183 protein-coding genes, 1 tRNA gene, 10 pseudogenes and 3 riboswitches (2 of these 197 only partly in view) are annotated in these 230,686 nt (G+C 58.1%); of the genes and pseudogenes, 88 read left to right on the forward strand and 106 right to left on the reverse strand.

The genetic code is table 11. The features are described 5' to 3' along the window. The 5 genes in view from glgX to RYB66_RS14855 are tightly spaced (at most 13 nt apart) and all read left to right on the forward strand, a layout consistent with a single transcriptional unit that may run on beyond the window. Positions 1 to 2,167, forward strand: partial view of a glycogen debranching protein GlgX gene (gene glgX / locus RYB66_RS14835; protein ID WP_004667555.1) — the 3' portion only. Its footprint begins 17 nt before the window's first position; 2,167 of the gene's 2,184 nt are visible here — the last part of the coding sequence; the start codon falls outside the window, past its left edge; its stop codon occupies positions 2,165 to 2,167. After that, a complete protein-coding gene (locus RYB66_RS14840) occupies positions 2,164 to 3,177 on the forward strand; it encodes an acyl-CoA dehydrogenase (protein WP_316894730.1) in 1,014 nt (337 codons plus the stop codon). The genes glgX and RYB66_RS14840 overlap by 4 nt, the downstream gene beginning before the upstream one ends. A 13-nt stretch (positions 3,178 to 3,190) precedes the next feature. Further along, the gene (locus tag RYB66_RS14845; protein ID WP_316894732.1) at positions 3,191 to 3,964 is read left to right on the forward strand and encodes a PIG-L family deacetylase; all 774 of its coding nucleotides are present in this window, start codon (positions 3,191 to 3,193) and stop codon (positions 3,962 to 3,964) included. Next, positions 3,961 to 4,587 (forward strand): SAM-dependent methyltransferase, encoded by a 627-nt coding sequence (locus tag RYB66_RS14850; RefSeq protein WP_316894734.1) that lies wholly within the window; start codon positions 3,961 to 3,963, stop codon positions 4,585 to 4,587. Before RYB66_RS14845 ends, RYB66_RS14850 begins: the two co-directional genes overlap by 4 nt. Then, the gene (locus RYB66_RS14855; RefSeq protein WP_002553273.1) at positions 4,556 to 5,209 is read left to right on the forward strand and encodes a glycosyltransferase; all 654 of its coding nucleotides are present in this window, start codon (positions 4,556 to 4,558) and stop codon (positions 5,207 to 5,209) included. Before RYB66_RS14850 ends, RYB66_RS14855 begins: the two co-directional genes overlap by 32 nt. Positions 5,210 to 5,216: 7 nt before the next feature. Here the strand turns inward: RYB66_RS14855 and RYB66_RS14860 are convergent, their stop codons facing one another. From RYB66_RS14860 to pcaD, 4 genes are all read right to left on the reverse strand, one after another. Beyond that, positions 5,217 to 6,257, reverse strand: coding sequence for an alpha/beta hydrolase family protein (locus RYB66_RS14860; RefSeq protein ID WP_005745161.1), 1,041 nt, complete (start codon positions 6,255 to 6,257; stop codon positions 5,217 to 5,219). 362 nt (positions 6,258 to 6,619) lie between these two features. Continuing rightward, entirely contained in the window at positions 6,620 to 7,228 is a 609-nt protein-coding gene (locus RYB66_RS14865) for an FMN-dependent NADH-azoreductase (protein WP_316894736.1), read from the reverse strand. Positions 7,229 to 7,302: 74 nt separating this feature from the next. Further along, a complete protein-coding gene (locus RYB66_RS14870) occupies positions 7,303 to 8,262 on the reverse strand; it encodes a LysR substrate-binding domain-containing protein (protein ID WP_019741966.1) in 960 nt (319 codons plus the stop codon). Between the two features lie 79 nt (positions 8,263 to 8,341). Beyond that, positions 8,342 to 9,133 (reverse strand): 3-oxoadipate enol-lactonase, encoded by a 792-nt coding sequence (gene pcaD, locus RYB66_RS14875; RefSeq protein ID WP_316894739.1) that lies wholly within the window; start codon positions 9,131 to 9,133, stop codon positions 8,342 to 8,344. Between the two features lie 126 nt (positions 9,134 to 9,259). Between pcaD and RYB66_RS14880 the strand changes: the two genes are divergently transcribed. Beyond that, on the forward strand, positions 9,260 to 9,616 hold the full coding sequence (locus RYB66_RS14880; RefSeq protein WP_002553268.1) for an MmcQ/YjbR family DNA-binding protein: 357 nt from the start codon (positions 9,260 to 9,262) through the stop codon (positions 9,614 to 9,616). On the opposite strand, the gene RYB66_RS14885 is transcribed toward RYB66_RS14880, so the two are convergent. After that, positions 9,611 to 10,045: a DUF1294 domain-containing protein gene (locus RYB66_RS14885; RefSeq protein WP_002553267.1), complete on the reverse strand. Its 435-nt coding sequence runs from the start codon at positions 10,043 to 10,045 to the stop codon at positions 9,611 to 9,613. The genes RYB66_RS14880 and RYB66_RS14885 overlap by 6 nt on opposite strands. Beyond that, complete coding sequence (locus tag RYB66_RS14890; RefSeq protein WP_054078925.1) at positions 10,042 to 10,872, reverse strand: undecaprenyl-diphosphate phosphatase; 831 nt, start codon at positions 10,870 to 10,872, stop codon at positions 10,042 to 10,044. Before RYB66_RS14890 ends, RYB66_RS14885 begins: the two co-directional genes overlap by 4 nt. Positions 10,873 to 11,123: 251 nt before the next feature. On the opposite strand from RYB66_RS14890, the gene pnuC reads away from it, so the two are divergent. Together pnuC and RYB66_RS14900 are read left to right on the forward strand one after the other, a co-directional pair. Then, positions 11,124 to 11,687 (forward strand): nicotinamide riboside transporter PnuC, encoded by a 564-nt coding sequence (pnuC, locus tag RYB66_RS14895; protein WP_005731787.1) that lies wholly within the window; start codon positions 11,124 to 11,126, stop codon positions 11,685 to 11,687. Then, the gene (locus RYB66_RS14900) at positions 11,684 to 12,229 is read left to right on the forward strand and encodes an AAA family ATPase (RefSeq protein WP_005745168.1); all 546 of its coding nucleotides are present in this window, start codon (positions 11,684 to 11,686) and stop codon (positions 12,227 to 12,229) included. The genes pnuC and RYB66_RS14900 overlap by 4 nt, the downstream gene beginning before the upstream one ends. Here the strand turns inward: RYB66_RS14900 and RYB66_RS14905 are convergent. After that, positions 12,206 to 13,531, reverse strand: coding sequence for a sigma-54 dependent transcriptional regulator (locus tag RYB66_RS14905; RefSeq protein ID WP_005780292.1), 1,326 nt, complete (start codon positions 13,529 to 13,531; stop codon positions 12,206 to 12,208). The genes RYB66_RS14900 and RYB66_RS14905 overlap by 24 nt on opposite strands. Positions 13,532 to 13,858: 327 nt before the next feature. Here RYB66_RS14905 and RYB66_RS14910 point away from each other — a divergent pair, with 327 nt between their 5' ends. Continuing rightward, complete coding sequence (locus tag RYB66_RS14910; protein ID WP_003315350.1) at positions 13,859 to 14,125, forward strand: hypothetical protein; 267 nt, start codon at positions 13,859 to 13,861, stop codon at positions 14,123 to 14,125. Between the two features lie 95 nt (positions 14,126 to 14,220). Here RYB66_RS14910 and RYB66_RS14915 read toward each other — a convergent pair whose 3' ends face one another. The 4 genes from RYB66_RS14915 to cobW form a co-directional block, all read right to left on the reverse strand. Continuing rightward, complete coding sequence (locus RYB66_RS14915) at positions 14,221 to 14,808, reverse strand: vWA domain-containing protein (protein WP_002553261.1); 588 nt, start codon at positions 14,806 to 14,808, stop codon at positions 14,221 to 14,223. A 77-nt stretch (positions 14,809 to 14,885) separates the two neighbouring features. After that, a complete protein-coding gene (locus RYB66_RS14920) occupies positions 14,886 to 15,914 on the reverse strand; it encodes an ATP-binding protein (RefSeq protein WP_316894743.1) in 1,029 nt (342 codons plus the stop codon). Next, positions 15,914 to 19,678 carry a cobaltochelatase subunit CobN gene (cobN, locus tag RYB66_RS14925; RefSeq protein ID WP_029240848.1) on the reverse strand — a complete coding sequence of 1,255 codons (3,765 nt, stop codon included), beginning with the start codon at positions 19,676 to 19,678 and terminating at the stop codon, positions 15,914 to 15,916. The genes RYB66_RS14920 and cobN overlap by 1 nt, the downstream gene beginning before the upstream one ends. Before the next feature lie 4 nt (positions 19,679 to 19,682). Next, the gene (gene cobW, locus RYB66_RS14930; RefSeq protein WP_005780284.1) at positions 19,683 to 20,747 is read right to left on the reverse strand and encodes a cobalamin biosynthesis protein CobW; all 1,065 of its coding nucleotides are present in this window, start codon (positions 20,745 to 20,747) and stop codon (positions 19,683 to 19,685) included. 114 nt (positions 20,748 to 20,861) lie between these two features. Then, positions 20,862 to 21,085, reverse strand: a riboswitch (cobalamin riboswitch). Between the two features lie 58 nt (positions 21,086 to 21,143). Then, a riboswitch (cobalamin riboswitch) is annotated at positions 21,144 to 21,358 on the forward strand. Positions 21,359 to 21,452: 94 nt separating this feature from the next. On the opposite strand from cobW, the gene RYB66_RS14935 reads away from it, so the two are divergent. The 4 genes from RYB66_RS14935 to cobM are packed head-to-tail and all read left to right on the forward strand — an operon-like array spanning position 21,453 to position 23,565. Then, the gene (locus RYB66_RS14935; protein WP_002553258.1) at positions 21,453 to 21,638 is read left to right on the forward strand and encodes a CbtB domain-containing protein; all 186 of its coding nucleotides are present in this window, start codon (positions 21,453 to 21,455) and stop codon (positions 21,636 to 21,638) included. Between the two features lie 10 nt (positions 21,639 to 21,648). Then, the gene (locus RYB66_RS14940) at positions 21,649 to 22,356 is read left to right on the forward strand and encodes a CbtA family protein (protein ID WP_005780281.1); all 708 of its coding nucleotides are present in this window, start codon (positions 21,649 to 21,651) and stop codon (positions 22,354 to 22,356) included. Further along, complete coding sequence (locus tag RYB66_RS14945; protein WP_005780279.1) at positions 22,334 to 22,783, forward strand: cobalamin biosynthesis protein; 450 nt, start codon at positions 22,334 to 22,336, stop codon at positions 22,781 to 22,783. The genes RYB66_RS14940 and RYB66_RS14945 overlap by 23 nt, the downstream gene beginning before the upstream one ends. Before the next feature lie 32 nt (positions 22,784 to 22,815). Continuing rightward, the gene (gene cobM, locus RYB66_RS14950; protein WP_316894747.1) at positions 22,816 to 23,565 is read left to right on the forward strand and encodes a precorrin-4 C(11)-methyltransferase; all 750 of its coding nucleotides are present in this window, start codon (positions 22,816 to 22,818) and stop codon (positions 23,563 to 23,565) included. Positions 23,566 to 23,648: 83 nt separating this feature from the next. Here the strand turns inward: cobM and RYB66_RS14955 are convergent, their stop codons facing one another. Then, positions 23,649 to 27,134: an indolepyruvate ferredoxin oxidoreductase family protein gene (locus RYB66_RS14955; protein ID WP_046832893.1), complete on the reverse strand. Its 3,486-nt coding sequence runs from the start codon at positions 27,132 to 27,134 to the stop codon at positions 23,649 to 23,651. A 184-nt stretch (positions 27,135 to 27,318) separates the two neighbouring features. On the opposite strand from RYB66_RS14955, the gene RYB66_RS14960 reads away from it, so the two are divergent. The 3 genes from RYB66_RS14960 to RYB66_RS14970 all read left to right on the forward strand — a co-directional run bounded on the left by RYB66_RS14960 (position 27,319) and on the right by RYB66_RS14970 (position 30,064). Then, on the forward strand, positions 27,319 to 27,786 hold the full coding sequence (locus RYB66_RS14960; protein WP_057404287.1) for an Lrp/AsnC family transcriptional regulator: 468 nt from the start codon (positions 27,319 to 27,321) through the stop codon (positions 27,784 to 27,786). A 507-nt stretch (positions 27,787 to 28,293) separates the two neighbouring features. Continuing rightward, entirely contained in the window at positions 28,294 to 28,827 is a 534-nt protein-coding gene (locus tag RYB66_RS14965; protein WP_316894750.1) for a DUF4880 domain-containing protein, read from the forward strand. Between the two features lie 100 nt (positions 28,828 to 28,927). Next, entirely contained in the window at positions 28,928 to 30,064 is a 1,137-nt protein-coding gene (locus RYB66_RS14970; protein ID WP_005745182.1) for a M14-type cytosolic carboxypeptidase, read from the forward strand. A gap of 34 nt (positions 30,065 to 30,098) precedes the next feature. On the opposite strand, the gene RYB66_RS14975 is transcribed toward RYB66_RS14970, so the two are convergent. Next, positions 30,099 to 31,328, reverse strand: coding sequence for an MFS transporter (locus RYB66_RS14975; protein WP_005745183.1), 1,230 nt, complete (start codon positions 31,326 to 31,328; stop codon positions 30,099 to 30,101). A gap of 106 nt (positions 31,329 to 31,434) precedes the next feature. Between RYB66_RS14975 and RYB66_RS14980 the strand changes: the two genes are divergently transcribed. Together RYB66_RS14980 and RYB66_RS14985 are read left to right on the forward strand one after the other, a co-directional pair. Further along, the gene (locus RYB66_RS14980; protein ID WP_002553247.1) at positions 31,435 to 31,980 is read left to right on the forward strand and encodes a TetR/AcrR family transcriptional regulator; all 546 of its coding nucleotides are present in this window, start codon (positions 31,435 to 31,437) and stop codon (positions 31,978 to 31,980) included. Between the two features lie 79 nt (positions 31,981 to 32,059). Further along, the gene (locus tag RYB66_RS14985) at positions 32,060 to 33,364 is read left to right on the forward strand and encodes a leucine-rich repeat-containing protein kinase family protein (protein WP_010198740.1); all 1,305 of its coding nucleotides are present in this window, start codon (positions 32,060 to 32,062) and stop codon (positions 33,362 to 33,364) included. 20 nt (positions 33,365 to 33,384) lie between these two features. Here RYB66_RS14985 and RYB66_RS14990 read toward each other — a convergent pair whose 3' ends face one another. Further along, a complete protein-coding gene (locus RYB66_RS14990; protein WP_002553245.1) occupies positions 33,385 to 34,089 on the reverse strand; it encodes a YebC/PmpR family DNA-binding transcriptional regulator in 705 nt (234 codons plus the stop codon). 325 nt (positions 34,090 to 34,414) lie between these two features. On the opposite strand from RYB66_RS14990, the gene RYB66_RS14995 reads away from it, so the two are divergent. Then, positions 34,415 to 36,055: a type VI secretion system Vgr family protein gene (locus RYB66_RS14995; RefSeq protein ID WP_316894752.1), complete on the forward strand. Its 1,641-nt coding sequence runs from the start codon at positions 34,415 to 34,417 to the stop codon at positions 36,053 to 36,055. Here the strand turns inward: RYB66_RS14995 and RYB66_RS15000 are convergent. Both RYB66_RS15000 and RYB66_RS15005 read right to left on the reverse strand, forming a co-directional pair. Next, entirely contained in the window at positions 35,995 to 36,768 is a 774-nt protein-coding gene (locus tag RYB66_RS15000) for an enoyl-CoA hydratase (protein ID WP_016982593.1), read from the reverse strand. The genes RYB66_RS14995 and RYB66_RS15000 overlap by 61 nt on opposite strands. Before the next feature lie 91 nt (positions 36,769 to 36,859). Next, a complete protein-coding gene (locus RYB66_RS15005) occupies positions 36,860 to 38,068 on the reverse strand; it encodes an acetyl-CoA C-acyltransferase (protein ID WP_005745188.1) in 1,209 nt (402 codons plus the stop codon). Positions 38,069 to 38,242: 174 nt separating this feature from the next. Here RYB66_RS15005 and RYB66_RS15010 point away from each other — a divergent pair, with 174 nt between their 5' ends. Together RYB66_RS15010 and RYB66_RS15015 are read left to right on the forward strand one after the other, a co-directional pair. Further along, entirely contained in the window at positions 38,243 to 38,722 is a 480-nt protein-coding gene (locus RYB66_RS15010) for an LEA type 2 family protein (protein WP_005780254.1), read from the forward strand. Positions 38,723 to 38,911: 189 nt separating this feature from the next. Beyond that, positions 38,912 to 39,730 carry a glycoside hydrolase family protein gene (locus RYB66_RS15015; RefSeq protein WP_371913340.1) on the forward strand — a complete coding sequence of 273 codons (819 nt, stop codon included), beginning with the start codon at positions 38,912 to 38,914 and terminating at the stop codon, positions 39,728 to 39,730. A gap of 37 nt (positions 39,731 to 39,767) precedes the next feature. On the opposite strand, the pseudogene RYB66_RS15020 reads toward RYB66_RS15015, so the two are convergent. Beyond that, positions 39,768 to 40,085 (reverse strand): annotated as a pseudogene (locus RYB66_RS15020) (hypothetical protein); the annotation flags it as partial. 553 nt (positions 40,086 to 40,638) lie between these two features. On the opposite strand from RYB66_RS15020, the gene RYB66_RS15025 reads away from it, so the two are divergent. Together RYB66_RS15025 and RYB66_RS15030 are read left to right on the forward strand one after the other, a co-directional pair. Next, the gene (locus RYB66_RS15025; RefSeq protein ID WP_002553239.1) at positions 40,639 to 40,881 is read left to right on the forward strand and encodes a hypothetical protein; all 243 of its coding nucleotides are present in this window, start codon (positions 40,639 to 40,641) and stop codon (positions 40,879 to 40,881) included. Next, positions 40,878 to 43,619, forward strand: coding sequence for a beta-glucosidase (locus tag RYB66_RS15030; protein ID WP_010198750.1), 2,742 nt, complete (start codon positions 40,878 to 40,880; stop codon positions 43,617 to 43,619). The genes RYB66_RS15025 and RYB66_RS15030 overlap by 4 nt, the downstream gene beginning before the upstream one ends. Positions 43,620 to 43,635: 16 nt before the next feature. On the opposite strand, the gene RYB66_RS15035 is transcribed toward RYB66_RS15030, so the two are convergent. The 3 genes from RYB66_RS15035 to RYB66_RS15045 all read right to left on the reverse strand — a co-directional run bounded on the left by RYB66_RS15035 (position 43,636) and on the right by RYB66_RS15045 (position 46,065). Continuing rightward, positions 43,636 to 44,286: a TetR/AcrR family transcriptional regulator gene (locus tag RYB66_RS15035; protein WP_316894754.1), complete on the reverse strand. Its 651-nt coding sequence runs from the start codon at positions 44,284 to 44,286 to the stop codon at positions 43,636 to 43,638. Between the two features lie 22 nt (positions 44,287 to 44,308). Then, complete coding sequence (locus tag RYB66_RS15040; protein ID WP_054996269.1) at positions 44,309 to 45,670, reverse strand: MATE family efflux transporter; 1,362 nt, start codon at positions 45,668 to 45,670, stop codon at positions 44,309 to 44,311. Between the two features lie 140 nt (positions 45,671 to 45,810). Then, positions 45,811 to 46,065, reverse strand: a complete 255-nt coding sequence (locus RYB66_RS15045) for a hypothetical protein (RefSeq protein WP_002553235.1) — start codon at positions 46,063 to 46,065, stop codon at positions 45,811 to 45,813. 153 nt (positions 46,066 to 46,218) lie between these two features. Between RYB66_RS15045 and RYB66_RS15050 the strand changes: the two genes are divergently transcribed. After that, positions 46,219 to 46,536 (forward strand): YqjD family protein, encoded by a 318-nt coding sequence (locus RYB66_RS15050; protein ID WP_002553234.1) that lies wholly within the window; start codon positions 46,219 to 46,221, stop codon positions 46,534 to 46,536. Positions 46,537 to 46,624: 88 nt separating this feature from the next. Here RYB66_RS15050 and RYB66_RS15055 read toward each other — a convergent pair whose 3' ends face one another. After that, complete coding sequence (locus RYB66_RS15055) at positions 46,625 to 46,981, reverse strand: hypothetical protein (RefSeq protein ID WP_005745196.1); 357 nt, start codon at positions 46,979 to 46,981, stop codon at positions 46,625 to 46,627. Positions 46,982 to 47,248: 267 nt separating this feature from the next. On the opposite strand from RYB66_RS15055, the gene RYB66_RS15060 reads away from it, so the two are divergent. The 7 genes from RYB66_RS15060 to RYB66_RS15090 all read left to right on the forward strand — a co-directional run bounded on the left by RYB66_RS15060 (position 47,249) and on the right by RYB66_RS15090 (position 53,188). After that, a complete protein-coding gene (locus tag RYB66_RS15060; protein ID WP_005745200.1) occupies positions 47,249 to 48,319 on the forward strand; it encodes a M4 family metallopeptidase in 1,071 nt (356 codons plus the stop codon). Between the two features lie 31 nt (positions 48,320 to 48,350). After that, complete coding sequence (locus tag RYB66_RS15065) at positions 48,351 to 48,650, forward strand: protealysin inhibitor emfourin (protein WP_002553232.1); 300 nt, start codon at positions 48,351 to 48,353, stop codon at positions 48,648 to 48,650. Between the two features lie 275 nt (positions 48,651 to 48,925). Beyond that, positions 48,926 to 49,555, forward strand: a complete 630-nt coding sequence (locus RYB66_RS15070) for a paraquat-inducible protein A (RefSeq protein ID WP_057404294.1) — start codon at positions 48,926 to 48,928, stop codon at positions 49,553 to 49,555. Further along, the gene (locus RYB66_RS15075; RefSeq protein WP_004664882.1) at positions 49,552 to 50,166 is read left to right on the forward strand and encodes a paraquat-inducible protein A; all 615 of its coding nucleotides are present in this window, start codon (positions 49,552 to 49,554) and stop codon (positions 50,164 to 50,166) included. Before RYB66_RS15070 ends, RYB66_RS15075 begins: the two co-directional genes overlap by 4 nt. Next, the gene (locus tag RYB66_RS15080) at positions 50,159 to 51,838 is read left to right on the forward strand and encodes an intermembrane transport protein PqiB (RefSeq protein ID WP_005745202.1); all 1,680 of its coding nucleotides are present in this window, start codon (positions 50,159 to 50,161) and stop codon (positions 51,836 to 51,838) included. Before RYB66_RS15075 ends, RYB66_RS15080 begins: the two co-directional genes overlap by 8 nt. After that, positions 51,835 to 52,458 carry a membrane integrity-associated transporter subunit PqiC gene (locus RYB66_RS15085; protein ID WP_004658604.1) on the forward strand — a complete coding sequence of 208 codons (624 nt, stop codon included), beginning with the start codon at positions 51,835 to 51,837 and terminating at the stop codon, positions 52,456 to 52,458. The genes RYB66_RS15080 and RYB66_RS15085 overlap by 4 nt, the downstream gene beginning before the upstream one ends. Before the next feature lie 292 nt (positions 52,459 to 52,750). Beyond that, entirely contained in the window at positions 52,751 to 53,188 is a 438-nt protein-coding gene (locus RYB66_RS15090; RefSeq protein WP_002553227.1) for a helix-turn-helix domain-containing protein, read from the forward strand. 31 nt (positions 53,189 to 53,219) lie between these two features. Here the strand turns inward: RYB66_RS15090 and RYB66_RS15095 are convergent, their stop codons facing one another. After that, positions 53,220 to 54,131, reverse strand: coding sequence for a LysR family transcriptional regulator (locus RYB66_RS15095; protein WP_005745204.1), 912 nt, complete (start codon positions 54,129 to 54,131; stop codon positions 53,220 to 53,222). 113 nt (positions 54,132 to 54,244) lie between these two features. Between RYB66_RS15095 and RYB66_RS15100 the strand changes: the two genes are divergently transcribed. Together RYB66_RS15100 and RYB66_RS15105 are read left to right on the forward strand one after the other, a co-directional pair. Continuing rightward, on the forward strand, positions 54,245 to 55,081 hold the full coding sequence (locus RYB66_RS15100) for a pirin family protein (protein ID WP_002553225.1): 837 nt from the start codon (positions 54,245 to 54,247) through the stop codon (positions 55,079 to 55,081). Positions 55,082 to 55,096: 15 nt separating this feature from the next. After that, positions 55,097 to 55,243: pseudogene (locus RYB66_RS15105) on the forward strand (LysR family transcriptional regulator); the annotation flags it as partial. Here the strand turns inward: RYB66_RS15105 and RYB66_RS15110 are convergent. From RYB66_RS15110 to RYB66_RS15145, 8 genes are all read right to left on the reverse strand, one after another. After that, positions 55,240 to 56,769 (reverse strand): sodium:solute symporter, encoded by a 1,530-nt coding sequence (locus tag RYB66_RS15110; RefSeq protein WP_005745206.1) that lies wholly within the window; start codon positions 56,767 to 56,769, stop codon positions 55,240 to 55,242. The pseudogene RYB66_RS15105 and the gene RYB66_RS15110 overlap by 4 nt on opposite strands. Then, a complete protein-coding gene (locus RYB66_RS15115; RefSeq protein WP_005745208.1) occupies positions 56,766 to 57,026 on the reverse strand; it encodes a hypothetical protein in 261 nt (86 codons plus the stop codon). Before RYB66_RS15115 ends, RYB66_RS15110 begins: the two co-directional genes overlap by 4 nt. A 136-nt stretch (positions 57,027 to 57,162) precedes the next feature. Next, positions 57,163 to 58,098 carry a choline kinase family protein gene (locus RYB66_RS15120; RefSeq protein WP_005745209.1) on the reverse strand — a complete coding sequence of 312 codons (936 nt, stop codon included), beginning with the start codon at positions 58,096 to 58,098 and terminating at the stop codon, positions 57,163 to 57,165. Further along, positions 58,095 to 59,048: an aminoglycoside phosphotransferase family protein gene (locus RYB66_RS15125; RefSeq protein WP_117139392.1), complete on the reverse strand. Its 954-nt coding sequence runs from the start codon at positions 59,046 to 59,048 to the stop codon at positions 58,095 to 58,097. The genes RYB66_RS15120 and RYB66_RS15125 overlap by 4 nt, the downstream gene beginning before the upstream one ends. A gap of 9 nt (positions 59,049 to 59,057) precedes the next feature. Then, entirely contained in the window at positions 59,058 to 60,338 is a 1,281-nt protein-coding gene (locus RYB66_RS15130) for a M20 family metallo-hydrolase (RefSeq protein WP_117139393.1), read from the reverse strand. Further along, positions 60,316 to 61,074: a DeoR/GlpR family DNA-binding transcription regulator gene (locus RYB66_RS15135; protein ID WP_002553219.1), complete on the reverse strand. Its 759-nt coding sequence runs from the start codon at positions 61,072 to 61,074 to the stop codon at positions 60,316 to 60,318. The genes RYB66_RS15130 and RYB66_RS15135 overlap by 23 nt, the downstream gene beginning before the upstream one ends. 80 nt (positions 61,075 to 61,154) lie before the next feature. After that, on the reverse strand, positions 61,155 to 62,558 hold the full coding sequence (locus RYB66_RS15140) for an amidase (RefSeq protein WP_316894996.1): 1,404 nt from the start codon (positions 62,556 to 62,558) through the stop codon (positions 61,155 to 61,157). A 336-nt stretch (positions 62,559 to 62,894) separates the two neighbouring features. Continuing rightward, the gene (locus tag RYB66_RS15145) at positions 62,895 to 64,502 is read right to left on the reverse strand and encodes a M10 family metallopeptidase (protein WP_005745213.1); all 1,608 of its coding nucleotides are present in this window, start codon (positions 64,500 to 64,502) and stop codon (positions 62,895 to 62,897) included. A 513-nt stretch (positions 64,503 to 65,015) separates the two neighbouring features. Here RYB66_RS15145 and RYB66_RS15150 point away from each other — a divergent pair. Further along, entirely contained in the window at positions 65,016 to 66,320 is a 1,305-nt protein-coding gene (locus tag RYB66_RS15150; RefSeq protein WP_316894757.1) for a sensor histidine kinase, read from the forward strand. A gap of 337 nt (positions 66,321 to 66,657) precedes the next feature. After that, positions 66,658 to 67,797 (forward strand): pectate lyase, encoded by a 1,140-nt coding sequence (locus RYB66_RS15155; protein WP_316894759.1) that lies wholly within the window; start codon positions 66,658 to 66,660, stop codon positions 67,795 to 67,797. 102 nt (positions 67,798 to 67,899) lie between these two features. Here the strand turns inward: RYB66_RS15155 and gspF are convergent, their stop codons facing one another. Genes gspF through gspG form a run of 7 tightly spaced genes read right to left on the reverse strand, consistent with a single transcriptional unit; the run spans position 67,900 to position 76,016 of the window. Beyond that, the gene (gspF, locus tag RYB66_RS15160; RefSeq protein WP_316894761.1) at positions 67,900 to 69,111 is read right to left on the reverse strand and encodes a type II secretion system inner membrane protein GspF; all 1,212 of its coding nucleotides are present in this window, start codon (positions 69,109 to 69,111) and stop codon (positions 67,900 to 67,902) included. Continuing rightward, positions 69,111 to 70,529: a type II secretion system ATPase GspE gene (gene gspE, locus RYB66_RS15165; protein ID WP_316894763.1), complete on the reverse strand. Its 1,419-nt coding sequence runs from the start codon at positions 70,527 to 70,529 to the stop codon at positions 69,111 to 69,113. The genes gspF and gspE overlap by 1 nt, the downstream gene beginning before the upstream one ends. Then, positions 70,526 to 72,862, reverse strand: a complete 2,337-nt coding sequence (gene gspD / locus RYB66_RS15170; protein ID WP_316894764.1) for a type II secretion system secretin GspD — start codon at positions 72,860 to 72,862, stop codon at positions 70,526 to 70,528. The genes gspE and gspD (RYB66_RS15170) overlap by 4 nt, the downstream gene beginning before the upstream one ends. After that, positions 72,862 to 73,410, reverse strand: coding sequence for a type II secretion system protein GspM (gene gspM, locus RYB66_RS15175; protein WP_316894766.1), 549 nt, complete (start codon positions 73,408 to 73,410; stop codon positions 72,862 to 72,864). Before gspM (RYB66_RS15175) ends, gspD (RYB66_RS15170) begins: the two co-directional genes overlap by 1 nt. Positions 73,411 to 73,414: 4 nt before the next feature. Then, complete coding sequence (gene gspL / locus RYB66_RS15180; protein ID WP_316894769.1) at positions 73,415 to 74,587, reverse strand: type II secretion system protein GspL; 1,173 nt, start codon at positions 74,585 to 74,587, stop codon at positions 73,415 to 73,417. Next, positions 74,584 to 75,579 (reverse strand): type II secretion system minor pseudopilin GspK, encoded by a 996-nt coding sequence (gspK, locus tag RYB66_RS15185; RefSeq protein ID WP_316894771.1) that lies wholly within the window; start codon positions 75,577 to 75,579, stop codon positions 74,584 to 74,586. Before gspK ends, gspL begins: the two co-directional genes overlap by 4 nt. Beyond that, positions 75,567 to 76,016, reverse strand: a complete 450-nt coding sequence (gene gspG / locus RYB66_RS15190; protein WP_010198844.1) for a type II secretion system major pseudopilin GspG — start codon at positions 76,014 to 76,016, stop codon at positions 75,567 to 75,569. The genes gspK and gspG overlap by 13 nt, the downstream gene beginning before the upstream one ends. A gap of 168 nt (positions 76,017 to 76,184) precedes the next feature. Between gspG and gspI the strand changes: the two genes are divergently transcribed. Beyond that, entirely contained in the window at positions 76,185 to 76,577 is a 393-nt protein-coding gene (gspI, locus tag RYB66_RS15195; protein WP_316894773.1) for a type II secretion system minor pseudopilin GspI, read from the forward strand. A gap of 5 nt (positions 76,578 to 76,582) precedes the next feature. Here the strand turns inward: gspI and RYB66_RS15200 are convergent, their stop codons facing one another. Further along, entirely contained in the window at positions 76,583 to 77,017 is a 435-nt protein-coding gene (locus RYB66_RS15200; RefSeq protein ID WP_005746888.1) for a type II secretion system protein N, read from the reverse strand. 104 nt (positions 77,018 to 77,121) lie between these two features. Between RYB66_RS15200 and gspH the strand changes: the two genes are divergently transcribed. Then, the gene (gene gspH, locus RYB66_RS15205; protein WP_005746889.1) at positions 77,122 to 77,583 is read left to right on the forward strand and encodes a type II secretion system minor pseudopilin GspH; all 462 of its coding nucleotides are present in this window, start codon (positions 77,122 to 77,124) and stop codon (positions 77,581 to 77,583) included. Next, positions 77,580 to 78,191 (forward strand): type II secretion system protein J, encoded by a 612-nt coding sequence (locus RYB66_RS15210; protein ID WP_316894775.1) that lies wholly within the window; start codon positions 77,580 to 77,582, stop codon positions 78,189 to 78,191. Before gspH ends, RYB66_RS15210 begins: the two co-directional genes overlap by 4 nt. A 76-nt stretch (positions 78,192 to 78,267) precedes the next feature. Here RYB66_RS15210 and RYB66_RS15215 read toward each other — a convergent pair whose 3' ends face one another. Both RYB66_RS15215 and RYB66_RS15220 read right to left on the reverse strand, forming a co-directional pair. Continuing rightward, a complete protein-coding gene (locus RYB66_RS15215) occupies positions 78,268 to 78,912 on the reverse strand; it encodes a glutathione S-transferase (protein WP_316894777.1) in 645 nt (214 codons plus the stop codon). A gap of 42 nt (positions 78,913 to 78,954) precedes the next feature. Beyond that, a complete protein-coding gene (locus tag RYB66_RS15220; protein WP_005780196.1) occupies positions 78,955 to 79,851 on the reverse strand; it encodes a LysR family transcriptional regulator in 897 nt (298 codons plus the stop codon). A 158-nt stretch (positions 79,852 to 80,009) separates the two neighbouring features. Between RYB66_RS15220 and RYB66_RS15225 the strand changes: the two genes are divergently transcribed. The 3 genes from RYB66_RS15225 (at position 80,010) to RYB66_RS15235 (ending at position 83,809) form a co-directional block, all read left to right on the forward strand. Further along, positions 80,010 to 81,575, forward strand: a complete 1,566-nt coding sequence (locus tag RYB66_RS15225) for an MFS transporter (protein ID WP_010198850.1) — start codon at positions 80,010 to 80,012, stop codon at positions 81,573 to 81,575. A gap of 11 nt (positions 81,576 to 81,586) precedes the next feature. Continuing rightward, positions 81,587 to 82,549: an LLM class oxidoreductase gene (locus RYB66_RS15230; RefSeq protein WP_005746894.1), complete on the forward strand. Its 963-nt coding sequence runs from the start codon at positions 81,587 to 81,589 to the stop codon at positions 82,547 to 82,549. An 81-nt stretch (positions 82,550 to 82,630) separates the two neighbouring features. Then, complete coding sequence (locus tag RYB66_RS15235; protein WP_005780190.1) at positions 82,631 to 83,809, forward strand: LLM class flavin-dependent oxidoreductase; 1,179 nt, start codon at positions 82,631 to 82,633, stop codon at positions 83,807 to 83,809. A 49-nt stretch (positions 83,810 to 83,858) separates the two neighbouring features. Here the strand turns inward: RYB66_RS15235 and RYB66_RS15240 are convergent, their stop codons facing one another. From RYB66_RS15240 to RYB66_RS15355, 24 genes and pseudogenes are all read right to left on the reverse strand, one after another. Next, positions 83,859 to 84,716, reverse strand: a complete 858-nt coding sequence (locus tag RYB66_RS15240) for a DUF6282 family protein (RefSeq protein WP_316894779.1) — start codon at positions 84,714 to 84,716, stop codon at positions 83,859 to 83,861. Beyond that, positions 84,713 to 85,486, reverse strand: a complete 774-nt coding sequence (locus tag RYB66_RS15245) for a hypothetical protein (RefSeq protein ID WP_316894780.1) — start codon at positions 85,484 to 85,486, stop codon at positions 84,713 to 84,715. Before RYB66_RS15245 ends, RYB66_RS15240 begins: the two co-directional genes overlap by 4 nt. A gap of 72 nt (positions 85,487 to 85,558) precedes the next feature. Beyond that, entirely contained in the window at positions 85,559 to 86,530 is a 972-nt protein-coding gene (locus RYB66_RS15250) for an NAD(P)H-dependent flavin oxidoreductase (RefSeq protein ID WP_316894783.1), read from the reverse strand. Between the two features lie 77 nt (positions 86,531 to 86,607). Next, the gene (locus tag RYB66_RS15255) at positions 86,608 to 86,970 is read right to left on the reverse strand and encodes an antibiotic biosynthesis monooxygenase (protein WP_316894786.1); all 363 of its coding nucleotides are present in this window, start codon (positions 86,968 to 86,970) and stop codon (positions 86,608 to 86,610) included. A 40-nt stretch (positions 86,971 to 87,010) separates the two neighbouring features. Then, a complete protein-coding gene (locus tag RYB66_RS15260) occupies positions 87,011 to 87,493 on the reverse strand; it encodes a flavin reductase family protein (protein ID WP_005731727.1) in 483 nt (160 codons plus the stop codon). A gap of 77 nt (positions 87,494 to 87,570) precedes the next feature. Beyond that, entirely contained in the window at positions 87,571 to 88,284 is a 714-nt protein-coding gene (locus RYB66_RS15265) for an RraA family protein (RefSeq protein WP_316894788.1), read from the reverse strand. Further along, the gene (locus RYB66_RS15270; protein ID WP_316894790.1) at positions 88,268 to 89,458 is read right to left on the reverse strand and encodes an isocitrate/isopropylmalate dehydrogenase family protein; all 1,191 of its coding nucleotides are present in this window, start codon (positions 89,456 to 89,458) and stop codon (positions 88,268 to 88,270) included. Before RYB66_RS15270 ends, RYB66_RS15265 begins: the two co-directional genes overlap by 17 nt. Continuing rightward, a complete protein-coding gene (locus RYB66_RS15275; RefSeq protein ID WP_005780178.1) occupies positions 89,455 to 90,483 on the reverse strand; it encodes a nucleoid-structuring protein H-NS in 1,029 nt (342 codons plus the stop codon). Before RYB66_RS15275 ends, RYB66_RS15270 begins: the two co-directional genes overlap by 4 nt. 277 nt (positions 90,484 to 90,760) lie before the next feature. After that, complete coding sequence (locus RYB66_RS15280; protein WP_005746904.1) at positions 90,761 to 91,672, reverse strand: LysR family transcriptional regulator; 912 nt, start codon at positions 91,670 to 91,672, stop codon at positions 90,761 to 90,763. A 535-nt stretch (positions 91,673 to 92,207) separates the two neighbouring features. Continuing rightward, a complete protein-coding gene (locus RYB66_RS15285; RefSeq protein ID WP_410478405.1) occupies positions 92,208 to 92,912 on the reverse strand; it encodes a DUF5625 family protein in 705 nt (234 codons plus the stop codon). Between the two features lie 7 nt (positions 92,913 to 92,919). Further along, positions 92,920 to 93,099, reverse strand: a pseudogene (locus tag RYB66_RS15290) (transposase); the annotation flags it as partial. Between the two features lie 259 nt (positions 93,100 to 93,358). Then, complete coding sequence (locus RYB66_RS15295) at positions 93,359 to 93,814, reverse strand: hypothetical protein (protein WP_316894792.1); 456 nt, start codon at positions 93,812 to 93,814, stop codon at positions 93,359 to 93,361. A 495-nt stretch (positions 93,815 to 94,309) separates the two neighbouring features. Then, a complete protein-coding gene (locus RYB66_RS15300) occupies positions 94,310 to 94,537 on the reverse strand; it encodes a hypothetical protein (RefSeq protein WP_248697170.1) in 228 nt (75 codons plus the stop codon). Positions 94,538 to 94,809: 272 nt separating this feature from the next. Then, positions 94,810 to 95,445 carry a hypothetical protein gene (locus RYB66_RS15305; RefSeq protein WP_232829546.1) on the reverse strand — a complete coding sequence of 212 codons (636 nt, stop codon included), beginning with the start codon at positions 95,443 to 95,445 and terminating at the stop codon, positions 94,810 to 94,812. Then, entirely contained in the window at positions 95,435 to 96,169 is a 735-nt protein-coding gene (locus RYB66_RS15310) for an HNH/endonuclease VII fold putative polymorphic toxin (protein WP_232829547.1), read from the reverse strand. Before RYB66_RS15310 ends, RYB66_RS15305 begins: the two co-directional genes overlap by 11 nt. A gap of 132 nt (positions 96,170 to 96,301) precedes the next feature. Further along, positions 96,302 to 98,410, reverse strand: a pseudogene (locus tag RYB66_RS15315) (DUF637 domain-containing protein); the annotation flags it as partial. Positions 98,411 to 98,607: 197 nt separating this feature from the next. Next, complete coding sequence (locus RYB66_RS15320) at positions 98,608 to 99,282, reverse strand: hypothetical protein (RefSeq protein WP_042930298.1); 675 nt, start codon at positions 99,280 to 99,282, stop codon at positions 98,608 to 98,610. Positions 99,283 to 99,590: 308 nt separating this feature from the next. Then, complete coding sequence (locus tag RYB66_RS15325; protein WP_316894795.1) at positions 99,591 to 117,065, reverse strand: filamentous hemagglutinin N-terminal domain-containing protein; 17,475 nt, start codon at positions 117,063 to 117,065, stop codon at positions 99,591 to 99,593. Positions 117,066 to 117,104: 39 nt separating this feature from the next. Beyond that, positions 117,105 to 118,814: a ShlB/FhaC/HecB family hemolysin secretion/activation protein gene (locus tag RYB66_RS15330; RefSeq protein ID WP_005745944.1), complete on the reverse strand. Its 1,710-nt coding sequence runs from the start codon at positions 118,812 to 118,814 to the stop codon at positions 117,105 to 117,107. Positions 118,815 to 119,513: 699 nt separating this feature from the next. Beyond that, positions 119,514 to 120,755 (reverse strand): M20/M25/M40 family metallo-hydrolase, encoded by a 1,242-nt coding sequence (locus tag RYB66_RS15335; RefSeq protein ID WP_316894797.1) that lies wholly within the window; start codon positions 120,753 to 120,755, stop codon positions 119,514 to 119,516. A gap of 73 nt (positions 120,756 to 120,828) precedes the next feature. Continuing rightward, positions 120,829 to 123,882, reverse strand: a complete 3,054-nt coding sequence (locus tag RYB66_RS15340; RefSeq protein ID WP_316894800.1) for an efflux RND transporter permease subunit — start codon at positions 123,880 to 123,882, stop codon at positions 120,829 to 120,831. Next, complete coding sequence (locus RYB66_RS15345; protein ID WP_005745941.1) at positions 123,879 to 124,946, reverse strand: efflux RND transporter periplasmic adaptor subunit; 1,068 nt, start codon at positions 124,944 to 124,946, stop codon at positions 123,879 to 123,881. The genes RYB66_RS15340 and RYB66_RS15345 overlap by 4 nt, the downstream gene beginning before the upstream one ends. A gap of 82 nt (positions 124,947 to 125,028) precedes the next feature. Then, on the reverse strand, positions 125,029 to 125,880 hold the full coding sequence (locus tag RYB66_RS15350) for a MipA/OmpV family protein (RefSeq protein WP_004665610.1): 852 nt from the start codon (positions 125,878 to 125,880) through the stop codon (positions 125,029 to 125,031). A 19-nt stretch (positions 125,881 to 125,899) separates the two neighbouring features. Further along, positions 125,900 to 127,372, reverse strand: a complete 1,473-nt coding sequence (locus RYB66_RS15355; protein WP_316894802.1) for an efflux transporter outer membrane subunit — start codon at positions 127,370 to 127,372, stop codon at positions 125,900 to 125,902. 98 nt (positions 127,373 to 127,470) lie between these two features. Between RYB66_RS15355 and RYB66_RS15360 the strand changes: the two genes are divergently transcribed. Both RYB66_RS15360 and RYB66_RS15365 read left to right on the forward strand, forming a co-directional pair. Beyond that, a complete protein-coding gene (locus tag RYB66_RS15360; RefSeq protein ID WP_004665612.1) occupies positions 127,471 to 128,160 on the forward strand; it encodes a response regulator in 690 nt (229 codons plus the stop codon). Positions 128,161 to 128,165: 5 nt separating this feature from the next. Continuing rightward, positions 128,166 to 129,341, forward strand: a complete 1,176-nt coding sequence (locus tag RYB66_RS15365; protein ID WP_046835250.1) for a sensor histidine kinase — start codon at positions 128,166 to 128,168, stop codon at positions 129,339 to 129,341. Positions 129,342 to 129,364: 23 nt separating this feature from the next. On the opposite strand, the gene RYB66_RS15370 is transcribed toward RYB66_RS15365, so the two are convergent. Beyond that, the gene (locus tag RYB66_RS15370; protein WP_057404626.1) at positions 129,365 to 130,852 is read right to left on the reverse strand and encodes a SulP family inorganic anion transporter; all 1,488 of its coding nucleotides are present in this window, start codon (positions 130,850 to 130,852) and stop codon (positions 129,365 to 129,367) included. Between the two features lie 392 nt (positions 130,853 to 131,244). On the opposite strand from RYB66_RS15370, the gene mapR reads away from it, so the two are divergent. The 6 genes and pseudogenes from mapR (at position 131,245) to RYB66_RS15395 (ending at position 134,538) form a co-directional block, all read left to right on the forward strand. Beyond that, a complete protein-coding gene (mapR, locus tag RYB66_RS15375) occupies positions 131,245 to 132,654 on the forward strand; it encodes a GntR family transcriptional regulator MpaR (RefSeq protein WP_057404627.1) in 1,410 nt (469 codons plus the stop codon). A 68-nt stretch (positions 132,655 to 132,722) separates the two neighbouring features. Continuing rightward, positions 132,723 to 132,908: a hypothetical protein gene (locus RYB66_RS26640; RefSeq protein WP_371217819.1), complete on the forward strand. Its 186-nt coding sequence runs from the start codon at positions 132,723 to 132,725 to the stop codon at positions 132,906 to 132,908. 103 nt (positions 132,909 to 133,011) lie between these two features. Further along, positions 133,012 to 133,137: pseudogene (locus RYB66_RS15380) on the forward strand (aldo/keto reductase); the annotation flags it as partial. A 12-nt stretch (positions 133,138 to 133,149) separates the two neighbouring features. Then, a pseudogene (locus RYB66_RS15385) lies at positions 133,150 to 133,449 on the forward strand (carboxymuconolactone decarboxylase family protein); the annotation flags it as partial. Between the two features lie 23 nt (positions 133,450 to 133,472). Further along, positions 133,473 to 133,592: pseudogene (locus RYB66_RS15390) on the forward strand (alpha/beta hydrolase); the annotation flags it as partial. A gap of 88 nt (positions 133,593 to 133,680) precedes the next feature. Continuing rightward, the gene (locus tag RYB66_RS15395; protein WP_057404628.1) at positions 133,681 to 134,538 is read left to right on the forward strand and encodes a LysR family transcriptional regulator; all 858 of its coding nucleotides are present in this window, start codon (positions 133,681 to 133,683) and stop codon (positions 134,536 to 134,538) included. A gap of 141 nt (positions 134,539 to 134,679) precedes the next feature. Here the strand turns inward: RYB66_RS15395 and RYB66_RS15400 are convergent, their stop codons facing one another. From RYB66_RS15400 to RYB66_RS15415, 4 genes are all read right to left on the reverse strand, one after another. Beyond that, positions 134,680 to 135,888: a glycosyltransferase family 4 protein gene (locus RYB66_RS15400; RefSeq protein ID WP_057404629.1), complete on the reverse strand. Its 1,209-nt coding sequence runs from the start codon at positions 135,886 to 135,888 to the stop codon at positions 134,680 to 134,682. Between the two features lie 54 nt (positions 135,889 to 135,942). After that, positions 135,943 to 144,012 (reverse strand): calcium-binding protein, encoded by an 8,070-nt coding sequence (locus RYB66_RS15405; RefSeq protein WP_316894804.1) that lies wholly within the window; start codon positions 144,010 to 144,012, stop codon positions 135,943 to 135,945. 5 nt (positions 144,013 to 144,017) lie between these two features. Continuing rightward, complete coding sequence (locus RYB66_RS15410) at positions 144,018 to 144,500, reverse strand: hypothetical protein (RefSeq protein WP_225231668.1); 483 nt, start codon at positions 144,498 to 144,500, stop codon at positions 144,018 to 144,020. Positions 144,501 to 145,360: 860 nt separating this feature from the next. After that, a tRNA-Asn gene (locus RYB66_RS15415) sits at positions 145,361 to 145,436 on the reverse strand. A 682-nt stretch (positions 145,437 to 146,118) separates the two neighbouring features. Between RYB66_RS15415 and RYB66_RS26645 the strand changes: the two are divergent. Both RYB66_RS26645 and RYB66_RS26650 read left to right on the forward strand, forming a co-directional pair. Then, positions 146,119 to 146,940: pseudogene (locus RYB66_RS26645) on the forward strand (cache domain-containing protein); the annotation flags it as partial. Positions 146,941 to 147,273: 333 nt separating this feature from the next. Further along, positions 147,274 to 147,849, forward strand: a pseudogene (locus tag RYB66_RS26650) (methyl-accepting chemotaxis protein); the annotation flags it as partial. A gap of 41 nt (positions 147,850 to 147,890) precedes the next feature. Here the strand turns inward: RYB66_RS26650 and RYB66_RS15425 are convergent. Genes RYB66_RS15425 through RYB66_RS15445 form a run of 5 tightly spaced genes read right to left on the reverse strand, consistent with a single transcriptional unit; the run spans position 147,891 to position 154,434 of the window. Continuing rightward, entirely contained in the window at positions 147,891 to 148,733 is an 843-nt protein-coding gene (locus RYB66_RS15425) for an energy transducer TonB (protein WP_005745934.1), read from the reverse strand. Beyond that, on the reverse strand, positions 148,730 to 149,176 hold the full coding sequence (gene tolR, locus RYB66_RS15430; RefSeq protein ID WP_005745933.1) for a protein TolR: 447 nt from the start codon (positions 149,174 to 149,176) through the stop codon (positions 148,730 to 148,732). The genes RYB66_RS15425 and tolR overlap by 4 nt, the downstream gene beginning before the upstream one ends. A gap of 9 nt (positions 149,177 to 149,185) precedes the next feature. After that, on the reverse strand, positions 149,186 to 149,896 hold the full coding sequence (tolQ, locus tag RYB66_RS15435; RefSeq protein WP_005745931.1) for a protein TolQ: 711 nt from the start codon (positions 149,894 to 149,896) through the stop codon (positions 149,186 to 149,188). A 55-nt stretch (positions 149,897 to 149,951) separates the two neighbouring features. Continuing rightward, positions 149,952 to 151,880 (reverse strand): phytase, encoded by a 1,929-nt coding sequence (locus RYB66_RS15440; protein WP_316894807.1) that lies wholly within the window; start codon positions 151,878 to 151,880, stop codon positions 149,952 to 149,954. Between the two features lie 37 nt (positions 151,881 to 151,917). Continuing rightward, the gene (locus RYB66_RS15445; protein WP_057402736.1) at positions 151,918 to 154,434 is read right to left on the reverse strand and encodes a TonB-dependent receptor; all 2,517 of its coding nucleotides are present in this window, start codon (positions 154,432 to 154,434) and stop codon (positions 151,918 to 151,920) included. A 523-nt stretch (positions 154,435 to 154,957) separates the two neighbouring features. Here RYB66_RS15445 and RYB66_RS15450 point away from each other — a divergent pair. Beyond that, a complete protein-coding gene (locus RYB66_RS15450) occupies positions 154,958 to 155,872 on the forward strand; it encodes a GGDEF domain-containing protein (RefSeq protein ID WP_044320273.1) in 915 nt (304 codons plus the stop codon). A gap of 9 nt (positions 155,873 to 155,881) precedes the next feature. Beyond that, positions 155,882 to 156,919: an AraC family transcriptional regulator gene (locus tag RYB66_RS15455; protein ID WP_005755753.1), complete on the forward strand. Its 1,038-nt coding sequence runs from the start codon at positions 155,882 to 155,884 to the stop codon at positions 156,917 to 156,919. A gap of 7 nt (positions 156,920 to 156,926) precedes the next feature. Here RYB66_RS15455 and RYB66_RS15460 read toward each other — a convergent pair whose 3' ends face one another. From RYB66_RS15460 to RYB66_RS15470, 3 genes are read right to left on the reverse strand one after another with little or no spacing between them, the layout of a single operon-like run. Next, complete coding sequence (locus RYB66_RS15460) at positions 156,927 to 157,601, reverse strand: response regulator transcription factor (protein ID WP_004665622.1); 675 nt, start codon at positions 157,599 to 157,601, stop codon at positions 156,927 to 156,929. Between the two features lie 20 nt (positions 157,602 to 157,621). Beyond that, entirely contained in the window at positions 157,622 to 158,491 is an 870-nt protein-coding gene (locus RYB66_RS15465) for a phosphatase PAP2 family protein (RefSeq protein ID WP_010198975.1), read from the reverse strand. Beyond that, positions 158,491 to 159,186, reverse strand: a complete 696-nt coding sequence (locus RYB66_RS15470) for a histidine phosphatase family protein (RefSeq protein ID WP_004665623.1) — start codon at positions 159,184 to 159,186, stop codon at positions 158,491 to 158,493. Before RYB66_RS15470 ends, RYB66_RS15465 begins: the two co-directional genes overlap by 1 nt. Before the next feature lie 518 nt (positions 159,187 to 159,704). Here RYB66_RS15470 and RYB66_RS15475 point away from each other — a divergent pair. The 7 genes from RYB66_RS15475 (at position 159,705) to RYB66_RS15505 (ending at position 167,073) form a co-directional block, all read left to right on the forward strand. After that, positions 159,705 to 160,859: a mandelate racemase family protein gene (locus tag RYB66_RS15475; protein ID WP_016981371.1), complete on the forward strand. Its 1,155-nt coding sequence runs from the start codon at positions 159,705 to 159,707 to the stop codon at positions 160,857 to 160,859. An 86-nt stretch (positions 160,860 to 160,945) separates the two neighbouring features. Next, on the forward strand, positions 160,946 to 162,568 hold the full coding sequence (locus tag RYB66_RS15480) for an ABC transporter substrate-binding protein (protein WP_316894812.1): 1,623 nt from the start codon (positions 160,946 to 160,948) through the stop codon (positions 162,566 to 162,568). 40 nt (positions 162,569 to 162,608) lie between these two features. Continuing rightward, entirely contained in the window at positions 162,609 to 163,646 is a 1,038-nt protein-coding gene (locus RYB66_RS15485; RefSeq protein ID WP_016981373.1) for an ABC transporter permease, read from the forward strand. Continuing rightward, complete coding sequence (locus RYB66_RS15490; protein ID WP_016981374.1) at positions 163,646 to 164,551, forward strand: ABC transporter permease; 906 nt, start codon at positions 163,646 to 163,648, stop codon at positions 164,549 to 164,551. Before RYB66_RS15485 ends, RYB66_RS15490 begins: the two co-directional genes overlap by 1 nt. Before the next feature lie 49 nt (positions 164,552 to 164,600). Further along, on the forward strand, positions 164,601 to 165,440 hold the full coding sequence (locus RYB66_RS15495) for an ABC transporter ATP-binding protein (protein WP_029240939.1): 840 nt from the start codon (positions 164,601 to 164,603) through the stop codon (positions 165,438 to 165,440). A gap of 10 nt (positions 165,441 to 165,450) precedes the next feature. Then, on the forward strand, positions 165,451 to 166,215 hold the full coding sequence (locus RYB66_RS15500) for an ABC transporter ATP-binding protein (RefSeq protein ID WP_005745917.1): 765 nt from the start codon (positions 165,451 to 165,453) through the stop codon (positions 166,213 to 166,215). A gap of 135 nt (positions 166,216 to 166,350) precedes the next feature. Further along, positions 166,351 to 167,073, forward strand: coding sequence for an oligogalacturonate-specific porin KdgM family protein (locus RYB66_RS15505; protein WP_005745916.1), 723 nt, complete (start codon positions 166,351 to 166,353; stop codon positions 167,071 to 167,073). 104 nt (positions 167,074 to 167,177) lie between these two features. Here the strand turns inward: RYB66_RS15505 and RYB66_RS15510 are convergent, their stop codons facing one another. Continuing rightward, the gene (locus tag RYB66_RS15510; protein WP_005755744.1) at positions 167,178 to 167,912 is read right to left on the reverse strand and encodes a FadR/GntR family transcriptional regulator; all 735 of its coding nucleotides are present in this window, start codon (positions 167,910 to 167,912) and stop codon (positions 167,178 to 167,180) included. Between the two features lie 108 nt (positions 167,913 to 168,020). Here RYB66_RS15510 and RYB66_RS15515 point away from each other — a divergent pair, with 108 nt between their 5' ends. The 5 genes from RYB66_RS15515 to RYB66_RS15535 all read left to right on the forward strand — a co-directional run bounded on the left by RYB66_RS15515 (position 168,021) and on the right by RYB66_RS15535 (position 174,019). Continuing rightward, complete coding sequence (locus RYB66_RS15515) at positions 168,021 to 168,737, forward strand: FadR/GntR family transcriptional regulator (protein ID WP_005755743.1); 717 nt, start codon at positions 168,021 to 168,023, stop codon at positions 168,735 to 168,737. A gap of 18 nt (positions 168,738 to 168,755) precedes the next feature. Next, a riboswitch (cobalamin riboswitch) is annotated at positions 168,756 to 168,956 on the forward strand. 129 nt (positions 168,957 to 169,085) lie between these two features. Next, positions 169,086 to 170,099, forward strand: a complete 1,014-nt coding sequence (locus tag RYB66_RS15520; protein WP_189666454.1) for an ABC transporter substrate-binding protein — start codon at positions 169,086 to 169,088, stop codon at positions 170,097 to 170,099. Further along, complete coding sequence (locus tag RYB66_RS15525) at positions 170,096 to 171,118, forward strand: FecCD family ABC transporter permease (RefSeq protein ID WP_016981376.1); 1,023 nt, start codon at positions 170,096 to 170,098, stop codon at positions 171,116 to 171,118. The genes RYB66_RS15520 and RYB66_RS15525 overlap by 4 nt, the downstream gene beginning before the upstream one ends. Further along, entirely contained in the window at positions 171,115 to 171,906 is a 792-nt protein-coding gene (locus tag RYB66_RS15530) for an ABC transporter ATP-binding protein (RefSeq protein ID WP_316894818.1), read from the forward strand. Before RYB66_RS15525 ends, RYB66_RS15530 begins: the two co-directional genes overlap by 4 nt. A gap of 106 nt (positions 171,907 to 172,012) precedes the next feature. Continuing rightward, positions 172,013 to 174,019, forward strand: coding sequence for a peptidase U32 family protein (locus RYB66_RS15535; RefSeq protein WP_016981377.1), 2,007 nt, complete (start codon positions 172,013 to 172,015; stop codon positions 174,017 to 174,019). Between the two features lie 57 nt (positions 174,020 to 174,076). On the opposite strand, the gene RYB66_RS15540 is transcribed toward RYB66_RS15535, so the two are convergent. Next, the gene (locus RYB66_RS15540) at positions 174,077 to 174,571 is read right to left on the reverse strand and encodes a GNAT family N-acetyltransferase (protein ID WP_019741011.1); all 495 of its coding nucleotides are present in this window, start codon (positions 174,569 to 174,571) and stop codon (positions 174,077 to 174,079) included. A 231-nt stretch (positions 174,572 to 174,802) separates the two neighbouring features. Then, the gene (locus tag RYB66_RS15545) at positions 174,803 to 175,141 is read right to left on the reverse strand and encodes a hypothetical protein (protein WP_316894821.1); all 339 of its coding nucleotides are present in this window, start codon (positions 175,139 to 175,141) and stop codon (positions 174,803 to 174,805) included. A 31-nt stretch (positions 175,142 to 175,172) separates the two neighbouring features. Here RYB66_RS15545 and nirB point away from each other — a divergent pair, with 31 nt between their 5' ends. Next, complete coding sequence (gene nirB, locus RYB66_RS15550) at positions 175,173 to 177,734, forward strand: nitrite reductase large subunit NirB (RefSeq protein WP_117139412.1); 2,562 nt, start codon at positions 175,173 to 175,175, stop codon at positions 177,732 to 177,734. Continuing rightward, positions 177,734 to 178,120, forward strand: a complete 387-nt coding sequence (gene nirD, locus RYB66_RS15555) for a nitrite reductase small subunit NirD (RefSeq protein ID WP_002553915.1) — start codon at positions 177,734 to 177,736, stop codon at positions 178,118 to 178,120. The genes nirB and nirD overlap by 1 nt, the downstream gene beginning before the upstream one ends. Positions 178,121 to 178,188: 68 nt before the next feature. Here nirD and RYB66_RS15560 read toward each other — a convergent pair whose 3' ends face one another. Continuing rightward, positions 178,189 to 179,187, reverse strand: coding sequence for an alpha/beta hydrolase (locus RYB66_RS15560; RefSeq protein WP_316894823.1), 999 nt, complete (start codon positions 179,185 to 179,187; stop codon positions 178,189 to 178,191). A gap of 254 nt (positions 179,188 to 179,441) precedes the next feature. On the opposite strand from RYB66_RS15560, the gene RYB66_RS15565 reads away from it, so the two are divergent. Further along, positions 179,442 to 180,371: a LysR family transcriptional regulator gene (locus RYB66_RS15565; RefSeq protein ID WP_016981443.1), complete on the forward strand. Its 930-nt coding sequence runs from the start codon at positions 179,442 to 179,444 to the stop codon at positions 180,369 to 180,371. On the opposite strand, the gene pstB is transcribed toward RYB66_RS15565, so the two are convergent. The 4 genes from pstB to pstS all read right to left on the reverse strand — a co-directional run bounded on the left by pstB (position 180,372) and on the right by pstS (position 184,128). Continuing rightward, entirely contained in the window at positions 180,372 to 181,151 is a 780-nt protein-coding gene (gene pstB, locus RYB66_RS15570) for a phosphate ABC transporter ATP-binding protein PstB (protein ID WP_002553918.1), read from the reverse strand. Then, positions 181,151 to 182,035: a phosphate ABC transporter permease PstA gene (pstA, locus tag RYB66_RS15575; RefSeq protein ID WP_002553919.1), complete on the reverse strand. Its 885-nt coding sequence runs from the start codon at positions 182,033 to 182,035 to the stop codon at positions 181,151 to 181,153. Before pstA ends, pstB begins: the two co-directional genes overlap by 1 nt. After that, positions 182,032 to 183,027: a phosphate ABC transporter permease subunit PstC gene (gene pstC / locus RYB66_RS15580; protein ID WP_003371940.1), complete on the reverse strand. Its 996-nt coding sequence runs from the start codon at positions 183,025 to 183,027 to the stop codon at positions 182,032 to 182,034. The genes pstA and pstC overlap by 4 nt, the downstream gene beginning before the upstream one ends. Positions 183,028 to 183,108: 81 nt before the next feature. Then, positions 183,109 to 184,128: a phosphate ABC transporter substrate-binding protein PstS gene (pstS, locus tag RYB66_RS15585; protein ID WP_002553921.1), complete on the reverse strand. Its 1,020-nt coding sequence runs from the start codon at positions 184,126 to 184,128 to the stop codon at positions 183,109 to 183,111. A 531-nt stretch (positions 184,129 to 184,659) separates the two neighbouring features. Here pstS and RYB66_RS15590 point away from each other — a divergent pair. Further along, entirely contained in the window at positions 184,660 to 184,944 is a 285-nt protein-coding gene (locus tag RYB66_RS15590) for a hypothetical protein (RefSeq protein ID WP_002553922.1), read from the forward strand. A gap of 99 nt (positions 184,945 to 185,043) precedes the next feature. Further along, positions 185,044 to 185,346, forward strand: a complete 303-nt coding sequence (locus RYB66_RS15595) for a hypothetical protein (RefSeq protein ID WP_039847468.1) — start codon at positions 185,044 to 185,046, stop codon at positions 185,344 to 185,346. Here the strand turns inward: RYB66_RS15595 and RYB66_RS15600 are convergent. Continuing rightward, a complete protein-coding gene (locus RYB66_RS15600; RefSeq protein ID WP_005745904.1) occupies positions 185,322 to 187,025 on the reverse strand; it encodes a VRR-NUC domain-containing protein in 1,704 nt (567 codons plus the stop codon). The genes RYB66_RS15595 and RYB66_RS15600 overlap by 25 nt on opposite strands. Before the next feature lie 168 nt (positions 187,026 to 187,193). Between RYB66_RS15600 and RYB66_RS15605 the strand changes: the two genes are divergently transcribed. Then, complete coding sequence (locus RYB66_RS15605; RefSeq protein ID WP_002553924.1) at positions 187,194 to 187,709, forward strand: nucleoside 2-deoxyribosyltransferase; 516 nt, start codon at positions 187,194 to 187,196, stop codon at positions 187,707 to 187,709. Between the two features lie 14 nt (positions 187,710 to 187,723). Here the strand turns inward: RYB66_RS15605 and RYB66_RS15610 are convergent, their stop codons facing one another. Beyond that, complete coding sequence (locus RYB66_RS15610; RefSeq protein WP_004665637.1) at positions 187,724 to 188,626, reverse strand: LysR family transcriptional regulator; 903 nt, start codon at positions 188,624 to 188,626, stop codon at positions 187,724 to 187,726. 106 nt (positions 188,627 to 188,732) lie between these two features. Between RYB66_RS15610 and RYB66_RS15615 the strand changes: the two genes are divergently transcribed. Continuing rightward, positions 188,733 to 189,821, forward strand: coding sequence for an AbrB family transcriptional regulator (locus RYB66_RS15615; RefSeq protein ID WP_005745902.1), 1,089 nt, complete (start codon positions 188,733 to 188,735; stop codon positions 189,819 to 189,821). Between the two features lie 23 nt (positions 189,822 to 189,844). Here the strand turns inward: RYB66_RS15615 and RYB66_RS15620 are convergent, their stop codons facing one another. From RYB66_RS15620 to RYB66_RS15635, 5 genes and pseudogenes are all read right to left on the reverse strand, one after another. Next, entirely contained in the window at positions 189,845 to 191,089 is a 1,245-nt protein-coding gene (locus RYB66_RS15620; protein ID WP_316894825.1) for an AGE family epimerase/isomerase, read from the reverse strand. A 125-nt stretch (positions 191,090 to 191,214) separates the two neighbouring features. Next, complete coding sequence (locus tag RYB66_RS26655) at positions 191,215 to 192,081, reverse strand: methyl-accepting chemotaxis protein (RefSeq protein WP_371321916.1); 867 nt, start codon at positions 192,079 to 192,081, stop codon at positions 191,215 to 191,217. Continuing rightward, positions 192,070 to 192,840: pseudogene (locus RYB66_RS26660) on the reverse strand (MCP four helix bundle domain-containing protein); the annotation flags it as partial. The gene RYB66_RS26655 and the pseudogene RYB66_RS26660, both read right to left, overlap by 12 nt. Positions 192,841 to 193,020: 180 nt before the next feature. Next, on the reverse strand, positions 193,021 to 194,160 hold the full coding sequence (locus tag RYB66_RS15630) for a glycerate kinase (protein WP_316894827.1): 1,140 nt from the start codon (positions 194,158 to 194,160) through the stop codon (positions 193,021 to 193,023). 111 nt (positions 194,161 to 194,271) lie between these two features. Beyond that, positions 194,272 to 195,363 carry a sugar diacid recognition domain-containing protein gene (locus tag RYB66_RS15635; RefSeq protein WP_057405167.1) on the reverse strand — a complete coding sequence of 364 codons (1,092 nt, stop codon included), beginning with the start codon at positions 195,361 to 195,363 and terminating at the stop codon, positions 194,272 to 194,274. A gap of 229 nt (positions 195,364 to 195,592) precedes the next feature. Between RYB66_RS15635 and RYB66_RS15640 the strand changes: the two genes are divergently transcribed. Next, entirely contained in the window at positions 195,593 to 196,684 is a 1,092-nt protein-coding gene (locus RYB66_RS15640; RefSeq protein WP_316895000.1) for an alpha/beta hydrolase, read from the forward strand. A 13-nt stretch (positions 196,685 to 196,697) separates the two neighbouring features. Here the strand turns inward: RYB66_RS15640 and RYB66_RS15645 are convergent, their stop codons facing one another. Beyond that, complete coding sequence (locus RYB66_RS15645) at positions 196,698 to 197,411, reverse strand: FadR/GntR family transcriptional regulator (protein ID WP_002553932.1); 714 nt, start codon at positions 197,409 to 197,411, stop codon at positions 196,698 to 196,700. Between the two features lie 468 nt (positions 197,412 to 197,879). On the opposite strand from RYB66_RS15645, the gene RYB66_RS15650 reads away from it, so the two are divergent. The 5 genes from RYB66_RS15650 to RYB66_RS15670 all read left to right on the forward strand — a co-directional run bounded on the left by RYB66_RS15650 (position 197,880) and on the right by RYB66_RS15670 (position 203,960). Beyond that, on the forward strand, positions 197,880 to 199,205 hold the full coding sequence (locus RYB66_RS15650; protein WP_005745896.1) for an MFS transporter: 1,326 nt from the start codon (positions 197,880 to 197,882) through the stop codon (positions 199,203 to 199,205). A gap of 52 nt (positions 199,206 to 199,257) precedes the next feature. After that, positions 199,258 to 200,610, forward strand: coding sequence for a glucarate dehydratase (gene gudD / locus RYB66_RS15655; protein ID WP_044345239.1), 1,353 nt, complete (start codon positions 199,258 to 199,260; stop codon positions 200,608 to 200,610). Positions 200,611 to 200,757: 147 nt separating this feature from the next. Continuing rightward, complete coding sequence (locus RYB66_RS15660) at positions 200,758 to 201,411, forward strand: DUF1345 domain-containing protein (RefSeq protein WP_004665647.1); 654 nt, start codon at positions 200,758 to 200,760, stop codon at positions 201,409 to 201,411. A gap of 40 nt (positions 201,412 to 201,451) precedes the next feature. Further along, entirely contained in the window at positions 201,452 to 202,408 is a 957-nt protein-coding gene (locus tag RYB66_RS15665) for a D-2-hydroxyacid dehydrogenase family protein (protein WP_316894829.1), read from the forward strand. 301 nt (positions 202,409 to 202,709) lie between these two features. Beyond that, positions 202,710 to 203,960 (forward strand): cellulase family glycosylhydrolase, encoded by a 1,251-nt coding sequence (locus RYB66_RS15670; protein WP_039847471.1) that lies wholly within the window; start codon positions 202,710 to 202,712, stop codon positions 203,958 to 203,960. Between the two features lie 97 nt (positions 203,961 to 204,057). On the opposite strand, the gene RYB66_RS15675 is transcribed toward RYB66_RS15670, so the two are convergent. Then, a complete protein-coding gene (locus RYB66_RS15675) occupies positions 204,058 to 206,184 on the reverse strand; it encodes a TonB-dependent receptor (RefSeq protein WP_316885473.1) in 2,127 nt (708 codons plus the stop codon). Between the two features lie 192 nt (positions 206,185 to 206,376). Between RYB66_RS15675 and pncA the strand changes: the two genes are divergently transcribed. The 8 genes from pncA to RYB66_RS15715 all read left to right on the forward strand — a co-directional run bounded on the left by pncA (position 206,377) and on the right by RYB66_RS15715 (position 217,012). Further along, complete coding sequence (gene pncA / locus RYB66_RS15680) at positions 206,377 to 207,021, forward strand: bifunctional nicotinamidase/pyrazinamidase (protein ID WP_316894830.1); 645 nt, start codon at positions 206,377 to 206,379, stop codon at positions 207,019 to 207,021. A 140-nt stretch (positions 207,022 to 207,161) separates the two neighbouring features. Next, positions 207,162 to 208,100 carry a formate/nitrite transporter family protein gene (locus tag RYB66_RS15685; RefSeq protein ID WP_002553942.1) on the forward strand — a complete coding sequence of 313 codons (939 nt, stop codon included), beginning with the start codon at positions 207,162 to 207,164 and terminating at the stop codon, positions 208,098 to 208,100. 86 nt (positions 208,101 to 208,186) lie between these two features. Continuing rightward, entirely contained in the window at positions 208,187 to 208,870 is a 684-nt protein-coding gene (locus RYB66_RS15690; protein ID WP_002553943.1) for a response regulator transcription factor, read from the forward strand. Then, positions 208,848 to 210,245 (forward strand): sensor histidine kinase, encoded by a 1,398-nt coding sequence (locus RYB66_RS15695; protein ID WP_016981055.1) that lies wholly within the window; start codon positions 208,848 to 208,850, stop codon positions 210,243 to 210,245. The genes RYB66_RS15690 and RYB66_RS15695 overlap by 23 nt, the downstream gene beginning before the upstream one ends. Before the next feature lie 431 nt (positions 210,246 to 210,676). Then, positions 210,677 to 211,603, forward strand: coding sequence for an alpha/beta hydrolase (locus RYB66_RS15700; RefSeq protein ID WP_316894832.1), 927 nt, complete (start codon positions 210,677 to 210,679; stop codon positions 211,601 to 211,603). Positions 211,604 to 211,701: 98 nt separating this feature from the next. Further along, positions 211,702 to 212,889 carry an efflux RND transporter periplasmic adaptor subunit gene (locus RYB66_RS15705; RefSeq protein ID WP_316894834.1) on the forward strand — a complete coding sequence of 396 codons (1,188 nt, stop codon included), beginning with the start codon at positions 211,702 to 211,704 and terminating at the stop codon, positions 212,887 to 212,889. Then, on the forward strand, positions 212,886 to 213,977 hold the full coding sequence (locus tag RYB66_RS15710) for an efflux RND transporter periplasmic adaptor subunit (RefSeq protein ID WP_316894836.1): 1,092 nt from the start codon (positions 212,886 to 212,888) through the stop codon (positions 213,975 to 213,977). The genes RYB66_RS15705 and RYB66_RS15710 overlap by 4 nt, the downstream gene beginning before the upstream one ends. Further along, positions 213,974 to 217,012 carry an efflux RND transporter permease subunit gene (locus RYB66_RS15715; RefSeq protein ID WP_316894838.1) on the forward strand — a complete coding sequence of 1,013 codons (3,039 nt, stop codon included), beginning with the start codon at positions 213,974 to 213,976 and terminating at the stop codon, positions 217,010 to 217,012. The genes RYB66_RS15710 and RYB66_RS15715 overlap by 4 nt, the downstream gene beginning before the upstream one ends. Before the next feature lie 4 nt (positions 217,013 to 217,016). On the opposite strand, the gene RYB66_RS15720 is transcribed toward RYB66_RS15715, so the two are convergent. From RYB66_RS15720 to RYB66_RS15740, 5 genes are all read right to left on the reverse strand, one after another. Continuing rightward, entirely contained in the window at positions 217,017 to 217,862 is an 846-nt protein-coding gene (locus tag RYB66_RS15720) for an amidohydrolase family protein (RefSeq protein WP_005780088.1), read from the reverse strand. A 51-nt stretch (positions 217,863 to 217,913) separates the two neighbouring features. Continuing rightward, positions 217,914 to 219,200 carry an MFS transporter gene (locus tag RYB66_RS15725; protein ID WP_010199124.1) on the reverse strand — a complete coding sequence of 429 codons (1,287 nt, stop codon included), beginning with the start codon at positions 219,198 to 219,200 and terminating at the stop codon, positions 217,914 to 217,916. A 50-nt stretch (positions 219,201 to 219,250) separates the two neighbouring features. Next, positions 219,251 to 219,982: a GntR family transcriptional regulator gene (locus tag RYB66_RS15730; RefSeq protein ID WP_316894840.1), complete on the reverse strand. Its 732-nt coding sequence runs from the start codon at positions 219,980 to 219,982 to the stop codon at positions 219,251 to 219,253. 142 nt (positions 219,983 to 220,124) lie between these two features. Next, positions 220,125 to 220,775, reverse strand: coding sequence for a hypothetical protein (locus RYB66_RS15735; RefSeq protein ID WP_016982205.1), 651 nt, complete (start codon positions 220,773 to 220,775; stop codon positions 220,125 to 220,127). Continuing rightward, positions 220,762 to 222,120, reverse strand: coding sequence for an AAA family ATPase (locus tag RYB66_RS15740; RefSeq protein ID WP_005780080.1), 1,359 nt, complete (start codon positions 222,118 to 222,120; stop codon positions 220,762 to 220,764). Before RYB66_RS15740 ends, RYB66_RS15735 begins: the two co-directional genes overlap by 14 nt. A 247-nt stretch (positions 222,121 to 222,367) precedes the next feature. On the opposite strand from RYB66_RS15740, the gene RYB66_RS15745 reads away from it, so the two are divergent. Then, entirely contained in the window at positions 222,368 to 223,564 is a 1,197-nt protein-coding gene (locus tag RYB66_RS15745; protein ID WP_316894842.1) for an MFS transporter, read from the forward strand. A gap of 225 nt (positions 223,565 to 223,789) precedes the next feature. Beyond that, positions 223,790 to 224,536 carry a hypothetical protein gene (locus RYB66_RS15750; RefSeq protein WP_005745663.1) on the forward strand — a complete coding sequence of 249 codons (747 nt, stop codon included), beginning with the start codon at positions 223,790 to 223,792 and terminating at the stop codon, positions 224,534 to 224,536. A 51-nt stretch (positions 224,537 to 224,587) separates the two neighbouring features. On the opposite strand, the gene RYB66_RS15755 is transcribed toward RYB66_RS15750, so the two are convergent. From RYB66_RS15755 to RYB66_RS15785, 7 genes are all read right to left on the reverse strand, one after another. Continuing rightward, positions 224,588 to 225,307: an alpha/beta hydrolase gene (locus RYB66_RS15755; RefSeq protein WP_316894843.1), complete on the reverse strand. Its 720-nt coding sequence runs from the start codon at positions 225,305 to 225,307 to the stop codon at positions 224,588 to 224,590. Positions 225,308 to 225,382: 75 nt separating this feature from the next. After that, positions 225,383 to 227,710 (reverse strand): type II secretion system secretin GspD, encoded by a 2,328-nt coding sequence (gene gspD, locus RYB66_RS15760; RefSeq protein WP_005745666.1) that lies wholly within the window; start codon positions 227,708 to 227,710, stop codon positions 225,383 to 225,385. Further along, positions 227,710 to 228,240 carry a type II secretion system protein N gene (locus RYB66_RS15765; protein ID WP_002553956.1) on the reverse strand — a complete coding sequence of 177 codons (531 nt, stop codon included), beginning with the start codon at positions 228,238 to 228,240 and terminating at the stop codon, positions 227,710 to 227,712. Before RYB66_RS15765 ends, gspD (RYB66_RS15760) begins: the two co-directional genes overlap by 1 nt. After that, positions 228,237 to 228,848 (reverse strand): type II secretion system protein GspM, encoded by a 612-nt coding sequence (gene gspM / locus RYB66_RS15770; protein WP_005745668.1) that lies wholly within the window; start codon positions 228,846 to 228,848, stop codon positions 228,237 to 228,239. Before gspM (RYB66_RS15770) ends, RYB66_RS15765 begins: the two co-directional genes overlap by 4 nt. Further along, positions 228,823 to 229,905, reverse strand: a complete 1,083-nt coding sequence (locus RYB66_RS15775; RefSeq protein ID WP_005780074.1) for a type II secretion system protein GspL — start codon at positions 229,903 to 229,905, stop codon at positions 228,823 to 228,825. The genes gspM (RYB66_RS15770) and RYB66_RS15775 overlap by 26 nt, the downstream gene beginning before the upstream one ends. Then, positions 229,902 to 230,636 carry a general secretion pathway protein GspK gene (locus tag RYB66_RS15780; protein WP_004665668.1) on the reverse strand — a complete coding sequence of 245 codons (735 nt, stop codon included), beginning with the start codon at positions 230,634 to 230,636 and terminating at the stop codon, positions 229,902 to 229,904. Before RYB66_RS15780 ends, RYB66_RS15775 begins: the two co-directional genes overlap by 4 nt. Further along, a protein-coding gene (locus RYB66_RS15785) for a prepilin-type N-terminal cleavage/methylation domain-containing protein (protein ID WP_002553960.1) crosses the window boundary here: on the reverse strand, positions 230,633 to 230,686 show its final stretch. The gene runs 579 nt beyond the window's last position; 54 of the gene's 633 nt are visible here — the last part of the coding sequence; its start codon lies beyond the right edge, outside the window — the gene reads right to left on this strand; the stop codon is at positions 230,633 to 230,635. The genes RYB66_RS15780 and RYB66_RS15785 overlap by 4 nt, the downstream gene beginning before the upstream one ends.

Below are 230,686 nucleotides of genomic sequence, written 5' to 3' on the forward strand. Positions count from 1 at the left end.
TACAACGGCAGAAGATAATTCAGCCCCGCAAGACAATCCAGGCAGCACCCCGTCTCGCATTCGTGAAGGACTTCCCTTTCCTCTCGGCGCTAGCTGGGACGGCCTGGGTGTCAACTTTGCCCTGTTTTCGGCCAACGCCACCAAAGTAGAGTTGTGTCTGTTTGACTCGACCGGTGAAATCGAACTGGAACGCATCGAACTTCCGGAATACACCGATGAGACGTATCACGGCTACCTGCCCGATGCGCACCCGGGCCTGATCTATGGCTATCGCGTCTACGGCCCTTATGACCCTAAAAACGGTCATCGCTTCAACCACAACAAACTGTTGATCGACCCGTATGCCAAGCAACTGGTCGGCGAATTGAAGTGGTCTGAAGCTTTGTTCGGTTACACCATTGGTCATCCTGACGGCGACCTGAGCTTCGATGAACGTGACAGCGCGCCCTTTGTACCGAAGAGCAAGGTGATCGACGAGGCTTACACCTGGGGCCGCGATCAGCGCGTCGGTACGCCTTGGGACAAGACCATTTTTTATGAAACCCACGTGCGCGGCATCACCATGCGCCACCCGGAAGTTGCCGAAGAGCTGCGCGGCACGTTTGCCGGTCTGGGATCAGCTCCCGTTGTCGATCACATCCGCAAGCTGGGTGTGACATCCGTCGAGCTGCTGCCGATACACGCCTTCGTCAACGACCAGCATCTGCTGCAAAAAGGAATGACCAACTACTGGGGCTACAACAGTATTGCGTTCTTTGCGCCAGACCCGCGTTATCTGGCGAGTGGCAAGATTGCCGAGTTCAAGGAAATGGTTGCGCACCTGCATCATGCCGGGCTGGAGGTCATTCTTGATGTGGTCTACAACCACACGGCCGAAGGCAACGAGCTCGGCCCTACCCTGTCCATGCGCGGTATCGACAACGCCTCCTATTACAGGCTGATGCCGGACGACAAGCGTTATTACATCAATGACTCAGGCACCGGCAACACCCTCGACCTGAGCCACCCGTGCGTACTGCAGATGGTCACTGACTCCCTGCGTTACTGGGCTTCGGAAATGCATGTCGACGGGTTCCGCTTCGACCTGGCAACCATTCTGGGTCGCTACCACGATGGTTTCGACGAACGTCACAGCTTCCTGGTCGCCTGCCGTCAGGACCCGGTGCTGCGTCAGGTCAAACTGGTCGCCGAGCCTTGGGACTGTGGCCCAGGTGGCTATCAGGTCGGCGGTTTCCCACCAGGCTGGATGGAGTGGAACGACAAGTTTCGTGACACCGTACGTGCCTTCTGGAAAGGCGACGAAGGCCAATTGGCAGACTTCGCGGCACGCATGACCGCCTCCGGCAACATGTTCAACCAGCGCGGTCGGCGTCCACAGGCGTCGGTGAACTTCATCACCGCGCACGATGGTTTCACGCTGCACGACCTGGTGTCGTACAACGACAAGCACAACGAAGCCAACGACGAAAACAACCAGGACGGCAGCAACAACAACCTGTCCTGGAACCACGGCGTCGAAGGCCCGACCGAAGACGCGGAAATCAACACCTTGCGTCTGCGTCAAATGCGTAACTTCTTCGCTACTTTGCTGCTGGCGCAAGGTACGCCGATGATCGTCGCCGGTGACGAGTTCGCCCGTACCCAGCACGGCAACAACAATGCCTACTGTCAGGACAGCGAAATTGGCTGGATCAACTGGGATCTGGACGAGGACGGCGCAGCGTTGCTCAAGTTCGTGACCCGCGTGATCAAGCTGCGTCAGACCTACCCGATCCTGCGCCGCAGTCGCTTCCTGGTGGGCGATTACAACGAAGAAATCGGCGTCAAGGATGTAACCTGGCTCGCTCCGGATGGCAACGAGATGAGTGTCGAGCAATGGCACGATGCCAATGGCCGTTGCCTGGGCATGTTGATGGATGGCCGTGCACAGGAAACCGGTATCCGTCGTCCAGGTGCCGACGCTACGCTGCTGCTGGTCGTCAACGCGCACCACGACGGGGTCAACTTCACCCTGCCGGAAGTGCCTGAAGGCACCCATTATGAGTGCCTGATCGACACCAATCAGGATGATGCACGCAGCAAGGAGCACTTTGCGTTCGGTTCGCAATATACCGTCACGCCGCGCTCGCTGCTGCTGTTCGAACTGAAGCGCGAAGACCAGCAATGATTAATGCCTTGAGTGAGTTTCTCGACTGGCGCAAGCACGGTTATGCCGATACGCGTGCGCTGGGCGAGTGCTTGCAGGCATTGGTCAACGAAGGTCTGGATCAGCTCCCCCTGCCTGCCAGCGGTCAGACACTTGAGCGCTGGCGGGCGCTGGCCTGCATTGCAGGCCATGACCTGGGGTTGTGCAAGTTGTACGAGGGGCATACCGACGCCTTGGCGATCATGGCGGAACTGGGTGCCCCGCCCCCCGAACAATTCAGCACCTGGGGCATGTGGGCGGCAGAGCCGCCGCAGGCACGGGTGAATATCAGCGGCACTGGCGATTCACTTCGTCTGAATGGCCGAAAAGCGTGGTGTTCCGGTGCTACGGCCTTGAGCCATGCACTGATCACCACATGGGATGAAGAACATCGCCAGCAACTGGTGGCGGTGCAACTCGACCAGCCCGGCGTGCATATGACCAATGATGGCTGGCGCGCAGTTGGCATGGGTGCCACCGGCAGCGTCGAAGTCGTGTTCGAGCACGCTACCGGGCAGGCGATTGGAGCGCCGGGCGGCTACCTGGAACGGCCTGGCTTCTGGCAAGGCGGCATCGGCATCGCGGCGTGTTGGTATGGTGCCTCCCGGGCTATCGCCCAACGCTTGCTGGCACAGGTCGGCAAACGCGAAGAGCCACACGCTCTTGCGCACCTGGGTGCTGTAGATGTCGCGTTGCACGCAGCAATCGATGTACTGCGTGCCGCCGCTGCGCATCTGGATCAGGCCCCGGCTGAAAATGCCGAGGTGCTCGCCAGACGCTGTCGTGCCTACGTGGAGCACGCTGCGGAACTGGTCATTCAGCACGTGGGCCGCGCGGTAGGTGCGGGTCCTTACTGCAAGGACCCGCACTTCGCTCGACTGATCACCGACCTGCCGGTTTTTCTGCGCCAGAGTCATGCCGAGCAAGACCTTGCTGCACTGGGTCAATTGACGGGTAAACGGCTGCCAGCTTTGCGCACGTGGTCACTATGAGAGCGTATCCATCATGAGCGAAGGCTTTCTAGTCAGCGACGACGAGTCTGGCCAGGGCACGCCTCTGGCTGCCTGGAACGCCTCCGGCAAACTGCGCAGCGTACCTGCGATTACTGCAGACCTGCTGGTGCCGAACAATTGCAGGGCGGTCATCATCGCCCCGCATCCGGACGATGAAGTACTGGCATGCGGCGGCTTGATGAGCCAGTTGGCGCAGCTGGAACGCAATCTGTTGTTGATCTCGGTCACTGACGGCACTGCCAGCCATCCGGGCTCCACGCTCTGGCATGTCGAGCGACTGTCTGCAATCCGGCCCCAGGAAAGCGCCGAAGCCTTGAATCGTCTCGATATTCCCCTTGAGCGTCTTGAGTGGCTGCGCTGCGGCTTGCAGGATGGTGCCGTGGCCGAGTCCGAAGATCAGCTGGCAGAGTTTCTTGAACGTCATCTGGGCCCTGCCGACGTAGTGTTCGCCACCTGGGCAGAAGATGGTCATGGCGACCACGAAGCCGTTGGCCGCGCCAGTGCAAGAGCCTGTGCGTCTACCGGGGCGCAGCTTTGCGAAGTACCGGTCTGGGCCTGGCACTGGGCTGACCCTGAAGATGAGCGTCTGCCATGGGACCGCGCACGCAAGTTGCTGCTGGACCCGGCGACCCTTGCTCGTAAACGCAATGCCGCTCAGGCGTTCGTCAGCCAATTGCAGGGTGACCCGGCCATCGGTCTTGCGCCCGTTCTGCCAGCCGTTGTTCTGGAAAGACTGCTGCAACCGTTTGAACTGGTGTTTGTATGAGCGTCGAAGACGGCTATTTCGATGAGCTGTTTCGCAACAACGATGACCCGTGGGCGTTCAAGCAACGCTGGTATGAGCGGCGCAAGCGTGCGCTGACATTGGCGGCCCTGCCCCGTGAACGGTACCAATCGATATTCGAGCCCGGCTGCGCCAACGGCGAACTCAGTGCCGACCTTGCCGGTCGCTGTGACGCACTGGTGTGCTGCGACACGTCAAACCTGGCGGTGGATCTGGCACGCAAGCGTCTGGCAGGCCTGCCCCATGTGCGCGTGTTGCAGGCCCGTTTGCCACAGCAATGGCCGCAGGGACAATTTGATCTGATCGTCTTCAGCGAACTGGGTTACTACCTGGACGTCGATGACCTGCACCGCCTGATCGACTGCGCTCTATCCTCGCTTTCACCTGACGGCCAGTTGCTCGCCTGTCACTGGCGCCCTGATATCGAGGGCTGCCCGCTGAACGCGCAGGCTGTACACGATATCCTTGCCGAACGCTTGGCCATGCACCGCCTTTTCAGTCATCACGAACAGGATTTTCTGCTGGACCTGTGGAGTCGTGATGGAACCTCCGTAGCAGAACAGGAATTCTCCGATGATCGGCATTCTGATCCCGGTGCACAATGAAGAGCAGCTACTCGATTTGTGCCTCGAAACGATAAAGCAGGCGGCTGAACACCCGGATCTCAAGGGTGAGCGAGTAGAGGTGCTGGTGGTTCTCGACAGTTGCACCGACAGCTCGGCAGACATCGCGCGAGCGCACGGGGTGATGGTCCTTGAGGTCTCGGCCCGCAACGTCGGACAGGCACGCGCCGAAGGAGCAGCTTTTCTCCTCGACCGAGGTGCGCGCTGGCTGGCCTGCACCGATGGCGACAGCACCGTGGCGAATGACTGGCTTGCCGAGCAACTGGCACTGGATGCCGATGCGGTATGCGGGACCGTCATGCCCGGCGATTGGAACAAGGATATCTCTGCGGCTGCGCAGGCGGCTTACCTCAAGCATTACCAGCACCGGGACGGCCATCGGCACATCCATGGTGCCAACCTGGGTGTCAGCTCAATTGCCTATATCAGTGCAGGCGGGTTTCCGGCACTGGCCTGCCACGAAGACGTGCATCTGGTTCGCCAGCTGGAGCTGATCGGCGCGCGGATCGCCTGGAGCTGCCGCCCGCGGGTCACGACCAGTACCCGCCTGGACTCAAAAGCCAGAGGCGGGTTTGGCGACTTTCTGAGTTCGCTGAACGCCTGAAAAGCGCTTATTCGTGATGCGCTGTCTGCATACCTGAATGGTCAGGGTCGGCAGAATTGAGCGCCGTGCTGAAGAAGCGCACAGCTTCTGCGCTCAGGTTGCGGTGAATGTCTTCGCGGTCCACTCCGTCAGGGTCGTTGCACAGTAACGGTGCGCTCGAACGCTGTTCGTCACTGCACGGTGCCATAAAGACAAAATGCCCTGCCCCCGCCAACAACTTATAGTCCGGTGCCTGCGGCAGTTTGCGCGCCAGCGCTTCGGCGTTGCGGTCGATGGCCAGCAACTGGTCGTCATCCCCGGCATACATCAGCACCGGTACATGCACATCGCCCAGCGTGTGACGGCCGAACATCAGGCTCAACGGGGCCATCAGCATCAGCGCACCGACCCTGGGGTCAGCCTGGGCATGCAGGTCATCGCGGTCAGCGACCAGCTCCCCTTGAGTCTTGCAGGCGTCACGGTCTGTGGGGCGTTCGAGGCAATACTGGCGCAGGCGCTGTAGATCAGGCTGCGCGCCCGCAAGAATAAGCGCAGTTTCGCCACCCGCCGAATAGCCGATCACGCCCACCTGACGAGCATTGAGATAAGGGGCAAGCATAGGGTCGAGCAAGGCCGTGCTGATCGCTTCAGAGATCTGCAGCGGGCGACCATACAGGTTACTCAGGCTGCCCAACCGACTGTGATCACGATCATTGTCGCCAGGATGAACCACAGCAACCACCACAAACCCCTGGCGCGCCAATGATGTGGCCAGGTCATGCAACGCCAGCGGTGTACCGGTATTGCCATGAGACAGCAGCAGCAACGGGAACCGGCCCATTGCAATCGGCGCATTTTCGCCGGCCTCGACGCGATAGCCGTGCAGGGTGCTCCACTGCTCACTGGCGGTCGACGGGTAAAAAGCGATGGCCTGCACCGGCTGTGAATCCAGCGGGTCGGGGAAACTCAGCTCGTGATAGCCCGCGCTCCAGGCGTCATCGGCCTGAGCGTGAACCGCAATCAGGCTGTCGAGCAAGCAAACCAGCATCACTGCACAAAGACGTACCATCGAAAGGCCCAACCTTTGCAAATCCGGAGGCTCGCCCGGATAGTCCATTCAGCGCTTGTGTCGAGCATCGTGCTCCAGCGCGCCGCTCTCACCCAGATGAGAGTGTGTAAAACAGAAATAGTGCACAAGCCGGGCCATAAACCGCCCGCTCTTTTCAGCAATCGTGAAAAGCACCACAAAACCGCAAACACAGTGCCGCGAAGATGCAGTTTAGTCCTTGAATAGCCCGCTTACCTGTAAGGAAGCTGTCAAGGTTGAGTACGCTCAAGACTGCGGGCATTTATGCGGCGCACAAAAAAACTCCACAACCCGGCGCACGTTGCTCGCGCGAGTTGTGGAGTCTTGTTCAGACCATCACCGACTCAGGCGGCGAACAGCTCGCTCTCGATATGTTGCTGCGCGGCTGTCATGGCGTTGGCACGCGGCCCTTCACCATAGGCCAGGCCGTGCGCACGAACAAATTGCAGGTCGGTGATACCGATGAAAGCGAACAGCGCCTTGAGCAGTTCTTCGTGGCCAGCGCCGGTTGGCTGCCCGACGTGCAGGCCACCGGAAGTGGAAACAATAATAACCTTCTTGCCGCCACACAGGCCTTCAGGGCCGGCTTCGGAATAACGGAACGTGCGGCCGGCAACCATGATCCGGTCAAACCAGGCTTTCAACTGGGACGGGATAGTGAAGTTGTACATCGGCGCACCGATCACCAGCACGTCGGCGGCAAGAAACTGCTGCAAGGTGGCTTCATTAGTGTCGACTTCCTGTTGCTGGGACGCATCTCGGGCTTCTACAGGGGTACCCGCTGCGGCAAGACTGGCAGCAGAGAAATGCCCGAGGGCTTCGCTGGCGAGGTCGCGGTAGGTTACCTGGCTGTCGGCATGCGAGCGCTGATAGACCTGAACAACCTCATGGGTCAACTGACGCGAAGCGGAATGATCGCCGAGGATGCTGGAATCGAGGTGCAATAAATTCATAACGTAGCTCCTTAAAGAAAATCGCCACTTAGCGATGAAGTGGCGAGCATCCTATCCTTGATCGCAATAGATGATTAGTGGTCTTGAATGCGACTGTTCGTTCTATGAAGAGAACAATAAAGCGAGTCGGGACTAAGGCTTAGCTCTTTGAACGAGGTTTCGAACACATCCAGCAGCCCTCTGACCGCGGGAAGCAGCCCACGGCGTGACGCAAACACGGCGTGCACGATGCCGCACTTTGGCCGATGCTGACTGAACAGTTCCACCAGACGTCCGTCCTGCAAGGCTTCCCGGACAATCAGTTCCGGCAGTTGCGCCACCCCAACCCCTTGCAGGGCGGCCTGCAGCATCATGTCCAGATCCGAGCTGATCAGCCTCGGCGTGTGGCGAATTTCAGCATAGTGGCCGGAAGTAGTTTCCAGCAGCCAGCGATGCTCATGGCTTGAAGACGGCGTGTCGAGGCTGGGCAGTGTTGATAGCGCCTCGAGTGTCGATGTTGCGGATAGCCTGGCAGCCAGATCCGGGCGTGCGACCAGACGTTGAGCACTGTGCCCGAGCAACTTGACCACCAGCCCGTCGTCTTCCAGTGGCGGAAAGCGCACACGCAACGCGATATCGATGTTCTCCGTCAGCGGGTCGACGCGGCGGTTGGTGCTTTCAACCTGCACCTGAACCTTCGGGTGATCGGCCGCGAACCGGGCAATGGTCTCGTTGAAGCCCATCGCCGCCAGTGCGGGAGGACAGCTGATCGCCACCCTGCCCTGCGGCTCGGACTTGGAACGCAGAATAGCCTCTTCAGCAGCCTCGGCTTCGACCAGCATTGCCACGCAGTGAGCGTAGTAATCGCGCCCGCTCTCGGTCACGGCGAACGTGCGCGTCGAGCGGTGAATCAGTCGTACACCCAGGCGCTCTTCCAGCCCGGCAATACGACGGCTGAGCTTGGACTTGGGAATCCCCAGTTTGCGGCTTGCTGGCGCAAAGCCGAGGCATTCGACCACCTGAACGAAATAAAACAGATCATTGAGATCAAACACCCGGCCACCTCGCTTTCAGAGCCGCGAGTATGCAGCGCCATGGCAAGCCTCTCAATACCGGGGTTCAGATCCCGCCAGCTTACTCGGCCGTCAGGAATGCCAGCACCGGCACCGTAAATGATTCCCCGGCCTCGACACTGGACAGATGAGCCGCGTGCAATTCGATTATCTGCGAACCTTTAATGCGCTCGACCATGAAGCGCCCGTCCGCCGGGGTGGTTACCGCATCTTCAGTGCCACAGACGACCAATACCGGCAACTGAATGGAGGCAATCTGCTCACGGAAATCGGCATCACGCACCGCAGCGCAGTTAGCTGCGTATCCCTGTGGCGATGTGCGGGCCAGCATACCGACAACCGTGTCGACCACAGCAGGCTCGGCGTGCGCAAATGAAGGCGTGAACCAGCGCGCAACAGAAGCATCACGCAATGCAACCATGGCTGACTGCCCGTCACGCAGAACGGTTTCGATGCGAGGGTTCCAGATATCAGGGTTGCCGATTCTGGCTGCCGTATTGCACAGCACGACCTTGCGCAGGCGCTGCGGCGCATTGATCGCCAGCCACTGACCGATCAGGCCGCCCATGGACAAACCACAGAAAAAAGCCGTGTCTATGTGCAGCGCATCCAGCAACGCCAGCACGTCGCGACCATTCTGCTCGATGCTGTAACTGCCCTCGCTGACCAGCGATTTGCCATGCCCGCGCGTGTCGTAGCGCAACACCTGAAAATGACGAATGAACGCAGGAATCTGGTTGTCCCACATATGCAGATCAGTGCCCAGCGAGTTGGACAACACCAGCACCGGCGCACCGGCCGGGCCTTCGAGTAGGTAGTTCAGTTCACCATCGGCGAGTTGCACGGCAGACATTCGAGACTCCGGAGAAGGACAAACCTGCACACTAATGAGTGTCGCAGCAGCATACAATCCGCTGATCGAATATCCGTGCGGCTATCGAACAGCTTACCGCTCGACGCCCCATTGAAGGAGCATTCCATGAACAAGACCCGTCACAAAGAAGACATCGCCCGGTTCTGCCTGGACTTGCCAGGCGCCCGAGAGGATTACAAATGGGGCGGTGTGCGCGTATTTTCCGTTGCCGAAAAAAAGATGTTCGCGGTCATGGACCTGGTCGGCCAGGACCTTTCATTCAAGGTCCATCCGGAACTGTTTCTGGGTTACGTGGATCGGCCCGGCATACGGCCTGCGCCTTACCTGGCCCGCGCGCACTGGATCAGCGTGGCAGACCTGCACACACTGAGCGACGATGAAGTGCGTGATCTGCTGACCCGCTCCCACCAGCTTGTAGTCGGCAGGCTACCGAAACGACAGCAGATCGGCTTGAAACTATAAAGGCAACAGCTGTAAAAGCCGCTTGCCCAGAAACAGCCAGTCAAGCCACAGCACCTGATGCGCCAGCACGATCAGCCAGAACACGATCTGGAAAGATACCTTGCGGGTCTTGTGCCGAAACACCTGTTGCGCCAGCAATGCTCCGGGCCAGCCACCGAGCAGCTCGGTGGCATGCAGGACGTTCTCCGGCGTACGCTGACCGCCGTTTCCGGCCTGTCGCTTGTCATGCCTATAGAGCACAAACGCCAGCAGGCTCATGACTATCAAAGCCAGCGCCGGAATCAACGTGACCTGCCTGAACCCCAGCGACGCCGAGCCGTAGACCGGTAGCACACACAGCAGCAGGAACGCCGAGACCTTCAGGCGCAATTGCCGGACCGGTGCCCTGCCCCGACCGGCTGGCCGCTGCGGCTCGCGAGCCCGCGTCATGCCTTGGCCGATGCCCAGTCGATCCAGCCAAACTGCCAGGTCGCCAGAATCAGCAGGCCGAAGGCGATGCGATACCAGGCGAACACTGCATAGCTATGAGTTGCGATGAACTTGAGCAGCGCGCGAACTGCGATCATCGCGAAGATGAACGAGGTAATGAAACCGATGGCAAACACTGCGAAGTCGTCCGGGCGAAACATGTCCCGGTATTTGTAGCCCGAATACACGGCTGCACCGACCATGGTCGGCATGGCCAGAAAGAACGAAAATTCGGTCGCTGCCTTGCGTGACAAGCCGAACAGCAGGCCGCCAATGATGGTCGAGCCCGAGCGCGATGTGCCGGGGATCATCGCCAGGCACTGCACCAGCCCGACTTTCAGCGCATCGCTCCAGGTCATGTCATCGACGGTTTCGGTGCGCACAGTGTGCTCGCGGCGCTCGGCCCAGAGCATGATCACACCGCCCACGACCAGCGCCGTTGCCACGGTAATGGCATTGAACAGGTAATGGTGGATGGTATCGGCGAAAATCACGCCCAGCACCACGGCCGGCATGAAGGCGATCAGCAGGTTGAGGGTGAAACGCTGCGCCTGTTGCTGTTTCGGCAACCCCACGACAACGTCGAGAATCTTGCGCCGAAACTCCCAGACCACCGCTAGAATCGCACCCAGCTGGATGATGATATTGAAGGCCATGGCGCGCTCGCCGCCAAAATCGATCAGGTCGGCGACGATGATCTGATGCCCTGTACTGGAGATCGGCAAGAACTCCGTCAGCCCTTCTACAACACCCAATATCAACGCCTGAGCAGCGGTCCAAAGATCCATCATTCCCCCATGAAGCGATGCCGCAGGCTCGCTGTTTAATGTTGTCGTATAAAAAATGCTTGCCACTATGCCGTCGCCTGCCTGAACGAAGCTTGAAGAAAGTCGCGCAAATGCAAGGCGCGGAATGCTAGCAGACCTCCGCGCACAAAGCCTGCTGACGTGCAGCCTGACGCAACACAAGCTCCACGCCGCGCGCAGAAGCGCATACAATCGCCGCCCCCGACCCTCACAACCCTAACCAAGGAGCCGCCATGTCCGGGCTTGAACTCTTCGCTGCCGCCATTGGCGTTATCGCGGTCTGGCTGACAGTGAAGCAGAATCCCTGGTGCTGGCCAATCGGGCTGGTGATGGTGGTGATCTACATCTGGATATTCTTCGACGTGAAGCTGTATTCGGACATGCTGCTGCAGGTCATCTATGCAGGCTTGCAGATCTATGGCTGGCTGCAGTGGACTCGCCATGGCGACGGCCTGCCGGTCAAGGCTGTCACTGTGCTGCCGAGCCATTCAGTGCTTAAAGGGCTGGCTGTCGGCGCAGTCATCAGCCTCGCGCTGGGCGCTGGCATGGCGCATTTCACCGACGCCGCACAGCCATGGCTTGACGCAGCTCTCACGGGCTTCAGCCTGGTGGCACAAGTGTGGATGGCACACAAACGCGTTCAGTGCTGGCCGCTATGGATTGTGCTGGATGTGATTTTTGTCGGCCTGTTCATCTACAAAGAGCTGTACCTGACCGCTGCACTCTATGCGCTGTTTACCCTGCTGGCCGTACAGGGCTGGCGCGAGTGGCGTAACGATCTGGCGCTGGCGCGATGAAAGTCCTGGTCCTGACCGGGCCTGAGTCCAGCGGCAAGAGCTGGCTGTCGGCCGAAATACAGAATCGGTTCGGCGGCCTGCTGGTCGGCGAATATGTACGTCATTTCATCGATCAACAGGGGCGCGATACCCACTACGCCGATATTCCGGCCATTGCTCGGGGCCAGCTGGACTGGGAGGATACTGCCCGCGCCAGCGAGCCGCACTTGCTGATACTCGACACACACTTGCTGAGCAATGTGCTCTGGAGCCGCACCCTGTTCGGCGACTGCCCGGCGTGGATCGAACAGCAACTGCTGAACCGCTCCTACGACCTGCACCTGCTGCTGTCGCCCGAAGGCGTGGACTGGATCAGCGACGGGCAACGCTGCCAACCGCAGTTGCGCGAACGCCAGGCCTTCTTCGACAGCAGCCGGGAATGGCTGGACCACCATCGGCAGGCCTATAAGGTGCTGGGCGGTGACTGGCCGCAGCGCCGCGAACAGGCGATGACGGCTGTCGCGCAGTTACTGGGAGACTCAGCGGATCTGGTGCTTGTGTAACAGCCGATAGAATGTGGGTCGAGATATACCCAGCACTCTGGCCGCCACACTCAGATTGTCACTGTGGCGGGTCAATACGTCGCACAATGCCTGGCGCTCTGCACGTGATTTGTATTCTTCCAGCGTGCCCATGCTGCCAGCACTGTCCTCTTCGCCCAGCAAGCCCAGGTTTGCCGCTTCTATCTGTCGGCCTTCGGCCAGCAGCAGCCCGCGCCGTACCCGACCGGCCAGCTCCCGCACATTACCCGGCCAGTCGTGCTTGCCCAGCGCCACCAGCGCATCCTGACTGAAACTGCGTGCTCGCCTGCCGCTGTCCTGACTGTAAAAATGGGCGAAATGATTGGCCAGCAACGCCAGATCGCCATGACGCTCACGCAACGGTGCCACCCCGACCTGCAGCACATTGAGCTGGTAATACAGGTCTTCACGAAAGCGCTTTTTCCGCACAGCCGTTTCAAGATCCTCACGGGTCGCGGCCAGCACCCGCACATCCACTGCAATCGACTCACCGCCGCCCAGGCGCTCGATTTGCCGGTCTTCCAGAAAGCGCAACAGCGACGTCTGGGTTTCCAGCGGCAGATCACCGACCTCGTCAAGCAGCAGCGTGCCGCCGTCAGCAGCTTCAAGCAGCCCGATCCTGTGCGCTTGAGCACCATCAAACGCATCATCCTCATGACCGAACAGCTCGGCCTGGATCGAATGCCCGGTGAATGCACCGCAATCCACGACAACAAACGGTTTACCGCGTCGCTGAGACTGCACATGCAGGCTGCGTGCGATCAGCTCTTTGCCCGTACCTCGCTCGCCCCGAATCAATACCGGTGAATCGATAGGTGCCAGCCGGCTCAACAACTTGCGCAGCTCACGAATGGGCCGACTGTCGCCCAGCAGCTCGGGCTCGGCCTCGGAAAGCGCCAGCCCGCCTTGGGCTTCGGGGCGGCCAGCCGCGAACGCTTTGTCCAGCGTGCCATGCAACCGCGCTGCATCGAAAGGAAGGGCGTGAAAATCGAAAAACCACTGGCAAACGAAATCGCCTATTTTTTCGCGTTGCAGATCGTTGGCTGACAGCACTGCAACCCAGCGCATGTTGCTATGGGCGACAAGCTCTTGAAGCCTGGGCAGTTGTTCGAAATGACCGGACGTCAGTCGAATCAGGCCCACGTCATGATCGGGACTGAAGGTAGAACCTGAGGTGCTTTCCTGCACCGTCCATCCGGCATCACTCAAAGCAGGAATCAGAGGATGACAGTCGTCACCGCCGTCGATGATTAGCAGACGTCGCGTTGGGGCCGATCCATGCATGAAGTTTCCTTGGTGCCCGACGTGGAGTGGGATTTTTAAAAGCTTTTCATAAACAGCATGTTGGCGAGCCCAACTATCACCCTAGCAACTTTTTGACGCAGCGTTGTACCGTTTGGGTCTAACGCTCATAACCCTCTGTCACTAACGCCGTAGCTGCTGAAGGATGTTTATTTGCAAGGTCACGCGGGCGACCCTTGAAAAAAATTCGCATATTTTTCGTTGAAGGGTGTGACTCATGCCCCCTTGTCGTTCATCAACACAAGTAACCAGCCGGACGGTCAGCCCGCCGCCGTGACTGAATTGATATGGGCACTTGAGGAAAAAACCATGAACGCCCCACTGCGCTTCAACGATGCACTTCTGATCGCTGGACACGCTTTTGAACCCTTCCAGTGTGTTGCCTGGGCACCACAGGATGGTAACGGCGAACTGAGCCTGACGGTGATCGACCGCACCAGCAACCGTATCGGTCGCAAGCAGATCCCGAGCAGCACCTATTCAGACAAGCGGCAACTGGCCAGCGCTCTGGAACAGGCGCGTGCAGAAATCAGCAACGAAGGCTACGACCTTGAGCCTTGGACCATGCCAGCCTGACGCAGGTTTGAGCGTTGCCCGTGCACTGCAACTGACTGTCGTGCCAATGCTTCAGCGCATTGGCACGCAGTTCCAGAACTGCCAGACCTGATAGCTCAAACCGGTTTCAGCTCATCAATGTGCTGATAATCAGCCCCCAGGCTGGACGCCAGTTCCCGCGCCCTGCCCAAGCGGATCGGGCCTTTCTCGATATCGATCAACACACTCGCGCAATTGAATGCAGGCAGGACGGGTAACTGCTTGATCCTGCCATCGGTCAGCACCAGAACCCGCTGCTGCTCGGCCGGATAGCGTTTTTGCCGCTTTGCCAGCCATTCACCGGCCTGCTGAAGCGCCGCAGACAGTGGCGTGCCGCCGCCCGCACCCAGTGCATCCAGCCATGGACTCAATGCCGAGGACGCTTTCAGGCCCTGATGTTGCCAGCGTGGCGTGTCACCGCTGGCGGTCAGCAAGGCAAGACGCGCGCGGCGTCGATACGCATCGTCGAACAATTGCGACAACAGCCCCTTGGCCTGGCTCAACGCCTGATGGCGTCGTGTAGAAGCTGAAGCATCGACAATCACCAGCAATAACTCACTGGGACGGCTGCTGCGCGGCTGGCGAATCAGGTCCTTGCGGCTTTTCGGCCGGCCGCGCAACAGTGTGGACAACCATTGCACCGGGCCATCAGCACCGGCACGCATGGCCCCTTGTCTGCCAGTGGCCAGTCGACCAGGACGGGGAACGGCATCCGCCCCCTGCGAGATACGAGGGCGGATGCCTAAGGCTTTTTTGGCCAGCTCGGCACTTCGCGGCGTGCGCCGGTAGTGACGGCCTGGGCGGGCAGCTCGCCCCAGTTGCCCTGCCCGCTTTCAGGGTCGGCCTGCCTGCTGGACGATCCGGGCGGCGGCGCTTCCGGGTTTTGTGGTGGCGGGGCCGGCTCGCGCCGCCGATGACGCAAGGCAAACTCGGCGACCGCTTCGATGTCCTGTTCTTCAATTCGACCGGCACCACGCCATGCAGCATGGGCGCGCGCGGCGCGCAGCCAGACCAGATCGGCGCGCATACCGTCGACACCTGCAGCAAAGCATCGCTCGGTGATCATTGCCAATGAATGGTCATCCAGCTCGATACCTGCCAGCAGCTGACGCGCCTGCTCACAACGAAGCTTCAAGGCGTCCTGCTGCGCTTGCCATTGCTGGCAAAACATTACCGGATCGCTGTCGAAATCCAGACGGCGACGGATGATCTGACTGCGCTCGGCAGGCTGGGTCTGGCCACTCAATGCGACGTTCAAGCCAAAGCGATCCAGCAACTGCGGGCGCAATTCGCCTTCTTCCGGGTTCATGGTGCCGATCAGTACGAAGCGCGCTGCATGGCGATGGGAAATACCATCCCGCTCGACCATATTGACGCCGCTGGCAGCAACGTCCAGCAACAGGTCGACCAGATGGTCGGCGAGCAGATTGACCTCATCGACGTAAAGCACACCGCCGTCGGCCTTGGCGAGTACACCCGGGGAAAATTGTGCACGACCCTCGGCCAGCGCGGCGTCCAGATCCAGCGTGCCGACCAGACGCTCTTCAGTAGCACCCAGCGGCAAGGTGACGAACTGACCACTGGCCAGCACATCGGCCAACCCCCGCGCCAGCGTCGACTTGGCCATGCCCCGAGGCCCTTCGATCAATACGCCACCGATGCGCGGGTCGATGGCGGTCAGGCACAACGCCAGCTTCAAGTCATCGGCACCGACCACAGCGGCCAGCGGAAAATGTGGAGTTTCGGTGGTGTTCGGGTCAGGCAAGGTCATCAGTTCTCTTCTATGTCCAGGAGCAGGTCTTCCAGCGCCTGCTGATACTCGCCCGGCTCCTGCCAGAGGCCACGCTGCTGGGCTTCGAGCATGCGCTCGGTCATGTCGCGCAAGGCATCGGGATTGTGCTCGGCGAGAAAATCGCGAGTGGTCGGGTCAAGCAGATAGGCGTCGGCCAGCAGCGCGTACTGGTGATCATCGATCAGTTCGGTGGTCGCGTCGAAGGCAAACAGGAAATCCACCGTGGCGGCCATTTCGAACGCACCTTTGTACCCATGACGTCTGGCCCCGTCGATCCATTTCGGATTCGCAGCGCGCGAGCGTATCACCCGGTTCAGCTCTTCCTTCAGGGTGCGGATTTTCGGCAGGTCCGGCTGGCTGTGATCGCCATGGTAACTGGCGGTCTTCTGCCCGCTGAGGGTTTCCGAAGCCGCGAGCATACCGCCTTGAAACTGGTAATAATCGTTTGAATCAAGCAGGTCGTGTTCGCGATTGTCCTGATTCTGCAGCACGGCCTGCACCTGAGACAACCGCTGGGCAAAGCGCTGACGCGCAGGCGTACCTTCATCGGCAGCGCCATAGGCGTAGCCGCCCCAGTTCAGGTAAACCTCGGCAAGGTCCTCACGGCTCTGCCACAGACGGCCGTCGATCGCGCCCTGCACGCCAGCACCATAGGCACCGGGCTTGGCGCCGAAGATCCGCCAGCCCGCCTGACGTGCCGCTTCGTCTTCGCTCAACCCTTCTGCGATAAAACCTTGTCGTTCTTCTCGCACCCTGGCCGCCAGCGGGTTCAGGTCGTCCGGCTCGTCCAGCGCAGCAACTGCCTGCACCGCAGCGTCGAACAGCTTGATAAGGTTGGCGAAGGCATCACGGAAAAAGCCCGACACCCGCAATGTCACGTCTACCCGCGGGCGGTCCAGCAGGCTGACCGGCAGAATCTCGAAATCATCGACCCGCTGGCTGCCCGTCGCCCAGACCGGACGTACGCCCATCAGCGCCATCGCCTGAGCGATATCGTCACCACCGGTGCGCATGGTCGCAGTGCCCCAGACCGACAGCCCCAACTGACGCAAATGGTCGCCATGGTCCTGAAGGTGCCTTTCCAGCAACAGGCTGGCGGACTGGAAACCGATACGCCACGCCGTGGTGGTCGGTAGGTTGCGGACATCCACGGTAAAAAAATTACGACCGGTGGGCAGCACATCCAGACGCCCCCGACTCGGCGCGCCGCTGGGGCCTGCCGGGACGAAGCGGCCGCTCAGTGCATCGAGCATGCCCTGCATTTCGCCGGTGCCGCAGGCGTCCAGACGCGGCGCGACCACTTCACGCAGGCTGTCGAGAATCAGTGCCAGATCATCGTCAACCGGCAGGTCGTGCAGCGCTTCGCCCTGTGTCACGCGTTCGATGAGCGCAGCGGCGTAAAGCTCAAGCCGTTCACGCGCATCACCGGCAGTGCGCCACGGGTCACTGCTGACCGCCAGTAACGCGGCGGGACGCGCGCCGGTCCAGGGCTCGGCCAGTTCGCAATCCAGCGGGTCAAAATCCAGACCGAACGCTTTGCTCAACGCCCGTAACAGACTCGACTGCGCGCCGCGCCCGTCGCCGCGCGGGATGCGCAGCAGGGCCAGCAAGGTGTCGGTGCGCAGGCGGCCTTGTGGCGACTGACCGAAGATGTGCAGGCCATCGCGAATCTGCGACTCTTTCAGGTCACACAGGTAAGTGTCCAGACGCGGCAGCCACAGCGCCGCATCGGCGTCACTGTCGAGGTTTTCGCCCAGGGCCAGCTCACGGTCGATATGGGTTTCACGGACCAGTTCAAGAATATCCCGTTGCAGCTCGCGCGCGCGGCGCGGATCCAGCAGTTGCGCCTCATAGAACTCGTCGGCGAGCAGTTCCAGATTGCGCAGCGGGCCATAGGTTTCCGCACGGGTCAGGGGCGGCATCAAGTGATCGATGATCACCGCCTGGGTGCGCCGCTTGGCCTGTGCGCCCTCGCCCGGATCATTGACGATGAATGGATAGATGTTCGGCATGGCACCCAGTACGGCGTCTGGCCAGCAGGTTCGGGACAGGCCGACGCCCTTGCCCGGCAGCCACTCAAGGTTGCCGTGTTTGCCGACATGCACCACGGCATGAGCGCCATACGCCTTGCGCAGCCAGAAGTAAAACGCCAGATAACCGTGGGGCGGAACCAGATCCGGGTCGTGGTACACCGCGCTGGGGTCGACCTGATAGCCACGCGCAGGCTGAATGCCAACGAAGGTCAGGCCAAAGCGCAGCCCGGCAATCATCATTCTGCCACTGCGAAACATCGGATCGCTGTCCGGCGCGCCCCAGCGGGCATTCACGGCATCACGGTTTTCCTGCGGCAGCTCGTTGAACGCCGCCAGGTATTCCTCCAGTGCCATGCTTTGCTGGCAGGGCCGCAGGTCAACGCTGTCCAGATCATTGGTCACGCCACCCAGCAATTGCTGGATAAGCTCGGTGCCGCTGTCCGGCAACTGTGCCAGCGGATAACCCTCGGCCTGCATGGCGCGCAGGATGTTCAGCGCCGCGGCAGGCGTGTCGAGCCCCACACCATTGCCGATGCGTCCGTCGCGGGTCGGATAGTTGGCCAGGATCAACGCCACACGCTTGTCGCCGTTGGGCAGCCGGGCCAGTTCGATCCAGCGCCGCGCCAGTTGCGCGACAAAATCCATCCTGTCCGGCTGGGCGCGGTAACACACCACGTCCGACTGGCTGCGCTCGCTGCGCCAGGCCAGGTCCTTGAAACTGATCGGTCGACTGATGATCCGCCCGTCCAGCTCCGGCAAGGCAATGTGCATCGCCAGATCGCGCGCACCAAGGCCCTGTTCACTGGCCTGCCAGGCAGGTTCGTTGTCCTGCGCGCAGATCGCCTGAATGACCGGCACGTTGCGCCGAAACGGGCGCAGATGCGGCGCTTCCGGGCTCGACTGGGCAAAGCCTGTGGTGTTGAGGATCAGCTCGGTTTCAGCCTCGTCCAGCCAGTTCTCCACCTGAGTGAAACAGCCGGGTTCCTTGAGGCTGGCAACGGCAATGGGCAACGGGTTAATGCCGTGTGCCTGCAAGCGAGCGCAGAACTCGTCGATAAAACCGGTATTGGCGGCCTGCAAGTGCGAGCGATAAAACAGCAGCGCCGCGACGGGCTGCCCTGCAACCCAGTCGGCTTGCCAATCGGTGAGCTGCGCACTCGCCAGTCGAGGGTGGTAAATGGCTGTGCGTGGCAACGGTTGGGGCTCGGTCCAGGAATAGTCCCGGTCCAGCCAGCGGCTGGCCATGCAACGATACATTTCCAGCGCATTCTGCAAGCCGCCCTGACGCAGAAACTGCCATAGCCGGTCGCGTTCTGCGGTAGGCACCGTGCTCAGGTCGCTCAGTTCAGGATCAGGGCGGTCATCACCGGGCACCAGAATGACCTGAACCCCGCGTGCCGCCAGCTCCATCAGCCGCTCGACGCCGTAACGCCAGTAACCGATGCCACCGTGCAGGGAAATCAGAATGACCTTTGCGTGGCGCAGCACCTCATCGACATACAAGTCGACAGAGGCGTGATTCTGTACCTGCATCGGGTTGGCCAGACGCAGGCTCGGGTAGTCGTCAGGGAGCTGCCGGGCAGCTTCGGCCAGCAGCGCCAGGCTTGAGTCTCCGCTACAGAGAATCACCAGCTCGGCCGGGGTCTGGCCCAGATCGGCAATGCTGTCGTCGGGTACGAAACCGCCGGGCTGGGTTCTCAGTAAATGCATGGGGTCAGCCGACAACTGCAGCGTTGAGCTGCGCTTGCAGGACCACGGCATCCAGCTCCTGACCAATCAGCACCAGATGCGTGGCACGCTCTTCGTCGGCGCGCCAGGCGCGGTCGAAGTGCTTGTCGAAACGCGTACCCACACCCTGGATCAGCAGGCGCATCGGCTTGCCGGGAATGGCCGCGAAGCCCTTCACGCGCAGAATGCCGTGCTGCACGACCAGTTGATTCAGTGCGTCGAGCAGCACCTTTTCATCGGCCTGAGGCAATTTCAGGGAAATCGAATCGAAAGCATCGTGATCGTGGTCATCATGATCGTCATCGTCGTGATGATCATGGTGGGTCTTGCGACCATCGATGTGCAGCTCGGACTCGGCGCCAACGCCCAGCAGTACGCTGATCGGCAGACGACCGCTGCTGGCTTCAATCACCTTGACGGCTGGCGGCAGTTCTTCGGCAACTTCGGCACGCACCGCTGCCAGACCTTCGGCGTCGATCATGTCGGCCTTGTTGAGGATGACCAGATCGGCGCTGGCCAGTTGATCAGCGAACAGCTCGTGCAGAGGCGATTCATGGTCCAGATTCGGGTCGAGTTTGCGCTGCGCATCGACCTGATCGGGGAACGCAGCAAACGTACCGGCCAGTACCGCAGGGCTGTCGACGACAGTGATCACCGCATCGACCGTGCAGGCATTGCGAATTTCCGGCCACTGAAAAGCCTGAACCAGCGGCTTGGGCAATGCCAGCCCCGAGGTTTCAATCAGGATGTGGTCCAGATCGCCACGGCGAGCGACCAGCTCGCGCATGACCGGGAAGAACTCTTCCTGCACCGTGCAGCACAGGCAGCCGTTGGCCAGCTCATATACCCGGCCGTTGGCCTCTTCTTCGGTGCAACCGATGGTGCACTGCTTAAGGATTTCTCCGTCGATGCCCAGTTCACCGAATTCATTGACGATGACCGCGATGCGCCGCCCTTCGGCGTTGTCGAGCATGTGCCGCAACAGGGTGGTTTTGCCCGAGCCGAGGAAGCCGGTGACGATGGTGACGGGAAGCTTGGCCAGTGTTTTCATCAGGTGCCCTTTGGCAATGCGGCGGGCAAACAGGACGAGAACCGCGTGCCTGGCACACGGATCGGATCGCCACCGGATCACCCCGCCCGGTTGTAGTGAGAATTCGCAGGCTTTTTGGTCAGCCCGGTTCGAGGCAGGTCTCCTGGCTCACGGCGGCATGTGGCAGGCAATCAAGACCGTGCCGACACGCATTCATCGCGCCTTCCCGCCGTAGCAGTGGCTGTGCAATGAACCTCACCGTTTACAGTTGCGGGGGCAGCTGCGGCGTGTACCGCATTCCCGTCTTAGCTCCATGTGTAACGCTTTACGCATGGAGAACCTCGAACCAGCAAGGCTACGCAGTGACCGCAGACAGGTCAATCGTTCAGATTGACGATTCCCCGCCGCCCATGCTCTCCTGTACGCCTTGTTTCGGGTGCCCCTCACGGGGTGAAACGGGAAACCGGTGCGCTCACGCTGTCGAGCAAGTCCGGTGCTGCCCCCGCAACGGTAAGCGAGAGAAGGTCTTATCCACTGTGCCACGGCATGGGAAGGTGACCTTGCAGGCCTTGAACGCGCGACGTTTGAGCCCCTCGCGAGCCCGGAGACCGGCCCGACATCGTTGAATGACAAACCCGCGGTGGGCGGGCGCAGTTGAAACCTTCGGCGTCTGCCGGCAGGTTCCTTTGCGCGTGGCCCGCTTGCCAATTACCAAGAGGGATCGCCATGTCGACCATCAGCAGCAGCCACGCCGCCACTACCAGCTCCACACGCACTCAACGCCTGACAGCCGCCATCAGCGCTGCGCTGCTGGGTGCATGTCTGGTGTACTTCGCCGGTTTCTCGCACATCGCGGCCGTACACAACGCCGCACACGATACCCGTCACAGCGCTGCCTTTCCTTGCCATTAAGGACTCCACAATGTTCAAGCGAATCGCACAAACTGCCGGGTTCACGGGCTTGCTTGCGGCCCTGCTGCTGACCGTGCTGCAAAGCTTCTGGGTGGTGCCACTGATCCAGCAGGCCGAAACTTACGAAAACGCATCTGCCGAACAGGTCCATGAGCATGCCGACGGCGCGGCTGCCGAGCACAGTCATGCGCATGAAGAAGCTGCCTGGGAACCTGAAAACGGCTGGCAGCGCGTGCTGTCCACCACGGGCGGCAACCTGGTGGTCGCAGTAGGCTTCGCCCTGATGCTTGCCGGGCTTTACACCCTGCGTGCGCCAGGCCGCACGGTGCAAGGCGTATGGTGGGGGCTGGCCGGTTTCGCGGTTTTTGTGCTGGCACCCACGCTTGGCCTGCCACCTGAATTGCCCGGCACAGCTGCCGCCGAACTGAGTCAGCGTCAGGCCTGGTGGATAGGTACGGCCGCATCGACTGCCGCCGGGCTGGCCTTGCTGGTATTTGGTCAGAACTGGCTGCTCAAAGCGCTGGGCGTGGCGATTCTGGTCGTTCCTCATGTGATCGGCGCACCACAACCACTGGTCCATCAGAGCCTGGCACCGGAGGCTCTGGAATCGCAATTCATGCTTGCCTCGCTGCTAACCAACGCGCTGTTCTGGATCGCGATGGGGCTGATCAGTGCCTGGCTGTTCCGCAGAAACGATGCAGACCTGCACCAGGCCTGATTCACCGACCCTTCAGCCCGGCGCATCACTGGTGGCCGGGCTGGGTTGTCGGCGCGGTTGCTCCGCAGCGACTTTGCGCGAGCTGATCGAGAACAGCCTTCGCGTGATTGGCCTGGAGATCGCCAGCGTCACTGCGCTGGCATGTATCGATCTAAAAGACCAGGAACCGGGCCTGCTTGAACTGGCCGCGCAACTGGCAGTGCCGCTGGTGTTCTTCAACGCAGCGCAACTGGTGGCGTGGGAGCTGCACCTCACCCATCGTTCTGCGCAGGTCTTCCAGACCACGGGCTGTCACGGGGTCGCCGAAGGTTCGGCACTGGCGCTGGCCGCGCAACTGGGAGACGGCACCGCCACCCTGCTGATCGAACGGCAGAAAAGCGCCAACGCCACATTTGCCTTGGCAATCAGCCCTGCACACAGCGGATAATCTCCCCGCGCTCATCCACTCCGGAGAATTCATTGACTGTCTATTTCATCGGTGCCGGCCCTGGCGATCCCGAGCTGATCACCGTCAAGGGGCAACGCCTGATTCGCACATGCCCAGTCATTATCTATGCAGGCTCACTGGTGCCGCTCGCCGTGCTGGAGGGGCATCAGGCCGTGCAGGTGACCAACAGCGCCGAGCTGCATCTGGAGCAGATCATTGAACTGATAAAGGCCGCGCATGCGCAGGGCCAGGACGTTGCTCGCGTGCATTCCGGCGACCCGAGCCTGTATGGTGCCATCGGCGAGCAGATCCGCCATCTGCGGGAACTGAATATTCCATTCGAAATCATTCCCGGCGTCACCGCGACCGCTGCCTGCGCTGCGCTGCTGGGCGTCGAGCTGACCCTGCCGGATGTTTCGCAAAGCGTGATTCTGACCCGCTATGCCGACAAGACCTCAATGCCCAGCGGCGAGGAACTGGCCAGTCTGGCCAGCCACCGGGCAACCATGGCAATTCATCTGGGGGTGAACAACCTGCAGCGGATTGTCGACGAGCTCGTTCCACATTACGGAGCCGATTGCCCGATTGCCGTGGTGCACCGCGCCAGTTGGCCGGATCAGGACTGGGCAGTTGGCACACTGGCGGACATTCACGACAAAGTGCAGGCCAAAGGCTTTCGTCGCACTGCATTGATTCTGGTCGGACGTGTGCTTGCCGACGACACGTTCAGCGAGTCCTCGCTGTACCGCGCCGGGCATGCACACCTGTTCAGACCGAACTGATATTGGCGAAGGCGGTACTCCCGGCGCTGAACACAGCGGATCACCCCGGTCGCTGCGACAAGTCGATGCGAAGCATCTCTCCGTCAGGCAGCCGCCTCGTACAACTTCGGTGCAACCACTTCGCCACTTTCCAGGCTCTTGCGCAGAATATCGGCCTGCAATGCCGCCGCTTTCATGGCGCTCTCCTTGATATAGCCATAACCACGAATTCGCTCCGGCAGACGTGCCAGGTTCAAGGCGGTATGGCGATTCTGTGCTTGCAGGTGCTGAAGAATCAGTTCGATGTCACGCACGTAACCGTCAATCAGCTCCCTCTCCTGTTTGCGCTCAAGGCTGTGGCCGAACGGATCGAGCGCTGTGCCACGAAGGAATTTGAATTTCGCCAATACATTGAAGGCGCGCAGCATCCAGGGGCCGAAACTGCGTTTGCGCGGCAGGCCGTTGTGCGGATCGCGTTTTGCCAACCATGACGGGGCCAAGTGGAATTCCAGCCGATAATCGCCTTCAAACTGCGCTTCCAGCTGGCGGGTAAACTCGCCGTTGCTGTACAGCCGTGCCACTTCGTATTCATCCTTATAGGCCAGCAATTTGAAATAGTTGAACGCAACCGCTTCAGAGAGCATCGGCTGCTGATCGGGAAACACGCGTGATTCGGTATCGCGCACACGTTGCAGCAACTCCACATAGCGCTTGGCATAGGCGCCGTTCTGATACGCCTTCAAGGTTTCGACATTGCTCTGAATACGCTGATCAAGGTCCATTGGCTGCTGCGGCTCGCTGACCTTCTGCTGCGGATTGACGAAGGCTTCGACCGCCGCAGGGTCATGGGCGGTACGACGGCCCCAGAGAAACGCCTGCTGATTGAGATTGACCGCCACCCCGTTGAGTTCGATCGCCTTTTCGATGGCCGCCGAGGTCAGCGGAATCAGGCCCAGCTGAAACGCGTAACCGAGCATGAACAGGTTGCTGGCGATGCTGTCGCCCATCAGCCGGGTGGCCAGCGATGTGGCTTCGACGAAGTGGGTCTTCGCAGCGCCGACCGCCTCGATGATGGTCTGCTTCATGGCCTCGGCCGGAAACACGGCATCCGGGTTGCGCGTAAACTCGGCAGTCGGCGTTTGCTGGCTGTTGACCACCGCGTGGGAAATCTTGCTGTCGAGCTTGGCAATCGCATCCGGCCCTGCCGCTACCAGCAGGTCACACCCCAGCAACAGATGCGCCTCCCCGGCCGCGATACGCACCGCGAACAAATCCTGCTGACGCGCTGCAATACGGATGTGGCTGACCACCGGGCCGAATTTCTGTGCCAGCCCGGCCTGATCGAGCACGCTGCAACCCTTGCCTTCCAGATTCGCGGCATAACCCAGCATCGCACCGACGGTGGTTACGCCTGTTCCGCCAACCCCCGGCAACAGAATATTGAACGGTCGCTCCAGCGACGGCAGTACAGGTTCGGGCAAGCGAGCGAACGCCTCGACTTGCTTGGGCAGTGCTGGCTTGCGCAGCTTGCCGCCATGCACGGTGACAAAGCTTGGGCAGAAACCTTCGACGCAGCTGAAATCCTTGTTACAGGCGCTCTGATCGATTTCGCGCTTGCGGCCCTGAGCCGTTTCCTTGGGCAGCACAGACAGGCAACCGGATTTAACCCCACAGTCGCCGCAGCCTTCACATACAGCCGGATTGATCAACGCACGCTTTTCCAGATCCGGCATGGTGCCGCGTTTGCGACGGCGGCGCTTTTCGGTCGCGCAGGTCTGATCGTAGATGATCACCGATACGCCTTTGAACTCACGCAGCTCGCGCTGCACGCTGTCCAGATCACGCCGATGATGAAAGGTAGTAATCGGCGCGAAATCCTGTCGACTCGGGTACTTGTCCGGCTCGTCGGAGACCAGCGCAATACGCTGCACGCCCTCGTTGAACACCTGGCGGCTCAGTTGATCGACGCGCAGTACTCCGTCGATTGGCTGGCCACCGGTCATGGCAACGGCATCGTTGTAGAGAATCTTGTAGGTGATATTGACCTTGGAGGCCACGGCTGCACGCAGCGCCAGATGCCCGGAATGAAAGTACGTGCCGTCGCCCAGATTCTGGAAGACGTGAGGTGTTTCGGTGAACGGTGCCTGACCGATCCAGGTCACGCCCTCGCCGCCCATCTGGGTGAAGGTATCAGTTTCCCGATCCATCCAGATGGTCATGTAATGGCAACCGATCCCGGCCAGGGCGCGACTGCCTTCCGGCACACGTGTCGACGTGTTGTGCGGGCAGCCGGAACAGAAATGCGGAGTGCGTTGGGTGTTGAACAGCGGAGCCTGAAGTGCCTGTTCCTTGTCGCTGAGAAACTGTAGACGTGCCTCGATCTGCGGGCTGCTGTAGAACGGCGCAAGACGCTTGGCGATGACTCTGGCGATCATCGCCGGGGTCAACTCGCTGAGGTTCGGCAGCAGTGAGCGGCCCTGTTCATCGAACTCACCGACCACCACCGGGCGGCGGTCCACGGGCCAATTGTAAAGCTGCCCGGTCAGTTGATCTTCGATGACACTGCGTTTTTCCTCGACCACCAGAATTTCGTCCAGCCCTTCGGCAAAGTCGTGCACCGAGACCGGTTCCAGCGGCCAGCTCATGCCGACCTTGAGCACGCGAATCCCGACCCTGTCGCACAGTTCCTGATCGATACCCAGCTCTTCAAGCGCCTGACGCACATCCAGATAGGACTTGCCGGTAGTAATGATGCCCAGCCTGGGCTGCGCAGAATCGATAACCACCTTGTTGAGCTGATTGGCACGCGTGAAGGCTCTGGCCGCGTAGATCTTGTAGGTGTTGAGCCGCGCTTCCTGGGCCAGCGGCGGATCCGGCCAGCGGATGTGCAAACCGCCTTCCGGCAGTGCGAAATCTTCCGGAATGCGCGTTTTGACCCGCAACGGGTCAACCTCGACCACGGCTGAAGAATCCACGTTCTCGGCAATGGTCTTCATCGCGATCCAGCAACCGCTGTAACGCGACAATTCCCAGCCGATGATGCCGTAGTCGAGAATTTCCTGAACATTGCTGGGGTTGAGTACCGGGATCATCGAAGCGATAAACGCATGTTCGCTCTGATGGGCAATGGTCGATGATTTGCAGCCGTGGTCATCGCCCGCAAGAATCAGCACACCGCCATTGGCTGCAACGCCTGCCGAGTTGCCGTGCTTGAAGACATCCCCGCAACGGTCCACGCCCGGGCCTTTGCCGTACCAGAGGGCAAACACGCCATCGTATTTGCCGTGGGGGAACAGGTTGACCTGCTGACTGCCCCAGACGGCCGTAGCCGCCAGTTCTTCGTTGATGCCCGGCTGAAAATGGATGGCGTTTTGTTGCAGGTAGTCCTTGGCGTCCCAAAGGCTTTTGTCCAGATTGCCCAACGGCGAGCCGCGATAGCCGGAAATAAAACCGGCGGTATTCAGGCCCTGCGCTTCATCACGTTGTTTTTGCAGCATCGGCAGGCGAGTCAGGGCCTGTGTGCCGGTCAGGTACAGATTACCGGTGGCAAGCCGGTATTTATCATCCAGACGAATATCAGCCAGAGACATGCGGATACCTCTCTTGTTCTTGTCTTGTTCTTATAGGTGTCAGGCTTTTGCGCAGGGACGGTCCAACCCGGCAGCCTTGCAACTAGACTGCCAGCAGCAAAGAGGCTTTTTCTTTCTAAATGCGTGCAAATCTGCTGATATTGAGCATGCTTTTTTCGACCAGAACAAAAAACAAGGTCAATTCATGCAGCCTAAATTGAGCCCCATCGATCGCAAGATTCTTCGTCTTCTGCAACATGACGCCAACCTGTCTGCGGCAGAAATCGCCGAACGGGTCGAGTTATCGCAATCGCCCTGCTGGCGGCGCATCCACCGGCTTCAGGAAGACGGAGTGATAGAACGCACTGTCGCCCTGCTCAGCACTCAGAAGCTCGGCCTGAGCATGACCGTGTTTGTCGAGGTCAAGCTGTCGGGCCATGGCCGGCGCTATCTGGCCGAATTCGAAGAGGCAATCATCGGCCACCCGGAGGTGCTGGAGTGCTACACCATGGCCGGGGGGATGGATTTCATGCTCAAGGTGGTTGCCCAGGACATCGCCAGCTATGAGCGCTTCCTGCGCGATCATTTGCTGCAGTTGCCGCACGTACATGAGGCCCATTCGAACATTGCCATGAGCACGGTGAAACGCACCACGGAGTTGCCGCTGGACTAGAGGGTGTCGGGTGGGAACAAAAAAGAAAAATCCGCCGAGCAGGCGCTGGCGGATTATCTGTATCGATGAGGGCAATAAAAACATTTGACTTGCAAATGATAATGATTATTATTGCATCAGCGGGTCGCGAGATCCGCTGGATAACCTGGAAGTCTTAGGTCGGCTTCCTGATTATCTCCTCATCAGGCTAATCACGGTTTTTGACCCGGCTTTTTGCCGGGTCTTTTTTTTGGTTCTTTCTTTTGGTTCTTTCTTTTGGTTTCGCTGCTTCAGGCTAATGAAGTCTGGGTACTGCGCAGGTGTGTAGCAATGGCGCAGATCATAGCAAAGCAACCCTGATACGGGTCATGTTTTTGCAGCGAAAATGCCCGGATAAGGCATATAAAAAGTAAATGCTGCAACTTTTCACTTGAGAATGATTCTCGTATTCACTAGTCTACTCTTGTCACGGACGATGCCTGTCATTGCAAGGAACAATCCCCATGGAAGATCAGCGAGCGATACATCATGAGTAATCAGCTCCCTTCTTTGCTGCACCTCCCCGCCCGCCTGCCTGAGCCGCAACCCGCGCCGCAGGTCATCGAACTCGGCCACCGGCTTGGCAAGCTTTCGCGCCGTACCCGGCAGATATTTCTGCTCAGTCGGCTCGACGGTCTGGCGTATGCCGACATCGCCCGTTTCATGGATGTCGATATCGCCCGGGTAGAGCGCGCGATGCTTCGCGCACTGGGCAAGGCACATCTTCAAAGCACCGATGACAGCCGTGCCATTCAGGACCAGGCCAGCCGCTGGTATGTGCACTTGCAGAGCCCTGCTGCAACGGCCAGTGAACGCATCGAATTTCGCCACTGGCTGGACGCCGATGCTGCACACCTTTCAGCGTTCCAGAACAGCGAGCGCATGTGGCGCCAGTTGCAGGCACCCGCCCTGTTGCTCGGTACGTCCGGCTGGCATCGGCGCAAGCGACGTGCCTATCTGGTGTGGTGCCTGCTGACGGCATTCATCTGCAGCCTGATGGTCACAGCCGAGGCTATTTCCTGACACAGGATGACCGCTGCGATGAAGTTTACGTCGCAAGGTGCCCGGTTGATCGGTGTACAGTAGCGGCCTGAAAAGGCATCTACGTAAGCAGGCACCTATCTTGACCCTCACGATCAGTTCAGATTTCGACAGTGGCAATATTCAGGTTCTCGACGCAAGCGACCCCGCGCATATAAGCCTGGCGATCCGGCCAGACACGCAAAGCGCGCATTTCCAGTGGTTTCATTTCAAGGCTGACGGCCTGAACGTCGGCCAAACCTATGGTTTCAGCCTGACCAATGCCAGCGAGTCCACCTTCAACAATGCCTGGACCGGCTACAACGCCGTAGCGTCCTACGACCAGCAGAGCTGGTTTCGGGTGCCGTCCGGTTTTGACGGCAAGGCACTGAACTTCAGCCTTGCGCCTGACCAACCGCAGGTCTGGTTTGCGTATTTCGAACCCTACAGCCGTGAGCGCCATGACCGGCTGATCGAACAGGCACAGGAAAAGGCCGGCGCACACTTGCTGGCTGTCGGCAAAAGTGTCGAGGGTCGTGATATTCAGCTGCTGCGCAAAGGCGACAGTGCCGAAGGCAAGCGCAAGATCTGGATGATTGCCCAGCAGCATCCCGGCGAGCACATGGCTGAATGGTTCATGGAAGGCGTGATCGAACGCCTTCAGCAAAAAGACGACGCAGTGCTGCAACAATTACTCGCCAACGCGGACCTGTATCTGGTGCCTAACGTCAACCCGGACGGCGCCTTTCATGGCCACTTGCGTACCAATGCCAACGGCAAGGATCTCAACCGCGCGTGGCAGGACAGCACTGAAGAACAAAGCCCGGAAGTCTTCTTCATCAAGCAGCAGATGGAAAAATACGGCGTGGACATGTTCCTCGACGTGCACGGTGACGAGGAAATCCCTTACGTATTCACCGCCGCGTGTGAGGGCAACCCGGGGTACACCGCGCATCAACGCCAGCTTGAAGAGCGCTTTCGCAGCCGTCTGTGCGAGGTTAGCGACAGCTTCCAGACGGTCTACGGCTACCCGCGCAGCGCGCCCGGCCAGGCCAATATGAACCTGGCGGCAAATGCCGTGGGCGAACGCTATAAATGCCTGGCGCTGACGCTGGAGATGCCGTTCAAGGACCACGATAACGCGCCGGACCCGGTAACAGGCTGGTCAGGCAAACGCTCCGCGCAACTGGCCGGGGATGTATTGACCGTGCTGGCCGAGATGGTTAACGACCTGCGCTGAAGACTCCCGCCTGTCGGCAAGCCGAAATGCCCACTTAAACGTGGGCATTTTTGTTTTTGCTGGCTGTACGGCGCACGATCAAACTCGCCAATGCGATTAATGCCAGCGTGATCACCACTGCTCCGTAGACATTGCTCGTCATCACCAGCCCTGCCGAGTGGGCAAAGAACCCGGCAACCAGTGCCGGTATGCAGAAGGCCAGGTAGCTGAGTACCAGAAAGGCTGACATCAGCCCTCCCCGCTCATGGGCATGCGCGGTTGGCATGAGCATGCGCAGTGCACCGAGAAAACTTGATCCGAAACCGATGCCCGCCACCACGGCACCGACGAAGAACAGCCACAACATGCCCAGGTTGACCGCCAGTAGAATGACCGCCACACCGAGCGGCAAAAAGCTTGCGCCTACCCACAATCCCAGCACCGGCTCGCGCTGACGCAAGCTCAGAATCGCCAGCGCGCCACTGAGCGTCAGCGCCGCAACCGCCAGGCCACCGTTGAGTGGCGAGTTCGAGCCAGTCGCCGCGGCCAGCAAGGATGGGCTCAGCGACAGAAAAAAACCGCCCAGTGCCCAAGCTGCTATATCCACCGGCAGTACCAGCCATAACATACGCCGCGACTGCTGCGGAACGTGCAGCGATGGCTTGAGGGATTGCCAGACGCCTGGCTGGCGGCTGACGGTTTCTTCCACTCGACCAAGGTAAATCGCTTGCGCCACAAAGGCGGCCAACAGGAAGCAGTAACCCAGCACCAATGGTAACGGCGCGAACTGCACCAGCAGTGCCGTGCCCAGTGCACCCACCGCCATGCCGAGCATGGGCGAGATGCTGTTGATCAGCGGCCCTTTGACTGAATCGCTGTCCAGCAAGGCAGCCCCCAATGCACTGGCAGCAAGTCCTGTAGCAAACCCCTGCAACAGACGCGCGGCCATCAGCCAGCTAACATCGCTGGCAAAAATGAACAGCAACATCGAAACGATTTGCAGCAGCAAGGCACCGAAAATCACCGGACGCCGCCCCAGGTAATCAGACAACGAGCCACCGATCAGCAAGGCGGCCAGCAGGCTGAATGCATACACTGCAAAAATCAGGGTGAGCACGCCGGACGAGAAGCCCCACGCCTCCTGATACAGATGATAAAGCGGCGTGGGTGTGCTGGACGCGGCAAAGAAGCACAGTGTGGTGAAGGCCAGAAACCCGAGATGGCTTCGCGCCCGGCCATCAGACTTGAGGTCTGATAGCGTCGAACCTTGTGAAGGAAGGGACATGAATACGCTCTCCGCCAATGCAACCTGTTAAAGCCATAAATTAGCTTTTGCGGAGTGTGCGACGCAGGAGCGCTTAAAGCAAATACTTTGTGTTAAGGTCCGCCGTATGGCTATCAAAGAAGCAGTACGCACCGGAGGCCGCAGCGCCCGCGTGCAGGAATCCATTCACCGCGCGGTCCGCGACTTGTTGCTGGAGCATGATCGTTCGGCGCTCAGCGTGCCAATGATCGCGCTCCGGGCGGGCGTTACGCCGTCGACCATTTATCGCCGCTGGGGTGACTTGACCACCTTGCTGGCAGACGCCGCCATTGAGCATCTGCGCCCTGATGCGCCAATAGATCAAGGCAGTCTGCACCAGGACCTGCTGACCTGGAGCGAAATGTATCTCGACGAAATGTCTTCGACTCCAGGTCGCGCCCTGATGCGCGATGTGGTCGCCAGCACCTCTGGCTGTGTCGGCAGGTGCGCGGCAATGGTCCGTGAGCAATTGCAGGTGATGATTGATCGTGCGACTGCTCGCGGCGAAGCCTCGCCGACCGCCGACGACCTGATTGATGCCATCGTTGCGCCGATGATCTATCGGATTCTGTATTCCGAATCGGCCCCCACGCCCGAACGCGTGCGTCAATGGGTCGAGCGCTGCCTGAGTTGAGGCAACACTTGCTGCAGTCAGTGGCTGAAACTCCCGTTATGATGCGCGCCTTGTCCGATATCAATGACCGAGCCTATTCATGCACACCCTCGCAGATCTACGCGCCGGCAAGCTGGCAGGTATCAAACGGCTTGACCTTTCCTGCGGCCTGAGCGAATTCCCGGTCGAGGTATTCGACCTGGCGGACACCCTAGAAGTATTGAACCTCAGCGGCAACTCGTTGACTTCGCTGCCTGACGACCTGTGCCGCCTTACCCGGCTGCGCGTGCTGTTCGCGTCAGACAACGCGTTCACGCACCTGCCGGAAAGCATCGGCCAATGCCAGCAGCTGCAGATTGTCGGCCTCAAGGCCAACCGCATTGAACAGGTCAGCGCCGCAGCACTGCCACCGCGCCTGCGCTGGCTGATACTGACCGATAACTGTATCGAGTACCTGCCTGATGAACTGGGCCGTCGCCCGGACCTGCAAAAGCTTATGCTCGCTGGCAATCGGTTACGTGCATTGCCCACGACCCTCGCTGATTGCCACAAACTGGAGCTGATCCGCATTGCGGCCAATCGCCTGACCGAGCTGCCGGACTGGCTGCTGAGCCTGCCTGCCCTGGCATGGCTCGCCTATGCCGACAATACACTGTGCGCCGAGCACCGGGCCGAGCCGATCCGTCAGATCCCGTGGCATCAGTTGAGCATCGGTCAGCGCTTGGGCGAAGGCGCTTCCGGGATCATTCAGCAGGCGCTCTGGCAGCACGCAAACAGTGAGCGAATGACGGCGGTCAAGCTGTACAAAGGCAGTGTCACCAGCGATGGCTCACCGCTCAATGAAATGGCCGCCTGCATCGCCGCTGGCCGTCACGCCAACCTGATCGAGGTGCTCGGGCAAATCAGCGGGCATCCCGATCAACAGCGTGGCCTGGTCATGGAACTGATAGCGCCCGACTTCGGCAATCTTGCCGGGCCGCCGACCCTGGAGTCCTGCACCCGCGATGTCTATGCCCGCGAAACACGCTTTTCGCTGCCGGTGCTGTTACGTATCGCCGAAGGCATCGCGTCGGTCACTGCGCACCTGCATGCCAACGGCATCACGCATGGCGATCTTTATGGCCACAACATTCTTGTGCAGGAAGATGGCAACTGCCTGCTGAGCGACTTCGGCGCGGCGTCGTTTCACCCATCAGCGGTACAGGGAAAGGCGCTGGAGCGCATCGAAACACGGGCATTCGGTATCTTGCTGGGAGAATTGCTGGAGCGTTGCGATGCAGATGAGCAGAACCAGAACGTCATCGAGGGGCTAAGGGCGCTTCAGGCGAGTTGCGTACAGACTGATTGCCAGCGACGACCGTCACTGGCGGAGATTCTTCTACAGATAAAAGCATGGAGCGCGTAAAGCGCTCCATTACACAGTGATCAGCCTGCAAGACCCACGTACACGTTCTGCACGTCGTCGTGATTGTCGATGGCTTCGAGAAACGCTTCGACTTCGGCCATCTGCTCCTCGGTCAGACCATCCACGGTGCTTTTCGGGCGATAACCCAATTGCGCCGACTGCACGGTGAAACCAAATTCAGGGAGCGCCTTGCAAACCGCATCCATGTCTGTGGATTCGGTCAGGAACAGCGTAGCGCCCTCCTCAGCCGACTCGAAATCCTGGGCACCGGCTTCGATTGCCGCCAGCTCCGGGTCGGCATCCGCTGCTGCAGGGACAGCCTCGATCATGCCCTGATACAAAAAGTCCCACGAAACCGAGCCCGCAGCACCCAACTGGCCCTTGCGGAACAGCACACGAATTTCCGAGACCGTACGATTGATGTTGTCGGTCAGGCACTCGACGATCACCGGTACGCGATGCGGCGCAAAGCCTTCGTAGGTCAGACGCTCGAAGTTGACGCTCTCGCCCAACAGGCCTGCGCCTTTCTTGATGGCACGCTCCAGGGTTTCGCGCGGCATCGAGGCCTTTTTGGCCTGTTCCACTACCAGCCGCAGACGCGAGTTCATGTCCGGGTCTGCGCCAGCGCGTGCGGCGATCATGATCTCCTTGGACAGCTTGCCAAACGTGCGTCCCTTGGCATTGGCTGCCGCTTCTTTATGCTTGACCTTCCACTGTGCGCCCATGTCTGCTCTCTTGATTCGCTAGGCACCTCGCCGCCTGCGTCTGCACGACTGACAGAACGCGGCGCTGGCAAGGCGCTGAAAAAGGGTCACCGGCAAATATCCTGTCCGGCGCGGCGCATTTTATACGCGATCACGGCAGATGAAACCCCCGCCGCGCACATTGCTCGAACGAACTCGCCAAGATGGCTGCCAATCGGGCCGACGGCAATCATCCGCTTTCCATCACTGCTTGTAGTCTTTTTCCGAAAAACCTTGCAGCAATGCTTTTAGGCCAAGGTATTCCGTAACCTGCGCACCCTGATTTTGAAGGTAGAGAGCCCCGCAGATGCGCAAGGACCTGCAAATGCCAATCATACTGGCGATTACCGACTGCCAGACGGATCTGCATGTCATCAGCTTCACCGGCCGTGATGCTCTCAATGAAGCGTATCGCTTCGATATCTGGCTGATCGGCGACCCTCTTCTGGATGTGCGCAGCCTGCTGCACCGAGAAGCGTTTTTGAGATTCGGTGAGCGTCGCAGCGGCGTGCATGGCCAGATCTGCCATGCGGCCCGAATCCACAGCGGGGTTCGTGTGAGCCTTTATCACCTGATCCTGATGCCCAGCCTTGGCAAGCTTGCCGCCCATCGGCGCCGACGCATCTATCAGGATATTGCGCCTCCTAAGCTGATCGCTCAGTTGCTTGAAATACACGGCATTGGAGCAAACGCTTACCGGTTCGAGCACATGAACGGTCTTTACCCGGCAAGACCGCTGCATATCCAGTACGACGAAAGCGATCTGCACCTGCTGCAACGCCTGTGCGAGGAAGAAGGCATTCATTTCCGTTTCGCACATCGTCAGAGCGGCCATCGACTGGTGTTCTCGGATGACTCTGCAAGCTTTCCGGCGCAGCCAGTACCCTTTCGCTTCAAACGTCAGGAACAGTCAGGCACATCGACCGGGACGCTCTTGCACATGGCAGAAGTACTGACGCTTCCAAGCGCTTCGCGACAACTAGTCCGAGACCTGAAACAGACGCAGCCCCGCTCGTCAAAGCACGGCGAGAACGCCAGAACACCCGCAGCCAATCATGCATTTCAACCGCCAGACGTTCGTGGCGCAATCAACCGGGAAGAGGCGCTGAGTCGCCAGCGCGGTATGCGCGAGCTGGAACGCCTGCGCTGCGAACGGCGCGAGGTCAGCGGGCACAGCAATCGCCCTGGCTTGCGCAGTGGCGAAGTCATTCAGGTGCTTGATCACCCGGAGCCATTGCTTAATGATCAATGGCTGCTGACCGAAGTGCTTCACGCAGGTCGGCAATTACAGGTGCTGAGAGGGGCCGCCGCCAAAGATGCCCTGGTAATCCTGCGCATACTCGCCGACGAGCAGCGCTCGTCACCTGCGGCCGCACAGCTGTCAGGCAATGGCTATGGCAACCGTTTCAAGGCCATCCCCTGGGCGATGCCGTTTCGCCCCTCAGTCAGACATCCTCGGCCGGCCGCCACGGGCGATCATATAGCCACGCTGCAAGACAACGCCACGTACGCAGAACAGCCCGGTTATCGACCGGTTCGTTTCGACTGGCAAGCACAACACCACGCAGACCGACCCAGCCAGCGCTGGCCGATGGCGCTGGTCGCCTGCCGCGAGATTCATCACTTGCTACCTGGCTCACGCGTACTGGTCCGTTACCTGGACAATAATCCCGAGCGCCCGGTCATCTGCGCAGCCCTGTCACCAGCTGAACACGCGTCGCAAGACAGTCTGTGGCACGGCGACCTGTCTGCAGAACCAGCCGATTGCATTCGTCTTGCGAGCGGCGAGCACCTGCGCATTACAACAGACAGCGAGTTGATTGTTCGCGGGCAGACGGCAGAACTGCACATTGATGCACAGCGCATCCTGATTCTGGGTCGCGTAGATCAGCAGTCCTTGAAATCCGGCTGGCGCTTGTCGATGAACGCGTTCATGCCCTCCTTCTGATCGTGACTGGCGAAGGCTGCGTGAAACACCCGGCGCTCGAACCGGATGCCTTCGGCCAGACTGACCTCGAACGCGCGGTTGACGCTCTCCTTGACCATCATCGCCACCGGCAGGGACTTGCCGGCGATCACCGCCGCTACCGCGAGGGCTTCAGACAGCAACTGTTCAAGCGGCAAAACCCGCGCAACCAGCCCGGCACGTTCGGCTTCGTGAGCATCGATCAGGCGACCAGTCAGGCACATTTCCATGGCTTTGGCCTTGCCGACAGCGCGGGTCAGACGCTGCGTCCCGCCCATGCCCGGCAACACACCGAGATTGATCTCCGGCTGCCCGAACCTGGCGTTTTCAGCCGCCAGAATAAAATCGCACATCAACGCCAGCTCACAACCGCCACCCAACGCAAAACCGGCCACTGCCGCCACGATGGGTTTGCGCCGCGCGGCCACCCGATCACTTTCGCGAAACAAGTCGTCGAGGTAGATTTGTGGGTAGGACAGGTCGACCATTTCCTTGATATCGGCACCGGCCGCAAAGGCTTTTTCCGAGCCGGTCAGCACGATGCAGCCGATGGCACTGTCTGCTTCGAACTGGTCGAGTGCGTGGTTCAACTCGTCGATCAATTGAGCATTCAATGCATTAAGTACCTTGGGACGGTTCAGCGTAATCACGCCAACCTTACCTATAATCTCACTTAGAATTGTCTCGTAAGACATTGATAACTATCCTTTTAAATTAATAACCATGCACAAGCATAAAATCTAGAATCTACATTCGAAAAAAATCGTAAGTCTTTGAATAAATTATCTAATCGATGATTTCAATGGCGACAGCGGTGGCCTCTCCGCCACCGATGCAAATCGCCGCCACCCCGCGCTTGAGCTGCCTGCGCTGCAAAGCCGCCAACAGCGTCACAATGATCCGCGCGCCCGAAGCGCCTATCGGATGACCCAGCGCGCACGCCCCACCGTTGACATTGACCTTCTCGTGCGCAAGGCCCAGTTCACTCATCGCTACCAGCGGCACGACTGCAAACGCTTCGTTGATCTCAAACAGATCGACGTCATCCAGCGCCCAGCCTGTCTTGCTCAGCAGACGCTGAATGGCGCCTATCGGTGCGGTTGGAAACAGGCCCGGCTGGTCGGCAAATGCCGCATGTGCGTAAAACACCGCCAAGGGCCGCAACCCTCGCCGCTGCGCCTCGGACTGACGCATCAACAGCAGTGCTGCGGCGCCATCGGAGATTGAGCTGGAGTTGGCTGCCGTAACCGTGCCGCCCTCGCGAAAGGCGGGTTTGAGCGTCGGGATCTTGTCCGGACGCGCCTTGGGCGGTTGTTCATCGTGAATGATCTGCCTGGACTCTTTACCCACGGTGACCTGCACCGGCACGATTTCTGCGTCGAAATGACCATCGGCAATGGCCTCCTGCGCGCGGGCCAGTGACGCCAGAGCGAACGCATCCTGTGCCTCGCGACTGAAACCGTTCGACCCGGCGCAGTCTTCGGCGAAGGTACCCATCAGCCGACCCGGCTCATAGGCATCCTCAAGGCCATCCAGAAACATATGGTCCAGCACCTTGCCGTGCCCCATGCGGTAGCCATTGCGAGCGCGATCCAGCAGGTAAGGTGCATTGGACATACTCTCCATGCCGCCAGCCACTACCACCGCCGTGCTGTCTGCCATCAACAGGTCATGGGCCATGATTGCGGTCTGCATACCGGAACCGCACATCTTGTTGACCGTGCTGCAGAGCGTCGCATTGCGTAGCCCGGCCCCGAGTGCAGCTTGTCGAGCGGGCGCTTGACCGAGGCCCGCCGGCAGCACGCAACCAAACAGCACATGCTGCACGTCTGCACTTTCAATGCCTGCCCGCTCAACGGCCGCGCGGATGGCGATCGAACCCAGTTCTGTGGCACTCAGGCTCTGCAGATCACCCTGAAAACCGCCCATGGGCGTGCGCGCAGCGCTGACAATGACCACAGGGTCTTGATGAAGGGGTGTCCTTTCGATGGACATGATTATCTCCAGTCTTGTTTTTATAGGATCGGTCGAATCATCAACCTGCTGCCTTGCGGACGCAATGGTTGAAACAGGCAGATTAGCGGGTATCACGGCATTGCGCCCGACAGGACGAATCTCTCATGGCAGACGAGGTCTGAAGATGACTGAACCCGACGCTGGAGCACACGAATGTCGCTACGCCCGATCCGCGCCCTGCTCTCAGGCCTGCTTATCCTTGGTTTGAGCGCGTGTGCACTCATCCCCCATCGAGACCCGCTGACGATCAACGTCGTCGGTATCGAACCCGTTCCCGGGCAGGGACTTGAACTGCGCATGGCGGTCACATTGCGGGTGCAGAACCCGAACGAAACCGAGATCAACTACACCGGTGTGGCGCTGGATCTGGACGTGAACGGTAAGCTGCTCGCCTCTGGTGTGAGCAACCAGAAAGGCACCGTAGGACGCTTCTCCGAGGCGGTGCTGGTGGTGCCGGTCAGCGTGTCGGCGTTCGCCGCCTTGCGCCAGGCACTGGGGCTTAGTCAGAGCCAGCGTTTGGACAATCTGCCCTATACACTTCGCGGCAAGCTGGCTAGCGGCTTGTTCGGTACGATGCGCTTCAGTGACAGCGGCACGCTGGATTTGCGCCAGGCAGAGGGAGATCCCTGGTAACCAGTCATTACGGGTAGTAATGCCTGTCAGGGTTTGGCAACGTAAACGGGGCGATACAGGTGGCATGCTTTCTGCTGGCTGACTGCTGAGCATGCTCCATGCCTCCCCACCCTCAAGGAAGATTTGCCAATGACCCCGCAGAACCCGTCAGCACGTTTTTTCCCGACCTTTCTGGCTCTTGTGACGCTGATGCTCAGCCTGTGCATGGCACCGACATGGGCTGCAGAAAAAAGCGCCAAGCGCGGCATTGCCTACGACATCGCCCTACCCGCCGACCTGAGTGCGTTATCTTCGGGCGTGAGCTGGTGGTACAACTGGAGCCCCAAGCCCCACGACCGCCTGGCGTCCTACGACTACGCCTCAATGTACGGTGTGGATTTCATCCCGATGGTATGGAACGGCAACGTTGACGACGGTCAATTGAAGCAATACCTGCTGGCCCATCCCGCCATCCGCTATTTGCTGGTGATCAATGAGCCGAATCTGCTCGACCAGGCCAACATGACGCCCGAAGCGGCGGCCAGCTTCTGGCCGAGGCTGGAACAGATCGCTGCCCAGACCGGCGTAAAACTGGTGGGGCCAGCGATGAACTGGGGAACCATGCCGGGCTACGGCGACCCGGTGGTATGGCTTGATGCCTTCTACACAGCCTATCGATCGATGAATCAAAATCGCGACCCGCGCATCGATTACCTGGCTTTTCACTGGTACGACTATGGTTTGCCAGGAATGCTCGATCGGCTGTCGAAGTACGGAAAACCCTTCTGGGTCACCGAGTTCGCCAATTGGCACGCCCTGGATGACGGTGCGCAGATTGATACGGTCGAAAAGCAGAAGCAGCAGATGGCCGAGATGGTTGCCACGCTTGAGCAGCGCCCGGACGTGTTCAGGTACGCCTGGTTCACTGGCCGGATGAACCCGGACCCGCACTTTTCCAGCCTGTTGAACAATGAGGGTAAGCTGACCGAACTGGGCCAATACTACCTCTCGTTGCCGTATAACGAGTGACACTGCGTTGAGTGACCACAGGGTCTTCACAGCTGGCAAGCGAGGCTGCGCCAATCTCGGTCAGGCCACTGATGATGTGCTGGGTATAAGGAAATGACTGATCGGGCTCCAGGACTCTTGCGGAGATCAGAAGCCCTTCCCTGACCAGCGTGTCGACCGCTCCCACACAAACGTGGATGGCCGGGGCACGAGCGTACGCGCGCACCAGCTCCCGGTAGATCTGACCAAACGTAAGCTTTTGGGGTTTGCTCAAGCACAATCGCTTGACGATGCTCAAGATCGCGAGGTCAACGCGTGGACATTCGTAACTCACCGTATTTGCCTTTAACTTAATGAAGCCTGACGCGCAAAACAGTGGACACCCGATACCGTTCTTCCCGACCTGCACAACACACGCTCAACCTTAAATAAAGCCGTTCACAAATCGTCAATTTTTGCGCACTTTTTAGAACACTCTATTTATTGAAGCGCATTCAAAAACAATCATTGAGCTCATCAATATTTTATAGAACCGCCCTGAATAGACTATTAGTCGCTTGTGTTGAACGCACGCAAAAGCGTCAGAATGCAAAGCTTACCAGATCACTAAACCTAACGACAATTAGGTTTACTAAAAAGCAATTAAAAACTAAAAATTACAATTTTTTTAACAATTAAAACCAATTTAATAGCGAAAATTGCTATTTAAACCTGTAAAAATCATCACCCCAATTGTTTTTCGTCAAGAAAAACCCGATGAAGGCCAACTGACATCATTTAATAAAAACAGGGTTAGTAATACTTTATCTACCGGTGAACTTTTTACTGTCGCGTCGGACTTACTGTTCAGCCAAGCGATGTGTCATTGCGACAGCCGTCTGTTTTTCTCCTGCAAACCATTAATCGAGATGCAATCGATGACTAGAACCATGCTGTCTGTTTTCAGTGCAGTACTTTTGTGCGCGCACAGTGTCTGCGCACTGTCAGCGGACTCAACTTCCAGCACAAATACCGCTGTGTCCGATCAACAGATCCGGACGCAGGTGGAAGCCAAGCGCGACCAGTTATCAGGCGCTGACAAGATCAACCCGGCTCAACAACAGAGTTCGTCGTCCCTGCTCGAAGCGCCAGTGGACACCGACGACGCCCCTGCCCAGGCACAACGACCATGAACAACCTCAATCAACCGATCACATCGACCGGAAGGACACTTGCCTTGTCAGCCTTCAAACAGACGCTGAGCCTGAGCCTGCTGACGTTCAGCGTCATGCAGGCCAACCTTGCGCTCGCCGCCGTGACCCCGGCGACCGGTAACGCAGTCGAAGCGCGCGTCAGCTCGATTCTCGACAACATGAACCAGTCGGAAAAGATCAACTTCACTCGCGTCGACGACGGCCACATGATCCCTTCCCTGCTCAAGTGGGGCATCAAGGGCACCGTGGCGTATGACTCGTCCATGGGCGTACACGTCAACAATGCCACGTTCGGTGCTCAGTACCCTTCGCAGTCGGCGCTGGCAGCGACCTGGAGCATCAACCGGGCCAAGGAATTCGGCCTGGCCATCGCTTATGAGACACGGATTTCCGGCGGCCAGCAGATGCTGTCGCCAGGCGTCAACCTGTACCGCACGCCCTACAACGGTCGTTCGGCAGAATATGTCAGCGGTGAGGACCCGTTCCTCGGCGCGGTACTGGCACCGGCCATTGTCAACGGCATTCAGGCCCAGGGTATCCAGGCCAGCGGCAAGCACTACCTGGCCAACGAGCAGGAAGCCAATCGTCAGGCAGTCGACATCAAGGTTGATGAGCGCACCCTGCGTGAACTGTACCTGCCGGGCTTCGAGTCGATGGTGAAGAACGCCAATGTCGCCTCGATCATGTGCGGCTTCAACAAGGTCAACGGCGACTATGCCTGTGAAAACCATCACCTGATCACTGAAGTGCTCAAGGGCGAATGGGGCTATCAGGGCATGGTCATCAGTGATTTCAACGCCATTCACGATGCGTTCAAGGGCGCATGGGCCGGTACTGACATCGACATGCCATCCGGCCTGCAGTTTACCGAAGCCAAACTTCTGCCTTACCTGTGGAGCGGGCAACTGACCCAGAACGTGATCGACGACAAGGTCAAACGTAACCTGCGCGCCATCGTCAGCTACGACCTCCAGGAAAACCTCAACACCGCCAAGACTCTGGAGCATCCCGAGTACGGCATGCGCGCTGCACTGAATACCGCGCGCGAATCCATCGTATTGCTGCGCAACGAAAACACCGCTGCGGGCAAACCGTTGCTGCCGCTGGCGCGCTCGGCGAAAATCGCTGTGATTGGCAACTGGGCCCACGATGTCCCTGCATCTCCTTTTGGCACTGCGAACTCGCCGCCCAACAGCTATGTAACCGAGCTGAGCGGCCTGCAGCAACTGGCGTCCAGCAGCTCCGATGTCACCTACCTTTCGGAAATGAGCCTGAATCCGGCCAGTTCGGTGTGGTATCAGCCAGCAACCGGCGACAACGGAATCAGCAACGCCGGGGTAAAAGCCGAGTACTTCTCCAACACCACCTTTTCCGGCGACCCGGTGCTGACGCGCGTGGAACCAGGCTTGAACCTGAACTGGACCACCGGCAGCAACGTCACCAACGCAGGCAGTACTGCGGTGTCTGGCTTCAGCCCGTCACCCGGGGCATTCTCGGCGCGGTTTACCACCACCATCAAACCAACCGTCTCGGGCGCTCAGGTGTTCAAGGTGCGAGCAGACGGCCCTTACAAACTGTGGGTCAACGATGAACTCGTTCTGCAGAGCGATGGCGTGCCTTACTCCGGTGACGTCGTGAACGCGCTGACAACGTCGGGGAAAACCGCAGCATTGTCGGCTGGCAAGACCTACAGCGTGAAGCTGGAATACCAGCGTGTACAAGGCAACTTTATCCCTGTGCTGGGTAGCCTGACGGGCGTGCAGATGAGCTGGGCGTCGTTGCGTCCGCCAAAAGACCTGTCGAAATACGATGCAGTTGTGGTTGCTACAGGGAACACGTCCGAGAACGAAGGCGAAGGCTCTGACCACGGTTTCGATCTGCCCGATCAACAGGCTGAGCTGATCAGCTTCGTTGCCAAGGCCAACCCCAACACCATCGTCGTCATGCACGGCGGCGGCGTGGCCAACATGCAGCCTTGGGCAAACAAGGTGGGCGCTACGCTGCAAGCCTGGTTCCCGGGCCAGCAAGGCGGTCAGGCGCTGGCCGAGATCCTCTATGGCAAGGTCAACCCGTCGGGCAAGCTGCCGGTCACAATCGACAAGAAAATCGAGGATAACCCAAGCTATGCTTCCTATCCGGACCCGGCGGCCTATCGCGGCAACAACCCGCTGACCGAAATGACCTACAGCGAAGGCCTGTACATGGGTTATCGCGGCTATGACAAGAAACACGCCAAGCCGCTCTACCCGTTCGGTTACGGCCTGTCCTACACCACGTTCAGCTACAGCGACCTGAAACTGTCGACCAACGTGCTGACGCCGGGCTCGACAATCGACGTCAAATTCACCGTGACCAATACGGGTGACAAGGCAGGCTTCGAAGTGGCACAGCTATATGTGCAGCCGGTCAAACCTGCGGTGGACCGTCCGGAGAAAGAGCTCAAGGGCTTCACCAAGGTGTACCTTCAGCCCGGCGAGAGCAAGACTGTCAGCGTACCGATAGACTCCCGCTCCCTGGCCTACTACGTCGACAAGACGGCAAGCTGGGACGTGGACGCCGGGAAGTTCAAGATTCTTGTGGGGGCAGACTCGGAGAACCTGACCCTCAACAGGACGCTGATCACCCTGTACCCGGAAAAACTGACCACTCGTGACAGCAACCCGCTGCCACTGCCACTGCGCAAGGCAGTCCAGGTCAGCGCGGCACAGACTTACTGATGCACCCCGTCAAGGCTCAGGGATGAGCCTTGATGTCCCTGCCCAGACGCTGCACGTAGATATCGAAAGCCGCCATGACATCCACGTCTTGCGGGCTTCTCAGCCACTGAATCTGCAAACCGTCCATGACCGAGAAGATTTCCTGGGCCAGGGCTTTGACATTGATGTCGGCACGCACCTCACCCGCCTCTATCAACGCGTGCAAATGGCCGCGTGCATGCTCATGGGTCAGCTGGAATCGCTCGCGGTGCCATGTCCACGCAGGGTGCGACTTCGACAGGCTCTCGGTATTCATCAGCAGTGCCGCCTGACACTCGTCAGCATTCTCGATACTGAAGCTCATGCTCAGTTTCAGAAATTTCAGAAACCCTTCAAGCGTCGGTTCGGTCACCAGATCCTGGAAGCGTGACGTAACCCGCTGATCCCTGCGCTCCAGCAACGCAGCGAGCAGGGCTTCCTTGTTGGGGAAATGGTGCAGCAAGCCGACGGTGGTAATACCGGCAAGCAATGCAACCTCGCGCATTGATGCACTCGAATAACCGTCCCTGGCGAAAACAACCGTGGCGGCATCCAGCAAAGCCTTTCTGCGCATGTCGCCCTTGGGCGCACGACGGCGCTTGGGCGCAGCTGTTTCTTCGGATTCATTCCCTGATTCTTCGATAACCATAAAAACCTGATAACGCCTTGATTCAATGTACCCCGATGCTGGAAACCGGGGTCCTGCTGGTGAAAAACCGCTTCGCTGTCAGTGAAGCCGTGGTGATGGAGATCAACGCAATGATCGCATTACCGGTAAACATGCCAGGCAACGCACCGCTGCTTCCAAACCAGTGAATGCCGGCGAACACGAAGGGCACGGTACCCGCTGTTGCCCTGAGCCAGGCAAACACCGCCACCCACCATGATTTGTTCATGGTCATGAATACGGCGATGGCGACGAAATCCAGACCAATCAAAACCCAGAGACCGCCGCCCCACAAGCAAAAGGCCATGAACACAGCGCGGGCCTCGGCTCCCAGCTGGTAGAGATCGGCAATCATGCCGCCACACAGCACCAGCATCAACCAGACTGCCAGCCCGTAACAGACCACCAGCCGTCGAGTAAAGATGACCGCAGAGCGCACGCGATCGTCGCGGTTCGCACCAATATTCTGGCCAAGCACCGGGGCCAGCGCGCCAGGCAAAGCAAAAAAGGCGCAATACGAAAACTGCAGGACCCGATCCAGCACCGCCATGGCGGCCAGGGCGGAGGTGCCGAATGCCGAAAGCGAGGCGACAAGATAAGCCAAACCGACCGGCGTCGCCAGATTCGCCGCCATGGCAGGAAGCGCAAGCCTGAAGGTACGCACGGCATGCAGGCGCAGCAGTTTCAGATTGCGCGTGAAAACCATCCCTATGCGGCTGCGCACCCAATACAGCCCGATGGACGCGGACACCGCTGCCGATATGGCAAAGGCGATGCCTGCGCCGTTCAGCCCCAGGTCCAGCACAAAGATAAACAGCGGGTCTGCGACCGCCAGCGTGGCGGCCGCTGAGAGCACCACTGCCAGCGCCCGACGGTTATCACCGGTGGTTCTGAGCATCTGCGCCGACATCTGCATCACGGCCTGTAGCACGGTAAAAGGCAGTGTCAGCCAGATGAAACTGCGCGCCGCCTCGTAAGTGGCCGCCTCGGCCCCAAGCCAGTGGGTAATCGGCACCACCAGCGCCAACTGTGCGGCAGACGCCAGACCGGCGACCATGACCACCATCAGCATGAGGCTGCCGGTCAGTCGAGGTATGGACTTGACCGCGCGATGGCCGATGCGCTCCGACAACACCGAAGTCGCAGCGATGATCACACCGGTCACCAGCGCGCTGTTGAAAAAAATCAGCACCTTGGCGATGCCGACTGCAGCCAGAAGCACAGGATCATGCAGCATCGAGACATAGACCAGCGTGAGTATGTCGACAAGAAAAATCGCAAACAGGCTCAAGGCACTGGTACTGGCGGTGATGACGATGTGGCGCGCTACGCTGCCCTGGGTGAATCTTGCGCTGGCTTGGGCCATCAATGTTCTCAAAAGGCCTGAATCAGCCCGGCATGCAAGGCATTCCCATGCAGGGGCATGAGGAATGGAAATTTGTAACCGTCATGCCAACGCTGGCACGAGCAACGATTACCGCCAAATGCGAAGGCCGCTGTCGCAGGCTACTTGCTCGCCGCTACCAGACGATTCACTTCACTGCGTACCATGTTGGCGTATTCCGGCGGGCTCATCGTGTCCAGTTCGGAACGTACCCATTCGGACCACTTGCCCTTGCGCTTCGCGCGCTCGCCCATCAAGCGAGCAGCCTCACTCTTGGCCTTGCCCAGATTGCTCTGCCAGAGGTCGAACAAACGGGATTTCTCGTCTTCAAGAGCGGTACGTTCGGGGAGCGGCCGATTGGCCAGATTGAAACTCATCACAGTCACCTACGGCTAAAAACGGCTGCATCTTACACCCGTAAGGGGCGTTACCTGCAGAGTCTTGCGTCGGCTCATTCAAGCAATTGCAACTTTTCAGGATGCGCGAGACTCCATTGGTCACTGTTGCCATCACTTGAAAGGAAGATACCCATGGCTCGTAAGACCCCTGCTCAACAAGCTGCCGATCAAATCAAGGATCAGGCATTCAGTGACCTGCAGGCACTGATCGAAGAATCCGACAAATTGCTCAAGGAAAGCGCTGCGCTGGTCGGCGAAGAAGCAGAAACGCTGCGTGCACAACTGAGCCTCAAGCTGAAGCAGGCACTGGACTCGATGGCCAGCGTGCGCGACCGCACCAAACCAGTCGTTGAAGCGACCGAAACCTACATCGGTGGTCACCCGTGGCAAACCGTGGCTATTTCTGCAGGCTTCGGCCTGGTAGTCGGCCTGTTGCTGGGTCGTCGTTGATCGATAGCCGCTGATGCGAAACATCGCGGGCCTGGGTACGGGCCCGCAATGCTTGATGCTGTTGTAACGATGGTGTAGGTCTGATGAATTACCTTAAGCGGGCGTGCTGTACCACCGACGGCTCGGCAAACCGGTGGGATTTGCTCACTTTGGCCTGCAACAACACGCGCTGTTCCTCGGCCTGGGCCTGGCTTTCATAAGGTCCGATCAACAATTGCTGCTTACCGTCGATGTCCACGATGACCGGGGCATAACTGCGTTCCAGCAGCCAGGCACTGGTATCGCTCACCGCTTCGCGCGAATTCATCTGAATGAACCACTGTGGCGTGGAGACCGGAGCAGTAACCGCCGCATCCTGGGCTTTTTCCCTGGCGGGCGCACTCGAGCTGCCTGCATCGCATCCGGCCAGAGCCAGCACCACTATCATCATTACCGTCTTGCGCACGTAGGTCTGCTCCTCGTCTGAAGTGGCGCGAGTCTAACATTCCCGCAACGCCCGTTGATGGACTGTGTCGAGGTGTCGCATGCCCGGCCAAAGGGCTTTGGGCACTGGCCATGCGCTGTTCTCGCAACAATCAGTTATATTTTTTGCGATCACTGGTCATGTGATCAGATATTTCTTTGCATATAAACGCAACATGAAGTGTCAAACGCCTGCGACCATGTTGACCGATGGCTTGCCGCCGTTGGTGCATTAGAACAGGAGTTCATCATGTGCGACGACCGTAACCCCCTGCATTGCTTCATTCCGCCTTATATGCTCGAGCGTATGGCGCAGTCCCCAAAGACTCTGGTAAGCGCCCGGGCCATTGCCAACCTGACGAGCAGCTCGGCGTTCCTGGCATCACGACTTTCAGCCCGAACCATGCCCTCCATGCACGCGATCAAATCGCCTGACGGTCGAAAGCACCGCGTGATTCACGATGCCAAGGGAACCGACGATCTTCCCGGCGCTGTGGCTCGCAAGGAAGGCCAGGCCCCGACTGGTGACAAGGCAACCGATGAAGCCTACGACGGTTCCGGCGATGTCTACGATTTCTACGCAGAACTGTTCGAGCGTAATTCGCTGGACGACAGTGGCATGTCGCTGGTGTCTACGGTGCACGTCGCCGAGGTGGACTTCAATGGCGACCACGTACCGCTGAGCAATGCCTACTGGAATGGCAGCCAGATGGCGTATGGCGACGGCGACGATCTGGTCTTCAAGCGCTTCACCGGCAGCCTGGAAGTAATCGGCCATGAACTGACCCACGGTGTGCAGAGTTTCACCTCGAATCTGGATTACCGCGGACAATCCGGAGCCCTCAATGAGCATTTCGCCGATGTCTTCGGCATGCTGGTGCGTCAATGGAAACAGGGCACCAGCGCCGCCGAGTCGGACTGGGTAGTCGGCAAGGAATTGCTAGTGCCCGCTCCTACACGACGGGGCATTCGCGACATGGAAAAACCGGGCACCGCCTATTCCAACGATCCGGACCTGGGCGATGATCCGCAACCGGCAACGATGGCCGACCTGTACACTGGCGCCAAGGACCGCGGCGGCGTACACATCAATTCGGGCATCCCCAATCGGGCGTTCGTGCTGGTCGCCAAGGCGTTGGGCGGAAATGCCTGGGAAGTAGCGGGCAGAATCTGGTATGAAACGATGCTGGAGCTGGCCTCTGACAGTCAGTTTGTCGACTGCGCCAGAGCCAGCATAAAAATCGCCTCGGATTCACGCTTCGGCCCTAAAGCCAAAAAAGCCGTACAAGCGGCCTGGAAGGAAGTCGGGGTCAAGGTTTAGCCGAAGTGCGACCACCACAAAGGTGCTTGAAATGAAGGTCTGTCTAGTGCAATCCGGCGGTTTTGCGGGTGCCGTCAAACGCTGTGAAGTCGATACGTCCACCCTTGAGCAGCCAGAAGCCGAGCAACTGCAGCGGCTGGTCAGTGACAGCGGCCTGAATCAGTCCAGCAGTGCGTTCAATGATCAGGCGCGGGATCTGAATCAGTACGAGATCACTATTGAGGATGAGGCCAGAGAAATCTGCCTCACGTTTGACGAACACAACGTGCCAGCGTCCGCCCGCCAGTTGCTAGGGTTCCTCAAGCAACGCGTAAAGCCCGGCAAGCTCTAGGACAGGCCTGTTTGAAAACAATACGGCGACCGGTGCCTTGCAGATGACTGTAAAAGGCATCGGTCGCTGACATATTCTCCACCCTTATTCCTGCATGTGCTCCCGCATGGAATAATGGCGCTATGACATGTGAACCACCCACCGCTATCGCGGTCAATGACGTGTACCAATACGTTGGCATGGACTGTACAAAAAAAAACGCTTCACACTGCCATTAACGAGGTATCTTTTCGTGCTTCGCGTTCTCACCCCTTACCTCTGCAGCAATGGCGTCGATGAGCACTGTGCATCCTACTGAACACTCTCCTGGCCTGATCATTTGCGAGCATTGCGACTCGCTGTACGAAGCGCAATCGCTGAAGCCCGGTGAAGCAGCGTTCTGCCTGCGTTGCGAGGCACTGCTCGGGCGCGGCCACCGAATGACCATTGAGCAGTTACTGGCACTGACCGTCGCTGCGGCCATGCTTTTTGTGTTCGCCAACCTGTTTCCCGTGATCAGCATCAGCATGAAGGGCCTGACCAACGAGGTCACGCTCTGGCAATCGGTTGAAGCCCTTGCTCAAGGGCGAATCACGATCATTGCGCTGGTCGCCGGCCTTTCGATTATCTTTGCGCCGCTTTTGCAGATCGCCTTGCTGTTCTGGGTGTTGGTACATGCGCACAAAGGCATCATCGCGCCCGGCTTCAGGGCCTGCATGCGCGCCCTGGAACACCTGCGACCGTGGAGCATGCTCGAAGTGTGCATGCTCGGTATTCTGGTGGCGATCATCAAGCTGTCCGGAATGCTCGACGTGCATCCGGGCGTCGGGCTGTGGGCCATGGCCATGCTGATGGTGCTGATTCTGCTGATCGCCAACAAGGACATCCGCAGGTTGTGGGATGAACTGGGAGTGCCGCCGCAATGAACGGCATTCCCTTCGCCCATGAACACAAGCTCTGCCTGTGCCATACCTGCGGTTACGCCTGCCAGGAGGACGCTACGCGCTGCCCGCGCTGCGACTCACCGGTACACAGACGCAAGCCCAACAGTATCAGCCGCACCTGGGCTTATCTGATTGCCGCACTGATCTTCTATATCCCGGCTAATGTGCTGCCGGTGATGTACACCAACCTGCTGGGCAACCGCAGTGAAAGCACCATCATGAGCGGCGTACTGGAGTTTTTTGAAAGCGGCTCCTGGGACATTGCCATCCTGATCTTTGTCGCCAGCGTTCTGGTGCCCTGTATCAAATTTCTGGTGCTGGGCATGCTGCTGATCACGTGTCAGCGCCGCAGCACCTGGGCGATGCGCGAGCGCGCACGTCTTTACCGTTTCATCGAGCTGATCGGCTACTGGTCGATGCTCGATGTGCTGGTTGTGGCCCTTGTGGCGTCTCTGGTTCAGTTTCGCGAGCTCAGCACCATCGAGCCGCGGATCGGTATTCTGTTTTTTGGCTTGGTAGTGGTGATGACGATGTTCGCCGCCATGAGTTTCGATCCCCGGCTTATCTGGGACGCAGAGGTTGAAGATGTCTGACAATACCCTCCCCCCGTCTGCTTCAGTGCCACGCCCTGAAGTCAAACGTCGTCGCCTGCGCGTCTCGCTGATCTGGCTGGTGCCGATCGTTGCAGCGATCATTGGTGTATCCATGGCTTTGCATGACTGGATGAACATCGGCCCGAAAATCACCGTGAGCTTCCTGACCGCAGAAGGCCTTGAGGCCAACAAGACCCAGGTCAAATACAAAAACGTGATCATCGGCATGGTTACCGATATCACCCTTAGTGAAGACCGTACCCATGTACTGGCCAGCATCGACCTGAACACCAGCGCCGCGCCGTTCACGAGAATCGACAGCCAGTTCTGGGTGGTGCGACCGCGCATCGGCGCGCACGGCGTATCGGGCGTCGACACGTTGCTGTCAGGCGCCTTCATTGGCGCCGACGCGGGCAGCTCCGAGGAGACCAAAACCAGCTTTACCGGCCTGGAAACACCGCCACCGGTCACTTTCGGTGAAAAAGGCAAGCGCTTCAAACTGCATACCGACGACCTCGGCTCTCTGGACATTGGCTCACCGATCTACTATCGACGCATTCAGGTCGGTCAGGTGGTTGGCTACGAGTTGTCCAAGGATGGTCGCGGGGTCGATATTCAAATCTTCATCAACGCACCAAATGATCAGTACATCACCACCGACACCCGTTTCTGGAATGCCAGCGGGGTCGACATCACGGTTGGCGCGTCAGGGGTGAAGGTCAATACCCAGTCGCTGACCTCGATCATCTCCGGCGGCATTGCCTTCCGCGAGCCCAACTGGAGCCCGGACTCGAAACTCGCCGACGAGAACGCCGAATTCAAGATATTCGATGATCAGGCCACCGCGCTGGCTCCGCCCGATGGCGAACCGCGTTACATCCGCATGCGCTTCAATCAGTCGCTTCGCGGGTTGACGGTCAACGCAGCGGTAGACTTTCTGGGCGTCAATATCGGCAAGGTGGTGTCGGTCGATCTGGATTACGACCCTGCCACCAAGACCTTCCCCGGTATCGTGGGTGCAGTGATTTATCCCAAGCGCCTGGGTGCGGCCGAGTCGAAACTGCAGGAGCTCGGCGGCAAGGGCGATGAAGAAGAACAATCCGCCAGAGTGCTGGGAGCGTTCGTCGCCAACGGCCTTCGCGCTCAAGTGCGCAACGGCAACCTGTTGACCGGCCAGTTGTACATCGCCATGGAATTCGATCCCAAGGCACCGAAAGTGGCATTCAATGCCAAGGCCCGTCCGCTGGAAATCCCGACCGTACCGGGCAGCTTCGACAAGTTGCAGGAGCAATTGCAGGCGTTCGTCGAGAAGCTCAGCAAACTGCCGATCGACGACTTGGCGAAGAATCTGAATGGCAGCCTCAGCGAGCTGCAGAAAACTCTCAAACAGGTGAACAGCAGTGTGCTGCCGCAGATGCGTGGCACCTTGCAGCAGGCTGAAAAAACGCTGGGCACCGCCAACGATTCATTCGCTGAAGATTCGCCTGCACGTCAACAATTGGGCCAGGCGCTGGATGAAGTGCAGCGCACCGCTCGTTCGGTACGGGTGCTGACTGACTTCCTCAGCCGCCATCCAGAATCGCTGATTCGCGGTCGCACGGGCGATGCAGCCCCACGCTCGTTCAACGCCCCGTCCTCATCCCGAGCCATTGATCTGGAGCCAAAACAATGACCTTGCGCCTGAAACTGGCGGTACTTGCCGCAGCCCTGGGCCTGGGTGCCTGCACATCGACGCAGACCCACTATTACACCCTGATTGCGCCCATGGGCGCGGCCAGCAGCGTAGCGGCCAGACCCATGCCGTTCCAGTTCGAGATGCTGCCGGTCTTGATGCCGGTTCAGGTTGACCAGCCGCCACTGGTGGTTCGTCAGGGCAACGGCAGCCTCGCGATTCTGGACACCGAACGCTGGGGCTCGCCACTGGGCGACGAGTTTCACGATGCGCTGACGCCGCAACTTGAACGTCATTTCGGCAGCCGCGACATGGCCGGTCTGCCGAAAAACAGCGATCAACCGGTGCTTTCGGTCCGTACAGATGTACGCCGCTTCGAGTCGATGCCTGGCAATTATGCGTTGATCGATGTGGTCTGGACGCTCGGGCTTCGCGATGCAGGCGCTACCGCCGGCAGCAAGCGGCAGAGTCTGACCTGCAGCAGCGTGATTCGCGAACAGGCCGGGGAAGGCATGGAAAATCTCATTATCGCCCATCAGAAAGCCGTGTCCCGGTTAGCTGACAAGATCGCCGCAACTGCCGCCAGCTGGACCGCGCAACCTGCCTCTCGTTGTTTGTAGGTCGGTCGGGAGGTCCGGTTAAAGACCTCCCGGTTTCAGGAAATATCGCTGCTGTAAGCCTTTCAAAGCCGCCGTTTAAAAGCGTTCAAGTCCGTACAAAAATGTATCACCTCGTTTAATTCCTACGTACACTCTACCGCCTGTCTGGCACGTTAGTACCTGATTGATCCGGATACTCAGTTTTCCGGGTCTGTTGGAGGGCCTTATCGATCAATGCCAGTAACGCTTGTTAACCCTGATGTGTAGCAGCAAGCCTTGGGCTTGCGGCGGACAGTCTATCGAGGACAAACGGATGACAGGGATCGGAGCACGGCTGAAAAAGGAACGTCTGCGCCTCAAACTTTCGCAAAGCGCACTGGGCGCGATAGGTGGCGTGGAAACCAACGCTCAGGGCAATTACGAAAACGGTGTTCGCTCGCCTCGGGCAGACTACCTTTCCAGCGTCTCGAATGCGGGCGTGGATGTGGCCTACGTGGTGACCGGTCTCAGCTCACCCGCCGTCACGATTTCGAATAGCCAGGCCTGCGCTCCTCTCAACCGCGTTGTTGCTCGCCTGCACGGCAACCTGCACGACGTGACTCAGAACCTGTACCACGTGACCCGCTTGATTGAATCAAATGCAGGCGAAAGCAACGTCGACAGCGACCAGCTGGAAAACATCAAGAACGACGCAGAAGCCATTACGGTTGCGACCGTTCGGCTGATCTACATGACCTCGAAGTTGAAGTGACGCAGAGCATGTAGTGTGCCGCCAAGGCGGCTCATTGCGCCGCAAACGCCTTGTCCCTGAGTTTTTCCATGACCAGCGCTATGAATGCCGACACCGCAGGCGGCAGATGTTGCCGACTGGGATAAAGCACATGCAGACCATGACTGGTGCGCTGGTACTGCGTCAGTACCGGCACCAGTCTGCCATCGCGCAAATCCGAGCGGATGAGCGTCGCGGGCAATAGCGCAATACCAAGCCCTGCCAGGGTCGCTTTACGCAATGCCTGCGCGGTGTTGGCATTGAATCGGCTGGCCATCTGCACCTCATGCATCTTCGCGTCCGGCCCGAGCAACCGCCAGACAGTGCTCCCGCCGGGATGCGCCGTGCTGACGCAGTAATGCCCGTGCAGGCTCTGCAGGGAATCAGGCATGCCGTGAGCGGCGATATACGCCGGGCTGGCAACCATGCTGTCATGCCCCTCTTCGATCAGTTGTCGCCCTACGTAGCCCGAATCCTGCAAGGGGCCGCCGCGAAGCGCGATGTCCAGCCGGTCAGCGATCAGGTCGGCGCGCTCATCGCTGAGCACGAACTCCAGCTGAACCCGAGGATATTCGGCAAGAAAATCAGCCACCCACTCCATCGAAAAGAAATCGAAGAAATCCGCCATTGCGGCGATGCGCAGCCGACCGCCAGGCTCTTCACGGCCTGAAACAAGCTGCTCTGCGGCATCCATCAAACCATCGACAGCGCCCACACAGCGTTCGTGGAAGTCCTCCCCTGCCTGGGTGAGGACCAGCTTGCGTGTCGACCGCTGCAACAATCGAGTGCCCAGCTGTATTTCCAACTGCTGAACCCTGCGGCTGACCGTATTGGAAGGCATGCCCAGATGCCTTGCCGCCTGCGCAAAGCTGCCGCTGCGCACGACCTGCACAAACAGGGCGACATCGTTGAGGTCAAGCGCCACGGGGTTTATTCCTTCCATTTATGGATGAGTCCAAACCAACTATACCGACTAATCAAGTAATCCACAGAGGCTTATTCTTTGTGCTCAGGCATCAAGGCCTAGAGGACAACGCTATGAACACTATCGTCAGCATTCAGCCACGCGCCATCACCCATCGCACCAGCGGCAAAAGCCGAGGGCCTATCACTCGCCTGATGAGCCCTGGCGATCTGGGTCAATTATTGAAGCCTTTCGTATTTCTTGATCAATTCGGCTTCAAACCCGAGCCGGGAAAAAAAGGCTTCGGCATGCATCCACACTCAGGAATTGCAACGTTGACCTATATGATCGAAGGCGAAATGGCCTACGAAGACACCACCGGTAAATCAGGCATATTGCCCAACGGTGGTGTGGAATGGATGAGCGCGGGCAATGGCGTATGGCATGACGCCCAGCCGGTAAGCGATGCGCCGATTACAGGCTTTCAGCTATGGATAGCCCTGCCCGCAGCGCAAGAGAATGGCCCTGCACACAGCGTTTATCTGGCGGCGTCGCAGGTTGCGCGGCAAGGCCCGGCACAGGTGCTGCTGGGGCGTTACGGTGCAGCACAAAGCAGCATACCTGCACCACAGGGCATGAATTATCTGGCCGTAAAACTGAAAGACGGCGAGCACTGGCGCTACACGCCGCCCGCAGGTCATAGCGTCGCCTGGCTGGCGATCAACGCCGGACACCTCGACGCAGGCGGCCCGATCAGCGCTGGCGAACTGGCTATTTTCGAGGAATCGGATCGCCCTATCGACTTCGTCGCGAAAGGCGATACCCATTTCGTGCTGGGGTCGGCAGTCAAGCATCCGCATGATCTGGTCACCGGCTACTATTCGGTGCACACCAGTAAGGCCGCGCTTAATCAGGGCGAACTGGAAATAGAGCGAATCGGCGCAGTGCTGCGCGAGCAAGGCAGGCTCTGATTGAGCAGCCGCCTCCTGTTCAAAAACCGGCTACGTACTCATCTGGACAGCGGCGCACTGGAACCGATACCTGAGCCCAGGTGGCAGCGCCTCACCTGGCCGTATCTGTACTATCCAGAACGCCGCTACCTGGCCTCGCCGCTCAGGGCTTTTATCGACTAGCCCATAGCAGCAATCGGCCGCACGCCATGGCGCGCCGGTGCTGCCATGGCGAACAACTCATCAACGCGTCTGACCTCCTCCGCACTTGGCTTGATCGCAATGGCGCACGCGACAAAAATGCCCGCATTGAAGATCAGGCCGATGATGCCGCTGGTCAACGAACCCAGTGCCGGAATGTCATCGGGGTAAATTGTGGTCAGCACAATCGCGATCACAATACCGACCAGCATGCCGGCAATCGCGCCTTGCTTGTTGCCACGACGACTGAAGACCCCGAAGAACAGCGGCACGGCCAGCTGGATGATGCCCTGATAGGAAATCTGTGCCAGCAGTTGCAGGCGCGCGTAATCGAAGGTCAGGTACGCCAACAGCGACGCCGCCGCGATGAAAACCACCATGCCCACCTTGGCGAGAACAGTCTTCTCGCGATCACTGCGCGGCTTGCTCCAGGTCGCCAGATCGTTGGCAAACTGTGTACCGCACACCTGAACGCAGCCGTCGACATGGCCGATGCTGGCCGCCAGGACAATCATGATTGCCAGCCCCAGCAACCACGGCCCGCCGATATCGAACAGTGACAGGAACCAGCCATGCTGCGGATGCGCGGCCACGTTGGGGTCCTGACTGATTGCCGCGGCGAACAGCATCAGAATGCCATAGAAGCCACCCACCAGCATGATGGTCAGGAGTGTGCCCTTCTTCACCGAACGCACACCGCTGGCGGTATAGATACGCTGAAAGCTCATGGGCCAGCACATTGAGCCGATCACCCCGGTAAAGATCAGGCTGAACATGTACATCGGGCCGTAAGTGCTGCCTGCGCCACCGGGGATCACCAGCATGCTGGCGGGCAGTTGCGACAGGTTGGCGAACGACGCCTGAGCACCGAACAGCAGGAAAATGCACAGCGCGGCACACAGCACGTAGGCAATCAGCCCCTGATACATGTCGGTCATGATCAGACCGCGCATGCCCATGCTCACCGTCCAGTACTGCCGAATCAGGATCACCACCACCCCTACCAGCAGGCAAGTGGTCACGCCCCAACGGCCAAAGCTGGCGAACTGAAAAAGCGTCGCGAGGGCCTGAATGCCCATCACCACCCAAGGGAATACCGAGATGATGCCAATGATCGAAGCAATGCGTTTGACCACCGGGCTGTTGAAGCGCATGCCCAGCAGGTCCGGCTGGGTGGTCAGGTTGAAACGCTTGCCCCAGGTCCAGGCACGATTGGCCATCAGGTACATGGCGGTCACGCCAAGCGTGGCATAGACCATGCCGTAAAAGCCCAGCGCGCCACCGACAGACAGTGCAAAGAACGCAGTAAAAGTTGCACCCGGCCACCACGAGTTGGTGTAGCACATGGCGATGAACCAGGGACCGTAGGAGCGACCGCCCACCGCGTAGTCGGAAAAGCTCTCGCTCTTGCGATTGGTCGCGTACAACACGGCAATCATGCCCGCCAGGAACACGCCGATCAGGCCGAAGGTGATGTAAAGGTCTAAAACTGTAGTCGTGCTGATCATTGCCCGTCCCCCTCTTGTGGAATTTCACCCAGCAGAGACTCGACCACGTACAGCATCCACAGGCCCAGCCCCATGAGCACGGCGATCAGAATCCAGTAGAAGATCGGCAGTGGCACACCGAGCACCAGCGCGGTGCTGCCACTGACCTTGAGGTAGAACGGCGGAAACAGCGCCATCATCAACAGCGCGAAGAAGTACAGGCCAAACACCAGATTTTTCAGGCGGCCGGGATTTTCAGAAGGCGGAACGTTACTCATGGAGTGCTCCTTGAATTTCAGGATCTGGCTATGGATAAGTGATCGGATAAAACTCAAGCAGGAAAAGGAACACGCGGTCACCCGCTACTTTTTTATTATTGGAGTGCTTGTTACAGGTATGCCTGGAGAGGACGGGTCATGCCTGTCGCAACCAGGTTTCCCATTGCGAATCATTGATGATGCTGCGCGCGCGCATGTGCTTCCAGGTGCCGTACTTGTAAAAGTCGAAGTCCAGTTGCGACACGGCGTGCTGGACCATTGCCCAGGTTGACCATTTGATATCTGCCAACGCCTTGTTCAGCTTGATCCGCGCTACGGTTTGCGCGCTGACCTGACCGAAATAGTCCTCGATCAGCGCCAGTTCCATCTCGTCACTGAAAAACATCTCGCCGAACCACAGCGCCAGTTCGTAATGGCGATCGTTATTGGAGGCGTACTCGAAATCCACCAGGCGAATCTGACGCTCCGCGTTGAGCATGAAGTTGCCTGCCAGCGTGTCATTCATGCACGGTGCCAGATCAATTCCGGAAGCTTGCAGGGCAGCTTTTGCGCGCTGATATTGCAGGCACAACCAGTCGTCATCCTGAGGCTTGATGCCCTTGAGCTCTGCCACCTGGTTCTGGTGCTCGGCAATCATGTCGAACACGGTCTTGGTCTGTTTCAGCAACGGCTGATCGTTGAACGCCTTGAGCCCGTGCAGAGCGCCGTGGCGTATGTCGCGCTGCAGGAAGTCATGATTGGACGATGCCCGCCAGCCCTCCATGAACTCGAACACTTCGACACCGAAAGATTCGAGGAACGCAAACACCGGCGCACCGTAGCCGGTTTGCGCCGCTTTCACACTGGCCTCGTGGGCGGTGTGGCGGTCAATGAACATTTCTGTGCCGGCGCCCGGCACCTTGAAGAAGTACGCCGTGTCGGCCCCCTCGACCTCAACCCGCCAATTAGTGTTGGAGATACCGCCGCTGACCGGCTCGTAGCCGACGCGCCGCCCCTGCCAACTGTCGATACTGCGCACTGCTGCTTCCAGTTGTCGTTCCTGGGTACTGACAGACTGCCCTAACGTTTTCATGCTCTACCCTCCTGAACCTGACGCATCCAGCCTTCCAGTCGCGGGTCCTGAACACACTGCCGGCAACGCAGCAGCGTCCATTGACCGACCTTGGAAAACTCCAGTGGCCGCACGGACGTCGTACCTGCCCAAAGCCCCCACAATGTCCAGTACCAGTCGTTGATCAGCGCATACAAGCGGCAGACGGCATAGTCGACTTCCAGACACTGCCCCGCCCATGCGCTGATCCCTTCGCGCCACTGGCTTTCAAACGAATAAAGCTCGTTGAGGGTAATCGCAACGTCGTACCAGGGGTCCATGCAGCCGCCGTAGTCGAAATCCACCAGGCGCAACCGGCCTTCGCTTGAAACCATCACATTGCTGGCAACGCCGTCACCGTGCAGCGGCACCGCCTGCACAGAGCGGGCCTGCAATGCCTGCCAGACCATGTCAACGCAGCGGTCAATCCATTGGTGTTCTGCCGGTAGTGCAACGTTGTCACGTTCGCACAGTGTGCGAAGGCGCTCGATATCCATCATCGGCGAGCGCACAACATCAGGCACAGGCCCGACATGCACCAGCCGCTTCAGCGCCCACAGCGCCTGAAGGCGGCCCGGCGCGAGCAGGTCATCGAGCCGGGCAGCACGCCATTCCAGACCCAGATCCTCGAAAATCAGCACACCGCAGGCCGTGTCCGCGCCAAGCAAGCGCGGTGCCGCGCCGCTACGGCCTGCGCATTCACTGGCCTGCGCCGCCTTTTCGAAATCAATCAGTTGCGCCATATCGGCATGCAGCACCTTGGCGTAAACAGCGCCCTGTGCACCGACCACTCGAAAACCCGTCCATTCGGTCGACAGCCTGGAGGGCGATGCCACGCCCTGCGTAACGACCTCGGTGTGCGCGTTCGCATCCAGCCCGCAGTTTGCCAATGCGCCGAGCAGGCGTGTGGTCAGGTCGTCAGCATATGACATGGTCAGTCCTCAACGAAACGAAGCGGATGAGGTGCAAGCCCGGTACAACAGACCGGTCAGCATGCGCAAACCGTTGCGCATGTCCTGATCGCTGGTGTATTCGGCCTCGTTATGGGAAACGCCATTGCTGCTGGGGATGAACAGCAGGCACACCGGGTAATGGCGGTTCATGCTGATCGCGTCATGACCAGCGACCGTCATGCTGTCGGCGGTCGACAGGCCCAGCTCGCCGCCTACTGCGTGCGCCAGTTCCGCAAACCCTTCATGCAGCCTGGCGGGCGGGCGCAGTACGCTGCTTTCCACCTCAAACCCGGTCATGGTCCTGTCGGCGATGGTGTGCAACGTTGCGTCCAGGCGTTCACCTGCCGCGCTCAGCAGACCGACATCGCGGGAGCGGTACTCGATCAGCAGGGAGACCCGGGAAGGCACGACATTGGGTGAATTGGGGTACACCTCGATACGTCCTACCGAGCTGTGCATCTGCAAGCCATGTTGCCCGGCTTCGTCGCGCACCGCCGTGATGGTGTGTGCGGCAGCCAGCAATGCGTCACGGCGGGCGGCCATGGGCGTAGGGCCGGTATGATTCTGCTCGCCATCGAAACGCACCCGCCGTTTCAACGCGGCCCAGGTTTCCCGGACCACGCCGATTGCCGTCTGGCTGCTTTCCAGGCCAGTGCCTTGTTCGACATGAATTTCGACGTATCCGGCAATGTTCAAATCAACCTGATCATTACCCAGATAACCTATGGCTTGCAGCGCATCCTTCAAACGGATGCCATCGCCATCGCGGCTTTCCCAGGCATTTTCCAGGGCCAGTGCCCCGGTAAATACACCGCTGCCGATCAGGCTCGGCTGAAAGCGGGCGCCCTCCTCGTTGGTCCAGTTGACGACGGCCAGATTGCAGGCAGGTATTTCACCGCGTTCACGCAGTTGTCGCGCCAGACTGGACACCGCGACGGCACCGGCAAGCACGCCGTACACACCGTCGAAACGACCCGCGCTCGGCTGGCTGTCCAGATGTGAACCGCACAGCAGATAAGGCGCCTGGGGGTCAAACGTCATGAGGCCGAACAGGTTGCCGATCGCATCGACACGCACTTCAAAGCCGTGCTCTTTCAGCCAGTCCCGAAACAGGTCGCGCACCCGACCGTCTTCAGCAGATGCCGCCAGCCGGTGCAAGCCACCCGCCGGTGTTGCACCAATGGCCGAGCTTTGCTGAAACAGCGCTTCAAATGCCGCTAGATCAGCTGCACCTGGCTCGATCAATTCAGGGATAGAGGGTGTCGACATGATCTTTCTCCAGGCGTGTCACAAACTCGTCGGATAACGCGCGATTGGTGACCAGGGTGGTGATCGCGGCGAACGGAAGAGTATTGATAAAGGTGCGATGACCGAACTTGCCATCATCAGCCAGCACAACACTGCGCGCGCAGTGCCTGACCAGCGTCCTGCGCAGCATGGCTTCCGGCTCCTGGTAATCCATCAGCCCCAGGTCCAGATCAATGCCGCCGATACCCATGAAGGCGATGTCGTAATGAAACTGCCGGGCGAACTCCAGCGTGTGCGGCCCGATCAAGGCGTTGTCGGTACGCCGCACATCACCGGGCGCAACCAGCACCTGATTGTCGCTTTGGTGCGATATCAACTGGGCGATGTCCAGCGAATTGGTGATGATCTTCAACTGGCTGAACCGCGTCAGTTGCTGGGCCAGCGCCAGCGTCGAAGTACCGGTGTCGAGGAAGATCGCCATGCCTTCGCTGACCAATTGCGCAGCGCGGGCAGCAATACCTGCCTTGGCGCGGGGCTTGAGCCTGCTGCGTTCCTGCAAAGGCAGTTCTTCGCTGGATCTGGGCAGAATCGCGCCACCGTGAATTCTCCTTAATCGGCCCTCTTCTTCCAGATACTTGAAGTCGCGGCGAATGGTCTCTTCGGACACGAACAGCAATTGTGCAAGGTCCGACGCCTTGACACGCTGCTGTTGGGCGAGCAGGCGCATGATTTCGTCCAGGCGCGGCTGATTGAGCATGGGGGTGGCATTCCGTTGCAAAGTAAGAACTCCAGTGTCCGGGCCCGTTGGCCGTTGATCCGCAAGCAAGAGGGACATGGCTACTGCCCCAAAATCGGTGGCAAGTGTTGATCCCATGGCGCGATGGCTTCCACAGCGGCACAGAACTGCAGCACCTGAGCGTCGGCAAAGCGTGGCCCGACCACTTGCAGACCAATGGGCAGCCCGCCGGAACTCCACCCGCAGGGCAGGTTGGCCGCCGGGTTGCCGGTAATGTTGAAAGGGTAAGTAAATGGCGTCCAGCGCGCCCACGGCACAGCGCCGTCCTGCCCGGCATAACCGGCCGGTGCCACGTCGTCGGCAGCAAACGGCAGAATCGGCAACGTGGGCATGATCAGCAAATCGTAATCTTCAAACAGCGCATGGACCTGATTGGCAAACGCAGCGCGCTGTTGGAGTGCCTGCAAGTAATCACTCAGGCTGTACTGGGCAGAACGCCTGATCAGATCGGCAAAGCCAGGGTCAAGCTGGTCCAGTTGCTGCGCAAGCGCTTTGCCATAAGCAATACCGCGCCCGGCAACCCACAGGGTTTCGAACGTCGCCAGCGGGTCCTGCCAGGCTGGTTTGAGCGTGGTGACCGTGACGGGCAGCGACCTGGCGATATTACCCACAGCAGCTTCAACCGCTGCGGCGATTTGCGCGTCGACCGGTGTGTCAAACAGCGTCGGGCAGAAGCCGATACGCAACGGATTCAACGGTTGGTCACACCGTGCCAGAAAGGACTCGTCAGGGGCTGGCAGCGCCTGGTGATCCAGCGGATCCGGCCCCGACAGGATATCGAACAGCAACGCGCTATCACGCACGGTTCGGGTAATCGGCCCGGCATGACTGAGCATTTCAGTGGCCGACCAGGGCCAGGTCGGAATGCGTCCCAGGGTGCCTTTGAGGGCGAACGCGCCACAGAACGAGCCAGGTATGCGCACCGAGCCGCCACCATCGGAGCCCAGTGCGGCCGGCACCATGCGCGCCGCCACCGCAATCGCCGAGCCGGAACTGGAGCCACCACTGGTCAGTGCCGGGTCCCAGGGGTTACGCCCGTTGCCGAACACCCGTGACGTACTCGCGCCGGTCCAGCCGAATTCGGTCGTCGCTGTCTTGCCCAGAATGATCGCACCAGCATTCTTGAGGCGGCGAATGATCGGCGCATCCTGGACCGGCACCGAGTCCAGAGCAGTCAACGAGCCACGCGTGGTGCGCAGTCCCGCTGTCGAAAAGAGGTCCTTGATGCCAAAGGGTATGCCGTGCAGCGGACCTCTTACCTGACCACGCTGCAGTTCGGCAGTCATCGTCCAGGCCTGTTCGAGCGCGACATCGGCGTATACGTCACCAAACGCATTGAGTGTGGAATTGTGGGTTTCAATCGTTGCCAGACATAACTCAGTCAAGCGTATCGGCGTCATGCAGCCTTTGCGGACAAGCGCGGCAGCTTCAATCACGGTAGGCATGGACGATGGCTGTGGCTCAATCAATGTAGATACCTCTTTCATCAGTGAGATACTTCTGCGCAATGCCCAGTGCCGACGACTGTCGGCGCATTACATTCAGCAGGGCCTGGCGCGTCAAGTGGGTTTTGTTGGATATATTGAATTTGTGGTTTTAAATTTTGTAACAGCACCGTCACGGTGCCAAAAAAAGCTCAAAACCCTGCGTCGCCCAATTGCGGTGCGCAGTTAAAACGGCGGGAAGAGGCAGGAGAAAGAAGGAGGCGATGGGCAAGCAGATAGAACGGCGCCTGTCCGTGGCGCAGTCCTGTCATTGAAACCGGTATTTCAAGTCAGCGATCAAACCGCCAGATCGTGAGCATGGAACTCGGTTACACCGACCAGCTGGATTTCAAAGTCTGCATGCAAATCACCATTGACGTTGCCGGACAGCACGTGGTCGGCGAAACGCAGCTGGCCCGCGCCGGTGAACTCGCCGCTGCCAATGAAGCTGAAAGCATCAAGGGCTTTGGTGTCCACGTTGGCATCCATCTTCAGGAAGCTCAGCTTGTCGCCCTGCTGGCTGTTGAAGTCGGTAATCACGTCGCTGGCGTGGCCTTTGCCCATTTCTGCCAGGTCATTGAACACAAAACGGTCAGCGCCGCTGCCACCGGTCATGATGTCTGCGCCCAGACCGCCAACCAGCTTGTCATTGCCCGCGCCGCCGAACAGCACATTGTTCGCATCGTTACCGGTCAGGGTATTGTTGCGATCATTGCCCAGCAAAGTGAACTCGCCCTCACCTTTGAGGTGGACGTTTTCAAAGTTGGCCAGCGGTTCGGCATTCAGGTCGATCACTGTGGCAACCGGCGATGTGTTGTCATAGGTGATCTTGAGTGTATCGATGCCCTCATTGGCCTTCTCTTGCACCAAAGCGAGCTCACCAGCCTGATCAATAACGTAGGTGTCGTTGCCCAGACCGCCAATCATGGTGTCCAGACCGCCACGACCATCAAGCACGTTATCCAGGCTGTTGCCGATCAGCGTGTCATTGAAAGCAGAGCCAATGGCGTTTTCAATGTGCGCACCGTAGGCAATCGCCAGCCCTGAGTTCATCAGCGTCGGGGCATCAGGATTCTGGTTGTAATCGAGGAACGCCTTGCCGATGGTGCTGAACTCACCCTCGTTGAGGTTGATCTTCACAAACGAAGCCTGATTGCTGGCATCAATCGTATCCTTGCCACCAGCGTCCCAGATCGTCTCGAACACCGACTGATCGGGTGCCCATTTGTAGACGTCATTACCGGTGTGATAGCTGGTGTTGGCACCGTATATGAACTGCATGGCCGCCACATCGAGCAACATCGGCGTGGTGGGTTTGAAACTGTAGTTGTTGGTGTAGCTCATGATGGTGTAACGGGCATCTTCAAACTTGGCATCGAGCAGAACATCGTTGTATTGCGAGGCTTCAAACGAATGTTTCAAACCCAATGCATGACCCGTTTCATGCATGAACGTCAGGTAATCATCCGTGCCTTTGGCAGGATCAGCCGCGTTGACTTTCGGCCCGATCCAGACATCACCGGACCGGCCCAGTGTGCCTGGCGCGTAAGCCTGGCCGTACTCAGTACTTTGCAGACTCTTGAAGCCGCCAAAACGAATGTCTCCGACATTGTCCGGGGTGTCCTGAACCTCGGTGAATTTGATGTCTGCCACTGCACTCCATGCACCCAACGCACTTCTTGCCGCCGCTGCCTGGGCATCGGTCAGTGAATAGGCATCGCTGGGCTCCTGAGAGCGACTGTAGTCAGTGGCATAGACGGAGTTGGCAGTATGAAAGCTGTAAGTGAGGTGAGTACCGGTTGAATCGCCTAACCAGAACGGCCCCCACAACAGGCTGGTGACTCTGTCGTCGGGAGACCCTTCGGGCAAAAGTTCGGCAGGACTTGAATCATTTGGGCCGGGCATCAGCAATGCTCCTGAAGAATACACACGTTAGTGATTAACCAACGATCTTTGCCCACGCAAAAATCGCCAGGCAGTTTATTACACAACAGGCACACTATGGGCACAATAAGTTACAAGCAAACTACTTACGGATGCCGGACACGCATTGCCAACACCCGTAGACTTCTTATTACGAATGTACTTTTATAGCTATTATACGCCTCCTACTAATAACGCTACATGAAACCTTCTTTAAACCCACGATTCCAACTGACCGGGTTCATTGCCCAAGCCGCCAATGAGCATTCACGGCAAAACGCGAGAACCCGATCAAGACCGGCAACGAAGGCGGTACAGTTGAGCTATCGTGTAACGGCTGTCGACGCGCTGGACGGTTCAGCGTTCGCGACAGGCACAGAACTGAAGCCTGACGCACCCGGCCGGATCGCGTGCATTTATACGCTGTGTACCTTGCTGCCCTGTATAAATCATAGGCATCATAAGAGCTTATCTCATCTGATCGCGGTGCGCCCCATGACCCACCACCCTGCGCCACTTCCTTCCAACGAAGAAGAACGAGTCCTGTCTCTTGAGCATCTCAGGATACTGGACAGCGCTCCCGAGCAGGACTTCGACGACATTGTGCTGCTCGCTACCACGCTGTGCGACGCGCCCATCGCCTTGGTTTCGCTGGTTGACCGGGAACGCCAGTGGTTCAAGGCCTGCATCGGCCTGGACGTCAAGGAAACCCATCGCGATCTGGCCTTCTGCGCACACGCAATCCTGCAACCTTCCGATGTGCTGGTCGTAGAAGATGCAACCACCGACCCCCGCTTCAGAGAGAGCCCGCTGGTGCTGGGCCCTCCTTATATCCGGTTTTATGCAGGCGCACCGATTCGCACCGACACGGGCCATGCGCTGGGCACGGTGTGTATAATCGATATCTGGCCGCGTGTTCTGACCGAACAACAACGTCTGGCCCTGCTGGCACTGGCCCGCCAGACCGCAGCCTTGATGCAATATCGCCTGCTTACACAACAACGCGACCAACATGCCGCAGAACTGGCCCTGGGACTCGAAAGCGCACAGAGTCAAAGCCTGGCCGTTGAACGCAATCTGCGCGAGTCACAGCGAGTGTCGTCATTGGGAATGCTCACAGCGAGCATCGCCCACGACTTCAACAACCTGCTCCAGGCGCTGAGCGCCAGCCTGCAACTTGTCCGCATGCGCTCGCGCCGCCCAGCTGATGTCGAGACGCTCAGTGACACCGGCCTGCGAGCTGTGGATCACGGTCGACAATTGGTCACCCGTTTGCTCGATAGCGTTCGTCAGGACGGCCCCGAACTGATCTGCATCGATGTCAGCGAACGGATCGATGCCGCCCGTGATCTGTTATTGCGCTCGGCAGGCGACAATCTGGAACTGTCGTTCGACCTTAGCGCACAGGGCTGGGGCGTCCTGTGCGCCGAAGCGCAGTTGCACGCCGCCGTATTGAACCTCTTGGCCAACGCCCGTGATGCAATGTCAGGGTCTGGCAAGGTACATATCGCCACTCGACTGGAGTCAGTCAAGGAAGACCCACGATTGCCGGAAGGCGATTACCTGGTACTCAGCGTGGCTGATAATGGCCCAGGCATGGCCGCCGATCTCAAGGAACAGATATTCGAACCCTTCTTCACCACCAGACGCTCCGAACCAGGTGCCGGCCTGGGCCTTGTTCAGGTGCAGGAGTTTGCGGTGAACGCAGGCGGAGGCGCACGCGTCGAAACAGCACCTGAAAACGGGACGACCGTGCATCTCTATCTGAGAATACTGGGTCCGATCAATTCAACGAATTAAGCGCCCCACTACTTCACGGACGTCTGACGCGGCCTTGTTATTCATTAGATGAATAACAAGGCCGCGGCAGACGCATTCACCTCATGAATTACATTACCATCATGGCGACAATAGCAATGTACTTATTGCGCGTTAGATGCCTGTAAAAAATAAACAGCACAGGTTCTCTTTTACAAAAAAATACACACACAACAATGGCGCTTTCCGATTCACGACTATATTCAATCAACAGCAAACATTCTGTTTGCGCTACTGCCTTGACAACAGGATGTTGGCTGTGGGATACGCAGTTGCAATAACTGCACGTTGTACACACATTAATCAAGGAATAGATTATATGTTGAAGCCTCATTGTTTAACGCCGCTCGCATTGACGGGCGGCATTCTTGTATCGCTATTGTCTGTCAGCCTGTCTGCCCACGCCGATATCGCCACCGATGTTGCCACTACCGGTTGGGCTACTCAAAACGGGGGCACCAAGGGTGGTTCGAGGGCAGCAGCGAATAACATTTATACGGTGAAAAACGCCGCCGAGCTGAAAGCCGCACTGGCTGCGTCTGCAGGCAGCAACGGCCGGATCATCAAGGTGACAGGGGTTATTGATGTCAGCGACGGCAAACCGTACACCAAAACCTCTGATATGAAGCAGCGCGCCCGCCTGGACATCCCCGGCAAAACCACGATTGTCGGCACCTCCAGCAGTGCCGAGATAAGGGAAGGGTTTTTCTACGCCAAGGAAAACGACGTCATCATTCGCAACCTGACCATTGAAAACCCCTGGGACCCGGAACCGGTCTGGGACCCGGAAGATGGCAGCGCCGGCAACTGGAACTCGGAGTACGACGGTCTGACGGTCGAAGGTGCCAGCAATGTATGGATAGATCATGTGACGTTTACCGACGGCCGTCGTACCGATGATCAGAATGGCACGGCCAATGGTCGTCCAAAACAACACCATGATGGCGCACTGGACGTCAAGAACGGCGCCAACTATGTCACCATCTCGTATTCCGTGTTCCGGAATCACGAAAAGAATAACCTGATCGGTTCAAGTGACAGTAAAACAACCGATGACGGCAAACTGAAGGTGACCATTCACAACTCGTTGTTCGAGAATATTTCCTCTCGCGGGCCGCGTGTGCGGTTTGGTCAGGTTCATCTTTACAACAACTACCACACTGGAAGTACCAGCCATAAGGTCTACCCGTTTGTGTATGCCCAGGGCGTCGGTAAAGGTTCGAAAATCTTCTCTGAGCGCAATGTGCTCGATATCAGCGGCATCAGTGGTTGCAGCAAGGTTGCGGCCGACTATGGCGGCAGTGTCTACCGTGATAGCGGGTCGCTGGTAAACGGCAGCGTCATCAGCTGTTCCTGGAGCACCAGTATTGGCTGGACCCCACCGTACAGCTACACCCCTCTGGCGGCTGACAAGGTTGCGGCCGACGTCAAGGCCAAGGCCGGCGCTGGCAAAATCTGATACGCCGGTTGTACAGGACGATAAAAGACCCTCTCGATGAGGGTCTTTTATTGAGCAGGTTATCGCCGGACGAAGAGTCAGTCTTCATCAGGATCGCGCCCCTCAATTGACCAGTTGATTGATCTCGATGATCGGCAACATCACAGCCATAACGATCACCAGCACTACGCCGCCCATGATCACGATCATCAAGGGTTCGAGCAGCGCAGTCATGCCTAGGGCGCGGCGCTCGATATCGCGGGAAAGGGTCTGCGCAGCACGATCAAGCATCGGCGGTAACGACCCGGTTTTTTCGCCGCTGGCAATCAGGTGAATCAGCAGCGGCGGAAAGACCTTTTCCATCCGCAGTGCCACCGCCAGGTTGACGCCTTCGCGGACCCTGGACGTGGCTTCGCTCACCGCCAGACTGAGGCGATCGTTGGACAAGGTCTGACGCGCTGCTTCCAGCGCCCGCAGCAAGGGCACACCGGCAGCACCGAGAATCGCCAGGGTCGATGCAAAGCGTGCGGTGTTCAGCCCCAGTACGAATCGACCGATCAAGGGCAAGCGCAGGATCTGGCTGTGCCATCTCAGGCGCGTAGCCGGGTTGCGCAGACAAATTCGCCAGCCCCACAACGCCGCCAGCAATACGCCCAGACACACCAGGCCCCAGGCACGGATGAAATCACTCGCGGCCAGCATGGCCAGTGTCAAACCGGGCAGGTCCTGACGCGCCTGAGAAAACGCACTGACTATCTGGGGCACTACGTAGCTCAGCAGAAAAATCACGATGGCAATCGAGACCAGCCCCACTACGCCGGGGTAGATGAACGCTGTGAGAATCTTGCCTCTCAGGCCATTGCGCTCTTCTATGTAATCGGCCAGTCGCTCCATGACCCGGGCCAGGTCGCCGGACTCCTCCCCCGCCCCGATCAAGGCCCGGTAGATGTCCGGAAAGTCTCTGGGGCGGGCGGCCAGCGCTTCGGCCAGACGCATGCCACTGCGAACATCGGTGCGTATCGCGCTCAGGGTCTGAATAATGTGTTGGCGTTCGGCCTGCTCGACCGTGGCCCACAATGCTTCATCCAGCGGCAGCCCGGCACTCAGCAGGCTTGCCAGTTGTCGGGTCACCGAGGCAAGGTCAGCGTCCGAAAGGCGCATACTGAACAGCCCCCCTGCCCCATGACTGCTGGTCTTGCTGTCGATCTTTACCTGCAATGCAGTCAGCCCCCGCTGGCGCAGATCAGCCATCACAGCGTCCTGACTGTCAGCGTCCAGATGGCCGGATTCGATCCTGCCCTGCGCATCGGCAGCTTCATAGTGATAGCGGCTCATCAAGCGTCCCGTGTCACACGAATGATTTCTTCCGGAGCTGTGATGCCATCGCGAACCCAGCGCTGCCCATCCTCGCGCATGCTGACCATGCCGGCATTGCGCGCCGCCCCCCTCAGTGCCTGCATATCGGCACCTTGATGGATCAGACTGCGCACATCATCATCAATACAGAACAGCTCGTGAATGCCGGTGCGGCCGCTGTAACCGGTGCCGCTACAGCGCTCACACCCCTGCGGGCGCCAGCAGCCTGACGCAGTCGGGTCGGGTTGTCTGCACTGTGGGCACAGACGGCGTACCAGGCGCTGCGCCAGCACGCCAAGCAGAGAAGACGCAAGGAGAAAGGGCTCGACGCCCATGTCGACAAGCCTGTTGATCGCCGATACCGAGTCATTGGTGTGCAAGGTGGCCAGCACCAAATGCCCGGTCAGTGATGCCTGCACCGCGATCTGGGCGGTTTCCAGATCACGGATTTCACCGATCATGATGATGTCCGGGTCCTGACGCAGAATCGCGCGCAACGCCAGGGCGAAAGTCATGTCGATTTTGCTGTTGACCTGAATCTGACTGATACCCGGCAGGTCGTATTCCACCGGGTCCTCCACGGTCAGGATATTGCTGGTGCTGGCATCCAGCCGTGCCAACGCGGCATAAAGACTGGTGGTCTTGCCACTGCCGGTGGGCCCTGTGACCAGCACAATGCCATGGGGTTGGCGTATCAGGTTGTCGAGTCTGGCCAGCACATCAGGGGCCATGCCCAGTGTCTCGAGACGCAGACGACCGGCCTGTTTGTCGAGCAGGCGCATTACCACCCTTTCACCGTGGCCGGTAGGCACGGTCGAGACGCGAATGTCGATGGGCCGACCGGCCACGCGCAAGGCGATTCGACCATCCTGAGGCAGGCGCTTTTCGGCGATATCCAGCTGGGCCATGATCTTGATGCGTGACACCAGCGAGCCATGCAACGCCTTGCGCGGCGATACTACATCGCGCAGGCTGCCATCGACCCTATAGCGCACCACCGAATGGCTTTCGTAGGGTTCGATATGAATATCGCTGGCCTCGTCGCGAGCCGCCTGGGTCAGCAGTGCATTGATCATGCGAATCACCGGGGCACCGTCCTGAGCATCCAGCAGGTCGGTGATTTCCGGAATATCCTGCATGAGCCGGTTCAGGTCAGCGTCGTTTTCTGCAGCGCCCACCACCGCCGCCGCGCTGCCGGTATCGGCGTAGGCTGCGGCCAGAAGCCCCTCCAGTTGATGCGTGCCAACCTGTTCCAGACGCGCCGGACCGAACTGCCGCCGGGCCTCATTGATTGCCCAGCCGGGAGTAGCGTCGCAGACGACCAGCAGCACACCCTCGTCAGTCTCACGCAAGAGAATGCGTTGCGCTCTGGCCCAGGCATAAGGCAGCGCACTCATGGCACAGGCACTGCGCGAATGACCGCCCGCGGCATCTGACCGGCAGCAGGCTGTAGGTCAGGAATCGCCTTTGCCGCAGAAGGCAACTGCGGCGCCTGCATGTCCGGCAGCATCCAGTTACGCTCGGGACGCAAATTACCCTGTGCGCGGCGCATGAATTCGTAACGGTTCAACGTGATGTTGCGCCCTGTGCCGCTGTCACGAATGATGTAGGGACGCAGGAAGACCATCAGATTGGTTTTTCTGGTCGAACGCGCTTCGTTTCGAAACAGTACGCCGAGAAGCGGAATCCTCGACAGCCAGGGCACCGCTTCATCGCTCTGGTTGTACCCGTCCTGAAGCAGGCCGCCCAGCACCATGATCTGCCCGTCGTCCAGCAGGATGCTGGTATCGATGGCGCGCTTATTGGTGACGGTGCCTGACGCCAGCGAGGCGCGCTGATCGACGTTGCTGACTTCCTGATAGATGTCCAGCTTGACCGTACCGCCTTCGGAAATCTGCGGCCTGACATTCAGTTTCAAGCCGACTTCTTCGCGCTGAACCGTCTGGAACGGATTGTTGCTGGTGCCGCCACCGCCCGTTACATAACTGCCGGTGACAAACGGGATGGTCTGGCCGACGAAGATACTGGCCGCCTCGTTGTCCAGCGTCAGCAAGTTCGGCGTGGACAGCACATTACTGCCACCCTTGCTCTTCAGGGCGCGCGCGAGCACCTTCAAATCCAGCACTTCGCCAATGCCCGGAATGGTCACCGCGCCCCTCACCACGCCGACATTCAAGCCTGGGGGAAGCACGTCGATACTGGTGCTGCCACTGGTATTCAAACCGCTGCCGCCAAGGTTCACCCCGCCAAAGCCGCCGCTGCCATTCAGGTTGCCGGTCTGCCACTGCACGCCGAACTGGTTCGCATCGTCCTCGCTGACCTCGACAATCAGGCTTTCGATCACCACCTGAGCACGGCGCTGATCCAGTTGATCGATGACCTCACGCAAATTGCGATACAGCGGCTCCGGAGCGGAAATCAACAGGGTGTTGGTGGTCGCATCAGCCTGAATGGTCACCCCTGCGGCACTGAACGCGGTGTTCTGTTCGGCTTGCTGACTACCGGCAGTGGCAACCGAAGGCGACGCGCTACTCTGGCCATAACCGCTTCCGGCTACAGTCCCGGAGACAGGGCCTGCGCTGCTGTTGCCTTGCACGTCGTTCTTGTTACCGGTGCTGCCCATGCCACTGAGCATCGCCCGGGTGGTATCACTGGCACCGCTGTCACTTTCACCGGTCAGCAAGCCCCGCAAAGCCTGGGCCAGCTTTCCCGCCTGGGCATTGCGCAGGTACACAACATGCAGATTGCTCGGGTTGCTCTGGGCGTTGTCCAGCTTGTAGATCAGGTTGCGCGCCAGCTCGGTACGCTCCGGGCTGCCAGCACGGATAATGATGGCGTTGGAGCGGGGGTCGCCAATCACACTGATCTTCTGGGTCGCGTCGCCGCCCTGGGTATCCAGCAACTCGCTGACCATACTGGCGATGTCTACAGCGATACCGTTGTGCACGGTCACCACGTCAGTATCGATGGCACTGGGCGTGTCGATACCGTCGATGATCTGCGCCACTCGCACCAGGTTATCGGCGTAGTCGGTGACGACAATGGTGTTATTGCCGGGATAGGCGTTGATCGGGTTGTTCGGCGAAACGATAGGCCGTAGCACCGGAATCAGATTGACCGCATTTTCGTACTGCAAGCGAAACGTACGGGTCAGCATGCCGTTCCCGGAAGGTTTGTCGGCACTGTAAACAGGACCGCCAAGCAGTCTGGCATCGGCTTCAGGCACGACGTGAGCCACGCCGCCGACATCCACCACACTGAAACCCTGCATGCGCAAAGCTGCCATCAGCATTTCATAAGCCTGAGAGGCTGGCACCGACCCTTCGCTGACCAGCGTCAGCGTGCCCGTGACTTTTGGGTCCAGCAAAAACTGCTGGCCTGTGGAACGTGACAACGCCCGCACGACCGATTGAATATCGGCCTCGACAAAATTCAGTTGTATGAGCTGATCACCCAGCGCGCCGTGCGCAGCCCCTGTCCTGCGGGCTGGCGTATGGCCGCGAGCGGTGTTCGACAACGTGTGTTTCTGTCCTGGCGCGACGCCCGGTTGCGCGCGCTGGCGATCATGTGCATCGCGGACGGGTAAGGTTCTGGCCAGCGGTTGACCCAGCTCGCTCTCTACCAGCCCAGGCGGCGCGGGCGATGTGGTGCTGCAAGCGCTCAGCGCCAGCAGGAAAAACGGTGCGACCCTGCGACAGGGCAACGTGCAGGTAAAGGCATACCATTTCATTAAGCTTCCTTTGCGCTCGGCGCCTGATCCATGCGAACAACCCCGGACAGATGACCTGTCAGGTCCTGAGCGTCTTCGCCTGCACGTTGCAGGCTGGCGTCCTTGATGTGTAACGAAAACAATTGCGGCTGCTCCAGCAGCCAACCGATCACTGCGTCGGCTGGCGCGTGATCGAACGCCAGTTGCCAACTGAGCTCAGCCCCTTCACCGTCTTGCTCAAGCTGGCAATACGACCACAACCCGAAGGCTTCAAGGCTGCGCTGCAATGCTGGCTGCAGATCCTGCGGGCCTGTTCGGCGCTGCGGCACGCTCACCTGCTTGAGCAGCGTTTCGAGCGTCTCGGCCTGGGCGCTCAACACAGGATTTTGCGCCTGCCAATACGTGATTTTCTTCAGCACAGGCTGAACCATCAGTAGCCACGTCACCAGGCAGCACAACACCAGAGCGCCTATCGACAGTAGACGCGTCTCCCTGATCGACAGACCTGCCCTGGCAACACGCACACGCCCACTCAGTCGCCGCCAGCGGTCAACGTATGGCTGCCACATTCGGCTACTCAACGTCGCTCTCCGGCGTAGAAGCGGACGCATCGGCCGCTTGATCGGGCATCTGGCTCAGGGTCCAGGTGAGATGATCGCGACTGGCTGTCAGACCCACCTGCGCCAGCGAACGCTGCAACGTATCGTCAACAGCAGGCTGGGCGTTATCGGGCAACAGTTGCAGCTGCAGGCGGCCATCTGAATAGGTCAGGCGCTGCACGCTACCTGCAAGGAACGGCAGCGCTCCAGCGGCGCCTTTTACCAGCTGTTCGAATCCGCTGTCGGTGCCGGTGGCTGAACCGCTTTCGAGTGCCGCCACCTGCTGTCGGGCCTGTTGCAAAGGATTGAGAATGACCGGCAAGTGAGGAAAGGCCTGACTGACCCGCTGCACCATACCGGCCCTGAGTTGCTGTCCTCGGGCAGCCTCGCGAGCGGCGTACAGATTCAAGCCCAGCGCCCATACCCCGACAGCCAGGCCGCAGCAGACCCATGCGGCGGTCCAGCCCGATGTCCTGACTTTCGCCGCCCCTATTCCTGCATGCAGGCTCCAGCCGGGTGACGGCCCGCCCAGGAGCAGGACAGCCGATGTTTCCAGGCCTGCCGTGCCCTCGTCGTCCAGCCGTTGCAACTCGCTGCCGTTGGCCAGGCGCGCGTCAGGGGTCTCGGTCAGCCGCGGATGCACGCCACCTTGCCCGGCACTGTGACGTAGCAGCCAGTGCTCATCCCGCAGCACGACACTGACTTGACCCGGTGCAGGCACAGGCAAGCCATAGGGCGCAGGGTAAAGGCCGCGCAACGACAGACGCGACTGACTCAACAATTGGGTCAGACGTTCCAGCGCAGTTGCGGGCAACCAGCCCAGATAAACGGCCCCGTCAGAATAGCGCGGGCTGCTGGCGATGTGCATCAGCTCACTGCCGCCCAGTATCAGTCCCTGAGCGGCTAACAGCGCAGCGCTTCTGATCCGCGACGCAGTCAGCGGCGGCGTTTCGATCCGGGCCAGCAGACTGTCCAGTGGATGCAGAAACGCTTCCACCGGCTGCAGTGCACCGCCCTGCTTCAATTCCAGCAAATTGCTCAGGCCGCTTTCTACAGTCTTGCCCTGGCTGTCCAGCCGGACGAATAGCAGTGGCGTCTCCGGATTCAGACGCTCCAGAGCAGGCAGGGCGATCCGCAACCGGCTCATACGCCGATCCGCGACCAGATAACATGAGGCACGCTGTCATCGCGCACATACAGCAAGGCCTCCATGCTGGCCTGACGTCCATCTCTGCGCGCCTTGCCACGGAATACAAACCACTCGCTTGCTACTCCGATTTCAAGCCCGTCAGCCGCCTGGGTCGGCACCTGCATGCGAGCGATGATTTCCAGACGGTAGGCAAACCACTGTCCCCTGTCGCGCTCGGCCACCACCGTTTGCGCACTGGGCAATGACAAACCGGGCACCACCGCTGCCAGTACCTCGGCACTCGCTGTATTGCTGTTGACCCAGGTATTGGCGGGCAGAATGCACACGTAAAGTTTCAGCCGCTCCAATACCTGATCGCTCAAACCCTGCATCCCTTGCAGATCATCCAGGCTGCGCAGTGTCACCAATGATGCCGGGATGGGCTTGCGCGTCGCCGAAGAAGTCTCTCGCCCGCTTGCGAACATGCCGCTGACCTGGCCAGTTGCCGGAGTCGAAAAACGTGTGTATGAGCCAAGCACCCGCTGGCTGATGCTCTGGCAAAGAACATCACTGATGGAAATCATCTGACACAAGCGTTCGAAACTGCGCAGTTGACCGATTTCCAGCTGACCATTGCGCAGCAGGTTGCGCAGGTTGAATTTGCCCTGCTGGTCTTCCAGTCGTCCGTGAAAACCTTCTTCAGGTCGATCGGATGGACTCTGGCCGAAGGGCTGCGCCCACGCCTGACCAGGATGAATCGCCCGGCTCTTGCGACGTGAATCCCATAACAGCATGCGGCTCGCGTCCAGCCCGGCCATCAGCGCTGCGCTGTTCTGGATACGCGACTGCTCGGCTTCTACCGTGCGAATCATGACACTCTGACGGGTCAGCATACCGGCCGCGATGACCGCGACAATCGCGACGGTCAGCAGGGTACTGATAATTGCCGAGCCGCCTTGCCTGATTGCGCTTGCCGGGTAAGTGCTCAGCGCCATGTTCAGAGCTGCCATGAGCCGATATCAGCATTGACACCCTCGCCATCGGGCTGACCGTCGGCACCCAGAGAAAAAAGATCCACCTCGCTGTTAACGCCGGGGTTCAGATAATGATAGGGGTGTCCCCACGGATCATTGGGTAGCCGCTCGACATAGGCGCGCCAGTTGTTTTTGTTGATGTTGGCCGGCCGCTCGACCAGAGCTTTCAGGCTCTGAGCCTGATTGGGGTAAGTGCCGTGGTCGAGGCGATAGAGCTTGAGCGCCTGCATCAGCCCCGCGATATCCTGCCGGGCAGCAGCAGCCCGCGCCTGGTCCGGACGGTCAAGAACCCTGGGCACCACAACAGCGGCCAGAATGCCGAGAATAACCACGACCACCATTATTTCGATCAGGGTAAAACCGTCCTGGCCGCGACGGCCTCCAGACCGAGGCTTGACGCGTGCGACATCCATATCCATATCCTTGATGATCCTCATCTGTCCCGCAGTGTAGACACCGCCGCGACGGGGCACGATAAATCTGCTCAACCCTTATGGTGAGCCATTCATGAACAATCTGATGCTGGTCCGGTGCTATCGTTGTTGCCTGTATCGAGCAGGAGGATTTGCCAGGAGGCGCCCATGCTGCAACTGCACAAGGAGAAAGGCTTCACGCTGATCGAAGTGTTGGTGGCGCTGTTGATCATCGCCGTGGCAATGGCGGCTGCCGCGCGCCTGAGCGGGGTAATGACCTTTAACAACGGTGTGTTGCGCGACCGCGCCATTGCGTTGCTGGAGGCGCAGAACCAACTGGCCGAATTACGCATGATGACAAGGCTCAGGCCTGGTTTCACAACCCGCAAGTGCGATCAGGGCTGGCTCTCGCTGACCTGTGAACAGACGCTCAAAGCCAGTGCAGACGGAATGTTTATGCGGGTCAGTCTGCGAGTATTACAGCGGGACAATAAAGCGCCGCCACTGGCCCGCCTCGATACCATTGTCGCCATCCGACGCCAGCCGAAAGAGTCTCCATGAGCGTTTCAACGACGCAGCAGGCTGGGCAACTCCGGCAGGCCTGCCAGGCTGGCGACCTTGAATCGTGTACGCTCGGTACCCTGCTCGATCACCACTGCGTCACTCTCGATAGCCACCAGACGTACATCCTTGGCAAGCAACTCCCCCGCCAGATAGCTGCGCGCCGGTCTATCGTTGACAGTGAGAATCGCCACCGCGCCTTTGCTCCCGGTCATGACACCGGTGACCTTGATCCGGACCTGAAGTGGCTGGTTGGCGAACCACTGTCGGGCAGGACTGCCGACATTGGCAGCGGGAACGGCGCTTTCCGGCAACGGTGCGCGCACAGGCTCGGGCGCAAGCAGCAACGACGACCAGAGCGCGATACCCGCCAGCGCTGCAATCAAGGCCGCCGATTGCACCAGGCGCGGTGCTGATAATGGATGAAACGAAAATGCCATGACTGAACCTCCTGTTCGTCTGCCGGGGCAGTCTACATCACTGCATCAGAATGCCTGGCACCCGCTTTGATCCGTATGCAAACGTCATCAGGGAGCCACCGATCATGAGTATGGACACACAACGGGGTTTTACCCTGATCGAGTTGATGGTGGTTCTGGTCATCATCGGCATCGTCAGCGCAACGGTGAGCATGAGTATCAAACCCGATCCTGCCGCTTTGCTGCGCAAGGATGCTGAACGCCTCGCACACATGCTGCACATTGCACAGGTCGAGGCCAGGGTCGACGGTCGGCCAATCACCTTGCTGGTCGATGACAAAGGCTTTGGTTTCGCACGACGTGCCGAGCAAGGCCTGGGCTACGACCGCTTCATGAACGACCCGCAGCTGCGTTTCAGAGCCTGGGAAACACCCTCCATACGCATCAGCGTAGACCCGGCGCAGCGAGTGGTGTCAGGTCCCGAATGGATCGTCGCACCGCTGCGCATCCAGCTCTCTGACGGTGAACGATCCTTGAGCCTGCAGCGTAGCGCGCTGGGTCAACTGCAGGTGGTCAGCCCTCCATGAATGCAAGGCAAAACGGCTTCACATTACTGGAAGTGATGGTGGCTATCCTGCTGATGATCATCGTCAGCCTGATTGCCTGGCGTGGGTTGGAGAGCATCACTCGCACCGATATCCAGTTACGCGAAAGCACCGGGCGCACCGAGTCCGTACTGCGAGCGCTGAACCAGCTGGAGCGCGACGTGGCCATGCGTGCCAGCGTCGAGCTGCAAAAACCGCTGCCTGGCGAAGAACCGGATCCGCAGGCAAAAACGTTGATACCCATCAGTATTCGCAGTGCGGAAAGGAACGGTATGCGACTCGACGTCATCCGCAGTGCGGCCACGGCCGGGGAAGGACTACAGCGAATCCGCTGGTGGCTAAAGGACAACACGTTGTATCGCGCGGCCGCAGACAGCAGCAATCTCTACCCCCTACCCGCTCCTGATGAAGGAATAGCGGTGCTCGACCATGTCGTCGAGGCAAAAATAAGGGTCTGGAGAACTGTCGGAGGCTGGCAACCGCTCGACAGCCACAAGGAAGACAATCCCGACGGGCTGGAAATTGTGCTCACGCTGCATACCCGTAATGGCGACGAGCGCTATCGAAAGGTGCTGGGGCCGCTGAATTAGCGAGCATTTCTTACAGGCGACTGAGGGACGATGGTTTGAGTCCATTCTGGCGTCACGTCTTCAAAAGGGCCTGCTTCTACGCCTCAAGACGTCTCAAGCCCCAATGACGCCTTATCACTGCGCTGACCACCGGCTGGGCGTCGACCTGTAACAGCAGCTCATGAAAATCAGGCCGGGTGGTATGCAGATGCTCGCGCGCACCGCCCCATCTGGTCACGATGCAAGCCAGAATCTCAACTGCACCGGGATCATCACAACGCCAGAAGCCTGCATTAGCGAACAGATCCGCAAATGTCTCCCAGTTTTCATGCAACCGCGCACGGGTGCCGGTTTCGAGTAGCGTAGCCTGCGTTTCGTCGCAGCCCGACAGCCAGCGCTGCGGGTAATCGATAATCCCGATCGGGGCGTAGCAGTTGGCGGCGATGTAGATCAGCGCGCGAAGGGCTTGAGCGCGCAGGGCAGGCTTGCTGGGCAGCAACCCGGATTCGGGATGCTCCAGTCCCAGATGAATCAGAATTGCAGCGCTTTCGGTGAGCACCGTGCCATCAGCCAGGACCAGCGTGGGCACCTGCAGCAATGGATTGACCCGCCGCAATGCTTCCTTGCCTGGCCCCTCCTCCCACGCGCAGGCCCTGAACAAGGTAAAAGAAACCGAGCAGCGCCAAAGCGCTATCTCGATGGCTGCGGACCCCGAACCCTCTGTGCCAAAAAGCGTGTACATGCCAATGCTCCTTGTCAGGTGCTACATGCTCGGTCCGCGCAGTCACACAGACGCAGGAGCAAACAAATGGGCGTGCATAAAATCAATGAATACCCGCAGGCGCAGGGAAAGGTGCTTGCTCGATGGCCAGAGCAACCTGAAACTTCCGGTATGCACCGTGTAGTCGGTCAGTATTGGCACCAACTCGCCACTGCGAATGGCCGATGAAATCATGAAGTCTGGCAGGCAGGCAATTCCCAACCCCGCCCGCGCAACATCAACAAGAATTTCCGTCGTGTTGCACACCATCACCTGGGGCAAATCGAGATCATCGGCACCGGCCTCGCGACGTAGCGGCCAGTGTTCAAATTTGCCCGAAGAGGGAAACTTGTGCAACAGACAGGCGTGTCGACTCAAGTCTGCTGGATGTTGAGGTGTCCCGCGCCGGGAAAAATAGTCCGGAGCGCCGACGATTTTCAACTGAAAGCCCCCCATCCGCCTTGACATCAGGCCCGAGTCGCCGGGGTCTCCCGTGCGCAGGACGATATCAAAGCCTTCCTCGATGATATCGACCATGCGGTCGGAAAAATCGATGTCCAGTTCGATATCGGGATAGGTGCGCATGAACTCGATGATAACCGGCATGACCAGGCCGCTGACCAAGGGCAGGCTGATGCGCAATCTGCCTCTGGGCAGATCCCTGGCATTGCTCAACTCCATTTCTGCCGTTTCAAGCTCCGACAGAATACGGCGACAGCGCTCCAGAAATATCGAGCCCTCCAGGGTCATGGCAATACTGCGCGTACTGCGATGAAAAAGCCTGACACCCAGGCCCTCTTCCAGACGGCCGATACTCTTGCCTACCCCCGACGATGAAATACCCAGGCGCTTTCCAGCCTGGGTAAAACTCCGTGTTTCCGCGACCAGAACAAACACCGCAATGCTACCGAGCGATTCCAATACCCACTCCTATTAAGGACAGCCCTGTCCTATACCTTCGGAACATAAGCCTGTTTTTGTTTGCAGACGCAACCCCTAATCTCCCGACAGGGCAACTGCCCTTGGATAAACGCGTGCAATGCACCGAAAACTGCGCACGCTTCACAGGGAAATTGCACATGACTTCAGCAAGCCAGGTTCAAGCATCGTCTGCTACCAGACGCTGGGGACAATTGTTTGCCGCCTGCCTGACAGGCATCCTGATTCCGTTGTGCTTCACTGGCCCTGCCGTGGTTCTGCCCTCGATAAACAAGGCGCTGGGCGGATCAGCCGTCGAGCTCACGTGGGTCATCAACGCTTACATCCTGACTTACGGCAGCGCCATGATGGCCGCTGGAAGCCTGACGGATATCTACGGCAGAAAACGCGTATGGCTGATCGGACTGGCGATATTCGTGCTGTCCACCTTTGCCATTCCGATGGCCTCATCCGTCGTGCAGATTGATGTACTTCGCCTGATTCAGGGGCTGGGCGGTGCAGCAGCGTTCGCTGGCGCAATGTCATCGCTGGCCCAGACCTTCCATGGAGCGGACCGCACCCGAGTGTTCAGCCTGCTGGGCACCACGTTCGGGATAGGCCTGGCCTTCGGCCCTCTCGCGGCGGGCTCGCTGGTCGACTCGGCTGGCTGGAAATGGTCATTCCACGCAACGGCTCTTATTGGGGTTGCGGGATTCTTTCTGGTGCTTTTCAGCGCTACAGAATCCAGAGACCCCAATGCCACCGGCATGGACTGGCCAGGAGCGATCAGCTTTACCGCGGCACTGACCCTGTTCACCTACGCAATCCTGCTCGCCCCTGAAGACGGCTGGACCCATCCACTGGTCATGGGCGGCATTATCGGTTCACTGTTGCTGTTCTGGATATTCATTGCAGTGGAACGGCGTGTGGCCAGACCCATGCTTGATCTGTCGTTATTCAAGAGCGCGCGCTTTGTCGGCGTGCAGATTCTTGCGGCCAGTCCGGCATTTTTCTTTGTCGTGCTGATCATCATGTTGCCAGCACGCTTCATTGGTATCGACGGACTCAGCGCGCTGGAAACCGGACAGATGATGACCGCACTGGCCGCGCCCCTGCTGATCGTACCGATGCTTGCCGCACAACTGGCACGTCGCTTTACCTCCGGGCTGCTGTCCGGTATCGGTCTGCTGCTGGTGGCTGTCGGCCTGCTGTGGCTCGCGCTGGCGCTGGACAGCGGAGCAATCAAAACCGCCTTGCTGCCGATGGCCTTGATCGGCATCGGCATCGGTCTGCCCTGGGGATTGATGGATGGCATGGCGATCAGTGTGGTTGAAAAGGAACGCGCCGGTATGGCTACCGGCATCTTCAATGCCGTGCGCGTTTCTGCCGACGGCATAGCCATTGCGATCGCAGGCGCACTGCTGGCCACGTTCATTCAGTGGGGCCTGTTCGATGCCCTGACGGGTGTCGCGCCTGATGTGGTGACGAACGCTGCCAACCGCGCCGCATTGGGCGATCTGCAGAATGCGATCAGCCTACTGCCCGGTCAGGCAGAACTGCTGCACCAACAGTACGCCACCGCGTTCCGCAATCTGCTGTTCATTCTCAGCGCCGCCACCGTGCTGACGGCAGTGGCAGTCTTTGCCCTGCTAGGTCGCGTGCGCGCTCATGACGAACCGCCACTCGATCCATCCGACACGCTTGACCTAGCGGGAGAAGCCAAGTGAGCCCACATGAGATGACCGGAACACAGCGGCATCCTGCCTTTGCAAAGGTGTTCGCACCGGGCCATCTCACCTTCGGCCTGATTGCGCCGCTGGAAGGCTATCCCGACGCTGCAGCGCCGACCATGAAAAATCACATTGCCCTCGCAAAACAGGCCGACAAAGCCGGTTTTGCAGCACTCTGGCTGAGGGATGTACCGCTTCTCGACCCAGGCTTTGGTGACGCTGGCCAGATATTCGACCCTTTCGTGTATGCAGCACTGCTTGCTGCGGTGACCACGCAGATCTGCATCGGTACAGCCGGTATCGTACTGACGCTGCGCAACCCGCTGATGGTCGCCAAACAGGCCTGCAGCCTTGATGTATTGCTGGAGGGACGCTTCCTGCTGGGGTTGTCAACGGGTGATCGGCCCGGCGAATACCCTGCATTCGGCGAGAATTTCGACACACGCGCAGAGCGCTTCAGAGAGGGGGTCGAGATGCTGCACGCCGTAACCGAGCACTCTTTTCCGGCCTTCACGTCGCGCCACTACGGGAAACTCAATGGCACGCTGGACCTACTGCCAAAACCTTTTTTCGGGCGGTTGCCGATGCTCGCCATCGGTCGCTGTCAGCAGGACATCAAATGGCTGGCCAACCATATGGACGCCTGGATATGGCATCAGAGTGGCTTCAACACCCTGCCCGACGTGATCAATCACTGGCGCGATGCCAACGAGCAAAAACGATTCAAGCCCTACGGTTATGCGACGTTCTTTGATCTGGAGGACAACAAGGACGCGCCCATGAAAGTCGGCCGTGGCATCAGTACAGGGCGCAACGCCCTCATCGAGCTATGGCAGCGTCAACGGGAACAGGGCGTTTCGCATGTTGCGCTGAACCTGAAACCACTGAGACGTCCGGCCACGGAAGTTTTACAGGAGCTGGAAGAGTATGTGCTGCCGTATTTCCCGACCCGACGCAGTGAGCATGCCTGAGCAAGTATTTCGCCTGCACGGCCACTGTCGGCAAAGGATCTAGCAGGGAAGAACGACATAAAACCGACCTGGGAGGTCATCATGCGCACTGAAAAAGCTTATCCGATAAAACCTAACCCGATGCGCAGCAGCCGCAACAAGATACAGCTGGGTGTTTTCTCCACTAACACCGAGGGCGGCTGCACCGTTACCAATGCGCCGGAACGCCTTCGCGGAGACGATTGGGCAGGTAATCTGGAAATCGCCCGGGTGGCCGACGATGCGGGGTTTGAAGCCTTCATACCGGTAGGCCGCTGGAAAGGTTTTGGCGGCACCAACAACACCGGCGGTGTCTGTTTCGAAACCTACACCTGGGCTGCCGGTATTGCCGCCCTGACCCACCAGATTGCCGTGTTCACCACATCGCACCTGCCCACGGTTCATCCGCTGTTTGCAGCCAAGCAGGCGGTGACCATCGATCACATCAGCAGCGGGCGCTTCGGGCTGAATATTCTGTGCGGCTGGTACGGCGCGGAAATGCGCATGTTCAACGGCCAGATGATGGAACACGACAAACGCTACGACTACGCGGAAGAGTGGCTGCACATCGCAAAAAATGCCTGGGAGCAGCAAACACCGTTCGACTTCAAAGGAGAATATTTCAACATCTGCGACGCTATCTCGCAGCCGCACCCCCTCAACACCCCCTATCTGATCAATGCCGGCGGTTCACCGCGCGGCAAACGGTTTTGCGCCAAACACTGTGATGCCGCTTTCCTGATCGTCAAACACCTGGACGGTGAAGACGCCGTGCGTCAGCAGATTGCATCCTATAAAGACCTGGCGAAGCAGGAGTTCGACCGCGATATAAAGATATGGTGTTACGGCTACGTGGTGCAGAAGGACACGCAAGAACAAGCGGACGCCTACCTGGATTATTACGCCAACCAGCTGGGTGACGATGAGGGCTGCGATATCATCACCGGCGAGCTGGGCATTCAGACCGGTATTTTCACTCCGGAAGATGCGGTCCGTTTTCGCTTTCATTTCAAGGCAGGGTTTGCAGGCGTGCCGCTGGTAGGCACTCCGGAACAGATCGTGGAACTGTTCAAGAAATATTCTGACTGGGGGATCGATGGCATCGCACTGACATGGCTTGATTACCACGAAGGCATAAAGGATTTCGTCAGAGAAACATTGCCATTGATGGAACAGGCGGGCCTGCGCGAAGCAATCACTGTCGAGGCAATCACTCCGAAAGTAGCTGCCGAAGTAGCCTGATGATGAGGACTCCCTGGCGTAGTTAGCCAGGGAGCTTTACCCGAACGATTTAAATGGCCAGCATGCGTTGTGGATTCAAAAGAGTCATCTCGGCACGACGCTCGCAACTCAAACCGAACGCGTCGAACCACTGCCCGCTCATCGACAGCCACTCGTGCACATCGACCTGACTGGTCTGCCCAAGGTCTGAGCTGTAGACCACATTGGGAACATGACTCAATACCTTAGTGAAATCCTGTCGGTCCTGATAGCCCAACAAGTAGGTCAGCGCCGTCTGTTCGATGTAGACCGATGGCTCACTGCCAATCACCGCAAGCTCGGCTGCTTTCAGACCGGTCAACGGGTTGGCGGGCTGATTGAGCATCAGCCTTGGCACACCGATGCGCAGTGCTTCCTCGATCAGCATCCTGACTTCATCGGCGTCGGCATGCCCTGTCGAGATGACCAGCGGATAGTCACGGGCCATTTTGAGAATATCCAGCGTCTGCGCCGTAAGGCGTCCGTTCTGCGCTGTCACTCTGGCAGGCTTGATGGGCTTTTCGCGCAACAGCGGATGGCTCAGGTTACGGGCCAGCGTGCTGGTATGCGTTCTGCCTGTGACGGTTGGCAAGTGAACAATGAAACGTCCAGGTTCATCGCCGCGCAAACAGAGGCTGCGCTCGACCACACGGTAGTCGATGCCGCCAGCGATCTCGTTCAGAACCACAGAACCGCTGACCGGAAAACCCTGATTGCGTGCTTCCCATGCCTGGGCAGCCGTGCACCCCAAGTGATTTTTCAATACGACCCGTCCCTGCACAGCAGCATAACGCCGGCCCGCCTCTATCGCGCCATGACGGCGAATGAACGCGTCAGGATTGGCGTGATAATGCACATCAATGAAGCCTGGCCCCTCGATCTGACTCATTGCACACACTCCGCTCTGGCGATCAGAAATGTATCGATGCTCTCCAGCACCCGATCCAGATCATCCGCCAGTGGGCGCATCCCGCCATCCGGCACACACAGTGAGCGTTGTTTGTGGCCTTTGGTACGCAGCACATGACCCGCACCCACCAGTTGCGACTTTCCGCCAAACACGCTCAGCACACGCCCTTTGTAATCGAGCAGGCACTCACTGATATCCAGACCGCTCAGTAGCCGGAATCCCAGAGTCAGACGCTGTCCCTGGGTTGATAGCGTTGCGTCATTCTCGCCGCCGGACGAACGCTCGTGTTTTTGGCCTTCAGGCAACACCAGATCGTCCAGCAGGCGTTTGGCTTGCTCGACATGCCCTTGTTCTGCCAGATCCGCCATACGTCCCAGCCTGGAATCCAGCAGCGCATCGGCTTTGGCGGGAGAAGAAAGCAGCAACAACGCAGGCGTCGAACGCAGTAATGAAGTGCCTGCCAACGCCTGTACCAACGCACCTCCCAAGGCCACGCCGACGAGTACATCCGGCACACCCCAAGGCTCTAGCGCGCTGACCCAGCGCTGGGTAAACCCGTCAAAGTCTTCGCCCGCCTTGACCGGCAGGGACAGGGAATCAAAAACCCTGACCTGATAACCCGCCGCAGTGAAATGCTCGATCAGCGGTTTGGCGAAGCCACCCGCGTCCCAGACCGGCATCACCGGTGAAAGAATGAATACGCTTGATTGCCCGACACCGAAGGTCTGGCAGGTGATGCAATGACTCATGACTTTTGCTCCTGCAAAAATGACAAGACCCGCTGTTTCGAGCGGGTCCAGTCGTTGATCCATCCTGACGGGTCAGCGGGTCGTGCGCAGACGTTCAACACAGGCGGCATAGCCGCGCAGGGTTGACTCGATAATGAGCTGTGTGGGCAGCACCTCCTTGATCAGGTCCGCCACCTCGCCGGCCCAGATCGCCCTGATACTCACATCATCGGCCGCCAGTGCTGCTTCATATTCAAGACGCAATTGATCGGCTGATGCAGCAAACGCCTGCTCCTCACCTACCCAACTGTCGGAAAATTTATTGGCGATCACTCGTCCGCTGTAGCCCTGCGGCCAGTCGATGCCGCGCACCTCATCGAAGATCCGGGTTCGCACCGTATCGCTCGCGACAGCCTGCACCAGGCGCTGTTTTACCCGTTCGGAAGGCAGTGCTTCCTGCGAAGCCAGAAAGCGCGTCCCCATCATCACGCCATCCATGCCGAGCGCAAGCGCAGCAGCCATGCCACGGCCATCGGCAATCCCGCCGGCACCGATAAGCACAACATCGTCACCCACCGCGTCGCGAACTGCCGGAAACAGCGGCAATGAAGCTCGGCGCAAACTGTGACCACCCGCCTCGGCGCCTTGCACGATCAGCGCATCGGCACCGGCGTCCAGCGCTTCTAGCGCCTGGTCGACGTCATGCACCTGAACGATGACTTTGGCGTTGGCCTGTTGAATGGGCCGGACGAAAGGACGTACATCGCCAAACGACAACGCAACCACTGCGGGGCGGTACTCGAGAGCCAGCTGAAGCAATTCGAACTGCCTCGCCACGGTAAACATGACCAGGCCCACACCCCATGGTTGCTGCACGTCGTGCATCATCTCCAGTTCACGCGCCATCCATTGCGGATCGCCGTAACTGGCACCCACCAAACCCAGACCACCGGCCCGGGAAACTGCGGCCGCCAGACGCCCTCCGGACGCCCCACCCATCGGTGCCAGAATCAGAGGATGTTCAATTCCAAGAAGAGAAGTCAGTGCTGTATTGATCGTGGCCATCGCCTGATACCTGTGAAAATCCGAGTGAATGTCAGACGAAGGCGACGTCTAAGCAGCCTTCGTCTGCAGCTAATGGATCAACCCGCTTTTTGTAATGCAATTTCAGGGGTGATGTACTCGGCCACGTTATAGAGGTGGTATTCCCAGGTACCGGTTTCCTTTAACCGGGAGTATCGCGATAGAAACTCTTCGTCGGTAAACAGCGACTCGAACTGACTGCGATCACTCCATTGCGCCTGATTGATGACGGTCTTGCCGTCCGTGCTCTTCATCAATCGGCTCCATTTGAACGCACTGTAAGTACGTGCGACATAACTGACCGTTTCTTCGAGAATCTCGATAGCCAGGTTCTGAGCACCTTCATTGACCTGTACAACATTGATCAGATACACCGCCTTGTCATCGGTGACGGAGTGAGCGTCGAACAATTCCATTTTCATAATCAGTTCCATTTATAAAAAGAAGTATAAGAACACGTAGTTAAGCCAGAAGCGGTGTTGAAGCCGCCGGTTTACCGTCTTGCCAGAGCAGCGGTGAAATCACCTCGGCCACTGCCGTTTTCTCGACCAGCCCGATAATGATCTCGTGAGTGCCGCAGGTCATTCGTTGGGCTACCGAACAGAAAAGCGTCGCCTGGGCGGTACGCAGATAAGGCACCCCCTGGTCCTGCTGCCAGTCTCCGCTTTCAAACCGCGCAGGCCCGTTGACTGCTCCGCCAAACACGCTGACCAGTTCAGCCTGCCCGGTTTGCAACAGATTGACCGAGAACTTTCCCCGCTCAAGCAAAGGCAGGTAAACGCTGGCGCTGTGATTGATGCACACCAGAATGGACGGCGGGTCACTGCATACCGAACTGACGGCAGTGGCTGCCATACCGTAAGGCGTGCCCTCATGTTCGGTTGCCACAAGGGTGACGGTCGACGTCAGGCGGCGCATGGCTTTCTTGAAGGCAGCGACATCGATGTCGGGAGACTCAAGTGCGCTGAGTCGAGTTTGAGGTTCAGGTACATTTGCGCGTGCTGCCAATCGGGAAGCCTGATTCATGGTCGTTCTCCCACGCTGACTTTTTCAGCGTCCGTCAGCCAGGGCTGGTCGTAACGATAGGTGCTGCGGGCATTCTCCAGTGTCGAGCCCGTGGATATGGCCTCGATAATGCTGCGCTCAGTCTGCTCGACCGCCTGAGCACGGCGTACAACCTCGGCGGCCAGTTGCTGTGGAATAACCACGCAACCACTGCCATCACAGACCAGAAGATCACCGGGCCGGACAGTAACCCCATCAATGACCACAGGCACTTGTACCGCTTTGAGTTGTGCGCGGTTCTTGGCTGACTGCATGAAACGGCCACGACTGAACAACGGATAGTTGCACCTGATAACGGTATCGATATCACGTGCCACGCCATCGATAACAGTGCCTTTGATGCCGTTGGCCAAGGCGAAGTGGGTCATGATATCGCCCCATACCGTGCAGTCATGACGCCCGGCGTTGGAGGAGACAATCACCGCGCCGCAAGGCACCTGATCGATGTAGTTGGCCGCCCCCTTGAAGGTTGTTGGCGCATCGACCGCTTCGTACTGCACGGTGAACGCAACACCGACACAACGAGTGCCCGGCACTTGCGAAACAATACCCGGCAGCCCTCCATTGATCCCGAGACTGTCCAGTGCATCAGACAGCGAAGCGGTATCCAGATGTTCACATGCGTCCAGCACGGTTTGCGTAATTGCCACCGGTTCAATATGCGCTGACATGACGTTCTCCCTGAGCGGAGGCCTGCCCGGTGCGGTACCCGACAGAGCTGGCCTGCAACTCGATGCACTGCTGGACAATCGCTTCGCCCACCTGGTCAGTGGTGTGGGAACCGCCAAGGTCGTAACTGCGAACGCCAGATTGTGAAACCAGGCTGACGGCGTGAGTGATACATGCCGCCTGGGCCGGGTATCCCAGATGTTCCAGCATCAGTGCAATGGCCATGAACATCGCGCTGGGGTTGGCCTTGTTCAACCCTGCATGAGCAGGCGCACTGCCATGTACAGGTTCGAAGTAAGCACCTGAATTGCCAAAGTTGCCGCTGGGCGCAAAACCCAGGCCACCCATTACGCCAGCACCCAGATCGGAAAGGATGTCGCCGAACATGTTCTCGGCAACAATCACCCCGAAGCGTTCGGGCCGTTGCACCATCCACAAGGCAACCGCATCGACATTTTCGATAACACCGGTTATGTCCGGATAACGCTGTGCGATTTCTTCGAAGATACCCCGTGCAAACGCACTGCTGTGTCGCAGCACCATCGGCTTGTCGACAAACGTGACCCGGGTGAAGGTGTTCTTGCGCGCGTAATCGAATGCGTATTCAAAAATACGAGTCAAACCACTGCGCGTCTGCAGGCGCAACGTGACGGTCGCGTCCTCCTGCCCTTCCCGCTGCCACGGCGCGCCAAGTGCTTCGCGCTCTTCAAGCAAGGGCACCAGCGCATCCGGGACATGCCCGAAGTCCAGCCCCGCATAAAGACCTTCGGTGTTTTCTCTGATCACGACAAAGCGAAATCTGTCTTCACCGGTCATGTCGGTAACCGGGCGTACATTGGCGTAAAGGTCCAGGTTCTGCCTGAGCTGAATGACCGGGCTGACGTAGCGGCGGTTCTGGCCCTGGAGTGCCAGGGGCAGCTCTGCTTCCGCCTCTGCCAGCGGCTTGCTGGTTATTGCCCCCAGCAACGTTGCGTCACAGCTGGCCATGACTTCCCAGGTCTGGGCAGGAACCGTTTCACCCTCGCGCTTCCAGCATTCCCAGCCGATATCCGCCGGTATCAGATCAAACGGCAGGTGCAACGCTGCAATCACCGGAAGCGCCGCTTCCATGACCTCAATGCCGATACCGTCGCCGGGCAGAATGCATATACGCTTACGGGATATTTGGCCGGTCATAGCGCAACTCCTTTTACGCTTTGCGACAGGTCACTGAAGATATTCGACAACGCCGCTCGCGGAGCAAGGCGCGCCACTTTGTCCTGTTGATGCATGACCTCGATCGCTCGGTACTCGGAGGTCAGTTGAAACCGTTCAAGGGTGTCTGCCACCCGCTGACTGACATCGTAGGGGAAGTTGTAAGTGCCCAGAATGATATCCATCAGCGGGCTGGGCATATTGTTATGCGGTATCGAGTTGGCTGTGACAGCGGACAATTCGATCACCTTGACCAAGTCAAAACCGTGGCTGACGCCTATACGCTCCAGATAAGCCACCAGCATGCTCAAGTGAAGATTCCCGGCCCCTTTACCCATGCCGCAGATGGACGTGTCGATGTATTCAGCACCGGCCTCGATAGCCGCCGATGCATTCGCCAGCGCCAGCGACAGATTGTTATGGGCGTGAAACCCCAGTGGCACCAGCAACCGGCTTGCGAGGCGACTGAACAGCCGATGCACATCGGCTGGCAGCATATGACCGTTGGAATCCGCGCAACAGATGATGTCCGCACCGGCACCTTCTGCACGAGCGGCCGTATCGAGCACGGCTCCCGGCGTCTGCGATGTCACATGCGTTACATTGGCGCTGACACTGAAGCCGTGATCCCGGGCCAGTGACAAGGTCGCCAGCCCTTCATCCAGTTGATCGCGGCGCAGACAGACACGAATCATCGAAACACCCTGCTCCTTGAGCATGGCGAAGTCATCTACCGTGATGTTTTTCGGGTGAACCATAACCGCCAGCTCAATACGTCCAGCGGCGGCCTGCGCAATGTTCTCAATAAAGCGTGCGCCTACATCACTGGTCAGCCCGTGCTCGCCCTTCGGCGCAAATGATCCCTTGCAGTAACCAATTTCACAGAGGTCGACGCCTGCATCCGCCAGGCCTGAAGTAATAGCTCGAGCCTGGTCTTCCGTGAAGTTGAAGTTGTTTCGATAACCACCGTCACGCAATGTAACGTCGAGAATCTTTATGTCGGCCATGAGAATCTCCGGCTGTCCTTAGGGTGTAAACAGGGTGCTTGAGATGATCTTGCCACTGCCTCTATTCTTGTCGTTATCCAACAGCGCCGCACCTGCAAACATTGCCGAGCCGACACCTGAACGTCTCGGAGTTTCGAATCATTAACTTCTTAACTCGACATTGATCCTCGTCAAAATCGACCGCATTGTAAATTGTCGATATTTGATCAGGGGATGGGAATTTTTTCACCGCCACCTTATGTGTCTGCCGAAATAACGACTTCTGGCACTGGCCCGACTAGCGATAACAGCTTTCTACATAATTCATCGCGGCCTGAATGGAAGCCACCGCGCGCAAGTCTTCATGCACGCCCAGCCAGACATCAACCTCCAGCGGTGCCGACAGCTCTACCCGGCACAGACGAGAGTTAGCCTCTACCGCAAAACTTGGAAGCAAGGCAATGCCCACACCGGTTTCCGCGGCACGAATTTGCAGTTCTACTGTTTTGGCTTCCAGCACGAAGGGGCGTTCACCGACAATATTTCTGAGCCAACCGTTCTGACTGTCGCTCATCAGTTCATTGTCGTAGGCAATAAACTCATAGTGCTCCGGGTGCCGCTCCTCCAGATAAAAACGTGCGCAATAAAATGAAAATGAGGCGGTGCCGATACGTCGTGCGACGATGCCACTTTCAACCGGTCTGGAAAACCGTATGCACAAGTCAGACTGGCAACTGGATAACGACGAATACTGATGATCCCCCAGCAAGCGCAGCACAATGCCGGGGTGCATGGCACGAAACGCCCCCAGTTGCGGCACCAACTTCTCGACCGCCACCGAGGGCGGCGCGCTGATGGTCACTTCCACACCCTGCGCTACCTGCGCGGCAACAGCGAGACGGCCAATGGCCTGGGTCTGCGCCTCGATCTGCCGCCCGATAGCCGCCAGACGCCGCCCTTCATCAGTCAACTCGTACAACCGCTTGCGACGGTCGACAAGCTTTACATTCAGGGATTTTTCCAGCGAAGCGATACGCCGCGAAACAGTAGCGTGCTCCACACCCAGCACCCTGGCAGCGCCGCTCAAGGAACGAATGGCGGAAAACATCACGAAGTAATGCAAGTCCTCCCAGTCAAAACAGACTTTCGGTTTTCTGAACAGGTTATTAACGTCAAGGGAAACTGATCCATCCAATGGAGTCATTGTCATTCAAGTCATGTCCTTATACGGTTCGCGCGAATAAAAGTCTTCATTACGTATCGACGATGAGTAGTGGCAGACGTGCAGAACGATAAGGATAATGCTGATAACTTCCTCAGGCCCGAAGAGCGAGCGGGTGCCGTGGGGTAGTTTAGATATTGGCGGGTGGGTATTACGGAGAGGGGTTCGGATGATTTGGGACGGGGGTGTCCGGAATGGGGAGATTGGTTTGGAAAGAAGCAGCAAGATTAAAAAGAGAGGTTATTGCTAAGCATAGAGCATTTTTACTTGTTAGCTACATACAGGATATAACTATCTAGAAACACTATTACAGTTACCTTTCAGTTCATAATGAGTAGAACGGCAACCTTCTCAGGTTGAACTCAATCACTACCCCAATAGATTCATACTTCTCAGCAATACATCACCCACGTTCATAAAAAACACTTTCAAATGCTTCATCGACGCTCCACCTCCTTATCCATATACGTACGTTATACGTCTCCCCCCTTAAACCCCTCCCACTAACGCCGCGAAATCCAGCTTAAATTTTTCGATTATAATAAGAAAACTCGACATAACTTTCGATACCACTAAACGCATCAATCCGCTCAAGGGTCAGCACCTCAACAGTGTACTCGCCCGGCAAAAAAGCAAAGTGTTTTATATCTCTGACCTGTGTAGACTTATAATCACCCTCATATTCAAAAGCCTGCCCGGAATTAACACCTTCAGTTATGACGACCTCATCAAAAAAAAAGATCCCATTTTTCAGAATTCGCAAATGAACAGGAATAGCAACACCTTTCCCGTTATGCATATCTCCGCCCCACACTTTCCCTTGTCGAGCCGCTTCAGATTTATTTTTGCTCCAGACGAATAAAAGAGCGATCCTATAGCCACCACGTTCGCCAACCCTGAATTGTGCGACCGCAGACTTACTCGGCAAAGAAACATCAATAGGTTTGACTATCAACACCTTTTCTGAACACCCTGCAAAAAGAAAACATAACAACAGCGTAAAGAAACCGTTAAAAAAAGACATATATGAACAGCTCCTAATATAGTAAAAAGCAACACATCTATATACGTGAAAAATCACCCTCCCACCAAAGTTTTTCCACAACCGCTCTCTCAAATTCTCCTGCGCATGCCGCTGTAACGTACGCAGGAAATACTCAATCACCCGCTGCTTCCCGGTCTTAGCTTCCGCCGTCACCGCCATGTCCAGCGGCAGCTTGATGTCCACATTAGCCGACTTGAGTCACGTCAGCTACATTCGCCGCAGTTCCCCCTAGGCTATGGGCTAAACCCGACTCGGCATCGACGCCGATATGCGCTTTCATATCGAAGAAATATTGATTTCCTTTCTTCGTCTGATGCATATCAGGATCGCGCTTGCCTTCCTTGTTTTTGGTCGAGCTCGGCGCGTTAAGTTTCGAGTATTTTGAATTCGGAATCCATATCACGCAAATAGCTCTCAGGCGCATCTATATACTTTTGAGTAGCAAACTTAGGTTGTAATGACCACGTTTCCATATCGCCAGTGGGCTTTGGCAGAAAGTTCTCAATCAATCATGGCGGCAATTCTACCCAACCGACTTTTCGTACAAAACCTAGAAAAAATGGACATCCAACATCCGAAAAATTCAAGCAAGCCGTTCTGACCCACCCTCTATTTCTCGCCTTTGAAAACTACAAAACATTATTATAATCATACATGTATTCAATATACTCCAACTCACCCCACACATGACCATCCAGCCTGTCAATCATAACTACCCCACCAACCTTCCCCTCATCTCCACCAACAATACTAAAAACCCAAAATACTGGCGGTGACTTCTCCGCCCGAGAAGAATCGAATACGACATCAAAACCTTTAGCTCTTGCATAGTCAACGGCAAAAGCAGCAGCTTTTTCAAATTCAATATTACTCACATCTCTGTATCTGACAGGAGAGCTGAAGACCTCAATCCCTTTACGCTTCAACTCAGTAACTATTGAAACCATCTTCACTCTTTCTACACTCAACCCCAGATAACCAGAGTATTTTTTCCCGGGCATACACACAAAATTCTTATCAAATATACGCAAAGGTCCAAATTCGGCACCTTTATGCTGACCCAATACAAATGCATCACACTTCATTCTCAACCTCACAATATCTTATGGTCGAATCACCACGCCACTACCAGTCAACACTGATTTCAAGCTATCTATTGGCACCGAGTAAGACGATCCCACCCCAACTGGCCAAGGGTCTTTAATGAATGCCCGACCACTTTGAACGGACTCAACAACAATCGCATGTGCACCAGCACCGGCCCTAACACTTGCTACAACTGAAGCGCCACTCTGGATAGAATCGGTAATAATGTCGACATTTAAAGCTGACATATACTCTGCCCCCCTTCAAAGCCAAGCTCTTTTAGTCCGCTAGGTATTTTAGACAACGCAGTACCTTCATGCGTCGTTCCAATCGCCTCTCGGCCGCGCTGCTCGCTCCTGACTCAGCAGTAGAGGGAACGCCTTTTGGACCAACTCAACTTTTGCCTTTGATATGATTTCGCCACGGGACAAGCAGCTCCTCCAGCAAGACTCGATCAATAACACCATCATCAATGGTGCTCACAAAAGTAGTAACTAACTGAAAATCAAAGGAAATATTTTTTTCAGGTAGTTTTTTACGGCACGAATTAGTTCTTCCACCTCATCTAGATTTTTCGAGCCCATATTAATAGAGAGTGTATTTTGCTGCAGCGCTGAATAAAGCTCTAATATTCTACCCACTACTTCTGCGCTCCCTTCATCTATTGGATAAATAAAGTTTGGCGGGGGCAATGCTCCATATTCTTGAGGCGGCGACCTCATTCACAAACTGCTGCACCTTAGATCTAATGTGCTGATCCAAATCCTGAGCCACGTAGAAAGTTAACTGTTGCTTTTCATGCTCTAGCGGTTCTGAATGCATTATTCAGCTCCTTTTTTCGACGGGTATGCCGGGAGAGCAGCCTCTGAACCGCCCGGATTATATCTAAAACCTCCTGGCATGTGCGCGTCCAAATGCCGTGTATCAGGCAGAGGCACAGTAAGTGTTTGCCCCCTGAACATGGTGCGTTCATCCGCAGCTTAAAACGAACAATTTAGATCAATAGTTCTTTAATAACCTCCGGTAGCGCGATCGCCACAAATCCTCTCTCGGTATCATCAAACTCACCGGCACGTTTAAAAACAATACCTCCTGCCTTACTTACACAACGGAGCCAATCAAAGTCTTTAGATATCTCCCCAGTCCATCTCATATCGAGAGCACGCCGAAAATCAAAACTTTTCGGCAATGCAGCAATGTATGAACAGCGTTCATGCACAATCAAATCCGCAACTATTTCTATGGATGACTCGTAAAAACACATAACGCCAAAAAACTTCACGCCTCCACCAACTTCAACCATAGTCTCAATCGCGTCATTACTATCAGGTATCTCAAACCCTCTCGACCTCAACGCCCCCCATAATTTCTTATGACGTACCACTCGTGTATCTGGCTGTGTTGCCGAATTACCTAAGAACAACCAAAAATCATACTGAGAAAATCTTTCGGCTACCAACTTATAGATAAACCTTAGAACAAGACCTAGTGGCTTTTGTGCCTCTAGTGAAATCGAAAAACTTGCAGCCGACAATACCGCCCCCTCCGCGATGGCTGCGCACGGGATATAGATTATTTCATTTTCCTTTAAAACATTAACCGTACTAGCGACTCTGACATCAGTAGTCATAATGGTTCCCCGATTCATCATTAAAGTGAGAGCCTCGATTTTGTGGATTTCCTACACCGAAATCATGCCCTCCCTCATCGTCGCGAATTCTTACCGTTCGAGTGCCGCCACCCGACGCAGGCACCTCAAATTCATAAATTTTTCCCGGCTGAGGATTACCTCGCTTGTCTACGTTGGGTAGCACACTGCTAGGCTGCTGACTTGTCGGGATACCTGATCGACGCTTAGCTTCGTTAAATGCACCACTTCGCGCAGCACCAATGGGACTCATATTTTCTGGAACTGTGCCTTTTACAGCGACTGTACCCACGGTCGCAGGAGTTCGACCAAGAAGTGCTATCCCACCAGCAGCCATCAGGTCGGTAAGCAGAGTAGCACGCTCTTTTACATCTGTTATTGATCTCCCCTTCTGAGCATCGAGCCAGCTCGTGTCTTTGACCCACTGATCAAGCCCGGCCGTTTCCTCAGGTGTCAGCCATCCTTCCTTCACGTTTTTGGCGTAAGCCATCTGCTTATCAGAAACGAATAGCGCGCCCCAACCATCCACGCCTTGTGACGGAACAGCAACCGCCCCGGGATTGCCTGTAAGCAAACCAGCCATATCGTAAGAAACGCTGTGCTTCAAGAAGTTAAGCAAGTCTTTGGCGACAGGCTCTGTGAGCGAGACCGCGCTTCTCTGAATGTCCTCGACGCAGGATCGGCTTGTGCAAGCATTGATGGCCATTGAGCGTTCGCTCGATAGCTTCTCGTAGTCAGCAATGATTGAGCGGATGTTCTGCTCTGAGCAACCTTGCGAAGCCCGACAGCCTTGCAGCTCATCGAGCAACCGCTGGGCCGAAGGGTGGTCAAGATTGTTCTATTGCGTACTATTAGCCGTCACCGCCGCTGCTGCCGATGCGTCCCCGCCCGTTGCGGCAGCAGTCAGAGCACCGATCAACTGCGAGGCAGTCATCAGCTTGCTGACACCTGCCTGATAGGCTTGAGAATCTCTGTCAACGCCTTTTGGCAGAAGCCTCTCCGCCAGATAATCGACAACCATTTCATTCGCGCCAGCGGCCAAGGCACCCGTTCGGAAATCGCCGCCCATTGCCTCGGACATCAACCCGCCAAGCACGGCATGCATGCCGACTTTGGTGAGTTTGCCCTCATCGAACAGAGTGAAATCACCTATCTTGCCTGCGGCAATGGCGCCACCCGTAGCAATTCCCGTACTGACGATGGAAGAGCCAAGGTTATCCTTGAAACTCCCGCCCATGATCGCGGTCTTGATCACAGATTCGGTGATCACCTTAGTCGCAACGGTCTGAACACTCGCAAGGTCCAAGCCCAGATTTTTCGGGTTGATGGTCGGTACGAAACCTGCCATTACGCCCGCCATGGCGTATCCCTTGATGGCGTTGGAAGACGTCACGTCTTTGAAAACAGCGCCAAGATCACCCTTGTTGTTGATCGTGCTCGTCACCGCCGTCGTCGCAACGCTGGTTGCTACAGCGCCGCCAATACCAGCGCTTAAACCAAAGCCTGCTGGGCCCATCACCGCCGCCATCAGGATGGCGACAACAATCTGCGCAGCAGGCCCAAGGCCCGAGTTGTCGTACTTGAAGCTTTCGTGGATTTCCTTGACCTGACGCCAGTTGATGTCACCTCGTTTCTCGGCATCCTTGATCCAGGCCAGTTGCGGATCAGCCTTGACCATTGCGTCGATGCTCTGGCTTACGCTTTGCTGATTGACCTGTTTCACATCAATGCGCAGACCGTTGACGGCCTGAATGGCAACTTCGCCTTTGGCCACCAGTTCGCTCTGGCGAAAGGTCTCGTCGGTTGCCCCTTTGCCTTTTGTCGAGAACCACGCTGCACTGCTTTTGTTCTTGGTGTGGCTTTCGTCGTGGAGGTCTTTCACGCCCTCGAAATCGATTGCGCCGCCACTGTTGATCAACAGGTCATTGCCACTGTTCAGTTTGGCAACCTGATAACGCTGGTCGCCGCCACTTGCCAGCGTCAGGTTACCGCCTGTAGTGATTTCACTGCTGATATTACGCGTGTCGGTCACTTCATCGCGCTTGAAGTTTTTCGCCCCAAAACTCCCCTTCTTCTTTTTGTCATACAGCGAATAATCACTGTCCTGCGCAGCCAAAATATCCAGATTCTCACCGGCTACCAGATACGCCTCTTTACCGGCCGTAATACGGCTAGAAATCACGGCGAGGTTCTGGCCAGCCTGCAAGGCAACGCTGCCTCCCGCTTCAAGATCGGCGGCAACCTGGCTGACGTGGTCTTCCTGACGGGTCAGTTTTTTGCTTTTGGACAGGGAGTGTTCTTCGTCCGCCGCAGAGCTGATGGTGAGGTTTTCGGTCGCGGCCATGGCGATGTCGCGTTTGGCGTCGATCTGGCTGGCGATGATGGAGATGTCGCGTCCGGCCTGAACGGTCAGGTCGCGTCCTGAACTGGCGGTTGAGCCCAGTTGGGTGATGTCGCTGCTGTTGTGTTTGCTGTCCGAGAACAGGCTGTTGGTGACTTCGGTCGGGGCGATGGTGACGTCGCGTCCGGCCTGGATGCTCATGTCACGACCGCTTTCCAGCACGCTGCCTTTGTTGATGACGTCGCGGCCTGCCGAGATGCTCATGTCATTGGCGGCTTCGATGCGCGCGGCACTGTCGGCGAACTCGTTGTGGCGCTGACCGCGCGCGCTGTTGTCAATCGAGGTGATGCTGCGTTCGTTGATCACGTCGCCGTTGATCGCGGTCAGTGAAACATCGCGACCTTTGATGATGCCGCCAGCGGTGTTGATCAGATCATTACCCGCGAGCAGATCGAGCCGGTTGCCGGCTTCTATCAGGCCGGCGTTGATCAGGTTGTTGCCTGCGACTGCCGAGAGGTTGTTGGCGGCGTGCAAGGTACCGACGTTGTCGAGGTTCTGGCCGGCAATCAGAGAGACGTCGTTACCCGCAATCAATGCGCCGGTCGGGCAAACTCAACGACCGTGTTGCACTCGGTTCCTGCAACCGCCATCACACGAGGAATGCCATTCTCGTCAACGTATTTGAGGGGGCCACCATCGGTCTGAAAAGGCTTCCAGCCTTGAGCCTCCGCGTACTCCTTTAACTTACTTGCTTTTGGCGTGCGACCGGTTTCAAAAAATTTATCAATGCCTTTTGCACCTATTCAACTCTTCAATGCTGGCAAAGACAGCACTTCATCGTACTGTGGCCAATCTTCCCTTGCGCGCTTTAGCACACCTTGCATCAACTCATCCAACTCAGGCACTGGATGCTCGGGCGGCAATTGGTCAAAGGGCGCGGCCAGCAGCGGATGATCAATCTTCTGCGGATTGGCTAAACCTTCCCACTGGCGCAGGCGCAGGATATAGAGAATTTCCACCGGCACGCGCTCCAAGTGCCAGTCCTGATTGAAGTCGTAAGAGTTCTTCTGGCTCTCTTTGCCGGTTTGCCAAGTGTGGCGGTCACACGCGGCCAACAGACAGGGCATCAGGTCGTCGGGGCTGGGAGTGCGCCACTTGGCCAACAAGGCTTCGTAGATGGGTTCGTCGTAAGCATAAGCAGGCCATTGATGTGAGACATCGCCCACCCAATCGGCAAACACACGCAGCATAAAGGCTTGGGCGCGGCGGTGTTGCTCTTCGTACTCGATGACCAGTTGATGACCACGGTTGAGCGCCGCATGGGTCAAATAGCCTTGGTGGATGACAGCTTCCTTCCAGCCCAGAATCGCCATGGCGGCCATCATGTTGGCTGCGGTTTGGATGCTGTAGTTTTGTTGGCGTCTGTCATTACCTACGGCTTTAGCTAAAACGTCAAACTGCCCCGCCCAAAAAAACAACTGCCAAATGCCTACTTGGTAGTAACGCATCCAGTGTGCCAATTCGGAAAGCCATCGAGGGTTTACCGTTGCAGTGGCAAGTACTTTGTGAGCCCTTGTCACCGACATCCATTCTGCACGAGCATCTGTTGCATTGTTTCTGTTTGGAACCATCATTGAATGCTTCGGCGAAGCATCCTCGCGAGTAACGTACTCGCGAATACCGGCTATCTCATATTCATCCGAGACATGTGGCCCCTTGGCTATGCGCCCCAGCACACTTTTGTAAGAAGGCCATTTCGGGTTTACGCCCGAGCGCTCGCACTGAATTATTTCTTGGACCATGGTTCCACCTTAAATTCTGCTACACCTGTTTTACCGGGGGCAGGAACACCGACTTTGACGGTCACGCCTTGGACTTTGACGTTTTCAGAAAGAAGCGCTGCTCGCAAAGCATCACGTAACGCTGGGTCCGAATCGGCAATTGAGCTATTACCCAACCACCCTCTCAACCTCGTCGCCGGATCTCCATGCGGCGTACCGGCCTTACTCACGCCATTCACCGAAGACTTCGCATCCATAACCACCACAGTAATGGTATCGCCATTGATTGCCACCGCACAGCCATCGCAGCCGTGGTTGCTACTGTTTTGCAGAGGTTTGAAATTGAGGCCGGTTTTCTCGTTAAGGGTTTGCAGGGCCAGTTGCTCGCCCAACACCCCATCATTTACAAGCGAACCGGTCTTCCAATTGGGAAGGTGCGACAGCGGGATACTTTCAAATGTCTGCCCAAACAGGTCTTCAACCGAGCTGAGCTTGGGGGGGCTTATTACATCAGGGGTAACCTGGCCCGGGCCTTTTGCACCAATATCATCTCCAAGCTCTAATCGGTCAAGCACATTATCAAGCTTTTTGCCGATGGCCTTTTCGACCAATGCATCCCCTGTGCTTGCCACACCCTTGGCGCCGGTAACGGCTGCAAATATCCGGATGGCCAGCAAAGTCTTCTGGGCAGTGCCAACATCTTGACCGTAGATAGCATTCAACTTCCCGGAAAGCTCTGAATTCAACGCTACAGCAGTGCCTTCACCTATTGCCTGACCACTCTCCTTGAAGCTGTCAACAACTCCTTTAGGCAGCCCGGTTATACCTTCAAAAATACCGTTAAAAATGGCTGAAGGGTTTTCTTTCGCTACCTTGGCGAGATCGACGACACCGTCCTTGAGCGCAACTCCTGAATCTTTCAGCTCCTTGACCAGTCCCGCACTCAGGTCGCGACTGATACCGCTCTGGACGAACTGTTTATAAAAAGCTGGATCGGCGGAATCAGCAAACATTTCAGGCCTGAACAGCTGATTATTTTCCGCGGTAAACAGTTTCTGATCGGTACCCAGATTATTTACAAAGGTCTGTCCTGCTTTCGCGAGAAATCCTTGAGCAGCAGGGTCGTCGCCATCACTCAACACTGAGCGCCACAACATATCCGTGTTTTTCAGCGCTTGTTGGCTAAGGCGCTCCATGGCTGCCTGCTCTGTTATGTCCAGATCCTGAGCAAATTTTTTCGCGTTTTCATTCAGCCATTTCTGTTCTTCATAGTGCAGCTGCCGATTGTATGTTGTCGCGTATTTGGCTACCTCGGCCCCTTTGGCTACGTCTCCATTCACCGCAGCAGCGGCTACGATACCTGTGAGCTGAGACGCCATTACCTCCAGGTTCTTGTCACCGCCTACCATGTTGCTGATCACGTTGATCAACGCTTCGTTAGCGCCTGCGGCCATCGCGCCGGTTTTGAAATCGCTACCAGTAGCCTCAGCCACAAGGCCACCCATCAAGGCGTGCGCCAATACTTTCTGAATACTGCCGTCTTCGTATTTTCCGAGAGCCCAACCTCCAACAGACTTAAATCCAACGGCCATACCAATATTGCTGGCTTGGCCAGCCAACGCATTGCCAAGATTGTCTGAGTAACTGCCGCCATTGATAACAGTGTTTACGAACGCGTCGGATGCGGACTTCATCAACACTGCTTGCGCACTTTGCAGGTTGAAGCCGAGCGAAGTGGGATCGTAGCCAGGCATCATGCCAGCCATCGCGGCTGATGTTAGATATCCCTTCAGCGAACTGGACGAGGTGACATCCTTGAATGTGGCTCCAATATTGCCTTTGTTATTAATTGTGCTTATCACTGCCTGAGAAGTAGCGGAAGTCAAACCTGCAACAACGGCTGTATTGGCAGCAGTACCAATTGCCGCAGCCGTTGTGGTGGAAATACTGGCAGCCGTTGCCGCTCCGCTGGCAGCAGAGCCTGCTGCCGCACCCGCTGTAGCGAATGTGCCAGCCCCAGCAGTTAACGCCGTAACGATGATAATGATCGCCAGCATTGCCCCCTGACCGAGGCTTGAATTGTTGTACTTGAACGAATCATGTACCTCTTTGATCTGACGCCAATCCACATCACCGCGCTGCTCAGCATCCTTAAGCCACGCCAGTTGTGGGTCTGCCTTTACCATCGCATCAATGGTCTGGCTGACGCTTTGCTGGTCGATCTGTTTGATGTCGATTTTCAAGCCTTCAACAGCCCGGATCGCTACCTCGCCTTTAGCCACCAGCTCGCTCTGGCGCAAGGTTTCGTCGGTGTTGCCCTTACCTTTACTCGAATTCCAGGCAAGGTCACTTTTGCTCTTCTCGTGACTCTCCTGATGCAGGTCCTTCACGCCCTCAAACGTAACCGCGCCACCACTTTGAATCGTCAGGTCCTTACCGCTCTCCAGCTTCGCAGCCTGATACTTCTGATCGCCTCCGCTCGACAGCAGCAAATCACCACCAGTGGTAATTTCACTGCCGATGTTTTTCACATCAGTGATTTCGTCACGCTTGGTTTTCTTCGCCCCAAAACTCCCCTTCTTCTTTTTGTCATACAGCGAATAATTACTGTCCTGCGCAGCCAAGATGTCGAGGTTTTCACCGGCAACCAGGTACGCCTCTTTACCCGCTGTAATACGGCTGGAGATCACGGAGAGGTTCTGGCCCGCCTGCAAGGCAACGCTGCCCCCGGCATCAATATCGGAGGAGATTTGGCTGACGTGGTCTTCCTGACGGGTCAGTTTTTTGCTTTTGGACAGGGAGTGTTCTTCGTCCGCCGCAGAGCTGATGGTGAGGTTTTCGGTCGCGGCCATGGCGATGTCGCGTTTGGCGTCGATCTGGCTGGCGATGAGGGAGATGTCGCGTCCGGCCTGAACGGTCAGGTCGCGTCCGGAACTGGCGGTAGAGCCCAGTTGGGTGATGTCGCTGCTGTTGTGTTTGCTGTCCGAGAACAGGCTGTTGGTGACTTCGGTCGGGGCGATGGTGACGTCGCGTCCGGCCTGGATAGTCATGTCACGACCGCTTTCCAGCACGCTGCCTTTGTTGATGACGTCGCGGCCTGCCGAAATGCTCATGTCGTTGGCGGCTTCGATGCGCGCGGCGCTGTCGGCGAACTCGTTGTGGCGCTGACCGCGTGCACTGTTGTCCATCGAGGTGACGCTGCGTTCGTTGACCACATCGCCGTTGATCGCGGTCAGTGAAACATCGCGACCTTTGATGATGCCGCCAGCGGTGTTGATCAGATCATTGCCCGCGAGCAGATCGAGCCGGTTGCCGGCTTCTATCAGGCCGGTGTTGATCAGGTTGTTGCCTGCGACTGCCGAGAGGTTGTTGGCGGCGTGCAAGGTACCGACGTTGTCGAGGTTCTGGCCGGCGATCAGTGAGACGTCGTTACCCGCAATCAATGCCCCGGTCGGACCAAGGCGATTGTCGGCCTGTGCCAGATACAGCACCGGCACCAGCACTTTCTCGCCATTCACTTCATGCTCTTCAAGCCAGACGATGTCGTGGGTCAGCGCTGCGACCTGTTGTGAACTCAGCGATACGCCGACAGCCAGGTTCAGTTGCTGCTTGCTGGCGATGGCGTTGTTCATCAGGTACTTGAACTGCGCCTCGTTGGAGGTTTGCCCATCGATGAAGGCCTGACCAGTGCGGGCCACGACTGCCTGCTGAACGAGGCGTTGTTCATACAAGCCGTCGCCCAAGCGCTTGGCGCTGACTTCCGGGTCGTAGCCCAGACCTGCGAGCAGGTAATCCGAGCTCATGAACTGCTTGAGTTCGGTGAGGACCGGGTTGGTTTCGATCAGGTATTTTTGCGGTTTGGAAACGAATGAGCTGCTGGGCAGGCCCTGCACTCGTGTAACGGTTTGTGCTGCGGCAGACACGACCGGCGTGATCGCGCTGGCTTGCGCCACTATGGCGGGCTGAATACTGGAGCCGCTAATAGGGCTATTCTGCGTAACCACCGTGCTTGAAACAGCGGCGGTGACGGGGCTGACCTGAGCAGCGACAGGGTCGCGAACAGCAGAAATGACCGGACCGCCTTGAGTATTTACGACAACCTGGGTAACGGCGTCAGTCGCGCCTGACTGGGCACCTGTTGGAGCCTGATTGACCGCACTGAGCGGGTTACCCTGAGTCCCATTTACAACCTGACCGGCCTTGTTGACCTGAGCGCCTTGCACCATTCCGGCATTCTGAGCAGCCGAGCTGCCGGAAGAAACGGCAGTGATGAGCGGAATGCCAGATGTAGAGCCAGCGTTCTGAACAGGCAGCAAAGCGCCGTTACCCTGATTGCCAGTTGCAATGCCTGTAACGCTGTCGACACTGGTGACACCTACGGAATCAGAGGTATGACCGGGTAGTACAAATCCGCCTATGGGCGCGGCACCTGGCGCGCTGGCGTCGAAGGAGGATGCATTGGCACTCACGCCAGCACCTTGTCGTATCACCGAAGCAAGCTGGCGGGTGGCGTTGGATATCTGGCCTACCGAGCCGATCTGGATGGTGCTTGCCTGCGCATCGGAAACGGTATGCTCGCGTTGCGCGACGGATACGGCCGCGCCGCCCATGGTCCAGCTTTGTGGCAGGCCGACGGGTTGGGCGACAGCGGCTGCGGTGCCGGTCTGGCCGCTCAGACGGAACAGTCCGTTCTGGCCGGTGGGCAGACTGAAACCTGGCAGGCTTAGTGGGTTGACTTGTTGTTGGGCCAGGTCGGGGGGGAGCTGGGCATTGATCCTGATAACTGTGGCGCCAGTGCCGGAGGTACGCGTGTCCTGAACCTTGCTGGTGCCTGCGCTGCCTGCATAGTCTTGGTGAATGACACTGTTCTGCAGATCCTGCTTGGCATTAATGGATACATTTCCGCCCGCTTGAATGACTGCACTGCGTCCGCCGTTACCGCTGCCATCTTTGGCGACTTCGACGTCACTCACCAACGAGTATTTGGTGATTTCGCTTGGTAGCGTCAGCAGATTTTTGGGGTCGTAGCTTGAAGCAGGCAAAGGCTTTTCGCCATCATACTGGATAATGGTATTTTCGACGTCAGCTTTGGTGACAGAGTCTCGAACAATATACTCATTATAGGTGAAGATAGTGTCACTTCCGCTCTGAACCTCATACTCTTCAATTACCCCCAACCTCAGATCTCCATCCTTACCAACATAATAAACATTGGGATAGTCAGGATTGTTACGTCGATTGTAGGCATCTACGCTTGGCATAGATCGAGCTATAGTCCCATCAGTAACTCCGCTAGCGAGATACGTACGCGTACGCTCGATACTGCCGCTCACAGCCCCGAGATTGCTCACATTACTAGCATTTATAACAATATTTCCGACGGCACTTATTGTGCTTTTACTATTTAAAAACCCCCCACCATTGAAAGTAAAATCCCTGCCCGACGTCAAGAATGCGGAAGCACTATTATCGTTATCCTGGCCGCCCTCAAAAAATTCCTTAGAGACAAAATTAACTGAGTAGTGATCACCTCGACAATCTAGGCACTGTACGGCGATCAGTCCTTTCACCAAGGTTCTGCCTACAGCGAACCCCTGATCTCCGCCGGCAGCTTCTGTGCGATTATCAAATGAAGATGCGGTTATAGAGAAGCTGCTTCCGCTCTCCATAGAACCTGAAATATTTGAAACTTTGCTTGCACTATCGACGCCGTAACCTTTGACAGTCACATTACGCAAGCCATACACATCACCTTTCTGGTTAGTAAAAGTGCTAGCATTAACTTGCAAGTTACCGCCACTAAATAACAGCCCCTGACTATTTAGTAGCGAGGATGTATTCAATGTAAGATCCTGAGCTGCCCCCAACGTACCGTAATTATTAATAGCACCCGAACTGAATACCAGATCACCAGCCGATGTAATACGACTGTAGTTATTACCACTTCCTGCAATACTAATATCTGCGCGCGAGCCACCAGCGATACTTCCACCACCAGCTAAAGTCAGCTGATTAGCGGTCAGATTCAATGCACCGACACTAGAAGTCCTACCACTACCGGTAAACGTCCCGCCAATACGTATGTCTACCCCGCCATCACTCGCAATCAACCCATCATTCGTCCAGTTACCGCCACTCCCACTAAACGAATTCGACGCCAGCAATTGCCCGCCCGCCGTCTGATTCAAGGTGCCGACATTCACCGTCAAACGCCCGGCCTGAATGACGTTGTTGTTGGTCCAGCTATCGGCACTCAGTGTCAAACCACCGCGGGTAACAATGCTGCCGCCAGCATTGGTGACGTTGGCCGTAGAAATATCAAACGTGCCATTACCCGTATGCAGCAGCGAACCGCCGCCATTGAGGAAGTTGCCAGCGTTGAGAATCAGGTCGCTGTTGGCGCTTTCCAGGGTGCCGTTGCGGTTGTCGAACAGGTTGCCGATCTGGAAGTTTGTGGCACCGCCACCGCCCAGCGCGCGCAGTTGTCCGGTCTGGTTGTCCAGACTGGCAGCGGTCACGGCCAGGGTGCTGTCGCTTTCGATGATGCCGAAGCGGTTGTTCAGTGCGCCGCTCAGGTTCAGCTCGACCTGGCCACCGGCGATCTGGCCGTCGTTGTCGCCACTGTTGTCGAAGTTGCCACCGTTGACCCGCACCAGGCCTTTGGCGTACAGGCCGCCGTTGCGGTTGTCGAAGCCGGGGGTAGTAATCAGCGCTTCGCCGCTGCGTGCGGAGACTCGCCCGCCGTAGTTGTCGAAGCCGCCCAGCGCGGTCAGGTTGAGGCGTTGCGCCTGAATGACACCGCCTTGGCGGTTGGCGTCATAGCCATTTTTCAGCACGCCGGCCAGTTTCGCGGTGAACAGACCTTGCAGGCTGGACAGCACTCCGCCCTGACTGTAGAGGTTGGCACCGGTCAGGTTCAGGTCGCCGTTCTGCGCGATGATCCGGCCGTTCTGGTTGTCGACGGTATCAGCGACATCCACAACCAGTGCGCCGACGCTCTGGACCGCGCCAAGAACGTTGGAGAGGCTCGCTGCATTCAAATGCGCATCGGCGTTCTGGCTATAGATCAAGCCATCAGCATCGTTGAGGACACTGCCACCCGCGACGACTTTCAGTGTGTTGTTGGCAGCAACGGTGCCGCGGTTGCGGTTATCCAGTTGCCCGGATGTGTTGAGGGTCATCAGGCTCTGGCTGATCAGTTGCCCGGCCTGGTTGTTGATCGCCGCGCTGCGCCGCAACAGCAGGTTACCGCCGCTGGCCAGCTTGCCGCTGGTGTTGGTCAGGCTGCCCAGCAGGTCGAGTGTCATATCGGCCTTGCTGCTCAGGTTACCGGCGCTGTTGTCGAGGCTGCTGCCTTCGAAGCTGAAACCCTGCTGGGCCGTCAGGTTACCGGCCGCGTTGTTCAGGGCATTGGCTTTGATGGTCAGCCCTGCACCACCGTCGATCAGGCCGTTCTGGCTGTTGTTCAGCAGGCCCGCCACGGTCAGGGTCTGACCGGTTCCGCTGGAGAGGATGCCGCCGCTGTTGTCGAGGCTGTCAGCGGTTACGCTCAGTGTGTTCTGGCTGACCAACGCACCGTTGCCGCCGTTGAGCAATTCACCGGTCAGGGTTGTAACAAGGTTGCCGTTGCGGCTGGACAAGGTGCCGTTGGTACGGTTATCGAGTCGATTGCCGGAAACGTTCAGGCCCTGCCAGCCGGATATCAGACCGTTCTGGTTGAGCAGGTTGGTCGCGTTGACTGTCAGCACGTTGCTGCTGATCAGCTTGCCGCTGCTGTTATCGAGGGTGCGGCCATCGAACCTGAAACTCTGCGCGCTGGAGACCTCGCCAGACTGGTTATTCAGGTCGCGAATGCGGTTAAGGGTCAGCGGACCGTCTGCCGTGATCAAGCCGCCGAGGTTGTTGAGGTCGTTGCCTTGCATGTCGATGGACAACCCGGCGTCGCCCATCACGCGTCCGCCATTGAGCGACAGTGCATTGAGGACCAGAGTCATGTCGCGCGTGGCCGACACTTCGCCGCCGTTGCCGGCATCCAGGCTGCCCGCCGTCAGGTTCAGGGTGCCGGTGCTGTTGATCAGGCCTTTGGCGGTGTTGTTGATCGATGTGGCGTTGAGGATCAGGCTGGTGCCGCCCAGCACCTGACCGCTCTGGTTATCGAGGCTGGCCGCGCCCACCTTGAGCGCCTGAGCAGCGTTGATCAGTCCTTTGTCACGGTTGGTGAGCAGACCGGTAACCGTCAGGTCCAGGTTGTTGCGGCTGGTCAGCGTACCGCCCGTGTTATCGAGGGTATTGGCGGTGGCGTCGACACCGGCTGCGGCGATCATGCCTTTGAGGTTGGTCAACGCACGGGCGATGCGCAGGGTCAGCAATTGGTTGCTGAGCAGTTTGCCGCCGCTGTTATCCAGTTGTTGAGCGTTGACGGTGAACGCCTGAGCGCTGGAGATTTCGCCGTTCTGGTTTAGAACCTCGTTGACGTTTTTCAGCAGCAATGCGCCTGGCGCGTTGATCAAACCGCCCTGGTTGTCGAGCTGGCCGTTGTTCAGGTCCAGGCTCAAGGAGGTGTTGCTGAACAGGCTACCGCCCTGCTGACTCAGGCGGCTGACACTGGCGGTCAGTGCCTGGCTGCTGCCGATGCTGCCGCCATCGCTGTTGGTCAGTTGTGCGGTCGTCAGGTCCAGACGATCACTGCTGCTCACGCGACCGTTGTGGCTGTTGTCGAAATTCCCGGTCTTGAGGGTCAGAAGGCCTTTGCCGCTGATGTTGCCTTTCTGGCTGTTATCAAGACTGGCACTTTTCAGGTCCAGCGCACCATCGGTCAACAGTTTGCCGCCCTGGTTGCTGATTGCTCCGGTGCTGTCGAGGGTCAGTTTTCCAGCGCTGGAGACGCTGCCTGCGGTGTTGGTCAGGCTGGCGGCCTTCACCGTCAGGACGTCTTCGTTACTGATCAGGCCTTGAGTGTTATCGAGCGCTGCAGACAGGTCGATACTGAGGGCCTTGAGGGCGCTTAGCGCGCCACCGGTGTTGTCCAGCGTGCTGCCCACCAGCGTCAAGCCTCCTTGGCTGGAGAGCAGACCGTTGGTTCGGTTGGTGATCTGCGCAACGTTCAGCGTCAGGGCTTTCTGTGCCAGCACCTGACCGCTGTCGCTGTTGTTCAGTTGCTGGCCGGTCAAGATAATCGCGTCCTGACTGGACAGTTCACCGCCGCGGTTATCGATGTCGGTGACATTGATATCGAGGGCTTGGGTTGCGCCGATGAAACCGTTCTGACGGTTGTCCAGCGCGTCGCCGCGCAAGGTCAATGTGCCTTGAGCAAGCATCTGGCCGTTCTGTTGCTGAAGAGTGCCGATCCGCGCATCGAGGTTTCGCTTACTCGCCAGTTGCCCAAGACGGTTATTGGCTGTTGCGGCGGTCAAATTCACATCGCCGTCACCAATCAGCGTGCCCTTGACGTTGGTCAGGGCGGTATTGACCGTCAGGTCCAGAGCTGCGTGGCTGCTGATCAAGCCTTCGGTGTTGTCCAGGCTGTCGCTGCGAGTGTTCAACGCGGCGGCGGAAATCGTACCTTTGATGTTGCTCAGGGCCTTGTTCACGATCAGCGTCAGGGCCTGACTGCTGAGCAGTTTGCCGCCACTGTTATCGAGACTGTTGGCGTTCAGGGTAAAGGCCTTTGCGCTGGAGATTTCGCCGTTCTGGTTGGCCACGCCGTTGAGATTCTTCAGCAGCAACACGCCGGGGGCGTTGATCAAACCGCCCTGATTGTTCAACTGGCCGTTGTTCAGGTCGAGGCTCAGCGAGGTGTTGCTGAACAGCTCACCACCCTGCTGGTCGAGGCTGGTCACGCTGGCCGTCAATGCCAGCGCACTGGCAATACGTCCGGCGCTCTGGTTAATGACCTTGCCTGCAGTCAACTGCAGGGTATCGCTGCTGGTCAGGCGACCGCCCTGGCTGTTGTCGAAGGTGCCGGTGGTGACCTGCGTGGCGCCCTTGCCAGCCAGTTTGCCCGCCTGACTGTTGTTCAGGCTGGCGCTGGTCAGTGTCAGCGTTGCGTCGGTGGTGACAGAACCCGCCTGGTTGTTCAAAGCCCCAGTGGTGGTGACGCTCAAGGCATCGGCACTGGAGAGGCTGCCCGAAGCGTTTTGCAGGGAAGCAGCGCTGACCGTCATGGCTGACTCACTGCTGAGCAGGCCGCCCGTGTTGTCCAGCGCGCCAGAAAGACTGATGTTCAGGTCCTTCTGGCTCGCCAGCGTGCCGCCTGCGTTATCAAGGCGTGCACCGTCGAGACGCAGGGTGTTACCGAACAACAGGCCTTTATTCAGGTTGATCACGCGCGCCACGGTCAGCCCAAGCGCCGTACCGGCCAGGACCTTGCCGCCGTCGCTGTTGTCGAGCGTTTGACCAATGATGTCCACACCGATCTGGCTGGACAGCTCACCGGCCTTGTTGTCGATGTCGGCAACCTCGATTTTCAGCGCTTTTGTAGAGCCCACCAGGCCGCCCGACCGGTTGTCGAGGGTTTTGCCGGTCAGGGTCAGATTGCCCTGCGCAACCAGTTCGCCACCCTGCTGGGTCAGATTGGCGATGTTGGCGACCATGTCGGCCTGACTGGCGATACGACCGCTGCCGTTGAGAGCGCTGTCGACCTGCAACTGCATCAGGCCAGCAGCGTTGAGCAGACCGTTCTGGTTATCCAGATGCGTGCCAACCAGTTCAAGACCGGCATTGCTGTTGATCAGGCCTTTTTGCGTGGTGCTCAGGCCGGTCTGGCTATTGTCGAGGGCATCGACGAACAGCTGCAGGCCTTTCTCGGCACGAATCGAACCGCCACGGTTGTCCACGCTGTCGCTATGCACGATCAGCAGGTTCTGCGCGGCAATACGGCCGCCGCGGTTGTCCAGCGTCTTGCTCGACAGGTCCATCAAGCCCTTGGCTTGCAGGCTGCCACCCGTGCGATTGTCCAGTGCGCCGGTCAGTTTCAGAGTCAGTTGGCCATCTGTGACCAGTGCACCGGACTGGCGGTTGTCCAGACTCGCGGCACCGATGTCGATACCCTGCCCTGCGCCCAGCGTTCCGGCCTGATTGTCGATGGTTTCAGTGATGACCAGTTTCAGGAACCGGTCAGCCATGACCTGGCCAGCGGCATTATCGAGGCTCAGCGCATTCAGGATCGTGTTACCGGCGCTGGTCAGCTCGCCGCTGCGGCTCGACAGCTGGCCAGTGACGTTTACCAGCAGGTCGGCATCGCTGCTCAGGCTGCCGCTGTTGTTATTCAGCTCATTGGCCGCCAGATCGATACCGTTGCCGGACACCAGGCCACGCAGGTTGGTCAGCAGTTGATCAACACGCACAATCAGCGCTTTGTCGCTGAGCACCGAGCCTGCGGTGTTGTCCAGCGACGTAGCGGCCAGGGTGAAGCCGTTGGCGCTGGAAATTTCACCGCTGCGGTTGCTGACTGCATTGAGATTTTTCAGCAGCAACTGGCCCGGCGCGGTAATCAGACCGCCGTCGTTGTTCAGCACGCCTTTGCTTAAATCGAGACTGACGTCACTGTTGCCGTACAGACGGCCATCGTTGGTCTGATTCAGACCGGTGACCACGGCAGTCAGGGCCATGGCGCTGGCGATACGCCCGGCGTCACTGTTATTGACCAGCCCGGCATCGAGCTGGAGGGTTCCGGTACTGGTCAGGCGGCCGCCTTGCTGATTGTCAAAGGCACCGGTGACAAGCTTCACGCCCTTGCCGGCGATACGCCCGTTCTGGCTGTTGTCGAGACTGCCACTGGTGAGCACCAGCGTTGAATCGCCGAGAATCTGCCCGCCGCGGTTCACGACCGAACCATCGACCGTCAGGGACGAGGCCCCGGAGCTGGTGATACTACCGGCAGTATTGCCCAGAGAAGCGGCGCTCAACGCCAGCGTGCCATCGCTGCGCAATGTCCCTTGATCGTTGCTTAGGACGCCCGTATCTTTCAGACCCAGACTGTTTTTGGCGTAGACGCTGCCACCGCCCGTGTTGATCAGTTGCCCGACGTTCAACTGCACGCTCTGCTGGCCGGAAACGGCACCAGCGCTCTGGTTGTTCAGGCTGTCGGCGTTGAGCAGCAACGCACCATTGGCCAGTAAACGGCCCTTGCCGCTGTTATCGAACTGGCCGACGGTTGCGGTCAGCTCTCCAAGGCTGGAGAGCTCCGCGTTGCGGTTGTCCAGCGTCGCGGCACTCAGCTCGACACCGGTGGCGGAAATCAGGCCGCGCAGGTTGGTCAGCAACTGGGCGACACGCACGATCAAGGCTTTGTCGCTGATCACCGAACCTTCGGTGTTATCCAGCGTGGTCGCGGCCAGCGTGAAGCCATTGGCACTGGAAATTTCGCCGTTCCGGTTGTTGACCGCCGTGAGGTTTTTCAGCAGCAACCGCCCCGGCGCGTTGATCAGGCCGCCTTGGTTAGTCAGTACGCCGTTGCTCAGGTCGAGGCTGACATCGCTGTTGCCATACAGACGACCGTCGTTGGTCTGATTCAGGCCGGTGACCACAGCGGTGAGTGCCATGGCGCTGGCAATGCGACCGGCATCGCTGTTGTTGACCAGCCCGGCATTCAGTTGGAGTGCGCCGGTACTGGTCAGGCGACCGTCCTGATGGTTATCGAAGGTACCGGTGGTGAGTGCCAGACCATTGCCCGCAATGCGACCACTCTGGCTGTTATCCAGGCTGCCGCTGGAAAGCGTCAGACCTGCATCACTGATGATCTGCCCGCCCTGGTTGACGACGGCAGCATCAACTTTCAACGTGGCAGCACCGGCGCTGGTGACTCGACCGCCGGTGTTGGCCAGAGAAGCTGCTTTCAGGTCCAGCGTGCCGTCACTGCGCAGCACGCCCTGATCGTTATTCGATGCCCCGGTGAGAGTCAAACCCAGTGTGTTTTTTGCATAAACGCTGCCAGCGCCGGAGTTGTTCAGCTGTCCCAGATTCAGCTGAACGCCCTGCTGTCCGGAAACCACGCCGTTCTGGTTATTCAGGTTATCGGCTGTCAGCAGCATTTTGCCGTTGGCCAGCAGACGCCCTTTCGCGCTGTTGTCGAACTGGCCGATGTTGGCAGTCAGGGTGCTCAGACTAGAAATTTCCGCGCTGCGGTTGTCCAGCGTTGCAGCACTCAGATTGAGGCCATTGGCGGAAATCTTGCCGCGCAGGTTGGTCAGCAACTGATCGATGCGCACAACGAGAGCGTTGTCGCTGAGCAGCGAGCCGTCCGTGTTATCCAGCGAGTTGGCTGCCAGTGTAAAACCGTTGGCACTGGATATTTCACCGCCTTGGTTGTTGATGACCACGTTCAGGTTTTTCAGCAGCAACTGGCCCGGCGCATTGATCAGGCCGCCCTGGTTAGTCAGCAGGCCGTTGCTCAGGTCGAGGCTGACATCGCTGTTGCCATACAGACGGCCATCGTTGGTCTGATTCAGGCCGGTGACCACAGCGCTCAGCGCCATGGCGCTGGCGATACGACCGGCATCGCTGTTGTTGACCAGCCCTGCATTCAACTGGAGTGCGCCGGTACTGGTCAGGCGACCGTCTTGATGGTTGTCGAACGCGCCAGTGGTGAGTGTCAGACCATTACCGGCAATACGCCCGCTCTGACTGTTATCGAGACTGCCGCTGACAAGCGTCAGTTGTGCATCACTGAGGATCTGCCCGCCCTGGTTGACGACGCCGTCATTGATACTGATCGATGCGACCCCGGCGCTGCTGATGCTGCCCGCGCTGTTGGCCAGCGAGGCTGCACTCCCGGTCAGTGAACCGTCGCTGCGCAGCACACCCTGATCATTCTTCAGTGTCCCGCTGACGGTCAGACCAAGACTGCTTTTGGCAAAAACGCTGCCCCCACCAGTATTGTTCAGTTGGCCCAGGTTCAGTTGCACGCTCTGCTGCCCGGAAACGATCCCGTTCAGGTTATTCAAGCCGCCCGCGGTCAATAGCAGCGCGCCATTGGCCAGCAGGCGACCTTTTTCGCGATTATCGAACTGGCCTATGGTGGCCGTCAGGCTGCCCAGGCTGGACAGTTCGGCGTTGCGGTTATCCAACGCTGCGGCGCTCAGGGTGACGCCGTTGGCGGAGATCTGCCCGCGCAGGTTGGTCAGCAGCTGAGCGATACGCACGATCAACGCTTTGTCGCTGACCAGCGAGCCGTCAGTGTTGTCCAGCGAAGTGGCCGCCAGCGTGAAGCCGTTGGCGCTTGATATCTTGCCGCTCTGGTTGTTGACCACGTTCAGGTTTTTCAGCAGCAACTGACCGGGAGCGGATATCTGCCCGCTCTGGTTGTTGAGCAGACCGTTGCTCATGTCCAGGCTGACATCGCTGTTGCTATACAGACGGCCATCGCTGGTTTGATTCAGACCAGTCACCACAGCAGTCAGGGCCATGGCGCTGGCGATACGACCTGCAGCGCTGTTGTCGACCTGCCCTGCCGTCAGGCGCATGGCCCCAGTGCTTGATAGACTCCCGCTCTGCTGGTTATTGAACGCACCGGTGCTCAGCACCACACCGTTACCGGCAATACGCCCGCGCTGGCTGTTGTCGAGGCTGCCACTGGTGAGCGTCAGTTGTGCATCACTGACTACCTGCCCGCCCTGATTGGCAACCGCGCCGTTGAAGTTGAGCACGCCTGTTCCAGCACTGGTCACGCTGCCATTAGTGTTGGCCAGACCCGCTGCTTTAAGGTCCATAGTGCCATCACTGCGCACCACGCCCTGATCATTTACCAACACACCGCCCAGCGTCAGATTCAGAGCATCTTTAGCGTAAACGCTGCCACCGCCGGTATTGTTCATCTGCCCCAGATTCAACCGCACGCCTTGCTGACCGGAAACAACCCCGTTCAGGTTATTCAAGCCATCCGCAGTCAACAGCAGCGCGCCGTTGGCCAGCAGACGACCTTTTTCACGGTTATCGAACTGCCCGACGGAAGCCGTCAGGCTGCCAAGGCTGGAAGTTTCGCCGTTGCGGTTGTTCAGTGATCCGGCCGTCAGATCGAGACCGGTCGCAGAAACCAGACCTCGAAGGTTGGTCAGCAGCTTGTTGATGCTTACAACGAGTGCCTTGTCGCTGAGCAGTGAACCGTCGGTATTGTCCAGCGAAGTAGCCGCCAGCGTGAAACCGTTGGCGCTGGATATCTTGCCGCTCTGGTTGTTGACCACGTTCAGGTTTTTCAGCAGTAACTGGCCCGGCGCATTGATCAGGCCGCCCTGGTTAGTCAACAGGCCGTTGCTCAGGTCGAGGCTGACATCGCTGTTGCCATACAGACGACCGTCGTTGGTCTGATTCAGGCCGGTGACTACGACAGTCAGGGCCATGGCGCTGGCAATATGACCGGCATCGCTGTTGTTGACCAGCCCGGCGTTCAGCTGGAGTGCGCCGGTACTGGTCAGGCGACCGTCCTGATGGTTATCGAAGGTACCGGTGGTGAGTGTCAGACCATTACCGGCAATACGCCCGCTCTGGCTGTTGTCCAGGCTGGCGCTGTTCAACGTCAGCCCCGCATCGCTGATGATCTGCCCGCCGCGGTTGACCACCGCACCGCTCGTGCTGACTGACGCCTTGCCGGCACTGGTCACGCTGCCGGTGTTGTTGCTCAGAGACGCTGCACGCACATCCAGGGTGCTATCGCTGCGCAGTGTGCCTTGGTCATTGTTCAACGCGCCGCTGACGGCCAGGTTCAGACTGTTTTTGCCGTAAACGCTGCCGCTTCCGGTATTGGTCAGTTGCCCCAGGTTCAGTTGTACGCCCTGTTGCCCGGCCACCGAGCCGTTCTGGTTGTTCAGGTGGTCGGACGTCAACTGCAACGCGCCGTTGGCCAGCAGGCGACCTTTTTCGCTGTTGTTGAACTGCCCCACCGTCGAGGTCATGCTGCCAAGGCTGGAGATTTCCGCGCTGCGGTTGTCCACACTTGCCGCGTTGAGCAGCAGATCGCCATTGGCGCTGATAAGCCCCAGCTGGTTGAGCAGTTGCCCGGAAATACGGGCAGACAAGCCGCTGCTGCTGGACAATTTTCCCTGCTGGCTGTTGTCTAGCGAACCCGCAGTGATGGTCATAGTGCCATTGCTGCTGATCAGCCCGCTCTGGCTGTTGAGCACCTGAGACGCATTGATGTCGACAGTGCCGCCCTGGCTCAGAATTCGGCCCGACTGACGATTGTCGACGGCTGTAGCCACGATGCGCGTGCTGGACTGCCCGTTCAGTGTGGCACCCTGGTTGTTCAGGGTCTGGGTAATGGTGGCCTGCAAGGCGCGACTGGCGGTTATGCTGCCGCTGTTGGTCAACCCGTTGGCAGAAAGCGTTACATCACCCGAACCATTACGGCTATTGTCGGCATTGACGCCCGCCTCGATCACCGCCGAGTTGTTGAGTTGTCCGCCTGCGGAAAGGCTCAGCGCATCGCGTGCGGCGACGTTCTGCCGGGTGGTGAGATCGCCCGCGGTGCTCATGGTCAATGACGACCCCGCATAGACCGGGCCGTTGACTTCGGCACTGTTGGCCCTGGCCGTGACAGCGCCGCTTGCCGCGGTCTGCGTCATGCTCAAATGGCCGTTGGCATCAATCTGGATATCGCCGCCACTGGCCGCAAGATTTCCCGCAAGCCTGACCCCGACGCCTGCCTCGGTGCCCACCAGACGGATCGCGCCCGCATACATCCCGCCCAGCGCCGAGCTGTCGACGGCCAGTTCCGGTTTGGCACTGCCATCGTCAGGCAGGGCCGTGGGATTGAGGGTCTGCGCGTCGACATCGTTACGACCGGCAATGATGTTGAGGCGCTTGGCGTGCAGCTCGGCATTGATCTTCGCGCTGCGGGTGATGATGTCGAACTGGTCGACGTTGTCTGCGTTCAGCCCCACGCCATCGATGGATATGCTGCCGCCCTGCACATTGAAACGCTGCAACTGCCCGTTGGCATCCAGCACCGGTTTGCCGGTAGTCAGCGTGACCTGCGGGGTATTGATGAAACCGCAGCCGTTGCAACTGATGCCATACGGGTTGGCGACAATGACCCGCGCCGCTTGCCCGGCCACTTCTGTGTAGCCCCTGAGCTGGCTGGCGTTGGCCCCGACCACTTCGTTAAGAATGGTGGTAGCGGCCGTGCCACGCAGGTTGGAGTTACCGACAATGATCCCGCCCAGTTGCGTGCTCTGGGTCTGGTTCGTGGAGTTGTTGAGGATGACGCCTTGGCTGTCGACGTTGTACTGCTGAAACTGGTTGTGCGACAGGCCGCTGGCATTGGGCGTGGCAATATTGATGATAGGTACGCCATTGCCGGCCTGATTCAGGCTGGTATTCGTGCCACTGACCACGATGCCTTCGGCCTGAACCAGCAGCGGCTGCCAGAACAGGGCATTGGCCAGGATCAGCGCGAGGCCGCGTTTGGGCATTCCCCAAAAGGACTGGCGCTCAATCAGCACAGCAGAAGGCTGACGAGCAAGCAGAGCCAGTTGGTGAACGTCCATGTAGGCAACCTCGATACAGTGTGATTGAAAACAGCGTTGTTAAAGGAAGAAATCCATACGGAAATAGATCGGTGCTTCGCGCTCGATCACATCAGGACGTTCCAGGGAACGAGCGAAGGTCACTGAGGCCGCAACGTGCTGGCCTCGGGTAAACAGCTCAAACGAGTTACTGGACAAGCGGCCATGCTGGTCGCCGTTGTAACGATCGTTGCGGATCACGCCCTGGTCGTAACCGGCAGCCGCGCCATACTCGGCGAACACCGGGCGCAGCCAGTCCAGCGTGACCGGGCGGGTCAGGCGTACTTCATTACGCCAGTAACCGCCGCTGTCGCCAGACAGAAACTCATCCTTGTAACCGCGCACCGACGATGACCCGCCCAGGCTGGTACGTTGCGAGCTGAACAACACATCTTCGCTGCGCTGCCCGGTGGCCAGGCTGGTGAAGCTCAGGTTCTCGCCCCACAGTTGAAAGGGGTGCAGGTAGCTGAGGGTGCCGGTGTATTTGCGATAACGCGCATCGGCCTGGCCAGGGCCAGGATCATGGCTGCCCTGCGCATCCAGCGCGCCGATGCCCTGCTGCATGCCCAGGTCGATGTTGATGAACGCCGAACCGACCCGCCGACCGTGGTTGATGCCGAACTGCGCCTCGGTGATGCGGTTGCTGCTGAGCGCCAGTTTGCTGTCTTCTACATAATTGTTGGTGCGCAGGTAGGACAAACCGGCATTGAGCGAGGTCTTGCTCAGCGCGTCGCGGTACACGACACGCTCGGCCTTGAACTGGTGGTTCTGGCTGTCGCCGTCCTGCTTGAAGTTGATGTTCGAGGCCTGGGCCACCGAGCGGTATTCGCTGGTGTTGTACAGATAGCTGAATGTCCACCAGCCCCAGGGCAAGCTGTAGGCAAGCGAGGCATTGCGCGAGGCTTTCTGCCGGTCGCTGATCGCATCGTGGCCGCCGCGCAGGCTGAACTGGTCGGCCAGCCCCAGCGGATTGTCCCATTCAAGCCCGGCGTTCCATTGCTGCTCACCGGTGCTGCGCTGCCCCTCGTTGGTACGCGACAGGTTAGCCCGCCACGGTTTTTGCGGAGTGTTCTTGACCACCACATCGCTGCCGCCGACGACCTGGCCGGGGGTCAGCTCCATCTGCGCCTGATTGGACGGCAGACGGTTGAGCTGATCGACCATCTGCTCGATTTCGCGCAGGTTGACCATCTCGCCTTCCCTGCCGGGAAAGGTCATGGCCAGCTCACGCGCAGACAGGCCGCTGGCAGCATCGCCGCGCAGATGTTCCAGCTTGCCTTCAATGACCAGCACTTGCAGGTCGCCTGTGGACAGGTCCTGTTGCGGCAGATAGGCGCGAGTCGTCACCAGGCCTTTTTCAAGGTAATGATCGGTGATGACTTTCAGCAACTCGTTGAGCTGGGCGACGCCAAGACACTTGCCTTGATAAGGCGCAATCAGCTCATCACGCTCGGCAGACGACAGTGAATCAGCGCCCTTGAGCTCTATACGCTGGATGGTGAAGCAGCGGGTGTCGACAGGCGCGCCTGGTGCCGCGGGTACAGCTTGCTTGCCCGGCAGGTCCTTGAGTTCTTCAAGACGACGGCGTTGCTCTTCTAGCAAGCGGTCCTGACGATCACGAATAAGGTCTTGTTCGCCTGGCAAACTGGCGGGAGGGCTGGCTGCAAACAAGGGGAAAGACGCGATGGCGAGCATGAGCAGCAGGGCCACTCTGGGAGCATGAGGGTACACGGTGCGTCCTTGCAGTAGCATATTGATATCAAAAGGTGGGCAATATTAGAACGCCATCATCATGACGTCAAATATTTGTATCGACCCTGTATCCGATTTGTTGAACTTTTTTTGAAGTTGATTTTGACAGTACCGACCTCTAGCTCGCGTCAAAGGATCGTGTGCTTAGTCTTGACAGGGGACAGCCTATCTTTTCGACATGGTATTAAGGTCATAATTAAATATATACAGAAATACCAACCGGCCAGCGCGCGAAAACCGGCTCGCGCCAAGGCCGCGGACGCACTGATAAAATGGCCATGGTTTAAAGGAAACAGGTGAAAGCACGCTGACCCTCCAAGGCTCTGGAGCCGCAACGACAGCTTTTCTGTATCGCTAAGGTGTAAACAAAGAGGCTGCAGGTTATCGGTCAAATCCTGCAATGTGACGCATGAGTAAACACGGGGATGGGTCATGACAACTAGTTGTCGGCAAATACCCGACAATGAACCGCTATTCCAGCCGCCTCCCGTTGTATGCATTATCGGGGGCTCTGCAGTCTTGTATCTGTTTAAAAGCGCGTCATCGACTCTACAGCCTCCCGCGCCTTGCGCTCATCGTTATACACAATCTAACTGCTTATTGTTCCAATGCGGAGCGCGAGAAACGAGAAGCGTGCGGAAAACACTTCTCATTACCCTGCGCGGGAGGCTTTTCGAATCAATGTTGCCCGGACAACTTCATGATCATCCGTGACAGCAGATAGATCCGTGGCGCGACACTGCCCACCTCGGCGTACTCTTCAGGCGTATGAATGTTGCCACCGACGATGCCGAAACCATCCAGTGTTGGCGTTCCTACGCTGGCAGACAAACTTGAATCAGCCGCCCCGCCGCTGCCCTCGATGGTCAGGGTGCGCCCCAGTTCACCATAGATGCCCTGTGCCATAGCGACCAAAGCATCGGACTGCGGGGTCTGCGGCATTGGCGGCAAGCCACGGACCAGACTGGTCTTGACCTCGGTGTCAGGCACCAGTTTGTTGGCCGACACCCTGGCCAGGTCCTGCTCGACGCGATCGAACTCCTCCGGCACTGCGGCACGCACGTCGGCCTTGGCGCTGGCCTGATCAGGAATCACGTTGGTGCGATCACCCGCCTTGAGCACGGTGAAGTTGACGGTGGTTTTCTTCTCCTCGTCGCCCAGTTTGCCGAGTTGCAGGATCTGATGCGCAACCTCGGTGGCAGCGTTACGCCCCAGTTCCGGCGCAACGCCCGCATGCGAGGCTTTGCCCTTGACTTCGACCAGTGCCGTCGCAGAACCCTTGCGCCACACCACCAGACCATCAGCAGGACGACCCGGCTCCAGATTGAGCGTCACGTCATGCTCTTTCGCTGTTTTCTTGATCAGCTCGGTAGCGGCGCCTGAACCGGTTTCTTCGCTGGCGTCGAGCAATACTGTGATCTGTGCGTAGTCGGTGAATTTCAGGTTGTGCAGCACCTTCAGAGCATAGATAGCAGCAACGATGCCGCCCTTGTCATCCATAACACCAGGGCCATAGGCACGACCGTCCTTGATATGAAACGGACGCTCGGCCGCAGAGCCTTCCTTGAACACGGTATCCATATGTGCCATCAGCAGAATCTTCGCCTTGCCGGTGCCTTTCAGGGTCGCAACTACATGATTGCTGGCCTCTGGTGTATTCGGAACGAGCTCGATGGTGGCACCGAGCTTTTTCAGTTCTTCAATCGCGATGTCACTGACTTTGGTCAGGCCCGGTACATACCCGGAGCCTGAATCGATGTTTACCAGACCCTCCAGCAGCTTCAAGGCTTCGTCCTTGTATTGCTCGGCATCGGCCTGAATCGCCTTGTGCGGTTCGGCCATGGCCGCTGGTGCCAGAGCTGTCAGCGCAAGCGCCAAAGCGAGATGAGCTGCCAGTGGCGAGCGGGAGAATGAGCGCATGTTGTTCCGTCCTTGTGTTTGGTTCGTCGAGGTTTTCAGGACCATACCTTACACAAACACCGGCCGTAATGAGTCAACTCGCGGTACGCCAGCGTTCAAACGTGTCAAACAGCAGCCCATACAGAATCGGGATCAACCCCAGCGTCACCAGCGTGCCCAACGCCAGCCCGCCCATGATCGTGATCGCCATACCCTCCCAGAGCGGGCCGGCAAAAAGCATCAGTGGGACCAAGCCGATGATGCAGGTCAGTTTGGTCATCACGATCGGCCGCAACCGCTTGATCGCTGCGTTGACCACCGCATCACGAACCGACAGCCCGTGCCCGCGCTCAACCTCAATGCGTTCGAGCAATAACACCGCATTGTTGACAATAATGCCGGCCAGCGACAGCAGTCCAAAGGTCGCCATGAAGCCGAACGGGTATCCGGTGAGCACCAGGGCCAACGCCACGCCGATGAGCACAAAAGGCACACTGGAGATGACGATCAGCAACTTGCGAAACGAATTGAACTGCCACACGAACAACAACAGCATCGCCACCAGCGCGTGCGGCATGTATTGCAGAAGCGCCTGGTTGGCTTCGGCAGAATCCTCTATTTCGCCACCCAGTTCGATGCGATACCCCGCTGGCATGTTGAGCGTCGCAATCTGTGGTGCCAGATGCTCAATGATCGAGGTGGCGGTCAAAGACGGGTTGTGTCCGACCACAGTAATCGCACGCTCCAGGTTGCGGCGCTGAATGGTCGATGCCTCGGCCTGGGGCTCGACCGTCGCGATGGCGGACAACATCAGCGGTGCCGCCCCGGAAGCCGGGTAAATCAACGTGCTGTCCAGATCATTGGCAGGCGTAATCGGTGTGCCCTGCTCACGAGCCACAATCGCCACAGCCGTTTCGCCATCCTGCAGCGATGACACAGACAGCCCGTTGTTCCTCAGTTGCAGGGCCTGAGCGATATCCTGAGTGGAAACACCGGCATGCAGCGCCTTGTACTGATCGACGACTACGTCGTAACGCAGCAGCCGGGTACGCCAGTCATCGCGTACGTCCAGGGTTCCGGGCAATGCCGACAAGGCTTGCTCGATCTTGCGGGCAATATTTCGCAGCACTTTTTCGTCAGGACCAATGACCCGGTAGACCGCAATCCCGGCTTCGGTGGTGCCCATGGAAAACCGCTTGGGCTGCGCTTCGACTTCGGGGTGCTGAGTCAGGATGAAATGCCGGGTTCGCTCAATGACTGCATCAAGGTTGGCACCGTCACGCACACTGACCGTGAAGTAGGCAATATTCGGCGCAGGCAGAGGCGGATTGAGACCCAGAACAATTCTCGGTCCGCCATTGGCGACATAGCCGATGCTGTGTTTGACGTCCTGATCGCTGCTCAGCCACTGACTGATATCGCGCACGGCCTGAGACGTGGCACGCGAGCTGCTGCCGGGTTCCAGCACCAGCGGAATCTGGAACTGCATGCGGTCGGACTTGGGCAGAAAGTCATAAGGCACCTGGGTCAGCACGACGACCGCAACTGTCAGCAATCCCAGCATGCTGGCGATGAAGATCAAGGAGTGATTCAGCAGACTCTCGATGACTTTTCGATAGCCTCGATAGAACACCGATGCATACTCATCGGCGTTGTCAGTCGCACCCGAGACTGCCGGTGCCTTGGCGAAGTAAAAGCATAACAGGGGCGTCACGGTGATGCTGAGCAGCCACGAGCTGATCAGCGTGGTGGCGAGCACAATCGCCAGCGAACGCAGGTATTCGTTAGTGCTGGTCTGCCCCAGAAAGAAAGGCGAAAACGCCAGCACAATGACCAGTGACGAGGTCAGCAAAGGGATCATCAACGTGCGCCCGGCTTCCTCGCAGGCCCGCCGTCGGTCCTCCCCGGCGTGCAGACGCCGCTCGATGTCCTCGGCGATGACAGTGCCATTGTCCACCAGCAAGCCGAGGGCCAGGATGATCGCGGCAATCGACACCGTCTGCAGCTCGATCCCCAGCGAGCGCATGACCAGCAATGTAGTCAGGATGGTCAGGGGCACAATCACCCCGACCACCAGGCCGGTACGCCAGCCCAGAAACAGCATGACCACACACATCACGATAACGACCGTTTCGGCCATGACGTGATACATCTTGTTCATTTCGTGCTGAACCACGCTGGACTGAAAAGTCACGATGTGCAGGGTAAAACCCGCTGGAAGTTGTTGTTCCAGCTCACCGAGCTTTTTGCGCAGAGCGGCACCGAACGTCTGGACATTGAGCCCTGGCTGCATCGAAGCGGCCAGCACCACAGCATCCTGCCCTTGATAGATCGCTTCGGTTTCCGGCGGGTCGACAGGGCTCACCGATATTCGGGTCAGGTCATGCAACGCTACCATCTGTCCGCCAGGCAACTGCACGGGAAACTGACGAAGCTGATCCAGCGACAGCACCTCGCCGCTGACCGAGAGCGTGGTGCTCTGTTGCCCGATGACCGGGTTGCCTCCCGGCGCGATCAGGTTGCGGTTTTGCAATTGCTGGAGCAACTGTTGCGGCGAAAGTCCGGCTGCCGCCAGGGTCTGGTGATCGAAGTCGAGGTAGATTCGCTCGTCCTGCAGGCCATACAGCTCGACCTGATCGACACCCTTGAGCTCATAAAGCTGATTGCGCAGGCGTTTTATCGGCGCGCGCATCTCGCTCATGGTAAAACCCGGCGCCGTCAACGCAACGGAAGCCACTGCCACGCGACCGAAATCATCGTCCACAAAGGGCCCTTGGGTACCGGCCGGGAAAACGCCGTTGGTTTCGCTGACCTTCGCCCGGAGTCGTTGCCACAGCAGCCCCAGATCCTTGATGGTGTCATACGCCATGACTTGCACAATCACCCGGCCTGGCTGGACCGTGGTGACAATGTTCTTGATCTCGGCCAGTTCACGGATGCGTTCTTCGAGTGGCCTGGCAAGCAGCTCTTCCGTCCGCTCGGTGGAGAGTCCTGGCAGGGATACGCTGACCAGTGCGTCGCGAACCGTAACCGAAGGTTCTTCCTGCGACGGAAACCCCAAAAAGGTCGCGACACCGGCCAGCAAAATCAGGAAGGCCGCAAACAGGGTCAGGCGGCTCGCGCTCATTGCGCGGTAGGTAAGACTCATTGCGTGCCCCCGGTCAAGCGTGTGCCAGGCTGAAACAGGGTGACGGTCTCGCCGTCCTGCAGGAAAGCCGCGCCGGCAGTAACCACTCGCTCCCCGACAGCCAGGCCGCTGGCGATCAGCGCCCGGCCATCTTTAACCGTACCCAGCGAAACAGAGCGCAGGGCGACTGTTCCGCCTGGCTGGTAAACAAAGACCTCGGCGGAGTTGCTGCCGGTGCCCATCCATAACGCCTGGACCGGGACCGACAAGGGCTGTGTGCCGGTATCGGGATGCATCTGCACCAGCAGCGTGACGCCGCTGGGCAATCTGCTGGCAGGCCGCAGCACACGAAACACAGCCGTTCTGACCAGCCCGTCATCGGCACGGGGTGAGATGCCTTCAAGTGCCAGATCAAACCCTGAAGTGCCATCTGCCGTGCTGGAGGCTCTGGCCAGGTCACCAGGTTTGAGGGTTTCGGCAAGCGCCAGCGGAACAGCAGCCACCACCTCCTGCCCTGCAGCGGATTCGATGTCCAGCACCACTTGCCCGGCGGGCAACACGGTGCGCGGCTGTGCATGCCGTGCGACTACTCGCCCGGCAAAGGGTGCGATCAAACGGGTGCGGTCCAGCTCGCGATGGGCCAGAGCCTGTTCGGCCTGGGCCCGGACCTGCTCGGCTTTGGCTTGCTCGCTGGATGCCAGGGCCGACTCGACCACACTCTGGGCGACACTGCCTGCCGCGAGCAGACGCTTCTGACGCTGATAATTAAGCTCACGTTCAACCGCCTGCGCTCTGGCCAGACGCAGACTGGCCTGCGCCTCTTGCAGACGCAGCTGCGCAGGCTGTCGGTCAATGCTGGCGAGCACCTGATCCTTTTCAACGGTATCGCCAATGTCGATCCGCAGCTCTGTCAGGGTGCCTGCCGATTCAAACGCCAGACTGGCGCGCTCCTGCTGCCGAACGGTGCCGATAAAGCGCACCGTGGTTCCCTCTCCTGCCCGTGCAGCTTCAACCTTGACGGCACGGATGGCCGAGACGCTGGCCGTATGTTTATCGCTGCACCCACTGACCATCAGGGCGATCATTACGATACTGCAAGCGTGTAAAACACATCGCTGTAGATCAGGAAACCCATCGGGATGTAATCGCATGGCAGGCTTCACCCCTTTAGAAGGCGTAGTTCAAGGCAATCAAACCGCTGCCTTCAGCATCGGTCTCGACCAGCGGGCTGCCGCGGGTCTGATCGGTGTAGTGAGTCACCCCGACGCTTGCAACGGTTGACCAGTGGGCATCAAAGGTGTGCTGCCAGGCGAGCGCAGCCGAGTACGCGTAAATCCCGCTGTCTGCCGTGAATCTGGAAAAGCCGGTGCGCTGACTCTGGATCGGGCTCACACCGAAGTAGGTCTGGTTGTAACGGCCGTCACCGGCATGCGCATCGATATCCAGCGTCACCGTATCGGTCTGGCTGTGGTAGGCGATGCCCTCAAAACCCAAGCGGTAACGGTTGCCACGCTTTTCACCGGCCACACGCAGTTCGGCCTCGGCACTGGCCGACAACCATGGCGTGAGCTGTTGAGAGATCATGAAGTCGCCAACCGTTGCCCCCTTGACGGTGCCCATCCCTATGAGCTCATTGGAACCAGGGCGGTTTGTACTGTTTTTCTCGGTGCGGCCGAAATCGTAGTTGAGCGCTGCGCTGGCCCCGAACCCGGAATCGGACTGCCATTGCAGCCCCACTCCCCGTGCGGTATCCGCAAAAAAGATACCGCGCTGGACAGTGAGCATCGGCAACACCTGACTGCGGTATTCATCGGCCCCCATGTAGCGTGGCAGCACGGCCATGCCGAGGCCGAAATTGACGTTGAACCTGTCGCCGAAAATAGACTGGCTTTGCGTGGACGCGCTGTCCTGAGCACAGGCCTGACCGACCAGTGTCATGGCCACTGAGGCGATCAACACGCCAAGTGCAGGCTTGAGCAGTGCAGGACGAACGTGAGGACGAGCGATTTCAGGACTCATGGTGATACTCCGGTTTCATTCAGGATTGAGGTGGGGTTGTCGGTTCTGCGCCGCGAAGCACTCGAAACAGGTCGATCCGGTTTTGTTGCAGCTCATCGAGTGACTTGCGACCGGCTGCATCGGCTTCGGCGATACGGATGGTGGAGCCCAGCAATGCCGTGCGTTCGGTAGCACCGGCATTGAGTTCGAAGGACAGGCGGCGCACTTTTTCCTGGACCAGCGCGACGCGCTCGATCTCGTTGCGAACATGGCCCAGGGCCTGCTGACGACGGGTCAGCACACCGGCCATTTCACGGAAGGCGTTTTGAATGGCTTTTTCATACTCGGCGACCGCGATCTGCTGGCGCACATGCGCCAGATCCAGGTTGGCCTGATTACGCCCGCCGTCGAACAACGGCAGGTTCAGTTGCGGGGAGAACAGCCAGGTACCGCTGCCATTGCTGAACAGCGTGCGCAGACTGTCGCTTTGCAGACCTACGCTGGTACTGAGTTTTATGGACGGAAAGAATGCAGCACGGGCGGCACCAATATTGGCGTTGCTGGCCTTGAGTGCTTCTTCGCGCTGACGAATATCAAATCGCTCAAGCAAACGCTGAGACGGCAGATTCGACAGCCAGGCCGGGGGCTCGACCAGCGCGGCGGTCAGCGCCGGCGTATCCGGCGTGGTGGCTGGCAAAACTGCCGAGTAGCCGGTGAGCAGCAGCAAAGCCTGGGAAGCATTCGCGTGATCGCTTAGCGCATCCTGCACCTGTTGCTGTGCAGTCAAGGTATCAAGGCGCTGCGCCATCAGATCGTCGAGTGAAATGGCACCCTGGCGCTGCTGCTCTTCGGCCGCCTTTACCAGCATCAGCCGGGCATCATGAACGGTCTGCGCATCCTGCTGCACGGCGGCGGCCAGACGCTCGGCCAGCCAGGCGCGAGCCACTTCGGCAACCAGCGCACTGCGCGCCGCCTGCTGGCCATACGTGCTGGCCAGATAATCATGCCGCGCGGCCTCGGACAGGCTGCGCACGCGCCCAAAAAAATCCAGCTCAAAGTCCGAGACGCCCACCGATGCGATGGAAAGGTCCTGGCCGTAACGCTCATCGGCAGCCGCATTATCGAAGTGTTGACGGTTACGCTGGACGCCTGCGGCAATCGTCGGGAAACGATCGGCACGGGTTATGCCTCGCATCGCCCTGGCTTCATCCACTCTCAGCAACGCCACGCGAAAATCGCGGTTGAACGTCAGGGCTGATTGCAACAGAGCCCGCAATTCACCCTTTGGCGACAGCTCGGCAGCCAGCGCCTCTTCGTCAGCGGTCAGCGCGATGGCAATGGACGCATCACCGGCCGGGACGACAGCAGACAACTGGTCTGCAGGAACCGGCAAGGCCGGGCGCTGATACTCGGGAATCAACGAGCAACCCGAAAAAATCAGGCTCAGCAGCATAGCCAGGCAACAGCATCCGAGGTTGCGGATACGCTTGGACAGCGGTGTACTCATCAGCATAGGATCTGTCCGCGACAGTGGGCTCTGGACGCAATCCTGAACGTCGACTTTCAATAAACCGTTCGTGAATTATCAAGATTTGATCAAGAGGCATTCTTGTGTCAGGAAAACGCATTCTGATCGTCGAAGACGATGCCGACAGCGCCAGCATTCTCGAGGCTTATCTGCGTCGTGACGGGTTCAGCGTAGGGCTGGCCGAAAACGGGCAGCGCGGTATCGATATGCATCGCCAGTGGAAACCCGACCTGATTCTGCTGGACGTCATGCTGCCGCTGGTCAGTGGTACGGACGTGCTGTCGGCAGTGCGCCGTTGCAGCGACACACCGGTGATCATGGTCACGGCCATGGGCGACGAACCGGAAAAGCTCGGCGCATTGCGCTACGGGGCTGACGATTACGTGGTCAAACCCTACAACCCCAAGGAAGTGGTGGCCCGTGTGCACGCGGTGCTGCGCCGCTCCCAGCAGAACGCCAGTAATGACCGCCATTTGCGTTACCAGAACCTGCTGGTGGACCTGAATGCAGTCACCGCCATCATTGAAGGACACGACGGCACAGACACACTGCTCGACCTGACCCCCACCGAGTTCAAGATCCTTTCGACCTTGCTGAAAACACCCTCCAAAGCCTTCACCCGCGAAGAATTGCTGGAAATCTGCCTGCCCGACAGCGAGGCGCTGGCCAGGGTTGTCGATGCGCACGTGCACAATCTGCGTCGCAAACTCGAAATTCACGGCGTGGATAATGTGCTGGTGACAGTCCGCTCTGTCGGCTATCGATTCAGGTGAGCCTCATGCGACGTTTTTTCAGACACCGGCAGAAACCTTTATGGCACTGGGTCGGCATGCGCATGAGCATGCTGGCGGTCGGTGCGGTCATCGTGATCGCGTTCTGCATGTGGCTGCACGTCACGGTGTCTGACTGGCTCACATTGCAGGCAATGCCAGCCGATGTGCGCACGGAGTTCATACGATTGCAGGCCGAACCTGCCATGGACATGGTCAAGCTTCGCGAGCTGTTCTTCGAGTATTACCCGATTGAAAACCTGCTGCCGGGCATCGCCAACAAGGAATGGTGGGTATTGGCAGCGCTGGTGATGATGGCCATCCCTATCATCATCTTTTTCGGCTTTTTGTTCTCCCGCCCGCTTTCCAGCCAGTTCTCTTCGATTGCCAGAGGCGCACGTCAGGTCGCCCAGGGCGACTTCAAGACGCGCCTGCCAATGAGCGACAAAGACCCGGACGAGCTACAGGCGCTGGTCAGCGACTTCAATACCATGACCACCCAGCTGGGCCGTTACGAACTGGAGGTCAGCGAGTCCAGCGCGATGATCGCCCATGAACTGCGCACGCCACTGAACGCGGCCATGGGGCGTATTCAGGGCATGATCGATGAAGTGTTCCCCCGCGATCTGGCACAACTGGAAATGGTCCACCGCCAACTTAACCAGTTGAACAAACTGGTGAGCGATCTGCACCTTCTCTCGCTGGCCAGCGCTGGCCAGCTGACCCTGGACAAGACGGTATTTTCCCTTGAGAAACTGGTGGCCGAACGCCTGAGCTGGTTTGCCACACAGCTTGATGAAGCAGGCGTTGTCGTGACGATCGACATCCCCCCACGACTGACCGTCAACGCCGATCGTGACCGGATCGGCCAAGTGGTCAATATTCTCGTCGATAATGCGCTGCGCTACTCGGCGATGGGCGGTGAACTGCTGATTGTCGGCAGGGCCCGCGCACGGAGCATGGAACTGACCGTCTCCGACCGCGGGCCCGGCTTCGGCTCGGAAAACCTTGAGCAGGTGTTCGACCGTTTCTGGCGCGCCGAACGTTCGCGGGCGCGCTATTCGGGAGGCAGCGGCCTTGGCCTGTCCATCGCCCGGGCTATTTGCCTCGAGCATGACGGCACTATCGGGGTGCGCAACAGGCCTGGCGGCGGGTCGGTGATCCGCCTGGAAATCCCGGCCTGACCCTGCTGACCCGGACCTGCGGATCAATGCCCCATCAACGAATCGATAGCGTCCGGTTTGTCGTGCACGCCAAACCGATCCACCAGCGTGGCCGTCGCCCGGTTCATACCTACAACGTCCACACTGATACCCGCCCTCCTCAGCTTGAGCACCACCTTGTCCAGCGCGGCAACCGCAGTGATGTCCCAGAAATGCGCCTCGCGCAGATCAATGGCGAGTGTTTCGACGTTTTCGCGCAGGTCGAAGGACGCCATGAAGCGCTCGGCAGAAGCAAAAAACACCTGACCGGTCACGTAATAAGTGCGGTGGCTGTGCTCGGGGTCGCGTTGCGAAGTGACGTCGAGATAACGGGCGATCTTGCTGGCAAAGAACATCGCGGCCAGCAGGGACCCCACCAGCACGCCATAGGCGAGGTTATGGGTGGCTACCACCATGATCACCGTCACGACCATCACGATATTGGTCGAGAGCGGGTACTGTTTAAGGTTGCGGATCGACTCCCAACTGAACGTACTTATCGACACCATGATCATCACCGCCACAAGCGCCGCCATCGGAATACGCGCCAGCCAGTCGCCCAGAAACAGCATCATGATCAACAGCAGCAAGCCCGCGCTGAGGGTCGAGAGTCGTGTTCTGCCCCCCGACTTCACGTTGATCATTGATTGGCCGATCATCGCGCAACCGGCCATGCCACCGATCAGGCCACTGGCAATATTGGCAATGCCCTGCCCTCTGCACTCACGATTCCTGTCGCTGGTGGTATCGGTCAGATCGTCGACAATGGTTGCGGTCATCATCGACTCAAGCAGGCCCACCACCGCCAAAGCTGCGGAGTACGGCAGGATGATCAACAGCGTGTCGAGATTCAGCGCAACGTCCGGCCACATGAACACCGGCAGACTGTCAGGCATCGCGCCCATATCACCAACTGTTCGTACATCAAGGCCCATGTAAATGGACATTGCCGTGAGCAGCAGAATGCACACCAGCGGCGACGGCAGCAGCTTGCCCAGCAACGGCAGGCGCGGGAACAGATAGATAATTGCCAGGCCCGCCGCCGTCATGGCATAGACCGGCCAGGTCGCATGGGTCAGTTCTGGCAGTTGGGCCATGAAAATCAGAATCGCCAGCGCGTTCACAAAGCCGGTCACCACTGATCGTGAAACAAAGCGCATCAGCTCTCCGAGGCGCAAGTACCCGGCGATGATCTGCAACACGCCGCACAACAAAGTGGCCGCCAGCAAATACTGAAGACCGTGCTCTTTCACCAGGTTCACCATCAGCAGTGCCATCGCACCTGTGGCGGCGGAAATCATCGCCGGGCAGCCGCCCACGAAAGCAATGACCACACAGATACAGAACGAGGCGTAAAGCCCGACTTTCGGGTCTACCCCCGTGATGATGGAGAACGCAATGGCCTCTGGAATCAGGGCCAGTGCAACGACAAGCCCGGCCAGAACATCGGCCCGGACGCTGGAAAACCACGTAGCTTTGATTTTTTCGAGCATGGAAATACCTGTATCGAACACAGCGGGACGCGCAGCAGCGAATGCTGGACGTACGTGTGCATCGGTTTTCGAATGAGTAGTGATGGAGGTGGCGGCGACCGTCAAACGGACACAGCAACGGGTGACCGCGGTCAGTGGCAGTCAGGGTGTGGCGAGGGGGCGAAGCGCTAAGGCGGCGTAGGCAGCCAGCTGGAACGGGACAAAAGTGATTCCTTCGATGGGTCGCAGGACGTAAGCATCATAGACCCATACGTTTGAGGGGTTCAAGACGCAGAGGCTAGCCCGACAGCGACACAGCGCAGCTGATATGCTTTTTCCAGGATAACTTGCCCCTGTTTTGCAAAGGCGGTTTTCACTCATGATGCAGGCATCATTTGCCCCCGATGCCTTCTATGAAACGCTACGAAAAGTTCGCCGCCGACATTTCGGAAATGATTCGCAGCGGCGTGTTGCCCGCCGGTGAGAAAGTGCCCTCCGTCAGGGTTGCCAGTCGCACCTATTCGGTGAGCCCCGCCACCGTCTTCAAAGCGTATTACCTGCTGGAAGACAAAGGCCTGATTCAGGCTCGCGCACGCTCCGGGTATTACGTGCGCGAGCATGCTGCCAATGCGCTGACCGAGCCTGAACTGGTCAGGCACACCAGCGAAGGCACCGAACTGGGCGTCAGCGACCTGATTTTTTCCGTGCTTGGCTCGCTCAAGAACCCGGACACCGTCCCTTTCGGCTCGGCATTTCCCAGCCCGCACCTTTACCCATTGCCGCGCCTGGCCAAGTCGATGTCTTCAGCGGTGCGGGCGATGACGCCAGCGGGCATTGTCAGCGACATGACCACCGGGAACTCCGAACTGCGCCGACAGATTGCTCTGCGCTACATGATCAGTGGCGTGCGCCTGCCCGCCGACGAACTGGTGATCACCAACGGCGCGATGGAAGCCCTGAATCTGTGCCTGCAATGCGTTACCAAACCCGGCGACCTGGTCGCCATCGAAGCACCTGCGTTCTATGCCTGCCTTCAGGTGCTGGAGCGGCTCAAGCTGAAAGCCGTCGAAATCCCCGTGCATCCGCGTGACGGCGTGGATCTGGACTCTTTGCAGGACAGCCTGACACGCTTGCCGATCAAAGCCTGCTGGTTCATGAGCAGCTTCCAGAACCCGCTGGGCGCGAGCATGACCCAGGCGAAAAAACTCAGGCTCTACAACCTGCTGGAACGGCAGCAGATCCCGCTGATCGAGGACGATGTGTACGCCGAGCTGTATTACGGCGCCAATGCACCCCATCCGGTCAAAAGCCTGGATCACAGCGGGCTGGTGATGCACTGCAGCTCGTTTTCCAAGACCCTGGCCCCCGGCTACCGTGTCGGCTGGGTGGCAGGCGGGCGTTATACCGAACAGATCAATCGGCTGAAACTGATGACCACCATTTCACCCTCTGTCCCCGCCCAGGCGGCGATTGCCGACTACCTCAAACATGGCGGCTACGATCGCCACCTGCGCAAATTGCGCGACACCCTCGAACTGCAACAAGGCGCGATGCTGGCTGCTGCCGCTCGTTATTTCCCGGCAGCGACACGCGTCACCCGACCCGCTGGCGGGTACTTTCTGTGGTTCGAATTCCCCGAGCAGGTAGACTCGCTGCAGGTGTTCCAGATGGCCCTCGCCCAAGGCATCAGCCTTGCACCCGGTCCGATCTTCTCGGCCTCGCAGCGCTTCAAGAACTGCGCACGCCTGAACTACGGCACGCCCTGGGATGAACGCAGCGAGCAGGCCATGGCGATGCTTGGACGAATCATCGCGTCGTTCTGAAGTGTTTACGTTCGGCCCACGTACGACTGATCCGTATTTTTAAGCTGTTTCTGAATCTGTACCAGAATCTGCCTGCGCAGGATAATGGCCACGCATTAAAACGCGCAGGAAACCGTCAGAAGCCGGAGCCTGCAACTCGTTACAGACAGATCGATCAGCAGGAGACGCTCATGGGCAAGCTCGGACTTTCATTGATAGGTTTTTTGTTGCTGGCGATAGCGGTGGGTTTGCTGGGGACTATTTCGCCGTATTGAGCATTGATTACCGCCGTCGTGCTCATCGCTCACGTTTGTACACGCACGTCCTGATGACTATCGCGCCAGTTCTCTTCAGGTATCGGCGCTGGGCCTAGGCTGCATGAGCATGACCTACGGCCCGGCCGCCGACAGGCAAGCCATGATCAGCCTGATCCGCAGCGCGCAAGAACGCAGGGTCGACTTCTTCGATACCGCAGAAGCCTACGGCCCGTTCAGCAACGAAGAGGCTCGACGCTGGCCTATCCATCACTTCGCCCCTGTCATCAATCAGTTCCTGCAAACCCATCTGTTCGGCGACATCTTCGAGCGCGACAACCTCGACTGGCAAAACCGCGAGCTGGCCACCGTCGGTGCCCTGGCAGCAACGCCGGGTGCCGAGCCGCAGTTGCGTTCCCATATGCTGGCGAGCATGAGGGTGGGTTTAAGCGCTGCACAGTTGCGCGAAGTGGCCAACATACTCGCCGAGCAGGCAGATGAAACCATCGCCAGGCGCGAACGCGAGGTGCTGACACAAGCACTCAAAACGTCAAAGGGATGATCATGAACGTGGCAAGCAACCTTCTGATTCACCGTCCTGAAATCGGCATCAAGAGCAATACGCACTTCCCGATGTCCGACCTGAACAACGTCCAGATTGCAGACCTGGTAGCGAAGTTTCTCGCCGAGAAGAATCTGGACTGACAGATCATCGGCAACGCACGGCGTATCGGCCGATACGCAATATGCTCACATGAAGCCTGGTCCGTTCAACTTACCAAAGACCTCCTCAATGTCTCGCGCCAACCTCAACGATCTGCAAGCCTTCGTGGTTATTGCCCGCGAAGGCAGTTTCACTCGCGCTGCGGCACAGCTGGGCGTATCGCAATCGGCGATCAGCCACACCATGCGCGCACTCGAAGCGCGTCTTGGTGTGCGGCTGCTGACCCGAACCACGCGCAGCGTGTCACCGACCGAAGCCGGCCAGCGCCTGTACCAGTCGATGGCACCACGCTTCGAAGAAATCGAACTGGAACTGGCAGCCGTCAGGGAGTTTCGCGACACGCCTGCGGGCAATGTGCGGATTTCCGCTTCAGAACATGCCGCCAATAACATCCTTTGGCCCGAACTGCTGGAAGTGCTTCCGGACTTCCCAGACATCCATGTAGAAATCACCGTCGATTACGCCCTCACCGACATTGTTGCGCAGCGCTATGATGCCGGTGTCCGCCTCGGCGATCAGGTGGCCAAAGACATGATCGCCGTGCCGATCGGCCCCAGACTGCGCATGGCGGTCGTGGCCTCCCCCGAGTATTTTCGCAACTACACGCCACCTGTAACACCCGGCGATCTCGCGGAACACAACTGCATCAACCTGCGCCTGCCCACTCACGGCAGCCTGTTGCAGTGGGACTTTGAAAAGGAGGGTCACGAGCTGAAAGCGCGCGTCGAAGGGCAATGGACATTCAGCAGCAGCGCGCCAATTCTGCGCGCAGCGGTTGCTGGCTGCGGCCTGGCCTTCCTGCCGGAAGACATGGTTTCAACGCAGCTTGCCGAAGGGCGTCTGGTGCGTGTGCTGGAAGACTGGTGCCAACCGTTTCCCGGATACCATTTTTACTACCCCAACCGTCGCGAGCAGTCGTCAGCATAGGGCGTCGTGATAGATGCATTGCGCCATCAGCCCTGAATCCGTCTAAGGTTGCGGCTGATTTTTTGATCGAGCAAGCCCTCTGGTGTGCAGCAACAGATAACGAAATGGTCTTAAGCCGCTTTGTAGACACATACAAAAAAATTAGATCACCACGCTATGGATGACATCCCAATATGCTGAATTGCCTTCATTGCTACTGTAAGCTCGGGCGCTATTCTGTGCATTTCCTTTTATATATTCCTGCTTATCCAGATTATTTAAAATTGACAGCGTTTGATCGGCGATACCGGAACAATCAAAAAAGTCCACCAGGTATCCATTGACGCCGTCAGTAACAACCTCTTCGACGGGCCTGGTTCTTGACCCCAAAACAACACACCCCATCGCCATCGCCTCCAGCAATGACCAAGACAACACAAATGGATAAGTCAAGTAAATGTGCACCGATGACAATGACAACACCTGTTTGTATTTCGCATAGCTGACTTTTCCGAGAAAGTGAATACGCTTTAAATCAGATGAACTCATATCAGAAGTCATTTTCTCCCTCCAGCCTGAAGCACCGTGAGGGCGAGCTCCATAGCTGACGCTGTCACCACCGACAATCAGAACTTGTACCGAATCATGGTGATTGAGTATTCGTGACAAAGAACGCATAAATACATGAAATCCTCTATAGGGCTCAAGATTTCTGGCAACGTAGGTGATGACAGGGTCACCACAGCGAACAACCTGACCATTATCTAAAATCAAGTCACTACGGTGAACATCCATAAGCCCATCAAGATCAATGCCTTCATGTATGACTTTTATCTTGTCTCGGTAGGCAGCCGGATGAAGGGAGTGCTGCCAGCGGGTCGGCGTGATACCTACATCGCACTGTTCAAGGTTGAGTAAGTGAAGAGAATTTATAATCCGTAGTCGAGCACGGCTATCGGCTGATGCAGGAAACTCGGGATCAAATCCTGTATCAGCACCCATAGCATGATAGTAGTACTCGCAAAAATTAATAAGCGGCGTGTCCGGAAATGCATCTTTTATGAATAAAGCTTCTCCCCATCCTGGGTGCGCCAGAATAACAGCAGGACGGTAGCCAGTTCTTTTCAATTGCAATAACACTCTCAGAACCTGCTGACCATGAAGCACAGCATCCTCAAAAGTTCTTAAATAGTTATGGGTCGTACTTGATACCGACCTCTTGGGTCTGTACCTGATGTGACGCACACCGTGATAGACAGGCGTAGTATCCCGAGAAATGACGGTCAACTCACACGTTGAACGACCTGAAATATCACGAACCAGATTCTTGAACTGGCCCGGAAAATTCTGATGAATAATCAGTATATTCAAGTTTCTTCTTCCTGAAACCAGCATCCAGGCACAGTGTGCCTGGATGCTGAAAGGTCACATGACAACGGGCGTAGAGTAGTTAATCCAGTTGGAGGCGATCAACGAATCAAAAACAGCTTGCTGGTCGCCGGTCAGAGTTATAAGACCATTGATGGGTTGACCCAGCGTCGACATGACCTCTACCATGTCTTCAACGCCTTCGGCGCTTAAGCTATAACGTCCATTTGTTACCTGATCAAGTTTATGATCCGCGCCCAAATACCAGTCAGCAATAGTGACCGAATTATCCGTTCCCAAGTGTGAAATAATCAGGTCGGCATTATTTTTGGCAAACCAGACAGTTCGAATATTCGAAACGCCCAACATAAGAGAATCACTGTCCGAGGGGGTGCTAGAGTAATTATTAATTATATCCTTGCCTGTATCACCTGCAAAGATATTCAAATACATATCATTCCCTCTTCCGCCGATCAGGTAGTCATCACCACCACTCCCGTCTAAAATATCGTTACCTGATGACCCCTCAATGAAATCACTGGACTGAGTTCCTCTCATATAAGTATTACTTTGCTTGGCAAGCACAATATTCGAATAATCTCGCTCTTCAGGAAGCTCAGCGTAAACGTCGGAAACCTCCCCCGAAAAGATATCAATACCATAAGCTGAAGCAATAGCGGCCGATGAAACAGCACCATCATCGAAGATTATATTTTCTATCACATTACCGTCACCGCCAAACCAGTTCTCAAGCGTAATAGAGTCAGACGAGCCATGTACGTTAATGACCAGGTTGTTGGCGTCTTTAACCAAACCGCCACTAATGTCTGCACCATTGATACCCACCAGTCGTAAAATATCTTTTCCACCTCCGGCGTTATCAATAACATCCTGACCATCACCCTTGGCAAAAACGTAAACGTCGTCACCACGACCGCCTATCAGTCTGTCGTTTCCAAGACCGCCTGACAACAAATCATTGCCATTCCCTCCACTGAGCCTGTCGTCTCCCCCGCGCCCCAACACAGTATCCGAACCATTGAAGCCAAATATGTCATCGCGGGAGTCTGAGCCATTGATTACAGAGTCAGTATCTGGCAAGTCATTTATACGGGAATCATAAGCCGGGGAAGACATTAACGGCATTGCGATATTGAACATATCAAATATTTTCTGAGCAGGTACGACATCACCCGCCTGAGTCATGAATTTTTCAACAAGAAACTCACCGCCGAGAAAAAAGTTTTTGACGGTCACTTGCCCCGCAGAGACAGCATTAAAATCGAAAAGCAGATCGTTGTTTATCTTCTTTACAGAAGACGCAATCAAGTTAATATCAATATCCCTGTCAAACACAACAGTATCATTACTGCCGCTAACCTCATGGACAGTCAAATACTCGCCCGATGAAAAAAAGTATCGATCACTTCCACCACCACCGTAAACCTCATCAATACCTGTGTTGCCGTATAAATCCTCTGGCGCATCAGAGCCAAAGAAAATATCATTGCCCGCGCTGCCACCAAGCATTGCATTAGGAACAGGCAATTCCGCGATCATCGCACCCACGTCTTCCTTGTTGTAAATCGCCCCATCAGCAGTCCTGACTGTATAATCACCCAGCGTGCTGGCTGCAAAATAATTCTCTACCAGCACAACTTTATTGAAGTCAGAATCAACAAGAATAGCCAGCGAACTCTCAAACTTATGAAACGACAATCTTTCGGCAGTAATACCATTTCGAAATAGAATATTATCATGCCCTTCGACAGCACCCGTTATATTAACCATTCCAGCGCCGCTTAATACGATAACGTCATCACCCTCCCCACCTTCAACCGTTGAACCGACAGAATTGACAACCAGCGTATCATTACCCTTACCACCGTATAAACCAGGCCCGACCCCAAACCAGTCTTTATTTGCAACAGTTTCCAAATAATCATCGCCATCAAACCCATAGGCGTCATATTTATTAGTCGTTACGGTATCGTTACCCAAACCACCCATGAAGCTTAAGGGCGTCTCAATACGATTGCTTGTCAAGCCTGTGTAGTCGACATTCGCGCCAGCAAGATATACATCAGGCACGCCAACCAGACCTTTTTGAGCCATCAAATCATTTAGCGAAATTTCCGTTCCGTCAGCAAAACGAATCAGCTCAATGCCAGACCCACGCGGATCATTAGCATGAGGAAGGAGGATCTGGACCTTGTGCCCTCCCCAACTTAAATCTAAAGTATTATAAGCCATGGCGGCTTTCGCAGCTTCGACGGCTCCTGAATATTGTGCGTCCGGTGTTTTCAAGAGATCAAGACTCACACCTTCCGAAACAACGACGCTTTGCGTGAGCACCAGGTCTGCAATGGTTACGCCGTCTGGCAAAATAACAGTATCAGCAGCATCGAGAGAATATGTCTCATACCCAAATGTCCAAATGTGCAGGTTATCCGCAGTCCAACTATCGTGATCATCTGGCTCTGGAGTATCCGAAATAATATCAGTGCCAGCGGAGCCATCTATAACGTAGGTGTCTTTTCCGTTACCACCAAAAAATACGTTATTCCCGCCGCCGCCAATTAAAATATCGTCACCGTGATGGCCGACTAACGTATCGTTGCCGTCACCACCTGACATCATCGTCCCACCGTACCAAAGATCATCATGATACGCATATAGAGCGTAAGCGACTAATAAATCATCTCCACTACCTGCATAAAAAATATTACCGTGTTCAACATCAACTCGCCCGCTCACATTGTCGCCATAAACAATCTTATGGGTAAATGTCGTCAAGCTAGTAGACACCGAAAACAGCTTGGAAATTTGTGTGGAGCCTTCAGGAATACTTTTATACGAATTCGAAGAGGCCGAATTGGCTGGGGGATAAACCCACCACCCATCCGGCTTTCCAGTAACGTCGTTAACCTCAACTATAGTGCTACCCAAAGCAAAATCAAATCCAGTGTTAGAAACGCTAGGGTGAAACACTGCACCGGACTTCGGAACAAAATTTGATCCTGTTGAGTGGCTCGGAGCGACGGAAACAATAAAGCTGTTCTGAACCAGTTTACTGGAACTCGAGTCTTCAAACAACACAGCAACTGCCGGCTGGCTATGATGCATGCTTCCATTTGTCGACTCAACATGACCAATAACAAACTCACTTTTCCAGTTATTATAGGAAACCGAACTTGAAAAACCATAGTCGCTCCTGCCGACCCATTGAAAGTTACCGCCCCCCAATGAAGTGTATACATCACTGGTAAGCCGTAAAAACAAATCATTCTGAACGCTGTCAATAAATTGCTGTTGATAAGATGCGTACGCCGAGGTTCCTTGAAAAGCGGAAGCTTCAAGGATCTGATCAAACCCCTTATAAGTCACACCAGCTAAAACCGCGCTCCAACTTTGATGTAGGGTGTAATAATCCTTTAATGTAACGCTTTCTGGCCCGTTACGGCTGGTAAGAACAAGATCAGCACCCGATTGAGTTACCAGCACGTCGGACAACTTATAGTCCGAGCCAAAAATCAATGTGTTATTCGATGCGCCGTCCGCGATGAATGTGTCATTCTCCATACCTCGCGAAAAATAGAATGTATTATCTCCAGCGCCACCCTCCAACACATCGTTACCTGAACCGCCATCAAGACGATCATCGCCATCCCCGCCGTATAGGTGGTCATCACCATAGCCCCCATACAACGTATCGTCTCCCTGCCCGCCTACGATACTGTCATTCCCTAAGCCGCCGTAGATGAGGTCTGCCCCGTCTTTGCCATCAAGTTGATCATCAGCATCTGTGCCGGTAATCGTATCTGCGCCGTTGCTGGAAACAGCCGGTGTTGAAGATACTATTTTCATCACGTCAGCGTGAGTGAGCACCGATCCATCAGCAAAACTATACTTCGAGATGACACTTTCAAAACCACCGAGAATGGTTAATGACCCGCCTGGGTACTCTACCAAGAGAACTTTCTGCAATGAAAACGTCAAGGCCTCCTTAAAAAGAACATTATCTCTGGTGATCCCCTGCCCAAAACGGACAACGTTTCCTGAAATATCACTGTCTGCAGCTACGGCATTGGTGGCTTGTTCAACAGTAAGTGGAGTGACTGTGCTAGCGGGAACCCAGACGCTATCAGATATTATGTCATCACCATCGTTTGCATTGACGATATATGTATCTGCGCCCTCTCCGCCATCTAACAGATCGTCACCGCCTTGGCCATTGAGGGAATCGTCACCGCCTTCAGCATTAATGACATCAGCTAACATGGTACCATATACAAGCTCAGACTTTTCAAAGCCAGTGTATTTCAAACTATTCTCGGAGAGTTTTATAAGCTCGGCATAGCTTAATGTAGCCCCATCTACAAAACTAAAACTGGACGTTGACCACGCTGGCATGTTAGCGAGCAAAACATAACTGCCTAATGAGTCACCTACATGAAGATACTGTTGACCCAACGACGGAGTTGAAATTCTGACTTCAAGAGAGTCGACCGAAAATTTACCACCAAAGAAAATCTTATTATTGCCTCCGCTGTCTTCGATAGTGTCTGCGCCGTCCCCACTGTTAAACAGGTACACATCATTGCCGGTAGAAGCCGAAACAAAATCGTTACCCTGCCCGCCTTCCAGAACGTTATCTCCCATCCCCCCGAATAATACGTCGTTATCATTACCGCCAAATAACGTATCGTCACCGCCTGCACCTTGAAGGGTATCCTCGCCATTTCCTCCATCAAGGTAATCATTCCCTTCATATAAAGTTGTCAGGCCAGGAAAATCTCCCTCAAGAAAATCCGCACCTTCTCCACCATACAAGGAGTCGGAGCCGCCTCCACCCCATAGGCTATCGTTGCCTGCCTCACCAAAGATCAAATCATCCCCATGCGACTCTGCGGCAACGTCACGACCATCGCCCAAAAGAGTGTCGTTCTCGCTCCCTCCGAAAAGGGTATCGTTGCCTCCCATACCCTGAATTTCGTCATTACCTTGACCGCCATACAAGACGTCGTTGCCGTGCTGGGCTTTGGGTGCAGACGTTTCATCTCCGAACAGAAAATCTTCGCCATCGCCGCCGTAGAGAGTGTCGTTATCTTGGCCTCCCATCAGATAATCCGAGCCGTCTCCTCCATCCAGGAAGTCTTGACCTGGAAGATCGTCTCCTCCAAAAAAATAATCGCCCCACAAGGTATCGTTGCCAGTACCCCCGATTAGTATGTCGTTTAAAGCCGATCCGATCAGTTGGTCATTACCATCACCGCCATCCAGGTAATCAGCCCCTTTTCCCAAATTCCCAGAAAAGTCCCGGCTATCTCCCGACAGGAAATCGTCTCCCGTGCCTCCAAAAAGTGTGTCATTTCCATCGTGACCATCAAGTATGTCATTACCGGAGTCGCCACTTAAATAATCGTTTCCAAAACTCCCCCAAAGCATGTCATTTCCTGCACCACCGTACATGACGTCATCACCGCCATCCTCAATATCGTCATTCAGCCCTCCTTTAAACGTTTTAAGTAACATCAATCCATTGGTTTGCAAATCTGTAGTAAAAGACCAATCTGCATCAGGAATACCACCTATCTCGTCACCGCCAAGAAAATCATCACCATTGCCACCTGCCAAGGTGTCCGCGCCTTCACCGCCAAGCAGCATATCCCGTGATGAGGATCCGATAAGTAGATCATCTCCTTTACCAGCATCTAGCCAATCCTGAAAATTGGCCCCATTCTTGGGTGACGTTGCCATTATAAAGTCGTCTAGCGTTGTTTCCACTTCAGCATATAATTCATCATCACCATCGCTGGAAATGAGAATATCTGCTCCAACACCACCGACCAAGGTATCATCACCGACACCACCTGTTAACGTATCGTCTCCACTACCACCATCTAGCCTGTCATCGCCACCCTGTAGAGACGTTAACTCGTCGTCTCCGCCCAGCCCTAATAAATTATCATTCCCAGGGGTATCAAATAATCTATTTTGGCGGTCCGGATCTGCGACGCCAGGCATGACTATTTCATTACCCCAGCCATCAAGGCCGACCTGAATATCCGCCTCCGTGGCATCCTGATCTTCAGGTTTCAAATCTCCTTCAATGGTATTTAAATTACCAAAACTTCGATCAGGCTCAATATAGTCGCTTAGGGTGATTCCAAAAGTACCCATTACGAAATTATCGATGACTATCCGATCGCCGTCTCCATAAAACATTGACAAGCTTTTACGGTCACCACCTTCGTCACTTAAGGAAAATCTTACATCTCCCGTTTCACTCAACCAAGTGTTAGCACCAGGACCAACTTGCTTACCACCGTGCACAGCCGCTTCATTTATTTTTATTAAACCATCCCCGTCAATAATGTGATCAAGACCGTCGCCTTTGAAGAAGCTATAAGTATCAATACCCGCCCCCCCTTCAAGCTGATCACTTCCTGAGCCGCCGGTTAAGGTATCGGCTCCGCCCATGCCGATTAAACGGTCATCGTCTCGCCCACCATTCAGGTGATCATTACCTTCCCCGCCCTCAAGCAGATCATCGCCATCACCTCCGTACAAATAATCATCACCACTTTCGCCATAAAGATGATCACGTGCCAAGCTTCCAAGCAGGTTATCATCAGACCGAGAACCAAAGAGTATTGATTGCCGATCTATACCTTCGTTGACATAAAGAGTGTTGTAGGTGGTATTTCCTTCTTCAAACAGGAAAGCGTGCTTTGACAGTGTTATCAGGGGAGAGCCCAATGCCGTATCTGCACCTTCGGCACCAGCTTTCAATAGCAAACTCAAGTATAACGCTCTATCTGACACCCATGCCGAAGTTATATTGCCTGTGCCTGTCGCCTGATTGTAATCATTCAGAGTATCGATCCCTTGCATGCCCTGATAAAAGCTGTCGTTTTTCAACGCAAAACCATTAAAGTTGTAGGCTGCGTATTTATAAGCAACGTTGCTGTACATGAGACTTTCGATTGCGCCAGCAGATAAACCTACCAACGAAGTAACAAAAGTAGTGGGCTTGTCTCCAGCCACCCAGTGATTTTCCATAGACAATATATTTTTGTACATATCGTCCCGTGAAAGCTCACTAACCCTTGCGGGCTCCTTGACAGGGCTCGAATTGATGATCGCGTTTAAAGCCGATACAACCGAGTCCAGTGCCAGGTTTTCATCAAGCGTGCTACTGGACAAGATACCTGCAATAGCACCAAGGGTCAGAGAGGGATCAAAAAAGTGCAACAACGATGCAACCGCAAGTGCATCCGAAAGATTGACAATAGAGTGCGCACCCCCTATATCTGACAGTTCATCGAAGCTTTTATAGATGGTCCCTGGCACGGTACCTATTTTGGACACCATATCGCCAGGAGATACCAGATTGGTTATTTTTTCCGGCGAGAACTTGGTACCAATCGATGTGGCTCCAGTCTCCGCAACCTGCAATGCAGCTAGCGTGTTAAATAACCACTCGGTATTATTAGCCGCGGGAACAAGTGCCGTATCAAAACCCGGCGCATTGTATGTAAATACCGATTTCACACTGTCGTCTGCCAGCCTGCTCAGCACGATCGACAGGTGCCCTCCCAGAGAATGGCCTGCAATATTAAAACCACTTGAACTTAATTTATACCCGTCGCCTGCAATCTTGACCTCAGTTGTAATTCCTGCAGGAACGATGGTCAACCCGAGAGGCGTGTAAATACCCGAGCTGTAACTATAAGCAGTGTATGCTTGACCTGCCGGCGTAGTGAGCTCTTGGTAATAATTGAATAGATCAATGCTTTGCCAAGTTGCAATTCCATTGAATCCAATTCCGATTGCGTCCGCCTCAACCATATCGTTAAAATCGCCTTCGGTCCCTCGAATCGAAAACGTAACCTCATGTGTAATACGATTTTCAAATATCGCAGCTGCAAATCCGTTTTCTGTATTCTCTTGGTAGCTGACTAGTTCATAGTCCTTAATAAATTCCTTAGCTTGAGTATCTGAAAACCCCCCTTTTTTTGGGTCTTTTAACGCAGCGACTACATCTACATCCGCCAGCGATTTAAATAGCCCATATGATGCCTGCGCCAACAGACTATTTAGCGCATAAGTCTGAACATTCATTCCATTCACCTGCTCAAGATGGGAGGAATAACTTCCTCGATAATGTTTTTCCTATTTGAATTACCGGAACACTGCGCGCTTCGACCCACCTGATCAGCAGAAAAAAAAGCAAATAGTAAATCTTGTATTAATCCACCAGAATACTGAACCACAACGGACTCACCTAGCACCGCGTCAGTATCTATATTTTTTACAATATCCTTTTCGATTTTTCCGCCGCCCAACATTTTTATCTGCTGATTCTGATATTGATACTTACTTCTAAGGCTTGTAACTGCTTCTTTATCTACAATCCCACTGGGGTCTTTATAAAACCTGTATATTTGGTCTGTAACTGGCTTTAATCCGGTGAGTTCAGGACCCTCAATGAAACTATACCCATGATTCAGAAAGTAACGTGACTCTACTTCCCCGACATCAGGATAAAAAAAACCGTCAACAGACTCTTTGCCATAGATGTGCAGCCCTGCCGTAGTAGCGCACGCCACTCTCCACTCAGCATAAGAATAGAGTTCAGACCCATAGAATATAAACGACAGACAGAGAAACCTTATTACAACGTGAACCTTCCTTACATTGCTCGAGTAACCCCACAGAGAAACTTTGCAAATAAACCAGAAAGCAAGAACATAGTACAAGTACAACAACGGCATTACGAAGATCGCCAAATTTTCACCTCTCCCTTATCATCAGAGCACGCTGATGCCACAACATTATTTAAATAAACATGCAGACCAAGTGATCTACATTCGAGAACGCTATAGTGCAAATAAATTTCAACACGTAGTTTTCAAACCAACGTGCTGATCCAAACAGTAAAGCGCTTGGCATGCATTTTTTGCATGCCATGAATCTTAATAAATATCGAAAAGACATCGGTGGAGGGTCTTCTTCAGCCACCTACAACGGCCCTCGTCGACCTGTATCAAATCTTGTACAAATCTGTAGAGGAAGTAAATTGCGCTCGGTGCTGGCAGATTGCTTTTATTGCAAATACCGAATAAATCCGACGAACGGTTTGAACCATCTGCTATAGGCTCATCTGACTGCGGCTGCAGCGGCCGCGCGAAATCGCCCTTCGCTGAAAAAAACGCTGGGTTTTCCAAGAAAGGGTCTATTGGATTAGGGTTTGACGGCGGTTCGGGCGAGAGGCGAATTCAACACGTGACGACATGCGCTGTAGCACGCGGTGCTCAAGGCTATGACGCGAAAAGTGCTTGAAAAGTGAGGAGCAAAGCGAGATTTAAATTCATTACTGGCCGCGAGTAAGGCTCCAAACCTTAGCTACCGCGGTTAAGTGATTGCAGAGCAATCACTTAAATCAACACTGAACTTGAATTACAGAAAGTGGCTCCACGACCTGGACTCGAACCAGGGACCCAGTGATTAACAGTCACTTGCTCTACCAACTGAGCTATCGCGGAATGAGCGCTATGTTACTGATTAGGAAAAGGAAGTCAAGCAAGGGCTGAAAAAATTTCGGCGCTGCGGCTTGCGCGCGCCCAGCGTTACGAACACGTCGTAAGGTGGCCATAGAACGAGCTTCTGCCCGAAGGGCGTAGGAGTTTCAGGAGGTTACGACGGCTACGATGGGCTGCGAAGCGGTTCCAAAATGGGCTACGGTTGTACCAGACGTACCACGTGCACCGTTTATGCTGCCGGTTCCCGGCAGATCGCGGACAAGTCCGCTCCTACACTTGAGAGATCGCGGACAAGCGGGCATCGCCCAGCCCATTTGAACGTACTGAAATTGGCGTTTATGTCACATCAAGAAACATCTGCATCAGCCGACACCTCGGTCAGGTAGTCCCTTTCCCACGGCTCAGGTATAACAAAAAAATGGCCTCGCTCAAGACAGTGCAAGCTCGCTACACCGCAACCTTCGTGGGGTTCATGGCCTTGGTCATCGTTCTGACGGTTTATGGAATCGGTCAGTTCGTCTCCCCCAGGCTCACCGCCAACGATGAAAACATGCTGACCGCCAAGGCAGCAGATATCAGTAACGAGATCAAGACCGAACTGGCCCGCGTACAGGCGCAGGCGCGGGTGATTACTGAACTGGTGCCGCAACTGTCCAGTGACGATATCGACCGCCTGCTGCCGTTTATGGTCAACCAGTACGGCGAAGCCAAGGTGTTTGGCGGCGGGATCTGGCCTTTGCCGAACGTGCGCACGCCCGGTCGTGCCAAGCACAGCACCTTTTACCATCGCGATGCGTCGGGCAAGTTGATCGTCAACACCCATTGGAACTCGCCTGAGTCGCTCAACTATTTCGAACAGGGCTGGCACAAAGGCGGCTTGAACTCGCCTGCTGGCCAATGCGCCTGGGCGCCCGCCTATCAGGATGCCGCCAGCCCGGAACCGCGCACCAACTGCGCCATGGCCATTACCAAAGACGGACAGCCTTGGGGCGTGTCGACCATCGACGTGACGCTGGGCTTCTTCAACAAGCTGGTTGAAGCCAAAGAGCAGGAAGTCCATGGCCGGATCATGATCATCGAGGCCGATGGCAAGATTCTGTCCAACGTACCGGGCAGCAGCGACAAGATCGTGCTGCGCAATGTCTCCGAACTGGCGGCGCAATCGCCGTTCATTAATGGCATCAAGTCGGCACTCGCCGTCAAAGGTTCTGGCACCTCGCGTCTGACCTACCAGAACAGCGATGGCGAAGAATCAACGCTGTTTCTGATGCCGGTTGCTGGAACGCCCTGGTTGCTGGCCGTTTCGCAAAACACCGACCTGCTGAAAAGCCAGAGCGAAACCGTCCTCAAGACCCTGGCCTGGCTGCAGATCCCGATGGTTCTGGTGCTGCTGGTGCTGATGATCGTTGCGTTGCGCACGCTGATGAACCGTCTGGGCGTGCTCAAAACCAACATCGACACGCTGTCGGCCGGTGACGCCGATCTCACCCGGCGCATTGCCGTCAAAGGGCACGATGAAGTGGATCAGGTGGGGGAGTCGGTCAACAACTTCATTGCCTACCTGCAACGCATGATGCTCGACGTCAGCAGTTCCACCAGCGAGATTGCCAGCGGTATCGAACAACTGCGCAGTCAGGCGGGCGTTACCAATGCCATTCTGATCCGTCACGCCAACGAAACCGATCAGGCCGTTACTGCGATCACCGAGATGTCCTCCACCGCGGACGAAGTGGCCCGCAGCGCGGCGCAGACCGCAAGCTTCACGCAGTCGGCCAATGAGAACGCGCAGGTATCGAAAACCGTGGTTGCAGACGCTTCTGACAGCGTGAATGCACTGATCAGCGAGGTCGATTCGGCCACCAGCAAAGTGCAGTCGATGGAGCAGGACGCCAAGCGCATCAACGCGGTGCTGGCGGTGATTGGCGAAATCGCCGGGCAGACCAACCTGCTCGCGCTTAACGCCGCCATTGAAGCCGCGCGCGCCGGCGAACAGGGCCGTGGCTTCGCGGTCGTGGCCGATGAGGTGCGCGCCCTCGCCGCTCGCACCCAGGCCAGCACGTCGGAGATCAACGAAATGCTCGGCAGCCTGCAACAAGGCGTCAGCGCCGCAGTAGCCGCGATGGAAAAAACCCGCCAGAGCTGCCAGACCACGGCGGGCAAAACCACCGCCGTAACAAGCGGCCTGGACGACATGACTCGCTCGGTTCTGCAGATCAACGACCTGAGCACGCAAATCGCCACAGCGGCCGAGGAGCAAAGCGCGGTGTCAGAGGAAATCAGCCGTAACATCATTGCCGTTCGGCATATCGTCGAAGAGCTGGTCGAAGGCGGCTCCAGTAACGAACGCAGCACCGCTGCCCTTTCCGAGTCCAACACTCGCCTGATTGCGCTGGTACGGCGCTTCAAGGTCAGTTAAAACCTGTGCGGGCCTGCCGCAGCATGCATCAGGCCCACTGTCTATTTGATCCGGTAGTGGAAGGTATTCTTCACCCCGGATACGCTCACCGCCCTGCCCTCGACAACCCGTGGCTGATAACGAAAGGTTTGCGCTGCGGCCAGTGAAGGACGGATGAACAATGGATGGCACGCACCCTGCACTTGCGGGTTGACCACCGTGCCTTGCGGCGACACGTCGTAGACCACCGTGCAATCACCCTCGATGCCTTTGTCCAGAGCCCGTTCGGGATAGTCCGGAGCCTCCTTGCTGAGTGGCTGATACTGGCTGCTGTCAGCGGCGGCCTGCTGTTGTGCTGATTGCTGCGCCTGGCGGGCGCGCTCGGCAGACTGACGCGCCTGTTCGGCCTGACGTTGTTGCTCAACCTGCTGACGTTGCTGCTCGGCCAGCCGCTGCTGTTCCTGGCGCTTTTGCTGCTCGGCTTCGTGCAGGCGCTGAACGCTCTGTTGCTGTTCGCGCTCGCGCTTTTGCTCGTCAACGCGCTTGCGTGCCAACGCCGCCTGTTCGACCTGGCGCTGCGGCTCTGCCTGCGGTTTTGCAGCTTCTACCGGCTGGGTGATCGGCAGCGAGGCCGGTGCAGGTGGCGGCAGCTGAACAGGCTCGACAACCGACGCAGCGGCGACTGGAACCGGCTCAGGCGCTGGCGGCAAAATCACTAATTGCGTGGTCAGGGTTCTGCTCTGTGCGGGCGGTGCTTCGTGCGGGCTCCAGCCGAACATAAGACCGCCCAGCAGCACGCCATGCAATGCCAGCGCGATGGCAGCGGCCAGGCCATTGCTGCGCAGCCAGGGCCCATTCACCCATTCGCGGCGCGGCGGGTGGTAATCGAGGGCCAGGGTGTTCATTGCGGGGCCTCGGTCACCAAGCCCAACTGCGTTACGCCACTGCGTTGCAGCGCCGCCATGGCGGCGACTACCCGGCCATAATCAGCCTTGTCATCGGCACGGATGAACACTTGCGTGTCCTTGCGCTCGGCAACCAGTCGGGCGATGCGCTCCTGCATGTCTTCAAGGCTCGCGGCCTGATCGGTCTGCGTTTGAGTATCGACCGTGTCGCCCAGGTTCCAGTAGTAGCCGCCCTGCGCCTTGACGGACAGGGTCACGATGCGCTGCCGGGTATCGGTGGCGAGTGCTTCGCTGGCGACTTTGGGTAACTCGATTTTCACCCCTTGGGTCAGCATCGGTGCCGTGACCATGAAAATCACCAGCAGCACCAGCATCACGTCGATATAGGGCACGACATTCATTTCGGCTTTCGGGCCATGTTTGCGTTGCGGTTTGACCAGCATGACAAGTCCTCAGGCCGCAGCGGCCATGTTGCGGGTCAGGCCTTGCAAGGTGCGGTTCAGGCGCACCTGCAGTTCATTGCCGAAGCTGTAGTAACGGGCCGTGAGCGTCTGGCCACGCGCGGCAAAACGGTTGTAGGCGATAACGGCAGGAATGGCGGCGAACAGGCCGATGGCCGTGGCAATCAAAGCTTCGGCAATACCCGGCGCGACCGTCGACAGTGTGGCCTGCTGCACTTGAGACAGGCCGATGAAGGAATTCATGATCCCCCAGACCGTGCCGAACAGGCCGATGTAGGGGCTGACCGAGCCGACCGTAGCGAGAAACTGCAGGCCTTTTTCCAGTTGCAGCTCCTGCTCGCTGATCGCGACCTGCAATGCGCGTTCGACGCCTGACAGCACCACGTCAGGCTCGATGCCGGGACGTGGCTTGAGTTGCACGTACTCGGCATAACCGGCATTGAAGACGCGCTCGATACCGTCAGCGCCCTCTTGAGCCGAACGGCTGTCGGAGTACAGCGGTGCCAGCTCGGCTTCAGCGCGAAAGCGCTGCTGAAACGCATCCAGTGTCCGCTCGTAATGGCCCAGCGCAAGACTGCGCTGGATGATCAGGTACCAGCTGACCAGCGAAGCGAGTAACAGAATCAGCATCACGGCCTTGACCAGCAGGCTGGCATCGCTGATCAGGCCCCAGATAGTCATGTGTTCGAGGGTGGCGTGCATCGTGGTAGTCCTCTGTAATGGAACGAATGATTAGCACCGCTTGATGACAAACGACTTACGGCAGCTTCAAGGTTTTCATCACCTCGGCCCACGGCACGAACTTGAAGTTCTGCGCCTGCTCGGGCATGCGTTTGCGCCCGTCCTGCACCACCAGCATGCCTTTGCTCCAAGGGCCGCCGAGGTTCATGGAGGTCACTTCGATGCCGTCGGTTTCCGAGGTACCGTCAATCCCCGCGTTCGCGTTGAGACCGACCCGAAAAGCGCCGCGCAGTGCGTAAGGCGGCTCGGCATCGACCACCACGTAGCTGTCGTTGCCCTGACTGGAGATCACCAGATAGTCGTGCTTGTCACTCTGATACAGCGCCAGCCCCTCGACATCGGCATGCACCGCCTCGCCCACCTTGATCACACTGGAAAGCGTCGCAGGCTGATCCGCCCGCGCATCGACTTCCCAGACGCCAACGTCCTCTTCACCGAGAAACAGGCGTTGACGCTGGTCATCGGCCACGCAGCCTTCCGGCTGGGTGTCGACCTTGAAGCGGCGTACCAGCTCGCCTTTTGCCTTACCGTCGGACGCGCTGAGCCGATACTGGAGAAAGCTGCCGTCTTTACCGTTGGCGAAGGCGTATAGCTCGCCACTGGCAGGTTTGAACAGGCAGACGCCATAGATTTCCGCCAATGGTGTGGGGATCTCTCCCGCTTCACGAATGACGCCGCTGACCCGGTCGATGCTGAACAGGCTCAGGCTGTTGTGATCCCGGTTACTGGCTACCGCCAGATCGACAGTCTTCTTGCCGAGCATGAAGCCTGGGCGTAGATCGACGTTGTTCAGGCGGCCTACCGGTAATTCCTGCAACTGCTTGCCAGTCAGGTCATAAGCCAGCAGGCCCTGCTTTTTGTTGGTGCCCAACACGCGACTGAGCGCCGGATTTTTCGGGTGGACCCAAATGGCCGGGTCGTCGGCGGCGTCACCCTGACGCCCGACCGGCTGGCTCTGACTCGCCGCCATGACAGTCGGCAACGGCTTGGCGTTATTCACCGGTTTGGGCGACCAGCTCAGTTCCCCCTGATACAGGCGCTCGCCGTCATTGTCGTTAACCAACACCTGCAAGCTGTTCTTGCTCTCACGCACAGAAAGCCCTTCCGGCTTTTTCAGGCTCATCAGCGACAGATCGGCCACCGGCGTCCAGCTCTCCAGCGAATCCTGCTGCTGATAGAGATGCAACGCCTTGCCTTTCGGGTCCAGCGCCAGCAAACCGCCCGGAACAATGGCCATTGCCCCCGCCGCCTGTTTCAAATCGCCAAACGGTTCGCGTAGAGCCACAGGCTGACGCGCGACCTCAGCCTCGGGGTGCGCCGAATAAGCCCACCAACCGATGTTTTGTTCATTGACGAACAACCTGTGCGCAGCGTCATCGACCTGACAAAACTCGGCTTTGGGTGGTAGCGGCAGGTTGCGCACCAGGCGTGGCGCGTCGTTCAGTCGATTATCTGCGCCAATCAGCCATTGTTCGCCCTTGCCCTCCTCGCCCACCAGAAACACAAACAGGTTGCTGGCGTCATCGCGGTACAGGCACAGACCAGCCACTGAATAATCGCGTGCGGGCAGATAAACCGGCTTTGACCAGTGTGCTCCGGTCGGATCGAGCTGGGTCAGCATGGCCTGCTGGCGGGCATTATCCAGCGTTGCAATGAGCACACTTGAGCCTGTAGTACGGCTGTCGAACCCTTGGAACGACCCCGGCATTTTCGCCAACTCGCGGCCCTGCTCATCCAGCAGCAACAGACCGGCCTTGACGCTCGCGGCCAGGCGGCGGGTGCCGTCACTGCCCGGCAGAAAGCTCGCCGATTGAGCCTTGAACGAAGCATTTTCAGCCCAGCGTGTCAGGTTCAGGTCCATCGGCGGCGAAGCGTGCGCAGCCCCGGCCGCAAGACAAAGCAGTAGCGCCAGGCACGCTGACTTGGGTGATAACGAAATGATCATGAACGGTTGAATCCTTTGAATGAGCGCGTCAGGTCGATCAGAAGTGAGTGAAGGTCAGGCCGACTTTGTAGGTCGGGCCGTATTCTTCGTACTGGCCGTTGTAGGCGCGATGACCGCTGTAGACGAAATACGGCTGATCGGTGAGGTTCTGCGCCTCGAAGCTGACCTTGAGGTTCTTGGTCAGTGAATAGCGGGCGCTGAAATCGACGAAAGTCTGCGCATCCACGTACTGGTCGTGGTCCTTGTCGCCGATCGACGCCAACTCGTAGAGATAGGCCGATTTGTAGTTGGCGGACAGACGCAGACTCAGCTTGTCGTTCTCCCAGCCGAGCATGACGTTACCGACGGTTTTCGACTGGCTGGGCAGGTCGATGTCGCGCTTGCGGTTGGTGCCGGTGCTCTGGTCGAAACCGTTGATGCTCGCGTCGGAACGGCTCAACGTGGCGTTGGCGCCCAGCAGCAGACCGTTCCATGGCGATGGCAGCCAGTCGAGCTTTTGCGAATAGGCCAGTTCCAGGCCATAGAGCTTGGCCTTGTCGCCGTTGGCGTAGGTGTTGGCTTCGGAGAAGTTCGCCCACTGCCCGGTGCCCGCCAGGTCGGTGTTGTAGACGAAATTCTGGATGTCCTTGTAGAACACGAACGCCGACACCGTCCCCGCTCGGCCCATGAAGTGTTCGATGCCCAGATCAAGGTTGCTCGACTCCAGCGGCTTCAGATTCGGGTTACCGAAAGAGGCTTCGTCATCGTCGATCACAAAGCCCGGCGCCAGTTGCCCGAACGTCGGGCGCACCACGGTTTTGGTCCAGGCGGCGCGTAACTGGGTGCTCTTGTCGATCTGATAACGGGCATGCAGACCTGGTAACCAGTGGTGATAGCGGCGGTTGGTGGTACTGGACTCGAATGCCCCATCGCGCACGCCAGTTCCTTTGGCGTCCATCTCCGTGCCCTCGTAACGCAGACCGGCGATGAAGCGCCATTTATCGACATCCAGCGTATTCATGAAGTAACCGGCATTGATGTCTTCGTTGATCTTGAAGTCATTGGCCCGGCTTTCCGACGCGTCGTAGGCGTCGGCGGCGTTCAGGCCGCCGATCAGGCCCTTGACCGCAGTGGGACTGATACCGCTGCCGAAATTGCCCAGTCGATAGTCGATGGTGCCTTTCTGGAACTGTGTCAGGTTGAGTTGCTGATCGCTGAAACCCTGGTCATCGAAATCGTCGTATTTCCAGACTTCCAGATCGTTGCTTTTGTCGCGTCGGCTGACCTTGCCGCCAAACTTGAACTGCGAGGCATAGCCCTTGAAGTCGTAATCGCGGGCCAGGTCGAGGCGCACGTTCTTCTCGGTGTCTTTGGTGTACTGCTTTTCCCGGTCGACCTTGTCCAGAGTAAAGTTCGAATTGTCGTAGAACGAGGGATCGACGATGGGCCTTGGCTTGTCGCGGTCGTAGAAACCGGTGTCGGCAAAATCATCGTTGCCCACGAATGTGGCCCCGGCAATATGGCTAGGGCTGTCTTCACTGGACTCGCTGTAACCGGCCTGGCCGCTGAGGGTCCAAAGGCCGACCATACGCTCGCCACCAAACACGTAGGACTGGATTTCCTGAGTTTCGGTGCGCGCCTTGAGCTTGCGCGTGCCTTCGGCATCGCCGGTCTGCCCTGCGCTCTGGGCATTGGCAAATTCGAAACCGTTGGTGGTGCGCACCTCATCATCCTTGAAACGGCTGTACAGGGTGCGCAGGTAGTATTTGCTGAGGTCATCGGGTTTGTAATCGAAGTTAAGACCACCCCCGGTGCGCTCGCGGCTGATGTCGTAGTCGCGTTGTTCAAACGATTGCAGTCGCGAGCCGTCCCAGTCTCCGCCGGTCTCGACGTTGTCGGAGCCGAAATCACGCTTCTGCCAGCTCAGTGCTGCCGCCACACCGAAGTTGTCGATGCCGTCGCCAAGGCTGAAACGATTGCTCGCCGCGCCGGAAAACTTGGGGCTGGTCTGGTGGGTGTTCTTGTCGTAGCTGGCTTCGCTGCTGCCGGTGTAGAACAGCCCTTTGTGGTCGAAGGCAGAGAGGCTTTCGACATCGACTGTACCGCCCAGCGAGTTGGCGTCCATGTCCGGGGTCAGGGTTTTGATCACTGACAGTGACTGCACCAGTTCGGCAGGCAGCACATCCAGCGCCACGGCGCGTCGGCCACTTTCCGGGGCAGGCACCAGCGTGCCGTTGATGGTCACGCTGTTGAGGTCAGGCGCCAGTCCCCTGACGGTGACAAAGCGCCCCTCGCCCTGATCGCGCTCGACGCTGACGCCCGGCATGCGTTGCACTGCTTCGGCGACGTTCTGGTCCGGTAACTGCGCAACACCGTCGGCATGCACCACGCTCTTGATGCTGTCGGAGCTGCGTTGCTCCTTGAGCGCGTTGTCGATACTCGCCGCCTGCCCGACCACTTGCACGTGCTCGGTGGTATCGGCTTCGGCCGCCTGTAAGCGTTCGCTGGCAATGGCAAATGCCAGCGCGCTGAGTGTGAAGCCGACCAGTTGAGCCCTGCTGCGACGCCTGTGCATGTTAAGTCCTCCCCCATAATCCCGACAGGCCAGGCAAATGACCCGGCAACTGGAGGCGCAAGCTAGAGTCGTGCAGTGACGGTTCTGTGACAGGTAACGGGCGCAGGGGCTGGAAACAGCGGGTTTGGGGGTGACTTGGCAGGCAAATGAGCTGATTTGACTTTCAGGCGGGGCTGGCCGGAATCAAAAGCCGATGTGCGTATGACTCTCGTTCCAACGCTCCGCGTTGAAACGCAGTTCGTGACGCTCTGCGTCGCCAGTGCCACCGTGATCGAGAAGCACGTATGGCGACCTCCTGCAGACGCATCATGACATTGTGCTGCTCCGGAGACTTGTGACGCAAAGCGTCACGAACCGCATGCGTTTGGCAGGCGAACCAGCCGGGTGGCGGTCAGGCGCGTAGAAAAAACCTGCAACACACGTGAGCTGATTCGACCTTTCGCGGTCCGCGTTACCCGTCACCGAAGTGTCATGTACATCTGTTCTGCTGGCCGATAACCAGCAGCTCGGGAGCCGTCTTTTCATGTTCAGGATCATCCAACCCCATCGCTGGAAACTCGCTGCGCTGATGGTCGCTTCCAACCTGGGCCTGCTGGCCTTTCTGGCATTTGGCAACGTCAAACAGGTCAGCGAATGGCAATGGCTGGACATCGTCGGCGAAGGCGGCTCCGCGCTGCTGTCGCTGGTCTGGCTGTTTCTGGTGTTCAAGAGCCGACCAGCCGGTCGGGTCACCAATTACCTGTCGACAGGCCTCAGCTGTGTGTTCTTTTCCTGGTGGATCGACGCGCTGGACGAGTTCATTCGCCTGCCCAGCCACATCCAGTGGGGTCACTGGCTGGAATCCGGACCGATGCCAATCGGCCTTATCCTGCTGACCCTCGGTATCTATCACTGGCATCGCGAGCAACTGGCGATCAGCGCGCAGATGGAAAAGCGCGAGCGTGGCTTTCGTGAGCATCGGCTTTACGACAAGCTCACACCGCTGGGCAGCGCCGACTATCTGAAACGCCAACTGGTCGTCAGCCTTGAAGAAAGCCTCTGCCAGCAGCAACCGTTGTCGCTGCTGGTACTGGATGTGGATGACTTCAGCGCGATCAATAACGCATTCGGTCATGCCGAGGGCGATGAGGTTCTATCGGCGCTCAGCCATCTGCTGGTACTCAATTTGCGCCGCCAGGACCTGCTCTGCCGTCTGGCGGGCGACCGGTTTGTGGTGTTGTTGCCCAATACTGGAGAGAGTCAGGCGAAACTGCTGGCGCTGGAGCTGCAACAGGCGGTTGCCAGCCTGGCGCACAAGACTCGGCAACAAGGTGAACGCATTCAACTGTCGGCCAGCGTGGCGGTGGTCATGGCCCTCAATGAAACGCCGGACAACCTGCTGCGTCGCCTCAACCTGTCGCTGGCCCGCGCCCGACGTCCCCTGACCCGTACTGCCTGAGCGACTGCCGTGACTCTCAAAAGTGACTGGTACGAAGCCGACAGCCGCTTCATCCCCGGCCATTACCAGCCGGCTACGCTGATTGATCTGGCCTTGTCGCGCGGGATCGACAGCCATCGCCTGCTCAAAGGCACAGGCCTGTTCTACGAAGACATCGTTGCGGGCAAGACGCGGCTCAGTGCGCAGCAATTCTTCGTTCTGATCGGTAACGCGCAACGCCAGATGGAAGCCGACGACACCAGTTTCCTGTTCGGCCAGCGACTGTTTCCCGGCCATTACGGCGCCGCAAGCCATGCGCTGCGTCATGCGCAAAACCTGCATCAGGCGCTGGAAATCCTGATCCACCAGCATGCGCTGCTCAGCCCGCTGCTGACGCCGCGTCTGGAGCTGGATGAGCATTTTGCCTACCTTTACTGGCTGGACAGTTGCGGCGCTGGCGAACAGCAACGCTTCCTGCTGGAGGCCGGTATGACTGCACTGGTCGCGATGAGTCAGTTGCTCAGCGGGGAACGGCTGCCGTGGGAATGCAGTTTCTGTCACGAGGAACCGCGCTACATCGAACAATACTGGGTGCATCTGGGCGAGAACACGGCATTTGGCCGCCCGCTGGACATGATGCGCCTGCCCCGGCATTACCTCACCCGCGCGTGGCCAGGCGCATCACCCATCGCCGTGCAGGTCGCACAACAGGAGGCCGCCGGGCAACTCGCTGCGCTGGGTATGCCATTCAGCCTGCTGGACCGGTTACACCAGCACCTGCGTGACAACGTGCGCCAGGCTACCAGCCTGGAACAGGTTGCAAATGCCTTCGCCATGAGCCCGGCTACGCTGAAGCGCAAGTTACACAAACACGGCACCAGCTTTCAGGCCCAGCACGACCTGGCGCGCAAGCATGTCGCGCTGTACCTGTATCAGATCAAGGGGCTGAGCAACGAGGCTGTGGCGGACTACCTGAACTTCAACGATCCGGCCAACTTCCGCCGCTCGTTCAAACGCTGGACCGGCAGTACACCGACCTTGATCCAGCGCCTGTTCAATTTCGACTGAGCAGGCCTCAGCGCTGGACACACAACTTGTAACCCAGGCCGTGAGCGGTATGCAGCAACGGCGTCTCGTGATCGCCGTCCAGCACCCGCCTAAGGATATGAATGTTGCTGCGCAGGCTACTGCTGTTCGGGGCATCACGCCCCCAAAGCACTTCTTCCAGCTCGGATCGCTTCACGATATGGGGACTTTTGCGCATCAACAATTCCAACAGCTTCATGTTGGTCGGGTTGAGCTTCAAAGGCACACCGTTGCGGGTTATCTCAAGGGTATCCAGATCGAAGTGCAGGTCAGCGACCACCATCACCCGGTTATCCTTGCGCTGGCGTCGGCCCACCACCGCTTCGACCCTGGCGAGCACCTCGGACATTGCAAACGGCTTGGTGATGTAATCATCGGCACCCACCTTGAAGCCGGTGAGACGGTCATCCAGCTCATCCCGCGCACTGAGCATCACAATGGCGACTTCCGACTTCGAATACTGGCGCAGACTGCGGCAGATCTGGTTGCCGTCGATGCCCGGCAGCATGATGTCAAGGATGATTGCATCGAAGCGCTTCGAGGCGGCCAGGTGCAGTCCGCTCAGGCCGTCCAGCGCACCTTCGACCGCGTGCCCCCTGAGTTCGAAGAATTCCAGCAGGTTATCGTGAATGTCACGGTGATCTTCAATAACCAGAATGTTCATTGCAGCGCCTTCTTGTTTTTCTACCCGGCCGAGCGGGACCCTGTTGCCATTGAATCGGCAGGTTGAGTAAAAAATTCATCACGCCGACCGGAAACCGCTGCGTTACGAATTGGCTGTTGCAATCTGGATCGTCCATAGAAGCACAGTGCGACCAGCAGCGTGCTCAGCCACACCACGATACCCGCCCAGAACGTGTGCGACATAAAGTGCCAGCCTTGCAGCACCCGCGTAGTGCCGTAGATCATGCCGAGCACAAGAATGCCCGCCAGCAGGGCGTTGGTATGTTTCCAGCAGTAGCGCCGAGCCACGAAGTACAAGGCCAGCAGACTGAATGCGCTTGACGCATGACCACCCGGCCAGCAACGCCCGGCACCGGCCTCATGCAGAAAATTGAAGTTTCGGAACCACTCGATGTGCGCCTCGCTGCCACCGTACAAGGTGGTTTCAACGGGGCAGTACACACTGGTGTGGCTTTTCAGGTAATGGATCATGCCGGTGCTTAACGCAAAGGCAACGATCACGAAAAAGAAGTCCAGCCGATGCCTGCGCGTAAAGCGCAGAAACGCCTCTGTCCGGGACCCCGACAGGCGCCTCACGAAGCGCGAACCGGCCTTTTTTTCCAGTAAAGGCCAGACAAACGACAGCATTGCACCAATGATCGCCAACTCGCCGGTCCAGTCCGGGATGATTCGCGCCCACTTGTGCGTGATGGTCTCGAACAGATGCATCTGCCCGATGGGAAATACACCGGCTGCCGAATCAAAAAACAGGTTACTCAACTGTCGGTCAATACTGGTCAGGTCGAATGTCACGAAGACCAGTAGAGCGAAAAAAACGGGTACACCCAGATTGACGGCGTAAAACCGCAGCCTGGGGCTGGAGGATGTCATCAATTGAATTGCTCGCTGCTGAGGTTGGCCCATTGCCCGGAGGTCAGGGAGCCGAGAATTTTAGGCCGGTGGGTACCATCCATCTGCACGAAAAATGCCTGAGCGTATTCACTTGAACGCTCGCCGCCGATCACGCCGACCTTGCGTTCAAACTGGTCGATACAGCCGCTGTGCGTTACCAGCACCAGGTTCTCGCCACTGACCTTATGGTCTTCGACGACCTTCATGAAACCGCCGTCGCAGTCGTTGATCCAGTCCTGAGCGGCCACGGAATGGCCTGCCAGAAGTTGTGCAGTCTGTTGAGTACGGGTCTTGGTGCTGGCGATCATGCGCACATGGTCCATGCCCATTTTCTGCAGACCGGCGCCCACTGCCAGCGCCGCATCCCGCCCGTTGGAAGTAATGCCGTCAGCATCGCCCATGCAAGGGTTGGTCGAGCGGTCGCAGCGTTCGGCGTGCCGAACCATCACCACCACATCACCTTGCCGCCAATGCTCGCGAAGACCGGAAACCTTCAGGTTGCTGCCAACGCCCAGATCCACTACATGCACGCTTGAGAACGCCGTATAAAACCAGGCGCAGATCGCCAGTAATACGACAGTCACCGTTATCGAGACGATGTGCTGATGCACTTTGTGGCGCTGCTGAATGCCCGAATCGGCAAGCACATTCTTGTTTATTGTCGTGTCAGCCAAGTGACCACTCCTGCCATGAACCTATGTGTGGTGTTGACTCGGGAGGTGCCCGATGTCTTCACCGCTCCCGTGCAGGCAAGATAGGTTCAGCATCGTGCTGACGCAGTGAAGAAGATGTGAAAAACGTGTTGTGGCCCAGCGCCATGTTTTTCTGCAAGTGCCCTGAAAACGGGGCTTTGCGGCTTTTCTGATTTGAACATGAAGATAATTTAAGCGTTTTTCGAAAAATTCAGCGCGTCCCTGCCCTGCACGGGGCATTCCTGGCGCGACGACAGGTTCCGTGCAGGCCTCAATGCTATTAAGGGGCTAAAGGTATAACGACTTAAGCACAGTCATGCCGCTCAAACACCCCACAGCAGCCATCGCTACTCGCTCATACCTGCCTATAACGCCCGTCAATACAGGAAATAGTCGTCATACGACTATTGACATCGTCCTACAAGGCTGCAAATAATCGCCCCAGTGTTGTATGACGACATACTAATAACCTGATAACAACAATATCCATGAAGGTCCTCATGAAAATCACTTCGGTCAGTGTCGACGTTTTTTCCTTCCCTTCACGCCGCGCTGTGGACAGCGCAGGTCATGCCCATCCAGGCGAAGAAAAACCGGTCAAAATGGCCATGCTGCGTATCGCCTGTGACGAGGGCAGCGAAGGATTTTCCTTTGGCTCGCCCGAACTGATCCGGCCACACATCATCGAGTCGTTCGTGAAAAAGGTGCTGATCGGCCAGAACCCGATGAATCGTGAAAAAATCTGGCAGGAACTGGCCCACTGGCAACGCGGCAGCGCCAGCCAGTTCACCGACCGTGCGCTGGCACTGGTAGAGCAGGCGCTGTGGGACCTTGCCGGACGCGCCTTGAAACTGCCCGTGCACAAACTGTTGGGCGGCTATCGCGACAAGGTACTGGCCTACGGCTCGACCATGTGCGGTGACGACTTGCCCGGCGGCCTGTCCACTCCGGACGAATACGGCCAGTTTGCCGAAAAGCTGGTAAAGCGCGGTTACAAAGGCATCAAACTGCACACCTGGATGCCGCCGATCTCGTTCGCGCCTGACCCGCGTATGGATGTACAAGCCTGCGCTGCGGTTCGTGAAGCGGTCGGCCCGGACGTTGCCCTGATGCTCGACGGGTATCACTGGTATAGCCGCACCGACGCGCTATACATCGGGCGTGAACTGCAAAAGCTCGACTTTGCCTGGTTCGAAGAGCCGATGATGGAAGACTCTGCCGAATCCTACGCCTGGCTGGCGGCCAACCTGGACATTCCGGTGCTTGGCCCGGAAAGCATTGCCGGCAAGTACCACAGCCGCGCCAGCTGGGTGACCAACAAGGCCTGCGACATCCTCCGTGCTGGCGTGGCTGGCGTCGGCGGCATCGGGCCGTGCCTGAAAGTCGCGCATCTGGCCGAGTCGTTCGGCATGGACTGCGAAGTCCACGGCAACGGCGCTGCCAACCTCGCCGTGGTCGGCGCGATCAGCAACTGCCGCTGGTACGAACGCGGCCTGCTGCACCCGTTTCTTGAATACGACGATGTACCGGCCTACCTCAATACGCTGGTCGACCCAATGGACAGCGACGGTTTCGTGCACCTTTCCGGGCAACCGGGACTGGGCGAAGACATCAACTTCAGCTATATCGAGACACACACCGAACAGCGTTACTGACTGGCAGCATCGCGAAGGGCACGCCGAGCGCCCTTCGCTCGACATCCCGACACAGCGTCTTATAAATATAAAAAAGGACTGCCCCCATGAAGCTCTGGCTCAAGCGCCTGCCCTGGCTGCTATGCCTCGCCCTGACGGCGATACTCGTGCACACCCCGCCCGCTCTGGCGCGCGGTGAAACACCGGTCGATCAACTGGTGGTCGGCATGAGCATGATCAACCTGCTGTCCCTGGACCCGGCAGGTGCCACCGGCCTTGAGGTGTCCGAGGTCAACGCCAATGTCTATGACATGCTGCTGGAACAGGACGCTGCCCGCCCCGACCAGCTGATTCCGGCACTGGCCGAGCGCTGGGAAATCAGCCCCGACCGCATGCGCCTTACCTTCCACCTACGCCCGGGCGTGACATTTCACTCCGGCAACCCGCTTACTGCCCAGGACGTTGCCTGGTCGCTGCAACGTGTGGTCACACTCAACAAGGCCCTGGCTTCCACCTGGAAAGCCTACGGTTACACCGCTGACAACGTCAGCAAACTGATGCGCGCCGAAGGACCATCGACCTTCGTGCTTGACCTGCCCAAAGCCACCGACCCCATGCTGGTGCTCAACACGCTGGCAACCTCGCCCAGCGCCTTCGTCATTGATCGGCTGACCACGTTGCAACATGCCAAGGGTGATGATCTAGGCGCCGCCTGGCTGACCACCAACACAGCGGGCTCCGGCGCATTCAAGCTGGACATCTGGCGTGCCAACGACGTGATTCTGATGAGCCGCTTCGAGCAATACTGGCGCGGCCCGGCCAGACTGCGCCGGGTGATCATGCGCAACATGACCGAATCCCAGGCGCTGCGCCTGATGGTGGAGCGCGGAGACCTGGACGTGGCGCGCGGTATGGCGGCCACCGATATAAAGGCACTGACCCGTTCGAAAGACGTCAATGTGCAGACCATCCCGCGCGGCACTCTGTACTACATCGCACTGAGCATGGAGCAGCCACTGTTTCAGGATATCCGGGTGCGCCAGGCAATTCGTGCGCTGATCGACTATCAAGGCATCAACTCCGTGGTCATGCCGCATTACGGGCTGATCAACCAGCGCCCGCTGCAACTGGGGCTGGCGGCCAGACTGGATGATCCGGGCTATGCACTCAACGTCGCCGAGGCCAAGCGCCTGCTCGCCGAAGCCGGGCACCCGAATGGCTTCAGGATCACCATTCGTTCGCTGACCGATTCGCCCTTCATCAACATCGCCACCAGCCTGCAATCGACCCTCGCCCAGGCAGGTATTCAGGCGTCGATCATTACCGGCACCGGCAATCAGATCTACGGCGCAATGCGCGACCGGCGCTTCGACATTCTGGTCGGGCGTGGCGGTGGCGGTGCCGAGCGCCATCCGCACTCCAGCCTGCGAGCGCTCATTTACAACCCGGACAACCGCGAAGAAGCCAGGTTGAGCAACTTTCAGGGCTGGCGTACCTCGTTCTACAACGCCGAGATCAACCAACTGATCGAGCAGGCCGAACGCGAGCGTGACGCCAGTAAGCAACTGGCCGACTACCAACGCATCCAGACCCTGTATGACCAGAAAGCCGGGCCGATCATGCCGATTTCGCAGATGACCGATGAAGTGGTCATTCACGCCGATGTCCAGGATTACCTGGGTCACAGCGCCGCGACCACGCGCCTGCGTGACGTCTACAAGCAACGCTGAACCCATGCGTTCAATCGCTCAAGCCAAGGCAGGAATAACCATGTCGAGTGCATCGATTTCAATTTGGAGCAGTCGGGTTGCCCACGGCACCCGTCGCAGCGGATCAGTGGCGGCGACCCTGTTCGGCCTGCTGTTGCTCACTTTCTTCATTGGCCGGGTCATGCCGCTGGACCCGGTACTGGCCATCGTCGGCCCTGACGCAGATGCGGCCGCCTACGCTCAGGCGTATCAGGAACTGGGCCTGGACAAGCCGCTGACCACCCAGTTCGTCATGTACCTCAGTGACCTGCTGCACGGTGATCTGGGCAAAGCCCTGCTGACCGGCCACCCGGTGATAGACGACATCGCGCGGGTCTTCCCGGCCACGCTGGAGCTGGCCACCCTGGCAATCCTGTTCGGCGTGCTGCTGGGCTTGCCATTGGGGGTGTATGCCGCCACCCATCAGGGCCGCAGCGGCGACCATATTGCCCGGGTCATTACCCTGTTTGGCTATTCCACGCCGATCTTCTGGCTGGGCATGATGGCTTTTCTGGTGTTCTACGCCTGGCTGGGCTGGGCCGGAGGGGTTGGACGCATCGGTCTGGCTTATGACGGCCTGATCGAAACCCGCACCGGCCTGTTGCTGATCGATACCGCACTGTCCGGCGACTGGGAAGCCTTTCGCAGCGCACTGCGCCACATCCTCCTGCCTGCGGTAATCCTCAGTTTCAATTCGGTGGCGTATATCAGCCGCATGACCCGCAGCTTCATGCTCGAACAGCTCTCGCAGGAATACATCATCACCGCCCGGGTCAAGGGCCTGTCGCAGCGACGCATCGTCTGGGGCCATGCGTTCCGCAACATCCGCGTACAACTGCTGACCATCGTCGCCCTTGCCTACGGCGGCCTGCTGGAGGGTGCGGTGCTCATAGAAACCGTGTTCGCCTGGCCCGGTTTTGGCCAGTACCTGACCAGCAGCCTGCTGCTGGGCGACATGAATGCCGTGATGGCCTGCGTCCTGCTGATCGGGTTGATCTTCGTGATTCTCAATCAGATCAGTGACGCCCTTTATAAAGTCTTCGACCCGAGAACCCGCTGATGACGACTTCCATTGCAAGCAGCGCCACGCCCATGGTTCAGGCGCCAACCTCCAGCCTCGCAGCATTGGCCGCCAGCAGTGCGCGCCTGATGCGTTTTCTGTTGCGCAACCCGATGACGCTGGCGGGGCTGATCGTCATCGGCACGCTGATGATCGTCGCGCTGTTCGCGCCATGGATCGCCACTCACGACCCGCTGGCTCAGGACCTGTCGGCCGCGCTGCGCATGCCCGGTGCACAGAACTGGTTCGGCACCGATGAATACGGCCGCGACGTGTTCAGCCGATTGGTCTACGGCTCGCGCATCACGCTGTACATCGTGATGCTGGTGACGGTGATCGTCGGCCCGATCGGCCTGCTGATCGGCACTGTGTCCGGTTATTTCGGCGGCTGGGTCGACAGCCTGTTCATGCGCATCACCGACATCTTCATCTCGTTCCCCAGCCTGGTGCTGGCACTGGCCTTCATCGCCGCGCTGGGCCCTGGCCTGGAACACGCAGTCATCGCCATCGCCCTGACTGCGTGGCCACCGATCGCCCGCCTGGCGCGGGCCGAAACCCTGTCGCTGCGCAACGCCGACTTCGTTGTCGCGGTGAAGCTGCAAGGTGCCTCGGCAGTGCGCGTGATCGGCCGTCACATCATTCCGATGTGCCTGTCTTCGGTGATCATCCGCCTGACCATGAACATGGCCAGCATCATTCTCACCGCCGCCGCACTGGGCTTTCTCGGCCTGGGCGCACAGGCGCCGTTGCCGGAATGGGGTGCGATGATCTCCAGCGGCCGTCGTTACATGCTGGAAAGCTGGTGGCTGGTGGCGGCACCCGGCGCCACCATCATGCTGGTCAGTCTGGCGTTCAACCTGTTGGGCGACGGATTACGCGATGTACTTGACCCACGCAGCGAATGACACGCATCGAACAATAATAAAAGGGGCTAACACCATGTCACACACAGCCATGCCACAGATAAAGCTTGCAGTAGAAGATTTACGCGTCGAGTTCAGTCATGCGGGCAAGGTCACGGCAGCCGTTCGCGACGTGTCATTCAGCCTTGGCCGGGAAAAGCTGGCGATTGTTGGCGAATCGGGATCAGGCAAGTCCACGGTCGGTCGCAGCCTGTTGCGTCTGCATCCGGCAACGGCCAGGGTGACGGCAAAAACCCTGCGTTTCGGCGATATCGACTTGCTTGAATGCAGCGAAAAACAGATGCAGAGCATTCGCGGTCGGCGCATGTCGATGATCATGCAGGACCCGAAATACTCGCTGAACCCGGTGATAAAGGTAGGCGAACAGATCGCCGAGGCCTATCTGGCGCATCACAGGGTTTCGAAAAAGGAAGCCCGCGAACGCACGCTGGACATGCTCGCCAAGGTGCACATCCGCGAACCGGCGCGAGTCTACGAACTGTATCCCCATGAAGTTTCGGGCGGTATGGGCCAGCGGATCATGATCGCGATGATGGTGATCACCGACCCGCAAGTGATCATCGCCGACGAGCCGACTTCCGCACTGGATGTGTCGGTGCGCCGTCAGGTGCTCAACGTGCTGGAAGAGCTGGTCAGCGAGCGCGATCTGGGCCTGATCTTCATCAGCCACGACCTGAATATGGTCCGTCACTTCTGCGACCGGGTGCTGGTGATGTACGCCGGACGAGTCGTGGAATCGCTGAACGCCAGCGAGCTGGATCAGGCACGTCATCCCTACACGCAAGGCCTGTTGGCCGCCCTGCCCAGCCTGGATCACCCGCGTGCCAGCCTGCCGGTTCTGCAACGCGATCCCCTTTGGCTCACTCACTGAGAATGCTCCCATGGCAATGATCACAGTCGATTCACTGAACCTGAGCTTCGGCACTGGCCCAGCGCTGAATCAGGTGCTGCGTGACGTCAACCTGCAGGTCGAGCAAGGCCAGTCGTTCGGCCTGGTCGGCGAATCCGGCTCGGGCAAGACCACCGTGCTGCGCTGCCTGGCAGGACAATATCATCACTGGAGCGGCGCACTGAGCGTGGCCGGCCAGACCGTGCAGCGCAAGCTCGATGCCAGTCACTACCGCACCGTGCAGATGGTCTTTCAGGACCCCTATGCCTCGCTGCATCCGCGCCATACCATTGACGCAGCGCTCAAGGAGCCCTTGAGCATCCACCGGATCGGTGATCGTGACCGTCGCGTCTGTGAAGTGCTGAACAAGGTCGGTCTCAACGAGAGCTTTCGTTTCCGTTACCCGCATCAGCTGTCCGGCGGCCAGCGCCAGCGCGTCGCTATTGCAAGGGCGCTGATTCTCGAACCGCGCGTACTACTGCTCGACGAACCCACCTCGGCACTGGACGTTTCGGTGCAGGCCGAAATTCTCAACCTGCTGGCCGACTTGCGTCATCAGCAAGGCCTGACCTACCTCATGGTGACCCACGACCTCGGCGTAGTGGCGCACTTATGTGACCGGGTTGCGGTCATGCAGCAAGGCCAGGTGGTGGAAACCCTCGATAGCAGCCAGTTGATCAACAACCAGGCTCGGCACGAGTATTCGCGACTGCTGATTCAGGCCAGCCGCGACATGGACCTGCGTCCGACGGGATGACCCGCCGCCGGGCTCACGACCGCTGAACCCGTAACCCTGCCGACACTGTGATTCCCGGCCCTCTCGGCCAAGGAATTCGGCTGCCTGCGATTTGCCTCAACACACCCAAAACAGCCATCAAACAAGAATAAAAAAATGAAAAAACCACTCGCACTGATCTCTCTGACTGCTCTGTTTCCCGGCGCCTGGGCGCATGCCGACAGCGCGTACATCAACTACCGTCACCAATATGCAGAAAGCACCCGTATGCATGCTGACCGAGTCAAATTCGGCAGCCGGCTGGACAGCGGCTGGGGCTTCGAAGGCGAGCTCAAATACAAGACCGCAGGCGACCGCCAGGATGTAGCGTTCGACAACACCGTCGGCAACGGCCACGAATTGACGGTCAGCTATCAATACCGCCTCGACGAAAAATGGCTGCTGACGCCTTCGTTTGCGCTGGAAAGTATCGAGAAATCGACGGCCTATAAAATGGGCCTCAAGCTTGGTTACAAAGTAAACGATCAGTTGAGCGTATCAGGCCGTTACCGCTACGACTCGATCAAGCTGGACAGGGACAAGGTCAACCATGAAATGCCTGACAACCAGATGGATGATCAGTCGATCAATCGTTACGACGTCTGGGTCAACTACGCCAGCAAAGGCCCGTGGGCGTACGAGTATCAGTTCACCTACTTCGACGCCGACTACATTCGCTATGACAACGGCAAGACCGACTACGAACAGAATGCGGCCTTCAAATACAAATGGGACAAGCACTGGGTGCCATTCTTTGAAGTGGGCGACATCAAGGTCGATTCCGAAGATGACAAGCGCCAGCTGAGATTGCGCGTAGGCGTGCAGTACAACTTCCTGTAGCGCACGATAACCTCACCATCGTGCGACGCTCCGCGTCGCATGCAGTTCTGGACGCTCTGCGTCCTCTTTGTCTGGCAGAAACTCCGCGTCCGGCCCTGAATCGCTCAGTCGCTGTACAGCGCCTGAGTGCGACGCAGGCGCATGCGGCTGCCGTTGAGGTGCAGGTACATCGCCGAGCGCGCTGCATCGACGTTGCCTTCGGCGATGGCGTTGTAGATTTGCCGGTGTTCGGTGTTGATTCCGGCCAGGTAGGCGTTGCGATCGCTCTGCCCTGTGTAGGCCGAGTTCATCCGCGTGCGGGGAATAAGCTTGGTGCCCAGATGTTTCATGATGTCGATCAGGTAGGCATTGCCTGACGCCTTGGCGATCTTGAGGTGAAATTGAAAATCGGCATTGATGGTGGTTCCGGATTTCTGCGGGCCTTCAAGCAGCGCATCGAACGCCCGCTTGAGCTCAAGCAACGCTTCAGGGCTGCGTCGTTGCGCAGCCAGCCCTGCTGCCTCGACTTCCAGGCTCAAGCGAAACTCCAGCAAGTTCAGCACATCGGACAAGGTGGCGATGGTCGCAGGCCCTACCGAAAAACCTTCAGGCGGTGGCATGTCTAGAACAAAGGTGCCGACACCATGCCGGGTTTCCACCAGCCCGGCGGCCTGCATCCGCGACAGCGCATCGCGCACCACCGTGCGGCTGACACCCTCGGCTTCCATGATGTGGATCTCGGAAGGCAGTTTCTCGCCGCGCACCAGCACACCGTCACGCATGCGCTGGGCGAAGCGGTCGACCAGGGTTTCTGCCAGGCGGCGATGGTTCTTTTGCGAGGAAAGCGCGTTGTCCGACATTGCAGCCTCAGTTCTGTCCGATACGCGAGTATAGGCTGCGATCCCCACACAAAACACGCCTTGAGTACGGTTATACTCAGCCACCCGACACGGACCCGATCACCCGCCATGGAACAACCTTCCACATCAAAAGGCCGTCGCTCCAGCCTGACTCAGCAACTGGTCGCCGAGTTTTCGCGCAGAATTCGCGAAGGCGAGATCCAGAGCGGTGAAAAGCTTCCTACCGAACAGGTGATCATCCGTGAAACCGGGGTCAGCCGCACCGTGGTTCGTGAAGCGATGTCGCGTCTGCAAGCCGAAGGTCTGGTCGAAACCCGGCATGGCATCGGCACCTTCGTGGTCGATGCCGCGCAGCCAGGGCATTTCCAACAGGTTGAACCGCCAATCGGTACACCCGGAGACGCGGTATCCATCATCGAGCTGCGCCTGAGCATCGAGCCGGAATCCGCCGCGCTCGCGGCTCAACGCCGCACGCCCGAACAACTGGATGCCATCCGTCAGGCACTCGATGAGCTGCATCGCTGCGCGCGCCTGGGGCACGACACCATGAAGGCCGATTTCGAGTTTCACCGGCAGATATCACTGTGCACCGCCAATAGCTTCTTTACCGACGTGATGAGCCAGCTCGGCAGCAGCATCCTGCCCCGCACCCGCAGCGGCTTCGGCAATATCACGTCGTTGCACGCAGAGGACGACCCAGGCATCCAGCAACGCGAACAGGAGACCATCTTCGACGCCATTGTCCATCAGGATCGGGATGCCGCCCGAGCCGCGATGCGTCTGCATCTAATCAACAGTCTGCTGCGCCTGCGCGCAAAGGATTAGCCACTAAAACGCTTATCGTTTACCATGCCGCCCGTCGGTTTCCGAGAGGAACTAACAGGGAATTCGCACGCTTTGTCTGCACAAGGCCAAAACGAAACTGCCCCCGCAACTGTAGGCATCGAGCCTGCTCCATGACTGCCACTGGATTAAGCTCCGGGAAGGCCGGAGCCTGGCGATGACATGCCAGTCAGGAGACCTGCCGACCTGCTTCAATCCACTAACCGGCGGGGTGTCCGGGAAGGACATCCGCACGCGGCAGCATTTCCCGTCGTGCCCGGTCATTTGCCGGGGATGTGTTTCCTGATGTGCATTGCGCCTTGGCACCTGCTCCAACGGAGACCGCATTTCATGTCGCTGCCCCGCCTTGCCGTACTTGCCGCCAGCCTGACGCTGTCCACCCTGACCCTCGCCGCGCCTACTCAGTATCCGCTGACCCTCGAAAACTGTGGTTCGACCCTGACGTTCGCGCATGCACCGACCAAGGCAGTGACCATTGGTCAGGCCGGCACTGAAATGCTCTACGAACTGGGCCTGGGCGACCGGCTGGTGGGCACGTCGCTGTGGTTCAACAACGTGTTACCACGCTTCAAGGCGCAGAACGATAAGGTAGAACGTCTGGCCGACAACGACCCAAGCTTTGAAGCGGTGATTGGCAAACGTCCGGAACTGGTGGCGGTGCAGCTGGAGTGGATGGTCGGCAAACAGGGCGTGGTCGGCACACGCGAGCAGTTCCATGACCTGAAAATACCCACTTACATTCTGCCGTCCGATTGCGAAGGCAAAGATAATCTGGTCGGTGCCGATGGCACACGCCTGGAGCCGTTCCGCATCGAGACCATCTACAAGAGCATCGAGCAACTGGCGCAGATTTTCGATGTACAGGACCGCGGTGAAACGCTGGTCGCCGACCTCAAGGCCCGCCTGAGCGCCGCGATTGCCAACGTCAAACAGAACAAGGCGAACGACGTCTCGGCGCTGTTCTGGTTTTCCAGTTCCGACCTCGCCAGCGACCCGTTCGTGGCAGGCCGCAAAGGCATCCCGGACTTCATGCTCAACAGCCTGGGCATGCGTAATATCGTCAAGTCCGACGAGGAATGGCCGACAGTGGGCTGGGAGACCATTGCCAAGGCCAATCCAAGCATCCTGGTGATTGCACGCATGGATCGCCGCCGCTTCCCGGCCGACGACTACCTGAAAAAGATCGAATTCCTCAAGAGCGACCCGGTGACGCGCAACATGGACGCAGTCAAGCATGACCGGATCGTGATCATCGACGCCGAGGGCATGCAGGCTGGCCTGCGCTTGTTTACCGGGTTCGAGGAACTGGCTGACGCCGCCAACCGTTTCAACGCTGCACAATGAGATTACAGGTAGCGCTGGGCCATGTGCTCTGGGTCTCGGCAGTGCTGGTGCTGGCGATCATGGTCGGTGCGGCGATTGGCGAAACCTCGATCAGCCTGAAGGTGGTTTTTCAGGTGCTGGCCAACAAACTCTGGGCTGCCGGCTATGTGCTCGACCCTATCGACGAAGGCATCGTCTGGAACTACCGGCTGACCCGCGCGATTGTCGCGGCAGCCTGCGGGGCCGGGCTGGCGATCTGTGGCGTGGTGTTGCAATCCTTGTTGCGCAACCCGCTGGCAGACCCGTATCTGCTGGGAATTTCCGCCGGGGCCTCGACCGGCGCGGTGCTGGTCGCCATTCTGGGCTTCGGCGCGGGGGCTATTTCGATGTCGGCAGGCGCTTTTGCCGGGGCCGTGGCGGCGTTTTCGCTGGTCGCCCTGCTGGCGCACTCGTCGCGAGGCACCACAGCAGCCGGGCAGATCATTCTGGCCGGAATCGCCGGTTCACAGCTGTTCAATGCCCTGACGTCGTTTCTGATCACCAAATCCGCCAGCTCCGAACAGGCACGCGGCATCATGTTCTGGCTGCTGGGCAACCTCAGCGGCGTACGCTGGCACTCGGTCTGGCTGGCAGTGCCGACGGTGCTGGTCGGTCTGCTGGTGTGCCTCTGGCACCGGCGAGCGCTGGACGCGTTCACCTTCGGCAGCGACTCGGCGGCGTCACTGGGGATTGCCGTGCGGCGCGTGCAGATCATCCTGATCGCGACCGCAGCCCTGGTCACCGCAGTGATGGTATCGATCGTCGGCTCCATCGGTTTTGTCGGGCTGGTGATCCCGCACGCGGTGCGTATGCTGGTCGGTGTGCGCCACGCACGGCTGGTGCCGTTGAGCGCATTGAGCGGCGCACTGTTCCTGATCGCTGCCGACATCCTCTCGCGCACGCTGATCAAGGGCCAGGCGCTGCCGATTGGCGTCATTACCGCACTGATCGGCGCACCGGTCTTCGCTTTGATTCTTATCCGGGGCAATAGCACGCGATGAACGCCTTTCCTCATCTGGTCAACGCACCGGTGCTGGGCTGCTCCGGGCTGGGTTATTCGGTGCGTGGCACTGCATTGCTGCGCGACGTCGACTTGAGCATCGCAGCCGGCGAGACACTGGCCGTGGTCGGCCCTAACGGTTCGGGAAAATCCACCCTGCTGAAACTATTGGCCGGTATTCAGAAACCGGTCTGCGGCACGGTCAGACTGGGCGGGCAACCACTTGAGGCAATGAGCCGCAGAGACGTGGCGCGCTTGCTGGCGGTGGTCGAACAACAAGCGGAAACCAGCGATGCCGTGACGGTTCTGGATGCCGTCGAGCTGGGCCGCACGCCGTGGCTGTCGGCACTCGAGCCGTGGAGTGCGAACGATGACGCAATCGTTCGCCAGGCGTTGCAGGATGTGGACATGCTGCACATGCAGAAACGTGCCTGGCACACCTTGTCCGGTGGCGAGCGGCAGCGCGTGCACATCGCCAGGGCGCTGGCGCAACGACCCAGCATCCTTCTGCTGGACGAACCGACCAATCACCTGGATATCCAGCACCAACTGACCATCCTCGGTCTGGTCAGGGCTTTGCCGGTAACCACTGTGATAGCCCTGCACGATCTGAATCAGGCGCTGGATTGCGACCGCGTGGCGGTCATGGAGAAAGGCCGGCTGGTCGCACTGGGTGCGCCGGTCGAGGTGCTGACCCCGGAACGCCTGCTGAGCACCTTCGGCGTCGTGGCGCACTGGCTGACCGACCCTTTCGACGGCGCGAAAATCCTGCGTTTGCGCTCACACTGAAGACGCGCCGATGGTCAGCCGGTCGCCTGACGCACGCTTCAACAGGTGCGCCGCGCGGCCTGTAGCACTACAATGCGCGCTTTGCCCGCCGCAGGATCCCGTTGCCATGTCGTTACCCAAGCACCACCTGGAGTTGCTCAGCCCTGCACGGGATGTAACCATCGCCCGTGAAGCCATCCTGCATGGTGCCGATGCGGTGTACATCGGCGGGCCGAGCTTTGGTGCGCGACACAACGCCTGCAACGAGGTCAGCGACATTGCCGAGCTGGTCAAATTCGCTCATCGCTATCACGCGCGGATCTTCACCACGATCAACACCATCCTGCATGACGACGAACTGGAACCAGCCCGCAAGCTGATTCACCAGCTCTACGACGCAGGCGTGGACGCATTGATCGTGCAGGACCTCGGGGTGATGGAGCTGGATATTCCGCCCATCGAGCTGCATGCCAGCACCCAGACCGACATCCGCACCCTGGGCCGGGCGAAGTTCCTCGATCAGGCCGGTTTCTCGCAACTGGTACTGGCCCGCGAGCTGAACCTGCAGGAAATTCGTGACATCGCCCGTGAAACCGATGCCGCTATCGAGTTTTTCATTCATGGCGCGCTGTGCGTGGCGTTCTCCGGGCAGTGCAATATTTCCCACGCGCAAAACGGCCGCAGTGCCAACCGCGGCGACTGCTCGCAGGCTTGCCGCCTGCCCTACACGCTCAAGGATGATCAGGGCCGCGTCGTTGCCTTCGAAAAGCATCTGTTGTCGATGAAAGACAACAACCAGAGCGCCAACCTGCGCGATCTGGTGGACGCAGGCGTGCGCTCGTTCAAAATCGAAGGTCGCTACAAGGACGCAGGCTACGTCAAAAATATCACCGCCTATTACCGCCAGCGTCTGGACGAGATTCTCGAAGACCGTCCGGACCTGGCACGCGCTTCCAGCGGCCGTACCGCACACTTCTTCGTGCCTGACCCGGAGAAGACCTTTCATCGCGGCAGCACCGATTATTTCGTCAGTGACCGCAAGATCGACATCGGTGCGTTCGATACGCCGACGTTTACCGGTCTGGCAGTCGGCACCGTCGAAAAACTCGGCAAGCGTGATCTGATCGCCGTGACCCATGAGCCGCTGTCCAACGGTGACGGTCTCAATGTGCAGATCAAGCGTGAAGTGGTGGGCTTTCGTGCCAATATCGCCGAGCTCAAAGGCGAGTTCGAAGAAGACGGCCAGAAGCGCTGGCGCTACCGTGTAGAACCCAACGAGATGCCTGCGGCCCTGTCCCGTGTGCGTCCCAACCATCCATTGAATCGCAACCTGGACCACAACTGGCAGCAGGCGCTGCTCAAGACCTCGGCCGAGCGCCGCATCGGCATTCAGTGGCAGGTTACCCTTCGTGAAGACCACCTGCGCCTGGAAGCCATCAGTGAAGAAGGTGTGAGCGTCGCGGTAAACCTTGACGGCCCGTTCGGCGCAGCCAACAAGCCCGAGCAGGCGCTGGATCAACTGCGTGACCTGCTCACTCAGCTGGGCACCACGATCTACCATGCTCAGGATGTCAGGCTCGACGCGCCACAGGCGTTCTTCGTGCCCAACTCGCAGCTCAAGACCCTGCGTCGCGATGCCATCGAGGCGCTGACCGAAGCGCGCATCGAGGCGCATCCACGCGGTGGCCGCAAGGCTGAGACTACCCCGCCGCCGGTGTACCCGGAGTCGCATTTGTCCTTTCTGGCCAACGTCTACAACCAGAAGGCCCGCGATTTCTACCATCGCCACGGCGTGCAACTGATCGACGCGGCCTACGAGGCCCACGAAGAAACCGGTGAAGTGCCCGTGATGATCACCAAGCATTGCCTGCGCTTCTCGTTCAACCTGTGCCCGAAACAGGCCAAGGGTGTCACCGGCGTGCGCACCAAGGTCGCGCCTATGCAACTGGTGCAGGGGGATGAAGTGCTGACTCTTAAATTCGATTGCAAACCTTGCGAAATGCACGTAATCGGCAAGATGAAAGGTCACATTCTCGACCTGCCGTTGCCCGGCAGCGCTGCGGCTAAATCGGTGGTCGGCCACATCACCCCGGAAGACCTGCTCAAGACTGCGCGTCAGCGTTCCACTCGCTGATCGGTATGAGGGGGGTTGGCGCCCTGCCAGCCCCTTGCGTCTTCTGACAAAGCAATCTTAAAGAACGCGCTCCATATGGGTGGTATTCCACACCGGGTCGTTTTCCACATCGGTCACAGCAAAACCCTGTTTTTCCCAGAAGCGTATTGCACCCGGCAAAAACGGATGGGTGTGCAGGTAAAGCACCTCTATTCCACCTGCCTCGGCATGGGCCCAGAGCGCCTGACATAAACGGCTGGCCAGCCCGTCGCCGCGAAACTCCGGCGTGACGAACAGGCGCACGATCTCAACGGTTCTGCGCCCGCGATAATCGAGCTGCGGGAAACGATGATCAAACGGCAGGTAGCCCACAGCCGCGATGATCTGCCCTTCACTGCGGGCGATCAGAAACTTGCCGTCCTCCCCGTCCAGATACACCTGCTCGAAACCGGCCAGATCGGGCGGAACGGTGACGGTGTCGAGCAAGGGAAAGATCCCGGCACGTGCACGCATGACGAAATCGACGGTGTGCGGGATCTCGGAGGGGTGTACCTCAGTAATAGTGATGTTCATGAGCACGGACTTATTGGGGGAATTGCAGGGTGATACAAATGTTACGCCAGAGATGGGCCTTTGGACGCACGGCTTGACTATAGAGCAGGCGGCGCGGCGCAGAATTGTGACGCGGAGCGTCACGACAGGCATTCCCACGCGGAGCGTGAGGAACGATATGTGCCTGGAGCGACTGGGGCACCCGGAGGTAAAAACGCCGATTATCTTGAGCGGGCAATGCGGCGCACAGCTTTACAGCGCAAACCCTTCGATGCGCACCAATGCAAGGCAGGAAAAATCATGCGCCGGACGCCGTTGTAAACGCTGCGCAGCCTTGCGGGCATTGCCAATGCGCGTCTGAACCGCTGCAACCGCAAGCTGGCACAGCCCCTGCATGATTTTGGATAACCCCATCATGAATGTGGTCGGGCCGCCCCGGTTGATCGACGTTGATCGCCAGTCTCGAAGAGACCAGAGGGCCACATGGGTGCATCCGGCAACGTGGCTTGATGGCATCCCCGAACACCCAATAAGAGAACAGGCAAAGGCGCCTGGAACCGAAAGGTTCCGGGCGCTTTTTTTTTGCTTCAAAAAACCTGATTGGCCTCGGCCGGGACTTGCTATGAACACCACAGTCTTCCCCATGAACGATGTAAAAACCCTGATCGTCGTCGGTAATGGCATGGTCGGGCACCATTGCGTCGAGCAGTTGATCGCAGGCGGCGCACTGGAGCGTTATCGCATCCATGTATTTGGCGAAGAAGCACAGCGTGCCTACGACCGCGTGCATTTGTCCGAATACTTTACCGGCCGCGATGCCGAGTCGCTGGCCATGAGTGAAATGTCTGTCTACGAACAACCTGGCCTGACGCTGCACCTGGGCGTACCGGTGCTGGAGATTGATCGTGATCGTCATGAAATCATCACTGCCGAAGGCTGCTTCAGCTACGACAAGCTGATCCTGGCCACCGGCTCCTTCCCGTTCGTACCGCCGATCGAGGGCGCACAGGGCAACTCGCGGCTGGTCTATCGCACGCTTGAGGACCTGGACACCATTCGCTACGCCGCCTCGAAAGCTCGCCGTGGCGTGGTAGTCGGCGGTGGTCTGCTCGGGCTTGAAGCGGCCAACGCACTGAAGTCGCTTGGCCTGGAAGCTCATGTTGTCGAGTTCGCCCCGCGCTTGATGCCGGTGCAACTGGACGAGCACGGCGGGGCTGCCTTGAAAGCGCGTATCGAAGCGCTGGGCGTTGGCGTACACCTGTCGCGCGCCACGCAATCGATCAGCGACGGCAAGCAATACCGCTATCGCATGAACTTCGCCAATGACGAATTTCTGGAAACCGATCTGATCGTGTTCTCTGCCGGTATCCGCCCGCAGGACGCGCTGGCTCGCCAGTGTGAACTGGAACTCGGCCCGCGTGGTGGTATTGCAATCGACGAGCACTGTCGTACCAGTGACGCCGATATCTATGCAATCGGCGAGTGCGCGGCCTGGAACGGCAGTGTATTCGGCCTGGTGGCACCCGGTTATCAGATGGCCCGTGGCGTAGCTGCACAGTTGTGCGAAAAGGACACTGAGCCGTTCTTCGGTGCCGACATGTCCACCAAGCTCAAGCTGCTGGGCGTGGATGTCGGCTCCATTGGTGACGCGCACGGTGCGCTGGCCGGGGCTGTCAGTTATCGTTTCATTGACGAAGCCACCGCCAGCTATCGCCGGCTGGTGGTGTCGGCAGATGGCAAGCAAGTGCTCGGCGCGGTGCTGGTCGGCGACAACAGTTACTACGACACCCTGCTGCAATACGCCCAGAACGGCATCCCGCTGCCCGCCGATCCATCGAGCCTGATTCTGCCGCGTGGCGAAGGCGCGCCGACGCTGGGTGCCGATGCCCTGCCCGCCACCGCGACCATCTGTTCCTGCCATAACGTCAGCAAGGGTTCTATCTGTTCGGCAATCGACAATGGCTGCACCGACCTCGCCGGAGTCAAGGCCTGCACCAAGGCAGCCACCGGTTGTGGTGGCTGCACTGCGCTGCTCAAGCAGGTGTTCGAGCATGAGTTGATGGCGCGCGGTGTGGCGGTCGACAAAAGCCTCTGCGAGCACTTCGCCTACACCCGCCAGGAGTTGTACTCGATGGTCCGCGTCGAAGGTATCGAGACCTTTGACGAACTGCTGACTCGCCATGGCAAAGGCGCGCATGGCTGCGACATCTGCAAGCCTGCGGTCGGCTCGATTCTCGCTTCGTGCTGGAACCGCCCCATCACCGAACCTTCGCTGGTGCCACTGCAGGACACCAACGACACCTTCATGGCCAACATGCAGAAAAACGGCACCTACTCGGTCGTACCGCGTATTCCGGGCGGCGAAATCACCCCCGACGGGCTGATCGCGATTGGTGCCGTGGCCAAGAAGTACGACTTGTACACCAAGATCACCGGCGGCCAGCGCATCGACCTGTTCGGCGCGCAACTGCATGAACTGCCGGACATCTGGAGCGAGTTGATTGAGGCGGGGTTCGAGACCGGGCATGCCTACGGCAAATCGACCCGGACGGTTAAGTCCTGCGTCGGCAGTACCTGGTGCCGCTATGGCGTGCAGGACAGCGTCGCCATGGCACTGCGCATCGAGGACCGTTACAAGGGGCTACGCTCGCCGCACAAACTCAAGTTCGCCGTATCCGGCTGCACCCGCGAGTGCGCCGAAGCGCAGAGCAAGGATGTGGGTGTAATTGCCACCGAGAACGGCTGGAACCTGTACCTGTGCGGCAACGGCGGCATGCGTCCACGCCACGCCGAGCTGTTCGCCACCGACCTGGATGACGAAACCCTGATTCGTTACATCGACCGTTTTCTGATGCTCTACATCCGCACTGCCGACAAGCTGCAACGTACCTCGGTCTGGAGGGAATCGCTGGAAGGCGGCCTCGACTATCTCAAGGCGGTCATCATCGACGACAGCCTGGGCCTGGCCGCAGAGCTGGAGTCGCAGATGCAGCTGGTGGTCGACCGCTATGAATGCGAATGGGCCAATGCCCTCAAGGACCCGGAGAAACTCAAGCGCTTCCGCACCTTCGTCAACGACGGACGTGGCGACCCGGACGTGCATTTCGTCAAGGAGCGCGCCCAGCGTCGTCCGGCAAAACCCGAAGAGCTGGCCCTTATCCCGCTGTTCAAGGAGGTGGTGTAATGAATTCGTCCAACACCGTATTGGCGGGCGAAAACGCCCATTCTGCACTGCAACTGCACTGGCATGCCCTGTGCGGACGCAAGGATCTGGTCGCCAACTCCGGCGTGGTAGCGTGGCTGGACGGCGCGCAGGTAGCGCTGTTCTACCTGCCTGAAACCCCTGAGGGCGAACAGCTCTTTGCCATCGACAACCGCGACCCCAAGTCCGGCGCCAATGTGATCGGTCGCGGACTGATTGGCCATATCGCTGGCGAGCTGGTGATTGCCTCGCCGTTGTACAAGCAGCATTTTCGCCTGCACGACGGTAGTTGCATCGAGTACCCGGAGCAACGCCTGGAGGTCTGGCCGGTACGGCTTAACGGAGATCAGGTAGAGATTGCCGTCTAGCTGATAACAATAGGGCCAGACAACCTGGTCGCTGGCCGACCAGGCTGTTGCGTGGGATGAATGACCGACTATTGCAGCTCGGACACCAGCGCTTTATTGAAGCCCTGCGGATCTTCCATCTGCGGGGCATGCCCCTTGCCCTTGAACTCCACCAGTCTGGCGCCAGGGATCATCTGCGCCACCTGCTTGCCCAGTACCTTATAATTGCCGATCTTCGCCTTGACCTCGGGCGGCGCGATGTCGCTGCCGATGGCGGTGGTATCGGCATCGCCGATCATCAACACAGTCGGCACCTGCAGCCTGGGAAACTCGTAGAACACTGGCTGGGTAAAAATCATGTCGTAGATCAGCGCCGAGTTCCAGGCAACCATCTTATGGCCCGGCCCCTTGTTCAGGCCCGCCAGCATGTCGACCCATTTGTCGTATTCAGGCTTCCAGCGCCCGTCGTAGTAGGTCTTCTGCTCGTAGGCGCGAATGCCTTCGGCGGTGGTCTTCAGTTCGCGCTCATACCACTGATCGACGCTGCGGTAAGGCACGCCAAGGGCCTTCCAGTCTTCCAGACCGATCGGGTTGACCATCACCAGTTTCTCGGTCTGTTTCGGGTACATCAGCGCGTAACGCGTGGCCAGCATGCCGCCGGTGGAATGGCCGACGACCGACGCCTTGTCGATACCCAGCTTTTCGAGCAACGCGTGGGTGTTCATCGACAACTGCTGGAAGCTGTATTGATAGTACGCAGGTTTGGTCGAGGTGCAAAAACCGATCTGGTCAGGCGCAACAACGCGATAGCCCGCAGCACTCAGCCCCTCGATAGTGTCTTCCCAGGTCGCGGCGCAGAAATTCTTGCCATGCATCAGCACCGCGGTGCGGCCATTGGCCTTGCCGGTGGGTGCGACATCCATGTAACCCATTTCCAGCGTCTGGCCCTGGGACTGAAAACTGAATTTGTGCAGCGCGTGGGGGTAAGTGAAACCTTCCAGTTGCTGGCCGTAACCGGGCGTTTCAGCCAGTGCAGCGCCTGACAGCGTCAACGACATCAACATGCCGGCAATCTTTGCAGCCCGCATAAGGGGCACCTCCTGTAGCCTGTGGATAGGGGTCGAAATCTGCAGCCGCTTCCACGTTAAACCGCAGACCTGCAAGTAGACCTTGTTTCCCGCTACAGATTCGCCCCTTTCCTGCCTGTAGAACCGTAAGCAGACGTTTCATCATGCCAGCCAGACGGCGGCAAAACGCTGGACGCCCCCTGCCACGCTTGCCTAGACTGAGCCGTCGGTTACAAGCCGTCGTGGTCAGCCAGGTCTGATGCCAAGGAACAGCAATGAATCGAAATGAACTGCGCAAGGCCGACATCAACCTGATGGTGGTCTTCGAGACATTAATGCAGGAGCGTAACGTCACCCGGGCCGCCGAAAAGCTGTTTCTCGGCCAACCCACGATAAGCGCCGCACTGAATCGCCTGCGCAACCTGCTCAATGACCCGTTGTTCATCCGCGTCGGGCATCGTATGGAGCCGACCGCGCGCGCCCATGAGATTCTCAAGCACCTGACGCCAGCGCTGGATGCCATGTCTACCGCGCTGAGCCTGACGACCGATTTCGATCCCTCGGTCAGCAAGATGACGTTTCGCATCGGCCTGACCGACGACGTCGAATTCGGCCTGTTTCCCGCCATGCTCAAGGCCATCCGCGAGGAGGCGCCTGGCGTGGTAATCGTGGTCAAGCACGTCGACTACCTGAATATCTCCGAAGTGCTGATGTCCGGCGACATCACCGTCGGCGTCTGCCTGACCCGTGAACTACCGGCCAATGCCAAACGCAAGACGCTGCGCAACGTGCAGCCACGGCTGGTGCGCGCCGACAAACAGCGCGGCCCGATGAGCATCGACGAGTATTGTTCACGACCTCATGTGGTGGTGTCGCACGTGGCCAGCATCAGCAGCTTTGCCGATGAGTGGCTGACCGCACTGGGTCGCAAGCGTCAGGTCGTGTTGTCAGTGCCGCAGTTCGCCACCCTGCCCGCACTGATGGCTGGCACCGACATGATTTCGGGCCTGTCCGACTACGCGGCGAAGGCAATGAGCGCATTGGGTTTGCTGTATGACGAGCCGTTGCCCTTCCCCACGCCGGGGCTGGACCTGTCGATGACATGGCTGAGTGTGATGGACAGCGACCCTGCCGAGCGTTGGCTGCGCAGCAGGATCGAGGAATTCATGGGCGGGCGCCAGGAAGCGCCCGCCCTGGCAGGCTGATCAGCCGAAACGACCGGTAATGTAGTCTTCGGTCTGGGTCTTGGAGGGCTTGGTGAAGATGGTGTCGGTGTCGCCGTGCTCGATCAGTTCACCCATGAACATGAAGGCGGTGTAGTCGGAGCAACGCGCCGCCTGCTGCATGTTGTGGGTCACGATGATCACGGTGAACTGCTCCTTGAGTTCAGTGATCAGCTGTTCGATACGCCCGGTCGAAATCGGGTCAAGTGCCGAAGTGGGCTCATCGAGCAGCAACACCTGAGGGCGCAGCGCGATGGTGCGGGCGATGCACAGACGCTGCTGCTGACCACCGGACAGACCGGTTGCGCTCTGCTTGAGCTTGTCCTTGACCTCATCCCACAACGCCGCACCACGCAGTGCCTGCTCGACGCGATCTTCCATTTCCCGACGCGACAACTTTTCGTGGTGCTTGATGGCATAGGAAATGTTGTCGTAGATCGACATCGGGAACGGCACCGGCTTCTGGAACACCATGCCCACATGACTGCGCAGGCGGTTCATCGAGTAGCCTGGCGCCAGGATGTTTTCGCCATTGAGCAGCACTTCGCCGCGCGCTTCCTGTTTCGGGTACATCGCGTAGATACGGTTGAAAACGCGCAGCAGGGTCGATTTACCGCAACCCGACGGGCCGATGATCGCAGTGATGCGCTTCTCGGGGATGGTCATGTCGATGGACTTCAACGACTTCTGGTTGTTGTAGAAAAACTCCAGACCGCGCACTTGGATCTTGGTCTTTTCGTTGGCCAGGGAAAGGTTGTTCATCAGGACGCCCTATTGCGCAGAAGAATTAAGCGAGACAGCAGACTCAGTATCAGTACGAACAACGTCATGACCAGCGCACCGGCCCATGCCAGAGAGTGCCAGTCATCGAACGGGCTCATGGCGTACTGGAAAACCACCACCGGAACACTGGCGATTGGTTTGAGCAGATCACTGCTCCAGAACTGGTTGCCGAAAGCGGTGAACAGCAGCGGCGCGGTTTCGCCGGTGATACGTGCCAATGCTAGCAATACGCCAGTAACCACACCCGCCTTGGCAGCGCGCAGGACGATTTGCAGAGTCAGCTTCCATTGCGGCACACCTAGCGCCAGTGCGGCTTCACGCATGGTCGAGGGTTGTAGTTGCATCATTTCGTCAGTGGTACGCACCACCACCGGGATCACCAGCAATGCCAGAGCCAGCGCACCGGCAATCGCCGAAAAGCCCACTTGATGGCCTGTGACTGCGTTGAGCGGCAGTACCACAACGGTGTAAACGAACAGGCCGAGCACGATGGAAGGTGCCGACAGCAGGATGTCGTTGATGAAGCGTACTGCGTTACCCAGCTTGGTGTAGCGAGCAAACTCGGCCAGCCAGATACCGGCCATCAGGCCGATTGGTGTACCGATCAACAGGCCTATGCCCGACATCAGCACGCTGCCATAGAACGCGTTGGCCAGGCCACCCTCGGTGCCAGGTGGCGGGGTCATACCGGTGAACAACTGCAGGTTGAGCGCGTCGATACCCTTGATGATGGTGGTCAGCAGAATCCACACCAGCCACAGCAGGCCGAAGGCAGTGGCACCACAGCTGAGCACCATCGCAATCTTGTTCTTGATGCTGCGAACCCGATACAGGCTCTCGCTGCCAGTCACATCCTTACTCATAACCCCTCCTTACGCGAAAGGCGCGACAGCATCAGACGTGCAAGGGCCAGCACGATGAAGGTGACCACAAACAACAGGAAGCCAAGGGCGATCAGTGCCGAACGGTGCAAGTCGGTATAAGCCTCGTTGAACTCGTTGGCGATTACCGAGGCGATGGAACTGCTTGGCATCATCAGCGATGCAGAGAACTGGTGAGCGTTACCCAGTACAAAGGTGACCGCCATGGTTTCGCCCAGCGCGCGTCCCAAGCCGAGGAACACACCGCCGACCACTGCCGAACGGGTGTAAGGCAGCACGATGTCCCAGACCACTTCCCAGGTGGTGCCACCCAGTGCGTAGGCCGACTCTTTGAGGGCTACGGGTACAGTGCGGAAGACTTCCTGCATGACCGAGGTAATGAACGGCGTGATCATGATCGCCAGCACGATACCGGCGGTCAGCATGCCGATACCCAGCGGCGGGCCTTGAAACATCGGACCGATCAGTGGCAGTGCGCCGAGGTTTTCGGTGATCCAGGGTGACAGGTGTTCAGCCATGAACGGGCCAAAGACAAACAGCCCCCACATGCCGTAGATGATCGACGGGATACCTGCCAGCAGCTCGATGGCCGAGGCAATCGGCATGCGCAGCCAAGGCGGAGCTACTTCGGTCAGAAAGATTGCAATGCCGAAACTCACCGGGACGGCGATCAGCAAAGCCAGAAAAGAGGTAACCAGGGTGCCGTAGATCGGAACCAGCGCGCCGAACTTGCCGGCGTTCACGTCCCACTCGGTGCTGGTCAGAAAGCCAAACCCGAAAGTCTGGAATGCCAGACTGCCGCCCCACAGGGTCGACAAGGCAATACAACCCAGCAAAGCAAGCACCAGCATCGCTGCGGCCTGCAATGAACGCTTGAACCACAGGTCATGACGATGATCCCGTTTGGCGCGCTTCTCGCCCTCGGACTCACCAGCGGAGACGTTAGCGGACAGGTATTGGGTGTTTTCAGTCATGTTGAGGCCACTCGCAAGGAAAAGCCCCTGTCACCGAGCCGATATCGCGGCTGATGACAGGGGTGGTACGGGTTGAATCACTTACTTGGTGAATTCCGTTTTCCAGTAGCTTTCCACGCGTTCAACCAGCGATTTCGGCAATGCTACATATTCCAGTTTCTCGGCTTGTTTCTGGCCGTTTTCCAGCGACCATTTGAAGAAGTCGAAAGCGGCTGCGCTTTTCTCTTCGTTCTTGGCTTTCTTGTACATGATGATCCAGGTGGTCGCGGTGATCGGCCATGCAGCCTCACCCGGCGCGTTGGTCATGATCAGGTTGAAGTCTTTGGCGCTCGCCCAGTCGGCAGTGTCAGCAGCGGCAGCAAAAGCCTTGGCGTCTGGCTTGATGAATTTGCCGGCAGCGTTTTTCAACTGGGTGTAAGACAACTTGTTGGTCGTCGCGTAGGAGTACTCAACGTAACCGATCGAACCCTTGATCTGTTTCACGTAGGCAGAAACACCTTCGTTACCCTTGCCGCCCACACCGGCTGGCCACTGCACGGTCGAACCGAACTTCAGCTTCTCGTTCCACTCCGGGCTGACTTTGCTCAGGTAGTTGGTGAAGTTGTAAGTGGTACCCGAACCGTCCGAGCGGTGAACAACGGTGATCGCAGTATCAGGCAGCTTCACGCCCGAGTTCAGGGCAGTGATTGCCGGGTCGTTCCACTTCTTGATGTCGCCCATGAAGATCTTGGCGATAGTTGGGCCGTCCAGCTTCAGCTCGCCACTTTCAACGCCTTCGACGTTGACGATCGGCACGATACCGCCGATGACGCTCGGGAACTGACCCAGACCGCCAGCCTGCAGGTCCTCAGCGGACATAGGGGCGTCGGATGCACCGAAGTCAACAGTCGCTGCCTTGATCTGGGCAATACCGCCGCCCGAACCGATGGACTGATAGTTGATACGGTTATCCTTGGTTTTGCTGTAGTCCTGGGACCACGCTGAAATAACCGGGTAGACGAAACTCGAACCAGCACCTGTGACATCAGTCGCATGGGCCACACCGCTGAGGCACAGCGAAGCGATCAGAAGCGACAAGCGTTTTTTAGTCAGCAGTATCACGGTAATACCTCAGTCCAGGAGATTGTGTGGTGGCCCAGTTAGGGAGGCCCGAGGCGGATTTAAAACCTGAAATGTTGCTGTTTCATGACAATCCAACGAATCGTGTCAGCGAAGGAACTTTTTTGTAGGCGATTTCCTACGCTGTCGACGTTGAAAAACCCCGTAGAGCCCAGTGTTTACGGCGAAATCACACCCTCAAGCGCTAAATAGCTTTTTGCCACCTCTAGATGGATAGCTAAACGCCAGCTGCGTTATAAAAATGTAAGAAAGTATGATTTTAAGAATCGTTGGGGATGACCGGACGGTCAGCTTATAGCTAAATCAACTTAAAAATGTTCCAAACGCGCTGATCAAGCCTATGTAAACAGACGAACGCGAAAGGTTTGAAACCGCCGAATCAAAGAGTCGGTATCAAGTGCGCGCGCGTGGCACACAGCTACCGTTCGTCGGGTTAAAGGGCACCTATGGCCACTGGCCAATGACCAATATACGTACTTTAAAGAACTACTTTAAAACAACGGAGTAAGCATTATGATCAAGACCAAACTGACTGCCCTCACCCTGGCAGGCCTGATGGCCGTCGCTTCGGGTGCAGCCTTTGCCGAATCGACCACCAGCTCTGAAACGCCAATCAACAAGAATGCGACCAAGCTGCCGGGCACTAACACCCAGCCGATGGACCGCACCTCTTCCGAAACTCCTGGCGCGCAAACAGACAGCAAAAAAGCGGCTGCCGAAAAGTCGATGAATCATGACAAGGGCGCACACGGCACGCACGACAAGAGCAACGTTACTGAAAAAACCAAGACTCAGTAATTATGCTTCTGACGCGGGCAGGACAACATGTTTTGCTCGCGGGTCAGTGACAGGCCCCGTAACACCGTTCTACCCCATTGCACTCACGGAGGTTGCAGCATGATCAGGAATAGATTGGGGGCATTAGGCCTTGCAGCACTGCTGGCGCTCTCGGGCGCAAGCGCATTCGCAGGCTCTACAGGCCCGACGAACCCGGTAGGCGACGGTCCGAAAGTACCCGGCACCGGAGCGGAAAAGAACGTGGACGGAACCAGTCCCGGCGCGCCAGGCACAAGCCCCGGCACCAAAGGCATGGACCCGCTGCCCGGAAAGAATGGCAGTGCGGCTGACAAGCCTCATGACTCGAAACAACCGCATGACGCCAATCACCAAGACAGTCAGGATGAACACAAAGCGCCTTGATGGCAGGCCAGCTCTTCAATGACGTCGGCAGCATGCTCAGTTGCCCACTGCACATAACACACCTCCACCGGCATACCATGCTCGGCGCAGAAATCCAGCCAGCGCAGTTGGTTGTCCTGGAGACGATCCCCTGGTCCCTTGACCTCTATCATTCGATAGCGCCGCTGCTCCGGGAAGAACTGGATCAAGTCCGGCATTCCGGTCCGGTTGGCTTTTACATCCTGCAACAGACGACGAAACCAATGACGCAGGTGCTCAGCGGGCAGGCAATACAGTGCCTGCTCCAATAGCTGCGGCGTCAACGCAGCCCAGAATACGAAGGGTGACTGCAGGCCGAATTTGCTTTGAAAATGCTCGCGAATGGTCGCCAGGTATTCACCTGACTCCAGTTGCATCAGGCAGGCATCGAACAATGCCACCCTGCGCTGATAGAAGTCCGGGCTGTACAGATCGCTGGGTGCACTGTGAAACGGGTGAAAGAATGCGCCAGGCAAGGGCGCGAAAATGGCCTTCCAGCACAGCAGACCAAACAGGGAATTGATCAGCGCATTCTCGACGTAATGCACTTCCCCACCCTGCTCTTGTTCAAGGTGCTGGCGTATCAGACGTTCGACACTTATTCCCGATACTGGCGTGATTTGAACGTCCAGCCGCGCAACGGCCTGCACATTGCGTTTGCGCGCGCCCGTGAGGCCGAGCTTGCGTTGCAGCCGTGGCAGTACGCGTGACAGGTGCTGGACCTCGGCATCACTTTCAGGAGCCAGACGGGCCTGTTCCGCCAGCGTCAGCGCCGCGGTGTACTCGGCGTTGCGCTCCAGCACGCGGATTTGCCTTGAACGCGCGCCGGGGTAGCTGGACTGACGGTACACTGCCATCGCCAGAGGCCAGTCCTGCAGGCGCTCGGCCTGCTGCCCGATGCGAAACAGCAGTTTGGCGCGACGCATATGCAACCACGCATTGCCGCACTGGACCGCGATGACCTGTTCGGCCAGCGCATGCAGATCGGTGCAGGTTTCCAGCGCTTCTCGACAGGCATGCAATTGCAGGCACACATCGATGTCGGCGCGCTGATTGATGACGCGCGACTGCACCGAAAATTCGACCTTTTCGTAGCGGTAAATACCCAGATCAGCCAGCACGAACTCTGACCACTCCTGATACAGATTGCCGAAGTACAACAATCGCAGGCGGTCACAGAGCGGCATGATGTTCAGGCCGAACACGGCGTCAGACAACGTCGGGTGCCATTGCTCAAGTGCCTGTGGCGCTTCATACAACGGCTGCAAGCGCTCCAGCCATGCCTGCTTGCGCTCTGGCCCCTTGACTGCATGGGCTTTGAAGCACTGGGTCAGCTCGTCGCGGCGCAGCAACTGGAACAGTTCGCTCAAACCCAGCGGCGGGCTGGTGACGACCCAGCCGCGATCCAGCAGCGGCTGCACTGCCTCACGAGGGTCGCCGATTTCGACGTAACTCAGTTTGCTGGCCCGAAACAATACGCCCTTGCGCATCACCATGCGTACCAGCAGACCCTGGGCACGCACGGGCACCTCGGCAAACTCGCTGATGAAACGGCGCTCGGCTGCGTCGAGCAGGTCGTCGTAGCGCAGGGCAATCCAGGCGAGGACCTGCCGGAAGTTTTCCAGGTAATAGAACGGATTGTCGAGAGGAGCAGTATTCAAGGCCAGCGTTCACATGAAAATGATCAGACTGGACAAGAATACTGGTTATCCGTACAGATTCCAGCTCAAATACCTGCTGAGCGCCGGTCGGCCGATCAATGGCACGTATCGCGGCCAGACAGTCGGCCTTAGAATCAGTGGGATAACCTCTATAGCCAAGAGTCGGATATGCAAACGCCACTGGTTTATCTCGCAGGCTTCGACGTGTTCCGGCCAGACGCCGTCGAGTACGGACGCTACCTCAAGGCGTTATGCTCGGCACACGGGCTTGAAGGTTTGTACCCCTTCGACAATGAAGTGACGCTCGGGCGCACGCCGCATGAAACTGCGCAGCAGATTTACTCGATGAATATCGCGATGATTCATCGCTGCTCTGCCGTACTGGTCAACCTGAATGTGTTTCGCGGTCTGGAGCCGGATTCGGGCAGCGCATTTGAAGTCGGTATGGCGGTGGCATTGAACAAGCCCGTTTGGGCGTACTTCGAGCCAGTGACCTCGTTGCGCGAACTGGTTTCTCATGATGAACACGGGTTTGACCGCGACGGCTTTATGGTTGAGGACTTCGACTTGCCCCGCAACCTGATGCTCGCCTGTAGCTGGGCGGGTACCAGCTCTACCGTGGAGCTGGGTGCCGAGGCACTGGCAAGGTACCTGAATGGCTTAAAGGTCATGCCCGGCGAGTAGCTGAACGCACGCGCTCACCCCCAACCCAGAAAGTCCCCGCCGTTGTCACGCAGCATCTGCAACATGCCCTCTGCCGCTGGCGACAGGTAGCCGCCCTTGCGCAGGGTCACGCCGATGGTGCGTTTGAGCGTGGTCTGTTCCAGTGGCACTTCACGCAGGTGTTGCATGGTCTTGCCAAACTCCAGCGACTCGCGGGCGATGAAGCTCAGCAGGTTGCTTTGGGCAATCAATCCTGGCAGCAGGGAGATCGAGTTCGCCTCGATCTGCACTGTCGGCAGCGGCAGGCCGTTGGCAGCAAAGGTCGCGTCCAGCCACTTGCGTGATGAAACGCTGACCGGCGGCAGTACCCAGCGATATGCGCAGAGGTCACTCATCTTCAATGAGGTCTTGAAGATCGGGTGCTTTTTGCTGGCGACCACCACGGCTTCGTCCCTGAGTATGGCAAAGCTGGTGACGTCTTCGCTGTCGGGTGCCAGTGCGCAGATGATCATGTCCAGTTGCCCTGAACGCAGCGACTCACGCAACAGGTCATCCTGGCCTATCACCAGCTTGAAAGTGACATCCGGCGTACGCTGTAACAGGGCCGAGGTCAGTTTCGGCATCAGGTATTCCGCCATCGTCGCGGCGCAGCCGACGCGAATGTTGCCCACCATGCCACTGGCGAAATCCCTTACTTCCCGCTGGGTCTGGGCAATGCTCTGCTGCAGTTCCTTGCCGCGTGCCTGCAACAGCTCACCCACCGGGGTCAGTTTGATGCGTCGACCGTCACGCTGAAACAGCCGCGTTCCGAATGATTCCTCCAGCCGCTGAATGCTTTTTGTCAGCGCGGGCTGACTGCGATTGAGCTTTTCCGCGGCTCGCCCGAGGTGGCCCAGTTCGGCAATGGTTTCAAAATAAGTGAGATCGCGCAGGTCCATATCTATCAACCAAAGTTATCAATTCATGATTATTAGAAAATAGACTTGATCGGTTGCCAAGTCGATACTGTTTGCATGTGATCCACCCGATTCAAGGAGAACGTCCTTGTCAAACGCTTCACGCTTTTCACTTTCCACCCTTGCCCCGCTCACTCAATGGGCGGGCCTGATCCTGATGGCCGGTGCTGCCGGTCAACTGCTCAAACTGTTCAATATGCCTGCTGCGATGTTCCTCGGCCCCATGCTGGTTGCTATCGGCTTTGGCGTGTCGGGCGCCACCATCCGCATGCCCAAGCGGGCGTTTCAGCTCGGCCAAGGCACCGTTGGTGTGCTGATTGCGCATGCGATGTCAGTCAGCGTATTGCTCACGGCGCTACAGTCCTGGCACGTCATGCTGCTGGCCACGATCCTGACTGTGGTGCTGAGCGCGGCGGTGGGCTTGGTACTGGTGCGCTTTGGCGGAATCCCGAGTAACACTGCCGCCTGGGGCACGTCGCCCGGCGCGGCTTCGGCGATGGTCGCCATGTCCGAGGATTACGGCGCAGACTCGCGAGTCGTTGCCACCATGCAATATGTGCGCGTGGTCTGCGTGGTCACCATCGGCGCGCTGGTCAGCCATTTCATCGGCGCACCGGATTCCGGGGCTGACCTGCACAGCACCGCAGCCGCCTTGCATAGCCTGAACCTGATCGACCTCGCCCTGAGTCTGGCAGTGATCGTAACGGGCGTAGCACTGGGCTCGCGCCTGCCAGCGGGTGCCTTACTGGTGCCGTTGATACTGGGCGGCGCGCTGCAACTGAGCGGCGTCATGCAGATCAGCATTCCTGACTGGCTGCTGCCAATTGGCTATGGTGCTATCGGCTGTTATGTAGGGCTGCGTTTCGACCGGCCGACAGTGCAATACGTGTGGCGACGGCTGCCGATGATGATTCTGGCCTCACTGCTGCTGATCGTTCTGTGCGCCCTGTCGGCCTGGCTGATTGCAGCGATGATGGGCAAGGATTACCTATCGGTGTACTTGGCAACCAGCCCGGGCGGCCTGGACACCATGGCCATTATTGCCATCGATACTCATGCCGATGTCGGCTTCGTGCTGGCCATGCAGACCCTGCGCCTGTTCGGCGTGATCCTGACCGGCAGCTTCCTGGCCCGGCAGATTATTCGCCTGAGCGACAAACGCATCCCTGCGCTCTGATTGCCGATGCCAGGCTCAGCCGTTCACTCATGCCCCGCCAGAGCACTGGCCAGGCTGGGTGCCAGCGGCAACACCGGCAACAGCGTGGCCTGATAGGCGTGATAAAGGTCCGGCTTGCCCGGCCAGATATCAGCGCTTGGCTCGTTGCGCTGGTTCAGCTCATGGCGCCAGCTACCATGCTCATGATCGATGAACAGGGTCTCGTTGAATTCCCAGAAACGGCGATACCAATCTTCATACTGTTGCTCGCCGGTACGTTGCAGCAACGCGGCAGCAGCAGCGGCCGCTTCGCAGTGGGTCCAGTGCAGGCGATGACGGACCACTGGCTGGTTCTGCCAGTCAAGGGTGTAGACGATACCCGGCGCACCGTCGACATCCCAGCCGTAGCGGCAGGCATTGGCAAACAGCTGGCGGGCGTCATCCAGTAACCATTCCGGATTTGCGCGCCCGACATGGCGACGCGCGGCCTCCAGATGCAGCACCAGCCGTGCCCACTCGAAGGCATGCCCCGGCGTGGTGCCGAACGGCCGGAAGCCATCAGCCGGGTTTTCGCGGTTGTAATCGGGCAGCGGTTGCCAGTTTTGTGTGAAGTGCTCGATGACCTGAAAATTGTTGGCCCCGGCATGTTGATGGATCACCCGCTCGACAATGCTCAACGCCCGGTCGAGCCATTGAGCATCGCCGGTTACGTCGGCCAGCGCGAGGAAGGCTTCGGTGCTGTGCATGTTGCTGTTGGCGCCGCGATAGGCCTCTTCGTTGCTCCAGTCCTGCGCAAACGACTCACGCATGGCACCTTCCTGCTCGCTCCAGAAACGGGTCTGGATGACCTGGATGGCGTCAGACAGCAACGCCTGCGCGCCAGGCCGCCCCGCCACCACGGCAGAGCTGGCCGCCAGTGCGACGAAAGCATGCAGATACGCCTGTTTGTCGGTTTTACCGCCGTCTTCGAGCGCAGCACTGAACCAGCCATCGTGTTCGGCATCGCGCAACGGGCCACGCAATGCGGCGATGCCATGATCGACCAGTGCGGCACAGCCGGGGATGCCTTGCGCATGGGCCATGGCAAAACAGTGGGTCATACGTGCGGTATTCATGGTTTCGGCCGTGGCGCCGACCATCAGACGGCCGTAGTCATCCAGACTGCCAAAACCGTTGTCGAGCCGGGAAGCCTTGGCGAAGGTCAACAGACGGTTGCCTTCCAGTGCCAGCCATTGATGATGGGCTGGCGAGCGCAGCCAACTGCTGAAGGTGTGATTATTATTATCCATGACGCGATGCCGCCCCCTTCGATAAGGTTGTGCCCAGACTGTACCGGAGGTCATTTCGACCGAGGGCATAATGCGCGCCCGGTCGATCGTCGGCAAGCGGACACAACCTGTATCAATGTAGGGTTTTACACCTTGAAGCGTGAGACCACCTGATTCAGGTCAGCAGCAAGACGCGACAATTCATGACTCGACGCACTGATCTGGTTGGCCCCCTGAGTCGACTGCATGGACAGATCGCGAATGTTGACGATGTTGCGGTCGACTTCACGCGACACTTGCGCCTGTTCTTCCGCAGCGCTGGCAATCACCAGATTACGCTCGGAAATCTGATTGATCGACGATGTGATCTCACTCAACGACTCGCCCGCGCCCTTGGCCAGCGCCAACGTCGAATCGGCCCGGTCGCGGCTGGTGTTCATCGAGTCGAGCGCCTGCGCAGAACCGCTGCGCATGGCATTGACCATCGAGTCGATTTCCAGCGTCGACTGCTGGGTGCGATGCGCCAACGCACGGACTTCATCCGCCACTACCGCGAAACCGCGGCCCGACTCGCCCGCGCGCGCCGCCTCGATGGCCGCGTTGAGCGCCAGCAGGTTGGTCTGTTCGGCAATCGAGCGGATCACGTCCAGCACCTTGCCGATATCCTGAGACTGATTGGCAAGGTTCTGCACCAGTGTCGAGGTGGCCTGCACGTTGTCGGTCAGTGTCTGGATCGACTGCACCGTCTCGATCACCCGCGTCTGGCCTGCCAGTGCCGAGGTACTGGACTGGGTGGAGGCGTCCGACGTGGACACGGCGTTACGCGCAACTTCCTCTACTGCCGAGGTCATTTCATTGATCGCCGTGGCGGCCTGATCGATCTCTGCATTCTGCTGGTTCAATCCGCGATAGCTGTCCTCGGTGACCGAGTTGAGTTCAGTGGCCGCCGACGCCAGCTGGGTAGCCGAGCTGCCGATGTGGCGCATGGCTTCACGCAGATTGACCTGCATCATTGCCAAGGCACGCAACAGTCGGGTGACTTCGTCTTCGCCGTCGACCTCGATGGTATGGGTCAGGTCGCCGTTGGCAACCTGCTCGGCAGCAGTCACGGCACGTTGCAACGGCCCCACGATACTGCGGGTCAGCCAGAGCGCCAGACCGATGGTGCACAATGCAGCGAGAACGACAAAGACAATGACGATGTCACGTGATTTGTCATATTGGGCTTCAGCCGACTTGCCTTCGGCATCGACTTTGGTGACATAGAAATCAGCCAGATCATTGAGCTGTTTACCGGAACCGTCGACGATCTGTTTCATATCGACCAGCAGCAGCTTGTTCAGACCGGTGCTGTCGCCCTGCCCGGCGAGAACAAAAGAGCGATCCAGCGCGCTGCGGTATTGACCCATGGTGACCATGAACTGGTCAGTCAGGGTCTTCTCTTCAGGGGTGTCGACGAACGTCTTGAGAATGCCCAGCTTCTTGTCCAGATCACCCAGACGTACGTCCAGTTGCCCGCGATAGGTCGGAATGCTCGCAGGGTCGGTGTCCAGTGCCATGCGCAAGGAGATGGTCCGGATACGCAGCATGATTTCCCGGATATCGTTGACCACTCGCATGCTGGGCAGCCAATTGGTCTCCACTGCCACTTCGCTCTGGCGAATGGTCGACATCTGTGCCAGCGCGAACCATCCAAGTAAAGCCACCAACAGGGAAATCAGGGTAAAACCCAGACCGGCACGACGAGCGATTGTGAGTGTGCGTAGATTCATGACCAGTGCTCTTTTGTATTTGGAGGGCAGTATCTGACGCCAAGTTGTCAGACAACCGAGAGCATATCGCCCTTGTCCGACAATTCTTTAGGATTGCTGGTGATAATCAGGTTTTTTACTCAAAAGGCCGATCGGCCAACTGGACCGAGCCTGTGCAAGGCGCTGCCCGAAGGGCAGCCTTCAGCGTCCTGCCGCCATTTGCCAGAGCCGCGCCAGGTCACGCGCGCGGTCGTGCAGCAGGCGACTGGCATCGCGACAGGCCTGTTCAAGGCTCATCGGCCCGCTGGCCAGCGCGAAGGCTGCGCCAATGCCGTGCGGGTAAAGCTGCTCGTAGCCTTCGCCCAGCGTTCCAGCCAGCACGATCACTGGCACTTGCTGGCGCTTCGCGACGCGCGCGACGCCAAGCGGCGTCTTGCCGCGCAAGGTCTGCGCATCAAAACGGCCTTCGCCGGTGATGACCAGGTCGGCCCCGGTCAACGCCTGCTCCAGCCCGGTCAGCTCGGCAACCACCTCAACGCCTGCGCGAAACGAGGCATTCAGATACGCCTTGGCAGCAAAGCCCATTCCGCCTGCCGCGCCGCTGCCAGGGCTGTTGCGCTGGTCCAGACCGAGGATCCGCGCCGAATGGTCGGCGAAACACCCAAGTGCGGCATCCAGCGCCACAACCTGCTCGGGCGATGCGCCTTTTTGCGGGCCGAAGATATGCGAGGCGCCATTCGGTCCACACAGAGGATTATCGACGTCGGCGGCAATCTCGACGCACACGTCAGACAAGCGCGGATCAAAGCCGCTCAGGTCGATACGGGCCAGATCGGCAAGCGCGAGACCGCCCGATGGCAAGGGCTGATCGTCGACATCGAGAAAGCGTGCGCCCAATGCCGAGAGCATGCCGCTGCCGCCGTCGTTGGTTGCGCTGCCACCGATGGCCAGAATCACGCGACGGGCACCCGCATCCAGTGCCGCCGAGATCAACTGGCCCGTACCTGCTGTGCTGGTCACACAGGCGTCGCGCTGTGCCAGCGTCAGTAATTGCAAGCCGCTGGCCATGGCCATTTCGATGATTGCCGTTCTGCTCTCGGCCAGCCAGCCCCAATGAGCCTGGACCGGATCGCCCAGCGGTCCGCTGACCCGGGCGCTCATCAGTTCACCATTGCAGGCTGCCAGCAGCGCTTCGATGGTGCCCTCCCCGCCATCTGCCATCGGGCATTTGATCAGTTGGGCATGCGGCCAGACCTCGGCCAGACCACTGGCGATGGCGTCGGCAACGGCCTGTGCACTGAGGCTGTCCTTGAACGAGTCGGGGGCGATGACTATTTTCATTGTTGTTCTCCATATCCGATGCTCGCATGCTCTCATCCGCCACCAGGTTTGCCGCCAGCCCTTCGCACAACGATCGGCAACCGTTATCGGGCATTTGAACAAAAACCGTGTTCAGTCGTGACGAGTGATCATCTGCGCGCCCAGATACAGACGCAGCAGGTCATCGGTCTTGTAAGGATCGCAGCCGGTCAGCTCGCCGATCTTCTCCAGCCGGTAACGCAGGCTGTTGCGATGGATGCCCAGGGCTTCGGCGCAGGCCTGGCTTTCGCCGCTGTACTCGAACCATTTGCACAGGGTGTCAAGCAGTTGTACGTGGTTATGCAAACGGCCAATCGGCTCGGCGACGTCTTCAGCCAGCCAGTCGTGGCGGTAGCGCCAGAACAGCACCGGCAAACGGTACGCCTCAAGACGCAGCAAGCGTTGCCCCGGCAGAGCCTGACTGGCGTAATCGAGCAGATCCCGCGCCGCCGCACAGGCATGACGCAAGGCAGGCAGATCAGCAGACTGAGCCACGGTGGCCATGCGCAGCACCGGCCAGCGGTGCTCATCGAACTGCTTGAGCAGCAGCGCATCGTCACGTTCCTTGCCCGTCGCACGGCACCAGTACAACAAGGTGGGCTCGCGCAGCACGCACCAACTGTCGGCGTAACGCGTGCCAAGCCAGGTTGCCACCTGGCTGGCAACCTGCCCTTGCTGGTCAAACTGGATCAATACCACCTGACGCGCCACATGCGGCTGCAAACCAAGCTGGCGGGCTTCATCCACCAGGCTATCGGGGCAATCCGGCAGCAGCAGGCGAGCCAGCAGGTCTTCGCTGCGCTGTGCCCGCCATTGCAGGTCAGCCTGCTGACGACGATGTTCCATAAGCATCTCGGCGGTCATCTTCACCAGCTCGCCGTACACCCGGACCTCGTCCGGCTCGCCGGTGATGCCGAGCACGCCGACCAATTGATGGTCAAGCATCAGCGGCAGATTGACCCCCGGCTTGACGCCACCGAGCTGCAAAGCCGCCTGCGAATCAATTTCCACCACCTGCCGGTTGGCCAGCACCCGCTGCGCGCCCTCATGACGGGTACACAAGCGCTCGGGGTCGCCACTGCCGATGATGATGCCCAGGTAGTCCATGACATTGACGTTGTAGGGCAGAATGGCCATGGCCCGGTCGACGATGTCCTGGGCCAGCGCCCGATCAAGGGCGAACATGAAAAGCTCCAGACGCGTGGCAAGGCTTGCAATGGTTAGGCATATGGATACATGTTGTTGAAGTTATAGAACGCCCGAGTGTGCCTGAAAGTGGTCACCGGCGCGACGTACATGGCAGAGTGCCCGCGTCGACCTTTTGAACTTCCACACACACGTGCACAGGCCCCTTTTGATCAAATCCCGACTCGCCAGCCTGCTCTCGCTATTGACCCTGCAAGCCTGCACCTCAATGGCGGAAAGCGAAGCACCGACGCAGCGTTTTGAAGACTACCGTCAGCAAACCATTGAACTGATCCGCAAGCAACGCAACTTCCAGACCGCCGACCATGAGGCCGAACTGGGCTGGAACGCGCCGCGCCAATGGACCCCGACTGGAACGCCTAAAGGCGGCGTTCTGCTGGTGCACGGGCTGGGTGACTCAGCGTGGTCCTTCAATGATGTGGCACAGAAACTCGCCGCTCAGGGCTATCTGGTCAGGACTGTGCTGCTGCCGGGGCATGGCACCAGGCCCGAAGACATGCTTGATGTGCGTCTGGAGCAGTGGCAGCAGGTGGTGCGAGAGCAAACGCAACAGCTGAGCCGCGAGGTGCCGAAAGTCTATCTGGGGGGCTTTTCAACCGGGGCCAATCTGGTGCTCGATTACGCCTATGACCACGAAGAAATTGCCGGGCTGGTGTTGTTCTCGCCGGCATTTCGTTCCAACAGCGGCTATGCCTGGCTGACCCCGTGGATCGGCTGGGCCAGGCCGTGGCTTGCCGCCCCCAACGACGGCCTGCGCCCGATGCAGACGCCGGTTCGTTACATGAACATGCCCACCAACGGTTTCGCCCAGTTCTATCGCAGCAGCGCGCTGGCTCAGGACCGCCTGCATCAACGTCGCTATGACAAGCCGGTGTTCATCGCCATCGCCGAGCACGACTCGGTACTCGACACTGATTACGTGCTGGACAATTTCAGCCAGCGCTTCAGTAACCCCGCCAGTCGCCTGATCTGGTACGGCGACCTGCCCGCCCGCGCTGCCAATACGCCGCGCGTCGAGGTGCGCAAGGACTACCTGCCGGAATACCGCATCAGCCGCTTTTCCCACATGGGCCTGCTTTTTTCAGCGGATAACCCGCTTTATGGCGTATCCGGTAGCCAGCGCATCTGCTGGAACGGCCAGAGCACACCGGACACCGCGAAATGCATGGCGGGCGAGCCGGTGTGGTATTCGGACTGGGGCTATACCGAACCGGGCAAGATCCACGCACGCCTGACCTTCAACCCGTATTTCGAGTGGCAAACCCAAGTGATGCTCGGCGTGCTGAATGCAACACAGTAAAACTCAAAGGCTCTTACTCCAGCGGCACCAGTCGCTCACGGCTGTTGCTCAGGTGCGTCCACATCGCCGCACGCGCTGCATCCGGGTCCTTGCGGCGAATAGCGCTGAGCAGTGCTTCGTGTTCAAGGTTGGCCAGATAGCCTTGATGCGCGAGGTTATTGCCCGCCCGCTCGCTTGACGCAATGCGGCTACGCGGAATGATCGCGCTGCCCAGGTGCTGCATGATTTCCATGAAATACGGGTTGCCGGTGGCTTCGGCGATGAGCATGTGAAAGCGTTTATCGGCCTCCACACAGCTGTCGTCATTGGCCAGCAGGTCCTGATAATCGTCCAGTGCCTGACGCATGGCCGCCAGTTGCTCATCGGTGCGGCGCACAGCGGCCAGCGCGACGGCCTGGGTTTCCAGGCCAATACGCAGTTCGATGATATCGCGCACCCGTGAAACGGTTTCAACCTTCAGACGCAGGCCGGTCTGGTCACTGCGCTCCAGCACAAACGTACCGATACCGTGGTGGGTCACCACCAGCCCTGACGCCTGCAACTTGGAAATGGCCTCGCGCACGACAGTGCGACTGACGCCGTGCTCACGAACGATCTGGTTTTCGGAAGGCAGCTTCTGACCGGGTGCGATTTTGCCCAGCAAAATACGCTGGCTCAGTTCGGTGACCAGATCGGTGGCCAGGCTGTGCTGACGACGTTTGGGCGCTGCGCTGACAGGCTCTTGCATGGCGAATGAATCCTGACTTGTCTGGTCGGGCTGCCGTATCACGGTCATAACAGCGCGAATGTTAGGTTGAGTGCGCAAAAAGGCCGGTGGAATCGGCCTGCGCGGTTGTCTTACTTGTATTACAAGCTATCTGTCACTGTCAAAGCTCTTGATTTACCTCGAAGCGTTTTTTCAACAGCACAGCTTGAAAGAAACGGCTCGTGAATAGGTCATACCCGACTCATTAAAAAGGCTAATACCCAGCAATCAATGGGTAAAAATATTAAATTAACATCGTCATACTGACGCGCCCTGCGCACGTACCTGCATCCAGAAAAACTTTCCCAATCGTCCAAATCATCAGCATCAGGGGATTGCACAAGCCTTTTTTACTTGTATGATGACCGACAATGCGAAGGACACACTTCGCACATACCCGCATAAAAACAACGAGTGGGAGATTCAACTGTGAGCACATCCAATTCCAGGATGGCCGACGGCACTGATTCGGTTCTGAGTTCAGCCGTATCGAAGGTCAAACGTCACGTCCTGCCGCTTTTCGTCATCATGTTTATCGTCAACTACATCGACCGGGTGAACATCGGCTTTGTGCGTTCGCACATGGAGCATGACCTGGGTATCGGTGCTGCAGCCTATGGCCTGGGTGCCGGACTGTTCTTCATCGGTTATGCCCTCTTCGAAGTCCCTTCCAACATTCTGCTGCAGAAAGTCGGCGCACGTATCTGGTTGACGCGGATCATGCTCACCTGGGGCATCGTTGCTGCCTGCATGGCCTTCATCCAGAACGAAACCCACTTCTACATCCTGCGCTTTCTGCTGGGCGTGGCCGAGGCAGGCTTCTTTCCAGGCGTGATCTACTACTTCACCCGCTGGTTGCCCGGGGTTGAGCGCGGCAAGGCAATTGCCATTTTCCTCAGCGGCTCGGCCATCGCTTCGCTGATTTCCGGACCACTGTCAGGCCTGCTGTTGCAGATCACCGGTTTCGGAATGAAAGGCTGGCAGTGGATGTATTTCATCGAAGGCATGTTCTCGGTGGGCCTGTGCTTCTTCGTCTGGTTCTGGCTGGACTCCAAACCGCACGACGCCAAATGGCTGACCCGCGAAGAACAGGACGCGTTGGTCAGCGCCATCGATGCCGAACAGGCTGCCCGCGAAGCGGCGACGCCAGTCAAAGCTTCCATCGGCAAGTTGCTCAAGGACAGCCAGATCATTCTGTTCTGCCTGATCTACTTCTTCATTCAGTTGACCATCTACGCAGCGACCTTCTGGCTACCGAGCATCATCCGCAAAATGGGCAGCCTGACTGACTTTGAAGTCGGCATGTTCAACTCCATTCCATGGCTGCTGTCGATTATCGGCATGTACGCTTTCGCCACGCTGTCCGCCAAGTGGAAGCGCCAGCAGGCGTGGGTAGCGATTGCGCTGCTGATTGCCGCTGCCGGGATGTTCATGTCCACCACTGGCAGCCCGATCTTCGCCTTCGTTGCCATCTGCTTTGCAGCACTGGGTTTCAAGTCGGCTTCGTCGCTGTTCTGGCCCATCCCGCAAGCGTATCTGGATGCACGTATCGCCGCAGCGGTCATTGCGTTGATCAACTCGGTGGGCAACCTGGGTGGCTTCGTGGCGCCGACCACTTTCGGCTTGCTGGAAGAGCACACCGGCTCCATCCAGGGCGGGCTGTATGGCCTGACGGTCACATCGATCATTGCCGCAATCATCGTCTTCGCTGCGCGCAATACGCCCAAGCCAGGCGCGACGCCGGTAGCCGCCATCCATACCCCGGCCACGCATTGATGCAGGTTCGAAGCGACGCCATTACAGGCCATATTTTTTTACGGGATCAGCTATGAACATTCAACAAGCCAACATCACCAGCAAGGCCCCTGTCATTACCGAGATGCAAGTAGTGCCAGTGGCTGGCCATGACGACATGCTGCTCAACCTCAGCGGCGCGCATGGCCCTTACTTCACCCGCAATATCGTGATACTCAAGGACAATGCCGGGCATGTCGGCGTCGGCGAAGTGCCGGGTGGCGAGTTGATCCGCCAGACGCTGGAAGACGCACGCTCGCTGGTGGTCGGCAGCAGCATCGGCACTTACCAGAAGATCCTCAATGAGGCACGCAAAGCCTTCGCCGATCGCGATTCGGGCGGCCGCGGCCTGCAGACCTTCGACCTGCGCATTGCCATTCACGCTGTCACCGCGCTGGAAGCCGCCCTGCTCGACCTGCTTGGTCAGCACCTGGACGTACCGGTTGCTGCATTGCTGGGCGAAGGTCAGCAACGTGATCAGGTCGAGATGCTCGGCTACCTGTTTTATGTCGGCGACCAGCGCAAAACCGACCTGGCCTACCGCAGCGAGCCCGACGCCGATAATGACTGGTTCCGCATTCGTCATGAAGAAGCGCTGACTCCGCAGGCGGTGGTCCGTCTGGCTGAAGCTGCGCACCAGCGTTACGGCTTTCAGGACTTCAAGCTCAAGGGCGGCGTACTGAGCGGTGACGCAGAGATCGAAGCTGTCACGGCGCTGGCTGAGCGTTTTCCCGATGCGCGTATTACCCTTGACCCCAACGGAGCCTGGTCGCTCAAGGAAGCCATCCGCCTGTGCCGCGATCAGCATCACGTGCTGGCGTATGCCGAAGACCCGTGCGGCGCGGAAAACGGTTATTCCGGTCGCGAAGTCATGGCCGAGTTCCGGCGCGCTACCGGGCTGAAGACTGCCACCAACATGATCGCCACCGACTGGCGGGAAATGGGCCATGCCATTCAATTGCAATCGGTGGACATTCCACTGGCTGATCCGCACTTCTGGACCATGCAGGGCTCGGTACGTGTGGCGCAGATGTGCAACGAGTGGGGTCTGACCTGGGGCTCGCATTCCAACAACCATTTCGATATTTCTCTGGCGATGTTCACCCACGTTGCCGCTGCGGCGCCGGGCAACATCACGGCGATTGATACCCACTGGATCTGGCAGGACGGCCAGCGCCTGACCAAGGCCCCGTTGCAGATTATCGGCGGCAAGGTCGATGTGCCCAAGCAGGCGGGGCTGGGCGTCGAGCTGGACATGGACCAACTGGCCAAGGCTCACGAACTCTACAAAGGCATGGGCCTGGGCGCACGCAATGACGCAGTGGCCATGCAGTTTCTGATCCCGGACTGGAAATTCAACAACAAGCAGCCTTGCCTGGTGCGTTGAGCCAGCTTAAAAAACCACTCGCCGCCTGCTGACAATCTGGCTGGCACACGGCGCGCAACCCCCTTGCGCGCCGTTTTTTTCAAATCCGGCTTGGCATGCAAAATGGGCATGCTACTGTCTCGTAATCTCCTGTAACGACTAGACCGCATGCGCCATCTTGCCCGCACCCGCCCTCGCCTGACGCTCGCAGCTCTGGTTGGCCTCACCGCCGGCATTGCCTGGGCCTGGCTGATCCCCCACGCAACACTCACGCAGAGCCTGCTGACCGGCTGGGACACAGGGGTATGGCTGTATCTGATCCTTATTTTCGTTCGCACACTGCGCAGCAACGCCGACGATGTCCGCCGAGTCGCGATGATGGAAGACGAAAACGCGGGCGTCATTCTGGTAACGGTCTGCGTGGCGGCACTGGCGAGTCTGGCGGCGATCATCTTCGAAGTCGCGAGCAGCAAGGGCCTGTCCAGCGACGCCAAAATGCTCCATCACGCCTTTACCGGTCTTACCGTCATCGGCTCCTGGCTGATGATCGGGGTGATCTTCAGCCTGCATTACGCACGCATGTTCTATACCTGGAAAGGCAAGGAGCCCGCGCTGGCGTTTGTCGGCGGAGAAAAGCACCCTGACTACTGGGACTTTCTGTACTTTTCGTTCACCCTCAGCGTTGCGGTACAGACCTCCGATGTCGGCGTCGCGACCCGCGAAATGCGCAAGGTTGTGCTTGGTCAGTCGTTGATCTGCTTTGTGTTCAACACCGCGATTCTGGGCTTTTCGATTAATATCGCTGCCAGCCTGTTCAATTAGTGCTCGGTTTCATACAAACCCGTCAAGAGGCCTTCAGACAATGACCCCGTTGAAAATCGCAGTGCTCGATGATTGGCAAAACATAGCCAGCGATGTGGTGGACTGGTCGGTGCTCGACTCCGTGGGCGACATCAGCTTTCTGCACGACTTCCCGGCCGACACCGCAACCATGGTGCAACGCCTGCAAGGCTTCGACATCATTTGCCTGATGCGCGAGCGAACCCTGTTCGATGAGGCACTGCTCAGCCAACTGTCTGCGCTCAAATTGCTGGTCACAGGCGGCATGCGCAATGCGGCGATTGATATCCCTGCGGCCAAGCGGCACGGCATTGTGGTGTGCGGAACAGAAAGCTATAAACACGCGGCACCGGAACTGACCTGGGCGCTGATCATGGGCATCACCCGCAATCTGATGGCCGAGGCCAGCTCTTTGCGCGCGGGCAACTGGCAGGTCGGGCTGGGCAGCGACCTGCACGGCAAGACCCTGGGCATTCTCGGGCTGGGCAGTATCGGCAAATGGATTGCCCGCTACGGTCAGGCGTTCGGCATGCAGGTCATTGCCTGGAGCCAGAATCTGACACCCGAAGCCGCTGCCGAATCGGGCGTCACGTACGTCAGCAAACAGCAACTGTTCGAACAGGCTGATGTGCTCTCGGTACACCTGGTACTCAGCGACCGCAGCCGTGGCCTGGTGGACGCGGAGGCACTGGGCTGGATGAAACCGAGCGCCTACCTGATCAACTCGTCACGCGGCCCGATCATCGAGCAGACTGCGCTGCTTGAAACACTGCAACAGCGCAACATCGCAGGCGCCGCACTCGACGTGTTCGACATCGAACCGCTGCCGGCCAATCACCCGTTCCGCACGCTGGACAACGTGTTGGCAACACCGCATATCGGATACGTCACCGAAAACAATTACCGGACCTTTTATGGGCAGATGATCGAAGACATTCAGGCCTGGCATGCGGGCTCGCCGATTCGGCTGCTTGGCTGACACCTTGTACGCCGTCAAAACGGTAATCTGTCGACTCAGTCACTCAGACTTTTTGTTGCTCTAAAAACCCTGTTTATGCGACCCTGCTCCGCTAACAGATAACGCTCAAAACAGGATTACGCCAGGACGCCATATTCCAAGGAAGAACAGAAAAAGAAAAACGTTAATAAAAGCGTCATCTTAAGTTTCCCTCCCCGTTATATGAATACTGCAATCCACTAAGTTATAGCTGGTCTGGCGACTTATTCTCCTGTTTCGCAGGGCGCAGCCACTTGTCGCACGGAGCCTACAGAGACATTCGATGAATATTCGCTCAGACAGGTCATATGACCCCCTCATGGCCGCCAGGGAAAAGCCTGTAATGGCCGGTAGAACCACGCGTGCTGTGGGCGCTGGCGCTACTGAAGCGAATCCGGATACGCAGGCGAAGCTCGACACCTACACCGCCTCTGACAGCCGCTCCGCCGAGGCACCGGAAGCTTTTCCGGTCTACACGAGAACCATGCTCAGTCGAAATGCTCGGTCACTGGAGAGCGAAGCATCCCCGTCGGATAGGGCATTGCTTGCCAGTCAAAAAGCGCTTGTCAGCCAGAACGATACAAAGGCTGTTGGAAGCGAAGTGGCCGCGGTGAAGGACAGCACGGCCCTTTCGGACGCAGAAAAAAAAGCCAAGGAAGCAGAAAAGGCCGCTTCTTCAGAGGCAGCCAAAGCTGCCCAGACCGTCGCGCGCGGGGGAGCCAACGCCAATCCTGATGACATCGCCACACCTGCTGCTGCCACGAAGATGATTCAGGACCTGAAAACGATTGGAGGCGGGACCTTACGCTTCCAGATGACGCATGATCAGATCAAGGACGCCAGGCAGATGGATAAGCTCAGGGCATTGCTTAGCGAAGGAGACAAACAGGGTGTGAAAGTTCAGTTCACCTTTCGCGACAATGCGAACCAGGGTGGCGGAAACGTGCTGACCGGAGAAAAGTTGAAGCAGGCCTCGGCCGACATCAGTAATGTGGTCAAAAAGTTTGGCAGTCGTACCAGTTTCGTACTGGACACTTTCAATCAGGGCGGCAAAAGCGCCAGTCAGGACTGGGCTGACATGCAGACCACATTAATTAAAGCCGCGCGCAATTCCGGCTATAAAGGAACTATTGTTGTCGAGGACAGCAACTGGGGAGGTGGCCTGACTGCTGGCCCGCAAAGCGGCCTGGTCAAGTTTGCCGATCAATTAAAGGCCGCCAATGGCGAAGGCAACCCTGCCCTGATTGGCAGTTTTCATGTGTACGCCAGGGAAAGCGAAGCCTCTTCCCGGCTCGGAAAACAGATCAAGGCACTGCGAGAGGCTGGTTATAAATTCCAGATTGGCGAAGTGGGTAACGCCAAATTTCTGGTAGGAAACACGTTCCAGCAAAAGGACGAAGCCACCAAAGCCTTGCAGGATAATATGACCGCTCTCAAAGCAGCCGGAGCGGACATTCTACCTGGCAAGGACCAGTTCCAGGATGGCAAACTTCGCCGCCGTGCCGGCTTTTCAAAGTCAGATCAGTTCTTATGATTCAATACGGCGCGTGATCAGGGTCCGGTATCCATGACACACGCTGCTGAACCTGACCCTCAAAGGGTCAGGCTTTGCATCTCAGGTACTTGCACCATCACAACGTATAAGCAATCCCCACCTGCACCGTCCGCGGCGCCCCCGGATACGCATAGACGTTGCCAAACGCACCTTCCTCATACTCGGTATCGAAGACGTTCTTCAGGTCCAGGTTGAGCTTCACGTGCTGGTTGACCTTGTAGTACGCCAGCAGGTCGAACACGGTGTAGCTGTCCATCGAAAAGGCGACATTGGCGGTGCGCCCGGCGCGCTGGTCGACATAACGACCGCCGCCGCCCAGACCCAGGCCGCGCAAGGTCCCCTCCTGAAACTCGTAGACGTTGAGCAGGCTGAAGGTCTGCTCAGGGATGTTCATCAACCGTGTGCCGGAGCGCAGGGTGTTGTCCTTGGTCACTTCGGCGTCGACGTAAGCGTAGCTGCCCATCATCCGCCACTCGGGCGTCAGGTTGCCGACCACGTTGAGATCCAGGCCACGGCTGCGCACTTCGCCTGCCGCTACACTGAATGTGGAATCAACCGGGTCGGTGGTCAGCACGTTACGCTTCTCGATCTGGTAGATCGCCGCATCAACACTCAACTGGCCTTCCAGCGCTTCCCACTTGGTGCCGATTTCGTAAGACTTGCCCTCTTCCGGCTTGAAGCCGCCACCCAGCCGGCTCGCGCCGCTGTTGGGTTTGAATGAACGTGCGGTATTGGCGTAGACAGCGATGGTGTCGGTCAGGTCGTAGCTCAGGCCCACACGCGGTGTGACGGCATTATCGCTGGCGGTCCAACTGCTGGTGCCGGGCAGGAAGGAATCGTAGTCATGTTCAAAACGCTCCAGACGCACGCCGCCCAATAGCTTCAGACGCTCGGTCAGCGCCACCTGATCCTGCACAAAGGCAGCCCAGGTCTTGAGGTTTTCCTTGTCGTGGGTCGTGGTCCGGGTAAGTGCTGGCCGGGCCTGACCATAGACAGGGTTGAAGATGTCTATCGGGTAGGCACCGACGGCGCCGCTGGAACGCTGGATGATCGACTTGTAGTCATAATCCTCATACTCGACCCCGGTCAGCAGCGTGTGGTCGAAACCACCGACGGAAAAGTGCCCGGTCAGGTTCAACTGCACATCGCGATCTGTCCATTCCAGCTTGCGATAGTTGAAGTTGCGCCCGAGGGTGCGACCATCTGCCGCCAGGCCGTTGGCCTCGATGGCATTGCCTTGCAGGGAACCGTCGAGAAGCTGGACGCCGCCACCCAGCTTCCAGTCGGCATTGAGGTCATGTTCGAAGCGCAACTGAGCCATGTTGTTGTCGTTATGCAGCTTGCCCACGCTCTTCTCGCCGAAGAACGTATCGCGCGAGGCGGTACTCGTCTGGTTGGCATAACGCGTCAGGCCACGATCCAGCGGTGCATTGTTGCGCATGAAGTCGCCTTCGAAGGTAATGCGCGTGGCGTCATTGACCTCCCAGCTCAAAACCGGAGCCACGCCATAGCGTTCGGTCTCGACGTGATCACGAAAGGTATCGCCGCCTTCGCCCACGACGTTGAGGCGATAGGCGAAACGCCCTTCGTCATCGAGCGGACCGGACGCGTCCAGCGTGCCGCGCTTCATGCCCTGATCATTGAGCTGGCTGCCCAGCGTGACCTTGCGCTCGGCCAGCGGCTGCTTGGAGACCACGTTGAAGGTGCCGCCCGGATCGCCCCGGCCGTACAGCGTAGTGGCCGGACCGCGCAACACTTCAAGGCGCTCGATGGTGTTGGCATCCGGCATGTTCGGATAGCCGCGATTGATCGGGAAGCCGTTGCGATAGAACTCGCCGGTGGTAAAACCGCGCACCGTGAATGTAGTCAGCCCTTGACCGCCGAAGTTGTTGGCCCGCCCGACGCCACCCGCGTAGTCCAGAGCGTCCTGCAATCGTGTGGAACCGATGTCTTCTACCGCGTCGCGGGTCACAACGCTGACGGACTGTGGCGTTTCATGCAGCGAGGTATCGGTGCGCGTGGCGCTGGCGGAGCGTGTGGCCCGATAGCCTTCGACCGGCCCTTGCGCCGTTTCGGCATTGGCAGCGCCCTGGATGTCGATATTCTGCAACTCTACGGAAGGTTGCCCGGCAGTAATCTGGTCAGCCCAGGCGGCTTGAGAGATCGCTTGAATGACGCAAAGTGAAACGAGAGTACGACGCATCGACGTGCAGCCCTTGGCAAGAAACCAGGCCTCTTGGGACCCGGCAGGATTTTTCGCGAATAGTACAGATTCGTATTAACACCTGATACAAATTCGCAAAAATATCTTTTGCCCATGCTGCGCATCACACTTCGCAACCGTGGGGACAAACAGGCAAACTGGCGCTCATCGCACCTGACAAGAGAACCGACAATGCCTCTTTCCAACAAGCCCGCCGACCCGCGCTGTGCTTTGCTGGTGATCGACATGCAGTACGACTTCATGCCCGGCGGACAACTGGCGGTGGCTGACGGCGACGCGTTGCTGCCGTTGATCAATCGTCTGGGCACGCGTTTTGCCCAAGTGATCATTACGCAGGACTGGCATCCTGCCGGGCATATTTCGTTTGCTTCAAGCCACGCTCAGCGCCTGCCGTTCGAGAGCATCACCCTGCCCTACGGCCCGCAAACCCTGTGGCCGGACCATTGCGTGCAAGGCAGCCACGGTGCGCAGTTGCACGCTGATCTTGACCTGCCTCACGCACAACTGATCCTGCGCAAGGGCTGCAATACGCATATCGACAGCTATTCGGCATTTCTGGAGGCAGACCGCAAGACCAGCACAGGACTGGCCGGGTATTTGAAAGAGCGCGGCATCGACACGGTATTCGTGGTCGGTCTGGCGCTGGATTTCTGCGTCGCCTGGTCTGCTCAGGATGCACGCAGTGCCGGTTTCAATACGTATGTCATCGAAGATGGCTGTCGCGCCATCGACATGGACGGCTCGCTGGAGAATGCCTGGAAGAACCTCCTGAGCATGGGTGTAGAACGCGTGCAAAGCGCAGATCTGCTGGGCTAGACGGGCGCACCCTGCAACCGGCGCAAACAATCGTTGATACGTCCCGCTGTTAGCGAACGACCGCGCGCGGCGCCTGTCTGAACCATCGGACCGGCAATGCCCGTGCCGGTCCCTTTCATCACTGGCGCTGAGGATGTTGTATGGATCACGAAGTAGACGGCAAGACCCCCGGCCTGTCAGCCGAGGAAGAGCGCGAGATTGATGAGAACCAGCCGCCCCGCGCGGCGGTGCTGCACGAAACCATCCGTATTCAGGGCGATCACGAACTGGAGCGCAGTGTTGCCGCCCTGTGGTGGTCGGCGCTCGCGGCCGGGCTGACGATGGGCCTGTCGTTGATGGCGATGGGGCTGTTCAAGTCGCGGCTGGAAGGCATACCCGGCAGTCACGTCATCAGCAGCCTTGGCTATTCGGCCGGGTTTCTCGCGGTCATCCTGGCGCGCCAGCAATTGTTCACTGAAAACACTATTACCGCCGTGCTGCCGGTCATGAGCAAGTTGAACCTGGCCAACATCGGTCGATTGTTTCGGCTCTGGGGTGTGGTATTGGCGGGCAACCTCGCAGGAACGCTGCTGGTGGCGTATGTCATGCTCAATCTGCCGATTTTCGACACCAGTACAGACAAGGCATTTCTGGAGATTGGCCACAAGGTCATGGAAAACGACGTCAGTCAGATGTTTTCCAAGGGCATCGTGTCCGGCTGGATGATCGCAACCATGGTCTGGATGATTGCATCCATGGAAAATGCCAAGATTGCCATCATCATTCTGATCACTTACCTGATGGCGCTCGGGGACTTCACGCACATTGTCGTGGGCTCGGCCGAAGTGTCCTATCTGGTATTTGCCGGAGAGCTGGGCTGGAAGGATTTCTGGTTTACCTTTGCCGGTCCTACATTGGCAGGCAATATCATTGGTGGCAGCTTTATCTTTGCCTTGATCAGCCATGCACAGATCCGCAGCGAAAAAGACACGACCGCCAAACTGGAACGCGATCGTCAGGACAAGGCAGAAAAAAGCCGCCGGGAAAAGCAGCAGCAAACGCTCAAGGACGCGGATATCAGCATGCAGAATGACATATGATCCCTATCATTAAACTTTCTTTCAGGAAGCGCAGTGGCTTTTAAAGGCAGAATGAGTTTTTGAACGCACTTATTCAGGCAGGGACCATGACCCGAATTCTGGCAATCGAAGATGATGCCATCACAGCAAAGGAAATCGTGACCGAACTCAGCAACCACGGACTGGAAGTGGACTGGGTGGACAACGGCCGTGACGGTCTTGCACGTGCAGTGAGCGGCGACTATGACTTGATTACTCTGGACCGCATGCTTCCGGAGATGGATGGTCTGACCATCGTCACCCATCTGCGCGCCCAGGGTATCGCCACGCCAATCCTGATGATCAGCGCTCTTTCCGACGTGGACGAGCGGGTGCGCGGGCTGCGTGCAGGTGGGGATGATTATCTGCCCAAACCGTTTGCTTCCGACGAAATGGCGGCGCGTGTCGAAGTGCTCCTGCGCCGCAGTAACCCGGTCAGCGCGGGCAAGACAGTGCTACAGGTCGCTGATCTGGAACTGAACCTGATCAGCCGCGAAGCCTGCCGTGGCGGTGAGCCGCTGACCCTGCTGCCCACCGAGTTCAAGCTGCTGGAATTCCTGATGCGTAACAGCGGCCAGATCATCACCCGCATGATGATTTTCCAGGAAGTCTGGGGCTATCACTTTGATCCGGGCACCAACCTGATCGACGTGCACATTGGCCGTCTGCGCAAGAAGATAGACCAACCTGGCACCGCACAGCTGATCCAGACCGTGCGAGGTTCAGGTTATGTTATTGCCGAACCCGTCTAAGGGCTGGCGATCTTCAACAAGCCGATTACTGGCGCTATACAGTTCCCTGTTTGTCGCCTGGAGCGTGATGCTGCTGGGCGTCCTCTACTGGGAGGTCAACTCCTACCTGGACAACCTCGCCCGCCAGTCACTCACTCACCGCCAGCAGCTGTTTTCGCGCTTTGAAGGCCAGGCCCTGGTTGATGCTCTGGCCACCAGCATGACCTTCGATACGCGCGCAGTGGACGCCTATGGCCTGTTCGACCGAAACTTTCGTCCCGTGGCAGGCCCCATCACCCGTGTGCCGAAAAATCTGCCCATCGACGGCCAGATCCATGTACTGAGCGACTGCATCGAATCGGATGACCCGGGCCTGCCGCAAGGCAGCTGTGATGCGATAGTCAACCGAACGTCCGACGGGCGCTGGCTGGTACTGGTGCGCGAGAATGGCTCGTTGCTTGCCGTCAGCACTCTGATCCTGCACGCCTTGCTGTGGGGCATCTCACTGACCATTATTCCCGGGGTCGCCGGCTGGCATTTGCTGCGCCGCCGCCCGTTGCGCCGCATACGCGCCATTCAGGCCAGCGCCGAATCAATCATCGCCGGCGACATGGCTGGCCGACTGCCGGTCTCGAACAGACGTGATGAGCTGGACATGCTGGCGGTGATCGTCAACGCCATGCTCGACCGTATCGAAAAGCTCATGAACGAGGTCAAGGGCGTCTGCGACAATATCGCCCATGACCTGCGCACGCCACTGACCCGGCTGCGCGCCCAGCTTTATCGCATTCAGCAGCAATCAGCACACGATTCGCCCCATTCCACCCAGATTGCCCAGGTCATCAGTGAGGCAGACACGCTGATGGCGCGTTTCCGCGGGCTGCTGCGCATTTCGGAACTGGAAGACCGCCAGCGACGTTCGGCGTTCGTTGAGCTGGAGCTGCAACCACTGCTGCAGGAACTGCATGATTTCTACCTGCCACTGGCCGAAGAAGACCAGATCACCCTGCTGCTGGACCTGCACGACACATTACCCACGCTGGTAGGCGACCGAGCGCTGCTGTTTGAAGCGCTGACCAACCTGCTGGGAAATGCAATCAAGTTCACCCCTTCCGGCGGGATTGTAAAAATCAGCGCCTACCCCTCCAGCGACGGCATCACGCCGTGCATTGAAGTACAGGACTCTGGGCCCGGCATCCCCGTCGCCGAGCGCGCAGCCGTCTTCCAGCGCTTCTATCGCAGCGAAACCGGCACTGAACAGAGCGGCTTCGGGCTCGGTCTCTCCGTAGTCGCCGCTATCGTCAATCTGCATGGTTTTACGCTGCAAATAGGCATCAGTGAATACGGCGGCGCAAGCTTGTTGCTGGAATGTCGCACCGTAAACACTCTGGCCTGAGATTCAATCGCGATCCCCTGCGCAAAACACTACGTGCCTGCTTTTTGACGAGCTTGAAGCGTCTGGGTCAGTGGTTCCAGAGCTTTCGATAGTTATCTGGCGCAGCCTGCCAAGCGCTAATTTGTAACAATATATTTCAAAAACCGCTGTAGCTTGACCGTTTCAGCGCTCACAAGTTCCACTCAATAAATGCGCTTTTCTGGCTTTATATGACGGTTTTCCCCGAATAAATCACCCCATCGAGCAGATGGCGGTTCTTCGCCTTCCAGGCAAAATGTGAACGAATAGACATTTTTATGACGTCAGCGTCTTGTCGCTTCGCTGGCACTGCGCTATCTATAACCGGGCAAACAAGGTTCCTGCTGCACCGCTTGGCTGCACCCAAAATAATAACTCACCGGATTTCGCCACTAACAAGGCGAGGCTTTGACATGGCTGCCAAAGCAGAGAACGCTGTACTAATTAGTTGGATCAACATCGGCTGGGAGGCTGTTATGGGCGCACAATCAAAGATTTTAAGCGTAGGTCAGTATAAGGTTTACACCGAGACTTACTGGAAAGGCAGCGAGGCCAAGACCATCTTGCTGGTCAACGGTGCGTTATCGACCACCGGCTCTTTCGGGCAGACCGTCAAGTACCTGCAACCGCACTACAACCTCGTGCTATTCGACCTGCCGTTTTCGGGGCAGTCCCGAGCCCACAACCCGGACGACATGATTGTCAGCAAGGAAGATGAAGTAAACATCCTGCTGCAGTTGATCGACCTTTATCAGGTGAACCACCTGCTGTCGGTATCCTGGGGCGGTGTATCGGCCCTGCTGGCCCTTTCCGAGTGCCCGCCATCCGTGGAAAAGGCGATCATCAGCTCGTTCTCGCCGGTCCTCAACGAGGCCATGCTCGATTACATCGATAGCGCCCAGATCTATCTGGCCGCCCGCGAGAAGCGCAAGATCGGCTCACTGCTCAATGACACCGTGGGCAAGTACCTGCCGCGCCTGTTCAAACTCTATAACTACAAGCACCTGATCAGCCTTGCCGAACACGAATATCGCCAGATCGACTTTCACATCAGCCAGATTCGCAAACTAAGCGCCACTAACTACGTCGAGCGTTTTTCCTCGATCAAGATTCCGGTGCTGTTCATCAACGGTGAAAAAGATGAGTACACCACCGTTGAAGATGCGCGGATGTTTTCCAACTACATCGCCAAAAGCAGTTTCAACGTAGTTCCGGACACCGGGCACTTTCTGGACCTTGAGAGCAAGGCGGCGTGGCACCACTCGCAACGCACCGCACTGACTTTCCTGGGCACCGAAGCCACTCAACAGGTGTGGCCAAGCGTCACCGCGATGGCCTGAAATACGCTCGCCTGCGCCCGGGAAGCCGTGCAGCTTTTCCGGCGTAACGCAGTGGTTCACCGGTGTTGGTTTCTTTGATCGGGCAGTGCTATTCGTTGATGACTTTTCCCTTTGCAACGCGCTTGCGTTGGTACTGCCGTGCTACCGGAAATGTCCGGCTATCGCACCTCATACCTGTTCAGCCCGGCCTGGTGCTGGGGTTCATTTCACTGCTCTCGCTCAGCGCTTGTTCCGCAGGGAAACCTGCAGAAAAGGCGCTGGTGCGAGTCGAGGTACAGCCAGTTGCCTTGGTGGACGTCTCAAGCAGTGTGACGCTGACAGGCGATATCCAGGCGCGCAAAGTAACCGAGCAAGCGTTTCGCGTGTCGGGCAAGCTGATCAAACGCTACGTGGATGTCGGGAACCGCGTGCGTGCCGGGCAAGTGCTTGCCAGGCTGGACCCGCAAGAACAGAAGAACGAGCTGGCGTCGGCCAATGCCGAAGTCGCCATGCGACAGTCGCGCTTATACCTCGCCGAACAAAATTACCTGCGTCAGCAGTTACTGCTGCCCAAGGGCTATACCAACCTCAGTGAATACCAGAAGGCACGCTCCGGCCTTGAGAGTGCGCGAGCTGAATTGGCAGCGCTGCAAGCTCAACAGGCCAATGCACGTGATCAAGTCGGTTACACCGAACTGCTCGCAGTAGCTGATGGCGTCATCACTGCACGGCATGCCGAAGAAGGTCAGGTGGTCCAGGCCGCCGCACCGGTGTTCAGTGTCGCTCACGATGGCGAACGCGAGGCCGTATTTTCCGTGTATGAATCGCTGCTGCGCTCCGATCAGACAGGCACCACGGTAATCATCAGCCCTATTGCTCAGCAGGGCATTCAGTGGACCGGCATCATCAGGGAAATCACGCCCATCGTTTCCGCCGCTAACGGCACATTGCGAGTGCGCGTTGCGCTGCCGGACGTCGCCGTTGCACCTGCACTCGGCTCAGTGGTCAGCGCCCGCCTGCAGGTTCGGTCACAACGGGCGTACGCTCTGCCCTGGTCAGCGCTGAGCCGCGCCAAGGGTCAACCGGCAGTCTGGCATGTGGACGCTCAGGCAAGGGTCAAGCTGACGCGGGTCAACGTGCTGCGCTATGAACAGGGCCAGGTGATCGTTTCCGAGGGGCTGTCCGAGGGCGATCGGGTGGTTTCCCGAGGGCTGCAGTTTCTCTACCCGGGGCAACGGGTCGAGGTCGCCGAGCGAGTGCCAGTCGAGGTGGTCGTCTCGTTGGCGTCATTGGCACCAGGGCAATGAGCAGCACACCTGCAGAACCACGACCGACACATGCTTGCTGGCTGCTCTGTTTGCTGATCATGACGCTGCCGGGCTGCCGCGACAAACCGCTTCGCGAAGCGGTCGAGCGGCCCGTGCTGTTCACCGAAATTGCCGATCAGCACAGCGCCTCTTATGCACGCTTCGCCGGAGTCATCCAGCCGCAATACGAGGTAGCACTGGGTTTTCGTGTGGCCGGACGACTGGCAACCCGGCATGCAGAGGTCGGTGACCGAGTGCGCAAAGGCGATCTGCTCGCCACGCTGGAGCCAGGCGATCAGCAACATCGTTTGCGTGCCCGCCAGGCAGAACTCGGCAGAGCCCGGTCTGCCTGGCAGCAGGCGCGCGATGAGCAAACGCGTTACCAGCAACTCTACGAGCGCGGTATCGGCTCGCGGGCGCGTCTGGACCAGTTGAACAGTGAAGTACGCACTCAGGACGCACTTCGCAGTCAGGCCAGCATTGCGCTGCAACAAGCTACTGACCATGTGTCCTACACGCGCCTGTCAGCCGAATTCGACGGCCTGATCACCGAATGGCAAGCCGAAGTCGGTCAGGTCATCGCGACCGGTCAGGCAGTGGTCAGCCTTGCGCGTCCGGAAAGCCGCGAAGCAGTGGTCGATTTGCCGCTGGGAGCACTGGATGACAATCAGCGCATCAGGGTGATTTCGCAACTCGATGAGCAAGTCTCAGTGGCCGCAAAAGTCCGCCAGCTTGCACCGCAAATCAACGCCGAAACCCGCACTCAACGTGTCCGTCTGGCCTTGCAGCACATGCCCGACAGCTTTCGTCCGGGCTCGACGGTCACGGTCGAAATCAGCGGCGACGCACCGCCGTTTCACGAGCTGCCCGGCAGCGCCGTTGTGGAGCGCGACGGCCTGTCTCAGGTATGGGTCATCGACCCATCGACCTCGACACTCGTTGCGCGCACGGTGCAGGTACTGACGCGCACGGGCTCGAAGGTACGGATCAGCGGCGAGCTGCACGAGGGCGAAAAAGTGGTGACTGCCGGCGTTAACGGCATGCAGTCCGGACAGAAAATACGCATGCAGCGAGAGGTCAGTTTGTGAGGGAGCGTTTCAATCTGTCGGCCTGGGGGCTCAGGCATCGCACGCTGGTCTGGTACATGATGTTCGTTTCACTGCTGATGGGCAGTTGGTCGTTTCTGAATCTGGGCCGCGAGGAAGACCCTTCCTTTGCCATCAAGACCATGGTCATTCAGGCGCGTTGGCCGGGTGCTACGTTGCCCGACACCTTGCAACAGGTCACCGACCGGCTGGAAAAGAAGCTCGAAGAAATCGACGCGCTGGATTACGTGAAAAGCTACACGCTGGCCGGCGAATCGACGCTGTTTGTCTTCCTCAAAAGCGAGACCCGTAGCGCCGACATCCCGGCAGCGTGGTATCAGGTACGCAAGAAGATCAGCGATGTACGCAGCGAATTGCCCAGCGGCATTCAGGGCCCTGCATTCAACGACGAGTTTGGTGATGTGTTCGGCAGTATCTATGCGTTCACCGCTGACGGCCTGTCGTTCCGCCAGTTGCGCGATTACGTCGAACAGGTGCGCGCCGATATCCGCAGCGTGCCCAACCTGGGCAAGATCGAGCTGCTCGGTGCCCAGCGCGAAGTCATTTATCTGAATTTTTCGATCCGCAAGCTCGCGGCGTTGGGCATCGATCAGCGCCAGGTGCTGCAAAGCCTGCAAGCGCAAAACTCGGTAACGCCCGCCGGGGTGATTGAGTCAGGCCCGGAACGCATTGCGGTACGCGCCAGCGGTCAATTCAGCAGTGAAGAGGACCTTGAGGCCGTCAATCTGCGCTTCGGCGAGCGGTTCTTTCGCCTCAGCGATCTGGCGACTATCGAACGCCGCTACGCTGACCCGCCCTCCTCGCTGTTCCGTTTCAACGGCCAACCGGCCATCGGGCTTGCGGTGGCCATGAAGCAAGGCGGCAACATTCAGGCATTCGGTACGCAGTTGCAGCAGCGCATCGACCAGCTGACCACCGAGCTACCGTTGGGCATCGACGTGCATCTGGTGTCCAGCCAGGCCGACGTGGTTGAAAAAGCCATCGGCGGCTTCACCCATGCACTCTTTGAAGCAATCCTGATTGTGTTGGTCGTGAGCTTCATCAGCCTCGGCATTCGCGCAGGTCTGGTGGTGGCCTGTTCGATCCCACTGGTGCTCGCGCTGGTCTTTGTGTTCATGGAGTACAGCGGCATCACCATGCAGCGCATCTCGCTGGGTGCGCTGATCATCGCCTTGGGGCTGTTGGTGGACGACGCAATGATTACCGTCGAAATGATGGTGACCCGCCTGGAAAGCGGCGATTCGTTGCCACAGGCCGCGACCTTCGCCTATACCTCGACGGCCTTCCCGATGCTGACCGGCACGCTGGTGACGGTTGCCGGTTTCGTGCCCATCGGCCTGAATTCCAGTTCAGCGGGCGAATACGTGTTCACCATGTTCGCAGTCATCGCAGTGGCGCTGTTGCTGTCCTGGCTGGTGGCGGTGCTGTTTGCGCCACTGATTGGCGTGCACATTCTCAAGGCGTCGGCGCCGCATGCCGCGCCGGGGCGCTGGATGCGCGGTTTCAGCGGCCTGCTGGTCAAAACCCTGGAGCACCGCTGGTGGGTGATCGGCATCACGTTACTGATGTTCATCGGCTCACTGTTTGCCACCAGAATGCTGCAGAACCAGTTCTTTCCGGACTCCGACCGCCCAGAAATTCTGGTGGATATCTATATGCCGCAAAACGGCTCCATCGAAGGCACACGCCAGACCATGGATCGCTTTGAGGCCACGCTCAAGAACGATCCCGATGTGCTGCGCTGGAGTTCCTATGTAGGCAAAGGAGCGGTGCGTTTCTACCTGCCACTGGACCAGCAACTGAGCAATCCCTTTTATGGGCAACTGGTGATCGTCAGCCAGGGCGGCGCAGCGCGTGATCGCCTGATCGAGCGTCTGCGCCAGCGCTTTCGTGACGATTATGTCGGGGTGGGCGGCTACGTCCAGCCACTGAACATGGGGCCGCCAGTGGGCTGGCCGGTGCAATACCGGGTCAGCGGCCCGGACATCGAACAAGTGCGCAGCCAGGCGATGGCACTGGCGGCCATCCTCGACGCCAACCCAAACATCGGCCAGGTCATCTATGACTGGAACGAGCCGGGCAAAGTGCTGAAGATTGATATCGCGCAGGACAAGGTGCGTCAATTCGGCCTGTCTTCGGAAGACGTGGCGCAAATCCTCAACAGTATGGTCAGCGGAACGACCATCACTCAGGTGCGCGACAGTACCTACCTGATCGACCTGGTCGCGCGCGCAGAAAACGATGAGCGCAACTCGGTACAAAGCCTCGGCAACCTGCAGATCCCGACACCCAACGGTGCGAGCGTGCCGCTGCTGGCGTTCGCCACGCTCAGCTACGAGCAGGAACAGCCGCTGGTCTGGCGTCGCGACCGGCTGGCGACCATCACCCTTAAAGCCAGCGTGCTCGGAAAACTGCAACCGGCCGCGCTGGTCAGGCAATTGAAACCGGAAGTCGACGCCTTCAGCGCCAGCCTGCCACTACGCTATTCGCTGGCTACTGGTGGTGCGGTCGAGGCCAGCGCCCGCTCGCAAGGGCCCATATTGAAGGTCGTGCCACTGATGTTGCTGCTGGTGGTGAGCTTTTTGATGATCCAGCTGCACAGTGTCAAAAAACTTCTGCTAGTGGTCAGCGTGGTGCCGCTCGGCCTGATTGGCGTGGTCGCAGCGTTATTGATATCCGGCTATCCGCTGGGCTTCGTCGCGATTCTTGGCGTGCTGGCGCTGATCGGCATCATTATTCGCAATTCGGTGATTCTGGTCACACAGATCGACGAGTTCATCGCTGCCGGTGAGAGTGCCTGGACATCGGTGGTCAAGGCCACCGAACATCGCTGCCGGCCGATTCTGCTGACCGCAGCAGCCGCAAGCCTGGGCATGATCCCGATTGCCCGCGAGGTGTTCTGGGGCCCGATGGCGATCGCCATGATCGGCGGTATCGCCATCGCCACCTTGCTGACGTTGTTTTTTCTGCCTGCGCTGTATGTGGTGAGCTACAGGATCAGGCCGCCTGCGGCTTAGCGGGTCAGATTTCGATTGGCAGAAAATCGAACAGCGCCTGAGGAGCCTCGACCAGCAACATGTTTTTGAGCGGTTCCGGGCACTCAAGCGCCCGGAACTGCTCGACCACACTGGCGTAACTGACCTCTTGCTCATGCTGGGTGTGTGGCCAGTCGCTGCCCCATACCAACCGGCGCGGACCAAAGCTTTGCAGCAGCAGAGGCAATGCAGCGTGGGCAAACGCCGCATTTTGCTCGGCAGTGCCGTCCAGTCGATAAATTGCCGAGACTTTCATCCACAGCTGCCCGCTCAGGCCCAATTCCAGCAATGCCTGGAACGCCGGGTCATCAATACCAAGGCGCGCATCGGGTCGACCAAAATGGTCGATCACAATCTTGCAACCGAATGGCAGCAACTGCCGGATCAGCCCCGGCAAGTCCGCAACCTCACGGTGCAGTTCAACATGCCAACCAAGGGTCCAGACGTTCTTGAACAACGACTTCCATTCAGGTGCGGTGAAGTCAGGCAATGCCCTGCCGATGAGGTTCAGGCGAATACCGACAATGCCCAGCCCCGCCATACGCTGCAAGGCACCACGGCTGATATCGGTATCAACCACCGCCACACCGCGCAACCGATCAGGGGCCTGCGCCAGAGCGTCGAACAGAAATCGGTTATCGGTGCCCAGAAAACTGGGCTGCACCAGCACGCCATGACTCAAACCATGTTCGTGCAGGTGGGCCAGATACGCTTGCACAGTGGCATCGTAGTCCGGGCTGTAACGTCGTCCTGACGTCAGACTCAAATCCTTGCTGAAGACATGAGCATGGGCATCAATGCCCAGGATTGGCGTGGTACAGGGGTCGGTCATGAGTTCATCTGTAGTCAACGCAGTGCCGTAACACCGCGGGTGAAAGGATATTCAAGCCTGCTGCGCTGCGCCCTTATCCAGCGGGTCGGCAGCAATCAGCGTGGCATCAAGATTGCGTCCACGGGTTTCCGGCAGGCAGAAAGCAGCCACCATCGCCACGCCATAGGCAATACCGGCATCGATGCCGATGGCAGTGCCCAGCGACATCGATTCGCTCATATGGCCCACCAGAAACGGGAACACCGCCGACAATACGCGCCCGAAGTTGTAGCAGAAGCCAACCCCTGCCCCACGTACGTCTGCCGGGTACAACTCGTTGAAAAACGAACCCAGGCTGGCCGGAATGCCAGCGGCGAAGAACCCCAGTGGAAAGCCAAGAAACAGCATTTGCGTGTTGCTCAACGGCAGCATCAGATAGCACTGCACCGTGACCACGCAGCACAGCGCGAACAGCATGATGTTCTTGCGTCGGCCAATGCGGTCGATCAACAGACCGCTGCATACGCAACCGCACCAGAATGCAACGATAATGACCGCCAGATAGCCGCCGGAGCTCAGCACTGACAGGTTACGTTCGGTCTTCAGAAAGGTGGGCAGCCACGTCATGACCGCGTGATACCCGCCGTGCGCACCAAGGCCCAGCAAGCCGCCAAGCAAAGTGACGCGCAATAATTCGGGGCGAAAGATTCCGGCCATCGACTTGAAGAAATTACCCTTCGGCGCAGCGTTTTTCTGCATGCGCTGGAAGCTGTCCGGCTCCTCGACGTTGCGGCGCACCCAGATAATCATCAGTGCCGGCAGCAGGCCAACGAAAAACATTACCCGCCAGGCAATATCCTCCGGCACAAACGAATAGATCAGGGTAAACAACACCACCGACAGCCCCCAGCCGACAGCCCAGGCGCTTTGCACCGTTGCCATGACCTTGCCGCGGTAGCGCGACTGGATCGTTTCGGCCATCAACACCGCGCCTGCCGCCCACTCACCGCCAATGCCAAAGCCCTGCAGCGCTTTGATGATCAATAACTGATTGAAGCCGGCCACGAAGGCAGACAGAAAGGTGAAGAAGGAAAACCACAGGATCATCCATTGCAACGTGCGAACCCGGCCATAGCGATCCGACAACGTTCCGCCGACCCAGCCACCCAGTGCCGACGTCACCAACGTCACGGCGCTGATAAACCCTGCGTCGCCTTTGGTCAGGGCAAAGGCGGCAATCAAGGCAGGGATGGCCAGACCGAACATCTGCACTTCCAGAGCGTCCAGCGACCAGCCGCCGAAACAGGCCCAGAAGGTCTTGCGCTCCTTGGGAGTGACTTCGCGATACCAGTTGAACATGGCTTCCTATCCTTATGAGCGTCGAATGAGTCGGGGTGATTGCAGTGCGCTCAGCGAATTTCCACGCTGTAGCGGAAATGGCTGGCGTGCCCTCGTGAACGTCGCCACTCCAGAGGTTCACCGGCGTAATTACGCGCCAGTCGTTCAATGACCACTACCGGGCTGCCGGCCGAAACCTGCAGCAACCGGCCGTACACCTCGTTGACCGCTTCAGCCGTCAGGCTCTCTTGCGCATAAGCCACAACCTGACCGCAAGCCTCTTCATAGATCGGATAAAGCAACGGCCCCTGAGTATCGAGATCCAGATCCAGCAACGCCTGGAAGCGGATCCGAGGCAGCCAGATTTCTTCAGCCAGCACCGGCTGACCATCCAGCAAGCGCAGCCGGATCATCCGAATGACCGGCGCATTGGCCACCAGACCCAGCGCCTGACTGACCGCTGAAGGCGCAGCCACAGGCTCTATTGATAAAATCCGGCTTTCCGGCACACGGCGCTCGCCCGCTTCGGTCTGAAAACGGAAAAAACGAAACAGCGACGACTGAAACCCGGCACGCCGAATAAACGTGCCACGCCCCTGCTGGCGCTCCAGAACGTTGTCGCTGACCAGCAGATCAATGGCCTTGCGCACGGTGCCGGTGGACAGGCAATACTCAGCGGACAGCGCCGCTTCAGTAGGAATGGCTTCACCCGGACGCCAACGATTATTGGCAATCTGTTCGGCCAGACTGTCGCGCAGGCGTTGATAAAGCGGAAGGCGTTCGTCGCTGGAGAGCTTGTTCATTGTTGTAGTTATCCAGTCATATATATGAATATTTGAGCGGATTATTGGCACGTCGCCGTTGGGCGTCAAGGGCCGATAGTCAGGACGTCAGATCAAGGATATGAATTCAAAAGGTTTCTTGGTGGTGCGGAAATAGCCTTGGTCAACGCTGACGAGCGCGTTGGATGCCGATAATTACATTCACCAAAACCGGAGAAAAGGGCTGAAGAAACTGCTGAGCATCTACCTCAAGCAGGTCATTTTTTAACAGATCGAGAACATCATCTTCCTCAATAAACAGCTCAGCAGGGTCAATGCTGCAAGAAAACAGCAGCGCATCAATCATCTGCTTGCGCTCTCCCACAAGACCCCGGTTCGACTCATGGGTATCGCCTAAATTGAGCACGTTGATACTTGCGCACGCCCGAAGCGTGGTGCCTGCCACCAGGCCCGAAAGCTCAAACTGCAACTCTTTTTCACATTCGATCATCAGCGGCGTAAGCGGCAAAAGCTGACGGCCATGAGCCTTGTCACACCGCTTGGCGTTAGTGCAGCTCGCGACAATATTGCCGAAATCCAAAGTGCGATGCGGTGCTAGATGCTGCGCTTCAACATGTTCATTGCAGGCACTGCCTTTCTCTGCGGTGATCCTGCAGCAGCAATAGGCGCACAAGCCATGCTGCTCAGTGACACAGGCGTGGCGAATGGCATCCTTTATATCTTCATGCCCCACCAGGTCGCCGTATTTCTTTCCCTTGTTCGCGCGCTTCCATTTTTCCAGCACCGCGAGACTTCCCTTTTCAATCTTTCTCACGGCGCACTTCCAGCTTACGAATCAGCAGCGAAGCTTTCGCCAGTTCGATGTGATTTGCAGGTAGTTCGTCAGTCAACCCTGCGTAGAGCGTCCGAGCCTCATCGAGCTCTCCTCTCATCAAAAAGTGCTGCAGTTTATCCAGAACTGTTTGAATCTCCTCATTTCGAATATCAGTGTCCATGACACTCGACAGCACCTGATTGGCATCAAGGCCATAAAGACTGTCCTGCTCATGTAACTCGCCATTGTCCATGACGTACACCAGCACATCCTTGCTGTCGCTGATGACCAACGGCGAATGCGTGGTCAGGAGGAACTGGCAATTGGGGAACGTTGTAGTGAGTTGTGCGATGAGACTGCGTTGCCATTTGGGGTGCAGGTGCAGATCAACTTCGTCGATCAGGACGATGCCATTGCCGTGTAATGGGTTTTCCAGCGCCGGGTTCATCATGGCGAGGCGTCTGGCGATGTCGCCGACGAGCGCCATCATCGATTTTTCGCCTTGGGACAGCTGGGATACGTTTAGCGTCTTGCCTTCTTTATCAATAGCCATGTGCAAGCGCGGCTTACGCTTGACACGCAGTTTTGTGAAACCTGGCATGAACGCCTCAACCGCAGTTCTGACCGCAGTCAGCTGGCGGTCACGTGAAGAGGCATGCTCCCTGGTCAGCACTTTCCAGAGTTCTGTATCAATCAAGATCTTTTGAGACAGCTCATTCAGCAACTCTGTCGAGATACCCGTTTCATTCTCGCTGTCTTCGCGCTCCCGAAACCACTCGAAAAAGCGGCGAAAATCCACGCCACGCCCCAAGGCGTTGTCGTAGCCGTCGAGTTGATCAAAGGTATGTCTGGCGTGGACTTTGAGCGGTATCTCGATGACAGAGCGCTCGACGGGGTAGAAAGCCAGAAGAGGAAGAGACGTATCACTTTTTTCAGTCAACTTTGAGCGATAGCCATCAGCAAGTCTGTTGAGCTCGCTTAATACTGTGGATGAGGTGGCGTTTCGGCCTTTCCGAGTAGCGGTAATTGCCCATTCAGATTCAAGTGGATTGATCTCGTCATCCGAAATCAACACATCCTCTATCCGAATGGTAATCGAGGAGGTAGCGGTGCCGTTCTGAACCATACCCTCATCGATACGACTGCCAGCACCTTTCGGCGTCCTGACTCTCGCCACCAACCAGCTCAACGATGTAGCGACAGACTTGAGCAGCGTAGTCTTCCCCGCTCCATTATTGCCGACCAGCACGGTCACCTTCGACGCATATCTTTCGGTAGGCGCCAGAGCGACTTCAAGATCGCTGAAACGCCCCACATTAACGAGCCTGAAGCTTTTGATTTCCATGAAGGTCTCTGAGGGGATTGATCCAGAACACACTGACGGTCGGCATTATGGCACTCCTGCACGCTCCGTGAAGACCTCGCCATAAAACGACTTACATCAAATCATCATTCCTGGAAATATCCTGTATCAACTCGCCGCACCTACTTAATCCCCGACAAAACCGTTAGCCTGCTTGCCATCAGTCAAAAACCCGTCTGACAGATGCGCCTCGCGTGCCTGTCAGGTATACGCTCAAGCGAGAATCCTCATGCCCCACTCGTCCCACGCGGCGCACAAAGCCGTGAGCATGACCCCGGCCATGGTCATGCTGTTTGCCTTCTGCTGCGGCGCGATTGTCGCCAACATCTACTATGCGCAGCCGATCATCGAGCTGATTGCCCCGGACATCGGGCTGTCGAGTACGGCGGCGAGTCTGATCGTTTCGTTAACGCAGATCGGTTATGCGCTGGGCTTGTTCTTTCTGGTGCCACTGGGGGATTTGCTGGAGAACCGCAGGCTGATGCTGATCACCACTGCGGTTGCGGTGCTCAGCCTGCTGGGCGCTGCGTTTGCCGAGCAGCCGAATCTGTTTCTGCTGGTGTCGCTGCTGGTGGGTTTCAGTTCGGTGTCGGTGCAGATGCTGATCCCGCTGGCGGCGCATCTGGCACCGGAAGAATCCCGCGGCAGAGTGGTGGGCGGAATCATGGGCGGGCTGTTGCTGGGGATTCTGCTGGCGCGGCCGATTGCCAGTCTGGTGGCCGACCATTTCGGCTGGCGCGCAGTGTTCGGGGCAGCTGCCGTGGTGATGATCGGTATCAGTGTGGTGCTGGCAACCACCATGCCCAAACGCGTTCCGGATCATCGTGCATCCTACGGCCAGTTGCTGTTCTCGCTCTGGACGCTTTTGCGCACCCAGCCGGTGCTGCGCCAGCGGGCTCTTTATCAGGCATGTATGTTCGCGACCTTCAGTCTGTTCTGGACCGCCGTACCCCTGGAGCTGTCACGCAATCACGGGCTGTCGCAAAGCCAGATCGCGATCTTTGCCCTGATCGGCGCAATCGGTGCCATTGCGGCACCCATCAGCGGACGCCTGGCAGACGCCGGTTACACCCGCATCGCGTCTTTGGGCGCACTTCTGTTCGGTGCACTGAGCTTTCTTCCGGGCCTTATTCATCCTGCCTACAGCGTGATAGGCCTTGCGGTAACGGGCGTGGTGCTGGATTTCTGCGTGCAGACCAGCATGGTGTTGGGCCAGCGAACCGTCTATGCACTGGATGCCGCCAGCCGCAGCCGGCTCAACGCCCTGTACATGACCAGCATTTTCATCGGCGGCGCGATTGGCTCGGCGGTGGCCAGCCCGTTGTTTGATCATGGCGGCTGGACCTGGGTGCTGATCGCAGGCACGGTGCTGCCGTTGACTGCCTTGCTGGCGCTGCTCAGGGATCGATCCAGGCAGAATGCGTAAACGCTGCACTTTGTAACTGATTTGCAGGATAATGCCGCGGCGATGGCATGGCTCATCGCCCTTCTGGCTCTCTCGCACCTCAAGGCTCGCGTATCCGGCACCTCTGGATCTGCGCGATTGAACACGGATTGTACAGACGCCTCATCCCAAGGCCCCGAATCCGCCGATACTGCTTTTCAAGCGCATCGGTACGCACTTGCGCAACCCGAACAAGGCAAAACAGCAATGGACGCAGCACCACGAACAAGCAAAATTTCCGCGATTTTCGCCAGGATATCGCTCGGCATCAGCGGCATGATCGGGGCTATCTGGAGCATCTTCACCTACCTTTTCCCGGACCCGGCCGTTCTTGGCCTCAGCATTGACTTCATCAACTGGAAGACACTGGTCATTATCGTCGGCACCGGTATGGTGATAAGCGGGCTGTACATCGCAATCATGGCCAGAAAGCTTCCATCGCCGCTCAAGCTCGGCGTGTGGCTGGCGCTGTCACTGTTTCTCTGCGCGGTGTTCTTCAAACTGGGCGGCGAATACGCTAAACCTTCGGTCGATTTCGCCCGCGGTCAAACACTGTTCACCGAGAATGAAAGCGCCAACCTGTTCGGCAAACGCTCCGAGACGGTCGACAACGTGAGTATGGAGTTGCTGGGTTGTGATCAGAATGGCCAGTCGCCTACCTGCATGCTGGAGCTGACCAACAAAAGTACAGACCGCGACTTCCGTTTTCTGAACCCGATCAGCCTGTTCGAAGAAACAGGCGGCGCTCTGGGCCTTTCGCAACTGCGTGTCGGCGATGCGAAATACGACCGCTGGGACAGCTTCCAGTTGATCCGTAACGTCCCTACCCGCGTGACGCTGATCTTTGAAGCGGCCAAGGGCCGGGTCAAGCAGTCACCTGCTTTGAAGCTGACCTTCCGTGATCGCGAGAACAAGGACAACGTGCTCAAGTTCAACGAGGTCAAGGTCAATTAAGTAGCAAACATAGAGGGTGCGTCGTCTTGAGTATGACGACGCACGTATTCGCTACCGGACTGACTGCTGCAGCCAGTTAGCCAGGTCAATGACTTCGGCTTCGTTGATGCTGTGCCCCAGCCCTTCATACCCATGAAATTGCGGTGACAGGCCAAGCGACTTCAGCGTGGCTTCGGCTTGCGGGCCGCTGGCGTAGGCCACCTGGCGATCCTGTACCCCGTGACCGATGAAGACGTTCAGTCGCTTGAGGTCATCAGAGACTTTTAGCTCGGACTGCACCACCGGCAACAACCGCCCGCTCAACGCCGCAATCCCCCCTACCAGCTTGGGCTGACGCAGGGCGACTTCGTAGCTCATCATCGCGCCCTGGCTGAACCCGACCAGAAACACCTTGCCCGGCTGCGTGTGGAACTTGCCGGTGGCCTGGGTGATGAATGCGCTCAACTGCTTGCCGCTGCTCTTGAGGTCTTCGGTCACGCCATCGTAGTCAGGCACGCCTGGTTTCTGGGTGAACCACTTGTAACTGTCAGCGCGCAACTCCGCTGGAGCCTGCACCGACAGGTAGTTGTAATCGGCCGGAAGATGTTCCTTGAGCCCGAACAAGTCAGCCGCATTACTGCCGTAGCCATGAATGAAGATCACCAGCGGCCGGTTCGGGGTTTCGACGTTGACCTGTGCCAGGTAATCCAGCGGCAGATCAGTGTGCAGGGTGTCCTGCGCCTGCGCCATGCCGGCAACGGCAAACAGCAAGGCAGTGAAAAATTTCAGCATCGGTTCATGACCTCTGTTTGACGCTGCCAGCAAGCAGCGTCGTGAGTGGGCTCGGAAGCAGAAACTGACACAGCCTCAGTTCTGCATGCTGGTCCGCGAAACTTCCGGCTTGATCAACTGCATCTGCTGACGGTAGTCATCCGTCACCTGACGTGCCTGGCTACTGCTGGTGATGACTCGCGGCGTGATCAGCACGATCAGCTCGGTACGGCCCTTGGACTTACTGGTACTGCCGAACAGCCACCTCAAGCCCGGAATGCGTCCCAGATACGGCACAGCGTTGACCGTCTCGGCGTTATCCTGCTTGATCAAACCGCCCAGCAGCACGGTCTGGCCACTCTGCGCGGCCACCTGCGTAGCGACAGAGCGCGTGGAGATACGCGGATTGCCGTTGGCGTCGTTGTTAGTGGAATTGGTGTCGGCGCTACTGACCTGCTGCTGAATGTCCATGTACACCAGTCCGCCCGGATTGATGCGCGGCACGACGTCGAGAATCACACCGGTCTGCACATATTCGACGCTGCTCAATGTGGTGTTGGTGGAGGTGTTAGTGTTGATCGAAGTCTGGCTGATCGGGATGTTGTCGCCGACCTGAATCTGCGCCTGCTGGTTGTTCATCACCACCAGCGATGGTGCCGACAGGACCTGGGTTCGACCATTGGTTTCCAGCGCACGTAAGGCGACCTGCAAGTTGTTGCTGACAAAGGAGTAGAAGAACGCGTCAGTAGAAGCAAGCGCAGCCCCGCCGGTACCAATCGCACCCTGACTGCCCGCAGTGTTGGTAACGTTGCCGGTTGTACCCGAGTTGCCCGCCAAGCGTCCCAGATACCACTGCACGCCCATGTCCAGCTCGCCAGTCAGCGAGACTTCCAGAATGCGCGTCTCGATTTGTACTTGTAGCGGCGGATTGTCGAGGCGCTTGATCGCCGACTCGATTTCCTTCCACTGCGCCGGACGGGTGCGTACCAGCAACTGGTTGCTGCTCTTCTGCGCAGTGATGCGCGTGCTGGCGTCCAGCGACTTGCTGTTGCCGTTCGCGCCTCCACCTTCCTGGCTGGCCGAATCCGATTCACCGCCGCTCTGATCGTCGCTCTCGGATTCACTGTCGCCACTGTTCTGGCTGTTGTTCATGCCCTGGCTGTTGCCAAAGCCGCCGCCATTACTCATGCCACCGCCGTTGCTGCCCAGCCCGTTGGAACTGCTCATGCCGCCAACACCGCTGCCGCCATTGGAGTTGAGCGATGACAAGGTGGTGGTGCGCAGCCCCGGCGCGACCTTGGCTGCCGAGTCTTCCTTGATGGCACCCGACCCGTAGATCTGCCGCAGGTATTTGGCCAGATCGGTAGCTTTCATGTTGCGCACGTCGTACACGTACATCTGCGGCTCGTTACCGCCGCCTTCATCGATGGTATGAATCCACTCGCCGACTTCGCGCAGGTATTCAGGCTGCGAGGAAATCGCCACCACCGAATTGGTCCGCTCGATCGGCAGGAAACGCACCATGCCCGCCAGCGGCATGCCGCTCTCCGGACCGAACATTTTCTGCAACTCAGGCATCAGTTCACCGACCGAGGCACGTTGCAGACCGAATACGCCGACCGACATGCCCTTGAGCCAGTCCACATCGAACGTGTCGATGGTGTCCTGATAGTTGGACAGCTCTTCGGGCGTACCCGCCAGGCTCAGTACATTGCGCGCCGGATCAACCAGCAGGAACGCGTTTTCCCGGGCGAACGGCTTGAGCAGCTTCTGCATTTCGGTCGCCGAGATATAACGCAACGGAAACAACCGCGCCGACATGCCCGCCGACGGTTGCGCCACCGGCATTTCCGGCACCAGCTTGCCGGCAACGGCCTGATTCGAGGGCAGGATCACATAGCGATTGCCCTGTTTGATCATGGCGTTGTCGGTCCAGGACAGCAACGTTTCAAGAATCGACAACGCTTGCTGCTTGTTGACCGGCTTGGAGGTCGAGAAGCTGACATCGCCCTTTACACCTTGGGCAATGCTGTAATTCTCGTGCAGCAGATCACCCATGATGCTGTTGATCACCGCCTGAATCGGCTGATTGGTGAAATTGAAGACGATGTCACCGGTTTCGGCCGGACGCGCCGCCGGAGCAGCAGCGGGCTGGCGGATGAAACGCTGGTTGCCCTTGATGATCTGGCGCTGCGGCGAGCTCGCCGGTTGCTGTGAAGGTGGCTCGACTGGCGGTCGTTCGCTGCGCGGGTCTACCGGCGGGCGTTGTGAACCGGTTCCCTGGAGCGCTTCCTGCAGCATGCCATTGTCGGGATCGAGAGTGTCGGGCTTTGACGCGCAGCCGCCTAGGGCGACGGCGGTAGCCAGGCAAAGCAAGGGTGTGCGCAAGGTAGCGATGGCAGAAACTCCAGAAAAGGTACCCATCACAGGGTGGAATCGTTGGTTAAGGTAATCGGCGGTGTACTCGACGGCGGCGGCAGACGCAACGCGGGCAGGCGTAGCATTTGCGTACGGCCATCGAGTTGAAAGGTGGCCTGGGTAGGCTCCAGACGGTCCAGCGTCCAGCCGTTGGGCAGGCGATCGCCCTGACGGATCTTCAACGCTGGACCGCTGGCTTGTTTGATCAGTGCGACACGCAGCGAGCCGTCCATGATCACCCCGGTCAGGGTCAGGCCGGCCAGGCTAGTGGCCTGCGCGTCGGCTTTGCGAACCGCCACATCCGGGCTGCGGTCAGGACTGAACAGCGGGGTTTTCCAGGTATTGGCCAGGCTGTCCAGCGTCGCCGACGGCGCATTGTGGGTCTGCGCCTTCTGATCGATCGGGTTGCGCGGTGCCTGCTCCGGCAGCCAGTCGGGCGAGTGTGCAGCGCCACTGAAAATCAGGGCGATCAGCCCCGCCAGCAGCGCGGCCAGAGCCAGTAGCGACCACTCCAGCGGGCGTAAGGAACCGATCATTGCTCACCCTCCCCGGCGCTGGCCGGTTGCAGGTAGCCGCGCACCAGCAGGTGCACCACCAGTTTGCCGGCGGCACCGCTGGCCGGAGCATTGGCATCACGACGCATACTCATCTCGTCAATGAACAGAAACGGGCGCTGGTACTCCAGCGCATGCAGAATGGCCGTCAGTGGTTCGATGGCGCAGTTCAGGGTCAGGCTGACCTTGACCTGCCGATACGGCTCGGCGCTGTCCTGCTCTGGCGTGATCGGCATGCGTTGGGTCAGCTCGCAGCCGCCGCCGGTGCTGGCCTGACTGCTGATCAGGTCGGCAATACGCTGCATCAGATCCGCCGCCACAGCGCTCGGGTCTTCGCCCGGCAACAAGCTGGTGCTGCTGGCCGGGTCACGACGGGCCTGTTCCAATTGCTCACGCAATGAGTCGCCCTGCTGCAGAAGGCCGGCGTAACGCTGCTGCTGTTCGCGCAACTGGTCGGTCTGCTCGCTGATGTCGCGCAAGGGTCCGGCGAACCAACTGTCGATCAACAGCCAATAAGCCAGGCACAGCACCAAGGCAAGAATCATCAGGGCCGCGCCCCGCCGCTCACGGCTTGTCAGTGGACGGCGCATCGGCGTTCTCCTGATGCTGGTTCTGGTGCAAATGGGCACGCAGTGAATACTGATCCTTGCCGGTCTTGGTGTCGGGCTGGATCACGCCCTGAAACTGCGCGTTGTCCAGACTGTGACAATCCTTGACGCGGCCGATCAGGGCACTGGCCTTGGCGCTTTGCCCGGAAAACGCAACTTCGGCGCTGTCACTGATTTCCAGATGCTCGATCCAGGTGTCCGAAGGCAGGCAAGCGGTCAATTCACTGAGCAGCGCCGACAGCGGCGGTTGCGCAGCCTTGCGGCGGATCAGGTAATTGGCTGCGCCCAGCGTGTTGGTCAACTGTTGACGCAGCTGTTGAATCTCACCCACCTGGGCCTTCTGCGCCTGGACACTGGCCTGCATGTCATCGAGCAGACTCTGCCGGTCATTCAGCCACAACAGCATGGCGCTCAGCAGCAAACCGGCACACAGCCAGAGCAGCCAGCGCTGCAAACGATGACCGGAGTGCGATTGCTGCGGGCGCAGTGGCATCGGCAACAGATCGATGCCCATGCGCTGCCCGGCAGTCCCCATGTCAGTGACGACATCTACCGCATCGGGACGCAAACCGCGCTCGGCGCACTCACTGAGTATCGCGTCCAGCCGCTCGCGCAATATCGCCACCAGTGTGACCTGCACAAAGCTGGCGCTGCGACTGTCCTGACGGGCCACAAAATACAACTGGCCAGCGTCGAACGGGGTGAAGCGGTCCAGCTCGTAACCGACGACAGTCGACAGATTGCGCGCCGCGGCAGCTGGCAGTTGCAGGGGCTGCACCAGCACCGCCGACGCTGGCAGCAACAACACGCGTCGTGCCTGAGGCGATGCATCGGGCAGCGGCTCGACCAGCGGCCAGAAGTGCGCCTGCTCCAGGGTCTCGCGGCCCAGCCAGCGACGCACACGCGGCGGCAGGCAGGCGCGAAGCTCCGCGACCCACCATTGCCAACCGTGTTGCGCCGGACTGCCACGCCACTGCCGGGCGACCTGTTCGCGTAACGCGTAGACAGGCGCCAGACGTGCAGAAACTGATGAATTCATTCTTGCCAACGCAACACCCTGTAGGGCTGTGCGCCTCCCTCCGATGGGCTCAATAAAACAGTGGTTTGTAACAGGGCAGTCACACCGCCCGGTCGTTCTGCGCGGCTGTCGATGGCCAGCACTTCACCTGGATCGGCCCCGACCGCGCTCTGGTTCGGCAGGTTCAAGGCCCGTCGCAGCAACGCCGAAGCGAATGCCGGGTCGGGCCGATCCAGGCCGCTCCATAATGTTATTTCCGGCAGCAGCCGGGCATAAAGCGCCTGACTCATGCCCGGCAACTGGCGTACTTCCTCAACCACCCGCAACGGTGACTGACCGCCGTTGCGCTGCTCTTCCAGCACCTGGGCAATACCGCTGGCCTGATTCTTAGCTGCGCCGCAGGCCTGCAACAGCCGCGATATATCCGCCACCGGCGCGCTGTTGAGGTCCAGCTTGCCGCGCTCGCTCCTGATGCTGACGAGCAATTGCGTATCATCCATCCGCAACGACACCAGACGCCCATCGGCAATCCAGCGTTTGCGCTGCGCAGGATCAAGCAAACCCTGCACAGCCATATTCATGCCAGCTTCGGCGGCCATCAGTGCCTGAGTGTTCTGGCGCAACCAGAGTGCCTGCCGGCTTTCCAGTTGCACCCACCCAGCCAGCCCGCCGAGCAGCAGGCTCAACAGCGCGAGCACCCAAAGCACCACCAGCAGCGCAACACCACGCTGCTGTCGACTGGCTATATTCATTCGCCGCCCGCCCCACCGGACAGGTCCAGACGCAAAGCGACTACTTCAGG

The sequence above is a fragment of the Pseudomonas syringae group sp. 243L2 genome, from assembly GCF_032587875.1.
GTDB classification, from domain to species: Bacteria; Pseudomonadota; Gammaproteobacteria; order Pseudomonadales; family Pseudomonadaceae; genus Aquipseudomonas; species Aquipseudomonas amygdali.

Bases quoted from the DNA above. Each gene is read 5' to 3' on its own strand.
- RYB66_RS14945 (WP_005780279.1), top strand. From the start codon at position 22,334: ATGCAGACCTGCACCAGGCCTGATTCACCGACCCTTCAGCCCGGCGCA.
- RYB66_RS14845 (WP_316894732.1), top strand. From the start codon at position 3,191: ATGAGCGAAGGCTTTCTAGTCAGCGACGACGAGTCTGGCCAGGGCACG.
- RYB66_RS15135 (WP_002553219.1), bottom strand. From the start codon at position 61,074: ATGCTCAATCAGCCGCGCCTGGACGAAATCATGCGCCTGCTCGCCCAA.
- gspK (WP_316894771.1), bottom strand. From the start codon at position 75,579: ATGGCAGCTCTGAACATGGCGCTGAGCACTTACCCGGCAAGCGCAATC.
- RYB66_RS15025 (WP_002553239.1), top strand. From the start codon at position 40,639: ATGCTGTCTGTTTTCAGTGCAGTACTTTTGTGCGCGCACAGTGTCTGC.
- RYB66_RS15235 (WP_005780190.1), top strand. From the start codon at position 82,631: ATGCGCACTGAAAAAGCTTATCCGATAAAACCTAACCCGATGCGCAGC.
- RYB66_RS14920 (WP_316894743.1), bottom strand. From the start codon at position 15,914: ATGACCTTGCCTGACCCGAACACCACCGAAACTCCACATTTTCCGCTG.
- RYB66_RS15250 (WP_316894783.1), bottom strand. From the start codon at position 86,530: ATGGCCACGATCAATACAGCACTGACTTCTCTTCTTGGAATTGAACAT.
- RYB66_RS15050 (WP_002553234.1), top strand. From the start codon at position 46,219: ATGGCTCGTAAGACCCCTGCTCAACAAGCTGCCGATCAAATCAAGGAT.
- RYB66_RS15620 (WP_316894825.1), bottom strand. From the start codon at position 191,089: ATGGATAATAATAATCACACCTTCAGCAGTTGGCTGCGCTCGCCAGCC.
- RYB66_RS15710 (WP_316894836.1), top strand. From the start codon at position 212,886: ATGAGCAGCACACCTGCAGAACCACGACCGACACATGCTTGCTGGCTG.
- RYB66_RS15280 (WP_005746904.1), bottom strand. From the start codon at position 91,672: ATGACAATGACTCCATTGGATGGATCAGTTTCCCTTGACGTTAATAAC.
- RYB66_RS15425 (WP_005745934.1), bottom strand. From the start codon at position 148,733: ATGAACACCCTGGCCCTCGATTACCACCCGCCGCGCCGCGAATGGGTG.
- RYB66_RS15080 (WP_005745202.1), top strand. From the start codon at position 50,159: ATGTCTGACAATACCCTCCCCCCGTCTGCTTCAGTGCCACGCCCTGAA.
- RYB66_RS15240 (WP_316894779.1), bottom strand. From the start codon at position 84,716: ATGAGTCAGATCGAGGGGCCAGGCTTCATTGATGTGCATTATCACGCC.
- RYB66_RS15255 (WP_316894786.1), bottom strand. From the start codon at position 86,970: ATGAAAATGGAATTGTTCGACGCTCACTCCGTCACCGATGACAAGGCG.
- RYB66_RS15345 (WP_005745941.1), bottom strand. From the start codon at position 124,946: ATGATCGCCCTGATGGTCAGTGGGTGCAGCGATAAACATACGGCCAGC.
- RYB66_RS15355 (WP_316894802.1), bottom strand. From the start codon at position 127,372: ATGCTGATGAGTACACCGCTGTCCAAGCGTATCCGCAACCTCGGATGC.
- RYB66_RS15125 (WP_117139392.1), bottom strand. From the start codon at position 59,048: ATGTCATATGCTGACGACCTGACCACACGCCTGCTCGGCGCATTGGCA.
- RYB66_RS15300 (WP_248697170.1), bottom strand. From the start codon at position 94,537: ATGAGGTCGCCGCCTCAAGAATATGGAGCATTGCCCCCGCCAAACTTT.
- RYB66_RS15040 (WP_054996269.1), bottom strand. From the start codon at position 45,670: ATGGCCCAAGCCAGCGCAAGATTCACCCAGGGCAGCGTAGCGCGCCAC.
- RYB66_RS14965 (WP_316894750.1), top strand. From the start codon at position 28,294: ATGAGTAATCAGCTCCCTTCTTTGCTGCACCTCCCCGCCCGCCTGCCT.
- RYB66_RS14990 (WP_002553245.1), bottom strand. From the start codon at position 34,089: ATGGGCGCACAGTGGAAGGTCAAGCATAAAGAAGCGGCAGCCAATGCC.
- RYB66_RS15480 (WP_316894812.1), top strand. From the start codon at position 160,946: ATGAAGCTCTGGCTCAAGCGCCTGCCCTGGCTGCTATGCCTCGCCCTG.
- RYB66_RS15310 (WP_232829547.1), bottom strand. From the start codon at position 96,169: ATGGCCATCAATGCTTGCACAAGCCGATCCTGCGTCGAGGACATTCAG.
- RYB66_RS15015 (WP_371913340.1), top strand. From the start codon at position 38,912: ATGCTCAGCCTGTGCATGGCACCGACATGGGCTGCAGAAAAAAGCGCC.
- RYB66_RS14905 (WP_005780292.1), bottom strand. From the start codon at position 13,531: ATGCATGGATCGGCCCCAACGCGACGTCTGCTAATCATCGACGGCGGT.
- RYB66_RS15720 (WP_005780088.1), bottom strand. From the start codon at position 217,862: ATGACCGACCCCTGTACCACGCCAATCCTGGGCATTGATGCCCATGCT.
- RYB66_RS14860 (WP_005745161.1), bottom strand. From the start codon at position 6,257: ATGGTACGTCTTTGTGCAGTGATGCTGGTTTGCTTGCTCGACAGCCTG.
- RYB66_RS15075 (WP_004664882.1), top strand. From the start codon at position 49,552: ATGAACGGCATTCCCTTCGCCCATGAACACAAGCTCTGCCTGTGCCAT.
- RYB66_RS14935 (WP_002553258.1), top strand. From the start codon at position 21,453: ATGTCGACCATCAGCAGCAGCCACGCCGCCACTACCAGCTCCACACGC.
- RYB66_RS14855 (WP_002553273.1), top strand. From the start codon at position 4,556: ATGATCGGCATTCTGATCCCGGTGCACAATGAAGAGCAGCTACTCGAT.
- RYB66_RS14840 (WP_316894730.1), top strand. From the start codon at position 2,164: ATGATTAATGCCTTGAGTGAGTTTCTCGACTGGCGCAAGCACGGTTAT.
- pstC (WP_003371940.1), bottom strand. From the start codon at position 183,027: ATGACTGAAAACACCCAATACCTGTCCGCTAACGTCTCCGCTGGTGAG.
- RYB66_RS15120 (WP_005745209.1), bottom strand. From the start codon at position 58,098: ATGAAAACGTTAGGGCAGTCTGTCAGTACCCAGGAACGACAACTGGAA.
- gspI (WP_316894773.1), top strand. From the start codon at position 76,185: ATGCTGCAACTGCACAAGGAGAAAGGCTTCACGCTGATCGAAGTGTTG.
- RYB66_RS15565 (WP_016981443.1), top strand. From the start codon at position 179,442: ATGAATCGAAATGAACTGCGCAAGGCCGACATCAACCTGATGGTGGTC.
- RYB66_RS15210 (WP_316894775.1), top strand. From the start codon at position 77,580: ATGAATGCAAGGCAAAACGGCTTCACATTACTGGAAGTGATGGTGGCT.
- RYB66_RS15060 (WP_005745200.1), top strand. From the start codon at position 47,249: ATGTGCGACGACCGTAACCCCCTGCATTGCTTCATTCCGCCTTATATG.
- RYB66_RS15140 (WP_316894996.1), bottom strand. From the start codon at position 62,558: ATGCCTACCGTGATTGAAGCTGCCGCGCTTGTCCGCAAAGGCTGCATG.
- RYB66_RS15560 (WP_316894823.1), bottom strand. From the start codon at position 179,187: ATGCGGGCTGCAAAGATTGCCGGCATGTTGATGTCGTTGACGCTGTCA.
- RYB66_RS15650 (WP_005745896.1), top strand. From the start codon at position 197,880: ATGGCCGACGGCACTGATTCGGTTCTGAGTTCAGCCGTATCGAAGGTC.
- RYB66_RS14960 (WP_057404287.1), top strand. From the start codon at position 27,319: ATGCAGCCTAAATTGAGCCCCATCGATCGCAAGATTCTTCGTCTTCTG.
- gspG (WP_010198844.1), bottom strand. From the start codon at position 76,016: ATGGATGTCGCACGCGTCAAGCCTCGGTCTGGAGGCCGTCGCGGCCAG.
- RYB66_RS15765 (WP_002553956.1), bottom strand. From the start codon at position 228,240: ATGATCGGTTCCTTACGCCCGCTGGAGTGGTCGCTACTGGCTCTGGCC.
- RYB66_RS14995 (WP_316894752.1), top strand. From the start codon at position 34,415: ATGCGCAAGGACCTGCAAATGCCAATCATACTGGCGATTACCGACTGC.
- RYB66_RS15700 (WP_316894832.1), top strand. From the start codon at position 210,677: ATGGCTGCCAAAGCAGAGAACGCTGTACTAATTAGTTGGATCAACATC.
- RYB66_RS15070 (WP_057404294.1), top strand. From the start codon at position 48,926: ATGAGCACTGTGCATCCTACTGAACACTCTCCTGGCCTGATCATTTGC.
- gspL (WP_316894769.1), bottom strand. From the start codon at position 74,587: ATGAGCCGGTTGCGGATCGCCCTGCCTGCTCTGGAGCGTCTGAATCCG.
- RYB66_RS15490 (WP_016981374.1), top strand. From the start codon at position 163,646: ATGACGACTTCCATTGCAAGCAGCGCCACGCCCATGGTTCAGGCGCCA.
- pcaD (WP_316894739.1), bottom strand. From the start codon at position 9,133: ATGTCTGCCGTGCAACTCGCCGATGGTGAACTGAACTACCTACTCGAA.
- RYB66_RS26655 (WP_371321916.1), bottom strand. From the start codon at position 192,081: ATGATGCAGGTCAATCTGCGTGAAGCCATGCGCCACATCGGCAGCTCG.
- RYB66_RS15065 (WP_002553232.1), top strand. From the start codon at position 48,351: ATGAAGGTCTGTCTAGTGCAATCCGGCGGTTTTGCGGGTGCCGTCAAA.
- RYB66_RS15635 (WP_057405167.1), bottom strand. From the start codon at position 195,363: ATGTTCGCCCTTGATCGGGCGCTGGCCCAGGACATCGTCGACCGGGCC.
- RYB66_RS15215 (WP_316894777.1), bottom strand. From the start codon at position 78,912: ATGTACACGCTTTTTGGCACAGAGGGTTCGGGGTCCGCAGCCATCGAG.
- RYB66_RS15115 (WP_005745208.1), bottom strand. From the start codon at position 57,026: ATGAGTAACGTTCCGCCTTCTGAAAATCCCGGCCGCCTGAAAAATCTG.
- RYB66_RS15370 (WP_057404626.1), bottom strand. From the start codon at position 130,852: ATGCTCGAAAAAATCAAAGCTACGTGGTTTTCCAGCGTCCGGGCCGAT.
- gspD (WP_005745666.1), bottom strand. From the start codon at position 227,710: ATGGGTACCTTTTCTGGAGTTTCTGCCATCGCTACCTTGCGCACACCC.
- RYB66_RS15775 (WP_005780074.1), bottom strand. From the start codon at position 229,905: ATGAATTCATCAGTTTCTGCACGTCTGGCGCCTGTCTACGCGTTACGC.
- gudD (WP_044345239.1), top strand. From the start codon at position 199,258: ATGAACATTCAACAAGCCAACATCACCAGCAAGGCCCCTGTCATTACC.
- RYB66_RS15295 (WP_316894792.1), bottom strand. From the start codon at position 93,814: ATGAAGTGTGATGCATTTGTATTGGGTCAGCATAAAGGTGCCGAATTT.
- RYB66_RS15520 (WP_189666454.1), top strand. From the start codon at position 169,086: ATGTCGCTGCCCCGCCTTGCCGTACTTGCCGCCAGCCTGACGCTGTCC.
- RYB66_RS15670 (WP_039847471.1), top strand. From the start codon at position 202,710: ATGAATATTCGCTCAGACAGGTCATATGACCCCCTCATGGCCGCCAGG.
- RYB66_RS15525 (WP_016981376.1), top strand. From the start codon at position 170,096: ATGAGATTACAGGTAGCGCTGGGCCATGTGCTCTGGGTCTCGGCAGTG.
- RYB66_RS15645 (WP_002553932.1), bottom strand. From the start codon at position 197,411: ATGCAAGAGCCTGTCAGCGCAGCGCCCAAACGTCGTCAGCACAGCCTG.
- RYB66_RS15350 (WP_004665610.1), bottom strand. From the start codon at position 125,880: ATGAGTCCTGAAATCGCTCGTCCTCACGTTCGTCCTGCACTGCTCAAG.
- RYB66_RS15465 (WP_010198975.1), bottom strand. From the start codon at position 158,491: ATGACATCCTCCAGCCCCAGGCTGCGGTTTTACGCCGTCAATCTGGGT.
- RYB66_RS15460 (WP_004665622.1), bottom strand. From the start codon at position 157,601: ATGAACATTCTGGTTATTGAAGATCACCGTGACATTCACGATAACCTG.
- RYB66_RS15590 (WP_002553922.1), top strand. From the start codon at position 184,660: ATGATCAAGACCAAACTGACTGCCCTCACCCTGGCAGGCCTGATGGCC.
- RYB66_RS15725 (WP_010199124.1), bottom strand. From the start codon at position 219,200: ATGTTCAACTGGTATCGCGAAGTCACTCCCAAGGAGCGCAAGACCTTC.
- RYB66_RS15305 (WP_232829546.1), bottom strand. From the start codon at position 95,445: ATGACTACTGATGTCAGAGTCGCTAGTACGGTTAATGTTTTAAAGGAA.
- RYB66_RS15085 (WP_004658604.1), top strand. From the start codon at position 51,835: ATGACCTTGCGCCTGAAACTGGCGGTACTTGCCGCAGCCCTGGGCCTG.
- gspH (WP_005746889.1), top strand. From the start codon at position 77,122: ATGAGTATGGACACACAACGGGGTTTTACCCTGATCGAGTTGATGGTG.
- RYB66_RS15595 (WP_039847468.1), top strand. From the start codon at position 185,044: ATGATCAGGAATAGATTGGGGGCATTAGGCCTTGCAGCACTGCTGGCG.
- RYB66_RS15660 (WP_004665647.1), top strand. From the start codon at position 200,758: ATGCGCCATCTTGCCCGCACCCGCCCTCGCCTGACGCTCGCAGCTCTG.
- RYB66_RS15630 (WP_316894827.1), bottom strand. From the start codon at position 194,160: ATGAAAATAGTCATCGCCCCCGACTCGTTCAAGGACAGCCTCAGTGCA.
- RYB66_RS14865 (WP_316894736.1), bottom strand. From the start codon at position 7,228: ATGAATTTATTGCACCTCGATTCCAGCATCCTCGGCGATCATTCCGCT.
- RYB66_RS15035 (WP_316894754.1), bottom strand. From the start codon at position 44,286: ATGGTTATCGAAGAATCAGGGAATGAATCCGAAGAAACAGCTGCGCCC.
- nirB (WP_117139412.1), top strand. From the start codon at position 175,173: ATGAACACCACAGTCTTCCCCATGAACGATGTAAAAACCCTGATCGTC.
- RYB66_RS15780 (WP_004665668.1), bottom strand. From the start codon at position 230,636: ATGAATATAGCCAGTCGACAGCAGCGTGGTGTTGCGCTGCTGGTGGTG.
- RYB66_RS15675 (WP_316885473.1), bottom strand. From the start codon at position 206,184: ATGCGTCGTACTCTCGTTTCACTTTGCGTCATTCAAGCGATCTCTCAA.
- RYB66_RS15130 (WP_117139393.1), bottom strand. From the start codon at position 60,338: ATGTCGACACCCTCTATCCCTGAATTGATCGAGCCAGGTGCAGCTGAT.
- RYB66_RS14850 (WP_316894734.1), top strand. From the start codon at position 3,961: ATGAGCGTCGAAGACGGCTATTTCGATGAGCTGTTTCGCAACAACGAT.
- tolR (WP_005745933.1), bottom strand. From the start codon at position 149,176: ATGCTGGTCAAACCGCAACGCAAACATGGCCCGAAAGCCGAAATGAAT.
- nirD (WP_002553915.1), top strand. From the start codon at position 177,734: ATGAATTCGTCCAACACCGTATTGGCGGGCGAAAACGCCCATTCTGCA.
- RYB66_RS15485 (WP_016981373.1), top strand. From the start codon at position 162,609: ATGTCGAGTGCATCGATTTCAATTTGGAGCAGTCGGGTTGCCCACGGC.
- RYB66_RS15395 (WP_057404628.1), top strand. From the start codon at position 133,681: ATGTCTCGCGCCAACCTCAACGATCTGCAAGCCTTCGTGGTTATTGCC.
- RYB66_RS15100 (WP_002553225.1), top strand. From the start codon at position 54,245: ATGAACACTATCGTCAGCATTCAGCCACGCGCCATCACCCATCGCACC.
- RYB66_RS15200 (WP_005746888.1), bottom strand. From the start codon at position 77,017: ATGGCATTTTCGTTTCATCCATTATCAGCACCGCGCCTGGTGCAATCG.
- RYB66_RS15500 (WP_005745917.1), top strand. From the start codon at position 165,451: ATGGCAATGATCACAGTCGATTCACTGAACCTGAGCTTCGGCACTGGC.
- RYB66_RS15755 (WP_316894843.1), bottom strand. From the start codon at position 225,307: ATGCTGAAATTTTTCACTGCCTTGCTGTTTGCCGTTGCCGGCATGGCG.
- RYB66_RS15230 (WP_005746894.1), top strand. From the start codon at position 81,587: ATGACCGGAACACAGCGGCATCCTGCCTTTGCAAAGGTGTTCGCACCG.
- RYB66_RS15730 (WP_316894840.1), bottom strand. From the start codon at position 219,982: ATGAACAAGCTCTCCAGCGACGAACGCCTTCCGCTTTATCAACGCCTG.
- RYB66_RS15155 (WP_316894759.1), top strand. From the start codon at position 66,658: ATGTTGAAGCCTCATTGTTTAACGCCGCTCGCATTGACGGGCGGCATT.
- RYB66_RS15335 (WP_316894797.1), bottom strand. From the start codon at position 120,755: ATGCGCTCATTCTCCCGCTCGCCACTGGCAGCTCATCTCGCTTTGGCG.
- RYB66_RS15640 (WP_316895000.1), top strand. From the start codon at position 195,593: ATGGCGGAAAGCGAAGCACCGACGCAGCGTTTTGAAGACTACCGTCAG.
- RYB66_RS15540 (WP_019741011.1), bottom strand. From the start codon at position 174,571: ATGAACATCACTATTACTGAGGTACACCCCTCCGAGATCCCGCACACC.
- gspF (WP_316894761.1), bottom strand. From the start codon at position 69,111: ATGAGCCGCTATCACTATGAAGCTGCCGATGCGCAGGGCAGGATCGAA.
- RYB66_RS15325 (WP_316894795.1), bottom strand. From the start codon at position 117,065: ATGGACGTTCACCAACTGGCTCTGCTTGCTCGTCAGCCTTCTGCTGTG.
- RYB66_RS15150 (WP_316894757.1), top strand. From the start codon at position 65,016: ATGACCCACCACCCTGCGCCACTTCCTTCCAACGAAGAAGAACGAGTC.
- RYB66_RS15745 (WP_316894842.1), top strand. From the start codon at position 222,368: ATGCCCCACTCGTCCCACGCGGCGCACAAAGCCGTGAGCATGACCCCG.
- RYB66_RS15530 (WP_316894818.1), top strand. From the start codon at position 171,115: ATGAACGCCTTTCCTCATCTGGTCAACGCACCGGTGCTGGGCTGCTCC.
- RYB66_RS14915 (WP_002553261.1), bottom strand. From the start codon at position 14,808: ATGCGTGCCGGTGCTGATGGCCCGGTGCAATGGTTGTCCACACTGTTG.
- pstA (WP_002553919.1), bottom strand. From the start codon at position 182,035: ATGAGTAAGGATGTGACTGGCAGCGAGAGCCTGTATCGGGTTCGCAGC.
- RYB66_RS15405 (WP_316894804.1), bottom strand. From the start codon at position 144,012: ATGAATGTTCAGACTTATGCGCTAAATAGTCTGTTGGCGCAGGCATCA.
- RYB66_RS15245 (WP_316894780.1), bottom strand. From the start codon at position 85,486: ATGAGTCATTGCATCACCTGCCAGACCTTCGGTGTCGGGCAATCAAGC.
- RYB66_RS15475 (WP_016981371.1), top strand. From the start codon at position 159,705: ATGAAAATCACTTCGGTCAGTGTCGACGTTTTTTCCTTCCCTTCACGC.
- tolQ (WP_005745931.1), bottom strand. From the start codon at position 149,896: ATGCACGCCACCCTCGAACACATGACTATCTGGGGCCTGATCAGCGAT.
- gspD (WP_316894764.1), bottom strand. From the start codon at position 72,862: ATGAAATGGTATGCCTTTACCTGCACGTTGCCCTGTCGCAGGGTCGCA.
- RYB66_RS15535 (WP_016981377.1), top strand. From the start codon at position 172,013: ATGTCGTTACCCAAGCACCACCTGGAGTTGCTCAGCCCTGCACGGGAT.
- cobW (WP_005780284.1), bottom strand. From the start codon at position 20,747: ATGAAAACACTGGCCAAGCTTCCCGTCACCATCGTCACCGGCTTCCTC.
- RYB66_RS15030 (WP_010198750.1), top strand. From the start codon at position 40,878: ATGAACAACCTCAATCAACCGATCACATCGACCGGAAGGACACTTGCC.
- RYB66_RS14955 (WP_046832893.1), bottom strand. From the start codon at position 27,134: ATGTCTCTGGCTGATATTCGTCTGGATGATAAATACCGGCTTGCCACC.
- RYB66_RS15705 (WP_316894834.1), top strand. From the start codon at position 211,702: ATGACTTTTCCCTTTGCAACGCGCTTGCGTTGGTACTGCCGTGCTACC.
- RYB66_RS15045 (WP_002553235.1), bottom strand. From the start codon at position 46,065: ATGAGTTTCAATCTGGCCAATCGGCCGCTCCCCGAACGTACCGCTCTT.
- gspE (WP_316894763.1), bottom strand. From the start codon at position 70,529: ATGAGTGCGCTGCCTTATGCCTGGGCCAGAGCGCAACGCATTCTCTTG.
- RYB66_RS14975 (WP_005745183.1), bottom strand. From the start codon at position 31,328: ATGTCCCTTCCTTCACAAGGTTCGACGCTATCAGACCTCAAGTCTGAT.
- RYB66_RS15510 (WP_005755744.1), bottom strand. From the start codon at position 167,912: ATGTCGGACAACGCGCTTTCCTCGCAAAAGAACCATCGCCGCCTGGCA.
- RYB66_RS15365 (WP_046835250.1), top strand. From the start codon at position 128,166: ATGCGACGTTTTTTCAGACACCGGCAGAAACCTTTATGGCACTGGGTC.
- RYB66_RS14910 (WP_003315350.1), top strand. From the start codon at position 13,859: ATGAACGCCCCACTGCGCTTCAACGATGCACTTCTGATCGCTGGACAC.
- RYB66_RS15145 (WP_005745213.1), bottom strand. From the start codon at position 64,502: ATGCCCGGCCCAAATGATTCAAGTCCTGCCGAACTTTTGCCCGAAGGG.
- RYB66_RS15495 (WP_029240939.1), top strand. From the start codon at position 164,601: ATGCCACAGATAAAGCTTGCAGTAGAAGATTTACGCGTCGAGTTCAGT.
- RYB66_RS15695 (WP_016981055.1), top strand. From the start codon at position 208,848: ATGTTATTGCCGAACCCGTCTAAGGGCTGGCGATCTTCAACAAGCCGA.
- RYB66_RS15610 (WP_004665637.1), bottom strand. From the start codon at position 188,626: ATGGACCTGCGCGATCTCACTTATTTTGAAACCATTGCCGAACTGGGC.
- RYB66_RS14885 (WP_002553267.1), bottom strand. From the start codon at position 10,045: ATGACGCGGGCTCGCGAGCCGCAGCGGCCAGCCGGTCGGGGCAGGGCA.
- RYB66_RS15450 (WP_044320273.1), top strand. From the start codon at position 154,958: ATGTTCAGGATCATCCAACCCCATCGCTGGAAACTCGCTGCGCTGATG.
- RYB66_RS15445 (WP_057402736.1), bottom strand. From the start codon at position 154,434: ATGCACAGGCGTCGCAGCAGGGCTCAACTGGTCGGCTTCACACTCAGC.
- RYB66_RS14900 (WP_005745168.1), top strand. From the start codon at position 11,684: ATGAAAGTCCTGGTCCTGACCGGGCCTGAGTCCAGCGGCAAGAGCTGG.
- RYB66_RS14985 (WP_010198740.1), top strand. From the start codon at position 32,060: ATGCACACCCTCGCAGATCTACGCGCCGGCAAGCTGGCAGGTATCAAA.
- RYB66_RS15010 (WP_005780254.1), top strand. From the start codon at position 38,243: ATGTCGCTACGCCCGATCCGCGCCCTGCTCTCAGGCCTGCTTATCCTT.
- RYB66_RS15505 (WP_005745916.1), top strand. From the start codon at position 166,351: ATGAAAAAACCACTCGCACTGATCTCTCTGACTGCTCTGTTTCCCGGC.
- RYB66_RS15090 (WP_002553227.1), top strand. From the start codon at position 52,751: ATGACAGGGATCGGAGCACGGCTGAAAAAGGAACGTCTGCGCCTCAAA.
- pstB (WP_002553918.1), bottom strand. From the start codon at position 181,151: ATGAACAACCTTTCCCTGGCCAACGAAAAGACCAAGATCCAAGTGCGC.
- RYB66_RS15110 (WP_005745206.1), bottom strand. From the start codon at position 56,769: ATGATCAGCACGACTACAGTTTTAGACCTTTACATCACCTTCGGCCTG.
- RYB66_RS15515 (WP_005755743.1), top strand. From the start codon at position 168,021: ATGGAACAACCTTCCACATCAAAAGGCCGTCGCTCCAGCCTGACTCAG.
- RYB66_RS15270 (WP_316894790.1), bottom strand. From the start codon at position 89,458: ATGACCGGCCAAATATCCCGTAAGCGTATATGCATTCTGCCCGGCGAC.
- gspM (WP_316894766.1), bottom strand. From the start codon at position 73,410: ATGTGGCAGCCATACGTTGACCGCTGGCGGCGACTGAGTGGGCGTGTG.
- RYB66_RS15690 (WP_002553943.1), top strand. From the start codon at position 208,187: ATGACCCGAATTCTGGCAATCGAAGATGATGCCATCACAGCAAAGGAA.
- RYB66_RS15275 (WP_005780178.1), bottom strand. From the start codon at position 90,483: ATGGCCGACATAAAGATTCTCGACGTTACATTGCGTGACGGTGGTTAT.
- RYB66_RS15740 (WP_005780080.1), bottom strand. From the start codon at position 222,120: ATGGAAATCAAAAGCTTCAGGCTCGTTAATGTGGGGCGTTTCAGCGAT.
- cobN (WP_029240848.1), bottom strand. From the start codon at position 19,678: ATGCATTTACTGAGAACCCAGCCCGGCGGTTTCGTACCCGACGACAGC.
- RYB66_RS14940 (WP_005780281.1), top strand. From the start codon at position 21,649: ATGTTCAAGCGAATCGCACAAACTGCCGGGTTCACGGGCTTGCTTGCG.
- RYB66_RS14890 (WP_054078925.1), bottom strand. From the start codon at position 10,872: ATGGATCTTTGGACCGCTGCTCAGGCGTTGATATTGGGTGTTGTAGAA.
- RYB66_RS15000 (WP_016982593.1), bottom strand. From the start codon at position 36,768: ATGTCTTACGAGACAATTCTAAGTGAGATTATAGGTAAGGTTGGCGTG.
- RYB66_RS15685 (WP_002553942.1), top strand. From the start codon at position 207,162: ATGGATCACGAAGTAGACGGCAAGACCCCCGGCCTGTCAGCCGAGGAA.
- pnuC (WP_005731787.1), top strand. From the start codon at position 11,124: ATGTCCGGGCTTGAACTCTTCGCTGCCGCCATTGGCGTTATCGCGGTC.
- RYB66_RS14980 (WP_002553247.1), top strand. From the start codon at position 31,435: ATGGCTATCAAAGAAGCAGTACGCACCGGAGGCCGCAGCGCCCGCGTG.
- pncA (WP_316894830.1), top strand. From the start codon at position 206,377: ATGCCTCTTTCCAACAAGCCCGCCGACCCGCGCTGTGCTTTGCTGGTG.
- RYB66_RS14880 (WP_002553268.1), top strand. From the start codon at position 9,260: ATGAACAAGACCCGTCACAAAGAAGACATCGCCCGGTTCTGCCTGGAC.
- RYB66_RS15440 (WP_316894807.1), bottom strand. From the start codon at position 151,880: ATGATCATTTCGTTATCACCCAAGTCAGCGTGCCTGGCGCTACTGCTT.
- mapR (WP_057404627.1), top strand. From the start codon at position 131,245: ATGAAACGCTACGAAAAGTTCGCCGCCGACATTTCGGAAATGATTCGC.
- RYB66_RS15605 (WP_002553924.1), top strand. From the start codon at position 187,194: ATGCAAACGCCACTGGTTTATCTCGCAGGCTTCGACGTGTTCCGGCCA.
- RYB66_RS15265 (WP_316894788.1), bottom strand. From the start codon at position 88,284: ATGTCAGCGCATATTGAACCGGTGGCAATTACGCAAACCGTGCTGGAC.
- RYB66_RS15225 (WP_010198850.1), top strand. From the start codon at position 80,010: ATGACTTCAGCAAGCCAGGTTCAAGCATCGTCTGCTACCAGACGCTGG.
- RYB66_RS15340 (WP_316894800.1), bottom strand. From the start codon at position 123,882: ATGAGTCTTACCTACCGCGCAATGAGCGCGAGCCGCCTGACCCTGTTT.
- RYB66_RS15005 (WP_005745188.1), bottom strand. From the start codon at position 38,068: ATGTCCATCGAAAGGACACCCCTTCATCAAGACCCTGTGGTCATTGTC.
- RYB66_RS15665 (WP_316894829.1), top strand. From the start codon at position 201,452: ATGACCCCGTTGAAAATCGCAGTGCTCGATGATTGGCAAAACATAGCC.
- RYB66_RS15750 (WP_005745663.1), top strand. From the start codon at position 223,790: ATGGACGCAGCACCACGAACAAGCAAAATTTCCGCGATTTTCGCCAGG.
- gspM (WP_005745668.1), bottom strand. From the start codon at position 228,848: ATGCGCCGTCCACTGACAAGCCGTGAGCGGCGGGGCGCGGCCCTGATG.